The following is a 222,702-nucleotide window of genomic DNA, read 5'->3' as shown; positions in this document are numbered from 1 at the left end:
TGCGCTCCCGCTCCGCGTGAGCGCTGGCGGTTCGCTGCGCTCTCCGCCCAACCTGGCCGCTGCGCGGTCAGGTTGACGCTCCTTCCGCTGCGCTCCAGGAGCGGGCCGCTACGCGGCTCGTCCTGGCAAAGCCAGGACAAGTGCGGCCTGCGCTGCGCTCCGGCCGCAGCGCCTCGCACTAAGTGCGAGGCAACGGGCCACGCTCCGCGCGGCCCTGACGCAGCAGCAAGAGGACGGGGGTGGGGTGGTTCGGTTGAAGCAGCGCACCACCCCCGGCGGGGTGCAGTGAACGCCCCGATCCTCGGGGTGCTTCAAACTGAGTCCTCGGATAGAGACTGGAATGAGGCTCCGCCACCGCTACAATTCAAAAACGGGGAGGCCCCTTTCCGGGGCCTCCCCACAATAGCGGTCTTCGCTATTTCGTGAATGAGTGCAGACGGTCGATCTCTTCGAATCCTGACGACTCGTAGAGAGCTTTGGCGGCGGTCCGGTCCCGGCCGTCACCTGGCGGTGCGTCATCGTCCACGAACAGGATCACCTCGCTGGTGCCCATGCCGTGGAGCACGTCCAGCGCGGTACCGAGGAGGGCGCGGCCGAGTCCCCGCCCGCGCGCGGCGGGCTCAACGCCGATCCACCACAGAACCCCGGTGCCCTGTACGGGCGTTCCGATGGTGGCGTCGGCGAGGGTCTTGCCGTGTTCGGTGACGAGGAGTCGGCGGGTGTCGGGGGTGGCGGGTTCGGTGGCGTAGTGGGTGAGGCGGGGCAGTTCGGGGGCGGGGAGGGTGCGGTGCATGTAGCGCCACAGGCCGGTTCCGGCGTACCCGGCGGCGGTGAGGGCGGCGTGGGTGGCGGGGCGGTGGCGTACCGGGAGGGCTTCCAGACCCAGGGTCAGAGCGGTAGCGAACTGAAAGGCTTCCAGGGGGTGCGGGCCCATCACATGGGCGGCGTGGTCGAGCAGGGCGCGGGCCACGGTCTCGTTCTCGCGGCAGTGCAGCCACAGGATGACGCCGTGGGCGTCCTTGGGGCGCAGCGCGTAGGAGATGACGCCGAGGACGGCTCCGGTGGCGTCTGTGGCCACGGACGTGGCGGGGCGGTCGAGTTCGGCCCACCAGCCGGCATCCACGCCCGAGCGGCCCGCCAGCGCCTCGGTGAGCATGGCCGGGGTGGTGAGGGGCTGTCCGGACAGCCGGTCGGCGTTGATCAGGTCCAGGACTGCCGTCTGGTCGGTCGGGGCGTAGGGGCGCAGGCTCACGCCCAGTACAGGGCTCACGTACACGACCATGCACGGTGCTCCTTTCTGTGTCCAGGAAGCGGGTAGTGGCCTCAGGAAGGCGCCTGGGCGCCTTCCTGAGGCTGTGCGGAGTGAGGGTCAGGCCGTCAGAGTGGCGCCGTGCTCGACGGCCCCTCGCAGCCATTCCTCTCCTTCGCTGGGCGCGTGGAGCGTGCCCGGCACCGCCGAGGACTGATACACGGAGTGGGTGGGCTACACGGCACCAACCCGCAGACCCCGCACGTGGATCGGGCTACTATCGGCGGCCGTAGGCAACGGAGGCGGCCATGGGACCTGAGATCGCCGACCTCGCCAGGACGGCGGGGACAACGGTGGTGACACTGATGGCCGGGCAGGCTTGGGATGCGGCCCGCGAGGGTCTGGTGTCCCTCTGGCGGCGCTTCCAGCCGGAGCGCGCCGAGGCCGTCGCCGGCGCACTGGACGCCGCCCGTGACGACCTGTTGCTCGCGCAGCAGTCGGGCGACGCCGCCACGGAGGCGGAACTGGCCGCCGAGTGGCAGGCAAGGGTGCGTCGCCTGCTGGCCGCCCGTCCCGAGGTCGCCGAGGAACTGCGCCGAATTTTGGCGGAGCTGAACCCGCAGCTCCCGGACCAGCGAGCCTCGGTCGACATCCGGCTGAACGCCGATGTCTCCGGCAGCGGCCGGGTCTACCAGGCCGGACGTGACCAGCACATCACCGAGCGGTGAGCGAACTCGGAGCCCGGGCGTCGGGACAGGGGCGGATCTTTCAGACGACCGGGGACCAGTACGTCCAGGAACATCACCATCACTACAGCGTCGGCGCCGGTCCGCTCTTCGGAGACGGGGCCGGGCCGTCCACCGACGGATCCAGGCCGGCCGCCCCCGACTCCGTCCGGATTCCGCTCGTCGGCCGCCCGCCTAGGCCGCTGCGCGACCGGGCGGAACTCTGCCAGGTGCTGAGCACCGCCGTGGTCGGCCACGGCGGCGAGATTCACGTCGTGCACGGCATGGGCGGCTGCGGCAAGACCGCGCTGGCGTACTGGCTGTTCACCGAGGCCGTGCGCGAACACAGCCGTGTCGGGTTCTGGGTGAACGCCTCCGAGCGGATGTCCCTACGGGCCGGGATGCTGGCAGTGGCCGGGGACCGGGGCGCGTCGAGCGGGGAGCTGGCGGCCGCGGCTGCGGGACAGCGAGCGCCGGCCGACCTGACCTGGTACTACCTTGGCCATTCCGCCGAACCATGGCTGCTGGTCCTCGACAACGCCGACGACCCCACGATCCTTGAGGACGGCGCCTGGCTGCGCGCCAGCGGGCAGGGCACCGTCCTGGTCACCACCCGGCACGCCACGTCCCCGCTGTGGCACGCGCCCGGCACCCACCGCCACTCCCTGAGCGTGCTGCCGCTGGACGACGCCGCCCAGGTCCTGTGCGATCTGGCGCCGGAGGCGGGGGATCTGCGTTCGGCGCGGAAGGTGGCCGCCCGCCTGGACGGCTTGCCGCTCGCGCTCACCCTGGCCGGTTCCCACCTCTCCCGCCAACTCCTGGAGTCGTGGTCCATGGACGAGTACGCGCGCAAACTGGACGAGGAGTCAACGGCCATCGTCGACCGTGGCGCCAGTGGGTACGGCGGAATCCAGTCGCGCCATCTGGTCGGCCGCACTTGGCAGTTGTCCCTTGACGCCCTGGCGAGACAAGGGCTGCCGGAGGCGACGACCGTGTTGCGTCTGCTGTCGTTCCTGGCGGCTGATCCGGTGCCGTTGAGCCTGCTGACGCCGTTGGCCCGAGCGGAGATCGCGGTCGCCGGGCTCGAGCCGGAGCTGGCCCCGGAGCGTCTGGAGGCCGCGCTGCGCGGGCTTCTCGACCATTCGCTGGTCGAGCTGGTCGAGACGGACGGGGTGCGCTGCGTCAAGGCGCACGGGGTGCTGCTGGACAGCGTGGCCTCGGGGGTTTCACACGGGCAGCGCAGAGTCCTCGGTGAGGTGGCCGTACAGCTGCTGGAGGAGGCGCTGCCCGAGCGGGGCACGCAGACGCCCCTGGCGCGCCGCTCACTCGCCCTGCTGGCCCCTCACGGTTCGCGCCTGCTGGAAACAGCACCGGAGGAGCGGTCGGCGGCCCTTGGCGTGCGGCTAGTGCGGCAGGTGTACGAGACAGCGGACTACGGCGTGGCCATGGTGCTCTCACGCGCCGTCGCCGACCGGGCCGGTGCGCTGCTGGGCGAGGACCATCCGGTGGCGCTCGACGCGCGGGACGTGGTGGGCAGGGCCCTGTTCCGCATGGGCCACTACGAGGAGTCGGAGGCAGTGCACCGGCAGGTGCTCGCCCGCCGGGAGGCCTTGCTCGGACCCGACCACCCGGACACCCTGCGCAGCTGTGCCGGCCTGCACCGGCCGCTCGACCTGCTGGACAGGGACGAGGAGGCCGAACATTGGCTTCGCCGCGCGATCGAGGGCATGCGCCGAGTGCTCGGCGAGGATTCTTCCGAGACGCTGTACACCTGGACGTCCCTGCCCGAGGTCTTGTCGCAGCTCGGCAAGGAGCGGGAGTGCGACGCCGAGCTGGCGCTGCTAATCCCGGCGTGCGAACGGGCCTTGCCGGCGGACCACCCCACGCTGGTCATGGCCCGCCAGATGCAGGCCTACGCACTGTGGCAGTTCGGCCGGTTCACCGAGGCGGAGCCCGTGGCACGCCGGGTGCTGGAGGACCGCATGCGCATCCTGGGGCCGGACAACCGTTTCACGTTCGCCGCGCGGGGGCTGCTCGCCGAGATCGTGTACGCGCTGGGCCACCGAGGCGAGGCGATGGACCTGATGAGCCGGGTGGTCGAAGACCACGAACGGGTACTCGGTCCCGAGCACCCGTTCGTCAGCTACTACAGTGCAGCACTGGACCGTTACCGGACAGGACCCGCCGCCTCCTGATCAGTCATGCCGCCCGGCGAGTACAGCTGGATCTGGGCGCCCGCGTCGCGGAGCACGAGGACGAAGATCAGTGAGATCCCCGACCGAGACGGAACAGGCGCGCCGGGCGCTGGCCTCGGCCCTGTAAGGGCCGCATGCGCATACCCCGCGGGCCCGCCGAGAAGATCACTGCGGGCGGGAAGGAGCCGGCACCCACCACCTCGCCGACGTCACTGCCACCCAGTTCCGCGAGCGCTCTCGGCTTCACGCCGAACCGGAGAGATTCGCTCATGCCGCCAGAGCAGTGCCCCTACCGAAGACTTCCTCGAAGCGATGGGCTTGGCGTGTGGTGACCAGAACCCAGGCTCCGCTGGGATGGTGGCGGGTGTGCGTGGTGTAGTGCTGGACCTCGGAAGGGGTAAGAACCGCCAGGTCCCCAAAAACGTAGTACAGCGGCGTTGGGGCATGGGTGGCGGTGAACAGCAGGCCAGCCTTCAACGTGGCGGCGCTGATCGCATAGCGATCCGAGTGCGTGCTGGGCATGCGGTCCTTCGCGTCGACGGTAACCAACTCTCCCTCGCGGGCTGCTATGAGGTCGGGGAAGTAGCGCAGGGCCGAGCCAGTGCGCGCCAGGGCCTGCTGGATCGCAGGTGGGTAAGTGCCCTGCCCGCAACAATGGACCGTCCACCCACGTACCTCCAGTTCAAAGGCGACGCGTTGCTCATGGGCGTCACCAATCTTCTTGCGGTCCTGCCAGCGCGTCACCGTGTCTGCCCCTCCCACCACCTGCGTGATACGAACCATCCTCTTTTCGTGCTACATACGCATGGCTATGATGCCCAACATGGCGGCATACGTAGACCCACGGTTTCGTCCCACACTCTGGCCCGGAACGCCGGTGCCCGTACCGGAGTTGACTCCTCTTGAGACGGCGCAAGTGGATGCCGAGTGGATCGTCTGGCGCCCGCAGCCCCATTCGCGGACCGTCGCCGTGCCGGAAGACTTTTACCTGCGGGAGTTCATGGAAATCGACCCTGAGGACCTCAACACCATCGCGGCCATGATGCGCGCCTACGGCCACCTCGGCGGCCGCATCGAGACCGGCAGCTGGGACGTCGATGTCTACGAGCATCTCAAGGAGCTCGACGAGCGCGAACACCCAACCAGCGGGCCGTACTCCCTGCACGGCGAACTGGCCACGCTCTTCGTCACAGAGGCGCAGACGGCCATCGCCACCTGGCTGGCCCTACGGCGCGAGGGCGGACTCGACGCACTCATCCAGCCTGAGGTCTGTGAGGAACAGCTGGCACAGTGGCGCGCCAACAACACACACCTGGAGGAGGTCTGGCCACGCGACCTAGACCATCTGCGCGCACTTCTCGCGGAGTTCAGGATCCTCCACTTGGAGGGTGAGCTGAACGGTGCACTGAAGCGATTCAGCATCGGCACCGGCAGCCTGGAAGACCGCTACCCGACCATTCTCTCCGTGGCATTCCTCCAGCTGTACAACCACCTCGCCGAAGACGCCACGATCCGCGAGTGCGCCAACGAAACGTGCCGCCGACCCTTCGTTCGCCAGCGCGGCCGCGCCGAGTACGGACAGAACCGCACCAGCGGGATCAAATACTGCACCCGCGAATGCGCCCGCGCCCAGGCCCAGCGCGAACACCGCCGACGCCGCAAGCAAGCAGCCCCCAACCAGGCCACCCCCTAATCTCCCATCTGCCCGCCGCGCTCTCGGCTGCCCCAGGAACCAAAGGACCCAACCGTGACGAGGACTCTCCGCGCTCACCAGCGGGAGGCTGTTGACGCCGCGCTCCGCGCACTCGAGCTGCCCTCACACCACACCGTCCCCGAACGCGGGCTCCGGACTCAGGTGATCATGGCAACCGGGACAGGCAAGACCCTCGTCGCCGCGCGTAGCGCGGAGGAGCTGCACGCGGGCCGTGTCCTGGTGCTCGTGCCCTCGCTGGACCTGCTCACCCAGACCGAGGCCGCGTGGCGCGATGGCGGCCGCACAGGCCCGATGATCGGAGTCTCGTCCCTGCGCGGAGACGAGGCCGGCTTTCCCAACACCACGGACGTGGGCGAGCTGGTCGACTGGGTGCGGCCGTTCGACAAGGTCACGGTGTTCGCCACGTACGCCTCGCTCGGGCTCGGCACGCTCGAGCGCGCCCACACCGCCGGCCTGCCGGGCTGGGACCTGATCGTGATCGACGAAGCACACCGGACCTCCGGCCGGATCGGCAAACCCTGGGCCGTCGTCCACGACAACACCCGCATCCCCGCCCTGCGCCGCCTCTACATGACCGCCACCCCGAGGTTGTGGCAGTTGGACGACGACGCCGACCAGGGCGTGCCGGGCGAGCTGGTGGCGAGCATGGAAGACGACCCACAGGGGCCGTTCGGGGCTCGCTGCTACACGCTGACGCTGTCGGAGGCGATCGACCGGGGGATCTGCGCGCCGTACCAGGTCGTGTGCCTGGACATCACCGACACCCACCTCCGGGCCGCCCAGCTCCTGGGCGCTGAAGCGCGCTCGGACGAGGTCCGCGGGGCCCGGCTCGCCGCGCTCCAGACGGCGCTGCTCAAGGCGTCGGCGGAGGAGAACTTCCGGCGCACGCTCGTCTTCCACCACGTCGTCAAGGAAGCCGAGGCGTTCGCGGCCGGCCTCCCCCACGTCGCCGGCCGGCTGCACGCCGCCGACCCCGAGCTGTACCCGAAGACGATCTGGGCCAACTGGCTGTGCGGCGAGCACAAGCCGGGCCATCGACGGCGGGTCCTCGGGGAGTTCGCGGCCGGGATCGCCACGGACGGCACGGTCGTGGAGAAGGGCTTCCTGGGATCGGTGCGGGTGCTCGGCGAGGGCGTCGACATCCGCAACTGTGACAGCGTCTACTGGGCGGACGTGCGCGGTTCCATGCCGGATCTGGTCCAGGCGGTGGGCCGGGCGCTGCGGATGCAGCCCGGTGAGGGAAAGGTCGCCTCCCTCGTGGTGCCGGTCCTGCTCGGGCCCGGGGAGACTGTCGACAGCATGCTGACCTCGCGGGCCTTCGGCGGCCTGGCCAAGCTGCTGGAAGCGCTCAGGGCACACGACACCCGGGTCGTGGAAGCTCTGGCGCAGCCCCAGGCGCCAAGCCGTGCCAGAGGCGTACAGAGCCGCAGTGGGGCGGAGGAGGAGGGAGCGGGCAGCGACCGAAGCGACCGACTCTCGGTGCCCGCTCGGGAACTATTGAAGTTCTCCATCCCCCGCGACCCCACGCAGCTGGCCGCCTTCATCAACCTCCGCGTGCTCAACCCCGAACACGCCCACTGGCGACGCGGCATCGAAGCCGCAGTCATCTACCACCGGCTCCACGGCGACCTGCGCGTGCCCTTCACCTACCGCGTTCCCACCGCGGGCAGCGACGACCAGGAGCAAGAGGCGGAGAACGGCGAGGGGTGGCCGGCCACGCTCGCCGGTTTCCCGCTTGGGCAGTGGATCGCCGACGCCAGGAGGTTCTACGCCCGCGGCGACATGGACACCGACCGCATCGCGCAGCTTGAGAGGCTCGGTATGGTGTGGTCACAGTACGACGTCGCGTGGGAAGAAGGACTCGCCGCCGCCCGAGGCTGGGCCGAGGCGAACGGGCACCTGCTCGCCCCGCTGGGCGCCGCCCACCAGGGCTACAAGGTGGGCATCTGGCTGAAGAACGCCAGGGTCGCCGCCCGCAAGGCGCAGGAGATCGAGCAGTGGCGTGCCCAAGGTGTGCCGGTCGGCTCGGCGGCCGGCGCGCTGTCACAGGAGCGGCGCGAGCAGCTCGAGGACATCGATCCGTCGTGGTGCCCGAGCTGGGCGGTGGAGTGGCAACGCTGCTTCCACCTCGTCCGGCAGCATCTCCAGGCCGGCGGCCAGCTGCCCACGTCGCCGGGCATGGTCGTGCACCAAGGCGAAGACCTCGGACGGTGGGTACGGGCACAGCGGCTCGGCTGGGACAAGCTCACCACCGTGCAGCAGTGGATGCTGGAGCACATCCTCGGGATCAAGCCCGCCACCGAGGACGAGAAACCCAAGCCACGGCGCAGCCAGGCCGACAAATGGGCCCTCAACTACACGGCCGCCAAGCAGTTCTATGAGCGCGAGGGGCACCTGCGGGTGCCGAGGAAGCACGTAGAGACGATCGTCGTCGGCGACGGAAAGGACTGTAGCGGCCAGGACCAGGAGGAATGGCAGATCCGGCTTGGTGCATTTATCGGCAACCAACGCAGCAGAGCCGCCACGCTGTCGCCAGAGCGAGTAGAACAGCTCTCCGCCATCGGCATGCGCTGGACCTAACGGCGTCGGGGGGACGCATCGGTCTTCGGTGCAGGCCGCCCTCGTGCGCGGTCGGTATTGTTACAGCAGGTCGGAGAGGTGTCAGGTCGTCGCGTGAGCCCAGTGGGAGGTTCAGGCTGGATGCGCCGCTCGTCGGCCCGGTCAGGCCGTGCGAGCCCTGCGCGATGTGGCTGATCCTCACTCTGTACGGCCGACAGAGCGCGCTCGTGACGCATCCGCCGGGCCTTCCCTCCAGCGGGTTGGAGGGGGCATGTACAGCACCCGGTTGGTCAGACGGTGTGCGTCCTACCTGGTCCTGCGGTATCGGTTTCACCGCCCTGGCGCGGTAGGTGGCGTGCGCCTGTGAACGTGCTTCCGTGGCGGGCCCTATGGGCAATCTCAATTCGATTGCCTGTCGTTCGTAGTCTCTGGAGAGAAATGGCAGATCCGAACGCGACACAACCCGCGACCGCCGAGGCCGAGTCTTCGACTGCCGGCGGCGGCAGTGCCGAGGAACTGACGCCGCGGGAGGAACGGCTCCACAAGGCCGCCCAGGACTTCTCCCTGGAACGCTACAAGTACATCCTCCAGCAGATCCACGCCGTCAATGAGAACGTCTACAAGTTCCTCGCCATCTACCAGGCGCTCGCCACCACCGCGGTCGGTGCGGCAGTGGCCCTGTTCGTCAGCTACCGGCAGTGGGGCATGGCGCCGGAGGTGGCACGTACGGGAGTGATCGGCCTTCTGTTACTCGAAACGGTCGTAGCGGTCTTCACCGAAATCCTGATCTTCATCGGCATACTGAACTGGCTCGACTACCGCAGCGAGGAATGCGAGCTGACCGATCGCGCCGTCCATCCGGGATTCCGGAAGCAACCACGCCCGGGTAACTTCTTTCGCTGGTATGAGACCTACATCATGGCGTTCATCGTGGTGTCGACCCTCTTCATGTGGACGTACGCCGTGGTGTTTATGCTTCCGATGATCAGGTGACCCCAGTGGTCCGGCTGTTCATGCCGAGAGGAGTGCAACCGATGGATGAGACGGTCGCCGTCGCCGGGCGCGACTTCATCGGTGTCGGAGTCGGCGCCCTGGTCTTCGACGACGCAGGACGCGTCTTCATGGCACAGCGCGGTCGCCGAGCCAGGAACGAGGCCGGATCGTGGGAGTTCCCCGGCGGATCCGTCACGTTCGGCGAGCGGCTCCAGGACGCGGTGTGCCGCGAGTTCTTCGAGGAGTACGGGATCCGCATCGAAGTGACAGGCTTTCTTGGCATGTTCGATCACATCCTGCCGCGGGAGAGCCAGCACTGGGTATCGGGCACGTATCTCGGCCACCACCTGTCCGGTTCTCCCTTCATCCGCGAGCCCGACAAATGCGACGCCATCGGGTGGTTCGACCTGAACGGGCTCCCCGAACCGCTCTCTGAGATCACCCGCCTCAATCTGGAGGCGTACGAACGCATGGGGCATGACGGCCACCGATGACTTGCATCGGTGCCTTCCCAGGTGACGCAGCTGTGCGGATGCCGGGGCAAGGCGGGCCGTCGCCCACCTGTATGACCGGCGGCCGGGACGGCAAGGACCAGGAGGAGGGGGAGCTCCGGCTCGATGCATGGATCGGCAACCAGCGCAGCAGAGCCGCCACGCTGTCGCCAGAGCGAGTAGAGCAGCTCTCCAGCATCGGCATGCGCTGGACCTAACCAGACGCGTAGCCGCGGCGACCGTGAAAGCGTACACATCGCGTACGAGCCCATCGCTTGAGTGTGCGGGTCGGGCGGCGGACGGCTGCTGTCAAGCACCCCCGGCTCAGCTGCCGACGCCACTCGCTCTCCCAGCCATTCCACGCCGACGCCCCTCTCGGCGGCCTGGGCGCTGCCGACGCGGCCGCCACCGGTCCTCCCCGCCCCTCATCCGCCGGAGAGCACCCGCCGCCGTCCCCGGGCCACCCGCTTGGACGTCCTCGCCCTGTTCGACGACGGGACCCTCGGCCGACCCGAGATGACCATCGCGGTAGATGTCGCCACGCGCGCGATCCTGGCCGCCGTACTGTGTCCGGGCGGCACGCAGGCCGTGGACGCAGCCCTGCTCCTGGCCGAGATGGCCGTGCCCCACCCCGCCCGCCCCACCTGGCCCGACGTCCTGCGCTTCGCCCACACCCAACTGCCCGCCCACAAGCGGCTGCTGAGCCTGGACGAACGCCTCGAGCAAGCGGCCGCCCGCCCCGTCGTCCCTGAGACGATCATCGTCGACCGGGGCAAAGTCTTCCTGTCCCACACGTTCACCGCCGCGTGCGAAGCCCTCGTGTCAGCGTGCAGCCCGCCCCGCCCTACTCCCCCACCGCCAAAGGCATCGTCGAGCGCACCTTCGGCTCGATCAATTCGCTGTTCTGCCAGCACCTGCCCGGCTACACGGCTCCGACATCATCCGCCGCGGCCGCGACGCCGAACGCGAAGCGTGTTTCACCGTCGCGCAGCTGCAGGATCTCCTCGACGAATGGCTCGTCCACTACCGCCCCCACGAAGGGCTGCGCCATCCTGTCCTGTCTAAGGCTGCGCTGACGCCGAACCAGATGTGAGCCGCCCTCGTCTCGGTCGCCGGCTACGTGCCCGTGCCCTTGGCCCAAGACGACTACCTGGAACTGCTGCCGGTGCGCTGGCAGGCGATCACCGAACGCGGCATCCGCCTGAACCACCGCACCTACGACTGCGACCTGCTGGGCCCATACCGCGGCCAGCCCTCCCCCATCACCTCGCGCGGCGGCAAGTGGGAAGTCCACACCAACCCCCACGACATCCGCCAGATCTGGTGCGCCTGCCCGACGGAGACTGGCCGAGATCCCGTGGATCCACCGCGCCCACGTCCACCGGCCCTTCGACGAACAGACGTGGCAGCACGTCCGCACCACCCTCACCCACCACACCGACCCCGACAGCCGTGAGGCCGACCTCGCCGACGCCCTCGGCCAGCTCATGCGCCGCGCCCGCACCGGCCACGCCACCAAGGCCGAACACCGCCTGATCACCCGCACCACACTGCCAGGACACCCCTGCCCCCACCACGCGTCGCACCCGGCCGTACCGAGCAGGAACCACCAACGCCCTCGCCGGCACCCGCGGCGGACACCGACAGCCTCGACCATCTCGACGACACCCCCGACGAGCCACACATCCTGGACCAGGACGCTGAAGAAGGCGACGCCAGCCTGCCCGCCATCCCCTACACAGGCCTCGGGCTCTACGACGCGCAGGCGCAGGCCCTGCAGTGGTGAACAACCACCCGCCCACCAGGGACAGCCACGACCACCCCCTCACCGCCGACACAGCAGACCCAGCAGCGCAGTCCTGGCCAGTGACCACCTGGCAGGGCTGGCAGCACTCGCTACCACCGACCCGCCCGCCCCACCAACAGCCCGCAGGCCCGCCCCGCAGCCGCGAAGAACGCCTCGCCTACCACTCCGCGTTCGTCACCGTGCGCACCCCCGTCATCAACCAGCTCACCACCCAGGTCCGCACCCTGATGATCCTCGGCCGCCACCAGCAGACCACCGCCAGACCCTCACTGATCGTCACCGGACCCGCCGCAGCCGGCAAAACGACCGCACTCCTGAACGTCGGACGCACCTGCCACCTCGCCCACACCCGCAAAAACCCGCCCCCACCCGGAACGGCATACCCCGCCGTACCCGTCGCCTGCGTCCTCGTCCCGCCCGGCGCCACCGCCAAGACCCTCACCACCGCGTTCGCCCGCTACCTCGGCATCCCCACGACCACCCGCATGACCCAGGCCCAGATCACCGACGCCGTCTGCCACACCTACAACACCGCCGGCGTCCAACTCGTCCTCATAGACGAAATCCACCGCCTCAACCCCCGCACCACCGGCGCCCAGGCCGCCGACCTCCTCAAAGACCTCACCGAACGCATCCACGCGACCTTCGTCTACGCCGGCATCGACGTCACCACCACCCCCCTGTTCAGCGGAGTACGCGGCGCCCAACTCGCCGGACGCGCCACCCTCATCACCTGCGGCCCCCTCCCCGCCCGCCACGGCACCCGCGAACCCTTCCGCGAGGTCATCACCGACCTCGAAAACGCTCTCGGCCTCACCTCACACCGCCCCGGCACCCTCCCCCGACACGCCACCTACCTCCACCAACGCACCGCCGGCCGCATCGGAAGCCTCACCCGACTCATCCGCCAAACAGCCATCACCGCCATCCACGACGGAACCGAAAAAATCACCAAGCAAACACTCGACGCAGTACAACTCGACCACCTCGCCGAACAACACCGCCGCCCCCGCAGCAACACCGCCCGCCGCAACGCTGTTCAGGCCACATCCCTGCCGTCAAGCCAAGCCTGACAAGGGATACCGATGCTGACATCCGCCAGGCAGTACCCGACACCAACGCAAGAGGGAACAGCAGCCGGACCCGGTACCAAACTACAGGGCACGCAACACCCCCACTGACCAGGTAAAACACACCTGACCAGGCAAAACGCCAGCCAAGCCTTTAGACGCAGAAGCCACCCACAACACCCCGGGCGTTCCCACTGAAACCCACACAGACCCCAGGTCAAAGAAGACCACAACCACCAAACCCAGTTATCAACCCATCCCCAACACACCAGCTCACACCCCACCCCACACACCAACCACCCCCACCTCAGCGACATCTCCAGGTCGTCGCCGAAGCACTGGGCTGGAACACCCACTACTGACCGGTGCCGCGCTGCCTGCAGTTTCCGACGCGGGGACCGGCGCCGCCGGTGGAGGCCACCGCGGCCCGGGCCCCGTGCTCATCGAGAAGGCCACCGACGCCATGCTTAGAGCCTGTGACAAATCCCGTTTATCGGTGCCGGTATGCGCCTTGACTCGTTAGCAGGGCATGGTGACGTTCTCTCATGACCCACCGGAGCGGTCCTTGGGTGAGGTCCTGTGTGAGGCGCTGGACGATGCTGAAGAAGCCATTGGTGGGGACCCCACGCTGAGCGCCGCCGAGTCGTTGCACTCCAAACTGGTCCTCCTCGGCCTCCGGCACGAGATGACCGTCCATAGCGCCGGCCGCGGGATCGTTCTGTCGCTGCCCGCGGACACTGCCCTGGTATTGACGTGCACTCTTGGCACAGAGTGGGCGCAGCGGCACCAGCCGTAGTTGTCGATGGGGCTTGTTCACAGGCTCTTAGTGGGACTTTGGTCAGCCAGGCGCCGATCTTGACGGTGTTCCAGCCAACGTGAATGGTCTCGCGGTGCGGGTGCGAGCTGAGCCCTGAGGAGGGGTGGAAGCCACTGTTGGTGGCTTCCACCCCTCCTCCGTGTTCGCTGGGGGTCTCAGCTCTCCGGTTCCCTCGGCACGACACGGGAGAAGAACTCCTTCGCGGCCTGGGCGTCGAGTTCCCCGTTCGTGGTCGCGGACCGCCGCAGGGCTTCGCCCGTCATCTGGGCAGGGATGCCGAGCTGCTGTTGTGCCTCGCTCATGATTTCGCCGGTGTACCACTGGGCCGAGGTCGGAAAGTGCTGGATGAACCAGCTGAGCATCTTCGCCAGGGGCACGGACAGGATGAGGTCGAAGTCCTTGAGCTGGCCGCCCCGGCGTTCCCGGACGCGCAGCGAGTGGGCGAAGTCCTCCAGGACGGCGTGGCGGATGGTTGGTCCGAGGGCGTCGGTGGGGATGATCTGCCGGAGGCTGTCGGCGACTTCGAAGGCCAGTTGGTCGGCCACTTCCCGCACGCTCGGCTCGTTGCGGTGGCGCAGGGCCCAGCACTTGCGGATGTCGGGGCGCTTCCACAGGAAGCTGAAGAAGGTCTCGCTGAACCGGTCGCGGATCTGGGCCGCCCCCGGAGCGAGATGGTGCCGGTCGCCGGCCGACATGGCCTCCTTCAGCCCTTCGGAGGAACGGCGCCGGGCTTCGGCCCAGTCCTCGGCGACCGGGCGGGACCACTGGGCCCGGCCGCCGACGGTCGCCTGGGGCAGTGGCACGTCGTTCTCACCGCGGGAGATGTAGCCCCGCAGGGTGGACGCCGTGATGCCGCCCAGCGCGGCCATCTCGGGCACGCCGAGCAGCCGGTCCCCGGCCAGTTCGGGACTGGCCAGGTCGACGACACACTTCTCCAGCGGCAGGGGATCGTCCTGCTTCTGGTGGTGCTGTGCCCACCGGGTCAGGTCATCGGTCCAGTTCTCCGGCTTGGCGGTGGCCGGATCGAAGGTGGCGACCTTGTGCAGGTGCGCGCGGTCCGGGTGGGCGTGGCCGTCGAGCATGTCGGCGGCGTGGACGGTGGCGGTGGCGCGTGCCGTGTGGCGTGCGTAGTCCTCGGTGACCGGGTCCCAGATCTGGCCGGGCCGGTACCAGGTGTCGCCGTCCCACCAGTAGCCGCCGGCCCTGAACAGCAGCGGCGCGCCGGACCAGTAGGTGTGCATGCTCGCGGTGTCCTCGTCGCGGAGCAGGAGGACGGTGCGGCCGTGCTCGGGGTGGTGGCGGACGGCCCAGCCCAGGTGGTGGGCGATCGGGTCGGTGGTGAAGGCCAGCCATCCTCCTTCGTGGGAGGTGTCGCACCGGCCCCACATGCCTTCGCCCTTGTTGCGGCCGACCGCCTCGATGGCGTCCGGTCCGTCGTCGAGCGGCAGGTGCGAGTCGTCGACGAACGGCAGGCCGGGAACCGGGTGGTCCGTCCGCAGCCCGTTGGCGAGCGGACGAATGTTGTAGACCAACGTGCTCCCCCTCCTCAACTCAACTGCTGTACTTAGCTACAGCAGTACTGATGCCCAGTAGTACACGACTGGAAAGCCGATCGGTACAGCGATTTCGGGACAGGTTTTCGCAGCGGCGGGAGAGGTGGCCGCCACCCCGGGCCGGTACGCAACCGAGGCTGATTCAGGCTGTTTTGGCAGAAAATATTGGGTCTTGGGAGTAACCGCACCACCCCCGCCGCGCAGGACCCCGGCCGCTTCGGCCGGGCATCCGCCTGGATCCGCCGCCGACGCAGCGCCCTCATCTCCAGCGCCCTGCGCGGCGCCGCCCACGGCTCTGGCACCGGCGCCGTCGGCCTCATCTTCTTGTGGCTCCGCCAGTACATCTGAGCCGCCACCAAGGGATCCTCCGGGCTGGGCAGTCCACCCGGGGCAGGGCTTACGTCAGGACGGCCGGCACGGCGTCCTCGGCCGTCCAGTCCCCGTCGAACAGGGCAGCGACCAGGCTCACATGCTCACCGGGAAGTCCACCGGCGCGGTGTTTGGTTCGGGCCTTGGCCAGCCAGGCGCCGATCCGGACGCTCTCGCCGTCGACGCGGATGGTCTCGCGGGCGGCGGGGATGCGGCCTTCGCGGTGCAGGAAGAGCCCCAGGAGCTGGACGGTCTGCTCGAAGGTGCGGCGGGTACGGCGGGCAGGGGCGAGCGGGTTCGTCTCGGGGGTGAGGCCCAGGGCGGTCATCAGCTGCTGCTGGCCGCCGTCGAGGGCTTGCCAGGTGGTGAGCTGGCGGTGCAGCCAGGAACCGATCTTCACGCCGGCGAGGTGGGTGTCGCGGTTGAGGGCGGCGGGGTCGGCTCCGGTGGCGAGGTGGGCGCGCAGCAGGTGGTATTTGCGGTGCCAGTCCGCGCCATGCGGAAGACGCCAGTCGGGGGCGAGAGCGGTGAGGGCGTCGGCGCGGGCGGTGCCGAGTTCGTTCTTGGTGGCGAGGTGGCGTTGTTCGGCGAGCCAGGCGCCGACGGGGGTGGTGGCGGGGGCGGCGAGGTGGCCGTGGGTTCGGTGGTAGTCGGCTGCTGCGGCGAGGCGGGAGCGCCAGGCGGCGCCGTGCTTGTCCCAGATCATGCCCAGGGCGTCGAGTTCGGCGATCCAGTCGGCTTCGAGACGGCCGGCTTTCGCGGCGTCGCGCATGGTGGTGATGAAGGTGCCGAGGGTGTAGCCGGTGGGGCCGGTGTAGTCGGCGGGGACGTCGAGGTGGCCGTACTGGTCGCGGTAGGAGCGGGCGGCGGCCAGGCCGAGGCGGCGGGAGCGGGAGACGGCCGGGTCACGGGGGCCGAAGGAGACCAGGTCCATCGCCTGGGCGATGCGTTCGGGGTGGACGGTGAAGCCGAAGTGCCAGCGCCGCGCGATGACGTCGCTCGTCTCCTTGGGCAGGCGGTTGGCCTTGTCGGGGAGGCGTTCGAGGATGCGGTGGTCGTGGCTGGCCAGCGCGCAGGCGATCGCCCACACCGGCTCATACGCGGTGCCGAGGATGTTCTCGCCGTCCGTTCCGGGCGGGATGTACACGGGAACGACCAGGGAGGCGGTCTTGCCGGAGACGTCCAGGCGCAGGGCGCGACCGAGGGCCTGGACGCAGCGGATGACGCTGCGGGTGGGGTCGGCGAAGACGACGGCGTCGACGCTGGGGATGTCGACGCCTTCGGCGATCAGGCGGGAGTTGGCGAGGATCGCGAAGTCGGCGGCGAAGATGTCGGCGCGCTGGGCGGGGGTGTGCTCGCCGTGGGCGAAGAACAGCTCCGGGTCGGTGCCGGGGACGAGGCCGGGGTCGGTCCGGGCCAGCAGGCGCAGGGTATGCGGGAGTTCGCGGGCGAAGCGGCGGGCGTCGGAGACGAGATTGAAGTAGACCAGGACCTTCTTCAGGCCGTGTTCGGTCATGGCGCGCAGGACGGCCAGGTGCAGGGCGGTGGTGCGCAGCGCACCGTCGTCTGTCGCCTCCTGCGCGGCGGTGCCCGTGGGCGTGGCGCCGGGGGCGGGCAGGTTCAGGCGGCGGCGCAGGTCGGTGTCGGTGAGCGTGGGCACCACGATCCGGTAGTCCGCCGCCCGTCCGTCCGCCACGGCCCTCGCGAGGGGGTACTCGACGACCTTCTTCCCGTACACGGCCTCGTTGTCCATGGAGTTGGCGAACGCGTCCAGCTCCTCGCCCTGCGGGCGCCTTCGGCGCGAGCGGGTGAGGCCGGCGGACTCCGCCAGCTCGGGCGCAGCGAAGATCCGGGGCGTGGCGGTCATGTAGAGGCGGCGGTCCGCGTAGATGCGCTGGGCCTCGTTGACGAGCGCCCACTTCTTGTCGGCCCGGCCGGCGATCCGGTGCGCTTCGTCCATGACAGCCAGGTCGAACGGCAGGACCGCGCACCCCGTCTTCTGGGTTTCCTCGATCTTGTTCAGGGAGTCGTAGGTGCAGATCACCGTCAAAGCCGGGACCTGATCCTCTGCCTCCCCCACCACCGACATCAGCCCGCCCAGCGCATGCGCGTCGGTGGTCGACATGACGCGGGCGGCCACCAGATCGTCGCGGCCGGCCACGCCCATCGAGGACACGATCACCATGTACTCGCCGTGGCCGTCCGCCCGCCAGGCCAGCGCGGTCTGCGCTGCCAGGCCAAGGGTGGGCACCACGAACAGCACCAGCCGCGCCCCGAGTCCGCGACGCAGATGGACACCAGCGTCTTCCCGGTCCCGGCGGTGTGTACGCGCACGGCCCGCTGCTCGTCCTCGACGCCGACGCCGACCGGAATGTGACCGGCTACGGCGTCGGCGGTCTCGTCCTGGACGTACCCGCCAAGTCCCTGCCCGCCCTGATCGAATGGACGCTTACCGAGGCACAGCCCGGGGCGGAGAAGCTGCACGGTTCGGGCAAGGACGCCGACCCCCTGCTGGTGCTCACCGAGGCCGCGTGCGAGCGCTACGGCCTGCCCGCCGCGCTGACGCACAAGGAGCGGCTCGTCGGGCGGCTGACGGAGGGGCACAAGGTCATCAAGCAGCTTCAGCGTGCCGACTGGCAGCTCACCAAACGGGGGCTGGGGCCGTGGGCACGGATCTACCATCCCGCCCAGGGGGGCCGCCGGCAGTGCGTGCAACTATGCATCCCTTCGTGGCGCGCCCTCAATGCCCGGGCGTGGGGCCATGCCACGCAGCTGCAGCCGGCGGAGCTCGCCCGGGTGCTGGGCGTGTACGCGACGCGGGTAATGACCCCGGTCAGCTCTGCGACCGGCACCGGGCTGCAGCTGATGACCGCACTCAACCCGCCGACCCGCGCCAGCCAGCCGGACACCGACGGCCGGCGCCACTGCGAGCACCGCCCCCGCTCGCTGGGCACCGAACCAATGGACCCGGCCCCGTGCGAAGCACCCGACGGACACCCCGTCCTCGCGCACCTGCCCCGCTTCCCCGTACGCAGCCCCGACGAGAAGCTGCTCGAAGAGGCCTACGACTGAACACAGGACCTCACCGACACCGAGAGCATGAACCGCCACCTGGTCGGCCTGGATGTGAACCTCGCCTTCGCCGCAGGCGCCAACAACGCCGTCGCCGGCCTCGCGTCGCCGCCGGCCCACGTCACCAACCCGGTCTCCGATGCGGCGCTGCCCGGCTCGTGGCTGGTCGACCTCTCCCACGTCGATCCGTCCCAAGTGAAGGTGGGCAAGCAGTGGCGCGACCTCAACGGGGACCTGCTGCCCAGCCCGTTCACGCCGACCGGCCAGCGCCCGACGGGTCCGGCCTGGTATGCCACGCCCACCGTGGCGTATGCCGTCGAGCTCGGCTACGACGTCGCCCCGCTTCAGGCGTGGGTGCGCACCGAGAGCGGCCGGTTCCTGGACGGCTGGTACAAGCGGCTGCGCGACGCCTACGTCGCGACCATGGCGGATCTCGGGGTGGGCGAGAAGCTGGCCCCGCAGGAGTTCCCGGAGGCGATGGACGGCTACAAGAGCCGTGATCCGCAGCTGGGCATCGTCGTGGACGCGGTCAAGATGACCGTCAAGGGCGGCATCGGCAAGCTGCGGGAAAAGGCGCGCGGCGGCGGCTGGAAGCCGGGGCAGGCCTGGGCCGCCCTCGCCCGGCCCACCTGGCGGCCCGACATCCGCGCCGCCGTGATCTCCCGGGCCCGGATCAACATGCACCGCAAGATGGTCGCCTTTGCCGCTGCCACCGGGCAGTATCCGGTCGCGGTCCTGTCGGACTGCGCCGTGTACGCCGCCGACGGCCCCAGCCCGCTGGATGTCCTGCCCTACGACGCCGATGGCAAGACCGTGCCCGGCAGTTTCCGGCTCGGCGTCAGCCCGGGGATGGTCAAGCACGAGGGCACCCAGAGCGTGCTGTGGGGCGCCAACGTGCTCGAACAGCTCGCCGGTGACGGCCACGTCGCCAACCTCGCCCGGTACATCAAGACCGGCGAGGTCACCGCCAAGGACACCGGAGAGTAGAAGCAGGAGCAGGGGTCGATGGTCACGATCGGCGAAGAACTCGACAAGGCGGTGCAGGGCGCGTTCACCCGTCCCCTGCCCAAGTCCGCCGGGGCACAGATGCGTCACCTGGTCCGCCAGCACCAGCGCAGCACCCGGCGCGTGGCCGAACTGCTCGGCATCAGCCAGCGCACCGTCGAGCGGTATGTGAAGAACCAGATCAAAAAACCCCGTCCGGAGCTCGCCGACCGTCTCGAGCGTGAGGTGCGCGTGCGCTGGCAGCCCCAGATCCGGGCCAAGGCGAAGCATGCAGCGGCCACCACCGGTGGCATCATGATCGATGTCCACGCCCGGTTCGGCTACACCGCCGCCCCCGGCAGCACCGACGACGCCCGCGTGCGTCACCTCACCCTCGCGCTGCCGCCCCGCCACGCCGCCCGCCTCTTCGAAGCCCAGGCATCCGGCGTCGACGAGGACGACCTCCGCCAGATCGCCGCCGAAGCCCTGGGCGAGGTCTACTTCCGCGACAACGGCCAACGCGCCCACGGCCTCGAAGTCGAACTCACCGACCTGATCGACCTCGAGTTCGAGCTGTAGCCCGGGCCGGCACGCCACCGCACCCAAGGGTTGTGACTGAGCGCCTCACTTGGCGGATGAGCACCTGGGTTGGCGGGGTTCAACGCTTCATTTGGCGGGCGCCTTGCTCCGAGACCCAGGTCGCGGGGGGTGTCAGAGGTGCGTGCAACACTGCGGCGCATGTCTCTTGCCGACCTCAGCCTTGATCAGTGGCGGTCACTCGAGCTGCCCACCGCACGTCGTGTCGCTCAGGAGGCGGCGGACCTGGTAGATGGCCGTGTGACCGTCGTCGAGACCATTGAGCACCTCGGTGCCCCGCTGCACCGCGTTCGGATCGAGCGGAATTCACAGGAATTCGCACTGATCCCCGGTGGTGCACTGACACTCGGATTCGACCTCGACGCCTGGCAGCCGACGCCCGAGCAGGTTACCGACTACGCGGAGAGTCTGGCTCAGAGCTTCGGCCATGGACCCGATCTTCGGGCCCACCTCGCGCAGGTGCTCAGCCCACGCCGGAGCGTCATCCTGGCGACGGTGCTCATGGCCGTGGAGGACGAGAACCTGACCGAGCCGCCTACCGACGTGCCAGCTGCCCTCGCGGCTCGTGGCCTGCGGATGCCGAGTTCCGACGAATGGGAGCACGCCTGTGGAGCAGGCGCGGACACACTGTTCCGGTGGGGCAACGACTGCCCACTCGACCGTATCCCGTACGGGGACCACACCGGCCCTCAGCAGCAACTGAACGCCTTTGGCCTGCGCATCGCCTACGACACCTACCGCGCGGAGCTCACCAGCGACGTCACCGCGGTCCACGGCGGAGACGGCGGCGAGTCGGTGTGCGGGGGTTACGGCCGCATGCTGGCGTGGCTTCCCCTGGCCACCGCCAACCGCAACCCTTCTATGGCCGAGTTCGTCTACGGACCGGATGGTGAAGACCTTTGCGAGGACTTCTCCACACGGCCTGTGCTCACGCTCTGATCCTGCGGCACTGCTACCGAACACTGAGTGCTAAGCGGCGCCTCGCCGGAGGATCGGCGTGGTTGAGTCACGGATGTACTTGGGGTCCTCGTCCGTGTCGAAGATCATGATGCAGGCCGCGTGCGGTGCGAAGACGACGATCTTCTCTGGATTCTCCGCCTGCGCCTCGGCGGTGGCGCGTACCCAGTTGAGGGCTTCGTGGTAGCTGAAGTGTGTGCCCTGCTCGTGCGGTGCGCTGGAGTCCGCGGGCGCGCTGCTGCTCGGTAGTGCGTTTGGTCATGGACGAGTCCTCTCGGCACCGGGTCCTCGCCCCCACACGGCAACCCCGGCTCGACGGATCGTCAAGGTGCTCGTCAACCGGTCCGTTGCTCCCGGAAGACCTTCCACCAGTGTTCCGGCCAGTGTGGCTGTCCGGATGCGGTGTGGGCGTCGGCAAAGCCCAGGGCGTCAGCCCTGCGGGCAGGATACCGGCTCGGCCGTCGGCTCTCCCCTCAGCTGTTGAAAAGCGAGCGTGACGGGGGGCCGCAACCAGGGGTGTGAGGCGTGGAAGGCGCCAAGGTTCATCGATGGACGGGCGTGGCCGGAGTGGGGCCGCACACATGCCTTGCGCCGCAGGTCCGGCACCGGCGCTCAACTCGCGCTGGTAACAGGCATGCGATAACGGCCAGTTAGTGATGGCGCAGCGGGTGCCTGCTAGGGCATGGTGGGAGCGAGCGGCGCGATTCTGCGCCGTACGAACCCGTCAGGGGGATGCGCCCGCAGGAGGTGATGGACATGACCGCTATGTCCCACCTGTGGATCAACTGCTACGACTCCGGAATTTAACCGGGGCCAACCGCAGAGGCATTCCTGCGCGGAGTCGGCAGTACGGACCCTGCCGCGCCTGTCCGGTCCCCTCTTTGACCGGACGCACTCCACCGTTGGCACCTGGCTCTCCGGAAGTTGTCCCGACAGCTCGCGCCTGCCATCGGAGGACTCCCATGACGACGGTTCCTGCTCTCCTCGCGCAACTCGCCACCGGAACGCCCGGCCTCCTGCTCGCGGTGGTCGTGGTGCTTGCGGCGACGTTCCTGGTCGCTCTCGCCATAGCCGTACGCGGAACGCCACCCGAGGAACGCGCGGCAGTCCTACGCGCCTTCGCGCAGACGCTGCCCGTACGCCGCAGATAACCGCGCCCTGTGGGGGCGCACCGCGCGGTGCGCCCCCACAGGGCTCCACCGGCCGCGGCTACCGCCCGGCACGCACCGAGACCGTCAGCCCGGCCTCCCCGTCCTGCTCGGCGCCGAGGGACCGAAGAACGTGGCGCAGACACTCCGGATCGCCGACGGCTGGCTGCCGCTGTACTGGTCGCCGAGCCGGCCCGAGGTGTACGGGGACATGGTGCGCAAGGTGCCGGAAGGGTTCATGGTGGCTCCGCTGGCCCGGGTGAAGGTGTGCGACGACGTGGCCGAGGGGCTGCTGCCCGTGAAGGCCATGCTCGGGTTCTACATCGGCGGGATGGGCCACGCCTCCCGCAACTTCCACGCCGACCTCATGGCGCGCATGGGGTACGAGGAGGAGGCGCGGCGGATCCAGGAGCTGTTCCTCGCGGGGCGGCGAAAGGAGGCGGTGCTGGCCGTGCCGGACGCCTTCGCCGACGAGATCTCGCTGGTCGGCCCGCGACAACGCACCGCCGAGCGGCTGGAGTTGTGCGCAAGGGCCCGGTGACGGACCTCCTGGCGCTGTCACCGGACCCGCACACCCTCAGGGTGCTCGCGGAGCTGAACTCCCAGTCACCCGTCCGGTAAGGAGGACAGGCTAGGCCAGGCCGTAGGCGGAGCCGCACTGCTCCTTCTCACCCTTCACGGCGCAGACCCCGACGGTGATCGGCGTTCCCTCCTTGATGTTGCCGGTCTTCCAGCCCGATGAGTAGTACGCGCTGTGGCCTCGTGAGGTTGCCATGCGGTAGCCCTCCGCGCCGTCCTGCGTCGCCGCCCATGCTTCGATGCCCCAGCCGTCGCTCAGGATGTCGCGCACCTGGAGGGCGTCCCCGGGGGCACCGGGCTCGTCCCCGGGGTCGGCGTTCCAGTCCGCGAAGCCCGCCCGCACATGGTTGTTGAAGACCTCGATACTGAAGCTCTTGCCAACCCTGTCCACACTGAACGTGAAGGTGGGGTCGGCGGCCGATGCACTCCCGGCCCCGGTGACGACCGCCGCTCCGGTCAAGCTGGCCACGGCGATGGTCGTACCCAGAAACCGCTTGAAGTTCTGCACTTGTGAGAGATCTCCCCGCAATAACGGGCGCCTTGGTCGCAAGCGCCCGGAAAGGTTGGGGGGACACCCCGCGCGCACGTTGCTCGGACGCATCCCCCGATTCACCTCGATCATACAATCCGTAGATCTCTAGCCCTTGGCGAGCTCGGACGCCGAGGGCACCTGGTCCCTGACCTGGGCGCCGGCACCGGCGCCCGCGTGCTTGACGTCGCCGATGACGTCGTTGAAGGAGGAGACCGCCTCGGAATCACCGTTGCGCAGCCTGGACGGCAGGTTCTTCAGGGAGTCGATGCCGGCGCCGAGCGGCGCGAGCGCGGTCTCCTCGGCAGCGAAGCTCTCGAAGTACTGCACGGACAGGCCGAGCGTGCGGCGGGCTTCCTCGATCTGGCTGGTGGCACCTGCGGTGTGGCGCACAGCCCAGCGGGTCACGGCGTCACGGACGGCGAATCGCTCCGTGTCGGCGCGGACAGGCCGCCACGGGGTGACGACGCGCTGGAACTGCCCCTGGCCGGAGGGGTCGTTCATCATGGCGACGTACGGGACGATCGCGTCGTTGACGCCGTCGGCGTCCACGGTCACCGTCTCCGGCAGGCGGATCGAGATGAACACCCGGCGCCCGCCCCGGATCACCCCGGCCGACTCCCACACGACATCGAACCGGCCTACCAGCTCTTGCAGGAATTCGAAACCCTGCCCGTTCTGGATCGGCTGGTATCGGCGGCCGACGACACCGAGCGGCGCGCCGGTGTCCCCGCGAACAGTATGGAACTCATCGGCGTGCTCGCGCAGTTCGCCGTCCCACTGGTAGAGGGCGGGGACGGTGGTGACGGTGAAGTCGAGTCCGCCCTTGCTCAACACTTCATCAATGCCGGTGGTCCCGCCGGGGATGATCCGGCCGAGTCCGTGCCAGGCCAGGGACGACGCGCTCAGGGCAATCGTGCCATCAGCGCGGGCATCGAGGCCGTGGTTCGCGAGGACCGCATCGATCTCGCCCCGGGCGTTGCGGGAAACGGTGAAGGTCTCGCCCCGCTCCCAGCCGGTCAGGACCTCGTACCGATCACCGCCGAGCATGCGGACCTCGCCCCGGTCGATGCGGGCCTGGAAGGCGCGCTCACGGCTACGCGCCACGTCGATCCGGCGGACCTTCTCGTCAGCGAACGCGGCATTCACGTCGGTGCGTCAGTGACGGTCACGGTGCACTCCTGAACCTCGTTGCGGATGTGCCTTCGGTCGCCGAGGAGGACCTGCCACGAACCCCACCCCAACGAGACAAATACACCGCAGTCCGATCACCTTCGGGAGGACAGCCGCCCACATCCCGCGGGCCGCGACCGTATGCCCCACAGCCTCCGCCACGCCGGCCACCTGCCGTGTGGACACCAGCCGGGCCCCGGCACGTACAACCGCGCGCCGCCGCCCCGCACTCCCGCATCCGCGGCACCATCCTCCGGGACAGGCCCGTCGGCGGGCGGCCCGTCGACAACAAGCGGATCACCCTTCCCGCCCACGAGCCCCAAATCCGCCGGCGCCCGGTCATACCGGCTCGGCTCCAGTCCCACCCTGGCCCCAGCCGGACGAGCTACTTCAAGAACCCGGCCCACGCCCAGATCCCGCTTGATCACGCGATGCAGCGTCGGCAGCGAGGGCACACATTGCGCACCCCACCCCTCCAACACCCCTTCTTCCTGTGCTCGGAGCATCCTGCGCCGCAACTCGGCAGTCGATCCCCGCATTCCGGCACTTCGGCCACCTCGCTCGGCGCCACACGATGCCGCGGTACCACCTGAGCGAGACGAGCCGCCGCGGCCCGCCGGACAGCCTCGCCCGCAGCACGCTGCCCCTGCAACGTACGTACCCGCTTCCCCATAAACAGGCGTCCGGATCGCCATGCCTGGGCTGGTGCGGGGTGTGCGCGGAGTCCGGGTGGTCGCGGCTCCTACGGCCGGAAGGTGAAACACCCGGGAGGAGGCGTGAGGGTGTCCTTGGAGATCTTGAACGACGAGATGTCGTTATCCATAGTGATGTAGTAGCGGTATCCCTGGTTGACCGCGGGAATCAGGGTGAGACGGTTCAGCGTCCACCCTTTGGGGATGTAGAGGCACGTGCCTCCGTAGTTGACGTCCCTGAAAACGAGCAGGTCCACCGGGGACTGCCCGCCGCCGTCCGTCCTCAGTGACGATATGACGTCGTTCCAGTTCCCGTCACAGTGCCAGAGCCAGCATCCCCGGCCCTCCTTGGTCAGGTCGGGAATGTTCGCGTACCCCTGACTCCAGACGTCTTTGTCGAGTTTCTGGCCGCCCAGCCATTCGTCCATCCAGAACTGGGCACGGGGTGTGCCAGCGGCGCTAGCCGGACTCGCACTCACGACGGTCGTGAGGCAGAGCGCCACCACGACACCCATAACGTGACGAAGACGCATCGGCAGCCCTCCAGGCTTCGCGGAATGGTGATATGTGAGTGTGGAGCAGGACGGTCGGAATCGCGCCCCGAGTGCACGCCTTCGAATTTCGCACGCCGTGGACGACTGCAGGAGGGGGCGCTCGGCATCACTGGGAGCTTCCTCCCTGGCGGTACGCGCCCTTCGACGTCTTGCGTGCCTGGCTCCCATGACCGGGGACTCGCTACAGATCTCTCGTAAACAGCCGTGACCGAGTCAGCATCGGCCGCGTGCCCAGTCAAGTGGTGCTTGGAGCCTGCCCGGCCCCGGTCGACCGGCGACGGGCCCGTGTGGAGCCCCCTTTTAGGGCCCTGACGTGGGAAGTGTCGACAACGCAGCGGGACCAGTCAGCCTGGTGGCCGCGTTCAGCTCGGCCAGCAGCACTTCGAGCAGCCGCTGCCAGACAGCAGCCTCGTTCCAGTCCCGCAGCCGGCGCCAGCACGTCATCCCGGAGCCGAAGCCGAGCTCCTTGGGGAGGTGTTCCCACTGGATGTCGGTGTGCAGCACGTACAGGACCCCGCACAACACCTGGCGGTCCGGGACCGGCAGACGGCCTGGGTACCGGAAGCGCCGCTCCTTCTTGGGCAGCAGCGGATCGATCCGCTCCCACAAGTCATCCGGCACGATCCACGGCGAAGTCCCCACAGCCCGAACACCGCCCAACTCGGCAGTCGGGCACGGCCGCCAGCGGCGATACACCTCATTGTGTTAGCTGTTCTAAATCGACGAGTGAGAACCGACGAAGTCTGCTCGCTCTTCAGACGACCACTTGAATGGAATCTGGCTTAGGGAAAGGCATCATCTCCCAGCCTGAGGGCCAGCCTCTCTCACAGGGGTCTCCAGCTTCAGCCTCAAGTAGTCGAGGGATGCGCCACTTCCACCAATGTCCCTCGTCATCGCCTCGGCCGGGCCACTGGATCGTTGCCGCGCGGAACCTCTCGTCGAGCTCATGGAGCCTTGGTTGCCAAACGGACTGGACGCGTGGGGGCAAGAGGGGCCAGATACGCGCCAGCGCGCTGCGACACCAGATGTCGTTGGCCAGCTCTGGCGCGCACCACGAATACCCCTCTTCCACCCCTGCCACTTCGCCGGCCCAACGCGCGAGCAGTGAGTGGAACGTGCACGGCTGTCCGCCGGCCCAACGATCGGCGCCAGCAGAGACCAGAGCAGCGTGTACCGCCTTCTGCTCCTCTGTTGTCAGGAACATCCCGTCGACGGGTCCATGCGTTCGATCCATGCCTTGACTATCGCAGCGGCAGGCAGTCCCGGGGCGACGGGCCCAGTCCGCTGGAACCGTCGCCAACGCACGAAAAGCGAAAGTGATCTGCGGGTGATGTTGGATAGGTCAGGCTGACTGGCGAATCATGCGCGCCAGCGGTGTGCGAAACCTTCTCACAGTGGTCCTCCAAGCAGGTCGAGCACCTGCTCGGCCACAGCCGCCAACAGGGTGGGGCGGCGTGTTCGGCCACAGCCTGATGGCCGTCCAGCAGGGCCTTGCCTCGTGCTAGGGCCGCGCTCAACAGTCTGCGGGGCAGCCACTTGCCGATGCCCGTCCAGGCGTTGTGGTGGGCGGTGAGAAGGTGTGTTGCCTCACGCAGAGTGCAGTCGGCGAGGGAGAGCTGCTCGTAGCGATTGGTCGGCGGGTGTCGATCAAGTCGTCCATGAAGCAGGTGAGGCCGTAGTGCCCCTGGTCATAGATGAAGAGGACTGCGCCACGACAAGGGGCCTGTCCCACTCGAAGAATTCCGGCATGCCCGCAAGGGGTTCAGGAACACTCGACCAGGCGGCCCTCGTGACGTATCACCTCACGACGGCTGGTGTCCGAGTCCGGCAGGAGGACGGCCACGTCGAGATCACTTGTCGGAGCAGCACGACCCTGGGCGGCCGAGCCCCCCAGCATGGCACCCAGGGCGTGTGGGAAGAGGGTTGTGACCAAGTGCAGAGCTTGGGCGACAGGAATTTCTTGATCATTCATGGAGACTCATCGTGCCAGCCCAGGGATGCACTCTCCGGAGGTCGAGGCCCACACCCCGTTCTCCAGTTCAGAGAAGCAGGCGTGTTCGTGCCGGCAGGGAGTCTGGGTCGGCACCCACCACGGACGCCACGACGGCACCCAGGTTACGGTTACCGCCACCCGCGACGACACGCGTACCGAGCCCTACGCCTGGACGTGCACCTGCGGCGCCGCCCAGAGCTTCCCCAGCTGTACGACCTGGACCGCAGTGCCTGGCGGCACATGCACCCCACCAGATGGGACCAGCTGCGGCAGTGGGCCGCCCGGCGCCTCCGCATCCGCAGCAGCTGACCACCTGATCCGACGCCCGCGATGGCGACGCTTCCTGCCAGGTGTGTGAGGCCGCCGCGCTCATCACCGGCAATGCCACCCGGCGCCGGAGTGCGCGACTCGATCCTCGACCTGCAAGGAGATCACGTATGACCTCGTCGATGCCGCTGTATCCGGACCTGCCGGATACTGGTAACCCGGGCTATTGGGAGTTGCGGAATGGTCGACCTTCCTCGGTCTGGCGCGAGCTGCTTGTGTACGACTCCTGGGGTGGACGTCCACCCGCTCGGGTTAGTCGGCTTCCCCCAGGTAGCTCAGGGCTTGGCGGAAGTCGTCGAGGGCGGGCCTGAACTCGCAGGCGGCGGTGTGGAAGGTCGATCGGTCGATCAGGATCCTGGCCAGTGTTCGCGTTCCCTCTGCCGGGTTGTGCTGAGACAGCCGGCGGGCCAAGCCCACTCCGTCGTCGAACAGGGAGCGCACTCGCTCCGCGAACAGATGGGTGCGGTTCTCCCAGTAGACGGCGGAGCGGATGGTGAGAAGCCGGTGCAGGCGGACCAGTTCGGCCAGATGCTGGTCCGGGTCCTGGGTGGCTCGCGAAGCGAGGGCGTCCACTTCCTCCCGGAGGGCATGGCGGCTGTCGAAGAGCCGCTGCTTGGCATCGGGCGACCACTGCGTGGGCGCCGTCCCCGAAGGCGGACGCGGTCCATCGGCGGCAGGCCGATCGGTTTCGGCGCTGGAGAAGGTCAGCAGCACCGCCCAGAACGACGCTTGATAGCCACTCCAGGACTTCCGCTCACCGGTATCGGCCAACTCCGTCAGCAAGACGAGTGCCTCTTGGCGCACGAGCGCCGCCTGCTCGTCTCGGTCGTGAGTTTCGAGCATCTGTGCGTACCCGATGAGCGAGTAGAGATGGCAGGCCATCGGGCCGCGGTCGTTCGCGGCTTCGGCCGCTTCCATGCTGACGAGTGTCTCGAACGCGGCGAGTGCTTCGCTGGACCGGCCGGCGTCGTGGAGAGCGGCGATCCAGTCCAGCAGTGACCAGGCGAGACCCCCACTGCTGGGCCCGTCGGGCAGGATCGCTGCTACCAACTCGGTCATGGCATCGGCAGCCTCGGCATAACGGCCTTCCTCGGAAAGACCGGCAGCCCACTCGCGCAGCCCTTTGACCACGGGCTTTCCCGACAATTGGGCCTGCGCACGGCTGACGGCGAGCATCTCGGCGCGCATGGCGAGTCCTTCGGTGCGTCGGCCCACGGTGTACAGCTCTCTCTGACACGTGTCGAGGGCCCGGTACAGAACGTCCGCGCGGGCGGGTTCGGCCGGATCGATGGACCGCGCCACGGCCACCGCTTCCTCGCACAGCGCGAGAGAGAGGGCATGCCTTTTACCGGAATCGCTGTCGTAGCTCAGGCGTTGCAGCGCCCTGGCCAAGAGCGGCAGGTACGAGGCAGGGCTGACCTGAGCGAGCACCCGGTAGGCATCGACTTCCTCGCGCGGCGTGCGGCGTCCCGACGCGAGCAGCACATTCCGCGCCCGGACGATGTCGTCCTGATCGACCTTCTCCGAGTGATTCATAACCGAGATTCTGGGTGCCTCGGAGAGGGCCGAACAAGGCTGGTCGCTTGTGCCGTTCCTCCTACGAAAGTACCGCCTGACCTGTCATGATGGGTGTGACATCACTTCCCCGGGGCTACTGGCAACTGCGGCCGTTCAGACTTGCGGAAATCCCGACGTGCGAAGTCCGCTGCCAGCCGAGCCTTGTGTTGCCGGCGTCGTGGGACCAAGCCACCGCGCAGGTGACACAGATGCCCAGTACGTCGCTCAACACCGACGCCGGGATCTGAGCTGCAAGATCCAGCAGGGCTGTGTTCCGGCTGGCACGAGCACGGATGCCGAGCCGGTTGAGCCGCACTGTCAGGTGGCTTGCGGTCATGGCCTGTCCAGCGGGGCCACCCGGGAAGAGCCACGGACCTTGCTCGTTCTGTCCCAGGACAGCGAAAGCCTGATGAGCATCAGTTTCGAGATCGCCTGGACCGACGGCACCTACTGCAGCAACACGCTGACGCGCCCCCTGCTCCACTGCACGCGGGACAACACGAGCGAGGCCGACAAAAGGTGGTGGCCGGACCTCGCCCCCACCACCGTCTTCCAGCAGTGCACCATCGTCACCTGCCGGCTCCTGCCCGCTCGCCTTCCGCCAGCCCGGCCCGCTCCCCCGGTGTCAGATCACGGCGGAGCGCCCGGTGCAGCGTCGTCAGCGACGGTGCGCCGGCAGGCCGCCCCCACACGGCCCTGCCAGGGCGAGTTCAGACAGTGCCTGCCTCGTCTGCTGCTCCTCCCGCTCCCACCGCACCAACGCGCGGTCCGGCACGACTCTGCCGGCCTGAAGGTCCCGGCACACCACCCGGTGCAACGACGCAAGGGAGGGCACCTCACCCCCGGCCTCCTTCATATGCCAGCCCCGCACGCACAGGCGCCTTCGTCAACGCCCCAGCCGTATCGAGATCCAGCAGCCGCGCAACCAGCACCGGCCTGGACACCCACAACGCCTCCGTGACCTCATCCCACTCGTCCGGTTTCCCCACTTCACACCCTTCCGCTCGCGCAGACCGACACCGGCCACCGTGCCGCCGCGCCGCTACCACAGGATCAAGAAGTGCCGTTCTCAAGACAGTAGAGCGGAGTGGGGTATACCGCCCCATGACAGCCGTGCCCACTGCAGATACCGCTCTACGACAGTGACACTGTCCAACACCAAGGCCTTCCGCGCAGGTGACAGCGGAAAGCACTTGTGGGTGGATTTGGACGGCTCTGCGGTAGCCTCCCGCAGAGCCTCGCCCGTAAGGCATGATCGCGAACATGAGCGAATCAGAAGTGGACCTGCTCTCACGGATGTGGGAAGAGCACATGCGCGCGCCATTCCCACCACACATGCGTGGTCGAGAGATCGAAGGCGAAGACATGGTGTTGCTCGACACGGACATCGCCGGCTGTGTCGTCTCGTCGCTGTCAGGGCCTCTTGACGAGAAGCGTCGCAAGGTCCTGCTCGTCTGCCTTGCGGCCGTTGAGAAGGTCCTGCCGTCGATCGATGATGAGGACGGCGCGTCCGAGTACTACAAGCACCTGCGGGACATGGCTGCGCTGGCTGTTGAACTCGGGAGCGCCAACGCTCGGTAGCGTCGAGTGTTGCGGGCAGCGGATCAGCCGGCGGCCTGCTGTTCGGCGCGGGCCCTGGTAGTGGTGAGGCTGTAGACACCTCACGGTGCCAGGCGGTCAAGCCGGTGTCGTGAGAGGCCGGTGTAGCCTTCTGCCTGTTCTATTGCGGGCAGGGGGTGGGGATGCGTTGGACGTGGCGCGGGTCATGGAGTCGTTGGCAGAGCAGGGTGTGACGGTGTTGTTCAAGGTCGACGCCGAGCGCATGCGCGACGGGGCGAAGCCCTGGACCTTGGTCGCGAGCGGAGCTCCGTTTCGGGATGATCTCCTGGTTCGCACGGACGCCGTCTCTCTGGAGGCGTGCCTGGATGTCTGCCTTCCACGACTGCATGAGCTTGGCTTGGTGATTCCCGATTGACGGCGCGGCCCAGAGCGGGCAACGAGCCGTGATCGAGCTTCCCGAAGGGTCATGGTGGGACTGGGACATCGTCGCCTGGGACCCTGGTCGGTTGCGTCTGGGCGCCGGGCACGACATCTCGTATGCCCACGGCCTGGAGCTGGTGTTCAGCGACCCGGTCCTCGTCACGTGCCCGGCCGCCTTCCAGGACCCGATGTTTCGTGCGCCAACGGCTGACGAGGTCCGACTCGTTGCCCGGCAGGTCGGCGAGACGCCGCCCGTACTGATTGCCTTCGAGGCCGATGCGGGCGGGCCGAGTCTCGCCTCGGGCCTGGTCGCGGCCAGGCAGCTCGACATCGTCCACGGAACCGTCTTCCGGTACTGGCGCGAGCATCTGGCAGTCGGGGAACGGCTGGCTCCTTGGGTGGAACCTCCGGTTTGATCGGCCCTCGGCTTATGCGGCCGCCGCACCAAAGGCTTCACCTGAGGTGGGAAGGCGGCGACTTCGTCGAACAGCCGGCGGTTCTTGAGGCAGTGACAGAGTTGGCCGAGCAGCCGGTTGAAGTGATTGCGCTGAGCGGCGGCGTGCCGGTCGGAGTGCTCGTCGCGGCGGCGCCGGCGGTGGGCTTTGGCTCCGATGGAGGCCGGCAGGGAGGCGAAGACCCAGAGATGTCCGGCATGGTTGAGACGGTCGTTCTTCACCCCCGTCGGGTGATGCTCGACTTCTTCCCGGAGGCCCGGGTGATGGGTGAGGCGCCGGCGTAGGCCTTGAGGCCACGGGCGTCGGCGAACCTGGCGCGAGCGTTTCCGATCTCGGCAAGCCCAGGGCGCCGAGCTGGGTGCCGAGGCCAGGAAAGCTGAGGATGATCTCCGCGTCAGGAGGCTGCGGGAAGGTCTCCTCCACCGCCTGTGCGAGTCCGTCCGCGGCGGCGCAGGCGGCCGTGAGCTGGCCCGGGAAAGCGAGCATTTGCTTGACCAGCGCGTCCTCGACCAGAGGCGGCTGGTGGGCCAAGTCCTGGCCGAATGCCGCGCGGAGCCGCTCGGCTTCGGCCTCGACACCGCGCTTACGGCCCGGACGGCAGCTGGCAGCTGGCAGCTGGCAGCTGGCAGCTGGGTGATTCTGCTCCGGTTCCCTGCTGGTAGTTCCGGGACCCCGGCAGGGGCGGTGTCGGCGTCTGCTGTCGGCACCCCGGTCTTGAGGGCGGCGAGGCCGGTGACCAGGTGCTCGTGCGGCAGGTGCCGGACGAGGAGGAGGACCTCGATGAACGCGCGGGTGCCGTCCCCTCGCCGTGGCCTTGACGGCAGCGTTCCACCAGGCGTCGTGGACGGGAGTGAACCGGCCCGCGAAGCGCCGCAGGGAAATGTAACGCCTTGACACGGGATCGACACAGGGCGGGGGCCGCGCCGCCGAAGCTCGGCCGCGGGCACCATGAAGCGCCCCGGGGCCTCGAGCCGCACTGTCCAGTCTGACTGCGTCCGCCCGGGGCAGTCCTCACCCGGCTGCGTGATCGTCCCTACCGGCTCTGCGTTGCCACCCGGGCCGAGGTGGGCGGCGAGCTGGACGCGGCGGTGCTGTCGGGCGCGGCCGCCTCGCGGGTCCTGGTACAGCGCGCCCATGACGCACTCCTCACTGACCCGGCAGCGTTGGATGGCGAAGCGGATCATCGTCAGGACGTCCCACAGGCGGCCGGTCTGGTCCTGCGGGGTCTGCCGGTTGCCGTCCTCCTCGCTCCACCGCACGCAGTCCGCACAGGCAGCGGCGGTCAGGGCAATCGAAACCGTGAAAGCCCGCCTCACGGGCCAGTCCGGCCGGGCCTCCACCAGGGCTTGTTCGCCATGACCTGGGCGCGGGTGCAGGTGCGGATGACGTCGGCCTGGCCACCGAACAGGTCCGTAGCGCGTCGGCGTGGCGGTGCTGCTCTGCGAGGGTTCAGCGCATGGCGTCTTCGGGGGACAGGTTCGTGACCGAGGCTGCGCTGCTCGCAGCCCGGCGGGAGCGGGCGTGGCAGCAGGCTGTAGGCGTGTGTGACCGCGATGTCGATGTGGTGTTGACGTAGCGCGAGTTCGGCGTTGTCCGCTTCGTATTCGATGACATGCAGTGACGGAGTCCGAGGGTCCCGGGCCGTATGGGGCTCGGGCCACAGCCGCGGGATCAGGGTGCGAGCCGCCGAGGCGAAGGCCGGCGAGGCGTACCGTGCCACGCCATCATGCCGCGCCGCTCGAGGAGCGGCATGATGGCGCGCCTCCTGTGGACCACGCCGGGATGCGCAGGGATCACACGGCCAGTTCGACCTTCGGTGTCCCGTTCCCGAAGGGGTCGAGTCCGTCGGGTTCGACGGTCACCGCCTGGCGTGTGGTTCTTCACATGGCGTTCGACGATGCGCCGGCTGATGCCGAGCAGCTCAGCCACACGCCGGGTGCTGCGCTGGCGCTGGCGGACCAGGTGACGCATCTGTGCCCCGGTGGACTTGGGCAGGGGACGGGTGAACGCTCCCTGCACCGTCTTGTCGAGTCCTAGACCTAGCCGGTCTTGGTGTAGCGGGTGAGGTTGGCGACGTTGCCGTCGCCGACGAGCTGTTCGAGGACGTTGGTGCCCCACAGCACGCTCCGGGTGCCCTCGTGCCTGCCCATGCCCGGGGAGACGCCGAGCCGGAAGGAGCCGGGCACGGTCTCGCCGTCGGCGTCGTAGGGCAGGACATCCAGCGGGCTGGGCCCGCCGGCGGCGACTCCTGGCCGGCCCGTCCTGGCCGGCCCGTCCGTCGAGTCCTCGGCCAGCCTGGGCGACTGCGGCGTGCTGGCCTGCACCCGGGAGGCGGCCGGCCCGGTGGGTCTGCGGCTGTGTGAGACACACGCACGGCGGCCGGTCCGGCTGCACCGGGACGGCGTGGAAGTCGACAAGCAGGAGTGGCTGCGAACCTGCGATGCCGCCTCGTGGGCTACCGAGGTGAGCTTCCGCGGCGCCTGCCGGACCTGGTCGTCGCCCAGCTGACGTTCGGGGTCTACCAGCGCAGCCGGAAGCACGCGAAGACGGAGACGGGTTCGGTGCGCGCGCTGATCGTCCGGACCGTGCGGTCCTGCGGCGCGGCTCGGCCGCAGGGACGTGCCGCGCCCGCAGGCCAACGAGACGGCCGTGGTTCTGCTGAACCGGACGGGCGCCTTCGCGTCCAGGGTCTTGAAGACACCGGAGCCCGAGCACGCCAAGGACGTGTGGGACCTGGCGCCGTTCGGTCACCGCGGCTCGCTGGTCTTCACCGAGCCGTCCCAGCGGTGGCTGCGGGAGGCCGCGAAGCGGTGCGCCCGGACTGCCTCAACCGGGTCCGCTCCAAAAGCAGCGCGTCCCACGCCCAGCAGCACCTGCATGGCTCGGCCAGGCTCTCGCAGTGCCTGCGGGCCCGCCGGGCAAGGGCGTTGACCCGAGCGCGCCAGCCCGCGCGGACATTCGAGAACTTCCTGGACCGGATCGTTCCTGCAGGCCAACGAACACTTCACGCTGAGCCGCCCGCGCCGCAGATCGGGAGCTCATGGCCCAGCTGAGGAAAAGATCATCACTGTTTGCGGCGAAGTGAGTTTCGCCATGCCTTCTCTCGATGCAATATCGGAGCCCCCGACCTCTTAGGCGACAGGGACAGCTGTGACCGCAACTCTCGAATCGGTGTTACGACGTGCCCTGCGGGACCGGCCCGGGGAACTGCTCGCCGCCTCCCGTCCGGACCTCCCTCCCGAGCCGAGTGGTGAGGAGGTACCCCACGTCATGGCCGCACTCGCGGCGATCATCGCAGGCGAGCCGCGGCGCGCGTCATCCATCTTGGAAAGGGCCGATCCGGGCACGCGCGCGAGCCCGGAGGGGGCGGCCCTAGGCCACGCAGCGGTCATGCTCGACCTCAACTGGTGGCCCGGCGACACCGGCGCCCAACTGGCCACTGCGATGCCGGAGCTTCGGGAGCCGGCGGCCCCGGACACCGGAAACATCCGGGCGGACCTGCTGCTGACGATCATCAGCAAGGTACAACCGGAGCTGCTCAGTCTGCGCTCGATCATTCGGTCGATGATGCGCCTCCGGCCCGGGCAGAGCCCGGAGATCCTCCAAGACCTGTCCGGTTCCTTGCAGGGTGCGCTTCGGGTTGCGGCTGAGCAGGACGTGGTAGTGGCGGCGACTCTGGCCGCGGAGCTCGCCGATCTTCACCGCCTCGCGGGCTCCTGGAGCGAGGCCGAGCGCAGCTTGGCGTGGGCTCAAGAGGTCTTCGCCCAGTTGGATGATCTCGCCGGGAGGGCGCGGTGCCGGCTTCTTGAGGCGGAGTGGCTGACCGCACCCGTGACGTTCACCGACACGCTCGCATTCGACCTCGCCGACCTCGACACGGAGCGCACGGTTCCCACGGCCGAGTCGGCCACCGAAGCCCGCCGACTGTACGGGGAGGCACGGCAGTTGTTCCGTCGTGCACACGCCGATCGCGGTGTCGCCGCCACCTATCTCGGAGAGGGATGCCTGGCCCTCCTGTCCGGCAGCGCTGAGCGGGCCGAGCGCCTCGCACGGCTGGCGGGGCTGTTCTCCCGACGGGCGGGTGACACTGCTGCGATGCACCTGGCCAATGTCCACGCCACGATGGCAGCGATCGCCGCCGGCCGCCTGAGTGCCGCGACCGCGGATGTCGCCGAGTCCATCGAGCACTGGGCCTGCGGTCCGGGCAGCGCCAGCTTCGGCAGCGGCTTGGCCCGCCTCGTCCACGCCTGCGGTCACGCATGGTGGCGGGCGGACGACACGGAACGGGCCCGCTGTGCCCTGACGCTGGCCGTGGACATGTCGAGCAGGCTCTCGAATGCGTTGGCTCTCCGCATGGTGCTGAGCGACGCGGGTGAGCTGTACGGAGGCCTGAACAGCCACGGACCGGCGATCGCCAGTTATCAGACGGCGCTGGCCGAGCGCCTCCGTCAGGCCGCCGGAAGCTCCGCGGACGAGGTGATGGAGCCGCTGGCCTGGTTGGAGGTCTCGTCCCTGGCGGCCGCCCTGTTCAATGTGCAGCTCAGCGAGCGCGACCCGGACGGGCTGGAACGGGCGCTGGACGTCGTGCGGCTGCTGACCGACCACGCACCGGCTGGTCTCACCGTCTGCGCCACCGACGAGGACCTGCTGCAACGTCTGGGACCTCGGCAGCGAGCACTCACCACGCTCGGTGAACACCGGTTCGTCCCGGTACCGGGCGCCGCCCAGGACCCGGGTTTCGAGCCGGAGGCGCTGGCGCTGACGCTGGACGCGCTGACGGATTTCCTGACCATGGGTGACGTACTGGTACCGCTGTTCCGGGCTCGGCAGCACCAACACGCCGGCGAGGACGCCGAAGCGGACCGTCTGATGGGTGTCGCCCTGGAGCGTGCCCGGGCCCAGGGAGCCGCCGGCCGGTCGCTCCTCGTGGTGGTCCTGCAGGCCGCCGAACGGTACGACGAGGCGCGGGCCGTGGTCAGGGAGCTCTTGGCGGACACCCCGGACGCCGACCCCGCGCACCAGCTGAACCTGTGGACGCAGGCACGGAGCTACGAGGACGCCGCCCCCGTCGTCGCGTCACTGCGTAAGACGAGGCCGGCCGCGGGATGGCGGGACCTCACCGACTGGGGAAGGGTTCTCGCCGCCGTCGACGACATCGACGGTGCTGCGGAGGTCCTGGAGCGAGCGCGGGCCGCCTTCGAGGAGCGGGTGGCCCGCTTCACCCGTGACGCGTTCCGTGTCTCGATCACGGACGATGCGCAAGCCCGGGAGCTCTACACGCTGGGTGCCGATGTCGCCCGGCGGGCGGGGCGGACCGAGGACGCCTTCATGCTGACCGACCGGCTGCGGTCACTCGCCCTGGACGCTCTCCTGGAAGACCTCATTGCACGCACGCGGCACACGCCCGAGCAATCGGCGGCCTTGCGGCGCTGGAGCCGTGCCGGCGCTGCCTGGACCGGGGCATACGACCTGCTGGCCGCAGCGGGCCACGAAGGAGTGCCGGGCCGCGTGGAGCCGGCACGCCGGCGGCTCGATCGGGCCCAGTCCGCCCTGGAATCGGCCGAACGCGACCTCGAACAGCTGGTTCCCGGCCATCTGCTGCGGCATCGGCGCCCGAGAGCGCCGCTGCGGCTGGCCGACGTGCAACCGTTGCTGCCCGATGACACCGTGCTCGTCGAGTACCTGGTCGGCTGGGATCGGATCCTGATCTGGGCGGTGACGCGGCGTCATGCCCTCGTGCGCGAACTGCGTGTCGAGACCCCCGACATCAGCGGGGTGGTCCGGCGCTTCCACAGCGGGTGCGCCCGGCTTCGTCCGACCGCCGGCACACAGGACGCCGACCGGCTGAGCGAGCTGCTGCTCGACCCGGTGTCCGCCGTTCTGAAGGACCATGGGCGGATCATCGTCGTCCCGTCAGGGCCGCTGCACCTGGTGCCCTTCCACTGCCTTCCCTTCGGGCCTGACCTGCTCGGCAGCCGCCATGTCGTCTCGACGCTCCCCGCGGCGTCCGTGCTCCGGCATGTCACCGGTCACTCCCGGCCGGACCTCGCACGCGGAGCACTCGTGGTCGGCGACCCGTCCTACGACCCGGACCGCGGTTTGAGGCACCTTCCTGGGACACGGGTCGAGGCGACACGGGTGGCTGCTCGGTACGGGGCCTCGGCCCTGCTTGACAACGACCCGACGGAGGAGCGGGTGAGCCGCGCAGTTGCCGGTGCGGGAGTGATCCACCTGGCCACGCACGGCCAGGTTTCCGCCGAGGCACCGACCCTGTCGTCCGTGGCCCTCGCCGGTGCCGACGAGCTGACCGTGGCCCACCTCATGGGCCTTGAGATCGACGCAGATCTCGTCGTCCTGAGCGCGTGCGATACCGGTCGCGGCGACACAACCCTTGGGGGAGACCTTGTTGGGCTGGTCCGCGGCCTGCTGGCTGCCGGAGCACGGAACGCCGTGGTCTCGCTGTGGCCGGTGGACGACACGTCCACGTGCGTGTTCATGGACCGTTTCGCGGCGCGTATCGCCGCCCACGACACTGTGGCGGAGGCGCTGGCGCTTGCCCAACGCGATCTGCGCGCCATGGACGGCGCCGCACGCAGCGCCGCCTTCGCAGACCCGAGCGTGCCGACGGGCACCCCCGCAGCATGCGGCAGGCGGCGCACGACCCGCGACGTCCCGCCCAACCCTGCTTTGGAGAACATCGCTGATGACCACCCGTACTGGTGGGCTCCCTTTATTCATGTCGGCATTTGAGTCCCACCAGGAGCGCACTCCTGGGCGGCGAGGGGAGCATGCTGTGCCACCCGCCGACGGCCTCTCAACGTTCATCGTAGGCATTCGTCCGGGCAGGTCGGTCGGCCCGCGACTCACGGTCAGAGGGAAGACTTCGACAGCCGTACGAAGGGCAACGGGGATTCGACGGCACGTGGATCGCCGGGGGCGCGCGGGTGTGTACGTCGCGCGCTCATCGTGCGCCCCGAAGCTGCGGTTCCAGGGGGCGAGGGGGCTACGGACCGTGCCGTCACCCTCCGCTGGCGGCCTTGTCCGTGGTAGGACGTTCCTCCAGGTAGCAATCCGGTACTCGGGGGTCCCGTCATGAGGCGAGCACTGCTGATCGGAAGTGAGACGGGTGGGTTGAGCGGCGTCCACGCCGATGTCGAGGTGATGGGCGAGGCCCTGGCCGGGCTCGGCTTCACCGTGATGCCCGCCACCGGCAAGGACGCCACCGCACAGGGGATCGCCGCGGGTTACCGGGAGCTGGTGGAGGACAGCGGTCCGGACGACGCGGTGGTCGTCTACTACTCCGGGCACGGCGGCCGCCAGCGCAACCCCTTGGCGGCACAGGACCCGACGCTGCCGACTTGGCTGCAGTACATCGTGCCGACCGACTTCGACAACCGCTCCGACAACCGCAGCCGTTGCCTCCTCGCCGAGGAACTGACACGCCTTCAACTGGAGCTCACCGACCGAACCCGCAACGTCACCGTGATCCTGGACTGCTGTCACGCCGCGCGCATGTCCCGTTCCGGCTCGGCCGTTCCCAAGGCCCTGGAGCACCTCCACCTTCCCGAAGAGGACCTGGTCCAGCGCTGGCGCGAAGCGCGCGCCGGCCGGCCCCTGGGTGCCGACGCCAACCCGCACGCGGTGCGCCTGGTGGCCTGTGCCCCGCATCAGAGCGCCTACGAGCTCCACGACGCACGGCTCGGCCGCAGCCATGGAGTGCTCACCGCGGCGTTGGTGCGGCTGCTCACCGGATCCGACCCGGGTGCGCTCACCTGGCTGGACATTCTTGAGTCAGTGCGCGGCGCCGTTCCGGCCGCCGCTGCCCCGCAGCGGCCGGACGTGGAAGGGCCTGCGGACCGGCTGCTCTTCTCGTTGCGGACACGTGGCGGTCAGGGCGTCCTGCCGGTCCGTATCAAGGATGGAGTGGCAGTCCTGCCCGACGCCGCGGTCTTCGACGTCGCCGTGGGCGACCGATACGAACTTGTGGCTGCGGGTGACGAAACCCGGCTGGCGGGTGCAGTCGTCGCGCGGATCAGCAGGGGTGACGCCGTGCTGGCTCTGGAGGGAGTGTCCGACGCCGCAGGTCTGCCGCCAGGCGTGTCCGCCTGGCCGGTCGGTGCAGTGCTGGGCCAACGTCCAGTAGTCGTACTGCCCGCCGGCCACCCGGGCCGTGACCGGATCGCCCGGGAACTCGCGTCCTCCGCACGGGTCCGGATCGTCGAGGAGACCGACGACGCGCTGGCGACCGTAAGTCTGGAGGGTGAGGACGGTTACGACCAGGCGGTTCACGTGGCAGACGGCATGGGGCAGCCGCTGTCCGGGGAGGCCATGTCACTGGACAAGGCGGTGGAGGCTGTGCGGACGCTGGCGCTCGGGTCATACGTCCGCCGACTGCCGTCCGGCACGGGCAGGTCTGCGTTGCCACCCGACGTTGAGGTGAAATACCTGCGCCTGCTGTCCGGAGGCGGTGAGGAAGAGCTCACCCATGGTGCTCACCTGTTCGTCGGCGACCGGCTGTTGCTGCGGATCACCAACCGAAGCGGTGAGCGCCGCTTCGTCTCCGTGTTCGACGTCGGTCTGGCCGGTGCCCTGACCTGGCTGACCTCGTCGGAGCAGGGCGGCGTGACGCTCGAACCGGGCGAGCAGTACGAGTTGGACTACGGGTGGGACGGCGGGATTCCGCTGCAGTGGCCGGAGAAACTGCCTGCCGGACCGGCCCGGGAAGAGAGTTTCGTGGCCATCGTCACCGACCGGCCGGTGGACCGGCTCGGCCTGCTCGGGCGGGCCGGTAAAACGCGTGGTATTCCTTCAGCTTCCAACAGCCTGGAGTGGCTGGTCGACCGCCTCGACACCGGTCGCCGGGACGTTCCCGCGCCCCCTGGACGGGACGGGGGCGTGCGCTGGGAGGTCAGGCCCTTCGACTTCCTGCTCCACCCGGCGCGCAGGGCCGGCGCGGACGAGCCGACGTTCGAGATCGACGAGCGCCCGGACGAGTCCTTCCGGCTGGTCACTCCCCGCGGCCCGGACATGCCGGGCAGAGTGGCGGTGCGGCTGAAGGAACTCACCGTGCACAGCAACCGCGCCTTTCTGCGCTCGCGGGTACGTATCGATGCCCTGGTCGTTACTGCCGCGCCGGACGAGGCGGGCGGCCCCTACCGGGCCGCTACCCTGCGCTTCGACCGGATCAAGGACGGTGACCGACTGCCCTTCGACGACGTGCTGGTGTACGAGGGGCCGGTGAACCGATTCCTGGACATCGCGGTGTGGGTGGCCAGGGATGACTCACCCGATGTGGATCTCGCCGAGGGTATGGCGGCTGAGACGGGGAGCGAGGAGGTGTCCACTGCGCTGTCCACGCTGACCGCGTTGGCGGCCGCTGAGCCCACCGCCGCCGTCGTCGCCGGTTCCGCCGCGGCCGTGGCGATCCTCATCCGCATGGCGGCCCGCCTGATCGACCAGTCGCGCGGTACGAGCATCGGGGTGTACCGCACGACCCTTCTCCCCCATCAAAAGTTCGGGGTGGGTGACGGGGTGGGGCGGCATCCGGCTCAGGGTCTGCTCAGGGCACAGGACATGTCGTTGGTCTTCGAGGTGGTGGACCTGAGCCGCGCCTGATCAGTCGCCGTCTGCGTCGTTGGTCGCACGGAGATAACAGACGAAGGCGCCCCAGTTGAGTACGGGGTCACCTGCGGCATGCCGTTCGCGCTGCGCGGCGCGCAGGGCTTCGGCCGGTCCGTGGCCTTGGTTGAGCAGCCGGTAGAAGCTGATCATGAGATCGCGGGTCGGCCCGTCGGGGACCTTCCACAGGCTGGCGACGACGGCTCGTGCACCGGCCCGCAGGAACGCCGCTCGCAGGCTCACGTGGCCGTCGGGAGCGGTGATTTCGCCGACCCCCGTGTCGCAGGCGGACAGCACCACCAGCTCCGTCGCGGCCAGGTCAATACCGGTGACGTCGGCCACCGTGAGCAGTCCTGTCTCCGCCGCCGGTCCCGGGTCACCGTGCTCCAGCCAGGTGTTGGCGCCAGCCAGCGCGAGGCCGCTGCGCAGATCGGGCTCGCGGCGCAGGTTGTCGTACCGGCCCGCCAAGCTGCTGTCGCTTCCGCGTAGCCGTCGGTTCATGAACTTGGGGTCGCTCGGCGGAGCGCCTGCGAGCGTGTAGCCATGCGTGGCGAGGTGCAGCACGCGGGGCGAACGGAGTTCCCGCAGCCTGGCCTTGGTCGCGTCGCGGCCCGTGAGCACCAACGCTTCCGGCCGTAGCTCGGCGATGCCGCGGGCTTCCTCGGCCGTGCCCTCCAACGGCTGGAACAGGGAGTCTGGGTTGGCGGACCCCACGCGGCCCAGCTCGTAGTCGGGGGCAGCCAGCACGACGTCGGGCCCCGCCTCGGCGTCCGCCCGGTTCGGTCCGGCAAGCTCGTCGAGGGCCGTCACGTAGTCGACGTCGAACGACGAGAGCAAGGGCGCGGGGCCGGCGGGGAGCACGCCGAGCGGCACGTGCAGCAACGGCCCGTCCAGCGCCACCTTCAGTCGCCGGCACCCCGCCAGGTGCGGCAGTAGCGGCTCGATCAGCAGCCGCGCCAGTACGTGGGGGGCGTCCCCGTCGTCAGTGCCGATGGGGCGAGGCGCCACGTCCCGGAACGCCGCCGCCCGCCCCGGCCCCTCCAGCGCTGCCCGCGCGCGCCACACAGCCTCGTCGACGACGGCCGTCTGCCCCAGCGCCACGGCGGCTGTCTGCTCCTCGGCGGGTCCCACCACGAGCGCCACATACGCGTCGGCCACTCGGACGATGTTGATGAACCGGTCATCACTGCCGAGAAAACGGCGCGCGGTATCGAGAACCTCGCCGGCCAGCGGCTCCGCCTGTCGGCCGGAGCGAGCCTCGCGGCGCAGCCCCGCCTCCAGCTCCGTGCGACGGGCGCGCAGCCACCGCAGTTCTGTCCCATGGCGCAGCCATCCCTCCCCGGCCGCTCCGGGTCGGTTGTCGGTGTCTGCTGTCTGATACCGCGCCTGGTGGCGGGTCGCCATCCGGGCCACTACGGTGCTCAGTTCCCGCTCGGCAGGATGGGGAGTCGGGCTGAGTCGCCACGGGCGCGACAGCAGGTCAGGCAGCCGCATACGCCATGCGGACACCGCAGCCATCTCATCGCCTCCGCACTCCATGGTGAGCAGGCCGAGCAGATGCCGGTCGGCGTAGGCGGCGAAGGCACGGATGACCTCCTCGCGTCGGCGGTCGTCGAGTGCGGCGGCCGTGCCGGTCTGCAACCATGCGCCGGCCGAGCGCAGAGCCTCCCGGGACGCCTGCAGTGCACGGCTCCCGTCCGTGCTCAAGGAGATCGAGAACCATGTCGCCGCGACGTCCAGGGCGGCGTCCCCGGACAAGGCACGTTGCACCTCCAGCGCCTTCTCGTACCAGGATGCGGCACTGCCACGGTCCCCCCTCCGCGATGCGACCCGGGCAGCCCCCAGCAGCCGTACAGCGAGATCGGTGCTTGGCTCCTGAGTCAGGGCCTTCGTGATTTCCACGGCCCGGCGGTAGGCCAGATCGGCCGTCTCCAAGTCTCCCGTGGCCTCGGCCAGCTCGGCCCGTCCGGACCAGGCGGCAGCCGTCGACGGGTGCGGCGGCAGCGTCGCGAAGACGTCGAGACAGGCCTGGTACTGCCGTGCCGCCTCCTTGCTCAGCAACAAACTGGCTTGGGCCTGGACCTGGGCCAGCAGGCAGGCGGCTTCTCCGACATCCGCGTCCAACGGCTTGCGCAGGTTCCACAGGAGGGTGAGCCGCTCCTGCAGTGGTGCGATCGCAGCGAGCGGGTCGCGGGGCCGCAGGCAATCCGCGTACAACGCCAGCGTGATGGCGACGACTTCGCTACGCGGTCCGAACGCGGTGCGTTGGAGTGCCAATGCCTCCTCGAAGAGAAGCACGAAGCGGTACGCGACCCGGCCGCTGACCTCCGCCGTCTCTCCGGTACGAGATGCGGCGACTGCCTGCCGCACCAGCGCCTGAGCCAGTTCGGGATCATCGGGTGAGAGATGTTCCCGGCACCACCGAACGACGTCAGCCGCCGCCTGCGCCGCATCGCCGCTGCCCGTCGCCAAGGCGGCATCGGCCCGCTCCCTCAGCCGCGCGTACTCCTCGTCCGCACCCACCCTCGTTTGTTGGCCAGTCCGCAAGATCATGAAACGTCCCCAGTTGCTCCACCGCTCTATGGCGGCATCGACAACGCCACTGGACACCCGGTCCGCGGACGTCGGCTGCCCCTCCCGGGCCGCCGGCCAGCCGAAGGGCAGAGGGGCGCCCCCCGCCGGCCGGGGGTTCGCCCGCCGCTACGGCTTCGGCTTCGACCGACCCGTGCAGTGGGAAGGTGAGGCACTGGGTGCGTCAGGAACGCTGCAGGAGGCCTTCACGAGCTGTTCCGCGATCGACACTTCGGGTCGGCTGGGCCAGGCTCAAAAGGCTTGCGAGGTGGCGGCCCGATCCGCTGCTGCCTGGACGGCGGGGATCAGGTCTGCAGCCCGTTCGAGCTGGTCGCGCTGAGAGCGAAGGCCCAGGGCGCCGAGACGTACGACGATGTGCTGTACGCCGGCGGCGACGTACCGTCCAAGGCTCTGGAGCACCTGGTCGGCGGAACCGGTGACAACTGCCTGGATCCTCTCCAGCTCCTGCAGCGGCATGCCGTAGGTGGCCCGTGCGTAGGCGTCCAGTGCCAGACGGCCGCTCTCCGTGTCGTCGTCGATCCGTACCGAGACGAACAGTGCGGGGGTGATGTCCTCGGCGGCACGTCCGGCGTCGGCGGCAGCTTTGCGGACACTGCGGAGTCCGGATGCGTAGTCGGCGGGGTCAGGCGGGTAGGGCAGCCATCCGTCGTACATCCGGCCGGCGCGGGCCAGCGCCGCGGGGGTCGCGCCGCCGAGCCAGATGGGCGGGCCGCCGACTCGGAATGGCCTGGTGGTGGGCGGGATGTCATCGAATCGGAGGATCTCGCCGTGGAAGGCGTCAGCGCCGTCCCACAGGGCCCGCCACATTGCGACAGTCTCGTCCAGGCGCGCGAAGCGCCTTTCCCACGGCAGCTCGGACAACGCGTAGAGGGGCCGTCCGAAGCGGCCGGGGAAGCCTGCGCCGACGGTCACGGTGAGCCGGCCACCGGACAGCAGGTCGATCGAGGCAAGTGACTGCGCGGTCTGGATCGGCCGACGCAGAAACGGCATCAGTGCAGCTGTGCCCAGCGTGACGGTCTCGGTCGCCGGGGCCAGCGCGGCCAGCATGGTGAACGCCTCGATGCGCGGGCTGATCAGAGAATCGTTGACGAAGAGCGAGGAGAAACCCGAGCGTTCGGCGTGGCGGCCGAAGGCAACCAGCTCGCGAGAGTCGTCGGCCGCGTCCCACTGGGCGGTTCCGGTTGGAAGCAGTACACCTATGTCCATGTCGGCGATGTTCCCGACCGGGCCTGGCGGCGGCAATTCCCTACGGGGAATGGCCTGGGACACTCCGCCACCATTACAACAGGCTTGTGAACTTCCCCCGTGCGCTTCGCGAATGTCGTACCCGCCGTCATCTCAGCCAGCTCGATCTGGCACTGCGGGCAGGCACCACCCAGCGGTACCTCAGCTTCATCGAATCCGGCAGGTCGGTCCCCGGCCGGAACATGGTCGTGCGCCTGGCCGAGTCGCTGGAACTGCCGCTGCGGGAGCGCAACGAGCTGCTGCTGGCCGCCGGGTATGCGCCGGCCTACCCGGAGAGCTCACTCGACGATCCGGTGCTGGCCCCCGTGCGCACGGCAATCGACCACATCCTGCGCGGGCATCTTCCTTATCCGGCGCTGGTTGTGGACCGGGGCGGTGACCTGATCGCTGCGAACACCGCATTCGACCTGATCACCGAGGGTGCGGCCCCCGAGCTGGTGGGCCCGGGCACAAACATCTACCGCCTTGCGCTGCATCCCGACGGCCTGGCTCCCCGCATCCGCAACCTCGCAGAATGGGCGCGACACATCCTGGCACGCCTCGGCCATCTGGAGGAGTTGCGCGCTGAGCTCACCGGGTACGTTCCCGAGCTGGAGCCGTCCGCCGGGCTACTGGGCTTTGCAGTTCCGCTCTGCCTGCAGTCCTCATACGGTGAGCTGCGCCTGATGACGACCGTGACGACCTTCGCCACCGCCGTGGACGTGACGCTTGCCGAGCTCAAGCTGGAGGCGTTCCTGCCGACCGATCCGGCGACAGCCGAGGCACTCTCGGCCGCCGCCAGACCAATGGCTTGTGCTGCCGTGCGTCAGGCCCCCGGGAACATGTAGTCGGCCTTGATCCGGCCGTTGTCGTCGAGTACGAGAATTTCCAAGCCCCCACCCACAACGTCGCCGGTTTCGGTGGACACCGCCTCCCAGCCGAACTTGACCACGCCCTGGAGGTGTACCGCATCGGCGCGTGCCCGGAAGGTGAATCCCTTTTTCTCGACGAACCGCTCGTAGCTTCGCGCCACTCGGGTCTCGATGGCGTCGTAGCCCTGAGCCTCCAGAGTCGTGTGGCCGAAGCCAAGTTCCGCAGCGATCTCCCGAATCTCCGCGGGTGGCTGCAGGATATGGGTGGCGTCCTCGGTCCACAGCCGCTCGATGGCCGCGCGGCGTTGGGCGGCGTCCGGCACTGTCCACTGAGCCATGTAGCGGTCAGCCAGGTGCTGCGGGTCGATCTCGATCATGTGCATCTCCTTGCCAGGCAGGTCGCTTCGGACCAGATCCTGCGGCGCGTGGCCGAGACCGGCAATTCCCCATGGGGAATGGGCTTTCAAGTTCAAAAAACCACTGCGGTCGTGGCAGCCACCGTTTTTGATTGCAATCCTGGCTTTGTCGAGTAGTAGTGGGCTCTGGCACAGGTCTCGGGGGTCCCTTACGGCGAGTGATATTGCCGTTCGATTCGGAGGAGTGGCAGAGCGGCCGGCGGGAGTCAGGGGTGCCCCGGTGCGGGGTGCGACCGGCTCCCGCTGCCGCACGTGGCAGCCGGGCCTGGCGCTCGCCGCCGTGCCCGCGCCCCGGGCCGATCCGGTTCCGCCCAGCCCATCAGGGCGGTGACATAGGCATCCAGCCGCTCCTCGACGGCTCGCGTCGTCAGCTCTGTCCGCCCTGCCTCCCGCCATGACTGCGCCACCTGCTGCACTTCTTGTGAGCACGCCGGCCCGTCCCGCACTGCGATCCACTCCCCGTGGCGGTGGCGGTCGCTGTCCGGGGGCCGGATGGCGGCGTTCCTGCTTGGCGATGCTGCGCGACGACCAGCGCCTCCTCGACCTCGCCGGCGGCGACGGCGTGCCCGAGTCGCCCTGACCGACCAGAATGGCAAGCTGATCCGGATCTCCGCCGCCCGGCCCGGACGGCCCCACGACGCCACCGCCGCCCGCCATGACAAGATCGTCGAACACCTGAAGGCGGCCGGCTTCAGCGCGGTCGCCGACCTCGGCTTCCTCTGCGTCGACAAACCCGAGAACCCCGACGACCAGGTCACCGTCACCCGCTACGAGGCCACCCAGACCCGCACGTTCACTGCGGGCCAGAAGCAGGCCAACCACGTCCCGGCCGCCGGACGCACGCCCGCCGGACACGGCTTCGCCCATCCGAAGAGCCGGCGGTTCCTCACCAAGCTCCGCACCGGCCCCCGCCGCGCCACACAGCTTCCGCACGCCCTGCCCGTCCCGACCAACCTCGAATGCATCCGACAGCTGACGATCAAGACGAAGTACCCTCGTCACAGGCACAGTGGCGAGATTCATCGGGCCGATAGGGTGACTTGATCATTCCGAGTGAAAGGCCACGACGTCACAGTGACCGAGTCCCGCCCCCACGCCCTGTTCTCCTTCGGCACGCTGCTGGACCCGCGAGTTCAGACTGCTCTCTTCGGTCGCATTGTGCCCACGACCGCGGCATCACTGGCCGGTCATACGACCAGACCCCTGGCGATCACCGACGAGTCCGTGATTGCCACCAGCGGCCACGACGTGCACCTCACCCTGGAACGCAAGCTCGGCGGCACGGTCGAGGGTGCCATCCTGCGCCTGACCGACCAGGAGCTGGCCGCAGCCGACGACTACGAGGTGGACGACTACGCCCGGCGGCGCGTGCTCCTCACCTCGGGAGAGACGGCCTGGGCTTACCTGGACGCGAGGCCGCTGCGCTCTGCGGCGCGAATCGTGATCGTCGGCGACAGCATTCCCTACGGACGCTGCGACCCCCAGGGAGGCTGGGCCGCACACTTGGCGGCAACACACATCGCGGCGAACGAGACCGAGCACCGAGTCTTCAACCTTGCCATCCCCGGCAGCACCCTGGCGGATGTCGCCGAGCAGACACCGCCGCTCCTGCCTGCCCGCCACCCCGACACGCTCATCGTGGCCGCCGGGATCAACGACTCCGCCGTGCCGCTTGCCGCGTCGGACACCGCCCGTGACAGCCTGCCACACATCACCGACCACCTCGACTCGCTGGCCGCGACCGCCCACCGACACAACGCCCGCATGGTCATCGTCGGACCGGCCTGGCTCGACCAGACACGGCTCGGCGATTTCGAAGGCTTGCGCTTCACCACAGCACGGGCACTCAAGCTGCGTGCCACCCTGCTGACCTGGTGCGAGGACAACCACATCGACTACCTCGACATGTGGGAGCCGCTCCGCGACCAACCCCACCTGCTCGTTGACGGCCTGCACCCCAACCCGGAAGGGCACAAGGAACTCTTCCGGCATCTCAGCGCCCTCAACTGCTGACCACGGGGCCTGGTGGGCCGTAACGCGGGGGAACTGGTGAAGTCGCCCCCGTCAGCGGGATGGCGTCGTACCCCGTGGTGCCTATGGCGTGCTACGGGGACGTGAGCGCCTCGGGCGTGACCGTCCAGCGGTCGGTCTGGCGCTCGCAACGAAGGCGGCACGCTGCTGCATGGCTGCCTTGTATGCGGCGTTGAAGGGAATCCATGCCTTCGGCATCATCCACCGTGACCTCAAACCAAGCAACATTATCGTCTCCAGTGCAGGTCCTCGCGTCATCGACTTCGGCATCGCCCGAGCCCTCGACAGCACCGCGCTCACCCGCACCAACCACGTCGTCGGCACACAGGGGTTCCCCACAGTCAGCCCTGTCTCCTCCAGTTCATTCCTGAAAGGGCGGGGCGGCTGGGGGCTGGGTGGTCCCGTTCCCGGGTGGTGTGTGCTGTCGTCCCGCCCAGGCGGGTGTTGTGGGCGTGCTCTTCGCCAGATGTGATGCTGAGTGGCGGCACTCCGGCTGCCGTTCATCCCCTCTGTGCGGGACCGCTTCGAGTCAGAGCAGTTCCGCGCAGGTAGGCGGCGAGAATGGTCTCCAGCGGGGTGGCTTCGTTGATGACCGTTCAGTGGAACACCAGTGAGTCTGTGAGGGCGATCAGTTCCTCGACTCGATCATCTGAGTTGGGGAGGCCTGCTCTGGTCAGGGCCGACGCTGTCACCTGCCGGGTCATGGCGTGGACTTCGGATTGCGTCGTCAGCTTGTGTCGCAGGTGCGCGTCGTCGAGCTCTAGGATGAGTGCGTAGCGGGCTCTCATGTCGTCGCGCCGTGCCGCGAGGGTCTCGACGAGTCCGGCGATCGCCGTGGCAAGTTCTGCAACGTCGAGCCGGCGCCCGTTGTCGAACGTCGTGTTGAGAGAGGCCGCAAGTTCATTGGCGTCGGCCGTCGAACGAGCGGCGAGTGCGTCGACGATGAGTTCCAGGAGCGCGTGCCGTGTCTTTGCGTGGTAAGAGGTCGATCCTTGCGGTATTCCCGCCTCTTGGTCGACGGCTCGGTGCGTGAGCGCGCGAACACCGTCACGAGCGATGATACGGATGCCGCTGTTGGCGATCGCCTCTCGCCGCTCACTGCCACTCGCCACACTCGCAGACACGACTCGATGCTACAGATGTAGAGTTGCGATCGCAGAAGCTCTACATCTGTAGTGGGTAGTTGTTGCCCAGGCAGGTGACGGCGCGGCGCAGACCAGGCGGGGATCGCGATGATGATCGACTTCGTTCCGGACGAGAGTCTGTACCCTTTCGAGTCGCGCTGGTTCGATTCGTCGGTCGGTCGGCTTCACTACATCGACGAGGGGTCCGGGCCGGCACTGCTTTTCTGCCACGGCTCTCCGACCTGGAGCTTCCTCTATCGTCACATCGTGAAGGGCCTGCGCGACCGGTACCGGTGCATCGCTGTGGACTACCTGGGCTTCGGATTGTCTGAACGGCCCCGTGACTTCGGCTACACGATCGCCGAGCACACGATGGTCCTGGGCGAATTGATTGACCATCTACAGCTGGACGGGTTCATCCTCATGGGGCAGGACTGGGGTGGCCCGATCGGGCTGGGCGCGGCAAGCACGCGGGCCGCGCGCGTCAGAGGGCTCGTGCTGGGCAACACCGTCTTCTGGCCGATCGAACGGTTGGCGAACCGGGCATTCAGCGCGATCATGAGCAGCCGGCCCATGCAGCGGCGCATCCTCGAACGGAACCTCCTTGTAGAGCAGTTCCTGCTGGGAAAGCTCGGCCCCACTTACCGCGGCCGAGGCAGACCACTACCGCATGGTGCAACCCACGAGAGAAGCGCGACGTGGTCTCGCGGTCACGCCCAACGAGATCCGCGTCGCGCGCCCCCTGCTGGAACGACTCGCCCAGGACGTGCCTGCCCTCCTCGGTGACAAACCGACTCTGGTGGTGTGGGGAATGCGGGACCTGGTGTTCCGACCACAAGCGTGCATCCCGCGGATTCGCGCCTCGTTCACCGATCTCGACGTCGTCGAGCTACCCCATGCCCGACACTTCATCCAGGAGGACGCACCAGATCAGATCACGTCGGCGATCGCCAACCGGTTCTCGTGAGCCGTCGTGAGTCTCGGTGCCTCGGCGGACCTGACGTGAGCCGCAAGATCGCGTCTGTCAGCGATCACACAATTCGTCTCTGACGGAGATCGGGTGACGGGGCCGCTTGGAACTGGGCATCAACCGGGTCCGCACAGCCCACTGCCGAAGTCACCATCCGCACCCCTGCCCCCGTCACACCTGGCTACCTGGGGTGGGCAGCGCATGGCGGTGTCAGCCGCGCGCGGTCTTGTCGGCCCCCCACGTCTGCGACCTACCCAACTCACAGCAGAGGACTACACATTCGGCTGACTATGCTCTGCGACAACATGCCTTGTTGAGACACCGCGCTCTGCCTAACAACGGTGCGCTCCCGTACTGGAATCGCGACGCCCGGGCCCTGCCCGAAGCCACCCAGCACACCGTCGTCCTGGCCCGGACCGCCTACGCGGTGTACGACTCGCTCGGCCTCCAGCGCGCCGGGGTCCGCTGCATCGCACTGCGCGCCGACGCCCTTCGACCAGGCCGCCCGGCAGCTCACCCTCGACGCCGGCGACGACAAACCCCTCACGATCGAAGCCGCCGCCGATCGCGCCCGCGCCCGCTACGGGCGCCACGGCCGGCACGAGAGCAAATCGCCGGCTGATCCATGTCTTCCACGCAATCGCGGACGAGCACCGCACTCGCGAGGACTACCTCCAGGTCGCCGACAGCGTGCTCGAGGTCCTCACCCGGCGCAGGCTGCTCAGGCCAGGGGCAGCTGACCGAGCGCTCGACCGCGATCGGCCTGCACCCTTCAGAACAGCGGCTACGTCCGGCCCCCTTGTGAAGACAAGGCCGTCAGGCAGTGGGCGGCGGTGGAAGTGTCCGCGCCGGCGGCGAACTGCCACCAGAACTGTGCGGCCTCATGCCGGTCGGCGAGGTACAGCAGACAGGCAAATGCCAGAGCGCCGCCGGGTTCGATGGTGGCCCGGTCGTCGACCAGCAGGGCCATCGCGGCGATCGCTGCCGGATCGCGGACGACATGCGAGCACAGGGCCTGCAGTTCGTGTGCGGCGCGCTCATGCAGGGCTGCCGGCACCGCACAGCGAATGCCGTCCGAGGCGCGGCCGGCCGCGCCATTGGCCGTACGGATCCATCGGGCACGGTCTTCGAGGTCGGTGGCGCTGTCCCACACCACGCGACGGGCGATCCGGTCCAGCGCGGCGCGCTCGTCGAAGTCCGCGTACTCATCCGCCAACACCTCGGCGTCGGCCAGGACCACATCAATGCGCGAGCGCCTGGTACTCCCCCGGCTCATCCTTCCTCCTCTTCCATCTCTTCCGCTGCCCAGTCGATCCCCAGATCGAGGGACAGACGCCGCCGCGCTCCGCGCAGGAGACTTCGGACCGTCCCGTAGAGATGCCCATCAGCTCCGCCAACCGCCGCATCGGGTGACCAAGCATGAAACGCAGCAGAATTACCTCGCACTGACGCTCCGGCAGCCGGCCGATCGCCGCGTACAGTCCCAACTTGGACTCCGGGACGGTGAATCGGGACCGGGATGCATGGCGCACCTCGGCGAACGCGGCCGTCTCCACCAGCGCCAGGGTCCGCCGAACGAAAACGTCCTCGACGACCTGCTCGGCCCCCTCACTGACATGCGCGGGCGCCAGATACGCCTTGTGCTGCCTGTGTCGTCCGTTGTCGCTGGTCATCACGCCGGGCCAGCGGGCGCACTGCACCCAGGCCGGGCGCCGACGCCGGGGCTCACAGGGCGGACGGCCGCTGGCTTTGACTCCAGGCGGTACAAGAAGCGCAACACGGTCGAGCGGGCGATCAACAAGCTGAAACAGTCCCGGGCCGTCGCCATCCGCTAGGACAAGCACGGATACATCTACCTGGGCACCGTTACCACTGCCGCAGTCATGATCCGGCTCCGATCGTGATCAAGCCTCCCCAGTCCGGTTGCCGGCGCCCCAGAAGAACGGGCCAGCTGTCGGCGTGACTGTGATGTCCCAGCCGAGCTCGCGGAGCCGTCTTTCCAGCTCTGCCGGCTCATACGGAACTTTCACGATTCGGTAGGCCGTCCCATCGGGGATGCGCCGCTGGATGGTGGACGATGCCGGGCCCTCGACGAGCTCCTCTGGCGTTCGGTAGTGGTCATCGACGAAGAACACCCGGCCCTGCGGTGCGAGGGCAGTCGTCACCAGAGACCAGAAGGACTCGAACCGGCTGGCCGGCACGTGCGAGAGCCAGCACCCCATGAAGACGACGTCATAACGGCGGTCAGGTTCCCAGGCGAACAGGTCAGCCTCGACGAATCTCACCTTGGCACCGTCAGAGACGCGGTTCGCGGCGATCGCGAGCATTTCCTGGGACGCATCGACGGCAGTGACGTCGCTGGCGTGGCGGAGCAGCTGAGGGGTCCAGGTGCCGGGACCACAGGCCAGTTCCAGCACACTGCCCGCCGGCCGGAACGCGTCGAGCGCCTCGGCCAGCTCACCGCCGCCGGGAAGATCGAGGAGCTGGTCAAGGTAGTCCGGGGCAAGGGCACTGTAGTAGGCACGCTGTTGGGACAGGAGCCGTTCCTGAGCTGATCCGGTGTTCATAGCGCCACTGTGGGACATGCCCCAGGGGCACGGTCAACCTCAGAGGGAGTGGCTAGGTGTACGTGGCGATGACGTTGCCGACGCCGTCGAGGAGTCGAGCCGCTGGTGGGAGATTCCCCGCGGGTCGCGTGCGGTGGCTACATGCGTCAGGACCGAAGGTGCTTGAGGGTGAACGCGGGCTCAGCGTAGGGGCCGGCCTGGGGTGCGGTCGGGTCGGCTGGTAGGTCCTCGGAGACGTCCACAGCGTGGGCTTCGGCGTTGTCGACGGGGACGTAGGCAAGTTCCGTAACGTCGGGGAGCTTCCAGAAGCGGCGGGTGTTGGCGGAGACGGCGTACGCCGTGGCGAAGCGGGTGCAGGACGGTGCAGCCAGCGCGGCCCGGATGTAGCCGACGGCGTCGCGCGGGCTCAGCCAGGTCGCCAGGTGCCGGGGTTCGGTAGGTGTGGGCTCGAAGCTGCCAATGCGCAGGCAGATCACCGAGAGACCGAACTTGTCGGCGTACAACTGCCCGAGGGCCTCGACGGCCACCTTGCTCACCCCGTAGAGGCCGTCCGGGCGTGCCGGCTCCTGTGGTCCGGTGAGATGTCCGGCGGGGTAGAAGCCTGTCACACGGTTGCTGCTCGCCAGCACTACTCGCTCGATTCCCGTACGCCGCGCTGCCTCCAGAACGTGGTGCGTGCCCAGCACGTTGGCTTCGAGCAGGTCCGGGAGAGGGGCCTCGTCAGGCACGCCGCCCAAGTGGAGCACGCGGTCGGCTCCCGCGAGGGCCGACTCCACGGCGGCGGCGTCCCGCAGGTCCACGATGTGCACGTCTTCGTTCTCGGCCTGCGGGCGGAGCGGTACGCGGTCGAGCAGGATCAGTCGGGTCGCCTCGTGCCGCAGTGCCTCCCTCACCACAGAACCGATGGTGCCGGCCGCCCCTGTTACCGCCACTGCTCCCAGACTCACAGCACTCCCCCTGGTTTCGATGCCCCTCGCATTTTCGCGCACGTTGATCCACTCATCAAGGCGGTGGGGAACTGAGCGAGCGAGGCTGGGGATCTCCTGAGCGCGAAGTGGGGATTTTCCATTCCCAGGAACGTCAACAAGCTCATTCCGCTGCTCAGCGCGCGGTACCGCCGCTAGGCGCTTGCTCCCGGGCGTGTGGCGGAGGCGGCTGCAACGGCCGTAACCAGCGGGTCGCGGGCCGGGCGGCCAAGAAGATCCGTGAGGTCGGGAGCGGTGCCGTCCAGGAAGCCGTGCCGGATGCCCGTGGCGATCGAGGCAAGCATGGGCAGCTGGAACGCCAGGAGGCCCGGCGTTGCGTCGAGGAGCCTGCGCCGGTATTCGCCCAGACCGATGGCGCGGTGCGGGACCCCGAGCCGGTCGGCCACCTGACCCGCCGTGATCGGCGTGCCGACGAGGTCATAGATGTGCCCGCTGCGTCCTGCCGGACTCGCCGCAACGATCGCCGCGGCATCGGCGAGATCCTCCCGCGCGACCGCCGCCAGGGCGCCGTCCCCGAACGCGGACTCGATGCCATCGTCGGCCCACATCAGCAGGCCGCCGAAGAGTTCGGCGTACAGACCGTTGCGCAGGATCGTCCACGGCAAACCGCTCGCCCGCACCAGGTGCTCGGTGGCACGGTGCGCAAGCGCGAAACCGAGATGGTCGCCGGCCGTGGTCAGGCTCGTGTAGACGACATGGCGGACGCCATCGCGGACGGCAGCGTCCAGGACCGCCGCATGCCGCCCAACGACCTGGTCATCCTCGGCATAACCGGCGGAGATCAGCAGCAGGGTCGACACCCCGGCGAGATCGAGGCTCACGTGGTCGTCGAAGTCGAGATGCCGCATCCCCTCGCCCGGCGTGCGGCTGCCGCCCGTCGCGGCGACGCCGCGGGCGCGCAGCGCCGCCAGAGTCGCCGAGCCGAGATTCCCGTTTGCTCCGGTCACCAAGATCATGTCAATCGCAGTCTTCCGTCGTGGTTCTCGTCGATAACTACGCTTGATCCTTGATCGCACGCCCACCAGCCACAAGAAGGCAGTTTGATGTCACTCACGCACACCGGGGTAACCGCCCCCGCCGACCTCGACCCCTGCGGACGAGAGGACCACCCCGACTGCGGCATCCGCGACGTCCTGGACCGCATCGGCGACAAGTGGTCGGTGCTTGTGATCGTTGAACTTGCGAGCGGGCCGCGTCGGTTCCGTGAACTGCAGCGCGCCATCGCCGGCATCTCCCAGCGCATGCTCACCCTCACCGTCCGCAGGCTTGAACGGGACGGTCTCGTGCTGCGCACCGTGTACCCGACCGTCCCGGCCCAGGTCGACTACCGTCTGACCGAGACCGGGGCCGGCCTGACCCACCTCGTCAAGGCACTCGCCGACTGGTCGCTCGCCCACCGTGCCGTAATCGCCGAGGCGCGGCGCACATACGACCAGACTCACCCTGACCATGACATCCGCTGACGAGGACCGCTGTCACCACCGACGACGGCCTCGTCCTCTCGCGAGCACGATCCGCTCCAGATTCCAGCCACATGCCACGCCTGTTGCTTGTCGTGCTTGCCATGTCTGTCCCAGGCAGCCACGATGCCCCATGACCCGGGTATTTGGCTGGGGCCCGTATTGGGTGTCGCCGTCGGCGCCTGCTGCGGCAGTTGGAGCAAGACCGCCAGGCTCTGCGCGATCACCTGGTAGAGGTGATCCTGCAAGCGACCCTCGTCAGCTCACTGATCGGAATCTTGACCAATGTCGCTCGCCTTGGGGGGCCTTGGGTCGACGGTGCCTCACTGTCGGCCCAAGGCCTTCTACTGGTCCCGTTCGGTCTTCTCGTCCGGTTCGACTAGCTCGCGCTCGCGCATGCGACGCTCGGTGAACTCGCGCATGCTCTCGCCTGCGGATGGTTCACCCGCGCGCGGCTGCTGCCGCCCTGAGTCCCCCGCCTTCATCCTCTCGATCTGCTCACGCAGCCGGGCCGCGCGAGCTCTTCTCTCCTTTTCGTCTGCTTCGCCCATGGCAGACCTCCCGTTCCAGGGATGGCGTACTACCCATTTTCCTCCTCGCCCCCCTCCCACATAGCCTCGACGATCTTGCCTGCCTTCAGGGCCTCGATCTGGTCCCGCCAGCCCTGCGCCCGCGAGGCGGTGGTCTCCTTGATCTGCGCGGTCAGCGTCCGGGCGTCGGCGAACTTGAGGGACTGCGGTCCAGCCTGGGCGATGCGGCGAGCCGTCTCCGTTTTGGCATCGATGGCGGACCGGATACTCCCGCTTCGGTTCGTCATGCGCCCCAGCTTGCGGAATACGGGCTTGGACGTGCCGAACCAGACCTGCTGCCACCAGAGATTGGTCGTGCGGTCGAGCCAGCTGATATACCCGCCCTCGCGGATCGAACGAGGCTCCTTGATATTGCCCCCGAAGCTGTACCGGACACCGTCGGCCGTCACCGGATCGTAGAAGTGCGGCGTGATGAAGTCAGAGACGAGGAATCCGTTCACGGTGTACCCGAACTGCGGGTCCTCCGGGGGATCGGCCACCTCGACCAGAAATTCGACCACTCCTTGGTCCGGCTTGGGAGAGTGGCCCGCCATCAGTCTGTTGCCGGCCGGATCGGCCAGCATTTCGAGAATCTCGTGACTCGCCGTGAGCGACCAGCTGTCGCTGTACTGGACCAGGGCGAACGGTTGTCCGTGCTCATCGAGGTGGATCCCGTCGACACCGGCTGGCTCATGGATGTCGTCGGCAACAATGACCGGCCAGTACCCGACGGGGACGTCCTCCAGCCGCTCGAACGCGTCCACGGTCGCGGAGACGTTCCAGAGTGGGCCGAAGTCACGGGTGACCTGCTTCTGCAGCGCGGCCGTCACACGGCTGAGCTGCGCGGCGGTGATCTGGTTGGTTTCGGATACAAGAGCGACCTGGGCCAGCAACATCGAACTCGCCTCTTTCCTTTCCGTACCGATGCGATGGTCCGCTCGCATGGGAGAGCGGTCCGCAAGCGGGCGACCGGCACTTTCTGCTCGCCGAAGGCGCCGAGCAAGTAAGACCGTATGTTTGATGTGTGGCATATGCCCGCTGATTCGCCTTTGCGGGTGATATGTTCAGCACTCAACTTGAGTGATACTTCCGGTCGGGCGTTGGACTCAGCTGAGACGGCGGTTCAGAGAGCGGTCGAAGGACATGGGGGCGAGGCGGTACCGCCGGATGCTCGACGAACTTGGTTCCCGCGGTGAGCGGGGCTGGTCCCGCTGCGCCATCGACTGTGTGAAGGCGCGAGCCCGGGAGAGGGGAACTGGCGAGATCGGCTCTCGCAAGGTCAGCCGCCTGGATGCGTAAGGCGTCGCGCTCCTCATTGAACATGCGAGCCCACACGAGCTGTCCGGCCGGATGCTTCAGAAGAACTAGGATTGCCAGGGTGACAGCACGAACCAGTGACATCGGGAAGGCAGCCGGTGTGCTGCGCGCCGGGGGCCTGGTGGCCTTCCCGACCGAGACCGTCTACGGTCTGGGCGCCAACGCCGAGGACTCCGCCGCTGTCTCGCGCATCTTCCAGGTCAAGGGGCGTCCGCCTTCCCACCCGCTGATCGTCCACATCGGCGGCGCGGAGCACCTGGATGACTGGGTCGAGGACGTGTCGGCGACGGCGCGCCTGCTGGCCGAACGCTTCTGGCCGGGGCCGCTCACGCTGGTCCTGCGGCGCGGGCCCCGGGTTCCTCTCGAAGCGACGGGTGGACTGGAGACGGTGGCTGTGCGCGTGCCCGACCACCCCGTCGCCCTTGCGCTGCTCTCGGCCTTCGGGGGTGGTGTCACGGCCCCGTCCGCCAACCGCTTCGGCTCGGTCAGCCCGACGACGGCGGAGCACGTCTGCGCGGAGCTCAGTGATGCCGTCGACTTCGTGCTGGACGGCGGTCCCTGCGAGGTCGGGGTCGAGTCGACGATCGTCGACGCCACGGGCGAGATCCCGAGCATCCTGCGGCCCGGCGGTGTGACGCGCGAGGACCTCGAAGCGGTGCTGGGGCGCCCGCTCGCGGTCCCCTCGACGAGCCGCATTCGGGTGCCGGGCCAGCATCCGTCCCACTACGCGCCGCGGGCACGGGTCGTTCTGGTCGAGCTGGAGAAGGTCGTCGCCGAAGCGGAGCTCGCGCAGGAGCTGGGGCACCGGGTAGGCGTCTTTCTTCCCCCCTCCTTCGCCGAGGCTGCGGTGAAGGCGCACGCCGTGGTGGCAGTCCCGCCTTTGATGGCCGCCTACGCACGCGGGCTGTACGGGTTCCTGCGCGAATTCGACCAGCAGGGGTGCGATCTCATCATCGCGTCCTTGCCGGAGGAGGAAGGCCTGGGACTGGCGATCGCCAACCGGCTCCGCCGCGCCGCAGGACCCCGGATCTCCGCGTGACCGGCACCGACGCCGTTACGTGTCTCGCCCGGCCACTCACCGGATGCGGCGCCCCGGTGAGCGACCGCCTGCCTGATCCACAGGACCCCTGCCTTTGATCCCTACAGGGCCGAGGCGATGGGCATGTCCAGGCCACGTGCCGCGACGAGGCGCGCGGTCCCGTCGGCCAGGCTGTAGCACAGGCCCACCACAGCGGCCTGCCCGGCGGCGACCCGCTCGGCCAGGAGACGGGAGCGGTCCAGCAGCAGGTCGACGGTGTGCCCTATGTGCTCCGTGAGGATCTCGTCGGCACTCACGCGTCCGGCGGCCCTCGCCGCCAGCACGCTGGGGGTGACGCGCTCGACGACGTCCCGGATGTAGCCGGCCGGTGTCATCCCGTCCTCCAGCGCGGCACACGCCGCGCCGACCGCCCCGCACGAGTCGTGGCCGAGGACCACGACCAGGGGGCAGTCCAGCACGTCGACGCCGAACTCGATGCTGCCGATCACTTCCGGGCCCATGACGTGGCCGGCGGTGCGCACCACGAAGAGATCCCCCAGACCGCGATCGAAGATGATCTCGGCGGCCAGGCGGGAGTCGGAGCACCCGAACAGCACCGCGAACGGGCGCTGGGAGGGAGCGACCTCGGTGCGGCGGGTGGCGTCCTGGTTCGGGTGCTCCGGCGCACCAGTGACGAACCGCTGGTTACCTGCCAGCAGCAGCTCGAAGGCTTCACGGGGAGTTGCGGCCTGGATCTCTGTCATGGCCGCAGGTTACGGCTGGCCCACCAGACACGCGCGCCCGGGTCCACGATCGATGGCTTCTGTGCCTCCGTGGCCGACACACCGAGACGCCGGGCGATGTCCCCCTCGGTGCGCCTCCTCAGTGCGCTACGCAACTGTCCGTCACACAACAGCCCGCCCGCACCGACTGGCCATGCGTAAGCCTCTTCCCACGGCCCTGTCACACACCGCCAACGACACCGCTGCAGGGCAGGGGTGTACGCCACAGGAGTGGATCTCCCGAGCGACGGGTGCGTGCACACGGCGCCGAACCCAGGCAGGCAGGCCACCACACAACCAGGCGGGTCCGATCACGGCGTACGCCCGATGAGCGCACTCCGCGCGCGCCGCCCTTCCGAGCGTGCCTGGTGCTCGGCACGGACCTGGTGATCGCTGACGCCAACCCGGCCTTCTGCGAGGTGACCGGACGGAGCCGGGCCGAGCTGCTCGGGCAGTACCTCTTCGACACCTTCCCGGACAACCCCGCCGACCCGGAGGCCGACGGATTGGACACGCTCAAAGCCTCACTGCGCCGTGTCCTGTCCTCCGGCCAGACCGATCACATGGCGTTGCAGAAGTACGACATCCCGGTCCCCGGCGACCCCGAGGTCTTCAAGGAGCGGTGGTGGACCGCGATCAACGTGACCGACGTCGTCCGCTCCCGCCGTACGGCGCACCTGCCGTCGGTCAGTCCCGGGCGGGAAGCGGCCATGGAAGCCGAGCTGCAGTTCCTCGTTCAGATGCTGCAGTTGCCGCGCCCGCCGCCCGTCCTGCTGCACCCGGACGGCTCCTGCGATCTGCTCGGCCAGGCCACCGACCCACCGCGGGGGGCCCGCCCCGAACACGTCCCCCGCCCCCAGGCCAACGCGACCTACACGCCCGGCGACACTCTCATCCTCTACACCGACGGCCTGATCGAACGCCGCGATGAGGACATGGACGCCGGCCTCACCCGCCTGACCTCCACGCTCACCACCTGCACCGAGTTCGGCGCGGAGCACCTCGCCGACGCCCTCCTCGCCCGCTTCGGCGTCGCCAGCGGCGCAGGCGACGACATCGCCATCGTCGTCGTCCGCCTGGACCGAACGCCCCGACCGTACTGATCAGGCCCGGTTCGGCCATGGAGGAAGGCGGCTGGCTTGGTGCGGTCGCATGGCGGCTCTGCCAGTCCGCCCCGTCAACACAGCCGAGAGCGGCAGGACTTTGTCACGATGCCCGTTGTGCAGCAGTTGCCGATCCCTTGCCCCACTCACCTCATTCCGGACGCCACCGGCACCGACGCTTTCCACGCCGCGTACCGGCAGGCCATGGCGCAGCACGCCGTATTCGTCGTCATCGAATCCGAAAGACGTCAGGTGTGGACGGTCAAAGCGGACACGCTCGCCGTCGGCTCCGGCCACGCCCTCGACGACGCGGTGAACGAGGCGGTCCGGGCCGCGATCACCCGCCTGGTCCAGAACCGTGAGGCCGAATGGGACGCCTACACGGGCCCGGTGTACTTCATGATGCACGGCGTGCGCAGCGAAGAACGGGCCTGCGAACTCGCCGCCGCCTTGCACGCCGCCCTGTGCGGAGACCTTCAGCCGTTGACCCGCGCGGTGCCCGGTGCTGACCTGCACGAGTAGCTGATTCGATCCGCGCTCCTGCTCGCTGCGGACTGCTGCCAGTCCGGGAATGAACCCGATCTTTGGTGTCCGAGCTGGTCAGCGAAGCGGTGCGGCATGGCGGCGGCGTGACCGGGTTCGGGATGTGGGCCGGAGCGGGCACGGGGACCGTCACGGTGGAGGATGAGAACGACCGGGACTACGGCATCTGCCGCTCCTGGTGCTGGCGGGAGTGAGCGGCCCGCCCGTCGCCTCGGACGGGCCCCCGAAACCGGGTGGTGGAGTCGGGGGTCGTCACACACAAGTGCCGCGGGGGACGTGCGCATGCCCCCCGGTACAACGCGCCCGCCGTCGCGGGGTCACGCAGCTGCGCCCACCGGCAACCGCCGGGCCTGGAGGCATGCGACGGGCCTTGCCGGATAGGCTCGACGGCAACTCTTTGAGGTCCCTGGGCGAAACAGTTGGGCGGGCGCTGTGGAAGATCTTCCCTCGGTCGAGACGGCCGTGTCGGTCCACTGCCTGGTGGCGAAGGTGCGCGGGGTCATGGACCACGTCTCGCAGCTTGAACTGCGCGGGCAGCTGACGCAGGTTATAGATCGTGCGGAACGGGCCGTCGTGCTGGACCTGTCGGATGTGTCGTTCTGCGACTCGGCGGGGCTGAACGTGCTGCTGGGAGCTCGTCGTGAGGCGGAGAGAGCTGCGGTGATGCTGGTTCTGGCCTGTGTGCCGATCAAGCTGCGCCGGGTCCTGGAAATGACCGGAGCCGATCAGGTCCTACGGGTCTTTGCCACCATCGATGACGCTGAGGCCGCCCTGAGCAGCTAATGGCTCCGTCGCTCTGGCAGCGCATGATGCCGTCCTGGCTGCCCCACGCGCTCCCGACCGGCGCGCGTCAGTGCGTGATCATCGCCCTGTTCACCCCGGCGGTCCTGATCGCACTCGCCGCGGCGGTGCCGGCGCTGCTGGTCCTGCCGTTCCTGCCGGACGGGACAGGCCGCACCGTACAACTCCTCACGGCGCACACCGACTACATGCGCACACTGCTGGACGGTAGCCACCCCTGACGACGACCCGCGCCCCACCACGCAAGTAGCACACGGAGTTGGACTGCGTGTAGCGCAGGACCGCCAGGCCCAGCAGGAGATCCTCGGCTGCCGCGGTCGGCAGCGTGCCGCATACGACGTTGTCCAGCAGAGCGGTGGACAACGCCACCTCGTCGCGCCGCTGGGACAGCCGCAAGCCGAACACCTCCCGTGTCTCGCACTGTGGGGGTGTGAACGCCTGGTCCGCTTCCATGACCAGGAAGCGGCCGTTCTTCTTCTTGCTGAGCGTCGCGACGGTGCCGGGGGCGTAACCGGGGGCAATGACGCCGTCGCAGACCACGCGGGACAACAGCTCGGCGAGTTCGGTGTCGACCGGGTGCGACACGGCGGCGAAGTCGCCGTAGGAGGACTTCGGATCGGCGTCGCGGGCACGCAGGTATGCGCTGGTGAGCGCACCGACACTGTCGCGGTCGATGCCGTAGAGCTTGGCGGTGACGTCATCGACGGGGCCGGCCACGGCCGCTCCGGCGGGCGAGACGTGTTTGAAGGAGGCAGCGGCCGGCCGGTTCAGGACCCTGCTTGCCTCCAGCACCAGCTGCCAACTGTTGAGTGCGTCCAGCATGTTGATGTAGGACGGGTTGCCCTGCAACACCCGGACCGGCCATCGGCCGAGCTGCACCGGCGCGGTAGTCGCCGCCGCCTGCTGCGGGTTGATCTCATAGCGCAGATCCACGTCATAGCCTCCTGTGTCAGCGGGACATCACTGACGCAGGCGCCCAGGCGGTCGACGCTCACGCGGGAAAACGGCCGCTCTCCGGTGGTTCTCCACCTTCGCCAGTCGCGACCGGACACGATGCTATCTGCACGAGCGAGTACATAGTTTCGCCGGTCATGCCGTCAGTGCCAGCGGACGCCCGCCCCACCGGATGCCCTTCTCGCTACGGATGCGGACGCGCTCCTTACGTTGGGCGGCCAGGACGTCGGGATGGTGGGCGTTGGCGTTGCGCCAGCGCAGGTATCGGTGCAGTTCACGGGTCTGGACGGTGTGGTTGGGATGGTTCGAGTTGGCCAGGATGCGTTGGTCGGGGTGAAGCACAGCTCCACCTTGTTCTTCCGGGCCCCACTGGCGGATCTTGGCGCCCTTGTGGACACGCGGTCAAGGAAGCGGTCCAGGACGCGCTCGATCCGGTCCAGCTTGGCGTCGCGGTCGGGGTCAGTGGACTCCTTCCAGGTCTTGGTCCGCTGGAAGGTGACGCCGCATCGGGCGAGCAGGCAGCGCAGGGCCTCGCGACCGATGCGGATCACCCGACAGGAGATGCAGCTTCCCGATCACAAAGAAGTCGCCGTCGTCCAGCTCCAGGACGTCCGGGCAGTTGTTCGCTTCGACGGACCCGCGCTCGGCGGGCGTCGATCCATGCGGCGCATGAGGCTCTTTACAGTGACACAATCGGTGTTATGAACACCAATACGGACTGGGCCTACCGGGTGTTCGAGCCGCACGGGTCCGAGGGCTGGCGCCCCTACGGCAGCGACCCCGAACAGTGGCACGGCGTGATCACCGCCGCCGACACGGACGAGGGCGCCAAGCACGCCATCGGCCGCATCATCGCCGACCTCATGACCGAGTGGGAGAGGACCGGTCTCCACCACGCGATGCACGTGCGCGTCTTCCTCTGGCACGACGAGGCGAGCGAGATGGAGGATGCGGACTTCGTCGTGGAGGTCCGGCCCCGGTCGGACTTCGGCACAGCGTGACGGATCAGGACGCTCGGCGACCGAAATCCGCGTCGGCGGCAACCCGCCCATGGGCACCGAGACCCTGGATCAAGGGAGACGGGACCCGGGGGCCGGAAAATACGCACGCGTTCGGACGCGCAGCCATCTCATATGGAACCCATGACCGGGTACAGCGGTCCTCGCAGTCGGGGCCCTCCAGCGTGTCCCTGGTCAGGGTGTCCATCAGCGCGAGCGCGCCCTCGATCTCTTCGTCGGACGCCTCGACCGGCGGCGGAAGCAGCTCGGCAGGGGCACCGGGCATGTCCCGCCGTACTGGCCGACCCAGGCCCGGAACTTGCCGCGGGCCACTTCTTCGCGTCTCCACCAGCCGTGCTGCACCGGCCGCGCGGAGGTAGTGAGCAGCAGGTGGTAGCGGCCCGGGCTGGTCATGCGAGCCGGATCGCTCTCGCCAGGCCCGGCGGACGTCGGGCGGTGGCCGCTACGCCGTGGTGTGGCGGCGCCTGCGGACGACGTACATACCGAGCGCGGTGAGGATCAGCAGGCCACCGGACGCGCCGAGCCAGCCGGTGCCGGGGTCCGCGATGACGCTGCGCTTGGCGACCGGACGGCCACTGACGATCAGCTGGCCGGTCCTCTTCACCCGTCCGTGGTGCGCGACCACGGTGACCGGGCACGTGCCGGGCGTGAGACCGGTGCGAACGGTGACCATGGCGTAGTAGCGCGGGTCGTCGCCGTCCGCGGGCTTGGTGTCGTCGCGCCTGAGGTTGACCGGTTGGGTGAACGCCGGGGAGGTGGCGAGAGCCGGTTCTCCTCGCCGGGGTCCGGGTACGTGTCCTTCCACAGCACGCAGACACCGCCCGTACCGTGAGGGACCTCTCGGCGACCCGGCAGCCCTCCGGTCCGTACAGGTCGAAGGCGTACGTACCGTCCTTCACGTCCGGGCGGAGGTAACCGGGCTGACCGCGCGAGCCGAGGTGGCACCGATCTCCTCGGCAATCTCCGCCAGCACCGGCTGTGGAATGGAGTCGTCCACGGTCAGTGCGACCAGTGCGTCGCCGCCCTCGGTGATACGGGCCACCTGCATGCCGACGATGTTGATCCCCGCGTCACCAAAAATCCGGCCGATGATGCGGAGCAGGCGTCGCTACGGGCCACTGACGGCGCCAGATCCCGGGCTGAGGGCGGGGGTGGTGCCGTCCCGTCCAAACGGTGCCCTGTCGGCTGGAATGTTCACCGCTGTGCGGGCTCTTGGCTGTGCTGACACGCGGCGGACACGGTGTGGGTGGTCTGGTCCGGATCTGGGGCCTGTTCCCGGGCGGCGGAGCGGGCAGGGAGGGTGTCGGAGATGTCCGGCCTGTTCGCGGCCACTCATGGCCGGCGAGACATCGGACAATGGCTCCCGCAGCAGAAACAGCCGGCCATCTGGCCGCGGCTCCTTCCGAGCAGCAGGAGCGACTGTCCACGCTGGGCGTCAAGCCGCTGGAGGAGCCGTCTCCCGCGGCGGGGACGGGCGCCGCATCGCCCGGTCCGACCGCGTCCCCCGAGCAGCCTTGTGCTGATGCTGCCGATGGCGGTGCGCAGTTCGCCGAAGCGGGCGGGCCGGGTGGCCAGGGTGTGGAGGATGAGGCCGTTCCACCTCTGGCCGAGGATGTCGAACGCGGCGGCGAGCCCCGCGTTCGCCGCGAGCGGTGCGGGTGTGGTGATGCTGGCGAGTGCCTTCGCGTCCGCCCTTCGCGTCGTACCGGTTGAGCCCGTTGGGGTTTCGGCGTGGGGCCGCAGCCGGCTGCGGTGCGGCGCCGGCTGCGGCCCCGGGAGCCGCCTCACCCGTTCCCGCGACACGAGGCGGCGCTAGTGGGTCAGGGCAGCAGGACGGCCTTGCCCTGGTTGCGGTGGGCTTCCAGGTCGGCGTGGGCCTGAGCGGCCTGCGCGAGGGGGTAGGTGCGCCAGATCGGCACGGTGAGCTTGCCGGCGGCGGCAAGCTGCACCAGCTCCGGCAGCACCTGGCCGCTCTGGTCGGCGCTGCCCGCGCTGAAGCGCACGCCGTGCTGCTGGGCGGACATGTCGGCGATAGTGATCACCTTGCCCGCATCCCCGGTCAGGGCGACGGAGTCGGCGAGGACGCCGGCGCCGGAGGCATCGAAGACGAAGTCCACCCCGCCCGGAGCGGCGGCCTTCACCCGCTCCGCCCAGCCGTCGCCGTAGCGGACCCCGGTGGCGCCGAGCGGGGTGACACGCTCGATGTCCTTCTCGCCGACCGTGCCGATGACGGTGATGCCGCGGGCGACGGCCAGCTGCACCGCGAGGAAGCCCACGCTGCCGGCCGCGCCGTGGACGAGCAGGGTCTGGCCCGCCTCGACCCCCAGCTGGCCGAGGACCCGGTGCGCGGTCAGGCCGACCGTGACCAGCGAGGCGGCGACCTCCCACGACAACCCTTCGGGCTTGGCCACCGGCCGCTCCAGCAGGGCGTACTCGGCGTAGCTGCCGCCGACGGTGGCGCCGAGGACCTCATCGCCCACGGCCGCATCGGCTCCCTCGCCGACGGCGTCGACGACACCGGCCGCGTCCAGGCCCGGGGTCACCGGGAAGCGCACGGGGACGGCCTTGGCCATCAGGCCCGAGCGGATCTTCATATCGAGCGGGTTCACTGAGGCGGCCCGCACCTTGATCCGGACCTGGCCCGGGCCCGGCTCTGGCGGGGCGACCTCGGTCGGCCGCAGCACCTCGGGCGCGCCGTACTCGGAGAAGGTGATCGCAATGGACATCGGGAACTCCTAGGTGGATACGGGTGCGGAAGACATATCGGACGGGCTGACTCTGAACTCACTGTGCGGTCACGGCAGCGGTCACACCGGTGACCGCGCCGGTCAGGCGTCGAGAGTGGGGTAGTCGGTGTAGCCGCGGTGGTCGCCGCCGTAGAAGGTGGCCGGATCCGGGGTGTTGAACGGACCGCCGGCGGCCAGGCGGGCCAGCAGGTCGGGGTTGGCCAGGAACAGCGCCCCGTAGGCGACCATGTCCGCAGCTCCGTCCTCGACCAGGGCCAGTGCCTCGGGCCCGGTGACCTCCGGGTAGGTGAACGGGTTGAGGACGAACGTGCCCGGCCAGGCCTTGCGCAGCCGGGCGGTCAGGTCGCCGTCCGGGCCCTCCATCAGGTGCAGGTAGGCCAGGTCCAAGCCAGTGAGCCGCTGCAGCAGCGCCTCGTACGTCTCGTACGTCGTGGCCGGATCGGTCTCGGCGATGTCGTTGTACCGGTTGCCGGGCGAGATCCGCAGCCCCGTCCGGTGACCGCCGATCGCCTCGGCCACCGCGGTGACCACCTCGACGGCGAAGCGGATCCGGCCCTCGACATCGCCGCCCCAGGCGTCGGTGCGCAGGTTGGTGTTCGGCGCGAGGAACTGGTGGAGCAGGTAGCCGTTGGCGCCGTGGATCTCCACGCCGTCGAACCCGGCCTCGATCGCGTGATGGGCCGCGTTGACGAAGTCCGCGATGGTCTGGCGGATCTCCGCCTCGCTCAGCTCCTTCGGCGTCACGTAGTCCTTCGGCCCGTCGTGGGTGAAGACCTGGCCCTGGGCGGCCACCGCCGACGGCGCCACGGGCACCAGCCCGTCGGGCAGCAGGCTGGGGTGGCCGATGCGGCCGGTGTGCATCAGCTGCGCGAAGATCACGCCGCCCTCCCGGTGTACGGCGTCGGTCACGTTCCGCCAGGCCGCGACCTGCCCGGGCGTGTGCAGGCCCGGGGTGTCCGGGTAGCCCTGGCCGACCGGCGAGGGCTGGATGCCCTCGGTGACGATCAGCCCGGCGCCGGCACGCTGCGCGTAGTAGGTCGCCATCAGCTCGGTCGGCTCCGCGCCGGGCCCGTAGGCGCGGCTGCGGGTCATCGGCGCCATGGCGATGCGGTTGGCCAGGCGCTTGCCGCCCAGGTTGATCGGATCGAACGCAGTGGTCATGTGCTCAAGCCCTTCGAACGGTGGGTTGAGGCGCGAAGGTGCCCCTGGTCGGGCGGGAACCGCCGCAACCTCAACCGAATTACCTGTTCGAACAGTAAATGGGGGAGAGTATTTCAGCAAACAGCCGTGACGCCCGCCACATACCCCACCGGGACGGCCTCTACGGCCTGGAAGGCACTCGCTCAGGAGTGGTCAAGGGAGCGCGGATCGCGCAGGGCAAGGAGAGGTATCCTGTTCGAGCAACATTCACGGAGGGCAGGGAGAGTCAAACCATGGCGGAGTCCGCAGCCAGCGCCGAAGGCCGCAGCCCGGCCCCGGTGGACGGGGCCATCCCCCTGCCCTCGGCCGCCAGTGGAGGACCGATCAGCCACGCGATCTTCCGGGTGGCCCGCATCCACCGCATGATCGCCGGACAGCTATTGCGCCGCGTGGGCCTGCACCCCGGCCAGGAACTGGTGATGATGCAGCTGTGGGAACTCGGCCCGCAGCGACAGGTCGACCTCGTCCGCCTGCTCGACTCCGACGCCGCCACCATGACCCGCACCATCCGGCGCCTGGAGCACGCCGGCTTCGTGCGCCGCTCGCCCTGCCCCGACGACAAACGCGCCTCCCTCATCGAGGCCACCACCGCCAGCCACGCGCTGCGCAAAGAAGTCGAGCAACTGTGGCGCCGGCTCGAGGACGCCACCGTCGGCAACAGCACCGACGGCCAGAAGGCCACCGCCCTGCGCGCCCTGGAGGACATCGAGGAACGACTCACCCGCGCCGCTGCCCAGCTCGGCACCTGACGATGCTCAGCACCGCCGAGATGATCGGCCCGCATACCGCACGCTCCCAGTCGCCCATTGCGCGAACCGTGGACCGGCGAGGGGCTCACACCGTCCAGCAACTGCCGCGGACCGCATGGCGGCCGAGCCGGTGTGCTGGAGAACGGGTTCGTCCGACAGCTGACGCCCGTGGCGTTCAGGCGACCGGTGCGGCCAGGCGCTGCTCGGCCAGATGGTCTCGCCACGCCAGCCGTAGCGGCTGCCCCAGCAGGAGGTGAGCCGGGCGATGAGGTACAGGCCGCAGGTCGGCCCGCCGTGCTTACCGTGCCTTCGACAGCACCTTCGACGGCCGCCTCTCAGCGGCCCGCCAGTAACCCAACCACCCCCGTTACACCGCTCGTTTGACAGACCCGATCCGCTCGCCGTTCTGCTCGGGAAGGTCCCGGCGAGCAGACCGGCGCTGTCCTGCGGCTGGTCCAGAGGAGGGCGCCGCCGGGAGCGCTTGCCACGGCGGATGCCGCCTGTTTCACCCAAGCGTCTCCGGCGCGAACTCGGCGTCTGAGAGCGGGCGGTGGACTGCGGCGCCGCTCCTGCTACCGCTGTCCGGGAGACAGCCCAGTTCGGCACAAGCTCGCCGCAGCGGCCGAACCCTGCCCGGACCAACGGCGAGCCGGCAACGCGCCGCCGATCAGGCCGGTTTCAGGCCGCGGGCACCCCCACGGCACACCCCCCGCAACATCACCGGCAGAGTCACGGCATGGAGGGCTGGGCCGGCTCCGTCCCGGTCGTCCCGCCCCCGGTCGTTTCCGGGACTCCGGCCTCCGGCATGTCCAGGGCTTTGCGGACCACGTCGTTGTGGAAGCCGCGGACGTGCCGTTCCACCAGATCGCCGGCGCGCTCCACGTCGCCCGCCGCGATGGCCTCGTAGATCGCGTGATGGTCCGCCCGCAGCCGGGCTGCGATCGGCTCCCAGTCGCCGATCTTGTGGAACGCGGTGAGCAGCGTGCCCCGTACGGCGTTGCGCACGGCGACGGTCATGTCCGCCATCAGCCGGTTGCCTCCGGCCTCGGCGATGGCGACATGGAACGCGGTGTCGTAGTCGTTGAACTGCTCGCGGGCCAGGGTCTTGTCATCCATGCGGACGAGCGGTTCCCGGATCCGGGTCAGTTCCTCGTCACTCGCGTGGCCTGCGGCGAGGCGGGCGCTCGCGCGTTCCAGCGTGGCCCGTGCCTCGACCACGTCCTGGAGGGGGAAGTTCGCCAGCGCCAGGTGCAGCCGCAGCAACTGGGTGAGACCGTTGCTGGGCATGGCGGTGATCACGCTGCCCGATCCCGGACCGGTGCCCACGCGGGAGCGCAGTACCCCCTGAGCCTCCAGGACCCGCAGGGCCTCCCGGACGGCGGCCCGGCTCACCCCCAGCAGCTCGACCAGCTCGCGCTCCGGCGGCAGCCGGTCACCCACGCGCAGGTTGCCCGCCAGAATCTGCTCCTCGATCCGGGCCAGCACGAGCTCGAAGGTACGGGAACGCGGAACCGGCTCCCAGGCCGCGCTCGACTCCGCCATGGAAAGCCCTTTCATCCCGGAACGACGCCTCGTCTCCCCCCTGATCATATCTTGAGGCGCCCACTCCTTGGTCAGACCAAAGCAATTTTCTCGCTTCAGCCCTCTTGGAAGCGGCCGCACGGAGGTGTAAACGTGGAGAAGCCAAACCATGGTCTGACCAAGACCTGATGTGAGGGTTGCATGTACCAGCCAGATCTCTCCCCCCTGGCGGACAGCCTGGCGCTCTCCGCTCTCGTCGCCTCCCTGCCCCTGCTCACCTTGTTCGCGCTCCTCGGCGGGCTGCGGCTGAAGGCCCACTGGGCCGGGCTCGCCGCTCTCGCCGTGGCGATCGCCGTCGCCCTGGCGTGCTACGGCATGCCCGCCAAGCTCGCCCTGCTGTCGGCGAGTGAAGGGGCCTCCTTCGGCCTCTTCCCGATCATGTGGATCGTGGTCACCGCGATCTGGCTCTACCAGCTCACCGTCGTGACCGGCCGCTTCGAGGACCTCCGCCGCGCCTTCGGCCTGATCAGCGATGACCCACGGATCCAGGCCGTCATCATCGCGTTCTGCTTCGGCGCCCTGCTGGAGGCCCTGGCCGGTTTCGGCGCCCCCGTCGCGATCACCGGCGTCATGCTCATGGCTCTGGGCTTCGCGCCCGTACGCGCGGCGGTCACCGTGCTGGTCGCCAACACGGCACCTGTCGCCTTCGGTGCCATCGCCATTCCGATCATCACGGCGGGCAATCTCACCAAGATCCCCTACACGGACATCGGCGCCTACGTGGGCCGCCAGACGCCACTGATCGCCCTCTTCGTACCGCTGCTGCTCGTCGTGCTCGTCGACGGTCGCCGCGGAATTCGTCAGACCTGGCCGGTGGCACTGGTCTGCGGTGCGGTGTTCGCACTTGCCCAGTTCGTCAGCTCCAACTTCATCTCGGTGGAGCTCACGGACATCATCGCCTCACTTGCGGCCCTGGTGGCGGTCGTGCTCTTCCTCCGCGTCTGGCAGCCCAGCGGCGGGGAGCAGGCCAGGGCAGACCTGCAGCGAGAGCGCGAGGCGGAGGGCGGCAGTGGCCCCGGCGCCGGCTCGCCCGGCGGCCCGTCGTCGGGCGAGCCGGGGGAGCGCGGCGGCGCGGCCACCGGCACCCGCCGGACATCCGGCGGCACGGCGACCGCCGAGAGGCCGGACAACGGACCCCGGCTGGTCATGGCCTTCCTGCCCTACCTGATCGTGATCGCGGTCTTCTCCCTGGCGAAGCTGTGGACACCCGTCAAGGACTTCCTCGCCGGCACCGATCTCAAGATCGGCTGGCCGGGTCTGGACGGACACGTCCTCACGGCCGCCGGGAAGCCGTCCACTGCCGCTGTCTACACCTTCCCGTGGCTGTCCTCCCCGGGCACTTTGCTGCTGCTGTCCGGTGTACTGGTCGCGGCCGTCTACCGGATCAGCCCGCTCGCCGCGGTCCGGGAGTTCGGCGCCACCGTGGGCAGACTCCGCTGGGCTCTGCTCACCGTAGCGTCGGTGCTGGCGCTCGCCTATGTGATGAACCTGTCGGGCCAGACCATCACGATCGGCACCTGGATCGCCGGTGCGGGCGCGGCCTTCGCCTTCCTCTCGCCGATCCTGGGCTGGCTGGGCACCGCGGTCACCGGCTCGGACACCTCGGCCAACGCGCTGTTCGCCACCCTCCAGCAGGCCGCCGGGCACAAGGCCGGGCTCGATCCGACCCTGCTCGTCGCGGCCAACACCTCGGGCGGCGTCGTCGGAAAGATGATCAGCCCGCAGAACCTCACGATCGCGGCCACCGCGGTCGGCCTCGTCGGCCGGGAGTCGGTGCTGTTCCGGCATGCGATCAAGTGGAGCCTGCTGCTCCTGCTGGCTCTCTGCGTCCTGGTCCTGCTGCAGTCGACCCTGCTCGCCCGGATGCTCCCATGAGCGGCGACGCGCCCTCATCGACCGGAGGAATCATGCGGATCGCACTGTTCGTCACGTGCCTGACCGACACGCTCTACCCGGAGACCGGCCGGGCGGTCGTGAGGCTGCTGGAGCGCCTGGGCTGTGCCGTGGACTTCCCCGTCGCCCAGACCTGTTGCGGCCAGATGCACTTCAACACCGGCTACCAGCGGGAGTGCGTACCGCTCGTGCGCCGCTTCGCCGAGGCCTTCGCCGGCTACGACGCGGTCGTCACCCCATCGGGCTCCTGCGCCGCCATGGTGCGCGAGTACCACGGGCGAGTGGCCGACGTAGCGGGAGACGCACGGCTTTCGGAGGCGGTGCGGGCCACGCCGAACGTCTACGAGCTGTCGGAATTCGTCGTCGACGTGCTGGGCGTCACCGACGTCGGCGCCTACTTCCCGCACCGGGTCACCTACCACCCGACGTGCCACTCGCAGCGCATGCTCGGCGTGGGCGACAAGCCGCTCAGCCTGCTGCGGGCCGTACGCGGCATCGACCTGGTCGAACTGCCCGCCGCCGACCAGTGCTGCGGCTTCGGCGGCACCTTCGCGCTGAAGAACGCCGACACCTCGGTAGCGATGTGCGCGGACAAGACGCGGCATGTGCTGGACACCGGGGCGGAGGTGCTGTGCGCGGCCGACAACTCCTGTCTGATGCACATCGGCGGCGTCCTTTCCCGGCTGCGCACCGGAGTGCGCACCCTGCACCTGGCCGAGATCCTCGCCGCCACCGAGGAGGACCGGACACCGGCCGCCCCGTCGCTGCCGCGGCGTCTCCCGCCGCCCAGGAAGCAGCCTGACATCACGGAAAGGACGAGCATCCAATGAGCGGCCCCACCTTCCTGGGCGTTCCCACGTTCCCGGCTGCGGCACGCACCGCCCTCGCCGACACCCGGTTGCGGCACAACCTCGCCCACGCCACCACGACCATCCGTCACAAGCGTGCGGAGGCGGTGGCCGAGGTGGGCGACTGGGAGGCGCTGCGCGAGGCCGGACGGGCCGTCAAGGAGCGCACGCTGCGCCACCTGGACCACTACCTGCGGCAGTTCGAGGAGCGGGTCACCGCAGCGGGCGGCCAGGTGCACTGGGCGCGCGACGGGCAGGAGGCGGCACGGATCGTCGTCGACCTCGTCCGGGCCACGGGCGAGCGCGAGGTGGTCAAGGTCAAGTCGATGGCCACTCAGGAGATCGGCCTGAACGAGGCGCTGGCCGACGCGGGCATCGCCGCGTACGAGACCGACCTGGCCGAACTGGTCGTCCAGCTCGGCGAGGACCAGCCCTCGCACATCCTCGTACCGGCCATCCACCGCAACCGGGCGGAGATCAGGGAGATCTTCCTGCGCAGCATGGGCGACCACGGCAGTCCGGCGCCGGCCGATCTGAGCGACGATCCGCGGCACTTGGCCGAGGCGGCCCGCCGGCATCTGCGAGAGAAGTTCCTACGGGCCAAGGTCGGGATCTCCGGAGCGAACTTCCTGGTGGCGGAGACCGGCACCGCGGTCGTCGCGGAGTCGGAGGGCAACGGGCGGATGTGCCTCACCCTGCCCGAGACCCTCATCTCCGTCGTCGGCATCGAGAAAGTCGTCCCCACCTGGCAGGACCTGGAGATCTTCCTCCAACTGCTGCCCCGCTCCTCCACCGGCGAGCGGATGAACCCCTACACCTCGACCTGGACCGGCACCACCGCCGACGACGGGCCGCGCACCTTCCATCTGGTGCTGCTGGACGGGGGCCGTACCGACACGCTCGCCGACCCCGTCGGACGCCAGGCCCTCAACTGCATCCGCTGCTCAGCCTGTCTGAACGTCTGCCCGGTCTACGAGCGCGTCGGCGGACACGCCTACGGCTCGGTCTACCCCGGCCCGATCGGCGCCATCCTCACCCCGCAACTGCGCGGCACGGCAGCCAAGGCCGACCGCTCCCTGCCGTACGCCTCGACGCTGTGCGGAGCCTGCTACGAAGTCTGCCCGGTCAAGATCAACATTCCTGAGGTCCTGGTCCATCTGCGGGCGAGGGTGGTCGACGAGGCCCGCACCCGCCGGGTGCCGAGCCCCGAGCGGCTGGCCATGGCGGCGGCACGCTCGGTGCTCTCCAGTCCGTCCCGGCTGGCCGCGGCGCAGCGCGCGGCGGCCGCGGCCGGGCGGCTGGCCGCCCGCGACGGCCGCATCAGCCGGCTGCCCGGCCCGCCCTCGGCATGGACCGAGGCACGTGACGTACCGGCGCCCGCCCGGGAGAGCTTCCGGGCCTGGTGGAGGAGGACACATCAGTGAACGCGCGGACAGAGGTGCTCAGCCGCATCCGGCGGGCGCTCGCGGACGTCCCCGAAGACGAGCGCCCCGAGGACGTGCCGGTCACCCGGAACTACTCGCCGGACGGTATGCCGGCTGCCGGTTCCCCGGAGGCGGTGGAACTGCTCGCCAGGAGGCTTGCCGACTATGGTGCCTCGGTACGGCTGGTGGCCGACGGGACGGTGCCCACGGCCGTCACGCGGATCCTGGCCGCCCGCGATGCCGCCTGCGTCGTGGTGCCGCGGGGTTTCCCGCCTGCCTGGCAGGCGGAACTGGACCCGGTCCGGGTGCTCGACGACCATCCGCAGCTGCCCGTTCGCGACCTGGACCGGGTCGACAGCGTCCTCACCACCGTCGCGGTCGCGATCGCCGAGACCGGCACCCTCGTCCTGGACGGCGGTCCGGGACAGGGACGACGCGCTCTGACCCTGGTGCCCGACCACCATGTGTGCGTGCTACGGGCAGAACAGGTCGTGGCCTGTGTCCCCGACGCACTGGCACGCCTGGAGCCCGCCCGGCCTCTGACGTTCGTCTCCGGGCCCTCGGCGACCAGCGACATCGAACTCGACCGGGTGGAAGGCGTGCACGGCCCGCGCACGCTCCATGTCCTCATCGTCGTATGACCTTACGTCTCTCATGACAGGAGTCGCCATGCCTGCCCCAGACCGAGACATGTGCCGCCCCGGGGCAGCGGTGTCCGACGACCCGGAGCCGCGCCCCCAGAACCCCAGCGCCCTCGCGGTCTGCGCACTGCCGGCCGAAGAGCGGGCGGTGCCGCAGGCCAGAGCCTTCGCCCGGGCACAGCTGACGGCATGGCGGATCGGTGAGGAGGTGGCCGACGCGGTGCGCGTCGTGGTCTCCGAATTCGTCACCAACACGGTCCGGCACAGCGGCTCCGCCGACGTGAGCCTCCGGCTCACGCGTTCCCCGACGGACGTGTGGATCGAGGTCTTCGACAGCGGCATGCGGCACGGGCCCGTCGCCTCCACCCCGCACGGCGACCTCGCGGAGGGCGGCCGGGGGCTTCTGCTGGTGGAGGCGCTGAGCCGGCAGTGCGGTGTGCACCGTACGCCGTACGGCACATGCGCCTGGGCGACCTTGCAGGAGGGGTCGCCCGGCGCGCGTCCTGCGGAGACCGCCCGGGTGGATCGCAACGCCCCGACACCGCGCCAGCTGCGGTCCTCGGCGCCAAGAAGGTCGACGGCCTCCTCGGGGTCGTCCCGCCGAACGACGGCACGACCAGAGACTGCTCACCGAATACGGCCCTCCGAACAAGACCCCGCCCGCGAGCAGACAGCGGGACGGGCGGATGCGGGAGTTGGTGTTGACCGCCTATGAATACCGGTGCGTCTTCTGCGGTTACGCCGGCGTCGGCGCGGTGCCGGTTGGGCTGGAGGCCGCCCCGTACGCTGGTGGGCCATCGGCGGCCCCGACGACATCGAGAACGGACTGTGCTCGACCCCCAGTCCGGCGCGCGTCCTGTTGCGGCCGCTCACCGCGGCTGGCACACCCGTCAGGTCTTCCACGGCGGCCACGCCCTGCCACGGCGGCCTGACACCGTCCCGACCCTGTCGGCATCGCTGCGCAGGCGGATCCCCGGTGCTCGGCGTCGCGGTCACGCGTCAGTTCGTCGTGACAGTGGTGTGGTGCGGTCGGTTGTGCACCAGCAGGGCCGAGGCGAGGGCCGCGCACAGGAACACGGCGGCGATGACGGTCATGCCGGCGTGGACGCCGGAGGTGAAGGCGTCGCCGATCGCGGCGGTCACGTTCGGCGGGGCCGCTCGGTGGCTACCGCTCCCGGTGGAGACGGCGTGCTCGACAGCGGGCCAGGCCGCTCGGGGAACGTGGTGGACGTCCAGCCGGGTCGGCAGTCGGGACTGGAGCCGGCCGGCGAGGAGTGCACCGAGGAGGGAGGAGCCGGTGACGGATCCGATCTGGCGGAAGGCGTTGACGGCTCCGGAGGCCATGCCGGCGCGTTCGTGGGAGACGCTGACCAGGGCCGCCGCGGTGCTCGGCGCGGCCACCATCCCGCTTGCGGCCCCGAAGAGCGCGAACAGCCACCACACCCGGGCGTAAGGGGTGGTCGGATCCAGCGTGGTGAGTCCGGCCGTGGCGGCGGCTCCGATGAGGAAGCCCACGGTCAGCGGGAGCTTGAAGCCGGTACGGCGGATCACGCGTCCGGTCGCGTAGCTGACGATGACGTAGACGCCGAAGAAGGCCAGCAGCCGCCATCCCACGTCCAGGGCGGACAGATGCTGGACGCGCTCGTAGAAGAGCACCGACAGGATGGCCAGGCCGGTGAAGCCGAACAGGGAGACGGCCGCGACGAACATGACGGCGCTGAAGGATGCCGACCGGAACAGGGTGATGTCCAGCATGGGTGTGCGGCCGGCACGCTCGACGAGGACGAACCCGGTCAGGGCCGCGGCCGCGATGATCCAGGCGATGAGGATGCGGGGACTGGTGTAGCCGTCGTGTCCGCCTTCGATGAGGGCGTAGACGAGGGCGGCGACGCCCAGGACGGCCAGGACCTGCCCGGGGATGTCCAGCTTGCCCTTGGGGCCACGCGATTCGGCGACGAATACCGCGGCGGCCATGGTGACCACGGCGAGGACGGCGGTCGACAGGAAGACCGTATTCCAGTGGAAGTGGTCCAGCAGTGCGCCCGCGATCAGGGGGCCGACGGCGAGCCCGATGCCGGAGGAGGCCGCCCAGATGGTGACGACTTCTGTGCGCCGGTGCGGGTCGGGGAACGTGGCTCCCAGGACGGCCAGGCTGTTGGGGAGGATGAGAGCACCGCCGAGGCCGGAAACGAGCTGGCCGGCGATGACGCCGTCCACCGAACCCGCCGCGTAGACGATGAGGGAGCCGATGATCATGATCGCGGCGCCGGTGACGAAGGCGCGTTTACGGCCGTAGAGGTTGCCCATGGTGCCCGCGGACATCACCAGACTGGCCACGAGCAGGGTGTACGCGGAGGGGATCCAGACCAGGCCGGTCGGGGAGACGTGCAGGTCGTCCTGGATGGCCGACAGCGCCGACACCGATGCGGTGATCAGCAGAAAGGTCGTCATGGCGCCCAGGCACATCGCGATGAGCGTGACGGCGGCGGCGAGCCGGGAGGGCTGGTTCGGGGAGGGCAGGAGAGCGGTTTGCCGGTCGGTCGGCCTGAGCCGGCCCGGAGCGGGGGAAGGAAGGGAAGTCACGGGGTCCTCGTCTCAGCCGAGCTGCGGGTACAGGGCGCCGACGCCACCGGAGAGGTCGGCCTGGACCTGCCGGCTGCGGTCGTCGACGACGATCTCGGCAGCCCCGGAGGCAATGCCGTCGACGGCCGCGCGGGCGACGTCCGCCGGGTCGGTCTTGGGCCCGTTGACATGGCGGGCCATGTCGGTGTCCATGTAGCCGACGTGGAGTCCGGACACGGTGATTCCCCGGGGTGCGAGCTGCTGGCGCACCGCGTTGGTCATGCTCCACTCCGCGGACTTGGCGGCGGCGTAGGCGCCGACGGCGGGAAAGCTGATCCACGACAGCGCGGACAGGATGTTCAGGACGGCGCCTCCGCCCTGGGACTCGATCACGGGAGCGAAGGCCCGGATCATGCCGAGGGTGCCCAGGTAGTGGGTCTCCATCTCCAGGCGGACGGCGTCCCAGCTGCCGGTCAGCAGATCGGCGCCCGTGGAACTGCCCGCGTTGTTGATCAGCACCGTGATGTCACGGGCCTCCTCGGCAGCCGCGGCGACCGAGGCGGGATCGGTCACGTCGAGCCGTATCGCCTTCACGCCGGGCAGATCGATCTGGTCCGGTCGGCGGGCCGCCGCGTACACAGTGGCGCCACGCGCAACCAGTTCCTGGGCGAGGGCCCTGCCGAGCCCGCGGTTGGCCCCGGTGACCAGGACGGTTGCAGTGTTGATGTCCATGATTCCTCCCTCGGGGCGCACTCACCCGAGCTGACTTACGATTACAGAAGCCAGCTACGACGGTATAGGCTGGCTTTGCATGAGGCAAGCCAGGTGGAGGGTTGAGAGATGAAGGATCTGCTGGAGGAACGGGACGCCTGGTCCATGGCCAACTGCTCCATCGCCAGGACTCTGGAGATCGTCGGCAACAGGACGGCGCTGCTGATCATGCGCGAGGCGTTCTTCGGCACACGCCGGTTCGACGACTTCGCCAAACGTGTGGGCATCGGTGAACCCGCCGCTGCAGCGCGCCTGAAAGAACTGACCGCCGCCGGTCTCCTGGAGCGCGTCCCTTACCAGGAGCCCGGCCAGCGGACCCGGTACGCCTATCAACTGACGCAGAAGGGGCGGGACTTCCGGGCCGTCATCGTGGCGCTGCGGCAGTGGGGCGACACCTGGGCCGCCGACGAACAAGGGCCCCCCGTGGTCGTACGCCACGAGAACTGCGGCGCCCCGGTGCACGCGGTGCTCCGCTGCGACGACGGCCACGACGTGCCGATCGGGGACTCATTCGTCGACGCCGGCCCGGGTCTCATTCGCGTCCGCCCGAGCAGTCCCTGAACCCCGCCGCGGCTGACACACCCGGCAGGACGATTCCACTGCAGAAGTGACCCGCCCCGCCATCGCCGACCGGCACGCTCCCCCGGTCGCGATCGTGGCAGCCCCACCACCGGCCTGTCCGAGCAACTCGGCGGGGCCGGAACTGGGACTACCGCTACGCATGGATACGGGATTCCGCGTTCGCTGTCTATGCGCTGCTCAGGCTCGGCTTCGCCGAGGAAGCCGAGGCGTTCATCGACTCCCTCACCCACCACATCGACCAGCGCCCGGACCCTTCCGGCCGGCTGCAGATGATGTACGGCATCGACGGCCGAGCCGAGCTGCCCGAGCGTGAGCTCTCCCACCTGGAGGGCTACCGCGGCTCGGCCCCTGTGCGGATCGGCAACGACGCCGCCACTCAGCTGCAGCTCGACTTCTACGGCGCCCTGCTCTGCTCCGCTTACCTGTACGACATGTGGTGCCAGCCCCTGACCAGCGGCCAGTGGTGCGCGGCGTGCGAGCTGGTGGACTGGGTCTGAGCACTGGGACGAGCCGGACGAGGGCGTGTGGAAGACCCGCGGCGGACGCAAGAAGTTCCTCTTCTCCCGTCTCATGTGCTGGGTGGCCGTCGACCGCGCCATGCACATAGCAGGTCATGACAGTTCCCGTGCACCTATGTGTGGGGCCCCCAGGAGATGATGGCCGCGAACAGCGTGTCATCCGGAGTAATGCGCGCTGATTCACCTCGCGACCGGCGGTGCCGGGGGCCTCGGGGAGAGTGTCGCCGGCGCGATGAAACGCGTCGCCCACGACGTGCGGAGCGTAGTCCCGGCACCGGCCACTGGGTGGCCGAGGAAGCACCGCAGGAAAATGCTCACGGCGCCGGCCACCTTTCCGGCCCAGTACCGCGATCACGCCCGGAGCACACAACCGCGGGCCACCGCGATGCCCGGCAAATGACCGCCACCGACGCGTGGGTCAGCCGACGAGCTGCTGGCCCCCGTCGACGTCGTACGTCGCACCTGTGAGTGCGCTGTTGGTCATGATGTGCACGGCGAGCGCCGCCACGTCCTCGGGTACGACCACACGCCCGATCGGCAGCGTGGTGCGCAGCTCCTCGCGACGGGCGTCGAGCGTGTCGCCGAGCAGCCGGGCCGACAATGGGGTGTCCACGAAGCCCGGGGCGATCAGGTTCACCCGGACCGGCGCGAGCTCGAGTGCCAGACTGGCCGTGAACGCGGGCATCGCGGCGGTGACCGTGGGGGCGACACCGAGAGCGGCCCGGATCCGGCGGGCTCCCGTGCCGCCCAGAAGCAGCAGCGTGCCGCCGGGCCGTACGGTGCCGGCGCAGTGGCTCGCGACCTCGAGTGCGAGCACCATGTGGTCGCTGATCGCCCGGCGTGCCTGCTCGGCGTCCATGTCCAGAAGGCGGCCGTAGGACGGGCCGCCCGCGGTGACCAGCACGTGGTCGATCGGCCCCGGCAGTTGCTGGAAGAACCGCTCCAGCTGCACGGGGTCGTGCGCATCGAAAGCCGCGGTGCTGAGCGCGTCGGCTTCCTTGGCCGCGGTGCGCAGCCGTTCCGGGTCCCTGCCGGTGAGGACCACCGACGCACCCTGGTTGCGGGCGAGCCGTGCGGTCGCCAGCCCGATACCCGCGCTCCCGCCGAGGACGACGAGGGTCTGCCCGTGCAGGGCCTGGTCGCGGGAGCCGTATCCCGCAGGCGGCTCAACGTTCATGAATCCTCCTGCGCTGCGATCTTGCCGAGCTCGTGCCGAGGACTGATCCGGCACTGCGTCGAGCTGCCGCAGGAACCAGGCGGTGATCCGCTGCCGACAGCCCCTTCGTGCCGAGGACCGGGGCGCAGGCACGCGACACGGCCCAGGTGCCGAAGTAGTTGATCTCCACCGCCTGGCGCGCGCCGTCGAAGGATCCCGTCAGCAGCTTGGTGGTGAAGCCTCCGACGCCGACGTTGTTGATCACAATGGTGGCGTCGCCGGCTGCGGCGGCGACCTCCTCCGGCACGGTGACGTCCAGACGCAGCGGAGTCAGGTCCTCGCCGCTCACGCTCGCCGGATCGCGGACACCGGCGTAGACCGTGGCCGCTCCCCGCGCGATCAGTGCGCGGGCGAACACGTAGCCGATGCCACGGTTGGCTCCCGTGACCAGGGCAGTCGATTCTTTGATCTCCATCGCGCTTCCTTCCCGCTTCCGCACCTGATTTCGTACCGTGCCGGGACGGCCGGGTCGTCACGCACGCAGGTTGTCCACGCAAGAGGCCCTCTCCCCCACCAGCGTGCATCGAACGCCGCAGCGACGCATGTGAGACGGTGCCCGGCTGCAGGGCCCTGATGTCACCGCCTGGCCGTCTTAGAAGACGAACAGTGGCTTGGTGCCGTGTGCGGGTGCTTCGGCGAGCGCGACGGCTTCTGTGAAGCGTTCGAGGGGGAACGGCTGGCCTTGGGGGATGCTCAGCACCTCGTCGGTGACGAGGCTGCGCACCTGGGACAGCGCGTGCAGCGCGTCCTCGGGTGAGGCGGTGCCGAACCATCGGTTCAGCCAGAAGCCACGGACTGCTTTGGTCTCGTAGATGACCGAGCGTGCCTGCAGCGGGATCGTCAGCGCGGCGGGGTCGGTCTGCCGGTGGGTGGAGAGTGCGCCGTAGACCACCAGCTGTCCTCCCGGAGCGAGTGCCTGGGACACCTGGGCGCCCACGGGGCCTGCCACGCAGTCGACGGCCTTGCGCACGCCGGCCGGCCCCGCTGTCTCGGCGACACGCTGCAGTAGGTCCTCGTCCTCGGTGCAGATGACCTCATCCCCGCCGAGTGCCTTGATCTCCTCCACGGCGGTGCGTCGCCGCACGACGTTGATCGTGCGGATACCCAGGTGCCGGGAGAGCTGGATGACGAGCCGGCCGACGGTGGAGCCCGCGGCCGTCTGCAGAAGCCATTCACCCGGCTGTACGTCGAGTTCGCGCGTTACGAGGAGCAGCGCGGTCAACGGATTGACGGCGAGTTGGCAGGCGCTGGAGTCGCTCAGATGGTCGGGCACCGGCAGAAGCCTGTGTGTATCGGCCACGAGGTATTCCTGCCAGGTGCCGGCCACAGGGGGTCCGGGTACCGCGGGGACCGCAGCGGCCACCACGCGCTCACCGACCTGCAGCCCCTCGGTGTCCGGGCCCAGAGCCTCGATACGACCCACGCACTCCATGTTGCCCCCGACAGCGGGAAACGTCGGGGAGAAGCCGTAGCGGCCGCGCAGCACGTGCAGATCACTCGCGTGAACCGGGGTCGCCTTCACACGGATCAACGCCTGACCGGCTTTCGGCACGGGAATGGGCCGGGATTCCAGCCGCAGCACATCAGTGGGCTCGCCGGCCTCCACAGCTACGAGCGCGCGCATGGATCGAGGCATGAGTGGTCTTCCATCTCTCATCTGGGCCCGAACGGCCCGCCCAGGGCCTTTCGCCGCAGCACGAGTTCAGCTGGGTGTCCGTCACTTCACGCTACCCCTGGCCTCAGGAAGGTTCTCGGCGGCGGACCCGCTCCGTTCCGCGAGGGGGACATGGGACGTGGCGCATTCGTCGATGAGGGTGGCGACGCAGTCGAGCAGCGTCGCATTCAGCACTTGGTCGCAGGGAAGCCCGTCTGGTCCGGAAGGCAACAGCAGGAGGGTGCACAGGGGCTCTTCACGGCGGCCGGTTGATCCCGGCAGTGGAGCGGGGGCGAGAGGCTTCAGCGGAGCGGCGGCAAGGTGCCGGCGGGCCACGCTGCGCGAACTGGCTCTCGACTCATGGGAACTGTCGCACCGGCGTCCAAACTGATGGCACCTGTTCACGGGGCTGCTGTACGGCGCAGTGACCGGAGCACTGCAACGGTGGAGCGCCCTCTCTTCAGCGTCGGCAGACTCGGACGGACGCGGCGATCGTCGGCGTGGAAAGCCACGTCGCACGGTCGGAGCCGCCCGCCCGGTATCTCCCGATCGCTGATCACGGCCTCATCGGCGATCTGCGCACGGCTGCCTTGGTGGGCACCGACGGGACCCACGATCTACTGGCGGATCCTGGACCATGGCTGGTCGTCGATCCGGCATGCCTTCGTCCAGTACCAGGGCGGCGACGTGCTGGACGCTGTACTTCTGATGATGCCGCTGACCAGGTTCTCACCTACGCCAACCATGTCGGCCTGTACGCCGAGGAGATCAGCCACACCGGCGAGCAACTGGGCAACTTCCCTCAGGCGTTTACGCACCTTGTCCTGATCAGTGCTGCATTCAACCTCCACTGCGCCCTGGGCTGACGGCGGACGGGGGGGGGACCCCTCGGCAGTCACCGTGCGAGCCCCCTCATCTCCACCCATGCTGGAGATGAGGGGGGTGAGACAGCGGAGGAAGTGGTGACGATGCGGACCGTTGTCGATCTCACTCGCTGCCAGGGCTACGCCCAGTGCGTGTTCCTCGCGCCGGACGTGTTCGAGCTGCACGGCGAGGAAGGCCTGCTGTATGCCACGGCCGTGCCCGACGATCAGGTAGAACGCGTGCGCCAGGCCGCCGCGGCATGTCCCGTCCAGGCCATCCTCCTCGGTGAAGAGGTGAGTACCGGTGCCCGATGACCTCAAGGACGGCCGTATCGTCATCGTCGGCGCGTCGCTGGCCGGACTGCGGGCCGCGGAGGCTCTGCGTGAGGAAGGCTTCACCGGCTCACTGACCGTAGTCGGCGACGAGCCCCATGCGCCCTACGACCGGCCGCCACTGTCCAAGCAGGTGCTGCTCGGGCAGGCGACGGCGGACACCACCGAGCTGCCGCAGCGCCGCGACCCCGAGGCCGAGTGGCGGCTGGGCGTCCGCGCCACCGGTGTGGACCTGCTGGCCAAACGGGTGCTGCTGGAAGACGGCGAGTCGCTGCCGTACGACCGGCTCCTGATCGCTACCGGCACCCGGGCGCGGCCCTGGCCCAACCCTGGGGAAGCCGCCCTGGACGGGGTGTTCACCCTCCGCACGCGCGAGGACGGGAAGGGGCTGGCCGAGCGGCTGGCCGCCGGGCCGGAGCGGGTACTGGTGATCGGCGCCGGCTTCACCGGCTCGGAGATCGCTTCCGCCTGCCGTGAACTGGAGCTGCAGGTCACAGTCGCCGAACGCGGCCCCGCACCGCTGGTGGGCGCGCTCGGCGGCACGCTGTCGAAGCTCGCGGCCGTCATGCAGCGCAACCACGGCGTGGACCTGCGCACCGGGGTGACGGTCACCGCCCTGAACGGGAACGGCGCCTTCACCGGTGCGCAGCTGTCCGACGGCAGCCGTGTCGAGGCGGACGTGTGCGTCGTGGCGCTCGGGGCGGTCCGCAATGTGGAGTGGCTGGCGGACTCCGGACTGGCGGCGGGCCCGCGCGGGATCGCCTGCGACGCAGGCTGCCGCGCCTTCAACATGTACGGGATCGTCACCGACGACGTCTTCGTGGCCGGCGACGTCTCCCGCTTTCCCCATCCGCTGTTCGGCTACCAGATGCTGTCCCTGGAGCACTGGGGGAACGCGGTGGAGCAGGCCGAGGTGGCGGCGCACAACATGGTCAACCCTGCACCGCTGCAGCGCCCGCACCTGTCCATCCCCGTGTTCTGGTCGACGCAGTTCGGGCTCAACATCAAGTCGGTGGGCGTGCCCACCTACTCCGATCACGTCGTCATCGCGCAGGGTTCCCTGGAGGCGCGCCGGCTCGCCATGGTCTACGGCTACAGGGGCCGGGTCACCGCCGCCGTCACCGTCGACATGGCCAAGTCGCTCAACTACTACCGGCACCTGATCGAAACGGCCGCCCCGTTCCCGCCCCCGCCCGGCGCGGCCGACCGGGCGATCGCGGCCGACGTTCCGATTCCGTCCGACGTACCGGATCCGTCGGTGCTGTCCCACGGCCCGACCGTCGCGCTCACCGGTCACCTTCCCGACCGCCGGCTGACCGTGGTGTAGCCCACGTACCGCTCAACTACGAGGAGCCCTGATGGCCTCCGAGACCTTGCTGGAACGCATCACCGACTATGCCAGCCGCCCCAACCCCTACCCGCTGTACGCCGAACTCCGCGAGGCAGGTCCCGTGGTTCAGCAGGTTGACGGCACCTATCTGACCGGCACCTACCACGAGATCGCCGCCCTGCTCCACGACCCTCGGATGAGTGTCGATCCCCGTACCGGCGGCCGGGAAGCACAGCAACTGCCGTTCCTGCGGCTCGACGATCCTGAACACCACAGACTGCGCACCCTGGCCATGCGGCCCTTCGGCCCGCCACACAGCCCCCGGCGCGTCGACGGCATGCGTGGCGAGATCGACCGGATCACCAAGGAACTGCTGGCGTCCTTCCAGGCGGGCGAGCAGATCGATCTCGTCGACGACTTCGCCTACCCACTTCCCGTCACGGTCATCTGCCGCCTGCTCGGCGTGCCGCGCGAGGACGAGCCGCTGTTCCGGGCCTGGTCCGACGCCCTCGTCGCCGCCGCTGACGTCCGGCCCGGCGCGGACACCACCGAGACGGACAAGGCCGGCGACCAGGCCCGCATGGAGATGGGCGGGTACCTGCTGAACCTGGCCGAACAGCGCCGCGGCAAGCCGACCGACGACATGCTCTCGGCGTTCGTCAACGAGCCGGATCCTGCGCTGCGGCTCACCCAGCAGGAACTCGCCGAGACGGCCGTGCTCCTGCTCATCGCGGGTCATGAGACCACGGTCAACCTGATCACCAATGGGGTGCTCACCTTCCTGCGCCAGCCCGAACATCTGGACCACCTGCGCCGTGAACCCGAGCTGCTGCCACGAGCCGTGGAGGAGCTGCTGCGCTATGAACCCCCGGTCCACATGCGCGAACGCATCCCGCGCGCCGACATGGACATCGCCGGCACCCCCGTCCCCCGAGGGGCGTCCGTCATCCTGGCGCTGGCGTCAGGCAACCGCGACCCCAAGCGGTTCCACGATCCCGACCGGTTCGACCCCACCCGGGCCGACAACCAGCACCTCGGCTTCGGCAGCGGCATCCATATCTGCTACGGCGGACCCCTCGCCCGTCTGGAAGCGCAGGCCGCACTCGGCGCACTGCTCCCCCACCTCGGCACGGCACGCCTCGTGGAGGACCCGCCCCCGTATCGGCAGAACGCCATGCTCCGCGGCCCCCGCCACCTCCCGATCCACCTGTGAGGTCCGGCCGGCAACAAGGGCACCAGAGACTGCGGCACCTGGCACTGCGTTCGCGCGGCCATGTGCCGAGTGCCTTGGCCCTGCGGCCAGCTGAAATGTCGACATGGCACCTGCCCCGAGCGGTCGACGACTCTCTGCCCACGTAATCTCAAGGAAGGGCACCCTATGAAGATCGCAGTCATCGGCGGTACCGGGCTGATCGGATCGCAGGTCGTCACTGATCTGATCGCCGCCGGCCACGAGGCGGTACCCCACTCGAAGTCCACCGGGGTCGACGTCATCAGCGGCCAGGGACTGGATCAGGCGGTGGCGGGAGCCGACGTCGTCGTCAATCTGACGAACTCCCCGACCTTCGACGAAGCCTCCCCGGCCTTCTTCCGGACCTCGATGGACAACCTCCTGGCCGCGGCCCACAAGAGCGGCGTCGGTCACTTCGTCATCCTCTCGATCGTCGGGGCGGACCAGGTGCCGGAGCTGGACTACTACAAGGCGAAGGTGCTCCAGGAGCAGATCCTCGCGGCCGGGCCGGTCCCCTACTCGATCGTCCGGGCGACACAGTTCATGGAGTTCATGGACGCCGTCATGTCCTGGACCGCCGACGGCGAGACTGTCCGGTTGCCCGCCACGCCAATCCAGCCGATCGCCGCCAAGGACGTGGCCAACGCGGTGGCGCAGGTCGCCGCAGGCGCCCCGCTGAACGGCATTCGCAACATCGCCGGCCCCGAGATCTTCCCCCTGGACGAGCTGGGCCGCATCACCCTGTCCCACAAGGGCGACAACCGCGCGGTCGTCACCGACCCCACCGCCGGCATGTTCGCCGCCGTCAAGGGCGACGTCCTCACCGACGAGCACGCCCACCTCGCCCCCACCCGCTACACCGACTGGCTCTCCTGACCCGCTCGCCCCCTCCTGAGGTGCGCAGACCCCGAAGAGCCACCCTGTCGCCCACCTCGCCAACGGCCCGCCTCGCGCGCACAGCGTTGGACGCACCGGCGGTCACGAGCCGGCGAGCGGTTCGGGGATTCACCAGCCGGCAAGTACCGAGGGCAGTGCTGGAGCGCGTGCTCTCCGCCGCGGCCTGGGCGCCGTCCGGGTCAACCTCCAGCCGTGGCGTACTTATGTGCGGCCAGGAGCGCTACAGCGCACTCGGCATTGCCCGTGAGGACTGGGAGGCGCGCCAGCGGGCCGCTTCCGCGAACGGGGACTGTTTCGGCGCGCCCGCCGCCCTGTTCTGCTACATCGACCGCGACATGGGCCGACCCCAATGGTCCGACGTGGGAATGTATCTGCAGACCGTCATGCTGCTACTCCGCTCCGAAGGTCTGCACAGCTGCCCGCAGATGGCGTGGTCGGTGTATCGCGAGACCGTCGCGGAGATCCTGTCACCCCCGGACGAGCTCATTTTCTTCTGTGGCATGTCGATCGGGTTCGAGGACGTCACGGTCGAGTACAGGCATACGGGCCGGCACCGCTCGACGAGACCGTCACATTCGTCGAAGGTGAGGATCAGTACGCTCCGTCCCTCGTCCCGCTGCACTCCCCTTGGCGCCGACGGCAACAGCCGGGTCTGATCGGGCTGCGTTGCGGCAAGGACGAGTCAGGGGGCCGAGCCGTGTCAGGACCACACGGTGAGGCCGCGCGACCTCTTGGCCGAGGACGAGGTACAGCTGTTGCGACGATCTCTCCCCGAATGGGGCCCTGCACGGTACAGCGACCAACTCGCAGTCGTTGTGGGGTTCGCGGGCGCTCAGCATCTACTCGATCAGAGCCGTTTCCTTCGTCAGCGACCTCGCTGGTTCATCGGAGCCGTAGCGCGTGGCCCAGCAGGTGGCGTCCGCAGACGTTGCCTTGTGGGCGCCGGCAGGTGCCGCGGCAACGGCCGGCGACATGGGTGCCGCAACAACGCCGGCAAAGGCCGCCGCCGCGGCGAACGCACCGGCAAGTAGGCGCCGTAAACGCAGAGATCGGGTGATCGCAGGATCCTTCCGAGCATGTGGGAGACGTCGGTGAGCGAGGGCGCTGCTTCACCATGGAAGTGGTCGCAGAGCCGAGCCGGGGGTGGCGGCCGGAAACCCCTGTTCCTGGCAGGTCGTGGTTCCGGCCGTCCGCTGCCGGGCTAGCAGGTGAGATTGGCGCCGGGGTCGACGCCGAGGAGCTGGGAGCAGCGCCGGTAGAGGTTGACGCGGTTTGGCATCTGGGCGGGGTTTGGCCGTCGCACTCACGCCTGCCGTTGATGCTGCGGACGGTCTGGCCGAAGCCGGCCCTGCTGACCATGGCGTTGTGAGGGACGCTCGTGCCTGCTCCGGTCTGGGTGTTCCAACCGCCACGGCGATCGCCATACCGGGGCGCTTCACGACGGTGGAGCTGGAGTGGTTCAGAAGTGTCACCTTTCTGCGAGGGATCTGTACCCCGGCGAACCCTTGATCCGCCGATGCACCCACCATGGCCTGCCGATGCTGAGTCCTCGCTGAAGCGGCTGAACGCCCGCTGAAAGCCGCAGGAAGACAACCGGAGAGCCACCCGACTGCCGCCGGGCGTCAGGGCCATCGCATCGACGACGAGCCCCACGGCGGCGGCCGTGGCCTTGGCGGGAAGGTTCGCCGGGTTGGCGGTGGGAACGGTCACATCGCCGTGTCCTGGCATGCCCTGGAAAAAGTGGGGGCTGCTGTCGATCCGGAGACATCCCGTTCGACGTCATGGTGTGCGGCGCCCAGCCACACGATGCCGGGACCTGAGGAGGAAACACATGGATCAACTGCTGAGAGTCATGAACTTCAACGTCTCGAGTGACGGAATCGGTGCCGGTGAGCACCAGAGTCTCGAGCGACCGTTCGGCCACGACCATCCCGAGAGGTTGTTCGCCTGGGCCGGAGCCACGGCGAGCTGGCCCATGCGCACGGATCCTGGGGGGAACCGGGGCCTCGACGACTACTTCACGCGAGACTTCGCCCGCAACATCGGTGCCGAGATCATGGGCCGCAACAAGTTCGGGCCTCAGCGCGGGCCCTGGCAGGACCACGAGTGGCGCGGCTGGTGGGGGGAAGAGCCTCCGTTCCGCACGCCGGTGTTCGTCATGACCCACCACAAGCGCCCGTCGTTCACGCTCTCCGACACCACGTTCCACTTCGTCGACGGCGACCCGGCCACGGTCCTCGAACAGGCGCGGGAAGCGGCACAGGGCAAGGACGTCCGGCTCGGCGGCGGGGTCACCACCATCCGGCAGTTCCTTGCTGCTGACCTCGTCGACACCATGCATGTGGCGGTCTCGCCGGTGAAGCTCGGGTCCGGACTACCGCTGTGGGACTCCCCCGACGAGCTGCTCGACCGGTTCTGCCTGGAGGTCGTGCCCAGCCGGAGCGGCGTGATGCACCACCTGTTCTGGCGAAGGTGACGCGGGGGCCCACTCGGGTTCAGGCTGCGACTGCAAGGTGGCGTCCGCCCCGGCGGATGCCCTTCTCGATGATGTAGATCGGTGCGCCGTCGGGTTCGTGCGGCCGGGATTGAGTTCAGCGCGGCCAGGGTGTTGGCGGTGCCCTTGTGGCGGTGGTCGACGCCCACAGCCGGTCGTCACCGACGGAGAGTCCGCCGTGGACGTAAGTGACGCCGTGGGTGCGGCGGTAGGTCGCGGGCAGGCGGTCGGGCATGCCCTGCTTCGCCCAGCAGGATCTGGCGGTGGGCCGGATCCCCAGCGGCCCGTACTTGTCGAACACTTGCTCGCGGTACTGCCATGGCGCACGATCTGCTGCAACTTCTGCCCTCCTGATCGGTCAGTCTGGGCGCAGGGACAGGCTCAGCCGACAGAGCCGCCGCGGTCACCCCTGCGGCGAAGGTGGTGCGTATGCGGCGCTGTCGAGGCGGCGACTCAGGCCACAACGTCGTAGCTTCAGATGAGCGAATGGGGTCGCCCATTCAGGTTGTCCCGGTGGGTATGTGGTTCGGCAGACGGGTGCCCCCTGCGGTCAGCTGCTTCCGCAGGACCGCTCACTACCGCCCGCCGCAGGTCCCTCACCGCTCGCGCCCGCGAACGTTCTCCTCGTGCGCGCCCGTCCTGGCCGCCGGATACTCGATGCGGGCTCGATGCCCCCAACCGCAGTCCGGGCGCTGAAGAACAACGACCTTCCTTCCCGGCCCCGATCGATGAGGAGATTGCGTCATGCGCTCCCAGAGGAATCCGCCGACTCCCCTCACGGCGGTGGCGGCCGGCCTGCTGGCCGGGGTGGCGGGGACGGTGTGCCTGGATGCCGTCCATTACCTGAAGTACCGTCGCGCAGGGGGGACGGACAGCCCGCTCGCCTGGGAATTCGCGCCGGTCGAGAGCTGGGAGAAGGCCCCCGCTCCGGGGCAGGTGGCGAAGCGGGTGATCGAGGGCTTCACCCAGCGCCGGCTTCCTGATGGCTCTGCCTGGCTCACCAGCACCGCCGCGCACTGGGCCTACGGATCAGTGGCCGGCGCGGCCTACGGCCTCCTGGCCGGATCACTGCCCAGGCCCTCCCCCGTGTATGGCGTGGCTTTCGGTGCCGCAGTGTTCGCCGGTGACTACGTCACCTTGCCGATCGCAGGGCTCTACAAGCCGATCTGGCAGTACGACGCCGAGATCGTGGCCTGGGATCTGGGCGCGCACGTCGCCTACGGCACCGGTACCGCAATCACCTTCTGGCTGCTCAGCCGACTCGGCATCGGCACCGTCGGCCAGAGACCGTAAGCCGCCTGCCGCCGACGGCCGATGCCCCTGCGCGCCACGGCTCCCTGCTGATGGGTGTGTGGTTTGCTTCTGGACCGCCGCCCGAGCATCGTGAGCCCAGGATCACGCCTGTCGGTGCGGAGCCCCGAAGGTGTTCGGCCAGGCCAGCCCGCCGAGCGCCTGCGCCCGAATCCCCGCCCGGGCCATCCTGGCCCTCGCCTCCCTCCGACAACTGGCCCCGGCGTGGACCGGGCCACCGTCTGCCGGATTCCCGGGCGCGGCCCGCGTCCGGCCGTGCGAGTCTCGTCATAGCGGCATCTTGTTACGAGCGCAGGAAGTGTCGGTCATGGACATGAAACTCGAAGTCGTGGTGGTGCCGGTGTCCGACGTCGACCGGGCCAGGAGCTTTTACACGCGATTGGGCTGGAGGCTGGACGCGGACATCGCCCCTGACGAGAACTTCCGGGTGGTGCAGGTGACGCCGCCGGGCTCGTCGGCGTCGGTCATCTTCGGCACCTCGGTCACGTCCCAGACGCCGGGCTCGGCTCAGGGCATGCACCTGATCGTGGACGACATCAACGCCGCATACGATGAGTTGAAACGGGTCGGCGCCGAGCCGAGCGAGGTGTTCCACGACGCCGGCGGCGTCTTCCACCACGCCGGGACAGAGGCCCGGCTGCCGGGGCCGGATCCGCAGCGCACGAGCTACAGCTCGTTCCTGTCCTTCAGCGACCCGGACGGCAACGGCTGGCTTCTCCAGGAGGTCACGACCCGGCTCCCGGGACGCCTCGATCCCGCGACCACGACGTTCGCCTCGGCCGAGGACTTGGCGAGCGCGCTGCGCCGCGCCGCGGCCGCGCACGGGGAGCATGAGGCAAGCATCGGTGCGGAGGACCCGAACTGGCCGGACTGGTACGCCCAGTACATGGTGAGTGAGCAGGCCGGGACCGAACTGCCGTCGTGACCGCACCGTCCTTGGGCAGTGAATTACCGAGGTGCTCCTGCCGATGGGGGACTCGACCTGGGGCTGATGCGCGTCCTCACCTGCTTCGGTACAGGCTCCCAGCGATGCCCGGCGGCCACAAGCAGCACATTGGCCCTCGTCTGGTAAGGGCGGCCTCAGGGAGACTGCAGGGAGCGCGGACTCCGTACTTGAGGGAGTTGCGTGCAGGTGGCAATGGTCACCTTCGACGGGTTCAACGAACTCGACAGCTGCATAGCTTCCGCGCTGATCAATCGGTGCCGCGGGGACGGCTGGGAGGCTCTTGTCACGACGCCGACGCCGGTCGTCATGTCGATGAACGGCGTCGAGGTGACAGGGCAGCGCCGCGCCGGCTGATCGGCGCCCAGTGCTCCGGCACGCTGGTGCGCGCCCGCCCAGGCCGTCGCACTCTCCTGACGGCCACGTCATCAGCCTCGTCGCGGCGCCTTGAAGGGGGCCGGCGTGAGCCAGCCAGGTTCCGCATACTGGCGAGCTCCGCGATGACGCGAACCGCGAGGTCTTACACAGTGAGGGCGTCAGCCTGGAGCGTCCGGAGCGCTCGCCCTGCTCGTCCGTGCGAGGCGCGCTGACGGAGCCCGGTCGTAGCGTGATGCGAGTTCGTCGAAGTCCTGTCGGAGGTCACTGGCCGCGGTCGTATAGGCATGGGCGCGGCCCTGGGACGGGTACCACGGATCGTTCGTCGGTCTTGGGGTCGCCCCGGGCCCAGGTGACGGGCCGTCCGGCCGGGGTGCACACCAGGTGCAGTTTCAGGCCCCGGTAGAAGCGGGAGTGGGAGCGGCAGTAGCCGTAGTTCGCCCAGCCGGCCAGGTCGGAGCCAGCGGCTGCCGTGCTCCCCCTGTCAAGCATCGGCGGTCGCAGTCGTGAGTCCGCCGCTCGGGTGAGGAGGACACGACCGCAGACCGACGTGTGACGGCGCACTCGCGCGGCAGTGTGGATCACATGCTGAGAGTGAATTCGCTGCCGAACATACCGCGTTGGGCGCAACGTGCCGCTGTGGGCGCAGCATTGAGCAATGTGCCCTCGGGGTTGTGGCGCCTGGCCATCGCAGTGGGCCTTCCGGTCGGGCTGGCCCAGTCCGAGTACGACCGGTTGCATGCCCCTGGCTGGGGATCGTTCTACCTTGTCGTGCTCAGCCTGGTCTCCGAGCTCTTGGCCCTCCTGACCCTCGGGCTCGTGCAGAGCTGGGGCGAGACCTGGCCGCGCTGGATCCCGTATCTGCGCGGGCAACGAGTCCCGGTCGTGCCGGCCACCATCCTGGCGGGTTTCGGCGCGCTGGCGACGTCGGTCTATGGTGTGCTGTTCGTCTACACCTCGCTCAATGCGGACATGGACGCATCCACCTGGGGCACCTGGCTGCTCAACATCGTCTACGCCCCACTGCTGCTATGGGGTCCGCTGCTGGGTGCCGTCACGGTGCACTACTACCGTCGCCGGACCGCGTTCTCGCCCGTACCGGAGTGAGTGCCCGGTGCCATCGTGACGACCGATTTGGATTCGCGCGCACTGGTCCGATCCGCGGATGCGGCGGCCAAAGGAGATCAACAACGAGCACGGCGGACGAGGGGTGTACTTCAAAGACCCTGCTGGTCAGTTGATTGAGCTGATCATCCGCCCGTACCGGTAACCGAGGCAGCGCCTGGCCGGGCACCCCGAACGCGGCGCCCGACCAGGCAGCCGGCTGGCGAGATCTCCTGTTGTCCCAGGACGCCGCGGTCATAGTCCGTGCCGCTCCCATCTCCCGCGCCACCGAAGTGAGGTTGCACGTCGAATATCCGGGACTGGAGTAGGGAGCCAGTCAAGGAGCGTCTGGTGCCGATCTACGGCCGTGCCAGCCAGGTCGCGATCTCGTCCACCACTGCTGGCTTGACGTGTCCCGCTCGTGTGTATTCCGCCGGAGTAGTGGGTCCGCTGCCGGAGAAGAAGAGGTGGTTGGCGTCCTGGTGGCGCGGATCACCGTTTCGGAACGGTCTGCCAGTGCGGCCTGCCAGCGCGTCAGGTCGTCGGCGACGGTGACCTGGTAGTCCGGCCCGCCGTGCAGGAGCAGTATCGGGCAGGCAAGTCCGACTGCCGTGACCACCGGGTCGCAGGCGCGCAGATCGAGCCAGCAGGCGGCGGAGAGCCCGAGCGGCCGCACCGTTCCGCATCGACTGCCCTTGCCGTTTCGTCCGGCACGCCGAGGCCTCGCAGCCGAGGAGACGCAGCACCTCGAGGACGGGTTGGAACACCCAAATGACCCAACGCTCCGAACGCCGGACCATCCAGCGGCGACGGCAGGGAATCACCGGGATGGGCCGTGCAGGCCTAGCCGCCCCACGGGTGGCATTCGGTTCGCCGTGGAGGCCGTGGCCGCGACGGTGGACGCGATCGGCGCGGCAAGGACGGGCATCCGCCTCTCCCAGGGGGCGGCTTCTGGGGCGTCGAGGAGACCGACGCGCTCGCCCTCAACACCGCGCTGCGCGGAAGCCGACCGCCGGCTGGGCCTCGGTGCCGACCTGGTCAGTTTCGGCTGCTGCTTCCTGGCCAACCCCGACCTCGTCGAACGCCTCCGCACCGGGCTGCCGATCGTCCCCGTCGACGAGACCACGTACTACCAGGGCGGCGACACCGGCTACCTCACCTGTCCGGCCTACCAGCACACGGCATGACGCCCGCACGTGCGGGTCTATAGAGACGGCCCGGCCAGCCATGCGCCCCCCACTGCGGACGGCGGAACAAGTCAGCGCCGCGCCCACGCCCTAACCACCCCCGGGACCGCGGCCCTGGGCTCAACGGGGCCGGCGCAAGCCGGATGGAGTACGCAGCAGCGCCGAGTACCGGCCGCGTTCGGCGAGCCGAGCGGGCCCGGGTGAAGATCGTCTCTTCCTACGGGGCTTTCGGGACTGCGCGTCTGCCCGGGGCTCGGCGGCGCACCAGTTCGACGGTCTCCCACGACGCGGTGGCGACGGCCACCAGCGACAACAGCAGGTAGAAGACGAAGAGCTTGTGCAGGTCGTCGAGGAAGTACCAGATCGATGCGGTGGCACTGAACCAGGAGGCGACCAGTGTGCCGGCGCCGTGCTTCTTGCTGAGTGCCCCGCTGACGAGGCAGCAGACGGCGGCCAGTGCGAGCAGAACAGCAATGGCTACGTACGAGTGGGTCCACCCCACGTAGGCGCGCCGCAGTTCGGAGTTGACCGCCACGGCCTCGGCCACCGGCCCCCAGCTCACCGCGCACGACAGGCGTGTCGACCATGGCAGCGTCATCAGACCCAACACACCGGCTGCCATGGCGATCCAGCCGAAGTGAGCGGTGTCCACCAGCCGGCCACGTCCGCACAGCAGCGCAAGCAGGCATCCGAGCAGAGCCAGAGCGCTGTCGGCGGACGGACGCAGTGAGATGCGGAATTTGTCCCGGAGAGCGGTTCGGCCGCCGGGCCGCGTCGCCGGGGGCCCCGGCGTGTCGGCCTGGACCGTCGGCATGGAGGTCTGTGTCAGGGCGTCGGCGAGGGCTGCACGCATCTCCCCGGCATCGACGAACCGTTCTTTCGGGTCTTTGCCGAGGGCGCGCAGGATCACCGCCTCCACCGCCGGTGGTATCTGCGGTCTCAGCCGGGAGACCGGCTCGGGTGCGGCGAACAGGTGCTGATGCATGACGGCGAAGGGCGATTCGCCACGGAACGGGGGCTGCCCGGTCAGCAGTTCGTGCAGCAGACACCCCATCGCGTACAGATCGGCCCGATGGTCGATCTCCGACCCGTTGATCTGCTCAGGGGAAAGGTAGGCGGGAGTGCCGATCGCCGCACCGCTCCCGGTGATGCGGGTGGCGGTTTCGGTGAAAGCCTTGGCGATGCCGAAGTCGAGGACCTTCACGGTGTCGGGCCCGGTGAGCATGATGTTCGAGGGCTTGATGTCCCTGTGCACGATCCCGCACTCGTGGCTGTGCCGCAGCGCGTCCAGCACCGCGCATGCCGCGTTGACGGCGTCGGCGACAGGCAGTGGACCGTCTCGCAGGACCTCGGCGAGGGTGGCGCCTTGCACGTACTCCATGACCAGGTAGGGCCGTGGGCCATCCGGGTGCGGCTCCTCGCCGACGTCATGAATGGTGGCCACCGCTGGATGGTTCAGCGCGGCGACCGCGTGCGCCTCGCGCCGGAAACGGGCTCGCGACTGCGGATCATGGGCCAGCGCCGAGGAGAGCAGCTTCACCGCGACAGTGCGGCGCAGCCGCTGGTCCACCCCGCGATGGACCGTTCCCATGCCACCTTGACCGAGCTTCTCGACCAGCTCGTACCGGCCGCCGAGGATCATGTCCCGCCCCACCCACGCCTCCCGTGAATCAAAAACCCGACGCAGCTTACGGCGCGACCTCGACGGGCCCAACGCCACCGCTGTAGCCCCGCGGGTCGCAGAGCAGGAGCGCGAGCGCACTGGCGAACTCACGTGAGCAGTCGGCCAGGGCCGAGAACCAGCCCGTTGCGAGCCATGGTGAGGAGAACGAGCAGGGCTAGGGCTGCGGTATCCCCGCTGTCCGGCAGGATGGGATTCCTCGGTGCCGACGTAACGAGGGGCCCGGCCTCTTCGGGGGCTTCCTTCAGTGATCGACAGACACAGCCTGTCTTCGGCGAGAGCGTAGTCGTAGGTGTTACCGCCGATGTCGTCGGGCCGGGACCAGACTCTTCCCATCTCTGCCCGCACCCGCAGCCACGTGTGTGCCGTACGAACCCGCGACACCCGCTTCAGCAGCCAGGACGGCGAGTGCCGCTGTGACCTGTGGACTGCCCGACCGAGGCACAGCCGCCCGTGTGTGCATTCCGTCCGTGCTCTGCACCGACGCACCTGCTCGGAGCGGTTGGATGCAAGGGCCTTGAGGAGCGATGGGGGCCGAGGCGCAATGCGCCTCGGACTTGAGCCGGTTCAGTTCTGGGCCGTCGGCCGGACGACGACCTCGTTCACGTCGACGGTCGCCGGCTGCCCGATGGCAAACGCAATGGCTTGGGCGATCGCCTCAGGCGGGATCGCGATCCGCTCCCGCATCTTCGTGATCTCCGCTCGGACCTGTGGATTCGTTGACGCTTCGGCGAAGTCGGAGATGGTGCCGGCCCCGGCGTTGCTGACCAGCACGTCGAGCCGCCGAAGCGCTCGCCGGCCAGTGCGACCAGGGTGTGCAGGTCGTCCCGTCGGGTCACGTCCGTGCGGGTCTGCACGGCCGCACCGCCCGACTTCTCGATCCGCGCCACCAGCTCCGCGAGGCGCTCGGACCGTCGCGCACCCAACACGAGCCGCGCGCCTCGCTCGGCGAGCAGCAGTGCGGTCGCCTCGCCGATGCCGCTGCTGGCTGAGAGCGCTTCGTCTGCCGCAGGGCACATCAGCGCGAAACGGCAGGTAGGCGCCGTGAGCACGGCAAAAGACCAGGCCCCGGCACCCCGGGCACAAGGCCGTGAGCCACTGGCAGTCCCGGCCACGAGGCATTCGAAGGCGTCGATGCCGTCGCCCGCGCCGAATGTGCGTGGCGACGGGATGCGTGCAGGCCTTCGCGCGTGCATGGTGGATTCGTTTGCTGATGGGACCGTGCCTGTGGCCCGGCAGCGGCGCAAGGTTGCGTGCCTCGACGACATACTCCGCGAGGGTGCCGTCGCGCGTCCAGTCCGTGAGGCCGAACACCCGCTGTCGGGGCGTACCCAGGCTGAGCCCGTGACGGAGGCAAATCCGGTGGAGGGGGCCGCCTGGCAAAAGGTGGCCGGAAGACTCGCATCCGATGATCTGCCCGAGATCGCGACCGAGGCGCCTGACCGCCCGCAGCCAGCCCTCCACCTGCTTCGGCCCCGGCTCGGGCAGCAACAGCGCAGTGGCGGTACGGGCCGTGGTGTGCGACTGCACGGATGCGATCATGCCTCGGAGGGACGAGGCTTTTGCTTGTGGCAATGCTGCGCTGCCTGCCCAGTGGCGAGGCGCATTGACGCTCCGCGGTCAGGCCGTGCAGGAGTCCTCAGCATCTCTCAGCCCCAGACCTCACGGAGCTCGTCATGACCGCTCCCTCCGGCTCCATCGTTCTGGAGCCCGCAGCCCAGCAGTTCGCAGATGCCACGTCCCAGCCGCCGTTCTTGTACGAACTGGGGCCCGAGAAGGCCCGCAGGGTGCTGGACGACCTTCAAGCCGAACCGATCGAGAAACTCGATGTCGACTCGGAGTGGATCACCGTGCCTGCCGATGTCGGCGATGTACGTGCCCGCATCGTCCGGCCGCGCGGCGCCGCGCCACCCCTCCCCGTGGTTCTCTATATGCACGGCGGTGGCTGGATTCTGGGCAACGCCGACACCCATGATCGACTGGTGCGCGAGCTCGCGGACGGGGCGCAGGCCGCGGTCGTGTTCGTCGAGTACACCCGCTCTCCCGAGGCGCACTACCCGGTGGCGATCGAGCAGGGCTACGCCACCGCTCAGTGGATCGTCCGAGAAGGCGCTGCCCATGGCCTCGATCCAGACCGCATGGCGGTGGCAGGCGACTCGGTCGGCGGAAACATGACGGCTGCTCTCGCCCTGATGGCCAAGGAGCGCGGCGACGTCCGCTTCGTGCATCAGTCCATGTACTACCCGGTCACCGACGCCGAAATGAACACCCAGTCCTACGCCGATCTCGCCACCGGCTACTTCCTCACCGCCCAGGCCATGGAATGGTTTTGGAACGCCTACATTCCCGACCGCGCGCAGCGCAGCGAGATCACCGCCTCCCCCCTGAAGGCCACCCTCGATCAGCTCGCCGGTCTCCCACCAGCCTTCCTCCTCGTCGACGAGGCAGACGTCCTACGCGACGAGGGCGAGGCATACGCGGCCAAGCTCCGCGCCGCGGGCGTCGACATCACCACCGTCCGTTACGACGGCATCACCCACGACTTCATGATGCTCAACCCTCTCAGCGACACCCATGCCACCCGTGCGGCCGTTGCCCAGGCCGTCTCAGTGCTGCGCGACGCGCTGAGAAGTGGTGTCGCTCCGCCTTGATCTGTCACGTTCCGCGACTCGGTCGGTGCTACACAGGCCGACGGTCGTTCTCCAGGGGCCAACTGCCCACTTTGGGAGGCTCGGCATGGCATCCGATTCCACCTGGCGATCCGCAGCGCGACAGTTGCCGCTCAGGCTCCCCGTCGGCACGTTCTTCCTCAACTCCGCACTGTCGAAGCGCGGCGCGGACCAGGCCACCGCTGAGGGACTGCAGCAGTTCGCCACCACCGCTTACCCCTTCTTGGGCAAGCTCGATGCCCAGCAGTTCGTCAGATTGCTCTCTGCCGGGGAGGCCGCCGTTGCCGCCGCGCTGCTCCTGCCGTTGGTCCCTGCCGCTGTTGCCGGAGCCGCGCTGACCGCGTTCTCTGCCGGCACGCTCGGGCTGTACCTGCGCGCGCCGGGCATGCGCAAGGAGGGCAGCCTGCGACCCACTGAGCCCGGAACCGCGCTGGCCAAGGATGTCTGGCTGCTGGGCATCGGCATCTCCCTCATGGTCGAGGGCGTCAGCGATCACCGTTGGTGATAAGGCGGCTACGGTGTCGGCCAGGGCTCTGACCGCATAAGTCCGCCAGGTTGTTCACGATCGGGTTCGCCCACGAGGCGTAGGTCGGGGTGAAGCGCAGCCCGACCTTGTGCTTATTCGCCCAGCGGCGGAGGGCGGCGCCCTTGTGGGCGGGGACAGGTTGGCACGCGTGGAGGCGAAGGGAGTAAATCCCTGGTCAGGGGCTGACCAGCGGGCGTAACCGGCGCAGGGTGGTGTGCGTTGCGTCCTACTTGGACGAACTTCTTGATCCCACCTTCGGTATGCCGGAGTTGTACGAGCCGCGCCTGCCGCTGTTCACACTCACCGAGGCGCACCAGCTGCTGGACGTCCTGCAGCACTTCGGCACGGCCGATCACGACTGGGGCGCCCAGGCCCGCCACTTCGCCGCCGAATTCACAGCCCGTGTCCCCTTGGGCGACGTCTAGTTGATCGGCTCCCGGGGTTGCTGATCTCTGGTCGTGACATTTGAACTGAGTAGGCTCAGAATCGGCTCGTGAAGTGGATGGACAACGCGCGCAAGAGGCGGCAGGAGGCCGGAGAGCTTCGTGAAAGGGCACTGGCAACCGTTACAGCTAGCACACTCTGCCATGACTCGCGCCCGTTCACACAGGTCAAAGTCATTTGGGGCACCGCGCGCTCCTCGATGGACGCCGCCTACGAGGCCCTCCTGATCGAGGCGTACAACCTTGGCTATGACGCGGTACTGGGCGTTGGCTTCACCTCCCCCGCTCATCCACCGGGCGGTGGCGGTGGGTACAGCAGCGTGAACTTCATCGCCTACGGGACTGGTGTCACGTGGACGAGCGACGGTTCGGCTTGATTGAAGCGACGTCAGGGACCTCGTCACCGCCCAGCCGGCCAGACTCTGATCTACGGCAAGAACTACTACGGCTGCGACTTGGAAAGCCGAATCGGTCCCGCCTCGGCGCCCGAGCACCGCTTCGAGGTCCTCGCGCGTCACCCCGCCCGGCCGGAGAGAAGGTCGTCGCCGAGGCGGAGCTGGCGCAGGAGCTGGGCCACCGGGTGGGCGTCATTCTGCCTGCCTCCTTCGCCGGCACCGCGGTGAAGGCGCACGCCGTGGTGACGGTCCCGTCTTCGATGGGCGCCTACGCGCGCGGGCTGTACGGGTTCCTGCGCGAGCTGGACCAGCGGGGGTGCGACCTCATCGTGGCCTCATTGCCGGTGGAGGAGGGCCTGGGACTGGCGATCGCCAATCGGCTGCGCCGCGCCGCCGGGCCCCGGCCCACCGTGTGACCGGCACCGACGCCGTGCCTTTCCTGCTCCCGGAGACGGGAGCCGGGCGGATGCGTGACGGGTTCGGCCGGGCGCTCACCGCTCTGGCGGTCCGGGCCCAGCTCGTGCCGCCCCTCGTCGGTGACGACCGTTCCCCATCCCCGGCACACCTCGCTGCCCGCAGCCCGCGCCAGGTCGGCGCGGGGGACGGTGCTGGGCGCGTATTCGGCTCCGCGAGCCATCGGGGTGCCCTCCCGTGGATGATCAAGCGGTGAACCCGATGGATTCCTCATCCACGTATACAGGCGTGTCCCGCGGCCGCGGCAAATCACGCTGAGCAGCCACGGCCGGGGCGGTCAGGACGCTGCGGGGACTGTGGCGTCGAGGCCGCGGGCGGCGACGAGTTGTGCGCTGCCGTCGGCCAGGCGGTAGCGCAGGCCCACCACGGCGGCCTGCCCGGCGGCGACCTTGTCGGCCAGGACCCGGGAGCGGTCCAGGAGCAGGTCGGCGGTGTGCCTTATGTGCTCTGCGAGGATCTGATCGGGCTCGACCTGTCCGGCGGCCCGCGCGGCAAGCACGCTGGGGGTCACCCGTTCCACGACGTCCCGGACGTACCCGGCCGGTGTCATGCCGTTCTCCAGGGCGGCGCAGGCGGCACCGACCGCGCCGCACGAGTCGTGGCCGAGGACCACGACCAGCGGGCAGCCCAGCACGTCCACGCCGAACTCGATGCTGCCCAGCACCTCCGGGCCCATGACGTGGCCCGCGGTGCGCACCACGAACAGGTCGCCCAGGCCGCGGTCGAAGATGATCTCGGCGGCCAGCCGGGAGTCGGAGCACCCGAACAGCACGGCGAAGGGCTGCTGGGACGGGGCGGTCTCGGTGCGGCGGACGGCGTCCTGATTGGGGTGCTCAGGGGTACCGGCGACGAAGCGCCGGTTGCCGGCCAGCAGCAGCTCGAAGGCGTCGAAGGGCGTGGGAGTGTGGATGTCGGTCATGGCCGCAGCCTACGAGCCGGACGGTTCGTTGGCAGTGCGTGGATGCTCACAACGGCGATGCGCAGCGCTTTACGGCCTCGCTGAGGGTGTACTGGCTCCCGCCCTGGTCGGACAGTCACACCGACGCCGGCGTGCATGAACGCGCGACGAGGCGGCCGGCGTCGTGGCACGGACGGGCGGTGGTGGTCGCCATCGCGGTGACCACCGTGATCCTCGCGGTGGTGTCCGTCGTGGTGCGTGACCTGCCCAGGTGAGCGTCTATGAGGTGTTCGGGGAACCGATGGTGCGCAGTTGGCGTGCCGCGGCCGGCCGGCCACCGGATGAGCCACAGGATGACCACCCGGACGGGCGGTGCGGTGGGCCCGATTCCCCGGCGGCGCCTGCGCATCCCGCGGGCGGAGGCCGAGCGGCGGCTGCGGGCCGCGCACGACCCGGAGATCGACGCCGCGATGGAGGCGGCGATGGCCGCGGACCCCACCCTCGAGTGGGCTGTCGGACAGGGCATGTTCGTGCTCGGTGCGGACAGCCCGCGGGCGTTCGCCGCCGCCTACCTCGACCACCACCTGCGCGACGGCGTCGCTGAGCGGATCGCCTGCCCGGTGCTGGTCTGCGCCGGGGAGGCGGACGGCTTGTTCCGCGGTCAGCCGGAGAAGCTGCAACGACCACCTGCGGTGCGAGAAGGCACTCCTCACCTTCACCGACGAGGAGGGGGCCAGCGCGCCCTGCCAGTCCGGGGCACAGCGACTTGCCCTCGCACGGATCCACGACTGGCTGGAGGAGGTGCTGGTACGGCGGCCCGCGACGGTGCGGCGGATCGGCTCGGCCCTCGCCATGACCAGAGCGCTGGTGGAGGCGCTCGGCGACGGCACCTGGTCCGCCCGCACCCCCTGCCCCGAGTGGGACGTCGGCGCGACGCTCAATCACCTGGTCGGCGGTATGCGGATCTTCGCGGCGGAACTGACCGGCACCGACCCGGCGGCGAGCACCACGACGACTGGCTCGGCGCGGACCCGGCTGCGGCGTACCGGGCCGCCGCCGAGGCGGACCGTCCGCCCGGCACGCGGCGGCGCCCACGGGCGCCGCGCTCGCCGGGCGGACGGTCCGCCTCGGGTTCGGAGCGCTTCCCGGGCCGATGGCCGCGCTGGTGCACCTCACCGAGGTACTGGTGCACGGCGTGGACCTGGCGATCGCGGTCGGCCGGACCGATCTGGTCGACCAGCGGCTGTGCGAGGACGTGCTCGCGCAGATGCGGCGCCTGGGCATCGAGGCGTTCCGGCGACCGGACATGTTCGGGCCGGAACGGGCGGCCCCGGAGGGCACTGCGGCCCATCTGCGCCTGGCGGCCCTCCTCGGCCGAGCGGTCCAGGGTGTGGGGGCCGCCGCCTGACGTGCGGTCAGTCCTGTGGCGGCACGTCGGGCGACAGCAGGTGACGGGCCAGGACGTCGAGTGCCGCGGTGAGTTCTGCGAGGTGTGCGGGGTCGGGCTCACCACCGAGCGCGGCGACGAGCGCGTCGTGTACGTCGGTGGAGCGGACCTCCGCCACCCGGGCCGAGGGCCGGCCGGCCGGGCGGATCAGGGTGCGCCGCCGGTCGGCCGGGTCCAAGGCGGTGGTCACCGCGCCCGCCTCTTTCAGCCGTGCCACCGCCGTGGAGATCTGACTCTGCGGCAGGCCGGTGCGCGCGGCGATCTCGCCCACGGTGGTGCCTGGATGGAAGGCGATGTCGCCGGCGGCGATCAACACGTTCCGGGCGCTGCCGGGGTAGCGGCGGCTGCCGCCGGGCGGCTCGGGCAGGGCGTCCTCGCCGATCTTCATCAGGGTGCGGCCCAGCAGGAACAGTTCGACTCCATTCACGGACCCGATGTTACATCGAATTAGATGCATCCATATTGATGCATCTAATTCGATGGATTATGGTGGTGTGGATCAGCGGCGGACCGACCGCCGCGGAGGGGGAATTCCGATGTCGACCACCGGCACGCTCGCCGTTCCCGGCGCCGTCCTGCACCACCACATCGAGGGCACCGGCCCGCTGCTGCTGATCTCGCAGAGCGGAGAGGGCGACGCCGACCGCACCGTCGACCTCGTCCCGCTCCTCACCGACACCTACACGGTGCTCACCTACGACCGGCGCGGCCTGTCCCGCAGCCGCCTCGACCCCCCCGAGCGCGGGGCCACCCTCGCCGAGCACGCCGACGACGTCCGCCGGCTGCTGGAGGCCTTCGCCGACGGCCCGGCGCTGATGCTCGGTTGCAGCTTCGGTGCCGTGATCGGCCTGCACGTCGCCGCCCAGCACCCCGGACTGCTGCGCACCCTGATCGCCCACGAGCCGGTCGCGCCCGGACTGCTGGAGCCCGCCGAGGCCACCCGTCACCGGCGCGAACTAGTGGAGCTCCAGGAGCTGTACGAGCGGGACGGCCTCAGCGTGGCGCTGCCCGAGATCGCCCGGGTGCTGGGCATCGACCCGAGCGGCGCGGGCGCCGAACCCGACCTCACCCCGCAGCCGATCGACGCCCGCCGGGCCGCGAACTTCGACCGCTTCATCCGGCACGACTTCACCGCCGTGGTCGAGGACGCCCTCGACCACGACGCCGTCCGCGCCGCCACCACCCGGATCGTGCCCGCCGCCGGCCGCACCACCCCGCCCGACGTCTTCGACCGCCGCTGCGCGCAGGCCCTCGGCGACCTGCGCGGAACCCCCGTCGAGGAACTGCCCGGGGGCCACAACGGCAACACGAGTCACCCGCGGGCGTGGGCCGCTCGGCTGAAGGAGATTTTCGGCCCAGTGCAGTGACAGACAGTCAGACCTCCTCTGGACTGCATGGTGGCCTGATTGTGGCTGAGGGTGACCGAACCGATCCATCCGGCTGCACGGCCGATCTGAAGTTCCCACCGCTGATCTCGTTGGCTACGTCTCGTCGGTGACTGGCTGGTGACTCGGATGCTGGGCCAGCGTCAGCCGCCGTAGCGGGTGGGCGGATCGACCAGCAGGAGGTCGTCACGGCGGTCGGTCAGGTCTACCAGATCGGGGAAGAAGCCGTGCAGAAAGTACAGGGCCAGAGTGGTGCCGGTGGTACTCCCGACAGAAGCGGGGGCGGACGGACGGGACCCCGCCCGCGCGGGCCGGCGGCCCGGACCACCACGCCGGGCACACGCCGGGCTCCCCTGGGCTGACGCCACCGGACGTCAGGGGAGCGCGAGCACCGCGGCGATGGCGGCGCGCAGCTCCTGGTCGTCGAGGACGGCCCGGTAGTCCCGGTGGTTGGACAGCCGCGGGTCGCGGGCCTCGACGAGGCGCAGTGCTCGCCGTGCGGCCGGCGTGACCGTGCCGATGCGCAGGAACCCGCGGAGCGCCTCGGCCAGGTCGCCGTAGCGGTCGTCGTCCCCAGTGAAGCGCACGACGACCTGCTCCAGCACCGACAGGGTGGGCCCCGGGTCGCCGGTGATCCTCCACAGGGCGACCGCCGCCGTCGCCTTCCCGTACTCGGCGTTCTCCATGACCTCACGCACCCGTCCGGCGTGCGCCGCGGCGGCGGGACCGAAGTCGGACAGGAGGAGGACCGGTCCGTACGGCGACGCCTGCTCGTCGTGCACCGCCTCGCCCAGGAGCCGCAGCGCGGTACCGTCGTCACCCCCCGCGATGCGCCACGCGGCCCAGGCGATCCTGTCGTGATTGCCCGGATGGTCGAGGACGACCGCGTCACGCACGGCGGGCGCCGTCGAAGCCGCACCGGGCCCCATCGCCAGCAGCACGTCGACCACCCGGAACGAGTACCGAGTGTCCTTCAGGAGCGGCAGGATGACCGGGAGCACGGACAGCGCGTCCGGCCCCCACTCCTCGGCAACGTGCAGCAAGGTGCCCATGATCTCGCCGTGGTCGCCGTGCCGCTCGTGGTCCTGCCGCACCTCCTCCAGCAGCGCGGGCAGCAGGACGTCCGCGTGCTCGCGCAGCGGCGCCAGGACTTCGTGTATCTCCGGCCGGCGCGGATCGCCCGCCACCCAGCTGCGCCCGAACTGCTCCCGGTACGGCGCCCAGAGCGACTCGACCAGACCGGGGAGGCCACGGGGGTCGCCCAGCCGGACCAGGGCCCAGCGTGCGAAGTCGCCGACGGTCCCCTCGATCCAGGAGATTTCGTCGGTCCCGGGACCGTCGAGGAGTGCCGCCAGGCGGTCGGCGCAGGGACCGGAGTCGGGGGCGAGCATTGCGAGGAGGTGCGCGGCCTTGAGCCGCACGCAGTCGTCGGCACACTCCAGCAGGCGTGCCGCGAGGGGCAGCACCGTCGGTGCCGCGGAACGCCGCAGCACCAGGTGCCGCCACGCCTCGTCCAGGACGACCCGGCGCAGCCCGTCGTCCGCGGTGCGTTCCGCCGCCTCAGCCAGCCGGGACACGAACGACAGGGCGTCCTGGGGGACGTGGTCGAGGAGACCGGACACCCATGCGGCGACGTCGTCCCGGGTGAAGGGGATCTCGACGTCCGGTAGCCACCAGATCCGCTCGAACCGGGGCCGTACGGCCGGATCGGCGAGGACGTCCAGCAGCAGGTCGCCATGCCGGAGTGGGGCGTCGCGGTCGAGGGACGCCCGGGCGATCACGGCCGCCACCTTCATCACCGGCTCGTCGTCGCGCAGCACCCGGCTCAGCACCGCCTCCACCGCGCCGGCGAACCGGTGCCGGCCGCCGGGAGACCTGGTCTCGGGTGCGTCGGCGGTCGTCGCGGCGCGGGTGCCCAGCGCCAGCAGGAGGGGCAGGCGTACGGCCGGGTCCGTCTCGGCGTGCCACCGTTCCAGCAGCGCGTCGTCGTCCGCGATGAGGAGGGCGGCCCGCCGGACGCTCGGCGCGGGGTCCGCGATGAGCGCCGTGATCCTCTCGCCCTGACGCCGCCACTCCTCCCGCCACGCTCCGTGCGTGCCCTGTTCACCGGCCTCGCGCGCCGCACCGTTGAGGGCGCCGAGCAGTTCGACGAGAGTGACTCGTGCGCCGTTGGCGGGGTCGGATGCGAGCGCCGTGAGAAACGGCAGGGCCGCGGCCGCGGCCGACGGCAGCCCGCCTCCCGGGACGAACAGGCAGGCGTACAGCGGGTGGCAGTCCTCCTCCGTCGCCGCCGGGCCTCGCCTGACCAGGCGGCGCAGCGCCCGCGGGACCTCCTTGACCGGATGGTGCTCCGGCACGCCCGTCCGGAACCGGCCCCAGTCCACCGCGTCCACCGCATCGACCGAAGTCCCCGCCACTGCCACCCCGTAAGTCCGTCGTACGTCGACCGACTGACATCCTGGCATCGACCCGACGGAATGACGGCAGGCCCGACGGGCGCAATCGGCGTTCGGCGGCGGCCGACCGCGGTCGTCGGCCGGATTCGACCCCGAGCCAATCCACGGGCCCGGTTCCTTCCGGTCCGCGGGTCCGAGGTTCGGCGGCCCCGGTGTACAGCCCTGGCCTCTACTGCCTCGGGCCCACCTGCGCGTCCGGGCCGGCAGCGTATCCCGTAGCTCCAACCCCATTCAGCTTCTGCAGCGCCCCCGCAGCCGCCGCGCCGCCCTGCACCCGGACACCCGGCCTCGCGGCCCCCCGAACATCATCGACTCAGGGGTGCTGCGGTGGAGGAGTCCAGGAGGGGGATCGGCCGAGGTGGAGCAGGATGCGGGACAGAGGGTCCCGGACGACGGGCTGGCGGAGGGGCATGGCGAACGCGGCTCCCGGTCGTAGGCGGTGAGCGCCGTCCGGGACGGCGAGCGCGATGGGGAGGGCAGCGTCCAGGAGGTCGGGGGCCGGGGTGAAGGGGACACCGAGAGCACGGGCCGCATCCCAGGCGTGCACGACGTAGTCAAGGAAATGGAAGCCGATGGCCCGGACCGCAGGGAAGACGGATCCAGTGCCGAATTCCGGCAGGGTGAAGTCCTGGTCCCCGGAGCGCACTTCGGCAAAGGCCTCGATGACCGCCTCCGCAGCGGTCGTGTACCGCCTGATGGTCCCCGGCCCCGGATGCTCGGCCTTCCACTGCGCGAGGTCGGCGCCTTCCCCTCGTGCCGCTGCCGCGAAACCACGGTGCTGGACCGTCATGTGCTCGACCAGTTCGCCCAGGTTCCACGCCGCGCAAGGGGTGGGGCGCGTGAGGTCGTCCACGGTCGCGTGACGGACCACGGCGACACTGTCGCGTACCGCGCGGGCGTCCAAGGCTCTGACAGAGGTTAAATTAGTAAGCATTCGCTTACGATAAGCAGCTGTTTATGATGTGTCAACGAGTATGGTCTCCTCATGGCTGGGAACACCGGATCGGAAAGACGCCCCGACCTCGCGGCCATGGTCGTTCCGCTGGGTCGCGCGCTGGTGGCCGCGGAACTGCCGGTACTGCGCGAGCACGGGCTGGCGATGTGGGCTTACGGGGTGCTGCTGCGGCTCGACGACGAACCCGTACGCACCCAGGCCGCGTTGGCCCGGGACATCGGTGCCGACAAGACACGGATCATCGGCGTCCTCGACGACTTGGAGGAGCGCGGGCTCATCCATCGACAGCCCGATCCCAGCGACCGACGCGCTCGTCTGCTCTCGCTCACCGCGGACGGCCGCCGGATGCGCGACGCGGTGCAGTCGGCCATCCAGGAGCGGGAAGAGCGGCTGCTGGCGCGGCTTCCGGAGGAGGACCGACGCGGCTTTCTGCGCGCTCTGCAGGCACTGGCCGCCATGCCCCCCGCCGAGATCACCGGAAAGTCCACCTCGCCTTGAGGGCCGGGCATCGGCGTCCGGCGGGCTGACGCCGCGGCACCAGGCCGCCCGTACCTCCTGTCACCAGTGGCGCCGGAAGCCGCTGCTCCAGCGGCTCGTTCTGCACGGCCCAGGGGATCATGCAGAGCCAAGGCTCTGAGCCACCCCAGCAGCCTCGTACAACGCATGCGCCGTCCACAGCACCAGTCGCGATGGCGGGCGGCGATGAGCTGCATGCCTACGGACAACCCGGCCTCGTCCGTGCCCACCGGGACCGTCGCCGCGGGCTGTCGGGTCAGGTTGAACGGGTACGTGAACGGCGTCCAGCCCGTCCAGCGCCGGTGAGGAGAGCCGAACGGCACTCCCCAACCCACCTCGAACGCCGTCTGGGGCAGTGCCGGTGTCACCAGCAGGTCGTAGCGTTCGTGGAAGCCGCCCATGCGGCGGCCGAGGTCCATGCGGACGTCCACCGCGGCCAGATGGTCGAGGACGCTGTAGCGGGCGTCCTGGGCGCAGATCTCGCGCAGGCCGGGGTCCGGGAGCCGGCGGCGGCGCGGGGAGAAGCACGGGGCTGATGGTCGGGGTGTCCTCGCTGCACGGCGCTTCGGGGATGGGCTGCAGAGGGGCGCCGGGGGGAGTGCGGAGCTCCCGACCAGCAGGGACCGGGCAGCGGCGGTCTGGTGGCTGTCTGCCGCAACCGGCAGGGAGCGATGCACCAGGTGGGCGACGACGCTGCCGCGGCGCTTGCCGGCCCGGGTCGAGGTGTTGATGCCGGCCGATTCAGGTCGGCATAGACGTTCTTGGCAGCGGCGCTACTGCGGCTGAGGCCCATACCGCCATGAGGGCCAGGTACTCCAGCTTCATGCCGGCGGGGCGCTCGGACGGCATGTTCATGTACTTGACATTCCGGACCCGTGGACGAGGACCTGGTCGCCTCCCGTGACCGCCTTCCCTCTGGTTGTGGCTGGTCACGGCAATTCACCTGGACGGCGAAAGACCCCGGCCCGGCCATACGGCCGGGCCGGGGTTGCGAGCGGGACTGTCCCGCCCAAACGATCTTCAGCGCGCAGGGGGGTAGTTGACGAATCAGACGATGGTGAGCGGCCGAAGCACGTTGGCCGAGCCTGTTGTCTGTTCGCACTCCGGTTGCCCGCCAACTCGAGTGAGCCGGCCTCCGACACGCGCCTGTTCCTGCTGACGGCAGTGGGCGACCTGGTTGTTCGCGGCTGCGATCCGTTTCGGGGACTGGATCACCGTTCGTCTGTCGGCCCGTTGTCGGACCGTGGCACTCGTCGCGGTAGTCAACGAGTGCCCCATCGCATCGACGATCAACCTGAAGCCCGGCCTCAATGTGCCTTGGCGAGCCTTGTGCCGGTGTGACGCACGAGCGGTCGTCAGTCGGCGTAGACCATACCCTTCCAGAGGCTGCCCGACTTGACGCACTTGTAGTCGTAGACGTTGGACGCCGCCAGGTAGTAGTCCGCGTCGGCCTTGCAACGGGACCAGGTGGAGTAGTACTGCCCCGTGGGCTGCCAGGTAGCGGTAGCAGTCGCCTGAGCGCTGGTAGAAACGGTGACGGCTGTTGCGGCACCCAGCACGATCGACGCTGCGGCCAGGCCGAGCCTGCGCTTCATAGGTCATACCTCCAGTGGTTGATTCTGTTGCCAGTGGAGCCCCAGACCGCCCAGCACTCCACACCGAGCGGCTGCCAACGGCTCACATGACCGAGTTCAGCGGCGGTCGCATTGTTCGGCAGGGGGGATCTGGCAGCCAAACAATGGCCGGGCGGACCCACCGGCACTGCGACCGCCTCCTGACCGCCGACGTCCGCACGGCCGGGGCCCTGGTCCGCCCGGACACCACCCGCTGGCAGGCGGGAGTTGAGGCCCACATACGCGACCACCGCTTCGACGCCGCGCCCGGTCCGGGCGGACGCGGAGCGGTCACCCGGCACGCGGCGAGGCGGCACAGCGCGCGGAGCGTGCCGCACCGCCGACCGGCACGCGTCCGGGCGGTGCGCCCCACCCGCGAAGAGGAAAGGCAGGTGCTGCGCCCTGCCGCGCCCGTCCGGCCGGTCCAGGCGCGTCAAGGGCTCCGTGGCGGGACCCGGCCGGACAGCCGGTCACCCGCGTCAGGCAACGAGGGATTGGCGAGCGAAGCATCCACCAGGCTCGCTTCTCCCAGCTTGGCGTGCTCCAAATGGGCACGGCCGGGATCGGACTGGTCCAGCCAGTCCCAGCGCAGGTCGGCGCCCGTGAAGGTCGCCGTGTTGAGGACCGCGTCGGCCCGCCCCGGCGGCAGTACACCCCCGGCGTACTCGCGTAACCACGAGTCTTCCGGGGCTGACCCGGTGGGACGCGACCCGCGCCTCCGAGATCAGCGCAGGGTGGTGGGGCCAGGCGGATCACCACCTGGCGATCACCCGGAAGGCCGTCACCGCCCTCGCCGACCGGATCCCCGCCCAGGCCACCTCGCCCGACCTGCCCGAGCACCCGGACTACCCTGCATCGTCACCCTTTTCCACGAAGCCACCGGCCCACTGCGGGCCCGCGAGATCTGCGAAGCCCTCGACCACAAACCGCTGCCGAAGAACATCGAAGGCACCCGCGCCAAGCTGAAGGGCTTGGTCAAACTCGGCATCCTCACCAAGGCCGGTGCCGGCGGCTTCACCAGAAAGCAGTAACCGACCGAAGCCCCTCGGCCAGCAGCCTTACCCCAGCGTCGCCGGGAAAAGGCTGCTCCCACCGTCTGAATTGTCAGGCGGTCTTGAGAGTGCCGCCGTCGATGACATGGTCCGCGCCGTGGATGTTGGCGGCGCGCTCGGACAGCAGGAAGGCGACCAGATCTGCTACCTCTTCGGGGTGGGTGAGGCGTCCGGAGGCGATGCCGAACTGCCCGGGGATGTTCGCGAGAAGATCATCGTGGCTGACGCCGAAGACGTCGGCCACCTTGCCGCCGAAACCATTCGGGTCGGTCCACAACGGGCTCGCGACGACGCCCGGAGAGACGGTGTTGACGCGGACGCCGCGCGGTGCGAGCTCCTCACTGAGCCGCTTGCCGAGCTGGGTCAGCGCCGCCTTGGCCTCGGCATAGCCGACGGGGGATCCTGTGGACATACGGGCGGTGATCGACGAGATGTTGACGATCGCCCCCTTGCGCTCCAGGATGCTCGGCAGTGCTGCCCTGGTCGTCCAGACCGCGCTGAACAGGTTGAGGTCGAAGACGGCTTGCCATTGCGCGTCGTCGGTGCCGAGGAAGCTGCCCAGGGACAACTTGTCCGGGTCGCCTGCGCCGACGTTGTTGACCAGGAAGTCGATTCCGCCGACCGCGGCGATCGCCTGTTCGACCGCCGTCGTCGCCCCGTCACGGGTACTCAGATCGGCGGACACGGTTGCGGCGGCGACCTTCTCCAACTCGGGGGTGAGGGTGCGGGAAACGCCTACCACCCTGACGCCTTCTGCGGCCAGTGCCTGGGTGATGGCCAGGCCGATGCCGCGGCTCGCGCCGGTGACGAGGGCGGTCTTTCCGTTGATGCCGAGGTCCATGATTCCCTTTCTTGAACTATGGGTCAAAAATTTGGGCACAAAAAGGCCCCCGTCGAGGCGTCCTGGGTTACAGGCCCGCCAGCGCCGTGTCGATGATCTGGTACAGGGTCGGCCCGTCGAACGTCTTGGCCATGACACGCAGGCCCACGATGGTGTTCATGAGGAAGTGCGCCTGCACCTTGGCGTCGACCTCGGGGGCGACATCCCCGTCGCGCTGACCTTGTTCGATGCGGGCAGCGAACAACTGGATGGTGCGCTCTTCGATGCGGCGCACCGCTCGGGTGGCCTCCTCGTCCCGTCCGCCGAGCTCCAGTGCGGTGTTCGCGGCGAGACAGCCGCGCCTGACCGGTCCGTTCAGGTCCATGTCCACGAGGAGCACCAGGTAGGCGCGGATGCGTTCCTTGGCGGTGCCCGGCCGCGACAGGAACTCCTCGGTCATCTCTGAGCCGGCGCGGTCATAGAGCTCAAGCGCCTTGCCGAACAGCTCGCGCTTGGAGCCGAAGGCGTGGTACAGGCTGCCCTTGGCCACTCCGGTGGCCTCGGCGAGGTCGGCGGGGGAGGTGCCCGCGTAGCCGTTGGTCCAGAACGCCTCCATCGCCTGCGCGATCACTGCACCCGGTTCGAAGCTCTTCGGCCTGCCCACAGCGTCACCGTATCGATTACTTGACCTGCAAGTCAAGAATTGCCGTGTGCCGCCGGAGCCGGCTCGGGCGTGCCGTCTTATGGTTCCGGGATGAGTAACTCTGCTGCTGTCCTCACAACCACCGACCTGTCTGAGGCGATACGTGCGGTGCGTACCTTGCTGGGCATGGCAGACATCGATCAGGGAGAGGTCGACTTCGAAGCCGTGATCAGATCGCCGGATGTCCTGGCGCAAGTACGTTACGTACTGCCCGACCTCCAATGGTGGGCATTGGCCGGCGAGGAGCACGGTTCGTCGGAGGCCGGCGACAACCCTGCAGACTGCCTGCCGATCCGAGTGTTCGACTGGAGTCGTCCGCTGGATCGCGCCGAGCCCTTCATCGCCGCTCTGGGGACAGATCCCGCGGCTGTTCGGTGGGATCTGGACTCATGGCCTGCGGTTCCCGAAGCGGGACTGGAGGCGATCTCGCAGAAGTACGCGTACCTCACGCTGACAGTGAATTCCCGGGATCTCTACCAGGACGAGCCGTCGCAAGACCACACCGTCCACGTGCACGTGCGGAACCGGAACGGCGACCAGATCGACCGAATCCATTGGCTCGCCGATCAAGTAGGTGGCCGATTCACAGGCAGGGTGGAGCTGGCGCCTCTGTAACCCCTCGGACGCGAGCCCGTCGTTGCCGCCGCGGATCTGGCGTTCAACCGCTTGAAGACGCTCCGCGACGTCGTCGGCCCCGGGGTCAGCCCCGACTCCCCGGAACTGGCCGACGCCATCCATGCCTGCGGGACCGTCCTGCGCGAACTGCGTCACGCCGTACGACACGAACTCGGCGAATCCCGCCTGGAGACGGACATCTCCAACTGACACCCACTCCGTCCAAGTGGCCCCGACCGGTCTGGCGGCTCTCACCTTGGCGCAGCTGGTTACCAAGGGTATGTACAGACAGGTGAGTGACCGTCCGCGCCCGCCCAAGGAGTGGTCCGTCACGACGAAGTCGAGAACCGGCCGATACCTTGTCGTTTCCCTCGGGGCACACCGCGGCCGCGGTGGCCTTTACGGCTGCGGTTGCCCCCTCGCGGCCGCTTGCCGGGGCAGTCTGCCCGGTGCCAGCCGCCCTGGTGGCCGTGGAGCGGGTGCAGTCAGGCTCCCACTACGCCAGTGACGTCGCCGCGGGTGCCGCCATCGGGCTCGTCAGTGCCTGGCTGGTCAGGTGTTTTCCGCAGCTGACGCTGTGCGTTTGACAGTGACAGGCGTGGGGAGGCAGGCCGTGCGGGCGTGGCAGGGTGGCCGTGGCAGGGTGGCTGCTGCTGCGCGTGAGCCGGTCGTCGTTGCAGTCCATGCCGTACAGCAGTACGGCCACGACTGGCGGCAACAGCAGGCAACAGGCAACGATGCCCGCAGTGTCGGGCTCCGTCACGGCAGACAGCCATTGACGGGTGCCCGTGCCGCACCTGGCCGAACACCCCATGGTTACAGGGACTGGCGTCCGGCGATCGCCTCGCCCTGAGTCGTTCAGCAGGGAGATGCGGGCGGTGATGCGTTTGCCGACCGGCTCCCGCTGCGCTACCAAGCCGGACGGCCATGACCGTCTCGGCTCGGCGCCTGACCGCGCCGCCGGACGTGGGCTTCGGGTCGCCTCTCGGTCAGGTGACCATGGTGGCCAGTCCGGCGATGCCGAGGAGGTAGATGGCGACCGCTGCGATGAAAGTCCACGCGTGCTGCCGACACGAGGGGCTCGCCCACCCGGTGACGCTCTATCCGCATTGCCCTGCGCTCTGATCGGATCTCTGCGACAGCCCAGGAACGGGATCTGACAGGCCGGCGGCTGCCGTGCGCAGGGCAATAGTCAGGCCCGGTCGAGAGAGTCCCGATGGTGCAGGCGGACAATGCCGATGTGGAGCTCGACGGCTTCGGCCTGGTCAAGCTGGACGTCCTCGGGGTACGCCTGCAGTCGGCTGACGCCCACCCGGCACATCGAAGCTTCAGCACGCAAGGCGGCGAAGCCGCGCTCCGTGCCGAGGCACCGGGCCCATCGGATCGGCCACCGCGCGGACCTTTCCGCTCCTGAGGCTGAGCAGTCCGCTTGCGCTTGTATGCCGCCGCCTTGTGGAAGCCGGCCCGCAGCCGGCATGCGGCTGCCCGGGGGCTGACCGCGCGTACCGATCGCGCCCCACGCGCCTTTGCCAATCCTTTGCAACCTGTGCTGATCCTGTCTCGTCTCTCCGCTCGATCCATCACGCAGCCCGCTCGGCCCCCAGCCGGGTCGGCCGACGAAAGAGAGCGATTCATGCGCCGTACAGTCCTCAGCGCCACGGCAGCCGCGTGCGTCGCCGTGCTGGCAAGCGCGGTACCCGCGTTCGCCCACGGAGCGAGCTCGTCCCCTACCTCCCGTCCCTCCGCCACCTCAGAACCGTCGGCCCGGCCGAGCGCGCCGGCCAGCGCGGAGCCGAGCGCGGTCCCCACCCGGGAGCCGAGTCGGGCGGCCACCCCCGTGCCGACCGTCGCGCCGAGTGAGGGACGCGGCCAGGTCGGCGTCGTACCGAGTGGCGCTCCCAACACCGGCGTGACCACTGGCTCAAACGACTCCAGCTCGGACGGCATGCTTATCGGCGGTGGTGCCGCCGGCGCCCTCGCGGTGGGCGGCGCGGCGGTCTTCCTCGTACGCCGCCGACGGGCGACCGGGGCATGACTCACCTCTCCAGGCGCGTATTCGTCATCGCGGCGCTGGCCTCGCTGCTCGTGAGCTGCGCGGGCCGCGGCGGTGACGGGGCATCTGCCACGCGCTCCCGTGGCACGCACGTGACCGCCCGGTCCTCTGCGGACCCGGCGAAAGCGACGGACACGCCGGGCCGTTCGGTTCCGTCGCGGCTGCGGATTCCTGAGATCGGTGTCGACACCCCGGTCATGCGACTCGGGCTGGCGCAGGACGGCAGCGTGCAGGTGCCCCCTATCACGGCGCACGACCGGGCGGGCTGGTACCAGAACTCCCCGGCGCCGGGCCAGACGGGCCCTTCGGTGATCCTCGGCCATGTCACGGTCGGCGCCTACGGGGACGGCGTCTTCCGCCACCTCGACCGGCTGCGCCGGGGCGACGGGATCACTGTGCGCCTGGAGAACGGCAGATCGGCCGAGTTCACCGTCACCTCCGTACGGACCGTCGCAAAGGCCGACTTTCCGACGAAGGCGGTCTACGGCGACGTCGACCGGCCAGAGTTGCGGCTCATCACGTGCGGCGGACCCCGTACCGGCGACGGCTACCTCGACAACGTGATCGTCTTCGCCGCGTTGAGCACCGCGAGCCCCTGACCGGTTGCCGCCCGCCCCGATCCCGGGCCGATGGAACATACGCCGTCGGCCCGGGGTCTTTCCCGCGGGTGCCCCGCGCCCCCGGGCGCGAAAAGTGCCCCCATCCTCCCATGGAGAGCGTTGAAACGGTCCCGTGAGAAGGCGGCAGCAGAGCTGTTCGCCGCTCTCTACCCCCGCCTGGCCGGCTGGTGCCGCCGTCTGGTCGACGACGACGAGACCGCGCACGAGATCGCCTCGGAGGCGTTCACCCGACTCTGGGCTCGCTGGACGTCCGTGTCAGAGCCCCGGGGCTTCCTCTACGTCACGGCCGCCAACATCGTCCGGGACCACTGGCGCCGCCTGGAGCGCGAGCGCAACGCCATGCGTCGCGCCACTGTGGAGGCGTGTGTCCGCCCGCCCACCGAGCAGACCGACCCCTCGGTCCGCCTGCTCGTCCAGGCGCTCCCCGAACGACTGCGCATACCGACCCTCCTGCACTACTACGCTGACTTGCCGATCCGGGAGGTGGCCGAGCTGACCGGGCGCAAGGAAGGAACCGTCAAGGCCGATCTGCACGCGGCCCGCGAACTGCTTCGCGCCCACCTGAGGAGAAGCCTTGATCACATACGATGACGACGGTCCCGACTTCGAACCCGACGACCCCCTGGCCGTCATCATGCGGCCGTCCTCCGAGCACCTTGCCCCTCCCCCCGGCCGGTACGAAGAGATCCGCCGTGGCGCGGCCCGCCGCCGCATTCTGCGCGCTGCTGTCGCAGCCGGCGCGACCTGCACGGTCGCTGCCCTCCTCGCCATACCATTGCTGCGCACTGCCCACCAGGAGCCCACCCCCACGACGGTCCCCCTCGCTCCGCCCCCCGCGAGCAGCCCCACGGCGCCACCGACCCCGGCCGAGTCGGCTCCCCTGAGTGTCACCCCCCGCCCCAGCTCCCGCCCGTCGACACATACAACACCCATTCCGACCCGTCCCCCGGCCGCCACCGCCTCACCCTCCGCCGTCCCCCCGGCCACCACCGCCTCATCCTCCGCGGTCCCCTCAGCCACTCCGACACAACGCCGTCCCCCGGCCTCCACCCCGCACTCGCGCATGGCGGTGCCGACGACGGCCTCAGCGCGCACCGACGCTGCCGCAGACTCTGGAGCGAAGTGACAAGCCCCGCCAGCGCGGAACTGCGCACCCACAACAAGGCATCCCAACGCTGGTGTGCCGCACATCCCGTCGGACGCCAACGGCCGGCCCTCCTCGTCGGCGTCTCGGCCGCCAACGTCCATGACAGCGATGGGCTGAAGCCCATGGCCGAGGGGCAGCAAACCAGACACGACCCCCACAACAGCCGGTAGTTCGACACCAGCGCCTGCACGCGGACAAAGCCCACGACCGAGCAGTCCGACCCGGAGTGCGAACCAGATGACAGCACGCCAGCAGCAGGTGAACAAACAATCCGGCGCGCACCGGATGAACTCGAGCACGGTCCTGACCTGCTCGCCCCGTCGCTCCTGCGCCCGCGCCACAGTCCGCCTCTGTTCTCAGCCCGGTCAGCTGCCTGCTGCGTCGTGCGCCGGGTCGGATACGTCAACGCACCGCCTACAGCCACACCGCCCGTCGAAATCACTGGGGTCCACAGCTGTGCTGTGAGGGGGCAGATGCCGTCCGACACGGCCGGCCTTGGAGCCTGCCGCTGGAGGACCAGGTCCTACTGGTCGCAGCGTACTGGCGTACCAACCTCACGTTGCGCCGGCTCGGGCCGCTGTTCGGGATCTCGAAGTCCGCGGCCGACCGCATCATCGTCCGCCTTGGGCCCCTCCTCGCGATCCGGCCGCGCCGGCGGTTCCGCCCGGACACCGTCGCCCGACTCATCGTGGTGGTCGGCCGCCCCTTCCCGGCAACCGGAACGACTGCAAGGCATGGGAACTCTCGGACGCAAAAGCCACCGTCGGCCATACAGCTGTCCTTGCCGACGACGGTTACCGCGGCACCGGCCTGGTCATCCCACACCGCCGAGAACGCGGCCAGACCGAACGTCCTGCCTGGGAGGGGGAACACAACATCTCCCACCGCAAGGTTCGCTCGCCTCCACACCCTCACCCTTGCCGGATAGATCGAGGAGGCCACGCCAGAGCCGTCTGACTCAGCCATTCGATCATTACGGGACAAGCCTCAGGTAATTCCCGGCGCTCGCGGGTCGGCGGCCCGTACGCCGCGCCGCCCACGGCCGCGGCGGAGGCCCCCATCTGTTCGCCCGGTGCGCGGAGGGCATCGCCCTGCTCGCAGACTGCCCCTCCAACCCGGCGCAACGGGCCCGGGTAGTGCTGGCGTGTTCACGCATGGGCTGGGCATACCGGCGCCGCGAGTCGCGGAGCACCGGACTCGACCGGTCGCGGCTCCCACTCCCCCGCAGTTCTTCAACGCAGCCCGTGTCACGGCCAACAGCGGGACGTCCCGCACCAGCTGAGATGTGCCGATCGTCATCAAGGTGAGCCTCAACCGGCGAGTATCAGTGCCAAAACAACAGTCAGAGCGGCGAGGGCGGTCCAAAAAGCGTGCGAGGTGGGTGAAGTGGTGCGCATGAGGCCGTGTTCTCCTGGCGGCGCGCTGGCCGGACATGCCCCGGTAGCTGTAGCGCGCAGCGCATTTTAACCAGGTGCCGCCCCAAGCCTTGGTTGTGTCCACATGAGACCGGTCAATCGAAGACCACAACCAGCGGCGGCGGTCGGTCTGCTCCGACCTCCCCAGCGGTTTTGTGAGCGCCTCATGCGCCGGGACGCCCCCCGCCATCAGTTCCCGCCGCTCACATCGGTGCCGTAGGAGGGACCGAGGTTCGCGATCATGGGGGCGCCACCGCCCAGATGGTCCGGCAGACCGGACCTCCATGGAGCAGAACCACAGCCGACTGCCTAGTCGTGTCCCCCAGCGCCGTCCAGCGCACCTGCGCCTCGTCGGTCATCGTCACGAGATCCTGCGTCTCGATCAAAGTCACCGCGCAGAACCTACCGGCGTCACCGAGGCTCCGCCAAAGGTTGAAGCACGGCGCGCTGGGCGACGGCCGCGCCGGGCAGACGCCCAGCGGCGGACGGAACGGGCTCGCGTGTAGCCACCGTCACTTGATCACCCGCGTTCCCGTCGGGCACGCCTGCCGGCTCACCGGCGGTCCGCCATGGCCTCGGACCGGCCGTGCTCCGCGGCCATATCGTCGAGGACCACATCGATCGGGGTGGGGGCGATGTCAAGGACCGCCGCGGTGAACGACGCATCGAGGATGTTGGGACGGTCGTACAGGTACAGCATCTCCGGGAACTCCGCCATCACCGAATTGGTGCGCCCGATCTCCTCGAGTTCGGCCGTCGTCATCCGGCCCAGCCTTGGGGCAGGTGCAGCGGCCGCTGAAGCCAGGCGCGCGGCCAGTTCGCGGACCGGGGCCTGAGAGGTGGAGGGCACGTGCCAGGCCCGACCCCAGGACTCCTCGTGCCGCGCTGCGGCAACCAGCGTGCGCGCCGCGTCGGTGGTGTAGGTCCAACTGTGCGGGGCGTCGAGGTCGCCCGGGTAGGAGACGGGCGAGCCAGCCAGCACCTGTGCCCCCACCATGAGCGTGAACGGCGAGTACGCGCCCGCGCCAAGGTAGTCGTTGGCCCGGACCTCGGTCACCCGCACCCGGCCGGCCTCGTGGGCGGCGCGTGCGTCGTGCCACATCCGGGCGCGGACACGGCCCTTGACGCTGGTGGGTGCCAGAGGAAGGTCCTCGGTGACGCGCCCGTCGACGGGGCCGTAGCCGTAGGTGTTGCCGAGCATGACGTAGTCCGCGCCGGTGCGCTCCGCCGCGGACAGCAACGCGGCGGCCAGAGGCGGGAACTCGGACGGCCAGCGGTCGTATGTCGGCATGGCGCAGTTGAACAAAGTCACTGCCCCGGTGGTCAACTCTATGAGCCCGACTGCGTCGGTGGCGTCGGCGGCGATCCGCTCGATCCGCTCGTGCGCAGGCCCGCTGCCTCGGCGGGTGACTAGCCGAACCTGCTCACCGGCGTCGGCCAGCAGACGCGCGGTGGCCGATCCAGTGGCTCCGGCTCCAACGATGACGTGCAAGGACACGTGTGCACTCCCTGATCGAGAAAGAGGGACCAGCCGCCCCGACGGCCGGGGCGACGGCTCTACCCTCTGTCCCTGATGATCCGTAAGGTAGTGGCCCGAATGCCAAACATCCGGAGGTTCGGGCCATGCATCGGGTCGCCGTCATCGCCGTCCCCCCTGTCACCACATTCGACCTGTCCATCCCGGAGCTGGTGCTCGGAGAGACCACCATCGACGGACGACCCGGCTACCAGGTGCGCATCTGCACCGCCCGTCCCGGGCCAGTCGCCAGCAGCAGTCTGGAAATCACCGTCCCCCATGGGCTGGAGGCCATCGACGACGCCGACACCGTCATCGTCACCGGAACCGGCGCCCGCGAAGACATCGACCCGCGCGTCCTTTCAGCACTCCGCCGCGCATCAGCCGCAGGCAGACGTGTCGCCTCGATCTGCACAGGTGCCTTCGTCCTGGCCCAGGCCGGACTGCTCGACGGACGCAGCGCCACCACGTACTGGGCCAAGTCCGAGGAGTTCTCGCGCCGCTTCCCCTCCGTCAAGCTGCGCCCCGACGTGCTGTACGTCGAGGATGGCAACCTCCTGACCTCCGCCGGACTGTCCGCCGGAATCGACCTGTGCCTGCACCTGGTACGTACCGACTACGGCGCCGTGACGGCCAACGCCGTCGCCCGTCTGGTGGTAGCGGCACCCGTGCGACCCGGCGGGCAGGCCCAGTTCATCGAGACGCCACTGCCGCCCGAGACCGGAACCTCGCTCGCCGCAACCCGCGCCTGGGCGCTCGACCACCTGCACGAACCGCTCACCCGTGCCGACCTCGCTGCCCACGCGCGGACCAGCGTCCGCACCCTGACCCGCAGGTTCCAGGCAGAGACTGGCCTCAGCCCTCTCCAATGGCTCCTCCACCAGCGCGTGATCCGGGCGCAGGAACTTCTGGAGGCAACCGACCTGCCGATGGACCACGTTGCCCGGCTCAGCGGTCTCGCCACCACCGACTCCCTACGCCAGCACCTGTCGAGACGGACCGGGCTCACTCCCAGCGCCTACCGCGCCGCGTTCACCCAGCACCCGGGCCCAGTGAATGGAGACACCACAACGGGTCGACCGCCGCGGTTGACGTAACTTGGCGCCCTGAGCCGTTCTCGCCGGACGCAGCCGCGGTGGTGAGGGCAGCAGGCCTGGGCCGTCACCGCAGGGCTCGGCCCGCACAGCCCGGCCCGGCCCGCACGGCCTCCGCCTCCGCCGCACGCGTCCCATGGTGGGACGGATGGCGGTCAGGCGTTCTGCAGGGCTGCGAGGACTTCCTGCGCCGCCTCGCTCACGCTGCATCCTCCGGGTGAGGAAGCGCGTCGGGTCGAAATTCGCGGAGCGCTGTCATCCTGGTCGGCAGGGGTCAGAGCAAGTCGTACCCGCCCCAGCGGATGCCTTTCTCGACTCAGTTCGAATTTCACTCGTAACGCAGGCGCAGTGACTCCCGTTCGGCCTCCTCGATCTGGTCGACGGTCATGCCCGGCAGATTCAGCTGGGCCAGTGTCACCTCGGCGCTGGTCGGCTGGGCGTCAGCAGGCACCCACCGCTCCGGTTGCCAGGCGTTGGCGCGCATCAGCGACTTCGGGCAGTGGGGATAGACCTGCTCGACATGCACCACAATCGCCGTGACCGGCGGTTTTCCAACGGGAGTGAGTTGGGCGAGCAGCTCCGGGCGCGCGGAGACGCAGGCGCGGCCATTGACGCGCAGCGTGGTCGGGCGGCCGGGGATGAGGAAGAGCAGTCCGACGCGTCCGGTCTCCAGCACATTGTGCATGGTGTCGAGCCGCTTGTTGCCGGTCGCGTCGGGGATCACCAAGGTGCGCTCGTCCAGCACCGAGACGAACCCGGCCGGGCCGCCACGCGGCGTCACGTCCGCCCGACCCTCGACGTCCGCACTGCCGATGAACACCAGCGAGGAACAGCCGATCAGCGCCCGGGTCTCCTCGGTCAGGCGGTCGATCTCCTTGCGGAGCGAGTTCGGGTTCGGCTGCGGGTAGAGCTCGCGCAGCTGCTCCGGGCTGGTGAGGGCGTCCGCCCGGAGGGATTCGAAGAGCAAGCCGGCGACCCCAGTGTCGATCATCATGCGGACGACCCTAGAAGACGACCGAGGCAGTGCGCAGGTCAGCGCTGGATATCCTGCACCGTTGCGCGCACATAACCGGCCAGCGCCACCGGGTCTTCGTGGCGGCGGGATCCCACGTGTTGAGTGCCTGCTGGTACTGGCCGACGAGGTGGCTTCCACCGTCCAAGTCCGCAAGCTTCTGCGCCGAGCTCGGGCGCTGTGGCTGTCGTTCGAACTTGAGCAGCCGACAAGCGAGACGCTGATGGCGAACAGGACGGCGGCGGCGATGCGGCGGCGCATGTGTGTCCCCCTGATGTGGAATGCCGGCCGCATGATGCGCCCACCGCCCGCGAGCGGAAGTCCACTGTCACCGGACTGTGATCCGAGGAAATCCATGGTGCTGGCCCACTGCCGGCGGGGTCGCAGCGTCACGGATCCGTCACACACTTCACTTCTACTCCATGAGCGCCCTGGCATGCTCCGCCTGTATTGGCACCACCAGGGCGTGTGCATGGATGCACAGTGGGCGGTGCTGGAGCCGTTTTTGCCGAAGGGGAGGAAGGCAGGGCGGCCGCCCATCTGGTCTTTGGCGGCAGCTCATCAACGGCATACGGTCCGGAACCGCCGAGAAGCCGGAACCGGTCGACCAGCTCGCCCGCATCATCCGGCGCCTGGACAAGCTGCGTACCTCGGCGAAATGGAGCGCCGTCTACGAGGCCGGCAGCGCCCATGGCACGGACGACGAGGAAGCTTGGGATGAAGACCGCCGCAGACCACGGCGGGCACCGAGGCCGTGATCAGGGGCCGCCCACCACGCCGAGCTCACGCCCGGTACGCTGACCGTCATGGCGGGATGCGCCCGGCTGGACTGCACCAAGTCCGAACTCGGAGCCCTCCAACACTCCCTGGCGCCAACGCTGTTCGGCGTTGGCGTCTGATCCACCACGGCGAGCAGCCGACGCCTAATTCAGGCCCCATTTCGGCGGGAACCAGGCCCGCAGCGGTGCGCCGTCCTGCCGGTATGACTGCTTGATACGGCTGCGACCACTGATGCCGGCAATATCCGGGTGGGCCACCCTCGCGTACTTGTCGACCTCGCAGAACAGGTTCTGGCAGTCGATCAACTGCAGGGGCCGTCGTCCCTTCAACCCGGCGAAGGGCAGCTGCAGGCGGGTGAAATGCTCCTGCTGGGAGTCGGCCATGTAGCGGATGACGTCCGCCTCGATGCCGTCGGCTGCAGGACCGAAGCACTTACGGATGCCATCACGCGCACCGGGGCCTGGCACAACGAAGTCCATCTCGGAAAGCCCAAGATGAGGCGCATAGTTGAGATCGATGACGAACTGATAGGCGAGGAACGGGCCGAGCGCCGGGTAGCCGAGGAGCACCTCGTATGCCTCACGCATCGTGGCCGCCCCAACGACGCGCTCGGGCGCTCCGGAGGTCATCATCATCTCCAGCAGCCGCAGGTGGTTGCGGTGCTTGCGCCCCTCCCCCAGCTGTGGCGGTGGCACGATGTAGGCAGCCGAATACAAGCGCTCCCCCTTGGCGAACGCGGCTGACAGCACCCGGTCGTAGGCCCCGTAGTCGTACGTCTCCCAGCGCACCGCCCCCACCTCGCGGGACAGCAACTCCCAGGTGGACTCCTTGTTGAAGATCTTGAACAGCAGGGTGCGGAAGAACACCTCCTCCCACTCCTGCGGGCCCTGGTAGATCACGTCGCTGATCACAGCCTGACTGACCCGGTCGGCTGCGCGGTAGCAGTTCGTGAACCGGTGCCCGGTCAGAATCGGATCATCCGTCCACGGCTGGGGCCGCCCGGCCAGACGAGCCTCATACACAGACTGCCGGGCCGAGGCGAAACGCCAGTAGGTGTCGAACACCGGCGTCGGCTGCAGTTCCCGCCCTCCTATCCGCACCGTCGTCGGCACCGAGCCGTTTTTCGGAGGAACCCGACAGCCTTGCAGCAGCGTCACCATGAGCCGCAATATATTTGGTATGTCGACCGCAGGTTGAATACCCTGGTCCGCCCAGCTGCCGCCGCCGGCGAAAGCCCTCCCGCGCAGAGCTCCTGGCCGCCCTCGTCGCCGCCGTAGGTGTCGAACCCGAACAGGTAGCCGCTCTGCTCCACCACTACTCGCCTGCCGGCCGACGCCCTTACCGGCGACCAAGACAGAGACGATCTGCCCGCTGTACGTGCACCAGGCCCACGCCGCATCGCCTCGACGTAACGAACCGCGGCCCTTCCAGGTCACACGACGAGACCCACTTCTTCGGCGGAACCCGAACACCGGCGTGCCCCAGCCCCACGCCCGCCGGCCATCTCCCGGACCCAAAGGCGGGCGGCTCGTGCATGCACCGCCGCATACCAACGATCACCGGAAATGCACCGCGCACAGTGCAGATGGCACGACCTGATCGCCACGGCCCGCTACCCGACAAACCTGCAGCTCAGAAGTTAGCCCAGGAGCAGCGCCACACTGGCCACGGCTAGCGAGGCGCCGGCACCGCTTGACCACAGCCACACAGCAAACTGATCAACCCAGGCCAGAACACCCGCTCCTGATCACGAACACTGCTCCTGGACAACCAGGCGCTGGGATCCCGGGCCGGTCCCCCTCTGGCATGCGTGGCGTACCGAAGGGCGTCAACGGTCGATCGGGAGAACCTGGTCCAGGCCGCTCTCGCGCAGGATCTGCTGGATGGTGTCGTCCAAGGTGCTCGCCGCGTCGATAACGGTCTCCAGGCCGTCGGGCAGCAGGTCCTTCTCTCGGTACCAGTCGCGCAGGTGGTCTTCGGTGACGTGCTCGAGGTATTCGGCATCGGGTTTCGTCGCGTGCCGGAGCACCGTCTCCGTGTAGGGCACGTCGAGGTAGTAGCAGCGTGAGACACCTCGGTGGGCGCGCACCAGGTCCTGGAGCATCGTGCCGTAGCGGTCGGCGTACAGGATGCCCTCCACGACGACATGGAAGCCGTTGTCCAGGGCATAGCGGGTGGTCAGGTCGATCAGGCCGATGTTGGCGCCGCCGGGCCGGTCGCGTTCGCGCAGCACGATGCGGCGCAGGTTGTCCTGGCCGACGATCGCGAGGTTGCGGCCGAACTTCTCGCGCAGGCCCGCCGCGACGGACGACTTCCCCGAGGCACTGTTGCCCCGGACCACGATCAGGCGCGTGTCTTCCGTTCCCACCGTGCCCGGCACGCTCTGCGTCACGCGTCGTCACCCTTGATAGTCGGCTGTACTCGGTTCTCGTGGAAGTGATCCCCGTTCATGACCGGGCGGAAGCGCTGGTGCGCCTCCAGGCGTTCCGCGTCGGCCGGCTCCGGTCCACGCTGCACTTGGGCGTCCCCCGACTCCACCAGCTCGGCGAGGGCGATGCGGACGTCGTCGGCATCCTGGCGGGTGGCGGCCGCCAGTCGGTCCAGGGAAGTGAGGATCTCCTGCGGTTCGCCCGGATCGTCGACCAAGTGGTTGATGAGCCCGTCGACGAGCGGGCCGGTGCGAGCTCGGCGGCATCCTGGCCTGGTACTCCACCCACCACACGCCCCCGCGGTGGCTGCCGGCGGTGTTTGCCGAGGTCCACCGCACGCTCGCGCCCGGCGGCTATCTGCTCTGGGGAGACTATGTCGGCAATGAGCGGCTGCAGCCGACCCAGGGCTATGGCCGTCCGGTGTCCTACGAGTCGGATCTCCTGCCTCTGAACCGCATGATCGGCCTGCTGGAGCAGGCCGGACTCGTCGTCACCGCGAGGCTGGAGCAGGAGCCTGGCGGACTGGTGAGCAGACCGCACGCCTGCCTGCTGGCCCGCAAGCCCGAAACGCCCTGGGGGGCCTCGTTCCTGCGGCGAGGCCGCTGGTGTCAGATCGCCGACGGTCACGGCGCGGCGGTCAGGCCGCGGGATTGAGAGGGCGGCCGCCCCAGCGGATGCCTATCTCGCTGCGGATACGGGCGCGTTCGCGCCGCTGGGCGGCCAGGAAGTCGGGGTGGCGGGCGTGTGACCTGAGACACACCAGTGACATCGTCGCGCCAGTGTCACCGGTCCCGGGAGTGAAGCAGCGGTAGTACGACACCGTGCGCGTACAGCGGTGCCGACGGGCCGGCAGTACCGAGGTCCCGGTAGCGCCGTCCGGCCGTTGGCGGTGTCGGCGGCGATGATCTCGATCAGCGCCCAGTCGTAGTCGCGGACGCCCTTCTGGGCCCGTGCCGGTCCGCATCCGCGTTGAGGCTTGGTCGCAAAGCTCAGCTCGTCGGGCGAGGACTTCGCGTCCCCCGTCTCGTCCGCGATCAGGACCCCGTCCTCGTCGTCGAGCAGGTTCCACGGCCCAGGCCGCCGTCCGTCCCAGCACCGCTTCTTCATCCCACACCGCACGGGACAGCAGGTGGTGCAGGCGATGCGGGCCCCGCTCACCCATCGCGTCGGCCAGGTCCCACAGTTACGTCCTCAAGTTCCATCAGCATGCCCCGGCTCATCCGCGCGAACGTCTCCCGGGTCTCGGAACGGGCGAAGCGACCGGACAACGAGACCAACAGGCCTCCGAACGCGAAGTCGTGGCCTTCGGGTCTACCGTTGCCACAGCGGCCGTCTCTACCTGATGTCAAGTCACATAACGTCATGATCGAGGCGGCCGTCCCCGTGCCCCCACCCACCCCCTTCACGCCGCTGGCCAGCAGCGATGAGCATCAGCAGGCCTATCTACGGCTGCGGTGACATTCCCACGGGCTGTCTGCCATTCGGCGGGAAGCTGCAGCAGCTCGTCGTGACCGTGGCTGACACCGCCACCGCCAACGAGTAGCGCCCCGGCCGCTGCGCCTGCGTCCCGTACCGCATTCCTCGTGGTACGGGACGCCTTCATGTCCGAGGCAGGCGACCGCCCTTGATGCAGCTCTGCCCAAGAATCGCGCGCGAAACGAACGCGAATCGTCGACGAATCGGACCCGGATCGATCGCGATTCTCAGACGCCATTGCAGGTCAACGCGATCTGCCCCCAGAGGACGACCGGTGGGCATCCTCACGGAGGGCGAGGAGAACCCGTACGGGAATTCCGGATCTGGGAGACCGAGACTGATATCGACGGCGGGGTTGCCCGCTCCCCTGTCCCTGGTCCGGAAGCGGGTCCCTGGTTCCTACTGGACGTCGACGAAGTCGCTGGCCGACGTCGCGGCGCCGGTGGCCGTGGTGCCCGCGTAGGAGAAGCGGTAGTACCCGTCGCTCGTCGCGGTCGTAGTGGCCGTCACCGCTCCGCCCGAGCCGCTGGTGACGGTCTTGAGTGTCGTGTACGTGCTGGTGCCCGACTTGCGGTACTGGAGCTTCACCGACACGTTGCTCAGGCCCGCGTACGCGTGGGTCTCCCAGTTGGCGCGGGTGAGCGTGCCCTTGACCGTGATGGTCCGGCCATGCACCACCGGCTCGGGCGAGGCATTCGCGGTCAGCGTGGTGTTGCGCTTGATGTGCACGGAGCCGGCGTATCCGTCGCTGACGGAACCGCTCGGGAGGCCGTACGCGATGGCGTACGCGTGCCAGGTGCCCGCATAGGAGTTCGTGGTCATGTCAACCTTCGGGTCCACGGTGAAGTGGACCGTGCACGTCGACGTGCGGACATCGGCCGCCGCGCACGAGCCCGATCCCTCCTCGGCGGGGAACAGAGCACCGTCCCTGCCCTGGTCATCAAAGGAGGTGCCGTGCCACAGGGCGACCCAGCCGCCGGTGATGCCGTCCGGGTCGGTCGCGGTCACCGTGGCGGTGAACGTCTTCTTGGCGGAGGTGCCGAGGACGATGTCCTTGCCGCCGTTGACGACGACCTTCGTGATCGTCGTGTCGTCACTGGTCATGGGCCCCGCGTGCGCCTGCGCGGCGGCGGGAAACACCAGAGCCGAAGAGAGAACCAGGGCGCCGGACAGAGCGGCGACCGAAGCGCGTCTGCGCATATGCATCCCCACGGTGAGAAGAAGGGCCCTCGCGGGACGTGTCCCGACAAGAGCCCATGGGCGCACGCATCGTACAGATTCTTTCGAGCTACGACGAGATGCGGGGATCCCTCGATGCCTTCCCGGAGACTCGCGCGCGTTCCCCTCCCCACTGCGTGCGCCTCCGCCACCGCCGTTGGCAAGCCTACGCCGACACATCACACCATGATCAGCAAGCGCAGAAGCAGCCATCTGCAGCTGCCGTAGGAGAGCAACTGCGGGTCGGAGGGCTACGAATCCGGAACGGGAGCGAAACAGGCAGCGGCGACCTCAAGGGCCGTGCTCAGCGAGGACACCTCACGCCAGAACTCACCCGGACACATGGTGACTCGATAGCGGCCTTCCCCCAGAGGCCAGATCTTCACAAGGCCCGATTCCAAGTCGAATGGCGTCCGGCACAGCGTCAGACTCCTGTGGCTGATGTCGGGCCAGAACCTCCGCAGTTGAGGGTGTGCGTGGGCCGCCTTAAGGAACGGTCGGTCAGGCAAATGCCACTCGCTGGAAAGCAGCTCACGCCACTTCGCGGGAGCAGGGTCACCATCCTCGAACGCTTGCGCCAGCTCGCTCCAGCTCATGAAGGGAAAGCGGTCGCGCAGCTCCCGCAGACTGTCGCCCTGGCGCCACAGATTCGCGACCTCCACCGCAGCGACAAGGTCGTTCGTCCACCCCTCCGAGGACGTGAAGCCACGGTGGCGGAGGATCCGTATACAGAAGGAATCCTCCTCGCACGGGGAAACAACGACCATTCCTCGATCGGTGCTCACCTCGGCGCCGGCGGCCCATCCCGAGCGGGTCCGCACCTCGCCGAAGTCGAAACCTTGAGCCAGTGCGATCTGTTCGATGCGCCGCACCAGATCCGCAGGCGACGCTGGATCGGGATCGACCGCGCCCCGCATCTCCGCCTCCTGGCCGCCTGTTGTCATGTCCGCCCCCGTGGTTGCGATGCCTTGCCTGGACACGATATGCCGCTCGGCATCGGCATCGCCGGGTCCCCTGCCGGGCGTACTCATCACGGAAGGCAGGCCAGAACCGCTACGTGGCCCGTTGGGCCAACGCCGACGCTCAGCAGCACAGGGTGACGACCTACGGTGCCGACAGGGCTGTGTGCTCGGCCTTCTCCAGCCAGTCGGTGTACCAGCGGGCGAACCTCACCGGCATGCCGTCGTCGAGGAGCGGGGCGAGGTCGACGTCGTCTACCCGGCAGTCCGACCAGATCGTTCCGCGGTGGCTGCCGCTGATGATCAGCCACTCTCTTTGGGCGCAGCCCAGGTGGGAGATCACGATCGCGCCAGCGGTGCGCTCCGGGGCGAACATGACGGCTTCCCACCGCTCGTCCCACGCCTCGATGGCGTCGTCGAAGTCCTCGATGTCGTCGAAGTTCTCTTCCTCGGGACGCTGGGTAAGAACATCGTTGACCAGCTCCGGGTCCGGACCTTGGTCAGGAAACGGCTCGGCAAGCCTCGACAGGTCAGCCAGGTCCGCGCCGTCACCCTCCCAACGCCAACGGCCCTGCACGCGCCGAACCGGGAATAGGCCGTACGCGGGGCCGGCGCCGCCGGCGCCCACGTCGAGCAGGAAGGCCCGGTACTCCTCCGGCAGCCGCACGCCTATCTGGGCCTCGAGTTCGGCAACCTCGGCCTGGGTGAGCGGGTCCTCCAGGACCCACTTGTGTCCCAATGCCCCGAAAACCCTGCTGCTCGCAGGCCCTGCACCAGCCGCCTCAACCCGCTGACGTACGTCCACCCACCACTGATCAGTCATGCGCAGACCCTACGTGCCACCACCGACACCACTCGCTGGCGCCCCTCGGCGACATCCTGACCCCCGTCCCGGATGCCTGCACCTCACCGCCGCGAAGGCCCGGCTCGCCGCCGTGCCGGCCTTCGACCGCCAGTGTTGGCGATTCGCACCGCGATCAAGGAAATCGGGCAACGCAACCGAACGAAAAAACTGCGGAAATAGAAAAGCTACTTACAGCGCCTAACACAATGAAGATGAACGGGCGCAGCACCCGCCAAGCGAACTGGTCGGTGTCCTGACTGGTGGGTCGTGGCGGTTGGTTGCGAGGGGTCCCTGTCTCTGCGCTGTACCGTCTTCGGAGACGATCACCGGGAGGGGCGGGATGACCAATGATCTTCAGTTCAGTTGGGAACTGAGTGGCAGCGGCTGGGCGACGTGCCTCATCAAGGATGGTTCTTCGGAGCGGAAGGACGTCGTCAGCTACTGCACGGATGCTCTTGCCGACTTGCTTCACGGTGTGGCGGGTCTGTATGGCCCCATACCTGTCCAGCGTTTCTCCTTCGACCTTGAACCGGCTGAAGTGAGGTGGGTCCTGCGAGGCAGGGGTTCGGAGGTTGATGTGGCGATCTACCGCTTCCCTGACATGTCCACGAGCTTCGATGCGCCCGACCAGAAGGGCACACTTGTCTGGGCCTCTACGCAGCCGCGAGACCTACTGGGGCACGTCATCCTGGAAGCCGCTCAGTCAGTACTGCAGGTTCATGGCGAGGACGGCTATCGGGCGAAGTGGGTTCAGCACTCCTTTCCCGTCGCTGCACTGCAGGACCTCTACCGGCTGCACCTCCAGCACGACAGGTGTGAACTGCAGCATGATGTCGCCATTTCATAGGCCGCTGGATGCTTCCCCGAATAGATCTGCATCGCCGCAGCGCCCAGCCGCGTGATGACTTCTACTGACGGCAGCGCAAAACGCCGAGCTGCCGGTGAGTGATCAGGCAGCAGGCGAGTTTGAGGAGGGCTTCGTGGATGTCGGCCCTGCGTTCCCATCGGATGCGCAGACGTCGGAAGCCGTGCAGGCAGGCAAAACCTCTCTCCACGACCCAGCGGTAGGTGCCCAGCCCCGTGCCGTGCAGGGTGCCGCGGCGGGCGATCGCGGGCACGATGCCGCGGGCGCGGACCTGGTCTCGGTAGATGTCGTGGTCGTGGCCGCGGTCAGCGAAAAGACAGTCCGGTTTGCGGTGAGGGCGCCCGACCCGGCCGCGGACCGGCGGGATCGCGTCGAGCAGCGGCAGCAGTTGGGTGACGTCGTTGCGGTTGCCGCCGGTCAGCAGGACTGCGAGCGGGGTGCCATGTCCGTCGGTGATGAGGTGGTGTTTCGAGCCGGCCCGGCCCCGGTCGACTGGCGACGGGCTCGTCTGGCTCCCCTTTTGCGCCCTGACGTGGGAGGAGTCGACCACGCGGCGGGACCAGTCCAGGCGTGAGGCCGCGTTGAGTTCGGCGAGCAGGACCTCGTGGAGCCGCTGCCAGACGCCGGCGTCGTTGCAGTCGCGCAGTCGGCGCCAGCAGGTCGTACCCGAGCCGAACCGAGGTCCTGCGGCAGGTACTCCCACTGGATCCCGTTGTGCAGCACGTACAAGATCCCGCACAGCACATCGCGGTCCGGTAACGGCCTGCGGCCCGGATAGCGGAAGCGCCGCTCCCGCTGCGGCAGCAGCGGCCGCGGCCGGGTCATGACGGTGCTCGCGCGCGTATGTGTGGGGCCCCCGAGCCGTGTTGCTCGGGGGCCGTGTCGTGTTGCGTGGGTGGCCGGTCAGGGTCCGTCGGTCGGCTGCGCAGCGAGCCAGGCTTGTTCCAGCGGGAATTGCGGGGCGCACCCGTTGGGGCAGGTGCCGTCCTCGGGGTCGTCGTCGGTCACGCCGAAGACGTGCAGGCAGTCCCAGCACATGCTGACATGGACGTCGTTGCAGCCGTTGAAGCAGGCCGGCTCCTGGCAGGTCGCATGGCCGGGGCAGTCGTCGGGGATGCGGGGTGTGGCCGCCCAAGCCCGGTACTCGGGGGTCTCGTGGACGTTGTCCCGGTGGGGGCAGTCGTCCGGACAGTCCCAGGGGCTCAGATGGACCGCGCACAGCGGCGGCGTAGAGCAGGCACAGATGAAGTCGATGGCGCGAGCCGCTTTGCGGTAGGACTCACCCGTCCTGGCCATCCGCTGGCGGATGGCGGTCTTGCGGGCATGGTCGACAGGCATGGAGGGCTCCGAGGCATGAGAACGGACTCAAGCGCGCGGCGCGGAGCACCTGGTGAACCGGCGGAGCCGTTGTCACTGAGCCAGCGCGATAGCTCGGGCGAGAGCCTAGCAGCAGTGGTGGGGGCCACGAAGGTGGTTGGGTCGCTGCCCGGTCGAGTGGCAGCACCTCAGCTGGTGGGGTGGGGGCTGACTACGCGCCCTCCTTACGGCGGACGATGCGGCATCAGTGTCCGGGACCCCCAGCCGGTGGCGAACTGGACGCCCTCCAGGGCTGCCCCGGCGCGGCCGCGGTGAGCTGTGCAGCAAGGTGGCGCGGCCGCCTCGGGGTGCAGCGGGGCGCTGCGTGCGACATCCCGCAAGGCTCCGTCCTGGTCGTACCGCCCGTGCAGGAGGGTCTGCGGGCGACGCAGGGTGCCGGTGATCGCGCTGGGTCGGCATTTCATTCGAACGCTGATGGACGCTGAGCCCTCCGGTTGGCGAACAGTTGCCAACCGGATGGCTCAGTCACGCAAAAGTAAGTACGCCGATTTGAGCGCTTCGGTCGCGGCCTCCCGGAGCGTCATGCACCGAGGCCTTCAGCTCCCCGCAGATGGGGCCAGCTGACGTCACCCCCAAACTCCTGGGCGATAGCGCTGGGTCTGCGCACTCATCCTCCGGCGCGCCTTCGGATCCTGTGCCTCGCAACGCTGTCAGCTGCGAGTGCGATGATCCGGCGCATGAATCGTGATCCGCACTGCCTCGAACCGGTCGACGGATGGCTCGACTCCACCGACACCGCCCGGTACGCGCTGGTCCCGGAGGGCGCTCTGGCCGGGTGGGACGGGTGGGAGCAGGCTCTGCACCACACCTCGGAATACGCGGACGCCCTCCCGCTGCCGGGCCACGGGGACGTGCTGACGCTCGGCGGCGAACCGCAGGCCGTCACCTGGCTGCCCGACCACCTGGTCTTCGCGCGATGGTGCTGTGCGGACGACGACACGGCTCTCGCCGCCGCCGTCGCGCAGGCGGTCGTCGGTGACGAGAGCTGGGAGGACGAGGTCACTGTCGAGCTGACCGGCGGGCGGTACCTGCTGACCGACGCCTCGTACGAGGGCCAGGAGGTCGTCTCCAGCGGCGAGTACCTCCCCGTGGACCTGGCACCCGGACGCTACCGGGCCCAGTCCATGACCGTGCGGCCGGACGAGAATGCCGCCTTCCTGCTGGTGCGGCTGCTCCCCGCCTAGGAGCTTCCGGCCAAGAGGGTGAGCAGCTCGTCGAGCTCGGCGCGGGTGACGCCTCTGGCCTGCGCCTCGGCGTCCAGCGCGGCGTCGACGAGCTTGCGCGTGGGTCTGTCCACTACGCCGGCCAACCGGACCAGCCGGCGAAGCGCCTCGGCGTCGCCCGACTGCGCCAGCGCGTACACGGCCGCGTTGGACACCCTTGTCGGCGCGTCGGTGACCAGGCCGGCCAGCACGTCCGCGCGCCGCGAAGCGTCCCCCGGTGCGGGCGGTACCAGCGCCAGCAGCCAGCACAGGCCGCGCAACGCGTTCTCGTTGAACCGGTCGTACCCGTCGACCTGGGTGTCCTCGCACATCAGTTGGAGGGTGCGCCGCCTGCCGACCCGGGCAAGCCAGCCCACCACGGCCTCCGCCGCCTCCTGCTCGCCGATCGCGGTCAGCAGCGTGCGGGCCTTGCGCTCCCAGGCGCGGCTCGGCTTGGCGGAGCGCACGCGGGCGGCGTGGGCCAGCAGCTCCCACCAGGGCGCGCCACCCTTTTCGGCCTGGGCCAGAGCACGGTCGGCCCAGGCCTCGCCGGGGTTCACCGGAGGGTCGGTCAGCCGGGCGGCCAGCTCGGCGTACTCGGCCCCGGTGAACGTCTCCTCCGCCGTTCTCCGGACCGCCGCGACCAGGGTCGCGGGGACCGGCCGCCCGGCGGCCAGCTCGTACTCGATGACGAGCCGGACCTCGGGCATCTGCGAGAGTTCGACCTGGTGCTGGGCCACCGCGATCCACTGCTCGCGGTAGTACACCCGGTCGGCCGGGTCCAAGGACTCACCGCCGTCTGCGAGGTCGGCTATCGCCCGCAGGGCGGCGGTGAATCGCGCCTGGTCCCCGGAGAGCCAGGGGCCGAACGAGAGTATCCGTACCAGCTCGTCCAGCACTGGCCGACGCTGCTCCTCGTCCATCCCGGCAACCAACCGGAAGGCGTTGCGTTTGGTGACGTCCCACGTACGCCGATCGCGGTCGGCAGCCGCGATCAGCGCCTCGGCGAGCCCCCGGTGGTAGTTCTGCGCGGCCAGGGCGTCCAGTGCACGCGGGTCGTCGAACCAGTCGTAAACCGTCACCATCGGCGTCCGCCCCGCGGTCGCATGCTTGAAACCGTCCCGTCGACGATCATCGCTTTCACCATGCCCGAGAACCTATCCCCCGGCACTGACATCGAGGCAGCGGCCAGTTTCTCGCCGCCACGGTTCTGAGCAGTCTGCGGGAGCATACGACGGGTTCCAATACGCCCGAGTACCACCTAGGCGGACCGGCCTTGAGCTCGTCGACGTGCCCGGATCGGCGACGGGGATGTGTGACCCACACATGTCGCAGGGTGGTGCCGGGCGCCTGGCGGACCGCCCCTCGATGAGATCCAACACCCGTGTCATCAGCGCCCGACATTGACCAGTGTCGCGTACGAATGTCCTTACGGGCGCTGTGCGTCGTTCACCGTCGGCGTTGATGCGGGCCACCTCGCCCCTCCTGCATGCGCCCCCCGCCGAGGCAGTGCCGTTGACGTCGGCCACACCCACACGCATTCGGAAGAGCGCGTTGATGGCACCGTGTCGGAGGTGGTGGGCCCATTGCAGGCGGTATCGGGCCTCGGCTGCCTCGGTGAGGTTGTTCAGGCCGCGGCGCTGGTCCCGCGCACGGTCGTACCGGCGGCTCGGGTACGTGCGTGATCAAGGTCAACTCGCCTCTGGCGTCGCAGTTCCACCGTAAACGGCGCTGCCGTCGTCTCATGTTGCAAGAGCAAGCAGCACGCCGTTCAAAGTCATGGTGATCACGGACGAGGACGGCCGAGTTCTGTACCGTTCGGATAGCCCGACTCCGTCGTTGCCCGCGAGTCGCCGTGCCATCTCGCCTCGGGCGCCAAAAGCTCCCGTGGGGACCGGCGTTAGGGTGATCGGGTGGATGTCGGTGCGGTACTGATCGCGGTCGCCGGTGTCGGGGGGGACGCTCGGGGGCGCACTGCTCACCCAGCGCGGGTCCGAGGCATTGATGATCGCTTCTGACACGGTGATCCCTTCGGCTCACGACGTGAACGAGGCACTGACCGTGGTCTACGGACAGGTCAAGCGCCTGGAGCAGGGAAACCCGCGGCCGGGTGAGACCCTACGATCAGCGGCTGAAGCACAGCATTCGCTCTGGTCCCTGATCGACACCATGAGGGAGTCCATGCGCAGTGATCTCGGCGTAACCGACGGCCCGCACTCGGTCATCCCGAATCGCGAGCAGCTTGAGGCTATGCGTCGTGATTTTGGCGTGCCTGAGGAGCCACGAAGGCGATCTCGCTTCGCCCTGTTCAGGCTTGAGTGAGTGCGAGGTTGTGCATGTGGGCGACACCGCTCGTGGCCCGAAGACCCCGTCGTCCTTCAGCCGGGAGTTCGGCCTGACCGCGCTCACGGCGGTGAGGGATGACGAGGCCGGTGCCCCGGCATCCACCGTCCGCCATGACCGTGGCGTTGCCGACGGCGTCTTTCGCGCAGGACAGCTCCCATGCCTTGCAGTCGTTGCGGTTGCCGGGCACAGGCCGGCCGACGGCCACGACGCGCCGGACGTCGGCGTCGATGACGACCCGGTGGTTGGTGGCGCATCGGTAATTCTTCGACTGCTCGGCGACGGTGTGGTCGCGGGTGGGGCCCAAGGTACCGTCCACGATCAGCACGGTGTCCTTGCGGAAAAAGCAGGGCGGGTTGCCGCAGTGTCAGGTTCGTCCGCCAGTACGCGGCGACCAGCAGGAGCCCTCCTCCAGCGGCAGGCTCCACGGTCGTCCTCTGTGTGAACGGGGCTATCCAGACGCTTGAGCGCCGTGATCACACCTGCCACTTCAAGATCGCCTCAAAGATTGACGCTATGGAACGATGATCGTCATGACAGGTCAGGTCTGGGTGTCACTCATATCGTTGGGCGGCGTTGTCCTCGGCGGCGTGTTGTCCTACCTCGTCCAGCACAGGACTCAGCAATCAGCGGAACGTGCCGAACAGCAACGGCAGCGGATCGCGTTGACGGAGACCCGGCGTGCGGAACGGCTTGCGCTGCTGGAGCGGTTCATCGAGGTGTCGGCCGAGGCCGAACGCTGCGCCTACACCCGGCCGTCCGAGTGGGAGGACACCGATGCCTGGTACCTCACAACCCGGGACGTCATGTACAGGCTATGGGTCGCGGATCGGCTCCTCCGCATCCAGTTCCCCCTGCCTGTGCATGACGCCGCACACGCGCACTTCCTCGACCTCAACAAGACCGTGTGGCACGGCTTGCCCGACGGTGAGAGCGTGCGGGACTACCTTGAGGACAACCGGTCGGCGTTTCTCGACGCGGCCCGCGAAGTCATGGGGTAGCCCACCGCCGAGCTCCCGGTGATCTTTTGCGGGACAGCCTTTAGGTCGGGAGAACCTTCTGCCCGGGGTCACCCTTCGTAGCGGGCGGCCAGGGTTCGGGCCGTCTCGGCGATGCGGTTGCGTAGTTCGGCCGGTGCCATGACCTCGACATCGGCGCCCAGCCGCAGGAACTCTCGGTGGGCGTGGTCGATCGACTCGATGGGCACGCGGGCCTCCGTCCATCCGTCACCCGTGGCTGTCACGCCGAGGCGGCGGGCGCCCTCCGGGGTGAGCCGCACCAGGGCCTCCCCGGTGTGCAGTCGCGCTCGGAAGTCGGCCAGATAGCCGTTCCAGTACCCGGCCAGGTCGAACCCGTCCGGAATGACGAACCCTTCTTCCGTCGGTCGGACTTCGAGGACCTGGTCGACTCGGTAGGTACGGATCCCGGACGTCCCGCCGGCGACCAGGTACCAGCGGCCGGCCTTGAGGACGAGCCCGTACGGCTCCACCCGTCGCTCGATCTCCTCCGGCGCCCGCCAGCGCCGGTACCGCAGTACCACCGCCCGCCGCGCCCACACTGCGGCGGCGACCGCGGCCAGGTGAGGCACCCGGTCGACGTCGCCGTACCAGCCGGGGGCGTCGAGCAGGAAGCGTTCCTGGATCCGCTCGGCGTGCTTGCGCAGCTCCGTCGGAAGGGCGGCCCGCAGCTTGAGCTGGGCGGTGGCGAGCGCCTCGCCGAGGCCGAGTTCGGCGGCGACGCCGGGGAGTGCGGTGAGGAACGCGGCCTGCGCCTCGTCCGCGGTCAGTCCGGTGAGCCGGGTCCGGTAGCCGCCGACCAGCCGGTAGCCGCCGGCGTGGCCGGCGGCACCGTACAGCGGGATACCGGCGGCACCGAGCGCCTCGACGTCCCGGTAGACCGTCCGGACGGAGACCTCCAGTTCGTCGGCCAGCTGCCGGGCCGTCATCCGGCCCCGGTTCTGGAGCAGCAGAAGCAGGGTGACCAGCCGGCTCGCACGCATGCTGCTCAGTATCCACTGACAGTAGATGTCAGCAGACCGGCCCTAACCTGCGGCGCATGGACGACAACTGGACCATGGACCTCACGCGCACCGGGCAGGCCACCGCATGAGCATCGTCGAACTCCGGCAGTACACCCTGCACCCCGGCGCCCGGGAAACGCTGATCGAGCTGTTCGAGCGCGAGTTCGTGACCGGTCAGCAGGCGGTCGGAATCACCGTCGGCGGCCGGTTCCGCGACCTGGACGACCCGGACCGCTTCGTCTGGTTGCGCGCGTTCCCCGACATGGCGCACCGCCGGCACGCGCTGGAGGCGTTCTACACCGGCCCGGTCTGGCGGGAGCACCGCGACGCGGCCAACGCCACCATGGTCGACAGCGACGACGTCCTGCTGCTGCGCGGCCCGGGCTTCACACCGGAGCCTGGCACGAGTGGGGTGCTCGCGACCGTGTGCCACCCCACCGACGCGGCCGACTTCGACGCGTACGCCGCCCGGCACCTGGGTCCGGGCAACGCGCTGCACCGCACCGAGCACGCCGAAAACGACTTTCCCCGCTTGCCCGTCCGCACCGGAGAGGATGTCCGGGTCTGGTTCGGCCCGGCCAAGCCGGCACCCTGGCCGACCCGGCTGCTGCGGCTGGAGCCCGTGGAGCCATGGAACACCTGACGTCGGGCTTTCATGAGCGGCTTACCCGCCAGGTGATCAGATAAGCGAAAAGCAGACAGCCTGTCGGACAGGGCCGGCGGACGCGCTGTCGTCGGCGCTCGCGCCGTGGCGCAAGCCTCGGGCGGTGCACGATCCGGGCAGGATCCTGCTGGATGTCGCGCTCGCCCTGGCCCTGGGCGGGGGCTGCCTGGCCGATGTCGCGATGCTGCGGGCCAAGCCCGCCGTGTTCGGCCGGTGGCGTCCGATCCGACCGTCTCCCGCCTGGTTGATACCCTGGCAGCCGCCGGTCCCCGTGCCCTTGCGGCGATCCGCCAGGCGCGGGCCGAAGTCCGCGAGCGGGTCCGGAAATTGGCCGGTACGGCGGCCCCGGACGCCCACGGCGGGGGGGCGTCGATATCGACGGGGTGCTGGTCCTGTCGCACTCCGAGAAGGAGCACGCCGCCAGGACCTGGAAGAAGACCTTCGGCCACCACCCGCTGTTCGCGTTCGTCGACCACGGCCGCGAAGGGTCCGGAGAGCCGGTCGCCGGCCTGCTGCGGCCGGGCAACGCGGGCAGCAACACCGTAACTCCGGCGGGGGCACCCGCACGTTCCTCAACTGGCTCACCGCACGTGGCCGATGGCTGTCCTACTCGGTCGGGATGACCATCACCGACGCCATCCACCAAGCCGTGCTTCTGGTCCCGGCCTCGGTCTGGACCCCGGCCATTGAACCGGACGGCAAGGTCAGCGACGGCGCCTGGGTCGCCGAGCTCGCCGGCGACGTCCTCAAGAGCCGGCCGAAGGGAATGCGGCTGATCGTCCGCAACCTCCCCCTCCACGGCGCCTCCCAGAACCAGGTCTGGCTGGAGATCGTCCAGCTCGCACTCGACCTGCTCGCCTGGATGCCCATGCTCGCCCTGACCGGCCAAGGCCGCCGCTGGGAGCCCAACCGCCTGCCCGGCTGACCAGCAGCGATTCCCTCTCCCAACGAGCAGGCTTCAAGCCCGGAGCAGTGGAACCCGGCGCCCACCCGACGCGACAGCCGGGCCACCAGTCTGCCTACACCACCTGAACTAGCCGTGCACGAACGACAGCACGAGCCGCATTCCTCGCAACGCATTGGGTCGAGCATGACATCGCCCACTGCCCTCCCGTCACCTCGGCCGCCGCGAGCGCATGAGCGACATCGTCCAAGCCGTCGCTGGCCTGCTGTGTCATCAGGAGATCACCGGCCTGGCATCGGCACGGCACATACGAACACCGAGTCCCACCGAAGTCTCCGACGTCTCACCGCCTACTGTGCACGAACTCGTCAGCGCTCTGTTTGCACGATCCCTGACCTTGCCATATGGTGGCAATAAGTGATCTTTCACGCCTCACAAAGCCGCCTCGCACCACACGAGGAGCGACTAAGAGGATCCGTGATCTGCTGTCTGTATACGCGTCAATCAGGGGAAGCTCGCAGCGGGATTTCATTGCTTACCCGCAGGCACAGTTATCATATTTCGACAATATCTCCTCCCGGGTCGGGAATTACGGTCAATTCCCGGTTCTGGATCCGACACCGTGATGCGCCATGTGGGCATGGCTTCTGATCAACAAGTTGGAGGGGCGTCGGAAAATGAGAATGAGCCTGACCGAGCTGCGCGCCCTCGCCACACAGGCAGGGTTCGCCGGCGATGACATCAAAATCGCGGCGGCCGTCGCCATGGCGGAATCCAAAGGCGACCCAGGCATCATCGGAGACCAGGGTCTGGTCGACGACAAGTGGGGGCCATCCATTGGTCTCTTCCAGATACGCTCCCTCAAGCATCCAAAGCAGTCCTCCCCACCGGACACACTCAGGGTTGAGGGCAAGCTCAGGGACCCGCTCTACAACGCCAAGACGGCAAAGGCCATCAAGGACGCACACGACTGGAACCAATGGTCCACGTTCGTGAGCGGGGCCTACAAGCAGTACATGGTTGACGGGCCCGCCGGCCCCACCCAATTCGAGCCGTTCCCTGGTGCGTCGTTCTTCCATACCGGACGGAAATCTCCGGTCATCACCGCAATGCACCATCGGCTTGTCGCCGAAGGCTGCAACCAGTACCAGTCGAGCGCCAACGCCGATGTATGGGGCCCGGGCGATGTGAAGTCCTACGCCGCCTGGCAGCGGAAGCTCGGCTTGAAAGGTGACGATGCCAACGGTATCCCCGGCAAGACCAGTTGGGACGCACTGAAGGTGCCCAACGTCTGAAGGCCGAGGCCCTAGCGTCGCAGCAGCGAGTGGAGGAGCTGTACACCTCCGCGCTCAACGCTAGGCGGGCAGAACTGAAAGGACGGCGTCATGCCCGAGAAGAACTTCGACGACGAGGACGTGAAGGCGGCCCTAGAAAGGAACGACACCGGCGACGGACCCGGCACCGACAACCTCGATGACCTTCCGGAGAGCGACTTCGTCGCCTTCGCCGAGGACGGCGTCGAGAACGACGCGGAGGACTCCAAGTGACCGCCACCATCGCTTACGACCGTACCGTCTCGAACCTCATCGACGACCTCAGCGCGACGGGCCACGTCACCCACAAGCCCTACAGGAAGACGTCGGTCACGCTGCACCACAACGGCGGCCGGCTTTCGCACCAGGGTGTGCTCAACGTCTGGAGGACGCGTCCGGCTTCGGCCCACTTCGACGTGGACGCCGCCGGTGCCGTCGCTCAGTACGTCAAGGTGAACGAGTACGCCTGGGCCGTCGGCGACATGGCCGGCAACCAGAGCTCGATCAGCATCGAAATGGCGAACGAAACGCTCGCGCCAGGCTGGACGGTCGCCGAGGCCACCTGGAAGAGCGCCGCACGTCTCGCCGGCTGGCACTTCGCCAAGGTGATCGGCGAACGCCCCAGCAGGAGCAACCTCTTCTACCACCACCACTGGTCCTCGACCGCCTGCGCCGGCCCGTACATGGACACGATCTACGACAAGGTCCTCGCGGCGGCTCAGGAGGCGTACGACCACTTCAAGGATTCACACCCCGCCCCGAGGCCTGCTACCGAGCCGTTCCCTGGTGCATCGTTCTTCCACACCGGACGTAAATCGCCGATCATCACCGCAATGCACCATCGGCTCGTCGCCGAAGGCTGCAACCAGTACCAGTCGAGCGCCAACGCCGATGTATGGGGCCCGGGCGATGTGAAGTCCTACGCCGCCTGGCAGCGGAAGCTCGGCTTCGCAGGTGACGATGCCAACGGCACCCCCGGCAAGGCCAGTTGGGACGCACTGAAGGTCCCCAACGTCTGACCGTCCCCGCTGATGGCTTCAGCGAGTAGGGGTTGGGAGGCACCGGGTCTCTTGCCGGATGGTCGAGCGTTCGGCCAGGAGCCGGTCGACGAACACCAGCCGGTGCTTCGCACCGGCGCCCACGCTCCCGCCCCAACAGCTTCGTCAGCCGGCCAGGATCACTGAGGCGACCGTTCGCCATCCCGCGTCCGTCCGGGCGGCGAGGTAGCGTACGCGGACCTGCTGGAACTCCCGCCCCTGGCGGTCCTGGCGCGCCCAGGTCACCTCGATCTCCGTGGCCCGCTCGTTGAGCGCGCACCTCCGGGTCGAGAGCCTTGCTGCCTCCGTAGTCGGCGTCGCGCAGTGCCCGCAGTTCGTGTGCGGGTCCCTGGGAGAGTGCCTCGGTGGAGGTGAGCACGGTGTGGGCCGTCCCGGTGGTCATGCTGATCGGCACGTGTCGTTTCCCGCCGTGTCACCGGCTCGCGAACGCATTGGTGCCGGTCAGCTGTGCGGACAGGGTCCACAGGCGTGCGGCTTGTTCGGGGTCGACCGCGTAGGGCCGTACTCCGGGTGCGTCGTCCAGGGAGAGCGGGGCGATGTCGCAGTCGCTCAGGTAGACGCCGCCCTGGTGGGCCAGCTGCGGGGAGGTGGCCGCCCAGACCTGGGTGGCGGCGCCCTGTTCGGGGGTCTTGAAGCCGGGGGCGATGTTGCCCTGGTCGTCGATCCAGCCGAAGGCCATCATCTCCTCCCTGGTCATGTGCCGCTGGAGCGGGGTCATGATGGCGCCGGGGGCGACGGCGAAGGCCCGCACCTGGTGCTCGCGGCCCAGGGCGTCGAGGTGGACGGCGAACAACGCGTTCGCGGTCTTGGACTGTCCGTAGGCGACGGCCTTGTCATATCCGTTTGCGAACATGACGTCGTCCCAGCGGATCGGCGAGTAACGGTGTCCGGAGGAGCTGAGCGTGACCACGCGCGCGCCGCCGTCGGATGCGAGTGCGGGCCACAGCCGGTTCGTGAGCGTGTGGTGGCCCAGGTGGTTGGTGGCGAACTGCGCCTCCCAGCCGGGTCCGAGGCGGGTCTCGGGCAGGGCCATCACGCCGGCGTTGTTGATGAGGATGTCGATGCCGCGGCCGCTCGCCAGGAACTCGTCCGCGAAGGTGTGCACGCCGGCCTGGTCGCCCAGGTCGAGACGGTGCACCTCGACCCCGTCCACGGCGGCGAAGGCTTCCGCGGCCACCTCCGGGCGGCGGACGGCTACGACGACAGTCGCGCCGGCGCCCCGCAGGGCGCGAGTGGTCTCCAGCCCCAGCCCGGAGCTGCCGCCGGTCACGACGGCGAGCCTTCCGGTGAGGTCGAGGCCGGCCAGGACCTCGGCCGTCGTGCTGCGCGCCCCGAAGCCGGAGCCGATGGGCTGCTGTGCTGTCATGATTGCCATTCTTGCGTCCGGAGTGGTGCGGCGGCGTCGGCGGAGCGAGCCACTGGGGCACCGCACGGTGGGGGGCGTCCGGGCGGCCTTTCCCGGCATGCCCTGCGCTCAGCCGTTGAGGTTCTGCATCAGCTCGGGGGCGTACCGGTCGCCGGAGACGATGCCGCGCGGGGCGACGGCTTCGATGGCGGCCACGTCCTCCTCGGTGATCGTCACGGTGGTGGCGGCGACGTTCTCCTCCAGGTAGCGGCGGCGCTTGGTGCCGGGGATGGCGACCGCGCCCTGGTGCAGCACCCAGGCGAGAGCCAGCTGGGAGGGCGAGACCTGCTTGGCGGCGGCGATGCGGCGGACCTCGTCGACCACGGCCAGGTTGCGGGCGAAGTTCTCGCCCTGGAAGCGCGGGTCGGTGCGGCGGAAGTCGTCGGCGGCGAAGTCGTCCGGGCTGGTGATCGCACCGGACAGGAAGCCGCGTCCGAGCGGTGAGTAGGCGACCAGGCCGATCCCGAGCTCGTTCAGGGTGGCCGTGACCCCGTCGTCCTCTATGCCCCGCTCGAAGAGCGAGTACTCGGTCTGGACCGCCGTGACCGGGTGGACGGCGTGGGCGCGGCGGATGGTCTGCGGGGCGACCTCGGACAGGCCGATGTAGCGGACCTTGCCGGCGGCCACCAGCTCGCCCATGGCGCCGACGGTCTCCTCGATCGGCACCTGCGGGTCGACCCGGTGCAGGTAGTACAGGTCGACGTGGTCGGTGCCCAGGTGGCGCAGGGAGCGGTCCAGGGAGCGACGGATGTATTCGGGGCGCCCGTTGTGGCCGACGAGCGTGCCGTCGTCGGTGAACTCGATGCCGGTCTTGGTGGCGACGACGGCCTGCTCGCGGCGGCCGGCGAGGGCCTTGCCCAAGAGCTGCTCGTTGATGAAGGGGCCGTAGCTCTCGGCGGTGTCCAGCAGGGTCACGCCCAGTTCCAGGGCGCGGTCGATGGTGGCGAGGGACTCGGCCTCGTCGGTGCTGCCGTAGAAGGCGCTCATGCCCATGCAGCCGAGTCCTTCGGCGGAGACGGTCAGGCCCTGGCTGCCGAGGGTGCGGAGTTCCATGGTGATCTTCCTTGCTGTTGCGGGTCGTCCCGCGCTGTGTGGCTGGTTGGTTGTGGGTCCGGTGTGCTGCTGCCCTCGCCCCGGACCGGGTGCGGCGGGGGCGGTCAGCGCACCCAGGTACCGGTGAGAGTCTGGACGGCGGAGCCGTCGAGGTCGGCGAGGGTGGTGGCGACGAAGTCGCGGGCCCACTGCGAGGTCTGGATACGGAAGGGCGGGCGGGCGACGGTCAGGGCGTCGACGATCGGGGCGGCTGCCTCGGCGGGGGTCTGGGCGTTCCCGAACGCCTGCCGGGTCCGGGTGATGTAGGCCTCGAGCGCGGGGCCGTAGGGCCCGGCGGAGGCGAGCAGCGTCGGGACGTCCAGGCCGAGATTGGCGACGAACTCGCTTGCCACCGCGCCCGGCTCGACCACGGTGACATCGACGCCGACGGTGGCGGCGACCGGCGCGAGAGACTGCATGAAGCCCTCGACGGCGAACTTGGCCGCGCAGTACGCCTCGTTGAAGGGCTGGCCGACGACGCCGCCGACGCTGGTGACGGTGATCACCCGGCCCTTCGACGCCCGCAGGTGCGGCAGGGCGGCCCGGGTCACCGCCACCACGCCGAAGAAGTTGACCTCCATGGCCGCGCGGACGTCGTCGACGCTGCTCTGCTCGATGGTGCCGACCTGGGCGGCGCCGGCGTTGTTGACCAGCGCGTCCAGGCGGCCGTGCTCGGCGACGACCTCGTCCAGGCAGGCGGTGATGCCGGCGGAGTCGGTCACGTCCAGGCGCTTGACCTGGATCCGGTCCGCGACGCCCGCCTCCGCGGCGGCCTGGAGCAGGGCCCCGGCCTTGCCGGTGTCGCGCATGGTGGCGAGGGTCGTCCAGCCCGCCCGGGCGGTGCCGATGGCGGCGGCCAGGCCGATGCCGGAGGACGTACCGGTGATCAGAACGGTCTTCGGGGAGGTCATGAGGGTCTTCCTTGCCTGGGGGCACAACGGGCCGATACCCGTAACCGGGGAGTTCCCCGGTTATCTGCAACGGTAAGCGGGGAACTCCCCGGTTGTCCAGTTAGACTGGTCCTCCGATGAAGGGAGCAGCCTTGACCACCAAGCCGAGCGTGTTGCGCGCCGATGCCCGCCGTAACCGGGAGCGCATCCTCGAAGCGGCCGTGCGCGCCTTTTCCGAGAAGGGCCCGGACGTCGCGATCGACACGATCGCCAAGGCCGCGGGCGTCGGCTCGGCCACGCTCTACCGCCACTTCCCCACGCGCGAGGCGCTCGTCGAGGCCGCCTACCGCAACGAGCTGGCCCGTGTCTGCGACAGCGCCGCGAAGCTGCTCGCCGACAACCTGCCCGACCGGGCGATCCGCCTGTGGATGGACGACTTCATCGACTACCTGGCTGCCAAGCAGGGCATGGCGGACGCACTGCGGGCCGCGGTCGCATCCGGTGCGGACCCCTTCGCCGAGACCCTCGACAAGCTCGGCACCGCGCTCGGGACCCTGCTGCACGCCGGCGCCGACGCCGGTCTCCTGCGCCCGGACATCGACCCCTTCGATGTCGGCTTCAGCCTGGCCGGCGTCGCGCTGATCACCAGCGCTCCCGACCAACGCGAACGGGCCGGACGCCTCCTCGACCTGCTCCTCGACGGCCTCCGCTACGGAGCGGACGGGCCGGCGTCCAGCTCGTGACCCGGCTCCGGCCGCGTTGCGCAGCATCTGATGGAGGCTTCTCCGAAGCAGAATCCCTGCCGTCCGCGGACCTGGCCGACGCGGTGCGGGGCCCCAGTGCCGCCCTCGCCTGAAAGAGCCAGTAGGGGCTTACGGTGCGGACCAGCTCCTAGAAGGGTTCAGCGGCCTGCAGGAGACTCTGCGGAAGGTAGGGGGATTCGACGCGGATGGCCCAGCCGCGGCGGCGAGCGTGGCAAGCGAGGGCAAGGATGTCGAGGTTGACGGATGCATCCGGATCGTTGACACGGTCGGCGACCTGGTAGTAGTCGCGGTGGGCTTCGAGCGCGTCGGCCAGGGCCAGGTTGAAGCTCTCCTCGTCGCCCTCCACGAGCTGCGACAGCAGCACGGCCGGCGGCATGGCGAAGCCCCAGTCCTTGGCCTTCTCGGCCTGCTGCAACGCCCGCTGCGCGGCCGGCTCGGGGTCGGTGCCCTTGAGGTAGGCGTGGAGGGCTTCGCGGTACGCGCTGAAGGCGGAGCCGTCCGGGCGGGCGAAGGCGGGGCCGGTGAGGACCAGCGGGGCGAGGTCCTCGCGTGCGCCGGTGATGAGGGCGAGGGCAGTGGCCGTCTGCCAGTTCCCGGCGCCGGCTTCCTCGCCCCGCTCAGCCGGGTAGCGCAGCGTGCGGCCGTCGATGGTCACCTCGGCCTCGGTGCCCGGTTCAGCTAGGGCGATACGGAACAGGGCCGCCCCCGCCTGGGAGGCCAGCCGAAGGTTCGCGAGCTGCGCATCCGTGACGCCGCCGGCGCCCCCCGCACGCCACTTGAACAGGCGCTCCTGATCGCCCATGACACTGCCCAGCAGCCAGACGTCCAGGGGTTCTTCACCGACGGGCGTGAACGCCTCCCGGATGTGTTCGTCGTACATGGCCTCGATCCGCGGGTTCACCGTCCGCTCGCAGGCCGGCCGCTCGACCACCAGCGGGCCCGCGGCGAGCGCGGCCACTGCGTCCGGCCGCCGGTCCCGGCCGAACCCCGCGACCCGCGGGCCTCGGGTCTCGAAGCCGGTGACCAGCGCGTGCGGGAGGTAGTCGGTACGGACTGCAGGCGCCCAGCCCAGGGTCCGGTACGCGAGCGCGGCGAGGGCGATGGGGACAAGCGGGAGAAGGCTGCTCGGGGAGGCCGCCGGGCCGTGCAGGGTGGTGTGCCTGGTCAGGAGGTCGGCCAGCGCGGCATCGAAGGCCTCCCTGTCCTCGGCGGCCAGGGCTCGCAGCGTGTACAGCGCCGCGCTGCCCGGCCTGTCAAGGAGGGGCTCGCCGGTCTCCTGGGCGCGGGTGCGGACGCGGTCCAGGGCCGCGTCGACGGCGGCGAGCTTGGCCTGTGCGCTCGGCGGGTACTCCTCGTCGTCGCCGGTGTCGTCCAGGACCACGGCCATCAGTCCGGTGGCGAGCTCACCGACGGGCGTTCCCTGCGCCTGCTCGGCGAACTTCTGCCGTGCGAAATGGAAGGCCTCCCCATGCCACTTGGCCTTGTCCCTGAGGATCGTCAGGCAGAGCGCGTCAATCCACTCCCCGGGCGTGACGCTCTCCTCCGGGGCATCCTCACCGGGGTCGTAGCTCATGCCGAAATTCACGTACTCCAGGAAGACCTGGAAGCTGCAGTGCGGGTGGTAGGCGGCGTAGGCGACGGCGCCGACCGCGGCTTCGGAGGCGTCCTTGAGGGCGGCCTTGGCCTCCGGGGTGTCGAGGCCGGGTGTCTCGACGGAGAGGGCGCCCAGGTAGTCGAGGAACTCGTCTGCGATCGACTGCCATTCGTAGGTGGCCATCCGGCCACCCCGCGACATGGACCGCACCTGGCCCCCGATGCGGTTTGTGAAGTCCTCGCGTGCTGCCGACACGACGGCCTCGCCCACCTGGTGACGCTCTATTCGCACTGCCCCGCTCCTTGATCGAACTCTGCGACAGCATAGGCACGGGATCTGACAGGCCGGCAGCTGCCGTGCACGGGGCACGAGCCAGGCCCGGTCGAGAGAGTGGTGGCGGGTGCGGAAGCGGCGGTGCAGTAGTGCGGCCTGCCCGAGTGCCATGGAGGGCGGTGGGTCTGCCTTGCCGAGCCGGGCTGGGGCCGGCGAGCCCAGGGCGACAGCGACCCGAGCGCCCACCCCGGCCGGGGCGGGGAGCCTCGAACACCTCCTTGCGGGAGTGCGGCGCTGCTGGTCCTCTTGCGCGGCGCCGCGGGCAGGCCCACCGATATGGTGCCCTTCGCCGTGGAGGATGCGACGAGCGTCGACTGCCTCGCGGTGCCCATCCAGGTCTGCGCCGGCCGATGGGGTGGTGACCCGACACAGTGAGCCTTCGTGAAGGCGTCCTGCTGAAGTGGTGCACCGTCGACATGCTCGACCGGCTCCGCCTGAGCCCCGGACTCGGGGACTGACCCGCCGCCGCGCGGCCGAGCACCCCGCAGCGACGGGATCGCCGTACGGTGGCCGTTCGCTGCCCAGCGAGGCCCCGGCGGGGACTGGGCTGCACATCGTCGGGGTCCCTCTCCACATCCAGGACGAGCACGGCCGCATCCTCCTCGGCCCGCGTCACCCCGACTGCGCCTTCGCGCAAAACCCCTGGCACTTCCTGGCCGGCCACTGCGAGCGGGAAGCCGCGATCGCCTGCCTGGTGCGGGAAGCGCCGGGCTGCGATGACGGGGCGGGGGCGGTCCCAGGGCTCAGGGCATCGACCGGGACCGCCCCCGCCGGCTCACTTCGTCAGCGGGCCGAACTCCTTGCGGGTGTCCACCGGCTTGCCGAACAGCTGCCACCGCTCGCCCTTGAACCGCATCAGCTGCATCGTCTCGATCGGGAAGGCATCGCCGGGGCCCGTGGACAGGGTGACACCGGGCAGCAGCAGGCCCACCTTCACGTCCTTCAGGTGGCGCACCGCGTCCCGCAGCCCTTCTCTGGTCGGGCACTTCATCGCGTCCAGGGCCTTGTGCAGGCTGGAGGCGACGGCCCAGCCGTAGGCGTTGAACTGGTTGGCCGGGTCGGTGTCGGGGGCGTACTTGTGCAGGGCATTCATGTACGTCTTCATGTCGGGGTCGTTCGCCCACTGCGGGTCGGCGGGATCCTTGAAGTAGGTCGCCGAGACCACGCCCTGCACGTTCTTGAACCCGACGGGCCGGAGCACGGCTGCGGACGCGGACACGTTGTTCACGATGTGCAGCGGGTTCCACTTGGTGTTCTTGGCGTCGGCGGCGAGGGCCTGGCTGCCGAACTTGGGGGTGGTGACATCCAGCAGCACATCGGCCTTGGAGCGGGCGAGGCTCGCCATCTGGGCCGACACGGACGGGTCGGTGACCTCGTAGCTCTCCTCGGCGACCACCTTGATGCCGCTGCCGGCGACCGCCTTCTTGAACCCGCCGAGCAGGTCCTTGCCGAAGTCGTCGTTCTGGTAGAGGACCGCCACCTCGGCGTTCGGCTTCGTGTCCTTGAGGTACTTGGCGTACACCCGGGCCTCGGCGACATAGTTGGGCTGCCACCCGATGGTCCAGGGGTGCTTGTCGTCCGTGCCCCAGACGGAGGCACCCGTGGCGACGAAGGGCTGCGGCACCTTCTGCTTGTCGAGGTAGTCCCACACGGCCGCCGTGGAGGGAGTGCCCAGGGTCTGGAACACGGCGAAGACCTTCTCCTGCTCGACGAGTCTGCGGGCCTCCTCGACCGCCTTGGGCGGCTGGTAGCCGTCGTCGCGGACGATGAACTCGACCTTGCGGCCGTCTATGCCGCCGTTGTCGTTGACGTACTTGAAGTAGGCGGCCACGCCCTTGCTGATCGTGCCGTACGCGGAGGCGGGTCCCGACAGCGGATAGATCCCGCCCAGCTTGATGGTGCTGTCGGTGATGCCGGTGGTCTGCTGGCCCTTGCACGCACCGCTCGCGGCGGTGTCCTGGGCGGTGTCCTGCCCTCGCCGGCTGTTGCAGGCGGTTGCGGTGAGCAGGACGGCGGCAGCTGCTGCGGCCGCCCGCAGAGCGGTGGTCTTGCGCATGTGCTTCATTCCTTTTCCGTACGGGGCGGTGCGCCCACGGGTTCGGCGTCGACAACTGCGGGGTCCGCAGGGGTGGGGGGCGGGGCGGTTCCGGATCCGGCCCGGGACTCGGGTTCCCCATCGGACGCGGCCCCGGGCGGCCGGTCGGGGGTGGCGGTGGTGCGGGGCGGGCGAGCGGCGACAGCGGCCAGGACACGGCCGGGCAGACCGGCCAGTCCCGTGGGGGCCACGAACATCACCGTGATGATCAGCAAGCCGAACACCACGCCCGGTGCCGCCTCACTCAGGTCCTGGGACACACTCGGCACGTACATCACGAACGCCGCGCCCAGCAGGGGTCCGTACAGCGACCCGAGCCCCCCGACGACCAGGCCGGCCAGCAGGGTGATGGACAGGACGAAGCTGAAGGAGTCGGGCGAGACGAAGCCGATCACCCAGGTGTACAGGCACCCGGCGACGCCCGCGAACATCGCGCTCCACGCGAAGGCGAGCGTCTTGTGCAGCGCCAGCCGCACGCCCATCACCTCGGCGGCGCTCTCGTTGTCGCGCACGGCGCGCAGGGCACGGCCGACCCTGGACCGCAGCAGATTGCGGGCGAGCAGCAGCGCCACCGCGGTGACGGCGAGGACGACGAAGTACATCCACTGGTCCTCGGCCAGCCCGCTCCACGCGGGCGGCTGCAGCTTGTCCACGGTCAGGCCCATGGAGCCGCCCGTCACCGGTTCCAGCCGCTTGAGCAAGGGCGGCAGGAAGACCGCGAACGAGAGGGTGACCAGGGCCAGGTACAGCCCGCGCAGCCGCAGCGCGGGCACCCCGAACCCGAGGCCCAGCAGGAAGCATCCGGCGGCCGCGACCGGCAGCGTGGCCAGGTGGCCGGTGTCGTACCGATCGAGCATGACCGCCGCCGTGTAGGCCCCCGCCGCGAAGAACGCCCCGTGCCCCAGCGAGATCTGCCCGCCGAAGCCGACCAGCAGGTTCAGACCGGCCAGCGCCACGGCGTACAGGAGCACCATGGTCAGCTGGAAGACCTGGAAGGGGGCGAAGTAGAACGGTGCGTAGACGACGACCGCCGCCATGACCGGTACGGTGAGCGCGGCGCGCAGCCGCCGGGCCCGGGAGGTGCCGAGTGCCGCTGTGAGGGTGTTCATGCGCGCTCCACCGCCGCCCGTCCGAACAGGCCCTGGGGCCGCACCAGCAGCACCGCCAGGATGATCACCAGCGGTACGCCCACCTTCAGGTCCTCACCGATCACGTCCACGTACGCGCCGGTCAGCGTCTCGGCGACGCCCACGAACAGGCCGCCGAGGACCGCGCCGACCGGGCTGTCGAAGCCGCCGAGGGTGGCCGCGGCGAACGCGTAGATCAGCACCCCGCCCATCATGTTGGGCTCCAGGAACAGCACCGGGGCGACGAGCACGCCCGACACCGCGCCGACCGTCGCCGCCAGCCCCCAGCCGAGCATCAGCACCCGCCCCACCCGGATGCCCGACAGCCGCGCGGAGGCCGGATTGCAGGCGACCGCCCGCATCACCAGGCCGATGGAGGTGTGCTGGAACAGCAGGTAGAGCAGGCCCATCACGACGGCCACCACGCCGAGGATCCCGAGCGTCGACCAGTCCACGCGCACTCCGGCCAGGTCGAGCCCGCCGTCGGGGAACGGTTGCGGGAAGTCCTTCACGGTGAACGACCAGATCAGGCCGGCCAGCGCGTTGACGAAGATGAACAGGCCGACCGTGACGATGACCACCGTCAGCTCGGGGGCGCCCTGCACGGGGCGGATGACGATCCGCTCGACCAGCATGCCGCCGGCGAAGGACACCCCGAGGGTGACCGGCAGCGCCAGCCAGAACGGCATCCCGGACGCCACCAGCTGCCAGGCGACGTACGTGGAGAGCATGGCCAGCTCGCCCTGCGCGAAGTTGACGATTCCCGTGAACCGGTGGATGAGCACCAGGGCCAGCGCCAGGCTGGCGTACACCGCGCCGGAGCCCAGTCCTTCCACCACTTGCTGGAGAAGATCGGTCACGGCGCTCACCCGGCCTTGCCCGAGCGGACGGAGACACCGAGGTACACCTCGGCGACCTGCCCGTCCTCACGGATCTGCGCGGCCGGTCCGGACAGCACCAGGCGGCCGGCCTCCAGTACGTGCGCCCGGTGCGCGATGTCCAGCGCGAGCTGGGCGTTCTGCTCGACGACGACCACGGTGGTGCGTTCCTCCTCGTTGACGGCACGGACGATCTCGAACAGCTCACGGGTGACCAGCGGGGCGAGCCCCAGGGACGGCTCGTCCAGCAGTAGCAGGGAGGGCCGCAGCATCAGCGCCCTGCCGATGGCGAGCATCTGCTGCTCCCCGCCGCTGAGGCTGCCGGCGGCCTGCCGTGACCGCTCACGCAGTTTGGGGAAGTATTCGTAGATCCGTTCCAGGTCGGCTGCCACGGCCGCGCGCCCGGCGCTGCCTCGGCGCCGGGTGTGGGCGCCGATGCGCAGGTTCTCCTCGACGGTCAGGTCGTTGAAGGTGCCCCGGCCCTCGGGGACGTGCGCCACGCCGAGCCGGGCGGCCTGCTCGGGCGAACGCCCCAGCAGCCCGGTGCCGTTCAGGGTGACCGAGCCGCGGCCGCGAACCATGCCGCACAGCGCCCGCAGCGTCGTGGTCTTGCCCGCGCCGTTCGGTCCGAGGATCGCGCACACCTCGCCACGGGCGACGGAGAAGTCGAGACCCTGCAGCACGCGGGCCTGGCCGTATCCGGCGTGCAGGCCGGAGACCTTCAGGAAGTCCGGCTCCGCACTCGCCTCGGCCTGGGTGCGGTCGGTGGTGGGCGCGCTCATGCGGCCGCTCCCAGGTACGCCTCGACGACCGCCGGGTCGTGCTGGATCTCCTCCGGCGCGCCTTCGGCGATCTTACGGCCGAAGTCCAGGCAGACCACCTTGTCGCACAGGCCCATCACGAACCCCATGTGGTGTTCGACCACCACGAGCGTGAGGTCGAACTCCTCGCGCACCGACCGGACCAGATCCGCGAATTCGCCGACCTCTCCGTGGCTGAGCCCGTTGACGGGTTCGTCGAGCAACAGCAGCCGGGGCCGGACCGCGAGCGCCCGCGCGAGTTCGACGCGTTTGAGCGTGCCGAACGGCAGCCCTGAGGCGGGGTGGTCGGCGACGCCCGCCAGGCCGAGCCGTCGTAGCAAGTCGTCCGCCTGGTCACGCAGCTCTCTCTCCTCCCGCCGGACGCGGGGCAGCCGGAGCGCCGCGGCGAGGTGTCCGGTGCGCCCCCGGCTGTGGGCGCCGACCATGACGTTCTCCCGGACCGTGAGGCGCGGGAACAGGCCGAGGTTCTGGAAGGTGCGGGCGATACCGCGCCCGGCCACGGCGTGCGGAGGGAGGGCCAGCAGGTCCTCGTCCTCGAACCGCACGCCTCCCCCGTCCGGGGTGCAGCGCCTGGTGAGGCAGTTGAACAAGGTGGTCTTGCCGGCTCCGTTCGGCCCGATGAGCCCCACGGCGGTGCCCGGCTCGACGGTGAACGCGACACCGTCGAGTGCCGTGATCCCGCCGAAGCGCACGGTGATACCGTCGACCGCGAGCATGAATGACGCCCCTTCCGACGTGCTGGGGGGGTGGGCGAGCAGCACAGTAGGTGGGGGCGTTCCCGGCGCACATTGGGTGTGAGCACCCAACTTGCCGGTCACGGAACTGTGCGCGGCGCACAGGTGGCGGCAGATGTCTCACGCCGAGGCTGTTGACGGAGCACGAGACGGACGGCGACGATCGGCGCCATGCCTCGCGGTCCCGCCTTGGGCACTCCCGATCTCTCCGAACCGCTCCGCCGGGAGCGGCGGCGGATCCTGCATGCCGTCCACGACCGGGTCGAGGAGGTGGCGGAGACCGCCGTCGAGGTGATGCGTGCGGAGATCCCGTCGTACGCGCTGCAGGACGACCGGTTCTTCGACGAGGTGCGGGAGCAGGTGCTCGAGCACTACCGGATGCAGCTGGCGGCGCTCGCCGGCGACCGCGACATCGCTGCCGAGGACCTGGTCTTCAGCCGGGCGGCAGCCATGCGCCGAGCCCGCGCCGGGTTCGCCCTGGAGGACTGGATCAGTGCCTTCCGGGTCGGCCGGCAGGTGATGTGGGACGCGATGCTGGACTGCGCGGGCACGTCCGCCGAGGCCCAGCAGGCTGCACTGTCCCTCGTGACCCCGCTGATGCGGTACGTCGACTACGCCAGCACCCATGCCGCGCAGGCCTACGTCGAGTACCAGCAGCACGTGGTGGCGGACGCGGACCGGGAGCGCCGGGATCTCCTGGACCAGCTCCTGGCCGGCATGGCACCGACACGCGGTCCGCTGTTCGCCGCGGCACAGGCGTACGGCATCGGACCCCGCTCGCCGATGATGGCGGTCGTGGCCGTCTGCGTCGGTGACACGCACTCGGGCGACCACACCTCGGCCGAGAACGGGTATGCCACCAGCGCGTCGATCAGCGTCGCCGGGCCTTGGGCCGGCAGGACCCTGGTCGTCGTGCGCCACGGCGAGGTGGTGGCCGTGCCCGTGCTCAGGGCCGGTATGGACGCGGACGACATATGCGCCCACTTCGAGGCCGTGCAGGAGCGGCTCGCGCGGAAGGGCACCCGGCTCTGCATGGGCATCAGCACGGTCGCCCGGGGGGCTTCCGAACTGCCGCGCGCCTACGAGGAGGCACGGGCCGCCCTCGACCTGGTGCCGAGCGGGGGCGGGGTGGCGGCGCTGCCGCGGCTGTCCCCGTTCGACTACCTGGCGCTGCGCGCCGACGACCTCGCCCGCCAGCTGGTCGATCCCCGGGTGCGGGTGCTGCTGGAGGAGGACCGCAGACGTGGCGACACGCTGGCCGCCACCATCCGGGCCTTCGCGGAGGCGGACCTCAATCTGCGGCTGGCCGCCGACCGGCTGCGGGTGCACCACAACACGGCGCACTACCGGTTGCGCCGGATCGAGGAACGCACCGGCCGCAATCCGCGCCGGATCGCCGACCTCCTGGAACTACTGGTCGCCCTCGCCATCCGCGACGGCGCCAGGGAAGGTGAGGACTGCCAGTGAGCGGCATCGTGGAGTCCGCCGGAACCGAGGCGGCATGCCGGCTGCCGGGCGGCAAGGGGGAGTCGGGCCTGCCGGAGGAGCTCGCCGGGCAGCGCGGAACGGTCCGGCGTGCGCTGCTGGACGCCGCGTTGGAGGTGTTCACCGAGCGCGGGTACACCGACGCCGGCCTCACCGAGATCGCGGCGCGCTCCGGCATCCCGGTGGGCAGCCTCTTCCAGCACTACGGCGGAAAGCGAGGGCTGTACCTCGCTCTGTGGGAGGAGTTCCGGGAGGAGCAGGAGCGCCGGACCGCGGCCACGCTGGCCTCCGAACGCGGCCGTGGTGTGCACGACCCCATCGCCCTCTTCGTGGCGGGAGCCAGGGCATATCTGGAGGGTGCCTGGGACAACCGGAGGTTCGGCAGGCTCCTCGTGGAGGACGACGGTCCTTCCGGGTTCGACGCGCTGCGCCGCCAGTGGGACCGCGCATGGGTACGGCGCAACGCCCGGCTGCTGGAGGTGGACGAGCGGCGGCGTGCCGGCCGGGTCCGGGTGAGCGTGCTGACGACCGTCATCGGAGGGGCGGCGCGCGAGCTGGGCGACTGCGGGGACGAGACGGAGGCCCGGGAGATCGTGGACGAGGTGTGCGGCATCCTGATCCACCTGTCGGCACCGCCCGGCTGAGGCGTCCCGGCCACGACGGCGCAGAAATCCCAGAATGCGGTCGCAGCTGTCCTCCGGTTCGTGGCCACGGGACGCGGTGAGAGCGTCGAGGGGGGTGTCCGGGCGAGCGCCGATGGGTTCGCTCCGGGTTTCGGCCGGGCCGTCGGTGTGGAGGGCCGGCGTGGTTCGTTCACCAGTGGCCTGAGGTGACCATGGGGACAGCGGCGGAGCCTGCGGGGTACGTGCGGGCCGGAGCTTCCCCGGCCGGTTGAGGTGCCGGTCCTTCGGCCCGTCCGGAGGTGAGAGCCGTGGGATCGGTGGGCAGTGTGCCGTGCTGCCCCGGAGAAGGTCGCGGCCATCCGGGATCTGGTGACGCGCCTGCGCGGCCAGGAGCTTTCCGCCGCGCAACTTGAGCTCCTGGAACGGCGGACGGAGAAGATCCTCGCCTGCCCCGTCCGGCGCGCCCGCTTCAGTCGGGAGAGGACGTCAAGAGCCTCCCCAGCCACGGACAGTCACCGATCAAGGGTTCTGGCACAGGTACTCACCGAGAGCCCGAGTATTGACTCGGAAGGCGGCACTGGCGATCCTCATGGCGCACGGTTTGCATAGGCATGACAAACCGGTATGCGCGAGGTCGTCGGGCCCTGACCTCCTTGTCGGTCGACCGCGCATCCCGCCGACCGAGGGACGTGTGCCGTGGCCATGACCAGACGCCCGTACCGCCGACGCAAAGACGTCACCGTGGTGTCGCTGCTCCTCCTCGTACTGGCCGCCGTGCTCGGGCCCGCCCCGAGTTCGGCGGCCGGCAACGAGTGGTGGGTGCCGAGCGCACGGCCGACGCCGGACTCCCAGATCAACGTCACCGGGGAGCCGTTCACGGGTACCGACGCCAAGGGCGAGGTGCGCGGCTTCGTCGACGCCCACGACCATCTGTTCGCGAACGAGGCCTTCGGCGGCCGGCTCATCTGCGGGAAGGTCTTCTCCGAGGCCGGGATCGCCGACGCGCTCAGGGACTGTCCCGAGCACTACCCCGACGGCTCGCTGGCCGTCTTCGACTTCATCACCAAGGGCGGTGACGGCAGACACGACCCGGTCGGCTGGCCCACGTTCAAGGACTGGCCCGCCCACGACTCGCTGACCCACCAGCAGAACTACTACGCGTGGGTGGAACGGGCCTGGCGCGGCGGCCAGCGAGTGCTCGTGAACGACCTCGTCACCAACGGTGTGATCTGCTCGGTGTACTTCTTCAAGGACCGCAGCTGCGACGAGATGACGTCCATCCGGCTGCAGGCGAAGCTGACGTACGACCTTCAGGCCTATGTCGACAAGATGTACGGCGGCCCGGGCAAGGGCTGGTTCCGGATCGTCACCGACAGCGCACAGGCCCGCGACGTCATCAAGCAGGGCAAACTCGCGGTCGTCCTCGGAGTGGAGACCTCCGAGCCGTTCGGCTGCAAGCAGATCCTGGACATCCCGCAGTGCGACAGGAAGGACATCGACGCCGGCCTGGACGAGCTGTACGCGCTGGGCGTGCGCAGCATGTTCCTGTGCCACAAGTTCGACAACGCGCTGTGCGGCGTCCGCTTCGACTCGGGCTCACTGGGAACAGCCATCAACGTCGGACAGTTCCTGTCCACCGGCACCTTCTGGAAGACGGAGAAGTGCGCGGGTCCACAGCACGACAACCCCATCGGCTCGGCCGCGGCGGCCGGGGCCGAGGCGAAACTCCCGACGGGTGTGCAGGTCCCCTCGTACGACTCGGACGCGCAGTGCAACGCCCGGGGGCTGACCGACCTCGGCGAGTATGCCGTGCGCGGCATGATGAAACGCAAGATGATGCTGGAGATCGACCACATGAGCGTCAAGGCCGTCGGCCGCGCGCTGGACATCCTCGAGGCAGACTCCTACCCCGGGGTGATCTCCTCGCACAGCTGGATGGACCTGAACTGGACCGAACGGGTCTACGGCCTCGGCGGTTTCATCGCCCAGTACATGCACGGCTCCGAGGGTTTCGTGGCCGAGGCGAACCGCACCAAGGCGCTGCGGGACAAGTACGGCGTCGGCTACGGGTACGGCACGGACATGAACGGTGTCGGCGGCTGGCCGGGACCCCGCGGCGCTGATGCCCCGCACAAGGTCACGTACCCCTTCCGCAGTGTCGACGGCGGCTCGGTCATCGACCGGCAGACCACCGGTGAGCGCACCTGGGACGTGAACACCGACGGCGCCGCGCACTACGGCCTCGTTCCCGACTGGATCGAGGACATCCGCCTCGTCGGCGGCCAGGACGTGGTGCAGGACCTCTTCCGGGGTGCCGAGTCCTACCTCGACACGTGGGGAGCGACAGAGCAGCACCAGGCGGGAGTCGACCTCGCCAAGGGGGCCTCGGCCACGGCCGGTTCGACCGAGTGGAACCCGTTCGTGAGCTACGCTCCGAGCCGCGCCGTCGACGGCACCCGGGACACCCGCTGGGCCAGCGGCTGGAGCGACGACCAGTGGCTGCAGATCGACCTGGGGTCCACCCACCGGGTCGGGCGGGTCACGCTCGACTGGGAGCGCGCGTACGGGAAGTCCTACGGCATCCAGCTCTCGACGGACGGCGCGAACTGGCAGACGGTCTGGTCCACCACCACGGGAGACGGCGGCCTCGACACCGCCCGTTTCACCGGCACACCGGCGCGCTACGTCCGCATCACGGGCACGGAGCGTGGCACCAGGTGGGGATATTCGCTGTACGAGGTCGGCGTCCACAGCAGCTAACGACGGAGCCCGGCGGTCCCCCCGTACATCCGGGGGACCGCCGGGCCACAGGGTCCTCGTGAACCTACTCGGTCACCTTCAGCAGCTTGTTGGGCGTTCCGCTGCTCGGGTTGGTGATCTTGTCACCGGTTGCCGCGCCGGTGAGCGCGGTGGCGACCTGAGCGGGAGTGGCGTCCGGGTGTGCGGCCAGGTAGACGGCGGCGGCTCCGGTGACGTGGGGGGTGGCCATGGAGGTGCCGGAGATCGTCTTGGTTCCCTGGTCGCTGTCGTTCCAGTCGGAGGTGATGTCCGAGCCCGGCGCGTACAGGTCCACGACCTTGCCGAAGTTGGAGAAGTCCGACTGGGCGTCGTCCTTCGTGCTGGACGCGACCGTGATGGCCTCGGGGACCCGGGCCGGCGAACCCTGCCCCGCGTCCGCCGACTCGTTGCCGGCGGCGACCGCGAAGGTGACTCCCGAGGCGATGGCCTTCTTGACCGCCTCGTCGAGAGCGGGATCGGCGCCTCCGCCGAGGCTCATGTTGGCCACCGAGGGCCCCTTGTGGTTCTTGGTCACCCAGTCGATGCCGGCGACAACCTGCTCCGTGGTGCCGGAACCGTTGTTGTCGAGGACTCTGACCGCGACGATCTTGGCCTTCTTGGCCACACCGTGGGCGGTACCGGCGATGGTTCCCGCCACGTGGGTTCCGTGACCGTTGCCGTCGTCGGCCTTGTCGTCGTTGTCGACCGCGTCGAACCCGTAGCCGGCGCGGCCCTCGAAGTCCTTGTGGCTGATGCGTACGCCGGTGTCGATGACGTACGCGGTCACCCCCTCCCCCGCCTTGTCGGGGTAGGTGTACTTGCCGTCGCCGGCCGTGTCCTTCTGGTCGATACGGTCCAGGCCCCAGGACGGCGGGTTGTCCTGGGTGGCGTCGATGTGGAACTTCTTGTTCTGGACGACCGTGGCCACCGCGGGGTCGGCCGCGAGACGCTTGGCCTCCGTCTCGGTGAGGCTGTCGGCGGAGAAGCCGTTGACCGCCGAGCCGAAGGTCCGGCTGACCTTGCCGCCGTACTCGGTGGCCAGGTCCTGCTTCTCGGCCGCGGATGCCTTCTGGTCCATGAGGACGATGTAGCTGCCGGCCACGGCTCCTTCGGCGTGCAGACCGTAGACCGTGCCCTCCGCGGGCTGTCCCGCCTGCGCGACGGGGGACACGTAGAAGGCGGTACCGACGACGGTTGCGGCGGCCGCGACCGCGGTGACGGTCTTGGCCTTGCCCATGCGTTTGTGATGCGCCGTCAAGAGGGATCTCCTCGTGAAGTGGGGGGATTGCGTTCGAACGGCAGCGCTGCGCGTGCTCAGGAGAGTGCCTACTTGTCACGAGCAGGTCAATCTCTTGATGCGCCCCCGACGCCGGGGGAATGATCGATCTCCACAAGATTCACGCACATCTGAGGCAACCAACATGCAAACGTGCAGCCCTGCACGCTGGTTGAATCACCAAGGAGTGATCCGGGATTACCCGTGCCGATTTCTTCACCGTCTGCTCACACGGGTCAGGATCGAGCGGCACCTCCATCGGGCCGAGGAAGCCGCTCGGGGCACCTTGTGGCACAACCGTGCACGAGCGGCAGCCGCAGGCTTCCCGTGGGCAGGGGGAGGAGGACATGGACCGCAACGTCGAGGTCCTGGCGTCCCTGGCGTCCTACCGGGAGGCAGCCCTGCTGCTCACGACCGCCGTGCTCCGCGACGGCAGAGCGGAGGCGAGCGAGCGGCCGGCCCAGGCGTACGGCCACCAGGCGGCGTTGGTCCGCAATCACAAGGACCCTCTGCGCGCCCTGGCACCGGCACGGCGGGCGATCGCGATCCGGGACCGTCTGGTGCTGCTGGAGGTCCTCGCCGGATGGGGCACGTTGCCGGTCGAGGGCCTGCGCAAGCTGGCGGAGACGTTCCGGGAGACCGACCGGCTGGTCGAAGCCCAGGAGACCCTCGGCTGCTCGGTAACGCGGAACGGGCGGGATCGGCGGAGTCGGCGCGCGTCGCGGTGGACGCGTACGGCCGGCTCGCCGCGGCCGACCGGGCGGATGTCACGGGCCTCACCGTCAGGATGTGGCGCGTGCTGGGCCTGACCCTGCTCGGCGCCGGCGACGGCGCGGGCGCGCTCGCGGCATTCCAGGAGGTGCTCGGCGCGGCCGAGGCGGGAAACGATCTGGACGCCGAGTCGGCGCGGATCGCCGACGTCGCCGCGGAGCTGCGGGCGACGCTGGGCGCCCGGCCGGAGGAGATCCCGCAACGACTGGCCGCGGCCAAGAGGGCACTGAAAGACGCTGTGGAGGTGCTCCAGCCCGGCGATTCCTTCGAGGCGTTGGAAATGCTCGAGTGCACCGCAGCGACACTCGGCCTGCTGGCGGACGCCCATCCGCACCGGGAGGTCGCCGAGGTCAGTGCCTCGGCCAGTGCGCTGCTGGCCTTCGCGGCGAGGGCGTTCCGCCGCCTCGTCCTGGTGGAGCGGGCCCTACGGCAGTCCGGGGCGGCTCACGGCCCGCTCGTCAACGGTCACTCCAGCCACGAGGCGTTCGAGGGCTGGCTCCGCAGCAGCCTGCTGCGGGCCTCGATCCTTCGCGTGTGGGGAGCAGGCCGCGCGCGACCTGCTCGACCAGATGGTGGAGAACGCAGGGCGGGTGGGCGGTGAGCGGGCCGCCCGGCAGTGGCGCGCGGAAGCCGACCGGTTGCTGCGAGAGAGGCCGGATACACAGGGGGTTCCCAGGAACACCGGCGATGGGCCGAGATGATCGATGATGCGATCCGCAGCGGACTTCGAGACGCCGGCCTTCGGTGCGATCTGCCGCAGCGTCGTGCTGCGCGACCTGTACCGCGCCCGAACGAGCTGCCTGGTCAGCGGTGGCCGGGGAACCTCAGGGCGTTCGCCCAGAGCCGGGTGACCGTGGACACGAGGTCGTCGAAATCCACTCGTGGGCCGTCCTCCTGCCGTTCGCCGAGCACGAAGGCGTGGTAGGCCATGACGCTGACCATGCCCGACAGCGCGCGGGAGGCCGTCATCGGGTCGACTTCACGGTCGGCGACCCCCCGCGCCTGCAGGTCGGCGATGCCGCGGGCGTTGCGGCGGATGAAGGCGTCGGCGCGCCGGCTGCGGAACTCCCGGAACTCGGGCTCCACTTGTGCGACCTGCTCAAGCAGCGCCATCAGTTTCGCATTCCGTTTGTACGCCTCGAGATACGCGCGATTGCTCGCCTCAAGCACCGCATAGGGGTCGTCGGTGCCCTGTACCCGGCCCATGCCGGGGTGCAGCATGTCCTCCTGCGCCTCCAGGAGGACGGCGGCAAGGACCTCTTCCTTGTTGGCGAAGTAGGTGTAAAAGGATCCCGCCGCGCACTGAGCCTCTTTGGTGATGTCGGTCAGGCGGGTGTCGAGGTAGCCATCCCGTTCGAACACCTGGCGAGCGGCCTTCACCAGAGCGGCCCGGGTACGCGCTCCGCGCTGCGTCGTGGGCGGCTCGCGAAGGTGCGAGAGGGGCGCCATCGGCGGCGCCTTCTCGTCGTCGATCTCCTCGGGAGACGTGCTGTCCATCCTGGGAACTGTACTTCTATCCGACGCCATGGTCAGACATCCGCAAGGCAGGTCCGGGAGTGATCCCGAAGCGTTCGGCAAGTTGTCGGCGGGTGTCGGCGGCACTGGTGTGCAATACGCCCCCGATGCCGATCCGGGCCGCTCCGTCGAGGTTCTGCTGCAAATCGTCGATCATGACCGCCTCCCCGGGATCGACACCGAGGCGTTCGCAGGCGAGCGCGTAGATCCGCCGGGACGGCTTGCGGATCCCGACCTCGGCGGAGATGACGACCACATCGGCGACAGCGGCGAGGTCCACGCCGTCGTAGGTTCCGGTGCCGAACGAATTGGACACCAGCGCAACCGGATGGCCGGCGGCCCGGAGCTCACCGAGCAGGGCGAGCATGTCCTGGTCGATCGACAGTCCCGCCTGCATCCGGGCCGTGAGACCCTCGGCCGGTACGTCGGCGCCGTGGACGCGGAGACGTTCGGCGAATCCTCGCTCGAAGGCTTCCGTGTCGATACGGCCGCACTCGTGGTCGGCCAGTAGCGTGCGTGAGGGCTGGTCCCGGCCGAGGAGGTCCAACGGCAGGCGCGGGTCGCCCCCGAGGGAGGCGCCGAAGTCGGTGAAGGCCCGCAACACGCTGGAGGTGATGACCCCGCCGAAGTCCACCAGGACCGCGGTTCGGGTCTTTTCCACCAGGTTCGACACGATGTCCACGCCTCTCTCGTAGTTGGCTTGCGTCCGGCAGGGCTGCACGCGTTCAGACGACCTCGAACAGTCCGGCGGCGCCCATTCCGCCGCCGATGCACATCGAGATCACCACGTACCGGACACCTCTGCGCTTGCCCTCGATCAGGGCATGCCCCACCAGCCGGGCTCCGGTCATTCCGTACGGATGACCGACCGAGATCGCGCCGCCGTCGACGTTGAACCGCTCCGGGTCGATGTGCAGTTCGTCGCGGCAGTACAGCGCCTGGGAGGCGAACGCCTCGTTGAGTTCCCACAGGCCGATGTCGTCGATGGTCAGGTTGTGCTGCTTGAGCAGTTTCGGGATGGCGAACACCGGACCGATGCCCATCTCGTCCGGGCCGCAACCGGCAACAGCCATACCCCGGTAGACGCCCAGTGGTTCCACTCCGCGGCGTTCGGCCTCCCTCGACTCCATCAGCACCGACGCCGAAGCCCCGTCCGAGAGCTGCGAGGAGTTGCCCGCCGTCACGCTGGACTGCGCGCTCACCTGACCGTCGGGCAGCACCGGCGCCAAGGCGGCCAGGCCTTCGAGCGTCGTCGACGCGCGGCTGCCCTCGTCCCGGGTCAGGGTGACCTCCTCGTCCCGCACCTCCCCGGAGTGCTTGTCGAGGACCTTCTTGACGCTGCTGAGTGCGACGATCTCCCGGTCGAACCGGCCGGCCTCCTGCGCTGCGGCGGTGCGCTGCTGCGACAGCAGCGCGAACTCGTCCTGGCGTTCCCGGCTCACGCCGTAGCGCTCGGCGACGATCTCCGCCGTCTGCAGCATCGGCATGTAGATGGCCGGCTTGTGCTCGACCAGCCAGGGGTCCGCCATGCGGTGGGTGTTCATGTGGTCGTTCTGCACCAGGGAGATCGACTCGACACCGCCGCCGACGGCGATCTGCATGCCGTCCGTGACGATCTGCTTGGCGGCCGTCGCCAGGGCCATCAGGCCCGACGAGCACTGCCGGTCGATCGTCATTCCCGGCACGGTGTCCGGAAGTCCGGCACGGAGAGCGGCCTGACGGGCGACATTGAAGCCCGCAGAGCCCTGCTGCGCGGCGCAGCCGAAGATCACATCCTCGACCTCGCCTCCTTCGAGCCCGGCGCGCTGCACCGCGTGAGAAAGGGCATGGGCGGCGAGTGCCTGTGCCTGGGTGTCGTTGAACGCACCGCGGTAGGCCTTTCCGATCGGCGTCCGTGCGGTCGAAACGATGACTGCTTCCCTCATGTCGCCTCGCTGTTTCCTGTCGGTCCGGTTCGCCCGGGAGTGTCGGGCGGGGATTCGCGTGCTCCGCGCGCCGGGAATCGATGCCGGCGGGCGGTGTCGAGCGCCAACTGCGGCGCGACGAGGGCTCGTCGACCGTCTCCTGCGGTGGCCTTTGACATGAGCCGTGACCGCGGGATGACGGGAGTCGACCTCCGGACCGGTTATAGTTGAATCCGACGTCAAGTTCAATTAGATCCATGCCACGCGCTCGTGCCCTTGACAGGCCGTCCCACCCCCTGAAGGCTACCGACCAGTCGGTATGAGGAGGCGAGGGTGGACGCGCTGAGCATCTCCACCATCACGGGCGTGTTCGACGCGATCGTGGCGGGTCCGCCCGAGGGCCGCCCCGTGCTGCTGCTGCACGGCTTCCCTCAGACGGGGCTGGTGTGGCAACGGCAGATCGCGGCGCTGGCCGCGCACGGCTACCGGGTGGTGGCGCCCGACCAGCGTGGATACTCCCCGGGAGCCCGCCCTCAGCGGCCCGAGGACTATCGCATCGACCTCCTCGTGGACGACGTCGTCGCGATCTCCGAGGAACTGGGCTGGACGGCGTTCGACTTGGTCGGCCATGACTGGGGAGGCGCGGTGGCCTGGTGGACCGCTCACACCCACCCCGGCCGGGTGCGCACCCTGACCGCGGTCTCGACCCCTCACCCCGGCGCTCTGGCCACCGCCCTGCGCACCGACCGGGATCAGCGCGAACGCTCCCACTACATGATCGACTGGCGCGCGACACCCGCGACCGAAGAGCGCATGCTCGCCCACGACGCCCGGGAGCTTCGCGCGTTCTACGCCGGGAAGGTCCCCCAAGACAGTGCCGAGGCCTACGTACGACACCTGTCCCGGCCCGGTGCTCTCATCGCGGCGCTGAACTGGTACCGGGCCGGCCGCCCCGACGCTGCGATCGGCGTCGTCGACGTGCCCACGCTGTACGTCTGGAGCACCGAGGACAGCGCGTTCGGCCCGGCGGCCGCGCAGCAGACCGGGCAGTGGGTCAGCGGTCCCTACCGGTTCGAGACCCTTCAGGGCGTCAGCCACTGGGTCCCCGAGGAGGCGCCCGAGACGCTGAGCCGCCTGCTCCTCGAACACCTGCGCACGCAGGGCGAGTACGGGACCGCGACGCACACCCCGCTCGTCGACTCTCCGAAGAGGTGACCCATGAACACGGCACATGCGGCCTGGCGCCGGCTCGAGCCGGTACACGGCATGATCTACTTCGTCCCCGAGGCAAGACGCCGGTACGCGGACCTGGGACTGGGCGGACGCGCCGGGTACTTCACCTCCCGGAGCGCCGCGTTCGGCCGGGCATCCGCCGAGCTGGTCATCTCGACCTTCTACAACTTCCATCCCGATCTGGTGCGCCAGGCGGTCGACGGGGCCTGGGACACCACGACGCCGCAGCAGGTGCTGGACGCACGGTACGCCGCGGCGGGGGAAGCCCTGCGACGGGCGGGAATCCACGAGCTGCCGCACGTGGAGGAGGTCCGGACGCTGACCCGCCGGGCGGCCGAGGCGGCCTGCGAACACGCGCAAGGCCGCCCGCTGTTCGCCGCACATGCCGCGCTGCCTTGGCCGACGGAGCCGGTCCTGCAGCTGTGGCACGCCCAGACGTTGCTCCGGGAGTTCCGAGGCGACGGCCATGTCGCGTGCCTGCTGAGCGAGGGCATCGGGGGTTTGGAGGCCCTGGTTCTGCACGCCGCCACCGGTGAGATTCCCGTCGACTTCCTCAAGGCGAGCCGCGGTTGGCCCGAGGACGAGTGGGCCGCCACAACGGAGCGCCTGCGCGAGCGAGGTCTTCTCGACGGCGACTCGCTCAGCCCGGAAGGCGTACTCCTGCGCCGGCACATCGAGGACCGCACCGACCGCCTGGCCCTTCCGGCCTACGCCGCCCTGGGCGACGCCGACTGTGAGCGTCTCGCCGAGCTCGCGAGCCCCTTCGGCCGCGCCGTGATCGAAGCCGGCCTCCTCAAACTCGGCTGACCCTGGGCAGCTTGGATCATCTCAATCGGGGTTCATCGATGCAGGTGAGCCAGGATCCCTTCATCCACGGCAGGGCCGCTCCTCGGGCAGGAGCGGCCCTGCGGTGTCCAGGTCTCCGCCCTCCGTTCGGGATCCCATTGCACCCGCCTGGTGCGAAGCCGCTGACCCTGTACAGCGGTTGAGGGTGGCGGGCCATGCCGACGAAGGCGAGGAAGTGCGCGGCTTTGCGCGAGGGGCCAAGCGGGCCTCACCGGTGGCGCTCTGTGAACTGCCTCACCCATCGCTGCCCGCTCGGTGCGTGAAGTGCCTGACCAGCGCGGTTCCTCCCCGTCCTGCGCCACATGCTGGCCGGATGCGTCAGTAATCTGTCATTGCAGCCAGTGCGACATCCGATACAGGCTGTGACCGTGTTGGAGCGACGTGTTGTTGTGGTGGTGTACGCGGGCGCGATGGCCCTGGACATCACCGGACCGATTGAAGTGTTCGATACGGCGAACCGGCTCCTGGGTCCCTCGGGCACCCCCTACCGGACCGAGTTCGTCTCCGCCGACGCACCACTGGTGCGCATGAGTTCGGGGGTGGTGGTGGAGGCCTCGCCACTGGAGGCGGGGCAGGGCCCGATCGACACGCTCCTCGTGCCGGGCGGATGGAGTCTCAACAGCGCGCTCGGCAACCAGGCGCTCGTGTCCTGGATCGGCAGCGCAGCGACCCGGTCGCGCAGAGTCGCCTCGGTCTGCGGCGGATCCTTTCTGCTGGCCGAGGCGGGCCTCCTCGACGGCAGACGCGCCACCACGCACTGGGCGTACAGCGAGGCGATGGCATGCCGCTACCCGGATGTGACGGTGGACGCCGAGCCGATCTTCGTCTGGGACGGCCCCTTCGTGACCTCCGCGGGCGTGTCGACGGGCATCGACATGGCGCTGGCTCTGGTGGAGGCCGATCATGGATCGGCGCTCGCGCTGGAGACGGCACGGTTCCTGGTGCTGTTCCTCAAGCGGCACGGAGGGCAGTCCCAGTACAGCGCCGTCCTCGACGCCCAGTTGGCCGACCATCCGCCGATCCGGGCCGCGCAGGAGTGGATCCTGGAGAACCTGGAGAACCCGCTGCCCGTGGCCGAGATCGCGCGGCAGGCCAACATGAGTCAGCGCAACTTCGCCCGGGTCTTCCGGCGCGAGGTGGGCACGACACCGGGCCAGTACGTCGAACGGACGCGTATCGCCCGCGCACGCGAACTGCTGGAGACCACCGACCTGACGATCAGCCAGATAGCGGGCCGCTGCGGCTTTGCCGCCACCGAGACGTTCTTCCGCTCCTTCGGACGAACCCTGGGACTCACACCCAAGGAATACCGGCACCGCTTTCAGGTCATCTCGCCATCCGGCCTCATCGACCGGCACCACGAGAGGGAGGGGAGCCTCGCATGACCACCAGGGTCGCGGAATTACGCCAGGCGGAAACGGCACGCCTGGTCGACCATCTGACCGGGGAACTCGCCCGGGCCGGCGTCACCCACATGTTCGGCGTGGGCGGCGCGAACATCGAGGACCTCTACGACGCGGTGCACCGCGGCGGTGCCATCCGCGGCGTCGTCGCCAAACACGAGTTCTCCGCCGTCACCATGGCCGACGGATACGCCCGCACCACCGGGCGCCTCGGCGTCGTCGCCGCCACCTCGGGCGGTGGGGCGATGAATCTCGTACCGGGTCTGGCGGAGGCGTACGCCTCCCGGGTGCCCGTGCTGGCCCTGGTGGGCCAGCCGCCGACCGGCCAGGAAGGACACGGGGCGTTCCAGGACTCCAGCGGCAAGGCGGGCTCCTTCGACGCACGGGAGGTCTTCGCACCCGTCTCCCGGTTCTGCGCCCGGGTCGATGACCCGGACTCGCTCACCGAGTTGCTGCCCCGGGCGGTCGCGGCCGCACAGGCCGATCCCCGCGGGCCGGCCGTACTGTTGCTGCCCAAGGACGTGCAGCAGGCGCGGATCCGGGTGCCCGCCCGCGACGCGGCTCCGACACACGACCCGGCCCCGCCCCCGACACCGGGTGGCCGTGCGACGGCATCCTCGCCGCGGCTCGACACAGCTGCCGTCGGCGCCGTGTCGGACGCTCTTCGCGGAGCCGGTCGGGTCCTGGTCATCGCCGGTGAGGATGTCGCCGCCGCCGACGCGCGTGCGGAGCTGGCCGAACTGGCCCGGCGCCTCGGGGCATGGGTGGCGGTCACGCCGGACGCCAAGGACGTCTTCGACAACCGTGATCCCCGATTCGCAGGCGTGGCCGGGGTGATGGGCCACGCCAACGTCGAAGACTGCCTGCGGCGGGCCGACCTGTGCGTGCTGGTCGGCACCCGGCTGCCGCTCCTTGCACGCGGCGGCCTCGACCGGGCCCTGGCCGCCACCGACGTCGTCTGCCTCGGCCTCGAACCGCCGTTCGTGGCAGCCACCGCACTGGGCGGGAACCTGCGGGACGCGCTGCGCGCGGTGACCGCCCCACTGCCGTCGCACCCCCGTCCCTGCCCGCCGCACTCCGGTCCCCTGCCCACACCCATGCCGGCTCCGCGCGTCCAAAGCCCGGCGCGGACCGTCCCCCATGGCCAGGCGGTCGCCGCGGTGGAGGCGGCACTCCCCCAGGACGCCCACGTCTTCGTGGACGCCGGCAACACGGGGGCCAGCGCGGTCCATCTCCTCCCGGCACCGCGCCACGGCCGCTTCGTGGTGGCGGTCGGCATGGGCGGCATGGGGTACACCTTCGGCGCCGGCATCGGCGCCGCGCTCGCCACCGGCCGACGTACCTACGTCCTCGCCGGCGACGGGGCCTTCTTCATGCACGGGATGGAAGTGCACACCGCCGTGGAATACGCGGCACCCGTGACGTTCGTGATCTTCAACAACAACGCCCACGCCATGTGCGCACTGCGGGAGGAGTTCCTCCAGGGCGGCGTCCGCAGCGACGACCTGTTCGCCCGGACCGACATCGCCGCCGGAGTGGCCGCCGCCTTCCCCTCCCTGGCGGCAACGGGAGCCACCGACGCGGCGCATCTGCGCACGGCACTGCTGCGCAGCAACGCGGGCGGCGGCCCGGCGTTCGTCGCGGTGGACTGCGACCCGTGGGAAATCCCGCCGTTCCTCCCCTTCCAGTCCTTCACCGAAATCACCGATGGCACCGAACACAAGGAGAGTTCAGATGAGCGAGCCGTCGTCCACGTTGGCTGACATCCCCGGTCTGATGCGGATCGAGAACGCCGGCAAGGAGGAACTGACCGCCCACTGCATGGAGCTCACCCACGCGGTCTACCCCCACCACCAGGTCTACGGGCAGTACTGCACCATCCACGAGTACGTCGACTGCCCCCCGGAGCAGGCCTACGACTATCTGCGCCAGGGGCACCACCTGGAGGAGTGGACCTGCAGCCTGCGGGACTTCGCACCCACCGGCACACCGGGGCTCTGGGTCGGCCACGACCGGCTGGAGGACGACACCAGGATCTACTGCAGGGTGCTCGCGAACCCCGAGGCCATGACCGTGGACTACCACTGCTCCTGGGACCAGGGCGAGAAGCTGTGGATGATCTATCTGATGCGGGTCGTCCCGGCCCGACTGGTACTCGACAAGCCGGGTTCGGTGATCACCTGGACCAACTGCCGGCACCCGTACTACGACGACAATCCGCACCCCGACCTGGCGCCCCGCCCGGACCGGCCCTGGGTGGGCGACTACTGGGACCTCTTCTACGCGGGACACACCGTGGAGATGCAGAACCTCAAGGCCATCCTGGAACACCGCCACCGGGGCGGCCTGCCGGTCAGTTCCGCTCCGGCGAGGGCGGTGGCCCGGTGACCACGGTCAGCCTCACCGACGTCGCGAGCTACCTGCCCGGCGATCCGGTCCCCGCCGAGTTCTACACGGACTTCCCCGGCGCCGAGGACAAACTCCGCAACCACCCCATGTTCAAGGTCCCGCCGTTACGGCACCACGTGGCCAGGGACGAGACCAACGCGGACATGGTCGAGCGCGCGGTACAGCCCCTGATGGAACGGCACGGCGCGGCGGAGATCCGAGGTGTCGACGTGTTGTTGGTGCACAGCCAGTTGCCGGACCTGCCGTTCGTGGGCGCCGGAACCGAGGTGGCGCGTCGGCTGGGTCTGAATCCGGAGTGGCTCGTCGACGTGGCCAACGCGGGCTGCGCGTCCTTCGTGTACATGCTCAAGATGGCCCGGCAGATCCTCACCTCCACCGACGCGAGGACCGCGCTGATATGCAACGCGCAGAGCGCCGCGGGGCAGTGGTTCACCCAGTCAGAGGTGCGCAAACTCGCCCAGGCGGCGATTCCGGGCGACGGGTGCGGTGTGGGGTACGTGACGACGTCGGCACAGTCGCCGGTGCTCGACCTGGAGACCCGGCACATCGGCGAGTACGCCGGTGACATGACCGTGGCGGTCGACGACGGGCGCAAGTACTGGGAGCCGGGCGAGTCCCAGTTGCGGATCGGGTTCACCGACGCAAGCGTCGCCAAGGTCCTGGCACGCGGGAACCGCCTCGTCCCCGAGGTGGTCACGGACCTGTGCCGACGGCTCGGCATGACGACCTCCGAGATCGACGTCCTCATCACCAACCAGCCCAACCGCACCTTCCTGCGGAACTGGCGGGAGGCGCTGCAACTGCCCGCGGAACGGCACCTGAACACCTTCGACGACTACGGGAATCTCTTCGGAGCGGCGATTCCGATCACCTTGGACCGCGCGATCAGCTCGGGGCAGGTGGCGGACGGCGATCTGATGGTGCTCGGGGGATTCGCCCACGCCGGCGACTTCGCCGGTGCCGTCGCCGTTCGCTGGCAGGGCGGACGGGACTGAGCATGGACATCCCTGTGCTGCACCGGCTTGCCCTGAACGAGAGCCCCTATCCCCCGCTGCCCTCGGTGCGCGAGGCGATGCAACGGGCCGTCGCGCAGGCCCACCGCTACCCGCAGTTCCACCCCGACGACCTCACCGAGCGGATCGCCGAGTGGTGCCAGGTGACCTCCGACCGCGTCGCGGTGGGCAGCGGATCGGTCGGCGTGGCCCTGCAATTGTTCCGGGCAGTGGTCCGCCCCGGGGACACGGTGGCCTACGCCTGGCGCACGTTCGACGCCTACCCCCTCCTGGCCGCCATGGTGGGCGCTCGGCCCGTCCCCGTACCCCTGTCGCCGGACGGCCACCAGGATCTGGGCGCCCTGCTCGCGGCGCTCGACCACCGCACCCGCGTGGTGGTGCTGTGCAATCCACACAACCCCACCGGCAGCCTCGTCACCGCCGACGCCCTGTCGCCGTTCCTGCGTCACGTCCCCCCGCACGTCACCGTGCTCCTCGACGAGGCGTACGTGGAGTTCGCCCGCGACACCGGCCTGCCGGACACGCCCGCACTCCTGGACGCACACCCCAACCTGCTGGTCCTGCGCACCTTCTCCAAGGCCTACGGCCTCGCCGCCCTGCGGGTCGGCTACGGACTCGGCGCCCCCGACCTGGTGGAACGGATCCGTCGGCAACAGTTGCCCTTCGGGATCAACGCGGTGGCAACAGCGGCGGTGAAGGCCTCACTGCGGGCCGAAGGCGAGCTGCGCCGGCGCGTGGACACCGTCGTCGCCGAACGCGAACGCCTCCGGCGTGAACTCGTGTCCCTCGGCTGGCGTGTGCGCCCCGGTCACACCAATTCCGTCTGGCTCGCCGCACCCGATCCCATCGACGCGGGCGCCGCAGCACTCACCGACGCCGGTGTCGAGGCGCGTCACTACCCCGGCGAAGGACTCCGGCTCACCGTCGGTGACCGGAAGGCCAACGACACGGTGCTGACCGCGCTCGCGCGCCTGCGCCCGCGGACGTGAGTTCCCCGCCCTACGCCACTTCGCTCTCGACGGCAAGGACGATACGGGCCAGGCCACACCGGCGCCGGCACACTGCCAGATGGGCCATGCCAGCCACGCCGGCCGCAAGAGCACAGCAGCTTGGTCCGCCGCATTTCAACCGGCGGACCAAGCGCCCTGGGGACGACCGCTTGCGAAAGTTCGTCACCCGGGCCGACGTCGCCTGCTGCGCCTAGGTGGCAGAGGTGCGGCGGCCGCCTCGGCGGTCGGAACCGCGGCCGCCCGCTCCGACGGCACCGCTCTTGGGGCCGCCGGAACCCGCTCGGCGGGCAGAACCGCGTCCACCGGTTGCCGGGGTGGCACCAGATGCTGTCCCCTCGGCCGCGGCACGGCGGTCGGAGCGTCGGCCCCCGCCCTGGTCACGGCACTTGTCGCCGCTTTGGCCGCGTCGCCGTTTCGGCGTCGGCGGACGGATCGCCTGCCGGGCTCGGTGCTCGGGAGCTGTCCCGGGAGAGTGGGCACGGTCCGTCGTGCCAACCCGTGGGACCCGGTGGCCGGCATGGTCCAACCAGGGGCGACGGTGCACGTGTACTGGGCGTCGGTGCGGACCTCCGTGCCGCGACCAAGGCCACGGAACTCGACGCCACCACCGCCCGGCTACCTATCACGCACCCTCCAGAACGGTCCAAGCCTGTCTGCACCCTTCAGCAACTCCCCCGGTCTCCCGGCACGCAGGCACTCGCAGCACGCCCACCGCGCACAGCGCGCCTCGAGCGCCGGTCCTGCTCCACGTGCATCCACGTCACCGTGAGGCGAATGACTTCTCGGCCTTGAGTAAACGGTGTACGGGGTAAGGCAGCGGACAGCAGATGGGCCCACGCCCAGCACATCCGATGGAAGGGTTCTTAGAGGTCGACGAAACCGCTACCCGACTATTTTCCCCATGCTCGGCGCGGACGGGGACGGAGCGATCTCCAAGGGCGTTCACGGTGTCGCCGAGGTCCTGTTCCAGGGTGGTGCAGGCCAATGAGAATGGGGCGGTGTAGCGCGGTCGACGCCGGAGATCACAATGGCGTCATGGACCCGACCCGTCAGATCATCGTCGCACTGGACTACGACAACCTTCCAGCCGCTCAAGCCGTCGTCGATCAACTCGGTGACGAGTGCCGCTTCTACAAGGTCGGCCTGGAGCTTCTCACCGCGGTCGGGCCCCAGTTCGTGGAACACCTCGTTTCCCAGGGCAATGAGGTGTTCCTGGACCTCAAACTCTTCGAGATCCCGAACTCCGTCGCCGGTGCAGTCCGCGCGGCAGCCGTACTCGGCGTCTCCTTGGTGACTGTGCACAGTATGGGCGGTACCGGGATCCTGGCCGCCGCAGTCGATGCGGCCCGCGACTATCCCGACCTTCGCGTTCTTGCCCTCACCGTCGTCACCAGCATGACCGACGCCGACCTCGCCGACATCGGCGTTGCCGACCCCGCCGAGGGCCAAGTGCTGCGGTTGGCCGGCCTGGCCAAGCGGGCTGGATGCCACGGCGTGATCGCCTCACCGCGGGAAGTCTCAGCCCTGCGCAGGGCGTTGGGGAGCAATGCCCTGATCGTCACCCCTGGAGTTGCCATGCCCGGCGAGTCTGCTGCCGAGCATGCTCGTCCCGGCACACCGCGGGCCGCCGTCGCGGACGGAGCCTCACATGTGGTCGTCGGCCGCACGGTCACGCGCGCGCCGGATCCGCTGGTCGCATTTCGCCGTGTCTGCGCCAACCTGTCGGCTTCGTAGCAGAGCTCACAGGTCAGTAGTCAGGCCGCCGCGGCGAGTGGGCGTCCGCCCCAGCAGAGGACCTTCTCGCTGCGGATCCGTGCCCGTTCACGGCGTTGGGCGGCCAGCACGTCGGGGGTGGCGGCTGTTCTCGCTGACGCCGGCGCAGGTAGGAGTTCGGGGCCCGGGTCTGTGCGGGGCGATCGCCGTGGTTGGAGGTGGCGACGGTGAACTGCCGCAGCGTCCGAAGTCGCCGCGATCGGGTTGGCCCCAGACACGTAGGTGGAGGGATGGTGTCGCCCTTGTGGGCGGAGAGGTTGTCCAGGATGACGTAGATCGGAGCGCCGTCCGGACGGGCCGCGCGAATCGGCTTCGGTGCGGTCAGGGTGTTCGGGGCGCCCTTCTTGCGGCGGTTGACGCCCCCGGCTTGTCGTCGCCGATCGGGAGTAGCAGCCGTGGAAGTAGCGCACTCCGTGGGTGGGTGCGGTGGTACGTCGCGAGATGGCGCTCGGGGTGACCGGCGGGAGCCCAGCCGTGACGCCGCGACGCATGAGCAGGCACCGTAACGCCTCGCGCCCGATCCGGATCACCCGGCCGTGAACTTTCCGCAGGCAGGCGCGAGTTTGCGGATGGACCAGCGGGTGAAGGGCTGGCCGAGTTGGGTCGGGCGGGTGGTGGCCGTCTGGGCGGCGAAATCCTCGTCGTCAGGACTGAGCAGACGGGGACGGCCTCCCGCCCACCGAGGGTCCAGACAGACGAGACCGATCTCGTTGAACCGGTGGATCACGTCCCGGGCGGTGTCCTCATCGGCCTGTACCAGCTTCGCGATCACCGGCACCCGGTTCCCACCGGCCGAGGCCGGCAGCATCATCGCGCGCCGGGGCGCCAAAGGGGTCGGCGGCGTCAGTCCCGCTCTGCCGCGAGAACCGACGCCGCGATCCGGCGCGCCCGCAGCGCCGGCTCCACCGTGCCCTCGCGCACCGCTGTCACGATCGCGCCGTCGATCAGCAGTACCAGCTGGTCGGCCAGCGCGGCGTGCTCGGCGTACCCGGCGTCGGCCAGGAGTTGGTCCAAGTAGTCGACCACCTTGCGCTTGTGCGCCGCGGCCACTTGGTGCGCGGCGCTGTCGCGGTCGGCGGCCTCGACCATCGTGTTGATGAAGGCACAGCCCCGGAAGTCCTGGCGGGCGAACCGCTCCGCCAACGCGTCGAAGACCGCAAGCGGCCGCTGCTCGGGCGGCAGCTCACGGGCCTCCACCGATTCCCGCAGCCACTGGCGCCAGCGCATGTCCCGGCCCTGGATCACGGCCACCACCAGCTCGTCCTTGCTCGCGAAGTGCCGGTAGAAGGAGGCGCGGCCGACGCCGGAGACACTCAGGATGCGGTCGACGCCGACGGCGCGGATGCCCTCGGCGTAGAAGAGGTCCTCGGCGGCATCGAGGAGGCGGGCTCGAGCTTGGGTTGCCATAGATCGATGGTACCGATCGTTTCCGAATCCGCGGAATCCCCTTGACGCCAGATGGTACCGATCATTACCGTCTCGGCAGCGAGAACGAGAACGACCGGTACCGTTTTAACGGTGCGAACGACACAACGGAGACAGACGCCATGCCGCGCATCCCGCAACTCACCCCGGACACCGCCGAAGCCGACCAGCGTGACCTGCTGGAAGCGACCCACAGACAGCTCGGCAGAGTGCCCAACCTCTACGCCTCGCTCGCCCACGGCCCAGCCGCCCTGCGCGGCTATCTCGCGCTGCGCGACTCGCTGACCCACGGCGTACTCACTGACCGGCTACGCGAGCAGCTCGCCCTGCTGGTGGCCCAGGAGAACGGCTGCCTCTACTGCGTCTCCGCGCACACTGTGCGCGGCGGCCGACTCCTGAAGATGACCGACCAGGAGTTGCGAGCCACCCGCCGGGCCGAGGACGCGGATCCGCATGCCCAGGCGGTGCTGCAGGTCGCCGCCGCGGTGGTGCGCAGCCATGGCCGGGTGGACGACGAGCTGCTGGCTCAGGCCCGAAAGGAGGGCGTCACGAACGCGGAGTTCGCCGAGATCGTGGCGCACGTCGCGCTCAACACGCTTTCGAACTACTTCAACCACTTGGCCGAGCCCGAACTGGACTTCCCGCCGGTCGCCTCGATGGACGTCCCGTCCACGGATGTGGAGGCGGCGCGATGAACGGGCGGCTCACCTGGCACGAGGATGCGACCGTCGAACTCACCCCGGGTTACACCCTCCTCGATGCCGACGGCGCCCCGGCTGCGCGCCTGACAGCCGTTCGGATCGCGCTGGAAGGCGGCTTCGTCCATGTGGCCGTGCCCGGCGTGAACGATGTACAGGTGATCTCCGCGCCGGGCATCCACCGCCTCAGCTACCCCCACCCCGGCCATGAGCTGAGCTGACAAGCATCACGCCGAGCGGCCCCGCTCCCGGCCCGCTGCCCCGCTGCGACCTCTGCGCCACGATGCGACCTGCCTGATTGAGCTCCCTGACCGGGGGTGCGCACGGCGGTACTCGTCGCGACACTGGCGACGGACACCGCGAGGGGGCTCCGGGCCGGCTGCCAACTCCTCCGAAAGCGGGTCCTGCTGTCGTGACTCAGGCGGTGCAATCGGACAAGGCTCCAGGAATGTGCGCGAGATCGGGCGAGCCCCCGCGTCTGTCCGTGTGCTGTCCGAGCCGCGCCCTCCGCCACTCCACTTCATCGGCAGCCATAGGGGCCTGGATGCCGTACACATCGCCGACCCGCAGATTGTCCGGTGTGCTGTACTCGCCGTAGGTGCCTATGACGGAGACGGCCACCTGAGAAGCGGGCTGCCAGAAGGTACGGTAATACGGGGCGTTCGCCGGGATTTCCGGGATCTCCAACAGCGCGACGCCACGCCGCACCAGCAGACGCTGCAGCTTCTCGAACCGAAGCCTGGGAGTGAACCGCCCGTAACGGGCACGAAGCGCGTCGTTGACGAGGGTACGGTCCCGCAACGCGAGCCGGTGCACGTGCAGCGTGAAGTGGTGGCCCGACCAGGGATGGTCGGCGCAGGCGCGGTCCCAGTGGAACTCGGCGAGCCCGTAGTCACGGCACATGCTGCGCTCGCCGAAGGTGTTCTCAGCGAAGTCCGACCCAAGGACCCTGGTGACCTGGTCGGGAGAATCCGCGGGGCCAACGCCGAGCACGGTGCCGGTGGTGACGACGTCCACGTAGAACGCCAGGGAATGCGGAGTCAAAGGCTGGCCCTCGATGCGGTGTGTTCCAAGGTGATGTGAGAGACGTCCCCACGCAGAGTGCACACCTTCCGTGTCCACCTGCAGGGACACTCGGGCCCGGCCGACCCGGCGAAGACCTTACTCCACCCCATCAGTCCCGTCCGCCGCCCAAACCGATGGACAAAGCGGAAGGGGCCCGTCACATCGGGAGGGAGAACAGACGTACCGGCCCTGAAGGCCAGCGCACGTCGTCGCGCAGGGGCGTCACCATGGTCCGCAGTGGCATGGTCACCAGGCGGTTTTCGGGTTGTTCGACAAGCACCTCCTTGTCGAGGGGGTGCCATCCGAGGCGCTGGTACAGCGGCACGAGGGCAGGTCGGCAGAACAGGAGCGCGTGCTGGGGCCCCATCGTGCGAGCGTGGTCAAGTGCCGCAGTGACCACGCGCCGGGCCAAGCCCTGGCCCCGCATGTCGGGGGCGACGGCCACTCCACCGACGCCAACCACCTCTGTCTCGACATCACCGATCGCAACAGGCAGCCGTAGGAGGCCGGCGTGTGCCACAAGCCGGTCGCCGTGTCTGATACCGAAGTGCTCCTTTTTGGGCAGCCAGGTCAAACCTGCCGCGGCAACACCGAAGGGATCAACGCCGTGACCGAGGATCTCGTCCTGGTCTGCCTTCGTGTACCGAGGAAGCCGCACTACAGCCGGTCCTACAGAGGATTGGTTGTCGGACATCCCCACATGATGATCTCTCTTTCGAGGACTGGCCAAATGATCGATCAGCCGATCACCGGGAGAGACTGGTGTGAGGTCAGCTGCCTCAAAGATCCGCTTGACGGTGTGCCGTTGCTCGCGCGGCTCCGGCCAGACGGACTCCATGATTGTAGGCGTCGCGGAGCTGTCGGCCGGGAGCCGGCCCGTACTCGGGGGCGCCCCGGAGCGGGTGTGCGGGTGTCGCGGGTGTTCGTATGTGCGTTCGGCTCCGTTGCCGGACGTGGCCGCCGGGACCAAAGCGCGCCGCCGGGCCCGCGCCCCAGGCCGCTCTGGTTCAGCCCAGCGTGTCCATCAGGGCGGTGACATAGGCATCCAGCCGCTCCTCGACGGCTCGCGTCGTCAGCTCTGTCCTCCCTGCCTCCCGCCATGCCCGCACCACCGACTGCACTTCTTCCGAGCACGCCAGTCCGTCGCGCACCTGCCAGTACAGCCGCTCGCTCGGGGCCGCGTCCAGCACCCCGCCGGCCTCCTCGTACGCCTCAGGGAACCGCAGACCCCAAGCTGGGCCGTGCAGCAGCGCGAGATTGGTCGAGCAGTGCGCCACATCGAGATCGGCCGGGCCCCAGGAGGTCGCTGCCCAGTCGACGACGCCGGTGATCCGGGCACCTGCCAGCCCTGAGGGCGGCACGCCGAACAGCACGTTGCCGGGTTGGAAGTCCCGGTGCAGGAATCGCCCTTCATAGGGCGGCGCGGGCTTGCGGATCACATTGATCGCGGCAGCCCACGCTGCCGCGTCGGCGCCCTTGGGGACCACGACCGTGTCGGCGGTCGTCAACGCCGCATACTCCCGCAGCCGTACAGCGGGTCGCAGCGCGTGGATCTCCACAAGTTGCCGAGCCAGCAGAGGAAGGCGCGTCTCCAATCCCGCATCGTCGAGGACCGGCCGGCCCGCCATATGTGTCATCAGCAGCGACGGATACTCGCAATGCGCGGCGGTCGGATCAACCGCGACCAGTCCAGGAGCCGGCACGCCGCTCCCCGCCAGCAGGGTCAGGGCGCCGGCCTCCCTGCTCAGCCAGTCCTCGGCGCGCTCCCCGTAGAACGGGTCGACGAAAGACCGCAGCACCAGGTCACGGGTACCTCCGTCCCGCGTGCCGATGGTCAGCCTCCGCATTTCGGCGGTGATTCCGCCGTACAGCACCTCAGTTCTGACGATACGTTCACCGACCTCCAGGTGCCGGCTCACCCAAGCCAGCGTCAATGGGGGGACAGCCACCGCCTCGTCCTGGTTGGTCACCGTGGCACCTCATCATCCGGGCGGCGGCACGCGCAAAAACTTTCCTTGGAGGCGATGGCGCACTTCGCATCCGGAGCGTCCGCAGAGCTGCCGTCTGATCCTCTTGATGCAGTTCACGGCGCCTTCCGTAGCGCCGGAGCTCCAGCGCAGGACGAGGCCGGCGGTCACCGCATCGACGTCTCGCAGCAGGCGGGGGCGAAGTTGGTGAGGCTGGGCAGTGGGCCGGCGTCGACGGCGTCGATCCATGCGGGGAGCGTGGGGCCGAGTCGGTGGGTGAAGATCTCACCGAAATCGCGGACGTGTCCGGCAGCGGCCTCCAGTGCGGGACAGCGGGCCAGGACGTCCTTCGGCACGGCGCGCTCGTCCTCGGTCAGCGTCGCAGGGTGGCGGGTGAGCCAGCCGGTTGCCCGCCGTACGGTCGGCGAAGGAGGCGCCTGCGGCGGCACAGCACGCAGAGTGGCGATGCAGGCGCGGACCATCTGATATGTGACGGAGGCTGCCGGCGAGGAGGTCGCAGTGCAGGAGGGTGACGCAGGCACTCGCGGTGGGCGGCGACGCAGATCTCCAGAGCCCAGCCGATGCCCCGCCACAGGTCGAACCGGTCGGCGACCGGGACCGCGGCGGGCGCGCCGAGCCACTCGGCGAACGTACAGCACGGCAGTGCTCACCTTCGGCTGAGGCTCAACGGCCGCAAACACTGTGACCAAGAAACCATCTGCCGATGCGGACCGATGTCCAGTCCTCCGTTCATCCATCAGACCGACCAGGCCGCAGTCCGGTGCTGACTCCCGAACATGGCCCGCCACTCCAGGGTGGCGGTGCCGATGCCCTGCTCGATGACGCACCTCGACGCCGCGCTCGCGCAGGGCTGGCAACGTCGATGTGAATGTTGTCGCAGCAGTCGACGCCGTCGCCGAGGAGCTCGACGATCTGATCGTTCGCCAACACTCAAGGCAGACTGCCGATCAGATCAAGTCAGGCTGCCAGATGACATGATCGGGATAGACGTGCGCGGTAGGGGCCAGCTTGTACGAGCCTGCGTTGGCGTCCTCGGCAATCACCCAGCCCACTCCTTGGTAGGCGATGTAGGTCCCCTCCCGGGGAACCGTGCACTGCGCCGATTCCGTGATGACGGTCTGCCCTGCCGCGACGTCGAGGAGATGAGTACTCGGCGCCTTCGGACATCGGTGGAACTTACTGGCCTGTGCGTACTCCAGGCGGATCTTGACCGCCGTTGCCGTGCTCCCACGGTTGGTGATCTTGAGGGCGAAGGAAACACGTTCTGCTTCGACGCGTGCGCATACTCTCCACGTCACCGCGCCCGGCCCCGCGAACGGGACGCTGCACCGGCTGTCCTCCCCCAGGGTTCCCTTCTCCAGACCCGGTGACTCGGAGGGGACTCTCCCCGGTCCCCCCTGTGCGGAAGAATCCGCGCCGGCCGAAGCCGACGCCTGGGCGCCGGCCCCCTCAGACCTGCCGCCGGTCTTCTTGTCGTCATCGGCTCCCACCACTGCCGTAGCGACGACGACCACCGCGACAGCCGCAGCCACTGCTGTCACGCCCACCAGAGCCTTGATCCAGCCAGGTCGGTCACGCCATGGCCGTTGCCTCCGGCCACGACGAGGGGTACCGGGCGATTCGCCACCTGTGACCAGCGGCGGCCGGGCTGAGGCCTTCTCGCCCACCGCAGCAACAGGCGCGGTGGCCGTCGTGTGGGCAAGCGGCGCCTCGGAAACGCCAGGGGTGTCCTGGCGTTGGCTGACCGCCGACTCGGAAGACCGGGGCGCCTCGCCCGCAGAGGGGTTGGCTTCAGTTTCGGCCGAAGGGCTCGGACTGAGCGCTGCCACAGGCGAATTACGGAAGTGCGCTTGTGCGGCAACTCTCCAACCACTTGGGTACCTGCGCTCCAGCTGGGCCTGCAGGAGATCGATCCTTTCGCCGAGTTGCATCACTCGCCGGGCCTGTGCCCCCTGTAACCCCAGGGCTCGAACGATGTCCTGGGACAGGCCCTTGCCTGGCAGAGCCGCACCACCACTGGTGACGATCTTCCGGCCGCTCAGCCACTTGGAGACTCGGCTCGGGTCGACACTCCCCCTCTTGCTCAGCTCGGTGAGCCTGCTTGCGAGCTGTTGCTGCTGCACAGCCGACGCACGGCAGACGTGCTTGACCTCCTTGGCCCACTCATCCAACGCATCACCGAACTCGTCGATCAGTTCTTCGTTCGTGCTGCCCAACCCGGTAGATCCTTCCCTCTTGCACGTCGACACCAGATTCCGCAGGTCACAGCGGTGAAAGTTGCACTGCAACATGTACCTCCCTGACGCCCGTGGCCTCGCTCGATTCCCCTGGGCACCCTCGATTCTGACGGTGCGTCCACCGCGCCGCCGAACTCCGCAACCATCCGTAGAACGAGAGAGGAACAAACCTTGATTCGAACGAAAGTCCGCGTGCGCGGCGCGTCGATGGCCGCTCTGGCCACCGTCGTACTGGGAGTCGCGACAGCGACCATCCCGCCTGCCGAGGCCGAGGCCGCCCCGCTCGGCCGGGCCTGCCTCTTCCTGGACAAGGAGGGCGCACCTTTCGGCGGCAGGACCTACGGGCACGTGGCCTGGGCGATCCGCGACCCGAAAAACACCAGCCACTGGATCTGGGGCGCCACCGAGAACGCCGAAGGAGACAGCTACACCGCGCCGGGTAAGAACAACGGCAGTTGGATCCAGGGCGGAACCTGGGGGGAAATGCGCGGCGAGACCAAGGGGAAGCGCACGATCGAGCTCGCCCGCTACGACGCCTACCGGTGCATCAACACCGCCGGCGGCGACCTCACGGCCGCGCAGCGCACCTTCACGCAGATGAAGTGGAACGGCTATGCCGTGTTCACCAACAACTGTCTCACCAAGGCGATCGCGATCTTCCGCAAGTACAGCCGGGGCCTGGACAGCGACCACTTGCCCGACGGCTACTCCACGGAGCCCAAGTACTACTTCTACGCGTCGCTGAACGGCGCGCGTGGGTGGGAGAGGGCCCGCGCGTACTGAGCACCACATCTACTACCTCAACCGAACAGAAGGGACTGATCGACATGTGCCAGCGATGCAAGGGCAACGGCAAGTGCACCACCTGCGGCGGCTCCGGATCCCGGGGGCTGTTCACATGCTCCAGTTGCAAGGGCAGCGGCGACTGCAAGGCGTGTGACGGCCGAGGCTGAGAACCGCCGGACTGGGGAGGGCAGGAGCACCCGGCCCCTGCCCTCCCCTCCTGCTCGGCCGCCCACCCCGCGGCGCACGGGCGGTGGCGTGATCACCGACAAGTGATCGACGCGATTGCGTTCAAGTACCGAACCGGGACACCGTGGATGGACCTGCCCGAACGCTTCGGCTCGTGGAAGGGCGTCCACAACCAGCTGCGGAAGTGGGCGGCCGACGATCGGACAGTGCCTAACGCAGGCCAGCACCGGCGGCATGGCGATCCCAAGGAGAACAGACCGGTTGATGCGGCCCTAATCCCCGAAATCTCGACCACTGACAGGTGTGACTCCGACACCGTGGTGTTCGGCTAGAGAGCCTCCGCAAAACCCGTTGGCGGAACCACGGCAGCCACTGCTACGTTTCCCGAAGCCGTGCAAGACAGCGAGGAGGTGGTACCCGTGAACGTATCGACATGGGTGCTCCCCTCCGGGGTCACGGTCGGGCGATAGGTCGTCCGGGAGCGCCGTTCCATGGCACTCCTGAAAGGCACGACCATGCAATTCACTTCTGAACAGCGCCTCGACGACGCTGTCCTCGAGCGCGAATTCACCCTCGGCGAGATCCCCGGCATCCTGTGGACGCCCCGATCCGTATCCGCATCCGCACCGGCGCCGCTGATCCTCCTCAGCCCCCCTCCTATCGGGCTGCGCAAGACGTACCCCCGACTGGTGGCCCGGGCCCGGCACTCCGCGGCGGACGGCTTCGCCACGGCCGTCATCGAGCTCCCCGGAAGCGGTGACCGGCCCCGTTGGCCCGCCGCCGAGCAGGCCCTCGCCGACCTGCGCCGGGCTATGGAGGCCGGCGAGCCGGTCAGCGACGAGATCATCGACGCCCTCATCCTCCCCCTGGTCGACAAGGCGGTCCCGGAATGGCAGACCGCCCTGGACGCCCTCCTGTCGCTGCCCGAGATCGGCGGCCCGGTCGGGTACTCGGGGGGAGTGATCTCCATCGGCGTCCGGCTGGCGGTGGTCGAGCCGCGCATCTCGGCCGCTGTTCTGTTCGCCGGGAGTTTCGTCCCTCGCACCATGTTCGAGGAGGCCCGCCAGGTCACCATTCCTCTGCACGTACTGCTGCAATGGGACGACGAAGGGAACGACCGGCAGGCGGCGCTGGACCTGTTCGACGCCTTCGGCTCCAAGGAGAAGACGCTGCACGCCAATATGGGCGGGCACACCGGCGTCCCGCAGTTCGCGGGGGACGCCGCGGCCCAGTTCTTCACCCGACACCTGAAGTGACGCCGGGCCGTCAGGCCGGCAGCAGACGCTAGCCGTGTCGGCCAGCATGCTGCTCATCCAGGGACAGGTCCCGGCCCTCCTCGGCTCTCTACACCACGGGCCCCTGCCAGACTCTTGGCAGGGGCCCGTGCTGCGCGAAGCGATGAATTGCTCGACGTCTGCAGAGCTTCGAGTGCTGCCCAAACTCACGCGCTGGGCGGCACGGGCTGGGTCCCGGGAGGGCACGACCCAGTGAACCGGTCCGGTCAGCAGCCGATAGTGACCCACTTGTGGACGGGGTAGGTGCGGCTCGTGTCCTCCCTGACGCTCGACAGGATGTCGAGTTCGGCGCCGCTGGGCGGGGCGACCAGCCGGAACGTCACCCAGGCGTCACCGACGGAGTCGGTGACGCCCGACGCTCCTGAGGTGTAGCCCTTCTTGCCGGGAATCCAGTAGTCCACCCACACCGGTTGCCGCGCGAACCAGGATGAGTGGGAGAGGTCGTGCGAGATGTGCACGGTCACGTCCACCGCACGGATGGAGTACGGCCAAGTGCCGACGGTGGTGCACTGCTGGAAGGCGGTGGTGTAGGCGTCGTCGAACCACCACTCCTTGTCGACCCCGGTCGTGTTGTCCCGCGTGCAGTGGAGAAGAGTGCGGGTCAGCGTGGTGCTGTAGTAGGTGCCGTCGGCCCAGGCGACCTCGTAGCTGAGGCTCAGCGTCGCGGCGGCGGGCGGGTTGTCCACCGTGTAGGTGAAGGTGACGTTGCCCCTCGTCGGGTCGAACTGGCCGAAGAGCGTGCCGTATCTGCTGGTGCCGGGGATGGTGTAAACGGCGGTGATCTTGGAGTCGGCGGGGTCGTGTGAGACGGCTTCCAGGTTCAGGGTGACCCGGTCCACGGGTACGGCCGTGGTCGTCTTGCCGCTCCCGGTGGTGTCCATTGCGCAGTGCTGGTCCACATAGGCCGCCACCGGCCCGTCCAGACCGGCGTAGGCGGGCGATGCTCCGGCGGCGGTCAGGCCGATGAGCAGGGCCAGACTCGCGAACAGTGCGCTCAGCACTCTTCGTGTTCTCAGGGCGCTCAATGGCCTTGGCGGTCTTGGTGCTCTCCTGGTCATGTGGTGTCTCCCCCAGGGTCGATGATGTTGTTCGATGTCGGAGCCGGGTCAGCAGGCGATGGTGACCCAGCCGTGCGCGGGTACTGTGGCCAGGTCGAACCTGCCGCTCGCCAGGACGTCGAGTTCGGCACCGGCGAGCGGGGCGAGGAGCCGGAAAGTCAGCGCGGCGCGCACCCTCAGCAGGCGATGGTGGCCCAGGAGTGGCCGGGGAAGGTGCGCGAGCCCGCTTGGCCGCTGGCCAGCACGTCGAGTTCGGCGCCCGTGGTCGGAGCGATGATCACGAACGACAGCGTGGCCTTCCCGTCGGAGTCGAAGACGCCGGAGGCTCCCGACGTGTAGGTCTTCTGGCCGACGATCCAGTAGTCGGCCCAGACCGACCGGCCCGCGTACCACGAGGGCCAGTAGGACGAACCGTGCGCGACGTTCACCGTCACGATGTCCTCGCGGACATAGGCGTGCCTGCCGCCGACGCCGATGTCGACGGTCTCGCACCGCTGGGAGACGCCGGTCACGGTCACGTAGTCGTTCCACGTCGAGGCGTCGGCGTAGGTGGTGTTGTCCAGGGTGCACGGAGCCAGCGGAGCGCTCACGAAGTTGCTGTAGTAGACGCCGAAGTCGTGCCACCACACCTGGTAGGTGACGGTCAGTGTCGCGCCCGGTGGCGGGTTGGACACCGAGAAGTTGAACGTGGCGTTCTTCCTTGCGGTGTCGAACGCACCGGTGGCGGTGCCGGTCTTGGTGCTGCCGCTGATGGTGTAGAAGGCGGTAACGGTGGAGTTGACGGGCGCGTAACCGACGGACTCGACGTTGAGCGTGATCCGGTCGACGGGTATCGCGATCGTCATGGGACCGCTGCCGCTGTTCTGCACGGCGCAGTGCTGGTCCAGGTTGGGCGCGACCGGTCCGCCCGGGTCGGCGGAGGCGGGTGACGCCCCAATGGCGGTCAGGCCGATCAGGATGACGAGAGCGGTGGTCACCGCTCTCCAGGATCTCCAGGTCTTCCAGGTTCTTCGGGTCTGCCCGGTTCTTCGGGCCTGCCCGGTTCTTCGGGTCTTCCCGGTTCTTCGGGTCTTTCGGGCCATCGCGGATGCCCCCCAGGTCGTTGGTGCCGGACGGTGCTCTCCACTTGCGGCGGCAGAGACGCCTGTACGGCAGCTGCGGTTCCTGGCCCTGTGCAAGGCCGCTCAGTTCCAGCGGAAGGACCAAGTGCGCGCGTGCAGACGAGCCGCTTGGCGTAGGAGACCATCGAGACGGCACACGCCGACTTCGCCGCCCCTCAGCAGCGCGACCGCAACGCCAGGCAATTACTCAGCGCTACACGCCGTCTGGCGGCTCTTCAGCCTGAGCTCACGGGGCCCACCGGTCTGCTTCAGGTCGCTGCATCCGTGGGGTCGGTAGGAACACGAGGATGCTGTGCAAGCCGAAGAGCTTCGGCGGTGACATCGGCGTCGACCTGTGCTGGTGTTCTCTCGCCGTATTCGAGGACGTCGTACTCGTCGTCCAGTTCTGCGAGCCGCTCGGCCAGTGGCATCTCGTGCCCGAAGCGCTGGTGGATCCGGAAGGCCAGCTCGCGTGGCGTCAGCTCGCCGGCCAGCATCCGGGCGGCAAGTGCTCGTGCGGCGGCTTCTTGTCCGGCGACACTGCCCACTGAGTAATAGGTGAGGCCCAGTTCGGCGAGTGCCGGGGGAAGGAGGTCGGGGACGTCGTAATCCGCCTCAGCGCGTGTGCACGCCGCCAAGATCCGCAGGGCAGGACTGTCCAGGCCGGCGACGAGTGCATCACAGGCAGCAGCGACGACGTCGGTTGCGTGGATCTCGCCCATGGTCCAGAGAACGGCACGGTCCTGAAGCTCGTTCGACGGCGGTTGTGGGTGATCAGCTGGTGCTGGTTCGCGCGGTGCTGCCGGATCTCGGCGGTGCGTCCGACGGTGGTGGGAACGCCGGGATCGCTGAGGAGTGCTGCAAGAACGTCGAGGTGGAGCGGTCGCCCGGCTCGGTGGCCCGGGCACAGCCCACCCGCAGGCGTGGTCCGTCGCGGTGTTCATGTTGTCCTGGCTGTCGATCCAGCGGAGCAGGAGTTCCGCGGGCGGTTCGGGAACGGGGGACGGCGGCTCGCCGAGCGGAGAAGGGCCTGTCACACACGCTCATGAGCTGGATCACACGGGCTCAACTACAGGCAACCATGCGGCACTTGCACGCCATCACCACGGGTGATCTGTTCTCGAAGAAGGGTGTGTTCGTGTTCCGCTCCTCCCTTGATCCCCGGTTCGCCGTCCGTACGGGCGCACTCGCCCTCACCCTCGCCGCCGCCAGTGCTACGCAGGCAGGGACCGCCACGGCGGCTTCGGCGGGGTGCCCGCAGTACGCCTCCACCTTCAAGTCGGCCGCGTCGGCCAACGGAGTCTCCTGGCAACTCCTCTCCGCCATGGCGCGGGTGGAATCCGGCTGCAACCCGTCGGCCCGAGCTGCGGACGGCCGCGTTGGACTGTTCCAGCAGCGCCCAACCGCCGGTGTCGACCTGCGCAGCGCGGCGGGGCAGGCGAAGGCAGCCGCCAAGTTCCTGGCCGGGGCCAAGCGACAGGTGGGCTCCCGGCCAGATCTCCTGGCGGCGTCGTGGAACGCAGGTGTCGCGGCGGTGAAGAGGTACGGCGGAATCCCCCCGTACCGGGAGACCCGCAATTACGTGGCCCGCGTGATGACCGACTACCGAGCCCTCACCCACTAGCCTCGTGCTTTCACCCAGCAGACGTCTGGTGAGTGATCAGCAACGCGAAGAGGGGCGCCGGGCGCCGCCCCTCCTGACGGATGCGACGGAGAGGCGGCACCACCCGCCGGGTGACCGGGTCAGACCGGGGGTGGGCTGCACAGCGGCGGTCGCCGGCCCATCCCTCCACCGTCGCGCAGTTGCCCCCATCGACCTCCGGGTGTTGGGCGGTGATCGCGTCGACCGACGCCGTAGTGGACAGGGGGACGTCGATGGCCCCGGCCCGGGAGGTGTCGAAGCGGATCTCGATCGGCTGCGGGGAGCGGATCCATGTCACCCCTGGCCCCCGTTGCAGCGATCGTCATTGGCTCCGCGGCATCCTCCAAGAGCCATCAGAAACGGCCTAGCTGGTGGCCTTCTTCCAGACTGTGAGCAGGCCCGTGTACCCCGGTGGGTCGAAGGATGTCTCACCTGAGTCGACGATGCTGGTGAGCCGGAGCATGGCGAGATTCCCCTCGGAGGTGACCGTGCACAGCACATCGCCCTTCTTGAGGGCTTTGCCCTGGTCCAGGGCACTGTTGGGAAGCTCCGAAGGCAGCGGCGCACTGTCGACGGCCTGCCGGCAGGCCTCCGGAGTGGTTCCGGGGCTCTTGGCGGTGGCGGTGCGGAAGGTCAGGTACTGGTAGATGTACTGGATCTCCGCAGCGTCGTCGCCGATCTCACCGGACGGATCCACCTTGGGTTTGTCCAGGTCGACGGTGATCGCCTCACCGGTTCCCGGCGGGCCGATCGTCAACGCACGGTCCTTGAAGAGCGGTTCGTACACCTTCGCCGCCGGGGTCTTCGTGGTGGTCGCGGAGGAAGCCTGGCTCTTGGGCCTGCCCTGCTTGCTCGGGCTGGTGATCGGCGCTCCGTGGCCCCCGGCCTTCGCCTTACCCTGGTCGGTGTCCCCGTAGAACGACCACGCCGCGCCGACCGCGGCAGCGACCACTGCGGCGCCGACCGTGAGATACACACGGCGCCGCTTGCCGACGCCGGCCCCGGACGCGGCGGATGCGTGCTCCGAGAGCGCGGCCGCGGGCGGCGGGGTGCTGGGGCGGGGCGGGGCGGACTGGGTTGGGGCCTGGTGCAGCGGATTGTCGGACCGCGTGGGTACGTACGTGGCGGCCGAGCGGTGCTGCTCGGCAGCCTCCTGGTCCAGGAGGCGGTGTATGGCCCGGCTCCGTTCGTCGACTGCCGCAGCCAGTGGGGCCGGGAGCCAGTCTTCGAAGTCGCGGGAGGACCGGCCGGAGGCCCGCTCGCACAGCTCCGCGAGTTCAGCGGGCGTCGGACGGGCCGCAGGGGCCGCTGCCAGGCAGCGCTCCAGGAGCGGGCGGAGCACCTGTGGGTAGCTTGAGAGGTCCGGCGGGCGCTGGGCGGTGTTGGCTATCTGCGTGGCGACGGTGAGCGCTCCGCCGGAACCGTAGGGATGCCGGCCAGTGGCGGCGACGGCGGCGATGAGACCCAGCGAGAACACATCGCTCGCCGGGGTGACTTCGCCGCCCGTGCCCTGCTCGGGGGACATGAACTGCGGGGTGCCGATGAAGCCGCCACTGCGCGTCAGACGGGTGGATTCGGCGGCCCGGGCGATGCCGAAGTCGATGACCCACGGCCCGTCCGCGCCGAGGAGGATATTGCCCGGTTTGAGGTCACGGTGCACCACTCCCGCCGCGTGCACCGCGTCCAAGGCACGGGCGACGCAGGCGACGAGTTGGAGTGTGGCGGCCATGGGCAGCGGACCATGGAGGTCGACGGCCTCGTCGAGGGAGACTCCGGGCACGTACGCGGAGGCGAGCCAGGGCTGTTCGCCATCCGTGTCATGGTCCACCACCGGCACCAGGTGGTACCCGCGGACCTGCTGAGCCGCCCGGACCTCCTGCTGGAACCGGCGCCGGAACTCGCTGTCGCTCGCGTACTCCCGCCGGATCATCTTGAGGGCGACGGGCTGGTTGCCCCGGGTGCGGGAAAGGTACACGGACCCCATGCCGCCCTCCCCGATCCGGGCCAGCAGCGGGTAACCGGCCAGTTCCCGCGGTTCCTGTGACGTCAGCGGGCGAAAGACACCTTCGGTTCCCGTCATGGAACGGAATCCACCCCCGTAATGCAGCGGTCGTCGTGCCGCACCTCTCGTGGATGCGGCCCTGTTCAAGATCAGCATCGTAGCTGCGGGCCGCAGCCGCCCGGCGACCACGCCCGCTGATACAGCAGGCTCCGCAGTCACGGCCGGGCCTGTGACAACCCAGTGGGCTCTTGTCCGCTGCCCTGGCGCCCAGCCAAGTCGTAAATCATGAACCGGATAAGCGTCGCGCCCCCGTTGGGCGAGTAGTCGACCATGCCCTGACCGAGGCCGGCACCACCCTGCTCATCCCGATCCGCCCCGGGGCGTCTGGGCAGCGGCTTACGGAGACGGTGTGCTGGCGGCACAGGAGTGCTTCCACCGGCGCCAACGCCTGTCGGACGGTCCAGCCGGATGACGACCCGTCGGACAGGCCCTAGTCGCGGGGTTCCGCGAGAAGGTCGTCCACCACATGACATCGAATGGTGGGGAGGTGTTCAGCGATCGCCTCGCTCATCATGGCTTCGCCTTCGGGGTCGACGTCCGGGCACCCCGCGCGAGTGGCGGCGTCCGGCCACCGCGCGTACGCCACCCAGGTGCCGTCATCGGCCTGATGCAGACGCGATCCGTAGCTGCCGCAGTGCTGGTGCATCGCCTGTGTCACACGATGCCAGCCGGCTGCGAACTGCTCTTCCTTGCCTTCACGCAAACGCCACCGGTAGATCACTGCAAACATGACACGACCTCCCCCGACACCCCACGCTTCCGGAATCCGGTGGGCGTGCCCTGCACACCCCTCACATTCCAGAGGAGAACTGTACATACGAGCATGGCCGGTGGGGGCTCTCTCGGTGCTATCGGGGAGCGGCGCGGTTCAGGAAGTCGCGGGCCGTCGTCATGCATGGGCGTGGCGACACGGATGGTCGGCATCAGGACGAGCGCGTCGGACAGCATCACCGTGAAGAAGCCCGTGTCGGTTAGCCCGGGGTGGCTCTGTCGATAAGCGATAGGCGGTAGGCGGTAGGCGGTAACCATGTGGTTGCCGAGACCGATCCCCTCGGCAACCAGCCTGAGGTCCACTCCATCGGCAGGGACTGAGCCCTGGTCCCGGTACTCCTCGTGAGTGGAACCCGCAGACGAGATCGACATCGCGCCTGCGGTCCGCGCGATCGTGGCGGTGACCGTCTCGGCCTCGGTTCGGGCGCGGGCCCCGCTGGGACGCTCTGGGCGATCGCCCACCGGAACAGGTCCTGAGCTGCCGGTGCGGCCATGAGAAGGACATCGGAGGCAGCCCCGGCAGACTGGCCGAAGACGGTCACGTTGCCACTGTCGCCGCCGAACGCGGGGATGTTGTCCCAGACCCATCGAAGGGCGGCGACCTGGTCGTGCAGCCCACGGTTGTCTACCGCAGGCAGCCCACGACCAGCACAAGCACCCGGAACAGCGTCACTGAGCCGGGATCGGCTGGGTGAGGTTCACCGGGTTGCCGTCGGGGTCCTGGATGTGGGCGACGCGCTGTCCCCACGGCATGTCGTTGGGGCCGCTGCGGACCGAGCCGCCCAGCGCCTCCACCCGGCCGAGCGTCTCATCGACGTCGTCGACACCGATGCTCAGCAGGATCCGCGACGCCTCCCGGTCCCCCGGGTTCGCCTTGGCCACCAGCCCGAGGTCGGTGTCGCCGATGCGCAAGCCGAGGTAGAAGACCGGGCCTTCCTCCGGCACCCGGAAGATCTCCTCCGCGCCGAACAATTTCCTATAGAAGCCGAGCAGGACGTCGTGGTGGGCAGTCAAGATCACTGGCTGGATGGTGGACATAGCACTCCTGTCGAGAACGGTCGTGTCGCTGGGTAGACCGTTCGAGGACGGTGAACTCATCGGCAAAGCCGCCTTGCCAGACAGTGCTCCAGTGACCTCGTCGGCGGCCGTGAGGGTGGCAGGTGGGCCGCCTCCAACAGGGCGTGTTCCCTAAGTGTCTGCAGTGTCTGCGGTGTTGCCGGTTCGGGGTGCGCCGTCGCATCAGCCAGAAAATAGTAGCCATGGATATAGTAGCCATGTACTCTATCGGCATGAGCAAGGGTTCACCGGGCCCCACGCCCGGCTTCCTGGTATGGCGACTCGCCAACAAGTGGCGCGTCGCGGTAGATCGTGCGGTGGCTCCGCTGGGCCTCACCCACGCGCAGTACTCACTGGTCGCGTCGCTGCATGGCATGCAGCGCCTCGGTGAACGGCCCAATCAGCGCCAACTCGCCGACCACATCGGCCTGGAGGCGCTGTACGTCTCGAAGCTGGCGCGCGCCCTGGAGTCGGCCGGCCTGATCGAGCGCACCCGTGATCCCCGCGACCCGCGCGCCATGCAACTCGCCCTCACCGAGCAGGGCCAGGCCGTCACGCGGCAGGCCATCGCGGTGGTCCAGGAACTGCATCAGCAGTTGCTGGAGCCGCTCGGCGGAGTCGACGCCCCGCGCACGAGCGCGTTCACCGACGAGCTGACGACCCTGCTCGACGCACCTCTCGCTCCATCCATACCGAACGACCAGACAACTCAGGGGGCAACACCATGACCAGCACTGCATCCGCCACCGCACCCGTCGCCAACGCCCGCACCCTCGGCTTGGCCCACTACGCCGCCCGCGGGGTTCTGGAGCACGTCCTGGCCCGGCACGGCGTAACGTTCCAGCAGCAGATCGCCCTGCGCGCCGCCGTCACCGCCGACACCCCGCAAACGCCGGACGATCTCGTCACCCAGGTGTGGGACTCCCTCAAGGCCGATCCGGCCGACATCCACGCCACTCTCGACGAGCTGCTGGCCCAGCAGCTTCTCGTTGCGGACGGCGCGCACCTTCACGCCACGGACGCAGGGCGCGAGCTGCTCGCGGCCGTCGGCGCGGAGACCGCCCCCATCTCCGACCGCATCTGGGGCGGGATACCCACCGAGGACCTGGCCGCCGCCGGCCGCGTCCTCGCCTTGGTCAGCCGGCGCGCCAACGCGGAGCTTGCGGCGCTGACCGCCTGACCACGCCCGACCGAGCCGATCAGGACCTGTTACGACCGTGCTGGTCATAGCCACTCGTTGATGGCTGCGACCAGCACGGTCGCGTGATACCGGACGGCGAGTTCCTCAGACCTCGCGGCAACCGCGCGGTGGCGTTCCAGCCGACTGATCCCGTACTCGACCGCGTGCGTGCCGCTGCGTGTAGTCGTCCTTGTCGAACGTGGGAGGGCGGCCCCCCCGGAATCCGGGCCTCCTGCTCTGTCGGCGCGGACCTCCTGGGCCGCCCACTCGTTCAGTGTCCGGGCCGGCCCGCCAAGGGCCCGAAGACCTGGCCCAGACGCCAGCCGCGAGCAAGGTAACCGGTGGCCTCGAAAGCTTCGCTTGCGGCTGGCGACACGGTTCTTACCGCCATGCTGACTGCTCCTACCGCCATGCTGACCGCGCGGCTTGTGCGGTCCGCCGCCGAGAGACGGTCTCCGGGCCCGCTCACAGACCTTGGCCCGCTCAGAAGTCGTAGCAGACGTAGACGCCCTCGGGCCCGCGGGCGATTCGGTCCGAGCCCCAGCAGTGGAGCATCGGCCCGACGCGGTACAGGGCGGCGCCACCGGCCAGCAGGGCAAGGATGGCGAGCACGGCGGTCACGATCCGCATGGCCGTCATCCGCCGTACGAGCCACCAAGACCCGGCGACCGCAAGCGCCCCCAGTCCCAGCATGACGGCCGCTACCGGGGCGGTGTTGTTCTGGATCCCGGGAAAGCGGTCCGGGTGCGCGGCCTGGTGTACGGCGGCGAAGGCGAAGAGGAACAGCAGCAGCCCCAGCAGCAACAGCCCGACGGAGCCGACCCCGCGGCCGACGGCCCGGCCCCGGCTCCGTGGGCCTCCGGGCGCTTCGGCGTCGTCCGCGCGCAGGAGCCGCCGGTCGAGGACCGCCCGGAGCCGGTCCACCTCGCCCGGGCCGTCCGCGGCCCGCTTGGGCAGGACGACGAAGCCGACGGCGGACTTGTCGGCGCTGAGAAGCACGAACAACTCCGGTGTCTCGACATAGCGCGAGTAAAGGTGCCAGTCGTGGCTGGCCGAGCTGTGAGCGCTGGTGAGCCGGATCCCGCTGTCGTCGACCGTCCCGCGCATGTCCCCCTGCCGTTCGGCGAGCCGGTGGAGGCGGCGCGCCTGCAACCACGGCACCGCAGTCATGAAGGCGACGAAGACCACCACCCCCACATACAGCGGCCAGGGGGTGTTCCGGTGGCCGGAGTTGGCCGTCGACAGCAGAGCGCCGACGGTGGTGACCGCCACTGTCCAGATCAGCGCCCCGCGCTGAAAGCGTCCCGCGCCGGTGCTCCTTGCGCGTGCCCGCAGCGCGGACGCCAATTCGCCGACGGTCGGCCGGTAGACCAGCTCCACCGGTCTCTCGGCGACCGCGTCCGTTTCCCGGCCCTCCGCCATGTGCCCTCCCCTGTTCGATGACCAACCGGATCATGGAGGCTTTCTCAGCCACTCCGGCGACCTGGCGGTGGTCGGCACCATACGTCATCGAGGTCACGTGATATTCGGAGTGCCGCGGTCGACGGTGTACGGGCCCACCTCGCCAAGACCGACACGGTCCCCCGCGCGCCCCTAAGAAGACCGCGGTCGCGAAGTCCTGACCACTCCGCTGGTGTTTGAGACAGGGCCCCGGGGCTGTCAAGGGCGCGTACGGCGGCGCTCTCGCGATGTGCTGCGCGCGCCCAACGTCGGAGCTCCAGGCGGGGTGAGTCCTGCGGTGACGGCGTCGCTCCTCACCGTCCTCCTTCGTTGCCCGACACGCGGGGCGATGCAGGGAATGTGTGCCGTCTCACGCGAGCCCGAGCCTTGCCATCGAAGATCCTGTTCCCACTGCGATCGCTACCCAAGATCAGCATCCGAACCGCCGAACAACTGGGCAGAGCCACCTCAGCCCCAGGTCTCGCCGTTGACGAGGTCCGAACCGAAATGTCGGGTGGCGATGGACGCGAGGGGCGGAAGCGGGCCGTCCTCACTCGCGTGTTTGAACGTGTGCACCAGGCACGTACGCACAGGATGTACCGGTCCGCCAGGGCTCCAGCAGTCGTTCGTGGAGAGGGGGCGGTTCTGAGGCTGGGCCAGGGAGAAGGCTACGAGCATCGTGCGCTTGTCCTCGAACCGGAAGTAGTCGGCGATCGCCCGGTTGGCGAAGTCGAGGTGGTGGAAGACGACCGCGATGTCCTCCTTCCCGTACGGCGTCTGCTCCAGGGCCGGCAGCACGTCGAGAATGGCTTCGCCGCGGGCCAGTAGGCGGGCGCGTTCGTGCGAGTCGCCCCACGGCGGCGGATCGTTGTCCCGGAAGCCTTCGGGGCGCTCGTCGGTGCACAACACGGTGCCGAGTTCAGGCGCGTCCCAGCGTGCCTGTCCACTGACACTCCCCCAGTTCAAACTCGCGTTGACACACAGCTCCCCCGCCAGCAGCGCCCAGGGCGTGCACACCACACGCTCGCGCGCCAGGTCAACCACGAGCTGACCGAACTCCTTCCGTGACAGCAGAGCCGGCTCGGCGGGTGCGATGAAGGCATCGGTCCATATCCCCATGCCACGTGGTCTACAGGCAAACCACCAGCAAAGGCCAACGAGGCGTCCGCCCGGCGGTGGGAAGATCCACGGCACTGGCACGGGCTTGCCGGCGCGTCCGGGCGGAGCCAGCTGCTGACATCGACCGCGAGGACCCGGCGTCCGTCGGCAGCCTGTGGCACGGGCAGGCCGGCCAGCACCTGGCGCAGCCTCGGGGCGTCGACATTCCCGCGGTTCAGCGCGTCGTGCAGAGCGCCGTGCACACGTCGGTGCTCGGCCACCAGAGTCAGATCCACTGGTGTCCTCACCGGCCCGTCCGCACGCAGCAACGCGTCGGTGAGCTCGACCAGTTCGTCTCCACGCGCGGTCAGGCAGTCGCACAAGTCGTCCCGGAAGCGTGACGCCACCGCGCACGGTTCCCCTGTGGTCACGTGTGTCCTTGGTCGGAGCACATGATCAGACGGAGGCCGCCTCAGCGTCTGACGCATGCCCGGGTGAGTGACCTGGTTCGAAGCGCGTTTCGGGAACGCCCCACACACGGCCGACCTGGACGGTAGCGTGATCAACATGGCGGCTGAGGGCGAGAGGGCAGAGGGCGAAGCCCTGGTCGGCGGCATGATGAACGCGGGAGCGGTCTTCCGTCACGGTGCCGTGGTGGAACGCCCAGCGCCGCGCACCGCACGCGCTCTTCATGCCCATCTCCTCGCGCTCGCAGAGCACGGGTTCGACGCCGCTCCGAGGCCGGTCGGTCTCACCGCAGACGGACGAGAACAGCTGACCTTCCTCCCCGGCGAAGTCGCTCTACCACCGTTTCCGCGCTGGGTAATGACCGAGACCGCGTTGCAATCGGTGGGAAACCTGCTGCGGCGCCTGCACGACGCGAGCGCGGCCGTCGCGGTTGACTCGGGCGTCGAGTGGCCCCGGTCCCTGGCCGACCCGGCGGGAGGAACGATGCTGTGCCACAACGATGTGTGCCCGGACAACGTCGTCTTCCGCGACGGCCGTGCCGTGGGCCTGATCGATTTCGACTTGGCGGCCCCCGGCCGAGCGGTGTGGGACGTCGCCATGACCGCTCGCTACTGGGTTCCCCTACTCGATCCCGGGTCCGCGGCGGCTCAATATCCCACGGGCCTGGATGCCCCGACGCGACTGCGGATCCTCGCCGACAGCTACGGCCTCTCCTCGCAGGAGCGCGCTGAACTGCCCGACGTCATCGAACAGGCCACCGCGACCTGCCGGGCCTTCGTCGCCGGCCGAGTGGCCGCCGGTGACCCCGTCTACATCCAGGCGCTGTCCGAGCTCGGTGGTTGGCAGCGTTGGGACCGCATCCAAAGGTGGCTGGCGGCTCACCACGAGGTGTTCACGGCTGCCCTGTCGAACTGACGGCTCAGAAGTTGAAGAACAAGCTCAACACCTGTTGCTGATGTAGGACCGGTGACGAGCTGGTGGGCGACTCGTTGAGCCGACATGATCGATGATGTGACGGATCCAGCTGATCGATTCCAAGGGGTTTGGTGGTCGTAGGCGGTCAGTGCGCGCATGACTGGCCGACCGCGAATGAACCTGGCTCCCCTCATCAGACCCCTTGGAATCAATCACCTAGGCTGGCACGGTGACTGATGAGCAGGAGCGGGTGCAGCCGTCGGGAGTGTGGGCCACGGCGGTGGGGGTGGCCAGGGTGCGGGCGCTGGAGACCGAGCGGGAGAACGCACTGTTCCGCGACCCACTGGCCCAGGCCTTCGCCACCGCCGGCGGCCTGTGGCCCTCCTCGCCGCCGTTGCCCGATGACGAGGCCGCGCGACGCCGCCGACTGGCCGTGTCGTTCTCCATCGTCATCAGGACGAAGTTCCTCGACGACCTGTTGCAGCAGGCCTCCGCGTCCGGGATCCGGCAGGTCGTGCTGCTCGGCGCCGGCATGGACAGCCGGGCCTTCCGGATGGACTGGCCCGAGGGCACGCGGCTGTTCGAGGTCGACACCGCCGCGCCACTGGATTTCAAGGCTTCGGTGCTGCGTCAGGAGCGGGCCGTAGCACGATGCGAGCGGATCACCGTCGCGGTGGATCTACGTGAGGACTGGCCAGGCGCGCTGGCCGCCGCAGGGCACGACCCGGCGGTGCCGACCGTGTGGATCGCCGAAGGACTGCTGATCTATCTGCCCGAGGACGCGGTGGAGCTGCTGCTGGCCCGGATCAGCGCGCAGTCGGCGGCAGGCAGTCGGATGGGGCTGACGTTGGGCTCGCGCGGCGTGATCGAGCGCTTCGGCGCGGACGCCGTGCCGGGATCGGCGGCGTCCATGTGGGTCTCGGAGATGCCCGACGACCCGGTGGGCTGGCTGGCCGGGCACGGCTGGGAGGCCGAGAGCCACACCCTGCGCGAGCGCGCTGCCGCCTACGGCCGCCCGGTCAGCACCCCGCCGCAGCGCGAGGAACGGCCCGGCGGACTGATCTCGGCGGTCCGCCGGTAGCGCGCCCCTCCGGTCCCCTGGTGATCTCCCCGCAACCACCTCGCCCTTCTCGGACTCGCCGCAGCCATCTGCTGCTACGAGAGGCTTGTCCGCCTCACCACGTAGGACGCGGCCCAAACCCCTTGGAATCGATCATCTAGAGGCTGACGACGAATCACCGGTTCGAAACTCTGCACTATGAATGTCCGCCAGCAGGCGATTGTTCAACGCCTGCCGAGTCCTGCTAGGCGTCGGGAGCCGACGTCGTGGCGGCGTCATAGGTGGCGCGGGCGGTGGTGATGTCGGCGCGGTGGCGTTCTGCCCAGCCGACGAGTCCGGCGAGGGTCGTGTGGAGTTCGCGGGCCATGGGCGTGAGGCTGTATTCCACCTTGGGCGGCACCGTGGGGTAGACGGTCCGCATGAGCAGGCCGTCGCGTTCCAGCTTGCGCAGATTCAAGGTGAGCATACGTCGGCTGATGCCCGTGATAGTCCGTTCCAGCTCGGTGAACCGGACTGGTCCGTGTGCGGCGGCGACGAGGATTCCGATGCTCCACTTGCCCGCGACATGATCGAGGACCTCCGTGATCGGGCACGCCTCGTTGCTGACCTGGTCGGACACATCAGTGTGACTGCGTGACATCAAAGTGCCTCCTTCCGATACGCGTCATGGTTACAGAAGATGACTGCTGTAACAAATCATGCACTGTTGGAAGGAGTTCTCGTGCAGAGAGCCAACTCATCAGCAAGGACGTCGCGTTGGGCGGCATTGGCGGTGCTCTGTGCCGGGCAGTTGATGGTCATTCTCGACGGGACCATCGTGAGCGTGGCGCTGCCGTCCATCCAGCACAGCCTCGGCTTCTCCTCGTCCAGCCTGGCCTGGGTGGTCAACGCCTACCTGGTCCCCTTCGGCGGCCTGCTGCTGCTTGCTGGACGGCTCGGCGACCTCATCGGGCGCAAGCGCGTCTTCATCGCCGGCCTGGCCGTCTTCACGGCTGCCTCGTTGTTGTGCGGTGTGTCCCAGGACCCGGCGATGCTGCTCGCCTCCCGGTTCGTCCAGGGTATCGGCGGCGCGGTGACCTCCGCCGTCACCCTCGGCATGGTCGTGACCCTGTTCCCGCGGTCGAAGGAGCGGGCCAAGGCCATCGGCGTCTACAGCTTCGTCCAGTCCGCCGGCGGTTCGACGGGCCTCCTCGTCGGCGGCGCCCTGACTCAGACCATCAGCTGGCACTGGATCTTCTTCGTCAACGTCCCGATCGGTATCGTGGCCGCGCTGTTGGCTGAGCGCGTACTCGCGCCCGAGCACGGTGCCGGCCTCGACAAGGGGACCGATTTCGTGGGCGGGCTCCTGGTCACATCCGCACTGATGCTCAGCGTCTACACGATCGTCGAGACCACCAACTACGGCTGGTCTTCCGCACACACGCTGAGCTTCGGCACCGCGGCCCTCACGCTGCTCATCGCATTCGTCGCCCGCCAGGCGAAGGCGCCCCACCCGCTGCTTCCGCTGCGCGTGTTCCGCTCGCTCAACGTCGCAGCAGCGCTGGGGATCCAGGCCCTCATGGTGGCCGGGATGTTCAGCTTCCAATTCCTGTGTGTCCTCTACCTGCAGAAGGTGCTCGGCTTCGACGAGATACACACCGGCCTCGGCATCTTCCCGGTCTCGGTCGCGATCGGAGCCCTGTCCCTCGGCCTCTCGCCCAAGCTGATTGCGCGCTTCGGTCCCCGGGCCGTACTCCTTCCGGGACTCTCGCTGATCGCTGCAGGTCTCGCCGCGCTCGGCCGCGTACCGGCGGGCGGGAGCTACGTTGTGGACGTCCTGCCGGCGCTGCTGCCGCTCGGCATCGGCTTCGGCCTCGCGATGCCGTCGCTGGCCACGCTCGCGATGTCAGCGGCCACGCCCCAGGACTCGGGCATCGCCTCCGGCATGTTCAACACCATGCAGCAGATCGGCAGCGCCTTCGGCCTCGCGGTCCTCAGCACGCTCGCCAACGCGCATACCGATGCCCTGCTGGACGACGGGGCAAGCACCGCCTCGGCACTCACGGGTGGTTACCAGCTTGCCTTCCGCATCGGCTCGGGCCTCGTCGCCGTCGCTCTCCTTCTCGGCGCCACCCTGCTGCGCTCCCCCACCAGGGCGCAACGTCCAGCGGCCGAGAAGAAGCCGGTCGCCGAGAACGCCACTCGCTGACCAGGCAGCGACACCACCCCAGACCGGGGAGAACACAGTGCTCACAGGAGGAGATGTGCCTGTCGTGCCATCCTTGATCATCGCCCTTGACGCGGCCGTGGAGGTGATGACTCACGCGCTGGGTGCCGTTGCCCCCACTTCGACCCGTAGAGCACGACCACGGCGCCGGCTCCCGCCTTACCGGCGACGTTCGCCTCCGGCGCGGGCAACACGGCGTCGCGGTAGCCGTCGCCGTTGAAATCGCCCGGCACCGCTCCGTGTACGGCTGCCGCGGGCGTGGCCGACGGCAGCGGAGCGACCATGACGGCGGCGATCAGGAGCGCCCCCGATCTCCAACCGGCGGGCCAGTCATGTCGGTTCACCATGAACTGGATCCCCTCCCATACGACGCAGCCGGCGTACGCCGAAGTCAGGGAATCGCATGGGGAACCCGCGAAGCGTCCGCAGCGGCCCCGGCCGGCGTCGCTGTGTGCCCGCCTGCGACCGGATGGGGCCTGCGCTGACGTACGTGTACGCCAGTTCTACCTTCCGCGAACGGGTACGGCGTGGTGAACTGGTCGTCGCTGAGTGTCTCGACGTTTTGGAGGACGTTCATGGATGCTCTCGCACTCGCCGTCGCCCAGGCCCTGACGACCGGCCTCGCCGCCGGAGTCAGTGAATCGACGAGCTCCGTGTTCTCCGAGCTGGTTGCCCGGGTCAGGGCGCGGTTCTCCGGACGATCCGAGGCGCTGGCATCCGAAGCATCCACGGCCGAGGCCCTGGACGGGGAGTTCGCCCGCGACCCCGGCTTCCGCGAGGAGATCCGCGTGCTGTGGGGTCGTGCCTCGGGCGACTCGGTCGTGAACAGCTTCTCCGGACAAGCCAAGACTGTCGTACAGGCCCGGGACATCCACGGTGGTTTCACCGTCAACTGAACAGTTGATGACCGCAATGCCCGATCGGACACTGGTGGTGCCATGAGCGACGACGTCCCCGGTTCAAGGGACGACGTGCACAACGAGACGTTCGGTACGGTCCGCACGGTGGTCCAGGCGGGCTCGATCTTCGGGGGAGTTCATGTTCACGAGGGTGAACGCACGCTCCCTGTGCCGCGGCAGTTACCCAACGACATCCCGGACTTCTCCGGTCGCGCGGACGCGCTGGAGGTGCTCGACGGTCTGCGTTCCGGCAGCATGCCGAACCCGGCCACTGTCATCATCTCCGCGATCGCCGGTACGGCGGGGATCGGTAAAACCGCCCTGGCAGTGCACTGGGCCCACCAGGTCAAGGAGGAGTTTCCCGCGGGGCAGCTCTACGTGAACCTGAGGGGCTACGATCCGGCCAGGCCACCGGTCAGCCCTGGTGAGGCGCTCACGGAGTTTCTGCTCGCCCTTGAGGTTCCGGTGAGTCGGATCCCCGCGGACGTCGACGCCCAGGCCGTGCTCTACCGGTCCCTTCTGGCAGGACGGCGGTTCCTTGTCGTACTCGACAACGCCTCCTCGGCACGTCAGGTCGAACCGCTGCTGCCGGGTACCGGGCCCAGCATCGTCGTCATCACCAGCAGACAGCGGCTGACCGCGCTGGACGGAGTCGTCAACCTGCGCCTGGACGTCCTCGACCGTGTCGCAGCCGCCCAGCTGCTCGGCGCGCTGGTCGGTCACGAGAGGGTGGCGGCCGAGCCCGGAGCGGCCGGCCGCATCGTGCAGCTGTGCGGCATGCTGCCCCTGGCGATCAGGATCGCCGGAGCACGCATCGCCGCCTCTCCACACTGGACGCTCTCCCGGTTCGCACGGCGACTCGAGGCCAAACGCCTCGATGAACTCAGGACGGAGGACCGGGAAGTGCGCGGTGCGTTCGCTCTGACCTACGACCGGCTGCCCGAACACCTGAAGGAGGCGTTCGTAGTCCTGGGGCTGCACGACACGGCCGAGTTCCCGGCGTGGAGCCTGGCTGCGATGCTGCACACCGATGTGGACACCGCCGAGGAGATGATCGACGCCCTGGTGTCCGCCCAGCTCGTCGACTTCAGTCGCACCGACAGCACCGGGACGCCCGCGTTCCGGATGCACGACCTGATCCGCGACTATGCCCGGGAGCTGCTCGCCCGGTGGTCCCGCGAGCGCATGGCCGAGACCAGGCGAAGATTGGCGGCGGGAAGCCTGTCGCTCACCCGGCACGCGTTGAGCGTCGCTCCTGGCGGCGTCAACTTCCTCCTGCTGGGAGCCAGAACGTTCGCCGCCGCTATGCCGGCCGGTGCGGAACTCGAACCCTTCGCGCCCACGGTCGAGGTGATCGAGTCCGATCCGGCGCGCTGGTTCGGGGACAACACACCGGTGCTCACGTCAGCCGTCCGCCGGTCCGCCGAGGCCGGCGACCAGGATCTGACCGCGCAGCTCGCCTTCTATCTCGCCTGGTACTTCCGCGTCGGCGGACGCTTGAGGGAATGGCAGGAGTCGCACCAGCTGGCTCTTGATGCCGTCAGAAGCAGCGGCCATCGGGGCGGCGAAGCGGCGATCACCCGCAGCCTCGGCAATCTCAGCCGCGACGCCCGGCGCTTCACCGAGGCGATCGACCACTTCGAGCGCGCGTCGGCGCTGTACCAGGAGGCCGGCGACGAGCTGGGAACGGGACAGACGCTGAATCACCTGGGCGATGTCGCGATGGAGATGAGCAGATTCGACGCGGCGCTGCGGTACTTCGCGGACTCGCTCGCGATCCTGCGCAGACACGAGGGTGCCGAGCTCATCGAGGCGTACACGCTGAACAGCGTGGGGTGTGTGCACCGTGACCGTGCCGCCTTCACCGAAGCAGCGGAGAACTTCGACCAAGCCCTGTCCATCTTCCGCCGTCGCGGCGACCGGGTCGGTGAGGCGTGGTGTCTGCGCTGCCGGGGGGAAAACCGGCTCAACCAGGGGCTGTTGACGCAGGCAAGAGCCGATTTCGAGCGTGCGGTCCCGCTGTTCGAGGACCTCGGCGACCGCGGTGGTGGCGGATGGAACCATCGCGCGCTCGCGGAACTGCACCGGTGGTGCGGTGACCATGCCGCCGCCGCGGAGCATCTGACCTCGGCGTTCGAGCTCTTTCGCGAGGTAGGCGAACTGCTCGGCGAGGCATGGACCGCTCTGGAGCAAGCCGAGTTGCTGATGGCGATCGGCGACGCCGCGGGCGCGGTGCGGTTCTGGCAGCGTGCCGCGGAGCTCTTCGCCGATCTCGACATTCCCCGTGGTGAGGCCTTCGTGCAGCTCAGCGCGGGCAGGTTGCGATCGGCGGGTGTTCAACCGCCGGGAACCGCGCCGGACGACGCCTTCGCCACGGCACGGGACATGTTCCGGCAGATGGGTGATCACAACAATGAGGGCTGGGCCCTCCTCGGCACCGGTACCGCGCTGGTCCGGGAAGGAAGGCTGGACGAGGCTGTGGACACCATCACGGTCGCGGCGGAAATCTTCTCCCGGCTCGACGCTCGCACCGGCCGGGGTGCCGCGTGGCTCGCCCTTGCGGAGGTGGCGCTGGCCCGGCATGACATCGCGGGCTGCCGGGCCGCCCTGGCGAACGCCGCCTCGGTGCTGCATCCGGAGTGCGTGTTGCAGGAGAGGCTGCGGGAAATCGAGGGTCGGACAAGAGTGTGAGGGCGGCGGCTGTCCCAGCCGGAATGCGACACCAGAACGGAGTCTGATGACGCAGTCAAGCCGCCGTGGCGGTCAGCGGGGCAGGAGTGAAGACCCGGTTCAACCAGCAGTCAGGCAGCCCGCCGGAGGGCCGGATGGCCGCTGCCTTCGAACCACCCAAGGCAAGCACACATCAGCCACATGCGGCCCCCGGGCCGTCCAACACTTCATGGAGCTCTCATGCGGCACCTGATCGGGTTCGGCGGCTCCGTTCACGACTTCGCCACCTGTGTGCTCGGCGAGGACGGCCGGATGGTGGCCATCGAGGACGAAAGACTCAGCCGGGTCCGGTATGCGTTCGGCGACCCCGAGCCGTGCCGTACGTCACTGGAGTACTGCCTGCGTGCCGTCGGCCACGCGCCGGGCGACGGACTGGAGTTCGGCGCGAACGACATGCTCCGCGGGGTGATCGGAGTGCCGGAGCGTGACATCGTCTGGATGAACCACCACCTCGCCCACGCGATGAGCGTGCTCTTCACCAGCCCGTTCCAGGAGGCGGCGATCGTGGTCGCCGACGGTGCAGGCAGCGTGGTGTCCAGCACGGCGGCCCACGATGCCCACACGCACTGCCGGGAGACCACGACATGGGCCTGGGGACGGGGCAATGACATACGTACGCTCGGCCAGGTCATCGGCAGGAAACGCGGCGGCCCGGACAGCAACGACGTGTCCGCGCTCATGTCGAACTCCCTCGGCGACCTGTACCGGGCGGTGACCGAGGCGGTCGGGTTCGGTTTCCTGCAGGCCGGCAAGACCATGGGCCTGGCCTCGTACGGCGACGACCGCTTCGTCGACCGGCTGATGTCAGCGGTGGAGCTCCTGCCCGGCGGCCAGTTCACGATCGACGTGGCAGGGTCCGGCGGCGTGCTGCAGATCCTCAAGGGCATACGGCGCGGCTCGCTGGAGGAAGACTTCGACACCAACGCCGCCATAGCGGCTGCCGGGCAGATCGTGCTGGAGACGGTGCTCTTCCACGTCCTGCAGGAGGTGTGGGAGCAGACGCACTGTCCGAACCTGTGCCTGGCCGGTGGGGTCGCGCTCAACTGCGTGTTCAACGGCAAGATCGCGGAGCGGACACCCTTCCGGGACGTCCATGTGGTCTTCGCGCCCGGCGACAGCGGGACGGCGATCGGCTCCGCAGTCCACCGGTATCTCAGCGACGGCTCCTGCACCACTCCGTTCCGTCTCCAGACCGGGCCGTATCTCGGTCGCGACTACGGTCGGGATGCCGAGATGACCGGCCACCAAGACCGCTTACCGGACGAGGTGCTGTACCGCAAAGTGGCCTCGCTGCTGCATCAGGGGAAGGTGGTGGCCTGGTTCCAGGGCGGCGCCGAGTTCGGTCCCCGCGCCCTCGGTCACCGCAGTCTGCTGGCCGATCCCACGCGGGCGGCCATGCGGCCGCACCTGAACCGTGTCAAGTCGCGCGAGTGGTTCCGGCCCTTCGCCCCGGTGGTGATCGAAAAGCACAGGACCGACTATTTCGAGGGGGCGCACGCGTCTCCGTACATGCAGTTCTCCTATCCGGTCAAAGCCGGGATGCGCGACCGGATACCAGCCGTGTGCCACGTCGACGGCACGGCGCGCCTGCAGTCGGTCGACGACTGGAGCAGTCCCGAACTCGCCGAATTGACAAGGGAGTTCGCACGACAGGGCGGGCCTCCGGTGCTGCTCAACACATCACTGAATCTGCGCGGCGAACCGATAGTGGAAACTCCCCGTCAGGCACTGGACGCTTTCGCAGGCGCAGACATCGACGCGCTGGTGCTCTGCGGCCGGCTGCTCGTCAAGTGAGCGGTGGCCCCCCAACTCGGTGGCGGCAGTTCACAGGACGAAGTCCTCGGGGAGCACGAGACGCGGAAACCCTGTGATCGGGGCGGACCGGCGGTCGGCGGACGTGACCCGCCCGAACCGGTCGAGCCGGTCCCAGATCTCGGCAGGTGAGCGATGCAGGGTCCGCCCCAACTCTGCAAGCGGCACGTCGTCGTCGTAGGCCGTCATGAGAGCGGCATCAAGGTCAGCAGTCCATCGGTCGGTAGCGCCTGATGTCAAAGGAGCCTCCTCCCCATGGGGTCGATCACTATCGTATGGGCCGCTTCGGTCCTGCTCAATGTGCTCGGCAAGCTCAACCTCCGCAGCCTTGCGCTCAGTCCGGACGGACGGCGCTACCTCATCAAGGGATCCGGCCGGCCCGTGGCGATGCCCTTCGCCGTCCGCTGGGCGCTTCCGGCCCTTTGCCGTGACTCGCCGCTGCGGTGGCGGGTGTGCACGGACGTGCATCTCGTGGCCGTGCCCGTGCTCATGTACCTGTGGCTGGGTCCGTACGCTTCCGACGAGCGGTTACGGGTGGTGGGTGCGCTGCTTGTCTGCGGGTTGCCGGGCCTGTGGCGCATCCACATCAGGTGGCCGGTGTCCGTGGACGCGACGGCTCTGGCATGGGCTCTCGGCTCGGCTCTGCTGGTGCGGAACGGTCAGTTGGTGCCCGGAGTCCTCGCCGCGGTCTTCGCCGGTCTGGTGAAGGAGACGAGCCCGGTCTTCGCCGCCTGTTTCGCCTGGAGTCCCCTTCCCCTGGCCGGACTTCTGGCGCCCGCGGTGGTCAAGTGCTTCGCGCGCGTGGGTCCGGACCCCATGGGCCAGCCGGACGTCCTGGCCAACCCGTTTCTCGCCAGCCGGCTCTACCATGTCGGGCGCTGGTTCGACCCCAGGCTGATGGCCGCTCCGTGGGGGATCTGCCTGTTGGCCTTCGGTGTGACCGACAGAGACCTGCTCGTCATGCTGGCAGTCACAGCGGCCGTGGCCTACGGCCAGATCGTGATCGCCACCGATACGGTACGGCTCTACCAGTGGGCGGCGCCACCCGTCATCGCAGCCACCATCACGGTAGTGCCGTCCCGTTGGGCGTACGCCGCGCTTGCCGCCCACCTGCTCAATCCCTGGGCAGGCAAGGCCGAGACCTGACTCACACCGGAATCCGGCGGAGGACCGACCGCGGCAGCAGCCGCACCACGGTCATGACGGTGCGCAGCAGCGGCGGAGCCCACACGATGCCGGTGCGGCTGCGCAGAGCGGCAGCGATGGCTCGTGCGACCGCTTCCGGTGTGGTGGCGAAGGGCCGCCGGTGAAGGCCTGCGGTCATCTTTGTGGTGACGAAGCCGGGACGGACCACCATGACATGGACTCCCGAGCCGTGCAGCGCGTCACCAAGACCCTGTGCGAAGGCGTCCAGGCCTGCCTTGGCAGAGCCGTAGATGAAGTTGCTGCGACGTGCCCGCACCGCAGCGATGGACGACAGCACGATCAGAGCCCCGTGCCCCTGAGCCCGGAGCGCCTCGGCGCAGACCAGGCCGGCGGAGACCGCGCCGACATAGTTGACCTGACCGATACGTGCCGCGGCCACCGGATTGGACTCGTCGTCTCGCTGCCTGCCGAGCAGGCCGAAGGCCATCAACACGGCGTCGAACTCCTCGGCGGCGAAGAGGTCACCGAGGACCTTCTGGTGGGTCATGATGTCGAGTGCGTCGAAGTGCACGCACCGTACGTCGGCACCGAGCGCCCGCAGCGGGCCTGCGGCCTGCTCCTGCCTGGTTACGTCGCGGCCCGCGAGCACCACGCGCGTGACCCGCTTGGTGATCAGTAAGCGGGCGGTGGCGAGTGCGATGTCCGAGGTGCCTCCCAGGACAAGGAGGGACTGGGGACTGCCGAATGCGTTTCTCATAGACCAAGTCTCCGCGCCAGGTCGGACCGGAATACGCCGTGCGGATCGAGTCGGGCCCTGACATCGCGGAACTCCGAGATGCGCGGGTACATGAGTGCGGCCGCGGTGGGGGCCATGCGGCTGTCCTTGGCGAGGTAGACGCGGCCACCTGCTTCGAGCACGTGGGCGTCGAGGCGATCGAGCAGCACTTCCAGACCCGGCGCCGATGCCGGGAAGTCCAGGGCGAGGGTCCAGCCCTGCTGGGGAAAAGAGAGGTGGCTGGGCGAGCCTGGTCCCAAACGTTTGAGCACGCACAGCGTCAGCGGCGCCCTGTGACGGCGGACGGCCTGGAGGATCTTGGCCAGGGTGTCTTCCTGGCCGTCGGGGACGACGCACTGATGCTGCACCAGGCAGGCTCGGCCGTACAGCCGGTTCCAGTCGGTGACGGCGTCGAGCGGGTGGAAGAAGGCGGAAAGCGGGGTGAGCCGGCCGCGTCGGCACCTCGGTGCCCGGCGGAAGCGGATCTCAGCGAGCGCGGCGAGCGGGGCGCGACCGAACAGGTCCATGGTGACTCCCCGGGGCACCGGCACCTGCGGTCGGGTACGCAACCGCAGCGGACAGGCGGTCCGGGCCGGGGGAAGGAGGTCGCGGGTGGCGTGCGTCCCGCGTTCCAGCACGGACCGGCCGAGCCGTCCTTCCGGGGCCAGCCAGGCCACCATGTACGGGTGGGGTGAGGGCTGCGTCATGAGGGACAGGAGTGCGTCGAGATCGCTGCAGCGATCGGTGTCGGCACGCATCCAGGCCGTCTCGATGGGCAGCAGCCGGATCGTGGCCCTCAGCACGATGCCGGTCAGCCCCATGCCGCCGGTCGTCGCCCAGAAGGCGGACGGATCGTCGTGCGGTGTCACGGTGCGCACCGTTCCGTCGGCCTGGAGGAGGTCCAGTGCTTGGACGTGCTGTGCGAATCCACCGCCGGCCGGGTGGTTTTTGCCATGGACGTCGCAGGCGATGGCGCCTCCGACCGTCACCTGGCGGGTTCCTGGGGTCACCGGAAGGAACCAGCCGAGCGGCACCAGCACGTGCATGAGTTGGTGCAGGCTGACTCCCGCTTCGCACATCACTGTGCCCGCCCGGGCATCGATGCGGAGGATGCGCGCGAGCCCGGTCATGTCGACCACGACACCGCCCGCGTTCTGCGCGGCGTCCCCGTAGCTGCGCCCCAGCCCGCGGGCGACCACGCCTCGTCCGGGCCGGCTCGACAGCACCTTCCTGAGACCGTCCAGGTCACCGGGCCGGACAACGGTGGCCGCGCTCGGTGCCGTACGCCCCCAGCCTGTGAGCAGGACCCGGTCAGACATGGAGTGCTCCGAGTGCGATGAGTGCGGCCCAGCTCAACGCGAGCATCACCATGGTCGATGACCCGAGGACCACGTCCTCCGGCTGCTCGGCCTGGCCGCGGTCCACGTGGTAGGCGTATCCGAGGACCGCCGCTGTGAAGGGTATGACGCTGAGCAGCGACCACGGTACGCCGGTCTGGGCGGACGCCGACACCTCGAAGGCCCACAGGTTGTACGACAGGAGCGCGGTCGCCGCCCCGATGATCCAGACGAAACGCAGATACGAAGGGGTGTACGCGGCGCACACCCGGCGGGACCGAGGCGCGTCCCCACCGAGTGCGACCAGCTCGGAGTATCGCTTGCCGGCCACCATGAACAGCGCTCCGAATCCGGACACCAGGAGGAACCACTGGGACAGATGGAGTCCGGTTGCCAGGCCACCCGTCATGGCCCGCAGGAGGAAGCTGGCTGAAACCAGGCACAGATCAACGATCGCGACGTGCTTGAGCCTCACGCAGTAGGCGACGTTGAGTGCAAGGTAGGCCGCTACGGCCGTCAGAGCGGCGCCTGTGGTGAACGCGGCGGCGGTCAGTGCCAGCCCGGCGGCTAGCGCGCACACCGTCCACGCGACGGGCAGCGAGAGGGCGCCTGCCGGGATCGGGCGGCTCCGCTTGGCCGGGTGGGTTCGGTCCGACGGGGCGTCAAGGATGTCGTTGAGGAAGTAAATGGACGAGGCGGCGCAGCAGAACGCGATGAACGACACCGCGGCCATGCGCAGCGACCACGGATCGAACCGGCCTGCGGCGAGCGGCGCCGCGAACACCAGCACGTTCTTCGTCCATTGCCGGACTCTCGCGGTTCGGACCAGCCCCGACGAGGTCGGGCACGACTGCGGTAACGCAGACGTCCGCAGGGGTCTGGGCGGGTGCGTACACTCCCCCGCAGCGACCGCCACGGCTGTGTACGAGGTCGAGCGCGCCATCCGGGTGGGTACCGGGGTGCCGACAACTGCCTGGAGGGACAAGGCCGTATCCACACGTGGCTCACGGCGCCGGCCCTGGCCGCGGACCACCCAGCAGATGCTGGGCGCTCTGATCAGCAGTGACAGAGCCAACCCTGCAGTGATCCAGACATTCGCGGCCCACACCAGCTCCACCCGCCGCACCACTGCCCACCTGATGAAGTGCCGCATGCCGCCATCCCCGTCCAGCGAGCCGGACAGTGCCATCCCTACGATGACATCCAACGGACGTCGTGGGTACTGCTTCTGTCAGCCTGCATACTCGGTCGGCAACGGGGCATGGGTGTCAGCCGCAGCTGCCGACGCGGCTAGGGCCTGGCCGGCGGATCACGTGACCTCTCACGCTCCGGCATGTTGGCGTGTTCATGGGCGGGGAGATCTCACGAACGAGGAATGGGCCCGGCTGAAGCCGCATCTGCCCAAGTCCAGTCGGGGTGCCGTGGCGGGATCTGCCTGCGCGGTTCGGCAAGTGGGAGACGGTGTACGAGAGGCACAGATCTAAGCGGCCGTCCTGGCCGATGCGGATGCCCAGGGCCGCATCGACTGGTCCATGGTGAGCGTGAACTCCACCACCTGCCGGGCCCACCAGCACGCCGCCGGAGCACGCAAGAACCCACCACAGGCGCCGGGGAAAGACGCACGCCCCGCAGCTCATCCCCATCGTGGAACGCATCCGCGTCGGCCGGCTCGATGGCGGACGCCCGCGCACCCGTCCGGACCACCTCGGCGGCGACAAGGCCTATTCCTCCCGGCGTAACCGCCGCTACCTGCGCAGACGGCAGATAAAACACACCGCCCCCGAGCTGAAGAACCAGCGGGCCAACCGTCAACGCCGCGGCAGCAAGGAGTGACCGTCGCAGCGATCCGGCTCTGGCTCCGGAGGTAGATCCATTATCCCGGTGCGGCGAGGTGCCTGTCACCGTTCTCCGGAATGATCTTTACATCCGTTTTGCACCACTAGGCTTGCGGGCGGACACAAAGCACGGTTCTGACCTGGGAGTTGAGAGTGGCGCACGACGTTGCCGCGCTGGCGGTGGAACTCACGGACATGGCTGCGGCCGATCACCAGTTGGCAGTCCGCGCCAACAGCGACGACCCCGCCGAGCAGCTGGCGTGGCGGCGGCTGACCGCCCGGCACGGTGACCGGCTCAACGAGATCATGGAGGAATACGGCTGGCCAACGGCGGAACTGGTCGGCGAGGAGGCCGCACGCGCGGCATGGCTGATCGCTCAGCACGCTGACCGGCAGCTCGACGTTCAGCGTCGCGCCCTCCAGCTGATGCAGCACGCAGTGTCGGCAGGCTCGGCCAGCCCGCGCGAGCTGGCCTTCCTGCGCGACCGCACGCTGGTCAATGAGGGCCGCAAGCAGGTCTACGGAACTCAGATCGCCGGCGTGAAGGACGGGTCACCGGTTCCGTGGCCCTGCGAAGAGCCCGAGCGCATGGACGAACTCCGTGCGGAAGTCGGCATCGAGCCCTTCGATGAGTACGTCGCCAAGTTCTCCAAGGCATGACGCCCCCTTCCCAGTCGCGTCCGGTGGATCACTGCCCGGGCTCACCTGCCGCGGGCAATGATCCGCCGGACAGGCCCGGGGCCTGCCCGGCGAGGGGATGCCTTCGCGTCTCGGCGCGGCGGAACTTACGGTTTGTGGGTTACCCAGAGCAGTTCCGCCGGCCAGCGGTGTGCCCAGTCAGGTGGGTCGGTCTCGTTGTAGCCGTTGGGTGTTCCGAGTTCGGGCCGCGGCTCGATGAGGTCGTCGATGATGAGACCCGCGCCGCGCAGGACCTTGACCCAGTCGCCGTAGGTGAGCTGATAGCTGGTCGCGCCGTCGTCTTCGGCGATGGTGTTCAGCCCGAAGTAGTCCTTCTGCAGCGTCGTGGTCACGCGGCTGGCGGCTTCGTCGTAGCAGGCTTCGAACCATGGGCTGGCGACGTTGAACACCAGGCGCCCGCCTCGGCACAAGACGCGTGCGGCCTGCGGGACGGCCAGGTGCGGGGGCGCCCAGCTGAGCCCACCGAAGTCGCAGAACACCAGGTCGAAGCTGTCGGCGGCGAAGGGGAGTTGTTCGGCGGCGCCTTGCACTAGCGGGTAGCGGGCCGCTCCCATCGCGCGGGCCGCTGCGGCAAGTTGGGCTTCGGACAGGTCGAGCCCGACCACGGTGGCGCCCTCGGCGGCGAGCGCCCTGGACCACTGACCGGCGCCGCAGCCGAGTTCGAGGACGCGCTTGCCAGTGACGTCGCCCAGGGCGTGCAGGTGCGCGTCGGGGATGGAGTACATGCCCCACAGCCGGGGCGCGGCGCCAATTTGCGGGTCGTGCTCGTGCTGGTAGGCGCTGCTGATCTGGTTCCAGAGCCGCCGGTTGGCGGGGATGCTGTCCACCTGCCGACTCCAGCACTGCCTGCCGGGGGCGGTCAACACCATTAGGGCACTGGCCGGCCCTCGCCTCGGTCCGGCCCTGGCTCGGCCCGTGATCCGCCGGACGAGCCCTAGATGTCGGCACCGAGGGATGGATTCCGACACCTGCTCATCGGCTACGTGCGGGCTTCCACCGCCGACCGGAATCCCAGCCGTCAGATCGACGCCCTGGAGGCCGGACCATTCACGGACGTTGATTTTCGACGCGAGCCATCCAGCACTGTCCGACTGCGGGGTTCTGATCACGACGGCACGTGTCGACAGACGTTCGGTGTCCGCGCTCAGGGGTCTCTAGGCAGGTCGTCGTTGCACGGCGTCGGCGATGACCGCTGTCACGAGTTTGTTGACGACTGCCGTGGTCGGCGGGCCGGGGTCACGGTCTGCGAAAAGGAGATGCCCGCCACCGACCAGGGAGAGGGTGAGTGAGTCGATGTCGGCGTCGGCCGCGATGCGGCCCCGTTCACGCTCGTCGGTCAGATAGGCGGAAATCGCCGTCGTGGCCTCGGCGAGGATCGCGATGCCGCCTCCGGGCCTGGCTTGCCGCAGCCGTGCGCGCAGCTCGTCCCGGAAGGTGATGAGCGGGATGATGGCCACCTGAACCGGTCCGAACAGAGTGGTCAGCGCGCCGGTGAGGTTGTCGACCACTGTGCCGGTGCCGGCGGACTCGCGCAGCGCACTCGCCTGTGTTTCGAGCTGCGCGGCCCGGTCGAGGACCAGGTCGGCGAGGAAGGCGTCGAAGTCGGAGAAGTGCCGGTGCAGGACGCCTTTGGCGCATCCCGCCTCGTCGGTGACGGCCCGGCTGGTCAGCCCGTTCGGCCCGTCCCGCAGAAGCACGCGTTCGGCGGCGTCGAACAGTTGCTGCCGCGCGTCGCGAAGGTGCACCCCAGTCGGCACTCACAGCTCCTCTCGCGTATCAACTCGCTGCACCACTTGCTGAGTGGGCATGCGCCCACTAAGGTGGGCGCATGCCCATATTACACGGAGAGCAACCGGAACAGCCCTCGGCGCAGCCGCATGGATCCCGGCGGATGGCCGAGTCATTCGGCGCGGACGCGCAACGCTACGACCGGGCCCGGCCCGGCTACCCCGATGCATTGGTGACGCGGATTGTCACCGGGAGCCCCGGGCCCGATGTGCTCGACATCGGCTGCGGCACCGGCATCGCAGCCCGCCAGTTCCAGGCGGCCGGCTGCGCCGTGCTCGGCATCGAGCCCGATGCGCGGATGGCCGACTTCGCGCGAGCCCGTGGCCTGCGGGTCGAGGTGGCGACCTTCGAAGACTGGCAGCCGGCGGGCCGGACGTTCGACGCGGTCGTCGCCGCCCAGTCGTGGCATTGGGTGGATCCGGTCGCCGGTGCCGTGAAGGCGGCACGCGTGCTGCGTCCAGGGGGACGGCTGGCGATCTTCGGACACGTGTACGAGCCGCCGACCGAGGTGGCCGAACCGTTCGCCGCCGCCTTCCGGCGGGCGGCGCCCGACTCCCCGCTCAATGGCCAACCGGCCCGACGTCCACTGCACCTCTACCAGGCGGCATACGCGAGGTTCGCCGACAAGATCCGGGAGACCGGACAGTTCAAGGATCCCGAACAGTGGCGATTCGACTGGGAGCAGTCCTACACGCGCGACCAATGGCTGGATCTGCTGCCCACCACCGGCGGTCTCACCCAACTGCGTCCCGATCAGCTGGCCGAGGTACTGCAAGCGGTCGGGGGCGCCATCGATTCCCTGGGCGGAAGCTTCACGATGAGCTACACCACCCTGGTCGCAACCGCCGTACGCGCCGACGCCTCCTGAGCTTGCCGCCAAGTAGCTGCTCGCAGCACCGCCGCGCACCGCCCTGCGGCGGCGCCTGCACGCCATGTCCGCGCTGCCACCTGAATTGTCTCCGCTTCCGGCGATTCTGGCGCACCTCGACCGGCAGGTCGCAGATCACGGAGAACGACACGATCGGCATCCACCTGCGGCCCCAGCGAGATGCCGTCGAGAAGGCTCTCGCCCGCGTCAACCGTCCGGTTCAGCCACCTGAAGGACGTCAAGTGAACAAGCGGCGGCCCACTGCCCGCCCTCGTGTGCGACTGATCCACATGCCGTCACCACCGTGCGGGCTTAGCGTTCTGAACATGAGCATGAGGTGCTGCGTCGAATGATCTGGTGTGCCTCGACCTCGCGGGGCACATCACCTACGTGAACACCGCCGCCGGGCTGCTCGGCAAAGCCCCGGAGCAGCTACTGGGCACTCAGCCGTCGCAGCCACTGTCCCGGCTCGACAACACCACGTACATGGACGCGTACCGCACTGCTTTGAGCAGCCGTGAGGAGGTTGCCCGTGAGCAGCGTAGTTGATCCCCTCGGATCGGCCCTGGCGTCGGCTGTGCGCCGCACGGGTGCCAGGTTCGGGGCTGTCTACCTGGTGGACCCGGATGAATCGACGATGTGTGCGGTCGCGCTGTGTGGTGTGCCGGTCGACGCCTTCGCTCCGTGGTGGCGGGCCGCGTTTGCCGCGCCCGGTCCGATGCAGGATTCGATACGCAACGAGCGGCTCGTCTGGGTGAGTTCCCTGGAAGAGCTGGCGAGTCTCTACCCGCGCGCCGCGGCGAACCTCCCTTATCAACTCGCCTTCGCGGTCGCCGCGTTCAGGCAGGTCCGGCACTGCCAGGGTGCACTGCTGCTCGCGTGGCCTCCCGGTCGTACGCCTGCTCTCAGCCGCAGTGAGCGCGGACGCATCGCCTTCAGCGCCCGGCGCATCGCGGGTGTACTGAACGCGGCTGCCGGCGCTCCGGCTATCCCGGAGCGGCCCCGCTTCGTCCCTCCACGCCTCGAGGAGCCAACGCCGCAGTCCGCCTCGGCGACGGCCGGCCTGATCGAACGCCTTCCCCTCGGCACCGTCGCCCTCGACCTCGCGGGGCACATCACCTGCGTGAACACCGCCGCCGCCCGGCTGCTCGGCAAACCCGCGGAGCAGCTACTGGGCACTCAGCCGTCGCAGTCACTGCCCTGGCTCGACAACATCTCGTACATGGACGCGTACCGCACTGCTTTGAGCAGCCGTGAGGAGGCTGCACTGACTGTCCTGCGCCCCCCGGACCGGTGGCTGGACCTCCGCCTCTACGCGGACGACAGCGGCACGAGCATCCTCCTCACGCCCCACCGCTCGCCGAGACCTCTCGGCACGCAGCCCTCCGCCGGGGCCGCAACCTCACCGGAGAGCCGGATTCATCTTCTGATGGTTCTGGCGGCCGCATTGACCGAAACCGTCGGCGTTCAGGACGTCGTCGACCTGGTCGCCGACCAGGTCCTGCCTGCCTTCGGCGCCCATGGCATGATCATGGCCGCGGCCGATCCGGACCGTGTCCGGATCATTGGTTACCGCGGGTACGAACCCGATGTCATCGAGCAGTTGGACGGCCTGCCCACGGACGCCGATCTGACCCCCGCCGGCCGCGCGATGGCCACCGGTGTGTCCTTGTTCTTCGCCAACCGGGAAGAGCTCGCCCACCTGTACCCCCAGGCGCCGCAACTCTCCGACAAACAAGCATGGGCCTTTCTGCCACTGCTCAGCTCCGGACGCCCGGTCGGCGGTCTCCTGCTCGCCTACAACGACCCCCACCCCTTCACTGCCGCCGAGCGTTCCCTCCTGACGCCGCTCGCCGGTCTCATCGCCCAGGCCTTGGACCGCGCCCGCCTCTACGACGCCAAGCACGGCCTCGCTCACGCCCTTCAGCAGACCCTCCTGCCTCATGCCCTGCCCACGGTCACCGGACTGGAGGTGGCCGCCCGTTACCACCCCGCCAGCCACGGTGTGAATCTCGGCGGCGACTTCTATGACCTCATCCGCCTCACCGACACCACCGTGGCAGCCGTCATCGGAGACGTGCAGGGCCATGACATGTCGGCAGCGGCCCTCATGGGCCTGGTGCGCATGGCCGTCCACTCCCACGCCACGGCTGGAGCCACGCCCGACCAGGTTCTCACCCGCACCGACCGCGACCTCGCCGACCTGAATGCCAGCCGCTTCGTCTCATGTCTCTACGCCCACCTCGACCTCGCCCGCCACCAGGTGACCCTCGCCAGTGCAGGACACCCGCCCCCGCTCCTTCAACACCCCGACAACCCGGCACATGCCGTCGCCATCCATCCCGGCCCGCCTCTCGGCGTCGGTCTCGGCACCCACTCCTATCCGCTCACCTCGATGTCACTGGGCCCAGGGGCACTTCTGGCCCTCTACACCGACGGCCTCGTGGAAATCCCCGGCATCGACATCTCCGAGGCCATCACCGACCTCGCAGACGGCCTCGGCGAGTGGGGCGGTCTCCCCCTGCACCAACTCGTGGACAGCCTCGTCCACCGCGCTCGCCAAGCCAATCAACACACTGACGACATCGCCCTCCTCCTGCTCCGGCCCAACCACGTTGCCGAGCTGTGATCAAATCAATGACAACGCTGGTTCGGTGTGCACGGGCATTCCGCCGCACCGCTCCTGCCTGCGCAACGTCGTGTGAGGCACACAGGGGCGTCACGCCGTCCGGTCGAACTGCTGCGGCGCGGACAGCTTCGCCTCGGCCCACGCACCACGGGCCCGGTGCAAGGCGGCGGCGTCGGTGGCACGGCCGGCGGGGGCTGGGACCGTCGCCCTTGAACGGCAGTCACGCAGAATCTTCCGAAGGGCGTTTCGAGGGCTTTCCCGTCGCCTACCGGCTTCAGCGCGGTTCTTCTCGGCCGGAGTGATGTCACAAAGTCTGTACGAGTCCGGTGGTGCGATGAGCCTGCCGGAGATCGCGAAGGAGACGGGCTGAGCCGCCGCACCGCCATCGACCGCGCCCGCGACGCGGCCTGACGTCGAAGGCTGCTCACCAGCAGACCGAACGCCCTACTCGTCGAGGAACTGATACGCCCCGCTCACGGCTCGGATCACCACGATCCCGTCGCGGACCTGCCACTCGCTCATGCCATCGACCTCGTGGCTGACGATGAACAGACCAGTGATCAGGTCATTGTCGTCATCGGAGGCTGGAATCCGCGCCACGCTCCGTAGTCGCTCCAGGAACCAGTCGACGGACTGAGCACGCATTTCCGCCCCGAAGAAGGCCCAGTTGACGAAGTTGTACTGCCGTGGGGGAAAGGCCCAGCCACCGCTGTACGTCCGATCAGGATCGTCCGATTCAACGATCTCCCTGACCTGGGCGAGCTGCCGATCATCGCACTCCAGCCAACCCCTGACACTGACGAGGGCACCCATGACGATCGCTCTCCCCCACGCTCCAGGCGCCATGCGATGGACGCCCGCTCCGATCGGCGGCACGATAGTCATGACCGGATTGATCGAGCAATGCGTTTCGGTCCTCCGCCGAGCGACGAGGACGAGCGGTCAGTGACGATCGAGGACGCACCGTTAAACCCGCGCACCGGCGCGAGGCGGGTCGTCGGTCAGCGGAAGCGATGTCACCGCTGTGCGATCTCGTCGACTTGGGCCCTGGCCGGTGGGTTGATCGGCACCTGCCCCGATCAAGACCGCGAGGCTCGTGCGCCGTGAGCCGGAGGCCCGGGACCGTGCGGCGGTCATCGTTGTTGCTCACGGCAGTTGATGCGGCCCTTCGCTCACCAGGTCTTCGCAGCAGCGAGCAGATGCTCACGGACGAGCGTGACGTGAGGATTGGTGGAACTGCCTGGGCGTTGGACGAGGTAGGCGGTGTTGATCGGGGGGTCCTCCGGCTGGTGCAGTAGCCGGAGGGCGCCGGAGGCGAGTTCGGTGCGGCATAGATAGCTGGGCAGAACACTCCAGCCGGCGCCGACCGTGAGGGCAGTCAGGACGCTGCGCAGATCGGGGATGGTGATCGCAGCCTGAACGTGCAGGCGGCGGTCGAAGACGTGGCGCCAGTAGCGGCGGGCGATGGGCAGGTCCTCCGCGTAGGCGATCAGTGGTTGGCTTTCCAGGGCAGTAGGCAGTTCCTGTCCTTTGAGCCGTTCGGCCCAGACGGGGGCGGCGACCAGGACGAACTCCTCGTCGGTGAGGAGTTCGGCGTGCAGCGTCCGGCCCCGGGGCCGGCGGGTGGCGACGACGAGGTCGTGGCGTCCGGCCCGCAGTTCCTCGAGCAGCGGTTCGGTCAGTCCGATGGCCACCCGCAGCCGGACGCCCTGCGCGACCAGAGGAGCCAACGTCTGAAGGCCGAGGGTGCTCAAGAACTCTGCGGGCCCGGCCAGGTGCACCGGCGGCGTGTTGCTGCTCGGCTCCTCGCCGGTGATGTCGGCCAACTGATCCAGAGGAGCCGACAGTCGCGTGGCAAGTTCGTCCGCGTGGGGCAGCGGGGTGACACCGTGCGCCCGGCGTTCGAACAGTTCACGGCCCAGACGGTTCTCCAGCGCCCGGATCTGCGTGGTCACGGTGGACTGCGACAGGCCCAGCCGTCGTGCAGCGGCAGTGAAGGACCCCAGGCGGTGCACGGCAAGGAAGGTGCGCAACAGGTTCAGGTCCAGCGGACCGGACCCATGAGTGTGTTGATCGCTCACGGCGTCGAGCCTACGAGGTACGCACGGCAGCCACCTGCCATCCGTCCCCGTACAGGGCATCGGTTCGTCGATACCTGGTATCGATGCCTTCATTGGCGCGATTACTTCAGCAGCTTTAGCTTCGAAAGCCGGAGCGCTGACGTTCTGAAGTCGGAACGCCGGCGCGTGAACCTCCCGACTTCCGGAGACCACACCATGTCGAAGATCCTTTTCGTGATGACCGGCGCCGACCACTGGACGCTGGCAGACGGCAGCAAGCGCCCGACCGGCTTCTGGGCCGAGGAGGTCGTGGTCCCGTACCAGGCGTTTACGGCCGCTGGACTCGAGATCGTCGTCGCCACACCGGGCGGCGTCGTACCGCCTCTGGACGAGGGCAGCCTGGCGCCGCAGTTCAACGGCGGCGAGGAGGGGGCGAAGAAGATGTCGGACGCCCTCGCCTCGATCGGCGAGATTCAGCACCCCATCAGGCTGGAGGACGTCGACCTCGACGACTACGCCGTCGTCTTCTACCCCGGTGGCCACGGCCCGATGGAAGACCTGGCCGTCGATGCCACCTCCGGCAATCTCCTCATCGATGCCCTCGCCTCGGGCAAGCCGCTCGGCGTGGTCTGCCACGCCCCGGCCGCGCTACTGGCCGCCACCAAGGCCGACGGCAGCAATGCCTTCGCCGGCTATCGGCTCACCGGATTCAGCAACGCCGAGGAGACCCAGGCCGGCCTCGCAGCCAAGGCCAAGTGGCTGCTCCAGGACCGCCTGGTCGAGATCGGCGCGGACTACCAGGAGGGCGAGCCGTGGGCCCCGAACGTGGTCGTCGATCGCAACCTGGTCACGGGCCAGAACCCCGCCTCCGCCGGACCCGTCGCAGCCGAAATCCTCAAGAAGCTGACCTGAGGCTCGCGGCCAACTCAAAAAGGTTTGTGAGCCGGGCGGCACCAGGACCCGCCAGACTGGAGTCGAGGTCGGCAAGTAGATCTACGAGAACGGCGGCGTGGTCTCCTCGGTCTGCCATGATGCCTGCGGACTGCTGCCGGAAGTCCTGCGGTGGATCGATGGGGAGGATCCCGTCCCGCAACGGGTGAAGTGGTCGTCGACGTCGGCCGCCTTGACCAGACGCCCCGGCCAGGGGTCCGTATCGGACACCTGGCCGGTCGTGTGCGCTCAGCGGGTGCTACAGCTGTGGCTGTGGCATCCGCTGCCAGCTGAACGGGCCGTAGGTTGTGTCGGTGGCGGGGTAGTTGGCATTCGGGTCGGCAGTCAGTTTCAGCCATTCCAGCGGAGTGGTGCTGCCGTGCACGACGATCCGATGGAAGTTCGAGACGTTGTAGTACGGGTGCTCGTTCCACGCGTTGTCGCTCGGGTCGTGGGCGCACACGCCGGCCCCCGTGGCCGGGTCCGTCTCGCCGGTGCATGTCGCCGTCGGAGACAGCGGGTTGTCCGAGCGGTACAGGTGCGAGTCACCGTTGAGCATCAGCACGGGACGGCCGAACTCGGTCGTCCTCGCGGCGACTTCGCTGATGATCGGCTCGTAGTTCGTCAGGTGGTCCTTGGTCTTGCCGTCGAGGTCCCACATGTCGGCCTGTGCCGTGATCACCACGCCCTTGGCGTGCTGGGCCGCCGCGACGGCGAAGGCAGCATCGAGCCAGCGGACGTCGGCGGCGGTACGGTTGGTCCGCTCGTCGGTCTGCGTCTGAGTCGCGGTCGGCACCTTGTACCAGGGGTCGGTGTCGTTGTTCGAGCCGCCAGGCACGTTGATGGTCACGAAGACGATGTCGTTCTGTGCCCACATCACGTTCTCGACGTACTGCGCGTCGCCCGGGTGACTCGGGTCGTGGGCGGTGGCCTGGGAGATCACGTTCAGTGTCCCGCTGCCGAGGGTGTGGCCGGGCTGGGCGAAGAAGTCGTGCCGGACTTCGGCGAGGTTGTCGAGCGGGTTACCGCAGTGGTAGCTGACGCAGTCCGCCGTGTTGGTCGACAAGCCGCTCGTGCCGATGTAGTTGATCGCACCGGAGGCTGAGTCGTAGAAGCCGCCGCCTTGACCGGGTGAGGTGAGACTTGACGCCTTGTGGCAGTCGGCCCACTCGTTGTCGCCCGGCGTGTAGACGAGCGGCTTGGTGAGGGTCTGCCACACGGACGCGATCGAGGCGTCGTAGTCCTCGGTGCAGAACTCCTTGCCCGAGTGTATGTCGCCCACGTGGATGACGTCGCTGATCGTCGGGTCACTGTTGATGGTGCCGATGAACCCAGGGGTCTTCTGGAACTGCGATGTGTCGGCGGCCTGGCCCGCTGGCGCGTACGCCGACCTGCCGTACGGCGAGTCGCCGAACACGGCGAGCGTCAGTGGGCCGTCGGCTGCAGATGCCGTGGCGGCCGACCCCGCGGAAGAGGCAAGGCCGACGGCGACGAGCGTGATGAGCCCGCGTCTCAGCATGCGTCTGAACATGCGTCCCTCTTTCAGGTCCGGTGCGGGGGGGCGCTCCAGTGAACTGGATGATCAGGGAGCGTGACATGGCGTCAATGGCGGCGCGGAGATGACGAACTGGCGAAATCTCGGCCGCGCCCACATCACGGCACCCCGTGAACCACCCATACGGAAGCTGCGCTGCGCCGTCCCGGACTCACCGGCAGCGAGTGGCGCCTCGCGCATCGCCTTGGTCTACTGCCAGGACCTCCGCGGCGGGGTGACCGGCAGCGTGCGTCGGGACGGTCAGGACAGGCCCCATGGGCGGAGCTTGTCCGGGTTGCGCACCGCCCAGATGTGCGTGATCCGGTCGTCGGCGACCTTGAACGCGAACACCGTCTCGATCCGGCCCCCGGACTCGACGACCAGGCCCGGCAGCCCGTTGACCGTGCGCTCGAGGATTGTCCGGGGCGGCGCGAGGCGGGCGATCGTCAGGTAGAGGTGGGCGATCCGCTCGGCGCCCTCGATCGGCAGCAGGTGGGCGATGACGCGGCCGCCGCCGTCGGAGATCGCCGTGGCGCCCGGGTCGAGCAGGCCGATCAGGGCCTCGATGTCCTGCGCCTCCCAGGCCGCCTTGAATCGTCGGACGACGCTCGCCTGCCGGGCCGCGTTCGGGCTCGCCTCGGCTCGCGCGAGGGCGATGCGGCGGCGGGCCGAGGACGCCAGCTGTCGGCATGCCGCGGGGCTGCGGCCGACGATCTCGGCCACCTCGGCGAACGGATAGCGGAAGACGTCGTGCAGCACGAAGGCAACGCGCTCGGCCGGGGTCATCGACTCGAACACGACCAGGAAGGCCATGGTCACCGACTCGTCGAGGGTGATCCGGTCGGCCGGGTCCACGCCGGCTCCGCCCGCCGCCCCGGCGATCCACTCGGCCGGGTCGGGCAGCGGCTCCGGGATCCATTCGCCGACGTAGGACTCCCGCCGGGCGCGCGCGGAGCCGAGCAGGTTCAGGCAGATGCGGCCGGCCACCTTCGTCAGCCAGGCGCCCGGGGACTCGATGGCCTCCTGCTCGGCCCGGGACATCGCGTACCAGCGGGTGTAGGTCTCCTGGACGACGTCCTCCGCGTCGGCCAGGGAGCCGAGCAGCCGGTAGGCGAGATTGAGCAGCTGTCGCCGCTCGCTCATGATCGTTTTCAGGCCCGGGTCCTGCTGCTCGTCTGTCTGCCGCTGTGCCTGTTCCGACGGGGTGGTCATACGCTCTCCGGCTCCCTCGTTCACGTGCCTTCTCCAGTACGACAAATCAGAGCGGCGGAATGTGAGGTCAGCGGCTCGCCTCACATTCGGCCGGGCTGCGTTGTCGGACTGGTGAAGACGAGTACACCATCCAGAGGACAGGAAGCTCAGCATGAACGACTTTCAGGAGATCGCCGACCGTGTCGAGATCGAGGCGCTGCGCGGCGAGTTCACCGACGCGGCGATGATGCGCGACCGTGCCCGCCTCGCCGCGCTGTTCACCTCCGACGGCGTTCTGCGCATGCCCAACGTCCCGGTCGAGTTCATCGGCCGGGAGGAGATCCGGACCGGAGGCGAACGCCTGCAGAGCCAGTGGGACTTCTTCGTGCAGAACAGCCACCCAGGCATGATCCGGATCGACGGCGACACCGCCACCGGTCGCACCTACATACAGGAGATCGCGCGTCTGCTCGACGGCCGCTCGGGCCTGAACTTCGCCATCTACCACGACACCTACCGGCGTACGCCGGAGGGATGGAAGTTCGCCGAGCGGGTCTACGAGGTCAGGTACATCGACACCACCCCGCTGGGGGGTTCGGCGCCCAGCCCCGACGCTCAGGCGCACGAGTCCGGCAGGGCTGGGGACGCTGGTCGGGCACCGGGTACCGGTGAGACGGACGCGTCGGTCACGGGGGTGGCCGACGACTTCGCCGCACCGGCGTCCGCCGAACGGCTGGACCGGGCGATCTCGGCGCTGCGGGCGAACGGTTTCACCGCCGAACTGCTCGACGACGCCGCGGCGGCCCGCGCCCGCATCAAGGATCTGATCCCGCAGGGCGCGGGCGTGTTCACCGGGGCCAGCGAGACGCTTCGGCTCTCCGGCATCGTGGAGGACATCGAGGCGGGCGACCGCTACCAGGCCATCCGGCCGCGCGTGGTGAAGATGGACCGCGCCACCGAGTTCGACCAGATCCGCCGGCTGGTGGCCGCCCCTGACGTCCTCGTCGCCAGCGTTACGGCCGTCACGGAGACCGGCTCGCTCGTCATCGCCTCGGGCAGCGGCAGCCAGCTGCCCGCCTCCGCGGGCGGCGCCGCGAGGGCGATCTGGGTCGTCGGTGCGCAGAAGGTGGTGCCCGACCTGAGCACCGCGTTGCGCCGGGTCGAGGAGCACGCCCTCCCGTTGGAGACCGCGCGGGCCCAGGCGGTCTACGGGCAGCCGAGCGCGGTCAACCGTCTGCTCGTCCTCAACGCGGAGCCGCAGCCCGGGCGCGGCACCGTCCTCCTGCTGCGCGAGGCCATCGGATTCTGACATCCCGCGCAGTGAGGACGTGAGAACGCCGCCGGGGGGGGGGGGGGGGCGCGGGGGGGGGCGGGGGGGCCCCCCCCCCCCCGCCCCCCCCGGGGGCGGGGGGGGCGCCCCCGCGCGGGGGGGGGGGGGAGGGCGG

At 69.1% G+C, this 222,702-nt stretch carries 203 protein-coding genes, 30 pseudogenes and 1 riboswitch; of the genes and pseudogenes, 123 read left to right on the top strand and 110 right to left on the bottom strand.

Annotation, left to right across the window (positions count from 1 at the left end; translation table 11 throughout):
- Nucleotides 1–415: 415 nt before the first annotated feature.
- Nucleotides 416–1,282, bottom strand: coding sequence for a GNAT family N-acetyltransferase (locus ACIGXP_RS15160; protein ID WP_399768388.1), 867 nt, complete (start codon nucleotides 1,280–1,282; stop codon nucleotides 416–418).
- Nucleotides 1,283–1,557: 275 nt separating this feature from the next.
- On the opposite strand from ACIGXP_RS15160, the gene ACIGXP_RS15155 reads away from it, so the two are divergent.
- Nucleotides 1,558–1,977, top strand: coding sequence for a hypothetical protein (locus ACIGXP_RS15155; RefSeq protein WP_399768386.1), 420 nt, complete (start codon nucleotides 1,558–1,560; stop codon nucleotides 1,975–1,977).
- The gene (locus tag ACIGXP_RS15150) at nucleotides 1,974–4,169 is read left to right on the top strand and encodes a tetratricopeptide repeat protein (RefSeq protein ID WP_399768384.1); all 2,196 of its coding nucleotides are present in this window, start codon (nucleotides 1,974–1,976) and stop codon (nucleotides 4,167–4,169) included. The genes ACIGXP_RS15155 and ACIGXP_RS15150 overlap by 4 nt, the downstream gene beginning before the upstream one ends.
- Nucleotides 4,170–4,436: 267 nt before the next feature.
- Here ACIGXP_RS15150 and ACIGXP_RS15145 read toward each other — a convergent pair whose 3' ends face one another.
- Nucleotides 4,437–4,952 (bottom strand): hypothetical protein, encoded by a 516-nt coding sequence (locus ACIGXP_RS15145; protein WP_399768383.1) that lies wholly within the window; start codon nucleotides 4,950–4,952, stop codon nucleotides 4,437–4,439.
- A gap of 40 nt (nucleotides 4,953–4,992) precedes the next feature.
- Here ACIGXP_RS15145 and ACIGXP_RS15140 point away from each other — a divergent pair, with 40 nt between their 5' ends.
- The 5 genes from ACIGXP_RS15140 to ACIGXP_RS15120 all read left to right on the top strand — a co-directional run bounded on the left by ACIGXP_RS15140 (nucleotide 4,993) and on the right by ACIGXP_RS15120 (nucleotide 10,144).
- A complete protein-coding gene (locus ACIGXP_RS15140) occupies nucleotides 4,993–5,862 on the top strand; it encodes a hypothetical protein (RefSeq protein ID WP_399768381.1) in 870 nt (289 codons plus the stop codon).
- Nucleotides 5,863–5,916: 54 nt separating this feature from the next.
- Nucleotides 5,917–8,463: a Helicase associated domain protein gene (locus tag ACIGXP_RS15135; RefSeq protein ID WP_399768379.1), complete on the top strand. Its 2,547-nt coding sequence runs from the start codon at nucleotides 5,917–5,919 to the stop codon at nucleotides 8,461–8,463.
- A gap of 417 nt (nucleotides 8,464–8,880) precedes the next feature.
- On the top strand, nucleotides 8,881–9,435 hold the full coding sequence (locus ACIGXP_RS15130; RefSeq protein WP_399768377.1) for a hypothetical protein: 555 nt from the start codon (nucleotides 8,881–8,883) through the stop codon (nucleotides 9,433–9,435).
- Nucleotides 9,393–9,929: an NUDIX domain-containing protein gene (locus ACIGXP_RS15125; protein ID WP_399768375.1), complete on the top strand. Its 537-nt coding sequence runs from the start codon at nucleotides 9,393–9,395 to the stop codon at nucleotides 9,927–9,929. The genes ACIGXP_RS15130 and ACIGXP_RS15125 overlap by 43 nt, the downstream gene beginning before the upstream one ends.
- Nucleotides 9,926–10,144, top strand: a complete 219-nt coding sequence (locus ACIGXP_RS15120; RefSeq protein ID WP_399768373.1) for a helicase associated domain-containing protein — start codon at nucleotides 9,926–9,928, stop codon at nucleotides 10,142–10,144. Before ACIGXP_RS15125 ends, ACIGXP_RS15120 begins: the two co-directional genes overlap by 4 nt.
- 704 nt (nucleotides 10,145–10,848) lie before the next feature.
- Here ACIGXP_RS15120 and ACIGXP_RS15115 read toward each other — a convergent pair.
- Complete coding sequence (locus tag ACIGXP_RS15115; RefSeq protein WP_399768371.1) at nucleotides 10,849–10,977, bottom strand: hypothetical protein; 129 nt, start codon at nucleotides 10,975–10,977, stop codon at nucleotides 10,849–10,851.
- Nucleotides 10,978–11,046: 69 nt separating this feature from the next.
- On the opposite strand from ACIGXP_RS15115, the gene ACIGXP_RS15110 reads away from it, so the two are divergent.
- Together ACIGXP_RS15110 and ACIGXP_RS15105 are read left to right on the top strand one after the other, a co-directional pair.
- The gene (locus ACIGXP_RS15110; protein ID WP_399768369.1) at nucleotides 11,047–11,382 is read left to right on the top strand and encodes a Mu transposase C-terminal domain-containing protein; all 336 of its coding nucleotides are present in this window, start codon (nucleotides 11,047–11,049) and stop codon (nucleotides 11,380–11,382) included.
- Between the two features lie 410 nt (nucleotides 11,383–11,792).
- A complete protein-coding gene (locus ACIGXP_RS15105) occupies nucleotides 11,793–12,806 on the top strand; it encodes a TniB family NTP-binding protein (protein ID WP_399768367.1) in 1,014 nt (337 codons plus the stop codon).
- 969 nt (nucleotides 12,807–13,775) lie between these two features.
- Here ACIGXP_RS15105 and ACIGXP_RS15100 read toward each other — a convergent pair.
- Complete coding sequence (locus ACIGXP_RS15100; RefSeq protein ID WP_399768365.1) at nucleotides 13,776–15,152, bottom strand: helix-turn-helix transcriptional regulator; 1,377 nt, start codon at nucleotides 15,150–15,152, stop codon at nucleotides 13,776–13,778.
- A 186-nt stretch (nucleotides 15,153–15,338) separates the two neighbouring features.
- Here ACIGXP_RS15100 and ACIGXP_RS15095 point away from each other — a divergent pair, with 186 nt between their 5' ends.
- A complete protein-coding gene (locus tag ACIGXP_RS15095; protein WP_399768363.1) occupies nucleotides 15,339–15,521 on the top strand; it encodes a hypothetical protein in 183 nt (60 codons plus the stop codon).
- Nucleotides 15,522–15,570: 49 nt separating this feature from the next.
- Here the strand turns inward: ACIGXP_RS15095 and ACIGXP_RS15090 are convergent, their stop codons facing one another.
- Nucleotides 15,571–17,793, bottom strand: a complete 2,223-nt coding sequence (locus ACIGXP_RS15090) for a Helicase associated domain protein (RefSeq protein ID WP_399768443.1) — start codon at nucleotides 17,791–17,793, stop codon at nucleotides 15,571–15,573.
- Here ACIGXP_RS15090 and tap point away from each other — a divergent pair.
- From tap to ACIGXP_RS15065, 5 genes and pseudogenes are all read left to right on the top strand, one after another.
- Nucleotides 17,700–19,601, top strand: a pseudogene (gene tap / locus ACIGXP_RS15085) (telomere-associated protein Tap); the annotation flags it as partial. The gene ACIGXP_RS15090 and the pseudogene tap sit on opposite strands and share 94 nt — an antisense overlap.
- 18 nt (nucleotides 19,602–19,619) lie before the next feature.
- Nucleotides 19,620–20,177, top strand: a complete 558-nt coding sequence (tpg, locus tag ACIGXP_RS15080; RefSeq protein WP_399768361.1) for a telomere-protecting terminal protein Tpg — start codon at nucleotides 19,620–19,622, stop codon at nucleotides 20,175–20,177.
- Between the two features lie 159 nt (nucleotides 20,178–20,336).
- Nucleotides 20,337–21,134 (top strand): hypothetical protein, encoded by a 798-nt coding sequence (locus tag ACIGXP_RS15075; protein WP_399768359.1) that lies wholly within the window; start codon nucleotides 20,337–20,339, stop codon nucleotides 21,132–21,134.
- Between the two features lie 980 nt (nucleotides 21,135–22,114).
- Nucleotides 22,115–22,303 (top strand): hypothetical protein, encoded by a 189-nt coding sequence (locus tag ACIGXP_RS15070; RefSeq protein WP_191878581.1) that lies wholly within the window; start codon nucleotides 22,115–22,117, stop codon nucleotides 22,301–22,303.
- Nucleotides 22,304–22,361: 58 nt separating this feature from the next.
- Nucleotides 22,362–22,921 (top strand): annotated as a pseudogene (locus ACIGXP_RS15065) (LLM class flavin-dependent oxidoreductase); the annotation flags it as partial.
- 10 nt (nucleotides 22,922–22,931) lie between these two features.
- Here ACIGXP_RS15065 and ACIGXP_RS15060 read toward each other — a convergent pair.
- The 6 genes and pseudogenes from ACIGXP_RS15060 to ACIGXP_RS15035 all read right to left on the bottom strand — a co-directional run bounded on the left by ACIGXP_RS15060 (nucleotide 22,932) and on the right by ACIGXP_RS15035 (nucleotide 29,683).
- Nucleotides 22,932–23,387 (bottom strand): hypothetical protein, encoded by a 456-nt coding sequence (locus tag ACIGXP_RS15060; RefSeq protein WP_399768357.1) that lies wholly within the window; start codon nucleotides 23,385–23,387, stop codon nucleotides 22,932–22,934.
- 129 nt (nucleotides 23,388–23,516) lie between these two features.
- Nucleotides 23,517–24,557 (bottom strand): DUF932 domain-containing protein, encoded by a 1,041-nt coding sequence (locus ACIGXP_RS15055; RefSeq protein WP_399768355.1) that lies wholly within the window; start codon nucleotides 24,555–24,557, stop codon nucleotides 23,517–23,519.
- Nucleotides 24,558–25,323: 766 nt separating this feature from the next.
- A complete protein-coding gene (locus ACIGXP_RS15050; protein WP_399768353.1) occupies nucleotides 25,324–25,701 on the bottom strand; it encodes a hypothetical protein in 378 nt (125 codons plus the stop codon).
- 350 nt (nucleotides 25,702–26,051) lie between these two features.
- Nucleotides 26,052–26,469 (bottom strand): annotated as a pseudogene (locus ACIGXP_RS15045) (transposase); the annotation flags it as partial.
- A 1,120-nt stretch (nucleotides 26,470–27,589) separates the two neighbouring features.
- Nucleotides 27,590–27,724: a nucleotidyltransferase domain-containing protein gene (locus ACIGXP_RS15040; protein WP_399768440.1), complete on the bottom strand. Its 135-nt coding sequence runs from the start codon at nucleotides 27,722–27,724 to the stop codon at nucleotides 27,590–27,592.
- A 675-nt stretch (nucleotides 27,725–28,399) separates the two neighbouring features.
- Complete coding sequence (locus ACIGXP_RS15035) at nucleotides 28,400–29,683, bottom strand: hypothetical protein (RefSeq protein WP_399768351.1); 1,284 nt, start codon at nucleotides 29,681–29,683, stop codon at nucleotides 28,400–28,402.
- Nucleotides 29,684–30,967: 1,284 nt separating this feature from the next.
- Between ACIGXP_RS15035 and ACIGXP_RS15030 the strand changes: the two genes are divergently transcribed.
- From ACIGXP_RS15030 to ACIGXP_RS15020, 3 genes are all read left to right on the top strand, one after another.
- Nucleotides 30,968–31,285, top strand: a complete 318-nt coding sequence (locus tag ACIGXP_RS15030; protein WP_399768349.1) for a hypothetical protein — start codon at nucleotides 30,968–30,970, stop codon at nucleotides 31,283–31,285.
- Between the two features lie 172 nt (nucleotides 31,286–31,457).
- Nucleotides 31,458–31,679, top strand: coding sequence for a hypothetical protein (locus ACIGXP_RS15025; protein WP_363220806.1), 222 nt, complete (start codon nucleotides 31,458–31,460; stop codon nucleotides 31,677–31,679).
- A 28-nt stretch (nucleotides 31,680–31,707) separates the two neighbouring features.
- Complete coding sequence (locus ACIGXP_RS15020) at nucleotides 31,708–32,100, top strand: hypothetical protein (protein ID WP_363220805.1); 393 nt, start codon at nucleotides 31,708–31,710, stop codon at nucleotides 32,098–32,100.
- Between the two features lie 256 nt (nucleotides 32,101–32,356).
- Here the strand turns inward: ACIGXP_RS15020 and ACIGXP_RS15015 are convergent, their stop codons facing one another.
- Together ACIGXP_RS15015 and ACIGXP_RS15010 are read right to left on the bottom strand one after the other, a co-directional pair.
- Nucleotides 32,357–32,470 carry a transposase gene (locus ACIGXP_RS15015; protein ID WP_399768438.1) on the bottom strand — a complete coding sequence of 38 codons (114 nt, stop codon included), beginning with the start codon at nucleotides 32,468–32,470 and terminating at the stop codon, nucleotides 32,357–32,359.
- Between the two features lie 1,708 nt (nucleotides 32,471–34,178).
- Nucleotides 34,179–34,382: pseudogene (locus ACIGXP_RS15010) on the bottom strand (hypothetical protein); the annotation flags it as partial.
- A 1,147-nt stretch (nucleotides 34,383–35,529) separates the two neighbouring features.
- Between ACIGXP_RS15010 and ACIGXP_RS15005 the strand changes: the two are divergent.
- Both ACIGXP_RS15005 and ACIGXP_RS15000 read left to right on the top strand, forming a co-directional pair.
- Nucleotides 35,530–38,889, top strand: a complete 3,360-nt coding sequence (locus tag ACIGXP_RS15005; protein ID WP_399768346.1) for a CHAT domain-containing protein — start codon at nucleotides 35,530–35,532, stop codon at nucleotides 38,887–38,889.
- A 342-nt stretch (nucleotides 38,890–39,231) separates the two neighbouring features.
- Complete coding sequence (locus ACIGXP_RS15000; protein ID WP_399768344.1) at nucleotides 39,232–41,754, top strand: caspase domain-containing protein; 2,523 nt, start codon at nucleotides 39,232–39,234, stop codon at nucleotides 41,752–41,754.
- Here the strand turns inward: ACIGXP_RS15000 and ACIGXP_RS14995 are convergent, their stop codons facing one another.
- Both ACIGXP_RS14995 and ACIGXP_RS14990 read right to left on the bottom strand, forming a co-directional pair.
- Nucleotides 41,755–44,280: a CHAT domain-containing protein gene (locus ACIGXP_RS14995; protein WP_399768342.1), complete on the bottom strand. Its 2,526-nt coding sequence runs from the start codon at nucleotides 44,278–44,280 to the stop codon at nucleotides 41,755–41,757. It lies immediately after the preceding gene.
- A 300-nt stretch (nucleotides 44,281–44,580) separates the two neighbouring features.
- Nucleotides 44,581–45,555, bottom strand: coding sequence for an LLM class flavin-dependent oxidoreductase (locus ACIGXP_RS14990; protein WP_399768340.1), 975 nt, complete (start codon nucleotides 45,553–45,555; stop codon nucleotides 44,581–44,583).
- Between the two features lie 86 nt (nucleotides 45,556–45,641).
- On the opposite strand from ACIGXP_RS14990, the gene ACIGXP_RS14985 reads away from it, so the two are divergent.
- Entirely contained in the window at nucleotides 45,642–46,421 is a 780-nt protein-coding gene (locus ACIGXP_RS14985; protein ID WP_399768339.1) for a helix-turn-helix domain-containing protein, read from the top strand.
- Here ACIGXP_RS14985 and ACIGXP_RS14980 read toward each other — a convergent pair.
- On the bottom strand, nucleotides 46,400–46,822 hold the full coding sequence (locus ACIGXP_RS14980) for a hypothetical protein (protein ID WP_399768337.1): 423 nt from the start codon (nucleotides 46,820–46,822) through the stop codon (nucleotides 46,400–46,402). The two genes, ACIGXP_RS14985 and ACIGXP_RS14980, sit on opposite strands and share 22 nt — an antisense overlap.
- A gap of 531 nt (nucleotides 46,823–47,353) precedes the next feature.
- On the opposite strand from ACIGXP_RS14980, the gene ACIGXP_RS14975 reads away from it, so the two are divergent.
- From ACIGXP_RS14975 to ACIGXP_RS14965, 3 genes are all read left to right on the top strand, one after another.
- Complete coding sequence (locus tag ACIGXP_RS14975; protein ID WP_399768335.1) at nucleotides 47,354–47,905, top strand: transposase family protein; 552 nt, start codon at nucleotides 47,354–47,356, stop codon at nucleotides 47,903–47,905.
- Between the two features lie 30 nt (nucleotides 47,906–47,935).
- A complete protein-coding gene (locus ACIGXP_RS14970; protein WP_399768333.1) occupies nucleotides 47,936–48,874 on the top strand; it encodes a GDSL-type esterase/lipase family protein in 939 nt (312 codons plus the stop codon).
- Between the two features lie 88 nt (nucleotides 48,875–48,962).
- Nucleotides 48,963–49,364 carry a phosphotransferase gene (locus tag ACIGXP_RS14965; protein ID WP_399768330.1) on the top strand — a complete coding sequence of 134 codons (402 nt, stop codon included), beginning with the start codon at nucleotides 48,963–48,965 and terminating at the stop codon, nucleotides 49,362–49,364.
- A gap of 124 nt (nucleotides 49,365–49,488) precedes the next feature.
- Here the strand turns inward: ACIGXP_RS14965 and ACIGXP_RS14960 are convergent, their stop codons facing one another.
- Nucleotides 49,489–50,016: a TetR/AcrR family transcriptional regulator gene (locus tag ACIGXP_RS14960; RefSeq protein WP_399768327.1), complete on the bottom strand. Its 528-nt coding sequence runs from the start codon at nucleotides 50,014–50,016 to the stop codon at nucleotides 49,489–49,491.
- A gap of 108 nt (nucleotides 50,017–50,124) precedes the next feature.
- On the opposite strand from ACIGXP_RS14960, the gene ACIGXP_RS14955 reads away from it, so the two are divergent.
- The 3 genes and pseudogenes from ACIGXP_RS14955 to ACIGXP_RS14945 form a co-directional block, all read left to right on the top strand.
- The gene (locus ACIGXP_RS14955; RefSeq protein WP_399768325.1) at nucleotides 50,125–50,802 is read left to right on the top strand and encodes an alpha/beta fold hydrolase; all 678 of its coding nucleotides are present in this window, start codon (nucleotides 50,125–50,127) and stop codon (nucleotides 50,800–50,802) included.
- 25 nt (nucleotides 50,803–50,827) lie between these two features.
- Nucleotides 50,828–50,983 (top strand): hypothetical protein, encoded by a 156-nt coding sequence (locus ACIGXP_RS14950; RefSeq protein WP_399768322.1) that lies wholly within the window; start codon nucleotides 50,828–50,830, stop codon nucleotides 50,981–50,983.
- 370 nt (nucleotides 50,984–51,353) lie between these two features.
- Nucleotides 51,354–51,726: pseudogene (locus ACIGXP_RS14945) on the top strand (hypothetical protein); the annotation flags it as partial.
- A gap of 44 nt (nucleotides 51,727–51,770) precedes the next feature.
- Here the strand turns inward: ACIGXP_RS14945 and ACIGXP_RS14940 are convergent.
- The 5 genes from ACIGXP_RS14940 to ACIGXP_RS14920 form a co-directional block, all read right to left on the bottom strand.
- The gene (locus ACIGXP_RS14940; protein WP_399768319.1) at nucleotides 51,771–52,262 is read right to left on the bottom strand and encodes a hypothetical protein; all 492 of its coding nucleotides are present in this window, start codon (nucleotides 52,260–52,262) and stop codon (nucleotides 51,771–51,773) included.
- A complete protein-coding gene (locus tag ACIGXP_RS14935; RefSeq protein ID WP_399768316.1) occupies nucleotides 52,228–52,659 on the bottom strand; it encodes a sigma factor-like helix-turn-helix DNA-binding protein in 432 nt (143 codons plus the stop codon). Before ACIGXP_RS14935 ends, ACIGXP_RS14940 begins: the two co-directional genes overlap by 35 nt.
- Nucleotides 52,660–52,890: 231 nt before the next feature.
- A complete protein-coding gene (locus ACIGXP_RS14930; RefSeq protein ID WP_399768313.1) occupies nucleotides 52,891–53,553 on the bottom strand; it encodes a class I SAM-dependent methyltransferase in 663 nt (220 codons plus the stop codon).
- Between the two features lie 146 nt (nucleotides 53,554–53,699).
- Nucleotides 53,700–54,449 carry an NAD-dependent epimerase/dehydratase family protein gene (locus ACIGXP_RS14925; protein WP_399768309.1) on the bottom strand — a complete coding sequence of 250 codons (750 nt, stop codon included), beginning with the start codon at nucleotides 54,447–54,449 and terminating at the stop codon, nucleotides 53,700–53,702.
- 224 nt (nucleotides 54,450–54,673) lie between these two features.
- The gene (locus ACIGXP_RS14920; RefSeq protein WP_399768306.1) at nucleotides 54,674–55,495 is read right to left on the bottom strand and encodes an NAD(P)H-binding protein; all 822 of its coding nucleotides are present in this window, start codon (nucleotides 55,493–55,495) and stop codon (nucleotides 54,674–54,676) included.
- Between the two features lie 87 nt (nucleotides 55,496–55,582).
- Between ACIGXP_RS14920 and ACIGXP_RS14915 the strand changes: the two genes are divergently transcribed.
- Nucleotides 55,583–56,002, top strand: a complete 420-nt coding sequence (locus tag ACIGXP_RS14915) for a winged helix-turn-helix transcriptional regulator (protein ID WP_399768304.1) — start codon at nucleotides 55,583–55,585, stop codon at nucleotides 56,000–56,002.
- Nucleotides 56,003–56,343: 341 nt separating this feature from the next.
- Here the strand turns inward: ACIGXP_RS14915 and ACIGXP_RS14910 are convergent, their stop codons facing one another.
- Both ACIGXP_RS14910 and ACIGXP_RS14905 read right to left on the bottom strand, forming a co-directional pair.
- Nucleotides 56,344–56,550: a hypothetical protein gene (locus ACIGXP_RS14910; RefSeq protein ID WP_399768301.1), complete on the bottom strand. Its 207-nt coding sequence runs from the start codon at nucleotides 56,548–56,550 to the stop codon at nucleotides 56,344–56,346.
- A 29-nt stretch (nucleotides 56,551–56,579) separates the two neighbouring features.
- Nucleotides 56,580–57,464: a hypothetical protein gene (locus ACIGXP_RS14905; RefSeq protein WP_399768299.1), complete on the bottom strand. Its 885-nt coding sequence runs from the start codon at nucleotides 57,462–57,464 to the stop codon at nucleotides 56,580–56,582.
- Between the two features lie 482 nt (nucleotides 57,465–57,946).
- Between ACIGXP_RS14905 and ACIGXP_RS14900 the strand changes: the two genes are divergently transcribed.
- Nucleotides 57,947–58,924, top strand: a complete 978-nt coding sequence (locus ACIGXP_RS14900) for an L-threonylcarbamoyladenylate synthase (protein WP_399768294.1) — start codon at nucleotides 57,947–57,949, stop codon at nucleotides 58,922–58,924.
- A gap of 101 nt (nucleotides 58,925–59,025) precedes the next feature.
- On the opposite strand, the gene ACIGXP_RS14895 is transcribed toward ACIGXP_RS14900, so the two are convergent.
- On the bottom strand, nucleotides 59,026–59,667 hold the full coding sequence (locus ACIGXP_RS14895; protein WP_399768291.1) for a carbonic anhydrase: 642 nt from the start codon (nucleotides 59,665–59,667) through the stop codon (nucleotides 59,026–59,028).
- A gap of 383 nt (nucleotides 59,668–60,050) precedes the next feature.
- On the opposite strand from ACIGXP_RS14895, the gene ACIGXP_RS14890 reads away from it, so the two are divergent.
- The 5 genes from ACIGXP_RS14890 to ACIGXP_RS14870 all read left to right on the top strand — a co-directional run bounded on the left by ACIGXP_RS14890 (nucleotide 60,051) and on the right by ACIGXP_RS14870 (nucleotide 62,353).
- A complete protein-coding gene (locus ACIGXP_RS14890) occupies nucleotides 60,051–60,788 on the top strand; it encodes a SpoIIE family protein phosphatase (protein ID WP_399768436.1) in 738 nt (245 codons plus the stop codon).
- A gap of 108 nt (nucleotides 60,789–60,896) precedes the next feature.
- The gene (locus ACIGXP_RS14885; protein WP_399768288.1) at nucleotides 60,897–61,310 is read left to right on the top strand and encodes a hypothetical protein; all 414 of its coding nucleotides are present in this window, start codon (nucleotides 60,897–60,899) and stop codon (nucleotides 61,308–61,310) included.
- Between the two features lie 65 nt (nucleotides 61,311–61,375).
- Nucleotides 61,376–61,525 carry a hypothetical protein gene (locus ACIGXP_RS14880; RefSeq protein ID WP_399768285.1) on the top strand — a complete coding sequence of 50 codons (150 nt, stop codon included), beginning with the start codon at nucleotides 61,376–61,378 and terminating at the stop codon, nucleotides 61,523–61,525.
- Nucleotides 61,526–61,763: 238 nt separating this feature from the next.
- Complete coding sequence (locus ACIGXP_RS14875) at nucleotides 61,764–62,114, top strand: STAS domain-containing protein (protein WP_399768282.1); 351 nt, start codon at nucleotides 61,764–61,766, stop codon at nucleotides 62,112–62,114.
- On the top strand, nucleotides 62,114–62,353 hold the full coding sequence (locus ACIGXP_RS14870; RefSeq protein ID WP_399768279.1) for a dTMP kinase: 240 nt from the start codon (nucleotides 62,114–62,116) through the stop codon (nucleotides 62,351–62,353). Before ACIGXP_RS14875 ends, ACIGXP_RS14870 begins: the two co-directional genes overlap by 1 nt.
- Here ACIGXP_RS14870 and ACIGXP_RS14865 read toward each other — a convergent pair.
- Nucleotides 62,301–63,065, bottom strand: a complete 765-nt coding sequence (locus tag ACIGXP_RS14865; protein ID WP_399768276.1) for a hypothetical protein — start codon at nucleotides 63,063–63,065, stop codon at nucleotides 62,301–62,303. The genes ACIGXP_RS14870 and ACIGXP_RS14865 overlap by 53 nt on opposite strands.
- 34 nt (nucleotides 63,066–63,099) lie before the next feature.
- A riboswitch (ZMP/ZTP riboswitch) is annotated at nucleotides 63,100–63,184 on the bottom strand.
- Nucleotides 63,185–63,221: 37 nt separating this feature from the next.
- Nucleotides 63,222–63,640 (bottom strand): annotated as a pseudogene (locus tag ACIGXP_RS14860) (hypothetical protein); the annotation flags it as partial.
- A 147-nt stretch (nucleotides 63,641–63,787) separates the two neighbouring features.
- Here ACIGXP_RS14860 and ACIGXP_RS14855 point away from each other — a divergent pair.
- Nucleotides 63,788–64,087 (top strand): hypothetical protein, encoded by a 300-nt coding sequence (locus ACIGXP_RS14855; protein WP_399768273.1) that lies wholly within the window; start codon nucleotides 63,788–63,790, stop codon nucleotides 64,085–64,087.
- Nucleotides 64,088–64,547: 460 nt separating this feature from the next.
- Here ACIGXP_RS14855 and ACIGXP_RS14850 read toward each other — a convergent pair whose 3' ends face one another.
- From ACIGXP_RS14850 to ACIGXP_RS14830, 5 genes and pseudogenes are all read right to left on the bottom strand, one after another.
- Nucleotides 64,548–64,910 carry a hypothetical protein gene (locus ACIGXP_RS14850; RefSeq protein ID WP_399768270.1) on the bottom strand — a complete coding sequence of 121 codons (363 nt, stop codon included), beginning with the start codon at nucleotides 64,908–64,910 and terminating at the stop codon, nucleotides 64,548–64,550.
- Between the two features lie 90 nt (nucleotides 64,911–65,000).
- Nucleotides 65,001–65,195: pseudogene (locus ACIGXP_RS14845) on the bottom strand (ACT domain-containing protein); the annotation flags it as partial.
- Nucleotides 65,196–65,437: 242 nt separating this feature from the next.
- Nucleotides 65,438–65,893: a winged helix-turn-helix transcriptional regulator gene (locus ACIGXP_RS14840; protein ID WP_399768434.1), complete on the bottom strand. Its 456-nt coding sequence runs from the start codon at nucleotides 65,891–65,893 to the stop codon at nucleotides 65,438–65,440.
- A gap of 32 nt (nucleotides 65,894–65,925) precedes the next feature.
- Nucleotides 65,926–66,831, bottom strand: a complete 906-nt coding sequence (locus ACIGXP_RS14835; protein WP_399768267.1) for an NADP-dependent oxidoreductase — start codon at nucleotides 66,829–66,831, stop codon at nucleotides 65,926–65,928.
- Between the two features lie 102 nt (nucleotides 66,832–66,933).
- Nucleotides 66,934–68,013 (bottom strand): alkene reductase, encoded by a 1,080-nt coding sequence (locus ACIGXP_RS14830; protein ID WP_399768264.1) that lies wholly within the window; start codon nucleotides 68,011–68,013, stop codon nucleotides 66,934–66,936.
- Nucleotides 68,014–68,285: 272 nt separating this feature from the next.
- Between ACIGXP_RS14830 and ACIGXP_RS14825 the strand changes: the two genes are divergently transcribed.
- Nucleotides 68,286–68,801, top strand: a complete 516-nt coding sequence (locus ACIGXP_RS14825; RefSeq protein WP_399768261.1) for a MarR family winged helix-turn-helix transcriptional regulator — start codon at nucleotides 68,286–68,288, stop codon at nucleotides 68,799–68,801.
- Nucleotides 68,802–69,530: 729 nt separating this feature from the next.
- Here the strand turns inward: ACIGXP_RS14825 and ACIGXP_RS14820 are convergent.
- Nucleotides 69,531–70,343, bottom strand: a complete 813-nt coding sequence (locus ACIGXP_RS14820) for a FadR/GntR family transcriptional regulator (protein WP_399768258.1) — start codon at nucleotides 70,341–70,343, stop codon at nucleotides 69,531–69,533.
- A 180-nt stretch (nucleotides 70,344–70,523) separates the two neighbouring features.
- On the opposite strand from ACIGXP_RS14820, the gene ACIGXP_RS14815 reads away from it, so the two are divergent.
- The 6 genes and pseudogenes from ACIGXP_RS14815 to ACIGXP_RS14790 all read left to right on the top strand — a co-directional run.
- Nucleotides 70,524–72,257, top strand: coding sequence for an L-lactate permease (locus ACIGXP_RS14815; RefSeq protein ID WP_399768255.1), 1,734 nt, complete (start codon nucleotides 70,524–70,526; stop codon nucleotides 72,255–72,257).
- Between the two features lie 32 nt (nucleotides 72,258–72,289).
- Nucleotides 72,290–73,105, top strand: coding sequence for a (Fe-S)-binding protein (locus ACIGXP_RS14810; protein ID WP_399768252.1), 816 nt, complete (start codon nucleotides 72,290–72,292; stop codon nucleotides 73,103–73,105).
- Complete coding sequence (locus ACIGXP_RS14805) at nucleotides 73,102–74,547, top strand: LutB/LldF family L-lactate oxidation iron-sulfur protein (protein WP_399768249.1); 1,446 nt, start codon at nucleotides 73,102–73,104, stop codon at nucleotides 74,545–74,547. Before ACIGXP_RS14810 ends, ACIGXP_RS14805 begins: the two co-directional genes overlap by 4 nt.
- Nucleotides 74,544–75,188: a lactate utilization protein C gene (locus ACIGXP_RS14800; RefSeq protein ID WP_399768246.1), complete on the top strand. Its 645-nt coding sequence runs from the start codon at nucleotides 74,544–74,546 to the stop codon at nucleotides 75,186–75,188. The genes ACIGXP_RS14805 and ACIGXP_RS14800 overlap by 4 nt, the downstream gene beginning before the upstream one ends.
- Entirely contained in the window at nucleotides 75,169–75,903 is a 735-nt protein-coding gene (locus tag ACIGXP_RS14795; protein ID WP_399768244.1) for an ATP-binding protein, read from the top strand. Before ACIGXP_RS14800 ends, ACIGXP_RS14795 begins: the two co-directional genes overlap by 20 nt.
- Nucleotides 75,851–76,120, top strand: a pseudogene (locus ACIGXP_RS14790) (restriction endonuclease); the annotation flags it as partial. The gene ACIGXP_RS14795 and the pseudogene ACIGXP_RS14790, both read left to right, overlap by 53 nt.
- Before the next feature lie 67 nt (nucleotides 76,121–76,187).
- Here ACIGXP_RS14790 and ACIGXP_RS14785 read toward each other — a convergent pair.
- Both ACIGXP_RS14785 and ACIGXP_RS14780 read right to left on the bottom strand, forming a co-directional pair.
- Nucleotides 76,188–77,771 (bottom strand): MFS transporter, encoded by a 1,584-nt coding sequence (locus tag ACIGXP_RS14785; RefSeq protein WP_399768241.1) that lies wholly within the window; start codon nucleotides 77,769–77,771, stop codon nucleotides 76,188–76,190.
- Between the two features lie 12 nt (nucleotides 77,772–77,783).
- The gene (locus ACIGXP_RS14780; protein WP_363221191.1) at nucleotides 77,784–78,482 is read right to left on the bottom strand and encodes an SDR family oxidoreductase; all 699 of its coding nucleotides are present in this window, start codon (nucleotides 78,480–78,482) and stop codon (nucleotides 77,784–77,786) included.
- A gap of 108 nt (nucleotides 78,483–78,590) precedes the next feature.
- On the opposite strand from ACIGXP_RS14780, the gene ACIGXP_RS14775 reads away from it, so the two are divergent.
- From ACIGXP_RS14775 to ACIGXP_RS14765, 3 genes and pseudogenes are all read left to right on the top strand, one after another.
- Nucleotides 78,591–79,082, top strand: a complete 492-nt coding sequence (locus ACIGXP_RS14775) for a winged helix-turn-helix transcriptional regulator (protein ID WP_399768238.1) — start codon at nucleotides 78,591–78,593, stop codon at nucleotides 79,080–79,082.
- A 122-nt stretch (nucleotides 79,083–79,204) separates the two neighbouring features.
- A pseudogene (locus ACIGXP_RS14770) lies at nucleotides 79,205–79,600 on the top strand (glycoside hydrolase family 15 protein); the annotation flags it as partial.
- 25 nt (nucleotides 79,601–79,625) lie between these two features.
- Entirely contained in the window at nucleotides 79,626–79,760 is a 135-nt protein-coding gene (locus ACIGXP_RS14765; protein ID WP_399768234.1) for a hypothetical protein, read from the top strand.
- Nucleotides 79,761–80,039: 279 nt separating this feature from the next.
- Here ACIGXP_RS14765 and ACIGXP_RS14760 read toward each other — a convergent pair whose 3' ends face one another.
- The 3 genes from ACIGXP_RS14760 to ACIGXP_RS14750 all read right to left on the bottom strand — a co-directional run bounded on the left by ACIGXP_RS14760 (nucleotide 80,040) and on the right by ACIGXP_RS14750 (nucleotide 82,461).
- On the bottom strand, nucleotides 80,040–80,798 hold the full coding sequence (locus tag ACIGXP_RS14760; RefSeq protein ID WP_399768232.1) for an SDR family oxidoreductase: 759 nt from the start codon (nucleotides 80,796–80,798) through the stop codon (nucleotides 80,040–80,042).
- Nucleotides 80,788–81,252 (bottom strand): SDR family NAD(P)-dependent oxidoreductase, encoded by a 465-nt coding sequence (locus ACIGXP_RS14755; RefSeq protein ID WP_399768229.1) that lies wholly within the window; start codon nucleotides 81,250–81,252, stop codon nucleotides 80,788–80,790. Before ACIGXP_RS14755 ends, ACIGXP_RS14760 begins: the two co-directional genes overlap by 11 nt.
- Nucleotides 81,253–81,429: 177 nt before the next feature.
- On the bottom strand, nucleotides 81,430–82,461 hold the full coding sequence (locus tag ACIGXP_RS14750; RefSeq protein WP_399768227.1) for a zinc-dependent alcohol dehydrogenase family protein: 1,032 nt from the start codon (nucleotides 82,459–82,461) through the stop codon (nucleotides 81,430–81,432).
- A gap of 609 nt (nucleotides 82,462–83,070) precedes the next feature.
- Between ACIGXP_RS14750 and ACIGXP_RS14745 the strand changes: the two are divergent.
- The 6 genes and pseudogenes from ACIGXP_RS14745 to ACIGXP_RS14720 form a co-directional block, all read left to right on the top strand.
- Nucleotides 83,071–83,357, top strand: a pseudogene (locus ACIGXP_RS14745) (glycoside hydrolase family 15 protein); the annotation flags it as partial.
- A gap of 102 nt (nucleotides 83,358–83,459) precedes the next feature.
- The gene (locus tag ACIGXP_RS14740; protein WP_399768432.1) at nucleotides 83,460–83,669 is read left to right on the top strand and encodes a ferredoxin; all 210 of its coding nucleotides are present in this window, start codon (nucleotides 83,460–83,462) and stop codon (nucleotides 83,667–83,669) included.
- Nucleotides 83,659–85,014, top strand: coding sequence for an NAD(P)/FAD-dependent oxidoreductase (locus tag ACIGXP_RS14735; protein WP_399768224.1), 1,356 nt, complete (start codon nucleotides 83,659–83,661; stop codon nucleotides 85,012–85,014). Before ACIGXP_RS14740 ends, ACIGXP_RS14735 begins: the two co-directional genes overlap by 11 nt.
- A gap of 31 nt (nucleotides 85,015–85,045) precedes the next feature.
- A complete protein-coding gene (locus ACIGXP_RS14730) occupies nucleotides 85,046–86,230 on the top strand; it encodes a cytochrome P450 (protein WP_363220692.1) in 1,185 nt (394 codons plus the stop codon).
- Between the two features lie 165 nt (nucleotides 86,231–86,395).
- Nucleotides 86,396–87,124, top strand: coding sequence for an SDR family oxidoreductase (locus ACIGXP_RS14725; protein ID WP_399768220.1), 729 nt, complete (start codon nucleotides 86,396–86,398; stop codon nucleotides 87,122–87,124).
- 155 nt (nucleotides 87,125–87,279) lie between these two features.
- Complete coding sequence (locus ACIGXP_RS14720) at nucleotides 87,280–87,801, top strand: nitroreductase family protein (RefSeq protein WP_399768217.1); 522 nt, start codon at nucleotides 87,280–87,282, stop codon at nucleotides 87,799–87,801.
- Nucleotides 87,802–88,346: 545 nt separating this feature from the next.
- Here ACIGXP_RS14720 and ACIGXP_RS14715 read toward each other — a convergent pair.
- Nucleotides 88,347–88,549, bottom strand: a pseudogene (locus ACIGXP_RS14715) (glycoside hydrolase family 19 protein); the annotation flags it as partial.
- 427 nt (nucleotides 88,550–88,976) lie between these two features.
- Between ACIGXP_RS14715 and ACIGXP_RS14710 the strand changes: the two are divergent.
- Nucleotides 88,977–89,621: a dihydrofolate reductase family protein gene (locus ACIGXP_RS14710; protein WP_399768213.1), complete on the top strand. Its 645-nt coding sequence runs from the start codon at nucleotides 88,977–88,979 to the stop codon at nucleotides 89,619–89,621.
- Nucleotides 89,622–89,688: 67 nt separating this feature from the next.
- On the opposite strand, the pseudogene ACIGXP_RS14705 reads toward ACIGXP_RS14710, so the two are convergent.
- A pseudogene (locus ACIGXP_RS14705) lies at nucleotides 89,689–89,988 on the bottom strand (IS630 family transposase); the annotation flags it as partial.
- A gap of 395 nt (nucleotides 89,989–90,383) precedes the next feature.
- Here ACIGXP_RS14705 and ACIGXP_RS14700 point away from each other — a divergent pair.
- The 3 genes and pseudogenes from ACIGXP_RS14700 to ACIGXP_RS14690 all read left to right on the top strand — a co-directional run.
- Nucleotides 90,384–90,932, top strand: coding sequence for a hypothetical protein (locus tag ACIGXP_RS14700; protein WP_399768211.1), 549 nt, complete (start codon nucleotides 90,384–90,386; stop codon nucleotides 90,930–90,932).
- Between the two features lie 325 nt (nucleotides 90,933–91,257).
- The gene (locus ACIGXP_RS14695) at nucleotides 91,258–91,875 is read left to right on the top strand and encodes a VOC family protein (RefSeq protein ID WP_399768208.1); all 618 of its coding nucleotides are present in this window, start codon (nucleotides 91,258–91,260) and stop codon (nucleotides 91,873–91,875) included.
- 201 nt (nucleotides 91,876–92,076) lie between these two features.
- Nucleotides 92,077–92,238: pseudogene (locus tag ACIGXP_RS14690) on the top strand (AraC family transcriptional regulator); the annotation flags it as partial.
- 339 nt (nucleotides 92,239–92,577) lie between these two features.
- Here ACIGXP_RS14690 and ACIGXP_RS14685 read toward each other — a convergent pair.
- A pseudogene (locus ACIGXP_RS14685) lies at nucleotides 92,578–92,730 on the bottom strand (IS982 family transposase); the annotation flags it as partial.
- Between the two features lie 198 nt (nucleotides 92,731–92,928).
- Here ACIGXP_RS14685 and ACIGXP_RS14680 point away from each other — a divergent pair.
- The 3 genes and pseudogenes from ACIGXP_RS14680 to ACIGXP_RS14670 all read left to right on the top strand — a co-directional run.
- Nucleotides 92,929–93,375 carry a hypothetical protein gene (locus tag ACIGXP_RS14680; RefSeq protein ID WP_399768205.1) on the top strand — a complete coding sequence of 149 codons (447 nt, stop codon included), beginning with the start codon at nucleotides 92,929–92,931 and terminating at the stop codon, nucleotides 93,373–93,375.
- Between the two features lie 40 nt (nucleotides 93,376–93,415).
- Nucleotides 93,416–93,538, top strand: a pseudogene (locus tag ACIGXP_RS14675) (VOC family protein); the annotation flags it as partial.
- A gap of 691 nt (nucleotides 93,539–94,229) precedes the next feature.
- Nucleotides 94,230–94,559: pseudogene (locus ACIGXP_RS14670) on the top strand (alkene reductase); the annotation flags it as partial.
- Between the two features lie 217 nt (nucleotides 94,560–94,776).
- Here ACIGXP_RS14670 and ACIGXP_RS14665 read toward each other — a convergent pair.
- Nucleotides 94,777–96,213 (bottom strand): protein kinase, encoded by a 1,437-nt coding sequence (locus tag ACIGXP_RS14665; protein WP_399768202.1) that lies wholly within the window; start codon nucleotides 96,211–96,213, stop codon nucleotides 94,777–94,779.
- A gap of 594 nt (nucleotides 96,214–96,807) precedes the next feature.
- Nucleotides 96,808–97,259 (bottom strand): annotated as a pseudogene (locus tag ACIGXP_RS14660) (SDR family oxidoreductase).
- A 657-nt stretch (nucleotides 97,260–97,916) separates the two neighbouring features.
- On the opposite strand from ACIGXP_RS14660, the gene ACIGXP_RS14655 reads away from it, so the two are divergent.
- From ACIGXP_RS14655 to ACIGXP_RS14635, 5 genes and pseudogenes are all read left to right on the top strand, one after another.
- Complete coding sequence (locus tag ACIGXP_RS14655) at nucleotides 97,917–98,891, top strand: alpha/beta hydrolase (protein ID WP_399768199.1); 975 nt, start codon at nucleotides 97,917–97,919, stop codon at nucleotides 98,889–98,891.
- Between the two features lie 85 nt (nucleotides 98,892–98,976).
- A complete protein-coding gene (locus tag ACIGXP_RS14650; protein WP_399768197.1) occupies nucleotides 98,977–99,414 on the top strand; it encodes a hypothetical protein in 438 nt (145 codons plus the stop codon).
- A gap of 251 nt (nucleotides 99,415–99,665) precedes the next feature.
- Nucleotides 99,666–99,860: a hypothetical protein gene (locus ACIGXP_RS14645; protein WP_399768194.1), complete on the top strand. Its 195-nt coding sequence runs from the start codon at nucleotides 99,666–99,668 to the stop codon at nucleotides 99,858–99,860.
- 68 nt (nucleotides 99,861–99,928) lie between these two features.
- Nucleotides 99,929–100,255, top strand: a complete 327-nt coding sequence (locus ACIGXP_RS14640) for a hypothetical protein (RefSeq protein ID WP_399768191.1) — start codon at nucleotides 99,929–99,931, stop codon at nucleotides 100,253–100,255.
- A gap of 155 nt (nucleotides 100,256–100,410) precedes the next feature.
- Nucleotides 100,411–100,689 (top strand): annotated as a pseudogene (locus ACIGXP_RS14635) (Sua5 family C-terminal domain-containing protein); the annotation flags it as partial.
- A 335-nt stretch (nucleotides 100,690–101,024) separates the two neighbouring features.
- On the opposite strand, the gene ACIGXP_RS14630 reads toward ACIGXP_RS14635, so the two are convergent.
- Nucleotides 101,025–101,666 (bottom strand): carbonic anhydrase, encoded by a 642-nt coding sequence (locus ACIGXP_RS14630; protein WP_399768188.1) that lies wholly within the window; start codon nucleotides 101,664–101,666, stop codon nucleotides 101,025–101,027.
- 38 nt (nucleotides 101,667–101,704) lie between these two features.
- Here ACIGXP_RS14630 and ACIGXP_RS14625 point away from each other — a divergent pair, with 38 nt between their 5' ends.
- The 3 genes and pseudogenes from ACIGXP_RS14625 (at nucleotide 101,705) to ACIGXP_RS14615 (ending at nucleotide 103,053) form a co-directional block, all read left to right on the top strand.
- Nucleotides 101,705–101,920, top strand: coding sequence for a hypothetical protein (locus ACIGXP_RS14625; RefSeq protein ID WP_399768186.1), 216 nt, complete (start codon nucleotides 101,705–101,707; stop codon nucleotides 101,918–101,920).
- Between the two features lie 577 nt (nucleotides 101,921–102,497).
- Nucleotides 102,498–102,794 (top strand): annotated as a pseudogene (locus tag ACIGXP_RS14620) (maleylpyruvate isomerase N-terminal domain-containing protein); the annotation flags it as partial.
- 4 nt (nucleotides 102,795–102,798) lie between these two features.
- On the top strand, nucleotides 102,799–103,053 hold the full coding sequence (locus ACIGXP_RS14615) for a hypothetical protein (protein ID WP_399768450.1): 255 nt from the start codon (nucleotides 102,799–102,801) through the stop codon (nucleotides 103,051–103,053).
- Nucleotides 103,054–103,060: 7 nt separating this feature from the next.
- Here the strand turns inward: ACIGXP_RS14615 and ACIGXP_RS14610 are convergent, their stop codons facing one another.
- Nucleotides 103,061–103,519, bottom strand: a complete 459-nt coding sequence (locus ACIGXP_RS14610; protein WP_399768184.1) for a MarR family winged helix-turn-helix transcriptional regulator — start codon at nucleotides 103,517–103,519, stop codon at nucleotides 103,061–103,063.
- 109 nt (nucleotides 103,520–103,628) lie between these two features.
- Here ACIGXP_RS14610 and ACIGXP_RS14605 point away from each other — a divergent pair, with 109 nt between their 5' ends.
- Nucleotides 103,629–104,459, top strand: coding sequence for an alpha/beta fold hydrolase (locus ACIGXP_RS14605; RefSeq protein WP_399768180.1), 831 nt, complete (start codon nucleotides 103,629–103,631; stop codon nucleotides 104,457–104,459).
- A 392-nt stretch (nucleotides 104,460–104,851) separates the two neighbouring features.
- Here ACIGXP_RS14605 and ACIGXP_RS14600 read toward each other — a convergent pair whose 3' ends face one another.
- The gene (locus ACIGXP_RS14600) at nucleotides 104,852–106,894 is read right to left on the bottom strand and encodes a hypothetical protein (protein WP_399768179.1); all 2,043 of its coding nucleotides are present in this window, start codon (nucleotides 106,892–106,894) and stop codon (nucleotides 104,852–104,854) included.
- 352 nt (nucleotides 106,895–107,246) lie between these two features.
- Nucleotides 107,247–107,867 (bottom strand): TIGR03086 family metal-binding protein, encoded by a 621-nt coding sequence (locus ACIGXP_RS14595; protein WP_399768177.1) that lies wholly within the window; start codon nucleotides 107,865–107,867, stop codon nucleotides 107,247–107,249.
- Nucleotides 107,868–107,918: 51 nt separating this feature from the next.
- On the opposite strand from ACIGXP_RS14595, the gene ACIGXP_RS14590 reads away from it, so the two are divergent.
- Nucleotides 107,919–108,386 (top strand): MarR family winged helix-turn-helix transcriptional regulator, encoded by a 468-nt coding sequence (locus ACIGXP_RS14590; protein WP_399768174.1) that lies wholly within the window; start codon nucleotides 107,919–107,921, stop codon nucleotides 108,384–108,386.
- Nucleotides 108,387–108,503: 117 nt separating this feature from the next.
- On the opposite strand, the pseudogene ACIGXP_RS14585 reads toward ACIGXP_RS14590, so the two are convergent.
- The 4 genes and pseudogenes from ACIGXP_RS14585 to ACIGXP_RS14570 all read right to left on the bottom strand — a co-directional run.
- Nucleotides 108,504–108,961, bottom strand: a pseudogene (locus ACIGXP_RS14585) (amidase family protein); the annotation flags it as partial.
- A gap of 798 nt (nucleotides 108,962–109,759) precedes the next feature.
- Nucleotides 109,760–109,999 (bottom strand): hypothetical protein, encoded by a 240-nt coding sequence (locus ACIGXP_RS14580; RefSeq protein ID WP_363221244.1) that lies wholly within the window; start codon nucleotides 109,997–109,999, stop codon nucleotides 109,760–109,762.
- A 1,122-nt stretch (nucleotides 110,000–111,121) separates the two neighbouring features.
- Entirely contained in the window at nucleotides 111,122–111,910 is a 789-nt protein-coding gene (locus tag ACIGXP_RS14575; RefSeq protein WP_399768169.1) for an SDR family NAD(P)-dependent oxidoreductase, read from the bottom strand.
- A 67-nt stretch (nucleotides 111,911–111,977) separates the two neighbouring features.
- Nucleotides 111,978–112,553 (bottom strand): TetR/AcrR family transcriptional regulator, encoded by a 576-nt coding sequence (locus ACIGXP_RS14570; RefSeq protein WP_399768166.1) that lies wholly within the window; start codon nucleotides 112,551–112,553, stop codon nucleotides 111,978–111,980.
- Nucleotides 112,554–112,718: 165 nt separating this feature from the next.
- Here ACIGXP_RS14570 and ACIGXP_RS14565 point away from each other — a divergent pair, with 165 nt between their 5' ends.
- From ACIGXP_RS14565 to ACIGXP_RS14530, 8 genes and pseudogenes are all read left to right on the top strand, one after another.
- Nucleotides 112,719–113,207, top strand: a complete 489-nt coding sequence (locus ACIGXP_RS14565; protein ID WP_399768163.1) for a hypothetical protein — start codon at nucleotides 112,719–112,721, stop codon at nucleotides 113,205–113,207.
- 51 nt (nucleotides 113,208–113,258) lie between these two features.
- The gene (locus ACIGXP_RS14560; protein WP_399768161.1) at nucleotides 113,259–113,417 is read left to right on the top strand and encodes a hypothetical protein; all 159 of its coding nucleotides are present in this window, start codon (nucleotides 113,259–113,261) and stop codon (nucleotides 113,415–113,417) included.
- 86 nt (nucleotides 113,418–113,503) lie between these two features.
- Entirely contained in the window at nucleotides 113,504–113,794 is a 291-nt protein-coding gene (locus ACIGXP_RS14555) for a phosphatase PAP2 family protein (protein WP_399768158.1), read from the top strand.
- 629 nt (nucleotides 113,795–114,423) lie between these two features.
- Entirely contained in the window at nucleotides 114,424–114,621 is a 198-nt protein-coding gene (locus tag ACIGXP_RS14550) for a hypothetical protein (protein ID WP_399768156.1), read from the top strand.
- 219 nt (nucleotides 114,622–114,840) lie between these two features.
- Nucleotides 114,841–115,242 carry a sortase-dependent protein gene (locus ACIGXP_RS14545; RefSeq protein WP_399768153.1) on the top strand — a complete coding sequence of 134 codons (402 nt, stop codon included), beginning with the start codon at nucleotides 114,841–114,843 and terminating at the stop codon, nucleotides 115,240–115,242.
- Entirely contained in the window at nucleotides 115,239–115,859 is a 621-nt protein-coding gene (locus tag ACIGXP_RS14540; protein ID WP_399768150.1) for a class F sortase, read from the top strand. The genes ACIGXP_RS14545 and ACIGXP_RS14540 overlap by 4 nt, the downstream gene beginning before the upstream one ends.
- 120 nt (nucleotides 115,860–115,979) lie before the next feature.
- On the top strand, nucleotides 115,980–116,471 hold the full coding sequence (locus ACIGXP_RS14535) for an RNA polymerase sigma factor (protein ID WP_363220978.1): 492 nt from the start codon (nucleotides 115,980–115,982) through the stop codon (nucleotides 116,469–116,471).
- Nucleotides 116,472–117,490: 1,019 nt separating this feature from the next.
- Nucleotides 117,491–117,927 (top strand): annotated as a pseudogene (locus ACIGXP_RS14530) (transposase family protein); the annotation flags it as partial.
- 1,068 nt (nucleotides 117,928–118,995) lie between these two features.
- Here the strand turns inward: ACIGXP_RS14530 and ACIGXP_RS14525 are convergent.
- Entirely contained in the window at nucleotides 118,996–119,940 is a 945-nt protein-coding gene (locus tag ACIGXP_RS14525; RefSeq protein ID WP_399768147.1) for an NAD-dependent epimerase/dehydratase family protein, read from the bottom strand.
- A gap of 125 nt (nucleotides 119,941–120,065) precedes the next feature.
- On the opposite strand from ACIGXP_RS14525, the gene ACIGXP_RS14520 reads away from it, so the two are divergent.
- Nucleotides 120,066–121,055 (top strand): helix-turn-helix domain-containing protein, encoded by a 990-nt coding sequence (locus tag ACIGXP_RS14520; protein ID WP_363220555.1) that lies wholly within the window; start codon nucleotides 120,066–120,068, stop codon nucleotides 121,053–121,055.
- A 325-nt stretch (nucleotides 121,056–121,380) separates the two neighbouring features.
- Here the strand turns inward: ACIGXP_RS14520 and ACIGXP_RS14515 are convergent, their stop codons facing one another.
- The 4 genes from ACIGXP_RS14515 to ACIGXP_RS14500 all read right to left on the bottom strand — a co-directional run bounded on the left by ACIGXP_RS14515 (nucleotide 121,381) and on the right by ACIGXP_RS14500 (nucleotide 125,490).
- Entirely contained in the window at nucleotides 121,381–122,046 is a 666-nt protein-coding gene (locus ACIGXP_RS14515) for an MSMEG_1061 family FMN-dependent PPOX-type flavoprotein (RefSeq protein ID WP_399768143.1), read from the bottom strand.
- 941 nt (nucleotides 122,047–122,987) lie between these two features.
- Complete coding sequence (locus tag ACIGXP_RS14510) at nucleotides 122,988–124,004, bottom strand: nucleotide kinase domain-containing protein (RefSeq protein WP_399768140.1); 1,017 nt, start codon at nucleotides 124,002–124,004, stop codon at nucleotides 122,988–122,990.
- A gap of 668 nt (nucleotides 124,005–124,672) precedes the next feature.
- Complete coding sequence (locus ACIGXP_RS14505; protein WP_399768137.1) at nucleotides 124,673–125,236, bottom strand: kinase; 564 nt, start codon at nucleotides 125,234–125,236, stop codon at nucleotides 124,673–124,675.
- Nucleotides 125,233–125,490, bottom strand: a complete 258-nt coding sequence (locus ACIGXP_RS14500; RefSeq protein ID WP_399768135.1) for a DUF6042 family protein — start codon at nucleotides 125,488–125,490, stop codon at nucleotides 125,233–125,235. Before ACIGXP_RS14500 ends, ACIGXP_RS14505 begins: the two co-directional genes overlap by 4 nt.
- 98 nt (nucleotides 125,491–125,588) lie before the next feature.
- On the opposite strand from ACIGXP_RS14500, the gene ACIGXP_RS14495 reads away from it, so the two are divergent.
- Nucleotides 125,589–125,927, top strand: coding sequence for a hypothetical protein (locus tag ACIGXP_RS14495; protein ID WP_399768132.1), 339 nt, complete (start codon nucleotides 125,589–125,591; stop codon nucleotides 125,925–125,927).
- Here the strand turns inward: ACIGXP_RS14495 and ACIGXP_RS14490 are convergent.
- The 4 genes and pseudogenes from ACIGXP_RS14490 to ACIGXP_RS14475 form a co-directional block, all read right to left on the bottom strand.
- Nucleotides 125,911–126,018, bottom strand: a pseudogene (locus ACIGXP_RS14490) (IS630 family transposase); the annotation flags it as partial. The gene ACIGXP_RS14495 and the pseudogene ACIGXP_RS14490 sit on opposite strands and share 17 nt — an antisense overlap.
- Nucleotides 126,019–127,148: 1,130 nt before the next feature.
- The gene (locus ACIGXP_RS14485; protein WP_399768130.1) at nucleotides 127,149–127,853 is read right to left on the bottom strand and encodes a calcium-binding protein; all 705 of its coding nucleotides are present in this window, start codon (nucleotides 127,851–127,853) and stop codon (nucleotides 127,149–127,151) included.
- 365 nt (nucleotides 127,854–128,218) lie between these two features.
- On the bottom strand, nucleotides 128,219–128,998 hold the full coding sequence (locus ACIGXP_RS14480) for a DUF6193 family natural product biosynthesis protein (protein ID WP_399768127.1): 780 nt from the start codon (nucleotides 128,996–128,998) through the stop codon (nucleotides 128,219–128,221).
- A gap of 73 nt (nucleotides 128,999–129,071) precedes the next feature.
- Nucleotides 129,072–129,749 carry an SMI1/KNR4 family protein gene (locus ACIGXP_RS14475; RefSeq protein ID WP_399768124.1) on the bottom strand — a complete coding sequence of 226 codons (678 nt, stop codon included), beginning with the start codon at nucleotides 129,747–129,749 and terminating at the stop codon, nucleotides 129,072–129,074.
- 361 nt (nucleotides 129,750–130,110) lie between these two features.
- On the opposite strand from ACIGXP_RS14475, the gene ACIGXP_RS14470 reads away from it, so the two are divergent.
- On the top strand, nucleotides 130,111–130,617 hold the full coding sequence (locus ACIGXP_RS14470; RefSeq protein ID WP_399768122.1) for a hypothetical protein: 507 nt from the start codon (nucleotides 130,111–130,113) through the stop codon (nucleotides 130,615–130,617).
- A gap of 61 nt (nucleotides 130,618–130,678) precedes the next feature.
- Here ACIGXP_RS14470 and ACIGXP_RS14465 read toward each other — a convergent pair.
- Nucleotides 130,679–131,460 (bottom strand): IS5 family transposase gene (locus tag ACIGXP_RS14465; RefSeq protein WP_399768119.1). Its coding sequence is split into 2 segments (ribosomal slippage): nucleotides 130,679–131,313 and nucleotides 131,313–131,460, totalling 783 coding nucleotides; the frame shifts between segments, so codons are not numbered across the junction.
- Nucleotides 131,461–131,538: 78 nt separating this feature from the next.
- On the bottom strand, nucleotides 131,539–131,973 hold the full coding sequence (locus tag ACIGXP_RS14460; protein WP_399768116.1) for a hypothetical protein: 435 nt from the start codon (nucleotides 131,971–131,973) through the stop codon (nucleotides 131,539–131,541).
- A 716-nt stretch (nucleotides 131,974–132,689) separates the two neighbouring features.
- Between ACIGXP_RS14460 and ACIGXP_RS14455 the strand changes: the two genes are divergently transcribed.
- The gene (locus tag ACIGXP_RS14455) at nucleotides 132,690–133,196 is read left to right on the top strand and encodes an Imm21 family immunity protein (RefSeq protein ID WP_399768113.1); all 507 of its coding nucleotides are present in this window, start codon (nucleotides 132,690–132,692) and stop codon (nucleotides 133,194–133,196) included.
- Here the strand turns inward: ACIGXP_RS14455 and ACIGXP_RS14450 are convergent.
- Nucleotides 133,193–134,299 carry a hypothetical protein gene (locus ACIGXP_RS14450; protein WP_399768111.1) on the bottom strand — a complete coding sequence of 369 codons (1,107 nt, stop codon included), beginning with the start codon at nucleotides 134,297–134,299 and terminating at the stop codon, nucleotides 133,193–133,195. The two genes, ACIGXP_RS14455 and ACIGXP_RS14450, sit on opposite strands and share 4 nt — an antisense overlap.
- Nucleotides 134,300–135,257: 958 nt before the next feature.
- On the opposite strand from ACIGXP_RS14450, the gene ACIGXP_RS14445 reads away from it, so the two are divergent.
- The gene (locus ACIGXP_RS14445) at nucleotides 135,258–135,536 is read left to right on the top strand and encodes a hypothetical protein (protein ID WP_399768108.1); all 279 of its coding nucleotides are present in this window, start codon (nucleotides 135,258–135,260) and stop codon (nucleotides 135,534–135,536) included.
- On the opposite strand, the pseudogene ACIGXP_RS14440 reads toward ACIGXP_RS14445, so the two are convergent.
- Nucleotides 135,523–135,996: pseudogene (locus ACIGXP_RS14440) on the bottom strand (IS5/IS1182 family transposase); the annotation flags it as partial. The gene ACIGXP_RS14445 and the pseudogene ACIGXP_RS14440 sit on opposite strands and share 14 nt — an antisense overlap.
- Nucleotides 135,997–136,081: 85 nt before the next feature.
- On the opposite strand from ACIGXP_RS14440, the gene ACIGXP_RS14435 reads away from it, so the two are divergent.
- The gene (locus tag ACIGXP_RS14435; protein WP_388263530.1) at nucleotides 136,082–136,558 is read left to right on the top strand and encodes a hypothetical protein; all 477 of its coding nucleotides are present in this window, start codon (nucleotides 136,082–136,084) and stop codon (nucleotides 136,556–136,558) included.
- Between the two features lie 68 nt (nucleotides 136,559–136,626).
- Here the strand turns inward: ACIGXP_RS14435 and ACIGXP_RS14430 are convergent, their stop codons facing one another.
- Nucleotides 136,627–137,556, bottom strand: coding sequence for a helix-turn-helix transcriptional regulator (locus tag ACIGXP_RS14430; protein ID WP_399768104.1), 930 nt, complete (start codon nucleotides 137,554–137,556; stop codon nucleotides 136,627–136,629).
- A 106-nt stretch (nucleotides 137,557–137,662) separates the two neighbouring features.
- Here ACIGXP_RS14430 and ACIGXP_RS14425 point away from each other — a divergent pair, with 106 nt between their 5' ends.
- From ACIGXP_RS14425 to ACIGXP_RS14405, 5 genes and pseudogenes are all read left to right on the top strand, one after another.
- Nucleotides 137,663–138,220: an NIPSNAP family protein gene (locus tag ACIGXP_RS14425; protein ID WP_399768101.1), complete on the top strand. Its 558-nt coding sequence runs from the start codon at nucleotides 137,663–137,665 to the stop codon at nucleotides 138,218–138,220.
- Between the two features lie 40 nt (nucleotides 138,221–138,260).
- Nucleotides 138,261–139,157 (top strand): annotated as a pseudogene (locus ACIGXP_RS14420) (transposase); the annotation flags it as partial.
- A 671-nt stretch (nucleotides 139,158–139,828) separates the two neighbouring features.
- Nucleotides 139,829–140,440, top strand: coding sequence for a peptidoglycan-binding protein (locus ACIGXP_RS14415; protein ID WP_399768098.1), 612 nt, complete (start codon nucleotides 139,829–139,831; stop codon nucleotides 140,438–140,440).
- A gap of 90 nt (nucleotides 140,441–140,530) precedes the next feature.
- Complete coding sequence (locus ACIGXP_RS14410; protein ID WP_399768095.1) at nucleotides 140,531–140,692, top strand: hypothetical protein; 162 nt, start codon at nucleotides 140,531–140,533, stop codon at nucleotides 140,690–140,692.
- Nucleotides 140,689–141,477: a peptidoglycan-binding protein gene (locus ACIGXP_RS14405; RefSeq protein ID WP_399768092.1), complete on the top strand. Its 789-nt coding sequence runs from the start codon at nucleotides 140,689–140,691 to the stop codon at nucleotides 141,475–141,477. The genes ACIGXP_RS14410 and ACIGXP_RS14405 overlap by 4 nt, the downstream gene beginning before the upstream one ends.
- Before the next feature lie 144 nt (nucleotides 141,478–141,621).
- On the opposite strand, the pseudogene ACIGXP_RS14400 reads toward ACIGXP_RS14405, so the two are convergent.
- From ACIGXP_RS14400 to ACIGXP_RS14385, 4 genes and pseudogenes are all read right to left on the bottom strand, one after another.
- A pseudogene (locus ACIGXP_RS14400) lies at nucleotides 141,622–141,768 on the bottom strand (hypothetical protein); the annotation flags it as partial.
- Nucleotides 141,769–141,928: 160 nt separating this feature from the next.
- Entirely contained in the window at nucleotides 141,929–142,882 is a 954-nt protein-coding gene (locus tag ACIGXP_RS14395) for an SDR family NAD(P)-dependent oxidoreductase (RefSeq protein WP_399768089.1), read from the bottom strand.
- Nucleotides 142,883–142,990: 108 nt separating this feature from the next.
- Nucleotides 142,991–143,974 carry an aldo/keto reductase gene (locus tag ACIGXP_RS14390; RefSeq protein ID WP_399768086.1) on the bottom strand — a complete coding sequence of 328 codons (984 nt, stop codon included), beginning with the start codon at nucleotides 143,972–143,974 and terminating at the stop codon, nucleotides 142,991–142,993.
- 104 nt (nucleotides 143,975–144,078) lie between these two features.
- On the bottom strand, nucleotides 144,079–144,924 hold the full coding sequence (locus ACIGXP_RS14385; RefSeq protein WP_399768084.1) for an SDR family oxidoreductase: 846 nt from the start codon (nucleotides 144,922–144,924) through the stop codon (nucleotides 144,079–144,081).
- Nucleotides 144,925–145,055: 131 nt separating this feature from the next.
- Between ACIGXP_RS14385 and ACIGXP_RS14380 the strand changes: the two genes are divergently transcribed.
- A complete protein-coding gene (locus ACIGXP_RS14380) occupies nucleotides 145,056–145,646 on the top strand; it encodes a TetR/AcrR family transcriptional regulator (RefSeq protein ID WP_399768081.1) in 591 nt (196 codons plus the stop codon).
- Nucleotides 145,647–145,794: 148 nt separating this feature from the next.
- On the opposite strand, the gene ACIGXP_RS14375 is transcribed toward ACIGXP_RS14380, so the two are convergent.
- From ACIGXP_RS14375 to ACIGXP_RS14350, 6 genes are all read right to left on the bottom strand, one after another.
- Nucleotides 145,795–147,531, bottom strand: a complete 1,737-nt coding sequence (locus ACIGXP_RS14375) for an immunity 49 family protein (protein ID WP_399768430.1) — start codon at nucleotides 147,529–147,531, stop codon at nucleotides 145,795–145,797.
- Between the two features lie 838 nt (nucleotides 147,532–148,369).
- On the bottom strand, nucleotides 148,370–149,650 hold the full coding sequence (locus ACIGXP_RS14370) for an ABC transporter substrate-binding protein (protein ID WP_399768078.1): 1,281 nt from the start codon (nucleotides 149,648–149,650) through the stop codon (nucleotides 148,370–148,372).
- A 5-nt stretch (nucleotides 149,651–149,655) separates the two neighbouring features.
- Nucleotides 149,656–150,798 carry a branched-chain amino acid ABC transporter permease gene (locus tag ACIGXP_RS14365; protein WP_399768075.1) on the bottom strand — a complete coding sequence of 381 codons (1,143 nt, stop codon included), beginning with the start codon at nucleotides 150,796–150,798 and terminating at the stop codon, nucleotides 149,656–149,658.
- The gene (locus ACIGXP_RS14360) at nucleotides 150,795–151,676 is read right to left on the bottom strand and encodes a branched-chain amino acid ABC transporter permease (protein WP_399768071.1); all 882 of its coding nucleotides are present in this window, start codon (nucleotides 151,674–151,676) and stop codon (nucleotides 150,795–150,797) included. The genes ACIGXP_RS14365 and ACIGXP_RS14360 overlap by 4 nt, the downstream gene beginning before the upstream one ends.
- Nucleotides 151,677–151,681: 5 nt before the next feature.
- Nucleotides 151,682–152,476, bottom strand: a complete 795-nt coding sequence (locus ACIGXP_RS14355; protein ID WP_399768069.1) for an ABC transporter ATP-binding protein — start codon at nucleotides 152,474–152,476, stop codon at nucleotides 151,682–151,684.
- Nucleotides 152,473–153,231, bottom strand: a complete 759-nt coding sequence (locus ACIGXP_RS14350; protein WP_399768066.1) for an ABC transporter ATP-binding protein — start codon at nucleotides 153,229–153,231, stop codon at nucleotides 152,473–152,475. The genes ACIGXP_RS14355 and ACIGXP_RS14350 overlap by 4 nt, the downstream gene beginning before the upstream one ends.
- 189 nt (nucleotides 153,232–153,420) lie before the next feature.
- On the opposite strand from ACIGXP_RS14350, the gene ACIGXP_RS14345 reads away from it, so the two are divergent.
- From ACIGXP_RS14345 to ACIGXP_RS14335, 3 genes are all read left to right on the top strand, one after another.
- Nucleotides 153,421–154,716 (top strand): helix-turn-helix domain-containing protein, encoded by a 1,296-nt coding sequence (locus ACIGXP_RS14345; RefSeq protein ID WP_363220945.1) that lies wholly within the window; start codon nucleotides 153,421–153,423, stop codon nucleotides 154,714–154,716.
- Nucleotides 154,713–155,378, top strand: a complete 666-nt coding sequence (locus ACIGXP_RS14340; RefSeq protein WP_363220946.1) for a TetR/AcrR family transcriptional regulator — start codon at nucleotides 154,713–154,715, stop codon at nucleotides 155,376–155,378. The genes ACIGXP_RS14345 and ACIGXP_RS14340 overlap by 4 nt, the downstream gene beginning before the upstream one ends.
- Nucleotides 155,379–156,059: 681 nt before the next feature.
- Nucleotides 156,060–158,117 (top strand): discoidin domain-containing protein, encoded by a 2,058-nt coding sequence (locus ACIGXP_RS14335; protein WP_399768062.1) that lies wholly within the window; start codon nucleotides 156,060–156,062, stop codon nucleotides 158,115–158,117.
- A 64-nt stretch (nucleotides 158,118–158,181) separates the two neighbouring features.
- On the opposite strand, the gene ACIGXP_RS14330 is transcribed toward ACIGXP_RS14335, so the two are convergent.
- Entirely contained in the window at nucleotides 158,182–159,372 is a 1,191-nt protein-coding gene (locus tag ACIGXP_RS14330; protein ID WP_399768428.1) for a S8 family peptidase, read from the bottom strand.
- Nucleotides 159,373–159,758: 386 nt separating this feature from the next.
- Between ACIGXP_RS14330 and ACIGXP_RS14325 the strand changes: the two genes are divergently transcribed.
- Both ACIGXP_RS14325 and ACIGXP_RS14320 read left to right on the top strand, forming a co-directional pair.
- Nucleotides 159,759–160,220 carry a hypothetical protein gene (locus tag ACIGXP_RS14325; RefSeq protein WP_399768059.1) on the top strand — a complete coding sequence of 154 codons (462 nt, stop codon included), beginning with the start codon at nucleotides 159,759–159,761 and terminating at the stop codon, nucleotides 160,218–160,220.
- Nucleotides 160,208–160,783, top strand: coding sequence for a hypothetical protein (locus ACIGXP_RS14320; protein WP_399768056.1), 576 nt, complete (start codon nucleotides 160,208–160,210; stop codon nucleotides 160,781–160,783). The genes ACIGXP_RS14325 and ACIGXP_RS14320 overlap by 13 nt, the downstream gene beginning before the upstream one ends.
- Before the next feature lie 87 nt (nucleotides 160,784–160,870).
- On the opposite strand, the pseudogene ACIGXP_RS14315 reads toward ACIGXP_RS14320, so the two are convergent.
- From ACIGXP_RS14315 to ACIGXP_RS14300, 4 genes and pseudogenes are all read right to left on the bottom strand, one after another.
- A pseudogene (locus tag ACIGXP_RS14315) lies at nucleotides 160,871–160,984 on the bottom strand (IS5/IS1182 family transposase); the annotation flags it as partial.
- A gap of 2 nt (nucleotides 160,985–160,986) precedes the next feature.
- Nucleotides 160,987–161,679 carry a TetR/AcrR family transcriptional regulator gene (locus ACIGXP_RS14310; protein WP_399768053.1) on the bottom strand — a complete coding sequence of 231 codons (693 nt, stop codon included), beginning with the start codon at nucleotides 161,677–161,679 and terminating at the stop codon, nucleotides 160,987–160,989.
- Between the two features lie 16 nt (nucleotides 161,680–161,695).
- Complete coding sequence (locus ACIGXP_RS14305; RefSeq protein ID WP_399768051.1) at nucleotides 161,696–162,379, bottom strand: HAD family hydrolase; 684 nt, start codon at nucleotides 162,377–162,379, stop codon at nucleotides 161,696–161,698.
- Nucleotides 162,380–162,422: 43 nt separating this feature from the next.
- Nucleotides 162,423–163,622, bottom strand: coding sequence for an acetyl-CoA C-acyltransferase (locus ACIGXP_RS14300; protein ID WP_399768048.1), 1,200 nt, complete (start codon nucleotides 163,620–163,622; stop codon nucleotides 162,423–162,425).
- Between the two features lie 312 nt (nucleotides 163,623–163,934).
- On the opposite strand from ACIGXP_RS14300, the gene ACIGXP_RS14295 reads away from it, so the two are divergent.
- The 8 genes from ACIGXP_RS14295 to pyrF all read left to right on the top strand — a co-directional run bounded on the left by ACIGXP_RS14295 (nucleotide 163,935) and on the right by pyrF (nucleotide 173,249).
- Entirely contained in the window at nucleotides 163,935–164,816 is an 882-nt protein-coding gene (locus tag ACIGXP_RS14295; RefSeq protein ID WP_399768045.1) for an alpha/beta fold hydrolase, read from the top strand.
- Between the two features lie 3 nt (nucleotides 164,817–164,819).
- Nucleotides 164,820–165,641 (top strand): hypothetical protein, encoded by an 822-nt coding sequence (locus ACIGXP_RS14290; protein ID WP_399768042.1) that lies wholly within the window; start codon nucleotides 164,820–164,822, stop codon nucleotides 165,639–165,641.
- Between the two features lie 407 nt (nucleotides 165,642–166,048).
- Nucleotides 166,049–167,065 carry a GlxA family transcriptional regulator gene (locus ACIGXP_RS14285; protein ID WP_399768039.1) on the top strand — a complete coding sequence of 339 codons (1,017 nt, stop codon included), beginning with the start codon at nucleotides 166,049–166,051 and terminating at the stop codon, nucleotides 167,063–167,065.
- Nucleotides 167,062–168,846 carry a thiamine pyrophosphate-binding protein gene (locus tag ACIGXP_RS14280; protein WP_399768036.1) on the top strand — a complete coding sequence of 595 codons (1,785 nt, stop codon included), beginning with the start codon at nucleotides 167,062–167,064 and terminating at the stop codon, nucleotides 168,844–168,846. Before ACIGXP_RS14285 ends, ACIGXP_RS14280 begins: the two co-directional genes overlap by 4 nt.
- Entirely contained in the window at nucleotides 168,818–169,471 is a 654-nt protein-coding gene (locus tag ACIGXP_RS14275; protein ID WP_399768033.1) for an SRPBCC family protein, read from the top strand. The genes ACIGXP_RS14280 and ACIGXP_RS14275 overlap by 29 nt, the downstream gene beginning before the upstream one ends.
- On the top strand, nucleotides 169,468–170,487 hold the full coding sequence (locus ACIGXP_RS14270) for a 3-oxoacyl-ACP synthase III family protein (protein WP_399768030.1): 1,020 nt from the start codon (nucleotides 169,468–169,470) through the stop codon (nucleotides 170,485–170,487). The genes ACIGXP_RS14275 and ACIGXP_RS14270 overlap by 4 nt, the downstream gene beginning before the upstream one ends.
- 2 nt (nucleotides 170,488–170,489) lie before the next feature.
- Nucleotides 170,490–171,494 carry a histidinol-phosphate transaminase gene (locus ACIGXP_RS14265; protein WP_399768027.1) on the top strand — a complete coding sequence of 335 codons (1,005 nt, stop codon included), beginning with the start codon at nucleotides 170,490–170,492 and terminating at the stop codon, nucleotides 171,492–171,494.
- Between the two features lie 1,056 nt (nucleotides 171,495–172,550).
- On the top strand, nucleotides 172,551–173,249 hold the full coding sequence (gene pyrF / locus ACIGXP_RS14260; RefSeq protein WP_399768024.1) for an orotidine-5'-phosphate decarboxylase: 699 nt from the start codon (nucleotides 172,551–172,553) through the stop codon (nucleotides 173,247–173,249).
- A gap of 20 nt (nucleotides 173,250–173,269) precedes the next feature.
- Here pyrF and ACIGXP_RS14255 read toward each other — a convergent pair.
- Together ACIGXP_RS14255 and ACIGXP_RS14250 are read right to left on the bottom strand one after the other, a co-directional pair.
- A pseudogene (locus tag ACIGXP_RS14255) lies at nucleotides 173,270–174,108 on the bottom strand (helix-turn-helix domain-containing protein); the annotation flags it as partial.
- A gap of 23 nt (nucleotides 174,109–174,131) precedes the next feature.
- On the bottom strand, nucleotides 174,132–174,695 hold the full coding sequence (locus ACIGXP_RS14250; RefSeq protein WP_363219743.1) for a TetR family transcriptional regulator: 564 nt from the start codon (nucleotides 174,693–174,695) through the stop codon (nucleotides 174,132–174,134).
- A 140-nt stretch (nucleotides 174,696–174,835) separates the two neighbouring features.
- Between ACIGXP_RS14250 and ACIGXP_RS14245 the strand changes: the two genes are divergently transcribed.
- Together ACIGXP_RS14245 and ACIGXP_RS14240 are read left to right on the top strand one after the other, a co-directional pair.
- The gene (locus ACIGXP_RS14245; protein WP_399768020.1) at nucleotides 174,836–175,408 is read left to right on the top strand and encodes a carboxymuconolactone decarboxylase family protein; all 573 of its coding nucleotides are present in this window, start codon (nucleotides 174,836–174,838) and stop codon (nucleotides 175,406–175,408) included.
- A complete protein-coding gene (locus ACIGXP_RS14240; RefSeq protein ID WP_399768017.1) occupies nucleotides 175,405–175,632 on the top strand; it encodes a hypothetical protein in 228 nt (75 codons plus the stop codon). The genes ACIGXP_RS14245 and ACIGXP_RS14240 overlap by 4 nt, the downstream gene beginning before the upstream one ends.
- Nucleotides 175,633–175,828: 196 nt before the next feature.
- On the opposite strand, the gene ACIGXP_RS14235 is transcribed toward ACIGXP_RS14240, so the two are convergent.
- The 5 genes from ACIGXP_RS14235 to ACIGXP_RS14215 form a co-directional block, all read right to left on the bottom strand.
- On the bottom strand, nucleotides 175,829–176,455 hold the full coding sequence (locus tag ACIGXP_RS14235) for a hypothetical protein (protein ID WP_399768426.1): 627 nt from the start codon (nucleotides 176,453–176,455) through the stop codon (nucleotides 175,829–175,831).
- 178 nt (nucleotides 176,456–176,633) lie between these two features.
- Nucleotides 176,634–177,170 (bottom strand): GNAT family N-acetyltransferase, encoded by a 537-nt coding sequence (locus ACIGXP_RS14230; protein WP_399768424.1) that lies wholly within the window; start codon nucleotides 177,168–177,170, stop codon nucleotides 176,634–176,636.
- A gap of 313 nt (nucleotides 177,171–177,483) precedes the next feature.
- Complete coding sequence (locus ACIGXP_RS14225; RefSeq protein ID WP_399768014.1) at nucleotides 177,484–178,446, bottom strand: phosphotransferase family protein; 963 nt, start codon at nucleotides 178,444–178,446, stop codon at nucleotides 177,484–177,486.
- A gap of 164 nt (nucleotides 178,447–178,610) precedes the next feature.
- On the bottom strand, nucleotides 178,611–178,892 hold the full coding sequence (locus tag ACIGXP_RS14220) for a hypothetical protein (RefSeq protein ID WP_399768011.1): 282 nt from the start codon (nucleotides 178,890–178,892) through the stop codon (nucleotides 178,611–178,613).
- 519 nt (nucleotides 178,893–179,411) lie between these two features.
- The gene (locus ACIGXP_RS14215; RefSeq protein ID WP_399768008.1) at nucleotides 179,412–180,680 is read right to left on the bottom strand and encodes a hypothetical protein; all 1,269 of its coding nucleotides are present in this window, start codon (nucleotides 180,678–180,680) and stop codon (nucleotides 179,412–179,414) included.
- A 192-nt stretch (nucleotides 180,681–180,872) separates the two neighbouring features.
- Here ACIGXP_RS14215 and ACIGXP_RS14210 point away from each other — a divergent pair, with 192 nt between their 5' ends.
- The 3 genes and pseudogenes from ACIGXP_RS14210 to ACIGXP_RS14200 all read left to right on the top strand — a co-directional run bounded on the left by ACIGXP_RS14210 (nucleotide 180,873) and on the right by ACIGXP_RS14200 (nucleotide 182,929).
- Entirely contained in the window at nucleotides 180,873–181,484 is a 612-nt protein-coding gene (locus tag ACIGXP_RS14210; RefSeq protein WP_399768005.1) for a Tat pathway signal protein, read from the top strand.
- A gap of 218 nt (nucleotides 181,485–181,702) precedes the next feature.
- Nucleotides 181,703–182,005 (top strand): annotated as a pseudogene (locus ACIGXP_RS14205) (transposase); the annotation flags it as partial.
- A 183-nt stretch (nucleotides 182,006–182,188) separates the two neighbouring features.
- Nucleotides 182,189–182,929, top strand: a complete 741-nt coding sequence (locus ACIGXP_RS14200; RefSeq protein WP_399768002.1) for a dienelactone hydrolase family protein — start codon at nucleotides 182,189–182,191, stop codon at nucleotides 182,927–182,929.
- A 245-nt stretch (nucleotides 182,930–183,174) separates the two neighbouring features.
- Here ACIGXP_RS14200 and ACIGXP_RS14195 read toward each other — a convergent pair whose 3' ends face one another.
- From ACIGXP_RS14195 to ACIGXP_RS14180, 4 genes are all read right to left on the bottom strand, one after another.
- Complete coding sequence (locus ACIGXP_RS14195) at nucleotides 183,175–183,969, bottom strand: hypothetical protein (RefSeq protein ID WP_399767999.1); 795 nt, start codon at nucleotides 183,967–183,969, stop codon at nucleotides 183,175–183,177.
- Between the two features lie 105 nt (nucleotides 183,970–184,074).
- Nucleotides 184,075–184,200 (bottom strand): hypothetical protein, encoded by a 126-nt coding sequence (locus ACIGXP_RS14190; RefSeq protein WP_399767996.1) that lies wholly within the window; start codon nucleotides 184,198–184,200, stop codon nucleotides 184,075–184,077.
- Between the two features lie 2 nt (nucleotides 184,201–184,202).
- The gene (locus ACIGXP_RS14185; RefSeq protein WP_399767993.1) at nucleotides 184,203–185,003 is read right to left on the bottom strand and encodes a hypothetical protein; all 801 of its coding nucleotides are present in this window, start codon (nucleotides 185,001–185,003) and stop codon (nucleotides 184,203–184,205) included.
- 392 nt (nucleotides 185,004–185,395) lie between these two features.
- Nucleotides 185,396–185,848, bottom strand: a complete 453-nt coding sequence (locus ACIGXP_RS14180; RefSeq protein ID WP_399767990.1) for a hypothetical protein — start codon at nucleotides 185,846–185,848, stop codon at nucleotides 185,396–185,398.
- Between the two features lie 368 nt (nucleotides 185,849–186,216).
- On the opposite strand from ACIGXP_RS14180, the gene ACIGXP_RS14175 reads away from it, so the two are divergent.
- Nucleotides 186,217–186,750 carry a transglycosylase SLT domain-containing protein gene (locus ACIGXP_RS14175; protein WP_399767987.1) on the top strand — a complete coding sequence of 178 codons (534 nt, stop codon included), beginning with the start codon at nucleotides 186,217–186,219 and terminating at the stop codon, nucleotides 186,748–186,750.
- 382 nt (nucleotides 186,751–187,132) lie between these two features.
- Here ACIGXP_RS14175 and ACIGXP_RS14170 read toward each other — a convergent pair whose 3' ends face one another.
- The 4 genes from ACIGXP_RS14170 to ACIGXP_RS14155 all read right to left on the bottom strand — a co-directional run bounded on the left by ACIGXP_RS14170 (nucleotide 187,133) and on the right by ACIGXP_RS14155 (nucleotide 190,639).
- Nucleotides 187,133–188,848 (bottom strand): serine/threonine-protein kinase, encoded by a 1,716-nt coding sequence (locus tag ACIGXP_RS14170; protein WP_399767984.1) that lies wholly within the window; start codon nucleotides 188,846–188,848, stop codon nucleotides 187,133–187,135.
- Nucleotides 188,849–189,260: 412 nt separating this feature from the next.
- On the bottom strand, nucleotides 189,261–189,560 hold the full coding sequence (locus ACIGXP_RS14165; protein ID WP_399767981.1) for an antibiotic biosynthesis monooxygenase family protein: 300 nt from the start codon (nucleotides 189,558–189,560) through the stop codon (nucleotides 189,261–189,263).
- Nucleotides 189,561–189,801: 241 nt separating this feature from the next.
- On the bottom strand, nucleotides 189,802–190,173 hold the full coding sequence (locus ACIGXP_RS14160) for a carboxylesterase family protein (protein ID WP_399768423.1): 372 nt from the start codon (nucleotides 190,171–190,173) through the stop codon (nucleotides 189,802–189,804).
- A 97-nt stretch (nucleotides 190,174–190,270) separates the two neighbouring features.
- Nucleotides 190,271–190,639: a VOC family protein gene (locus tag ACIGXP_RS14155; protein WP_399767978.1), complete on the bottom strand. Its 369-nt coding sequence runs from the start codon at nucleotides 190,637–190,639 to the stop codon at nucleotides 190,271–190,273.
- Between the two features lie 251 nt (nucleotides 190,640–190,890).
- Between ACIGXP_RS14155 and ACIGXP_RS14150 the strand changes: the two genes are divergently transcribed.
- The gene (locus tag ACIGXP_RS14150; protein WP_399767976.1) at nucleotides 190,891–191,385 is read left to right on the top strand and encodes a MarR family winged helix-turn-helix transcriptional regulator; all 495 of its coding nucleotides are present in this window, start codon (nucleotides 190,891–190,893) and stop codon (nucleotides 191,383–191,385) included.
- Nucleotides 191,382–191,837, top strand: a complete 456-nt coding sequence (locus ACIGXP_RS14145) for a MarR family transcriptional regulator (RefSeq protein ID WP_399767973.1) — start codon at nucleotides 191,382–191,384, stop codon at nucleotides 191,835–191,837. The genes ACIGXP_RS14150 and ACIGXP_RS14145 overlap by 4 nt, the downstream gene beginning before the upstream one ends.
- Nucleotides 191,838–192,320: 483 nt before the next feature.
- Here ACIGXP_RS14145 and ACIGXP_RS14140 read toward each other — a convergent pair whose 3' ends face one another.
- The 3 genes and pseudogenes from ACIGXP_RS14140 to ACIGXP_RS14130 form a co-directional block, all read right to left on the bottom strand.
- Entirely contained in the window at nucleotides 192,321–193,259 is a 939-nt protein-coding gene (locus ACIGXP_RS14140) for a YcxB family protein (RefSeq protein WP_399767970.1), read from the bottom strand.
- Nucleotides 193,260–193,745: 486 nt separating this feature from the next.
- Nucleotides 193,746–194,396 carry a hypothetical protein gene (locus ACIGXP_RS14135; protein WP_399768448.1) on the bottom strand — a complete coding sequence of 217 codons (651 nt, stop codon included), beginning with the start codon at nucleotides 194,394–194,396 and terminating at the stop codon, nucleotides 193,746–193,748.
- A pseudogene (locus tag ACIGXP_RS14130) lies at nucleotides 194,396–194,782 on the bottom strand (transposase); the annotation flags it as partial. The gene ACIGXP_RS14135 and the pseudogene ACIGXP_RS14130, both read right to left, overlap by 1 nt.
- Before the next feature lie 160 nt (nucleotides 194,783–194,942).
- On the opposite strand from ACIGXP_RS14130, the gene ACIGXP_RS14125 reads away from it, so the two are divergent.
- Together ACIGXP_RS14125 and ACIGXP_RS14120 are read left to right on the top strand one after the other, a co-directional pair.
- Nucleotides 194,943–195,758: a phosphotransferase gene (locus ACIGXP_RS14125; RefSeq protein WP_399768421.1), complete on the top strand. Its 816-nt coding sequence runs from the start codon at nucleotides 194,943–194,945 to the stop codon at nucleotides 195,756–195,758.
- Between the two features lie 265 nt (nucleotides 195,759–196,023).
- Nucleotides 196,024–196,839: a class I SAM-dependent methyltransferase gene (locus ACIGXP_RS14120; RefSeq protein ID WP_399768419.1), complete on the top strand. Its 816-nt coding sequence runs from the start codon at nucleotides 196,024–196,026 to the stop codon at nucleotides 196,837–196,839.
- Between the two features lie 223 nt (nucleotides 196,840–197,062).
- On the opposite strand, the gene ACIGXP_RS14115 is transcribed toward ACIGXP_RS14120, so the two are convergent.
- Nucleotides 197,063–197,458 (bottom strand): winged helix-turn-helix transcriptional regulator, encoded by a 396-nt coding sequence (locus tag ACIGXP_RS14115; RefSeq protein ID WP_399767968.1) that lies wholly within the window; start codon nucleotides 197,456–197,458, stop codon nucleotides 197,063–197,065.
- A gap of 39 nt (nucleotides 197,459–197,497) precedes the next feature.
- Here ACIGXP_RS14115 and ACIGXP_RS14110 point away from each other — a divergent pair, with 39 nt between their 5' ends.
- The gene (locus ACIGXP_RS14110; RefSeq protein WP_399767965.1) at nucleotides 197,498–199,006 is read left to right on the top strand and encodes an MFS transporter; all 1,509 of its coding nucleotides are present in this window, start codon (nucleotides 197,498–197,500) and stop codon (nucleotides 199,004–199,006) included.
- 77 nt (nucleotides 199,007–199,083) lie between these two features.
- Here the strand turns inward: ACIGXP_RS14110 and ACIGXP_RS14105 are convergent, their stop codons facing one another.
- Nucleotides 199,084–199,308 carry an integrin alpha gene (locus tag ACIGXP_RS14105; protein ID WP_399768417.1) on the bottom strand — a complete coding sequence of 75 codons (225 nt, stop codon included), beginning with the start codon at nucleotides 199,306–199,308 and terminating at the stop codon, nucleotides 199,084–199,086.
- 291 nt (nucleotides 199,309–199,599) lie between these two features.
- Here ACIGXP_RS14105 and ACIGXP_RS14100 point away from each other — a divergent pair, with 291 nt between their 5' ends.
- From ACIGXP_RS14100 to ACIGXP_RS14090, 3 genes are all read left to right on the top strand, one after another.
- Complete coding sequence (locus ACIGXP_RS14100) at nucleotides 199,600–199,920, top strand: hypothetical protein (protein WP_399767962.1); 321 nt, start codon at nucleotides 199,600–199,602, stop codon at nucleotides 199,918–199,920.
- A 42-nt stretch (nucleotides 199,921–199,962) separates the two neighbouring features.
- Nucleotides 199,963–202,614 (top strand): ATP-binding protein, encoded by a 2,652-nt coding sequence (locus ACIGXP_RS14095; RefSeq protein WP_399767960.1) that lies wholly within the window; start codon nucleotides 199,963–199,965, stop codon nucleotides 202,612–202,614.
- Between the two features lie 219 nt (nucleotides 202,615–202,833).
- On the top strand, nucleotides 202,834–204,447 hold the full coding sequence (locus ACIGXP_RS14090; protein WP_399767957.1) for a carbamoyltransferase: 1,614 nt from the start codon (nucleotides 202,834–202,836) through the stop codon (nucleotides 204,445–204,447).
- A gap of 30 nt (nucleotides 204,448–204,477) precedes the next feature.
- Here the strand turns inward: ACIGXP_RS14090 and ACIGXP_RS14085 are convergent, their stop codons facing one another.
- A complete protein-coding gene (locus ACIGXP_RS14085; protein WP_399767955.1) occupies nucleotides 204,478–204,654 on the bottom strand; it encodes a hypothetical protein in 177 nt (58 codons plus the stop codon).
- Between the two features lie 66 nt (nucleotides 204,655–204,720).
- On the opposite strand from ACIGXP_RS14085, the gene ACIGXP_RS14080 reads away from it, so the two are divergent.
- A complete protein-coding gene (locus ACIGXP_RS14080) occupies nucleotides 204,721–205,611 on the top strand; it encodes a hypothetical protein (protein WP_399767951.1) in 891 nt (296 codons plus the stop codon).
- A 1-nt stretch (nucleotide 205,612) separates the two neighbouring features.
- Here ACIGXP_RS14080 and ACIGXP_RS14075 read toward each other — a convergent pair whose 3' ends face one another.
- From ACIGXP_RS14075 to ACIGXP_RS14065, 3 genes are read right to left on the bottom strand one after another with little or no spacing between them, the layout of a single operon-like run.
- Nucleotides 205,613–206,368 carry a decaprenylphospho-beta-D-erythro-pentofuranosid-2-ulose 2-reductase gene (locus tag ACIGXP_RS14075; RefSeq protein ID WP_399767948.1) on the bottom strand — a complete coding sequence of 252 codons (756 nt, stop codon included), beginning with the start codon at nucleotides 206,366–206,368 and terminating at the stop codon, nucleotides 205,613–205,615.
- A complete protein-coding gene (locus tag ACIGXP_RS14070) occupies nucleotides 206,365–207,705 on the bottom strand; it encodes an FAD-binding protein (protein WP_399767946.1) in 1,341 nt (446 codons plus the stop codon). The genes ACIGXP_RS14075 and ACIGXP_RS14070 overlap by 4 nt, the downstream gene beginning before the upstream one ends.
- Nucleotides 207,698–208,666, bottom strand: a complete 969-nt coding sequence (locus ACIGXP_RS14065) for a decaprenyl-phosphate phosphoribosyltransferase (RefSeq protein ID WP_399768414.1) — start codon at nucleotides 208,664–208,666, stop codon at nucleotides 207,698–207,700. The genes ACIGXP_RS14070 and ACIGXP_RS14065 overlap by 8 nt, the downstream gene beginning before the upstream one ends.
- 370 nt (nucleotides 208,667–209,036) lie before the next feature.
- Here ACIGXP_RS14065 and ACIGXP_RS14060 point away from each other — a divergent pair.
- Nucleotides 209,037–209,547: pseudogene (locus ACIGXP_RS14060) on the top strand (IS5/IS1182 family transposase); the annotation flags it as partial.
- Between the two features lie 164 nt (nucleotides 209,548–209,711).
- Entirely contained in the window at nucleotides 209,712–210,218 is a 507-nt protein-coding gene (locus ACIGXP_RS14055) for a DUF6624 domain-containing protein (protein ID WP_399767943.1), read from the top strand.
- Between the two features lie 125 nt (nucleotides 210,219–210,343).
- Here the strand turns inward: ACIGXP_RS14055 and ACIGXP_RS14050 are convergent, their stop codons facing one another.
- Together ACIGXP_RS14050 and ACIGXP_RS14045 are read right to left on the bottom strand one after the other, a co-directional pair.
- Nucleotides 210,344–211,084, bottom strand: coding sequence for a class I SAM-dependent methyltransferase (locus ACIGXP_RS14050; RefSeq protein WP_399767940.1), 741 nt, complete (start codon nucleotides 211,082–211,084; stop codon nucleotides 210,344–210,346).
- A 327-nt stretch (nucleotides 211,085–211,411) separates the two neighbouring features.
- Entirely contained in the window at nucleotides 211,412–212,014 is a 603-nt protein-coding gene (locus ACIGXP_RS14045) for a TetR/AcrR family transcriptional regulator (protein ID WP_363219634.1), read from the bottom strand.
- Between the two features lie 71 nt (nucleotides 212,015–212,085).
- Here ACIGXP_RS14045 and ACIGXP_RS14040 point away from each other — a divergent pair, with 71 nt between their 5' ends.
- The 3 genes from ACIGXP_RS14040 (at nucleotide 212,086) to ACIGXP_RS14030 (ending at nucleotide 215,542) form a co-directional block, all read left to right on the top strand.
- Nucleotides 212,086–212,913: a class I SAM-dependent methyltransferase gene (locus ACIGXP_RS14040; protein WP_399767938.1), complete on the top strand. Its 828-nt coding sequence runs from the start codon at nucleotides 212,086–212,088 to the stop codon at nucleotides 212,911–212,913.
- Between the two features lie 357 nt (nucleotides 212,914–213,270).
- A complete protein-coding gene (locus ACIGXP_RS14035; RefSeq protein WP_399767936.1) occupies nucleotides 213,271–213,462 on the top strand; it encodes a PAS domain-containing protein in 192 nt (63 codons plus the stop codon).
- Nucleotides 213,446–215,542 (top strand): SpoIIE family protein phosphatase, encoded by a 2,097-nt coding sequence (locus ACIGXP_RS14030; RefSeq protein ID WP_399767933.1) that lies wholly within the window; start codon nucleotides 213,446–213,448, stop codon nucleotides 215,540–215,542. The genes ACIGXP_RS14035 and ACIGXP_RS14030 overlap by 17 nt, the downstream gene beginning before the upstream one ends.
- Nucleotides 215,543–215,986: 444 nt before the next feature.
- Here the strand turns inward: ACIGXP_RS14030 and ACIGXP_RS14025 are convergent, their stop codons facing one another.
- Nucleotides 215,987–216,427 carry a hypothetical protein gene (locus tag ACIGXP_RS14025; protein WP_399767930.1) on the bottom strand — a complete coding sequence of 147 codons (441 nt, stop codon included), beginning with the start codon at nucleotides 216,425–216,427 and terminating at the stop codon, nucleotides 215,987–215,989.
- 287 nt (nucleotides 216,428–216,714) lie between these two features.
- A complete protein-coding gene (locus tag ACIGXP_RS14020) occupies nucleotides 216,715–217,623 on the bottom strand; it encodes a LysR family transcriptional regulator (protein ID WP_399767927.1) in 909 nt (302 codons plus the stop codon).
- A gap of 195 nt (nucleotides 217,624–217,818) precedes the next feature.
- Between ACIGXP_RS14020 and ACIGXP_RS14015 the strand changes: the two genes are divergently transcribed.
- Nucleotides 217,819–218,514 (top strand): type 1 glutamine amidotransferase domain-containing protein, encoded by a 696-nt coding sequence (locus ACIGXP_RS14015; RefSeq protein WP_399767924.1) that lies wholly within the window; start codon nucleotides 217,819–217,821, stop codon nucleotides 218,512–218,514.
- Between the two features lie 277 nt (nucleotides 218,515–218,791).
- Here ACIGXP_RS14015 and ACIGXP_RS14010 read toward each other — a convergent pair whose 3' ends face one another.
- Nucleotides 218,792–220,063, bottom strand: coding sequence for a hypothetical protein (locus tag ACIGXP_RS14010; RefSeq protein WP_399767921.1), 1,272 nt, complete (start codon nucleotides 220,061–220,063; stop codon nucleotides 218,792–218,794).
- A 264-nt stretch (nucleotides 220,064–220,327) separates the two neighbouring features.
- Nucleotides 220,328–221,278, bottom strand: coding sequence for an RNA polymerase sigma factor SigJ (gene sigJ, locus ACIGXP_RS14005; protein WP_399767919.1), 951 nt, complete (start codon nucleotides 221,276–221,278; stop codon nucleotides 220,328–220,330).
- A 151-nt stretch (nucleotides 221,279–221,429) separates the two neighbouring features.
- Between sigJ and ACIGXP_RS14000 the strand changes: the two genes are divergently transcribed.
- On the top strand, nucleotides 221,430–222,566 hold the full coding sequence (locus ACIGXP_RS14000; RefSeq protein WP_399767917.1) for an LUD domain-containing protein: 1,137 nt from the start codon (nucleotides 221,430–221,432) through the stop codon (nucleotides 222,564–222,566).
- Nucleotides 222,567–222,702 lie beyond the last annotated feature (136 nt).

It is taken from the genome of Streptomyces sp. NPDC053069, from assembly GCF_044546895.1.
Lineage (GTDB): Bacteria > Actinomycetota > Actinomycetes > Streptomycetales > Streptomycetaceae > Streptomyces.
The sequence above is the reverse complement of the archived record's forward strand: the minus strand, read 5'-3'. Positions and strand labels throughout refer to the sequence as shown.

Bases quoted from the DNA above. Each gene is read 5' to 3' on its own strand.
- ACIGXP_RS14910 (WP_399768301.1), bottom strand. From the start codon at position 56,550: ATGGGCGAAGCAGACGAAAAGGAGAGAAGAGCTCGCGCGGCCCGGCTG.
- ACIGXP_RS14310 (WP_399768053.1), bottom strand. From the start codon at position 161,679: ATGGACAGCACGTCTCCCGAGGAGATCGACGACGAGAAGGCGCCGCCG.
- ACIGXP_RS14000 (WP_399767917.1), top strand. From the start codon at position 221,430: ATGAACGACTTTCAGGAGATCGCCGACCGTGTCGAGATCGAGGCGCTG.
- ACIGXP_RS14975 (WP_399768335.1), top strand. From the start codon at position 47,354: ATGGCGGCGTTCCTGCTTGGCGATGCTGCGCGACGACCAGCGCCTCCT.
- ACIGXP_RS14075 (WP_399767948.1), bottom strand. From the start codon at position 206,368: ATGAGAAACGCATTCGGCAGTCCCCAGTCCCTCCTTGTCCTGGGAGGC.
- ACIGXP_RS14485 (WP_399768130.1), bottom strand. From the start codon at position 127,853: ATGACCAGTGACGACACGACGATCACGAAGGTCGTCGTCAACGGCGGC.
- ACIGXP_RS14740 (WP_399768432.1), top strand. From the start codon at position 83,460: ATGCGGACCGTTGTCGATCTCACTCGCTGCCAGGGCTACGCCCAGTGC.
- ACIGXP_RS14835 (WP_399768267.1), bottom strand. From the start codon at position 66,831: ATGTCCATTGCGATCACCTTCTCCGAGTACGGCGCGCCCGAGGTGCTG.
- ACIGXP_RS14410 (WP_399768095.1), top strand. From the start codon at position 140,531: ATGCCCGAGAAGAACTTCGACGACGAGGACGTGAAGGCGGCCCTAGAA.
- ACIGXP_RS14750 (WP_399768227.1), bottom strand. From the start codon at position 82,461: ATGCGCGCGCTCGTAGCTGTGGAGGCCGGCGAGCCCACTGATGTGCTG.
- ACIGXP_RS14385 (WP_399768084.1), bottom strand. From the start codon at position 144,924: ATGACCTCCCCGAAGACCGTTCTGATCACCGGTACGTCCTCCGGCATC.
- ACIGXP_RS14105 (WP_399768417.1), bottom strand. From the start codon at position 199,308: ATGGTCGCTCCGCTGCCGTCGGCCACGCCCGCGGCAGCCGTACACGGA.
- ACIGXP_RS14365 (WP_399768075.1), bottom strand. From the start codon at position 150,798: ATGAACACCCTCACAGCGGCACTCGGCACCTCCCGGGCCCGGCGGCTG.
- ACIGXP_RS14145 (WP_399767973.1), top strand. From the start codon at position 191,382: ATGACCAGCACTGCATCCGCCACCGCACCCGTCGCCAACGCCCGCACC.
- ACIGXP_RS14730 (WP_363220692.1), top strand. From the start codon at position 85,046: ATGGCCTCCGAGACCTTGCTGGAACGCATCACCGACTATGCCAGCCGC.
- ACIGXP_RS14905 (WP_399768299.1), bottom strand. From the start codon at position 57,464: ATGTTGCTGGCCCAGGTCGCTCTTGTATCCGAAACCAACCAGATCACC.
- ACIGXP_RS15120 (WP_399768373.1), top strand. From the start codon at position 9,926: ATGACTTGCATCGGTGCCTTCCCAGGTGACGCAGCTGTGCGGATGCCG.
- ACIGXP_RS15005 (WP_399768346.1), top strand. From the start codon at position 35,530: ATGCTCGACCTCAACTGGTGGCCCGGCGACACCGGCGCCCAACTGGCC.
- ACIGXP_RS15000 (WP_399768344.1), top strand. From the start codon at position 39,232: ATGAGGCGAGCACTGCTGATCGGAAGTGAGACGGGTGGGTTGAGCGGC.
- ACIGXP_RS14885 (WP_399768288.1), top strand. From the start codon at position 60,897: ATGCCCGTTGTGCAGCAGTTGCCGATCCCTTGCCCCACTCACCTCATT.
- ACIGXP_RS15115 (WP_399768371.1), bottom strand. From the start codon at position 10,977: ATGGCGCAGCCCTTCGTGGGGGCGGTAGTGGACGAGCCATTCGTCGAG.
- ACIGXP_RS14140 (WP_399767970.1), bottom strand. From the start codon at position 193,259: ATGGCGGAGGGCCGGGAAACGGACGCGGTCGCCGAGAGACCGGTGGAG.
- ACIGXP_RS14350 (WP_399768066.1), bottom strand. From the start codon at position 153,231: ATGCTCGCGGTCGACGGTATCACCGTGCGCTTCGGCGGGATCACGGCA.
- ACIGXP_RS14595 (WP_399768177.1), bottom strand. From the start codon at position 107,867: ATGCTTACTAATTTAACCTCTGTCAGAGCCTTGGACGCCCGCGCGGTA.
- ACIGXP_RS14700 (WP_399768211.1), top strand. From the start codon at position 90,384: ATGCGCTCCCAGAGGAATCCGCCGACTCCCCTCACGGCGGTGGCGGCC.
- ACIGXP_RS14805 (WP_399768249.1), top strand. From the start codon at position 73,102: ATGAGCGGCCCCACCTTCCTGGGCGTTCCCACGTTCCCGGCTGCGGCA.
- ACIGXP_RS14025 (WP_399767930.1), bottom strand. From the start codon at position 216,427: ATGACTATCGTGCCGCCGATCGGAGCGGGCGTCCATCGCATGGCGCCT.
- ACIGXP_RS14915 (WP_399768304.1), top strand. From the start codon at position 55,583: ATGTCACTCACGCACACCGGGGTAACCGCCCCCGCCGACCTCGACCCC.
- ACIGXP_RS14480 (WP_399768127.1), bottom strand. From the start codon at position 128,998: ATGAGTACGCCCGGCAGGGGACCCGGCGATGCCGATGCCGAGCGGCAT.
- ACIGXP_RS14325 (WP_399768059.1), top strand. From the start codon at position 159,759: ATGGACCGCAACGTCGAGGTCCTGGCGTCCCTGGCGTCCTACCGGGAG.
- ACIGXP_RS14450 (WP_399768111.1), bottom strand. From the start codon at position 134,299: ATGGTGACGGTTTACGACTGGTTCGACGACCCGCGTGCACTGGACGCC.
- ACIGXP_RS14425 (WP_399768101.1), top strand. From the start codon at position 137,663: ATGAGCATCGTCGAACTCCGGCAGTACACCCTGCACCCCGGCGCCCGG.
- ACIGXP_RS14695 (WP_399768208.1), top strand. From the start codon at position 91,258: ATGGACATGAAACTCGAAGTCGTGGTGGTGCCGGTGTCCGACGTCGAC.
- ACIGXP_RS14520 (WP_363220555.1), top strand. From the start codon at position 120,066: ATGCATCGGGTCGCCGTCATCGCCGTCCCCCCTGTCACCACATTCGAC.
- ACIGXP_RS14250 (WP_363219743.1), bottom strand. From the start codon at position 174,695: ATGGCAACCCAAGCTCGAGCCCGCCTCCTCGATGCCGCCGAGGACCTC.
- ACIGXP_RS14280 (WP_399768036.1), top strand. From the start codon at position 167,062: ATGACCACCAGGGTCGCGGAATTACGCCAGGCGGAAACGGCACGCCTG.
- ACIGXP_RS14830 (WP_399768264.1), bottom strand. From the start codon at position 68,013: ATGACCACTGCGTTCGATCCGATCAACCTGGGCGGCAAGCGCCTGGCC.
- ACIGXP_RS14390 (WP_399768086.1), bottom strand. From the start codon at position 143,974: ATGGAACTCCGCACCCTCGGCAGCCAGGGCCTGACCGTCTCCGCCGAA.
- ACIGXP_RS14245 (WP_399768020.1), top strand. From the start codon at position 174,836: ATGCCGCGCATCCCGCAACTCACCCCGGACACCGCCGAAGCCGACCAG.
- ACIGXP_RS14300 (WP_399768048.1), bottom strand. From the start codon at position 163,622: ATGAGGGAAGCAGTCATCGTTTCGACCGCACGGACGCCGATCGGAAAG.
- ACIGXP_RS14930 (WP_399768313.1), bottom strand. From the start codon at position 53,553: ATGAACACCGGATCAGCTCAGGAACGGCTCCTGTCCCAACAGCGTGCC.
- ACIGXP_RS14815 (WP_399768255.1), top strand. From the start codon at position 70,524: ATGTACCAGCCAGATCTCTCCCCCCTGGCGGACAGCCTGGCGCTCTCC.
- ACIGXP_RS14430 (WP_399768104.1), bottom strand. From the start codon at position 137,556: ATGCGTGCGAGCCGGCTGGTCACCCTGCTTCTGCTGCTCCAGAACCGG.
- ACIGXP_RS14550 (WP_399768156.1), top strand. From the start codon at position 114,424: ATGGTGCAGGCGGACAATGCCGATGTGGAGCTCGACGGCTTCGGCCTG.
- ACIGXP_RS14010 (WP_399767921.1), bottom strand. From the start codon at position 220,063: ATGTTCAGACGCATGCTGAGACGCGGGCTCATCACGCTCGTCGCCGTC.
- ACIGXP_RS14540 (WP_399768150.1), top strand. From the start codon at position 115,239: ATGACTCACCTCTCCAGGCGCGTATTCGTCATCGCGGCGCTGGCCTCG.
- ACIGXP_RS15070 (WP_191878581.1), top strand. From the start codon at position 22,115: ATGACGACGGTTCCTGCTCTCCTCGCGCAACTCGCCACCGGAACGCCC.
- ACIGXP_RS15075 (WP_399768359.1), top strand. From the start codon at position 20,337: ATGTCTCTTGCCGACCTCAGCCTTGATCAGTGGCGGTCACTCGAGCTG.
- pyrF (WP_399768024.1), top strand. From the start codon at position 172,551: ATGGACCCGACCCGTCAGATCATCGTCGCACTGGACTACGACAACCTT.
- ACIGXP_RS14230 (WP_399768424.1), bottom strand. From the start codon at position 177,170: ATGTCCGACAACCAATCCTCTGTAGGACCGGCTGTAGTGCGGCTTCCT.
- ACIGXP_RS14330 (WP_399768428.1), bottom strand. From the start codon at position 159,372: ATGGGCAAGGCCAAGACCGTCACCGCGGTCGCGGCCGCCGCAACCGTC.
- ACIGXP_RS14275 (WP_399768033.1), top strand. From the start codon at position 168,818: ATGAGCGAGCCGTCGTCCACGTTGGCTGACATCCCCGGTCTGATGCGG.
- ACIGXP_RS14545 (WP_399768153.1), top strand. From the start codon at position 114,841: ATGCGCCGTACAGTCCTCAGCGCCACGGCAGCCGCGTGCGTCGCCGTG.
- sigJ (WP_399767919.1), bottom strand. From the start codon at position 221,278: ATGACCACCCCGTCGGAACAGGCACAGCGGCAGACAGACGAGCAGCAG.
- ACIGXP_RS14240 (WP_399768017.1), top strand. From the start codon at position 175,405: ATGAACGGGCGGCTCACCTGGCACGAGGATGCGACCGTCGAACTCACC.
- ACIGXP_RS14710 (WP_399768213.1), top strand. From the start codon at position 88,977: ATGGATCAACTGCTGAGAGTCATGAACTTCAACGTCTCGAGTGACGGA.
- ACIGXP_RS14165 (WP_399767981.1), bottom strand. From the start codon at position 189,560: ATGTTTGCAGTGATCTACCGGTGGCGTTTGCGTGAAGGCAAGGAAGAG.
- ACIGXP_RS14345 (WP_363220945.1), top strand. From the start codon at position 153,421: ATGCCTCGCGGTCCCGCCTTGGGCACTCCCGATCTCTCCGAACCGCTC.
- ACIGXP_RS15035 (WP_399768351.1), bottom strand. From the start codon at position 29,683: ATGAATCACTCGGAGAAGGTCGATCAGGACGACATCGTCCGGGCGCGG.
- ACIGXP_RS14070 (WP_399767946.1), bottom strand. From the start codon at position 207,705: ATGTCTGACCGGGTCCTGCTCACAGGCTGGGGGCGTACGGCACCGAGC.
- ACIGXP_RS14095 (WP_399767960.1), top strand. From the start codon at position 199,963: ATGAGCGACGACGTCCCCGGTTCAAGGGACGACGTGCACAACGAGACG.
- ACIGXP_RS14795 (WP_399768244.1), top strand. From the start codon at position 75,169: ATGTCCTCATCGTCGTATGACCTTACGTCTCTCATGACAGGAGTCGCC.
- ACIGXP_RS14040 (WP_399767938.1), top strand. From the start codon at position 212,086: ATGCCCATATTACACGGAGAGCAACCGGAACAGCCCTCGGCGCAGCCG.
- ACIGXP_RS15155 (WP_399768386.1), top strand. From the start codon at position 1,558: ATGGGACCTGAGATCGCCGACCTCGCCAGGACGGCGGGGACAACGGTG.
- ACIGXP_RS14335 (WP_399768062.1), top strand. From the start codon at position 156,060: ATGACCAGACGCCCGTACCGCCGACGCAAAGACGTCACCGTGGTGTCG.
- ACIGXP_RS14155 (WP_399767978.1), bottom strand. From the start codon at position 190,639: ATGTCCACCATCCAGCCAGTGATCTTGACTGCCCACCACGACGTCCTG.
- ACIGXP_RS14780 (WP_363221191.1), bottom strand. From the start codon at position 78,482: ATGGACATCAACACTGCAACCGTCCTGGTCACCGGGGCCAACCGCGGG.
- ACIGXP_RS14455 (WP_399768113.1), top strand. From the start codon at position 132,690: ATGAATCGTGATCCGCACTGCCTCGAACCGGTCGACGGATGGCTCGAC.
- ACIGXP_RS14955 (WP_399768325.1), top strand. From the start codon at position 50,125: ATGATGATCGACTTCGTTCCGGACGAGAGTCTGTACCCTTTCGAGTCG.
- ACIGXP_RS14650 (WP_399768197.1), top strand. From the start codon at position 98,977: ATGGCATCCGATTCCACCTGGCGATCCGCAGCGCGACAGTTGCCGCTC.
- ACIGXP_RS14940 (WP_399768319.1), bottom strand. From the start codon at position 52,262: ATGAGCCGGGGGAGTACCAGGCGCTCGCGCATTGATGTGGTCCTGGCC.
- ACIGXP_RS14820 (WP_399768258.1), bottom strand. From the start codon at position 70,343: ATGGCGGAGTCGAGCGCGGCCTGGGAGCCGGTTCCGCGTTCCCGTACC.
- ACIGXP_RS14580 (WP_363221244.1), bottom strand. From the start codon at position 109,999: ATGAAGCGCAGGCTCGGCCTGGCCGCAGCGTCGATCGTGCTGGGTGCC.
- ACIGXP_RS15145 (WP_399768383.1), bottom strand. From the start codon at position 4,952: ATGGTTCGTATCACGCAGGTGGTGGGAGGGGCAGACACGGTGACGCGC.
- ACIGXP_RS14065 (WP_399768414.1), bottom strand. From the start codon at position 208,666: ATGGCGCGCTCGACCTCGTACACAGCCGTGGCGGTCGCTGCGGGGGAG.
- ACIGXP_RS14630 (WP_399768188.1), bottom strand. From the start codon at position 101,666: ATGACCGACATCCACACTCCCACGCCCTTCGACGCCTTCGAGCTGCTG.
- ACIGXP_RS14150 (WP_399767976.1), top strand. From the start codon at position 190,891: ATGAGCAAGGGTTCACCGGGCCCCACGCCCGGCTTCCTGGTATGGCGA.
- ACIGXP_RS14870 (WP_399768279.1), top strand. From the start codon at position 62,114: ATGGCTCCGTCGCTCTGGCAGCGCATGATGCCGTCCTGGCTGCCCCAC.
- ACIGXP_RS14825 (WP_399768261.1), top strand. From the start codon at position 68,286: ATGGCGGAGTCCGCAGCCAGCGCCGAAGGCCGCAGCCCGGCCCCGGTG.
- ACIGXP_RS14920 (WP_399768306.1), bottom strand. From the start codon at position 55,495: ATGATCTTGGTGACCGGAGCAAACGGGAATCTCGGCTCGGCGACTCTG.
- ACIGXP_RS14125 (WP_399768421.1), top strand. From the start codon at position 194,943: ATGGCGGCTGAGGGCGAGAGGGCAGAGGGCGAAGCCCTGGTCGGCGGC.
- ACIGXP_RS14775 (WP_399768238.1), top strand. From the start codon at position 78,591: ATGAAGGATCTGCTGGAGGAACGGGACGCCTGGTCCATGGCCAACTGC.
- ACIGXP_RS14950 (WP_399768322.1), top strand. From the start codon at position 50,828: ATGCGGGACCTGGTGTTCCGACCACAAGCGTGCATCCCGCGGATTCGC.
- ACIGXP_RS14170 (WP_399767984.1), bottom strand. From the start codon at position 188,848: ATGACGGGAACCGAAGGTGTCTTTCGCCCGCTGACGTCACAGGAACCG.
- ACIGXP_RS14200 (WP_399768002.1), top strand. From the start codon at position 182,189: ATGCAATTCACTTCTGAACAGCGCCTCGACGACGCTGTCCTCGAGCGC.
- ACIGXP_RS14760 (WP_399768232.1), bottom strand. From the start codon at position 80,798: ATGAACGTTGAGCCGCCTGCGGGATACGGCTCCCGCGACCAGGCCCTG.
- ACIGXP_RS14475 (WP_399768124.1), bottom strand. From the start codon at position 129,749: ATGACTGATCAGTGGTGGGTGGACGTACGTCAGCGGGTTGAGGCGGCT.
- ACIGXP_RS14415 (WP_399768098.1), top strand. From the start codon at position 139,829: ATGAGCCTGACCGAGCTGCGCGCCCTCGCCACACAGGCAGGGTTCGCC.
- ACIGXP_RS14395 (WP_399768089.1), bottom strand. From the start codon at position 142,882: ATGACAGCACAGCAGCCCATCGGCTCCGGCTTCGGGGCGCGCAGCACG.
- tpg (WP_399768361.1), top strand. From the start codon at position 19,620: ATGGTCACGATCGGCGAAGAACTCGACAAGGCGGTGCAGGGCGCGTTC.
- ACIGXP_RS14355 (WP_399768069.1), bottom strand. From the start codon at position 152,476: ATGAGCGCGCCCACCACCGACCGCACCCAGGCCGAGGCGAGTGCGGAG.
- ACIGXP_RS14575 (WP_399768169.1), bottom strand. From the start codon at position 111,910: ATGGACCTCGGCATCAACGGAAAGACCGCCCTCGTCACCGGCGCGAGC.
- ACIGXP_RS14895 (WP_399768291.1), bottom strand. From the start codon at position 59,667: ATGACAGAGATCCAGGCCGCAACTCCCCGTGAAGCCTTCGAGCTGCTG.
- ACIGXP_RS14725 (WP_399768220.1), top strand. From the start codon at position 86,396: ATGAAGATCGCAGTCATCGGCGGTACCGGGCTGATCGGATCGCAGGTC.
- ACIGXP_RS14100 (WP_399767962.1), top strand. From the start codon at position 199,600: ATGGATGCTCTCGCACTCGCCGTCGCCCAGGCCCTGACGACCGGCCTC.
- ACIGXP_RS15040 (WP_399768440.1), bottom strand. From the start codon at position 27,724: ATGCTGGGGGGCTCGGCCGCCCAGGGTCGTGCTGCTCCGACAAGTGAT.
- ACIGXP_RS14510 (WP_399768140.1), bottom strand. From the start codon at position 124,004: ATGGTGACGCTGCTGCAAGGCTGTCGGGTTCCTCCGAAAAACGGCTCG.
- ACIGXP_RS14115 (WP_399767968.1), bottom strand. From the start codon at position 197,458: ATGTCACGCAGTCACACTGATGTGTCCGACCAGGTCAGCAACGAGGCG.
- ACIGXP_RS14855 (WP_399768273.1), top strand. From the start codon at position 63,788: ATGAACACCAATACGGACTGGGCCTACCGGGTGTTCGAGCCGCACGGG.
- ACIGXP_RS14655 (WP_399768199.1), top strand. From the start codon at position 97,917: ATGACCGCTCCCTCCGGCTCCATCGTTCTGGAGCCCGCAGCCCAGCAG.
- ACIGXP_RS14935 (WP_399768316.1), bottom strand. From the start codon at position 52,659: ATGACCAGCGACAACGGACGACACAGGCAGCACAAGGCGTATCTGGCG.
- ACIGXP_RS14615 (WP_399768450.1), top strand. From the start codon at position 102,799: ATGGCCGCGCTGGTGCACCTCACCGAGGTACTGGTGCACGGCGTGGAC.
- ACIGXP_RS14370 (WP_399768078.1), bottom strand. From the start codon at position 149,650: ATGCGCAAGACCACCGCTCTGCGGGCGGCCGCAGCAGCTGCCGCCGTC.
- ACIGXP_RS14470 (WP_399768122.1), top strand. From the start codon at position 130,111: ATGACCAATGATCTTCAGTTCAGTTGGGAACTGAGTGGCAGCGGCTGG.
- ACIGXP_RS14290 (WP_399768042.1), top strand. From the start codon at position 164,820: ATGAACACGGCACATGCGGCCTGGCGCCGGCTCGAGCCGGTACACGGC.
- ACIGXP_RS14565 (WP_399768163.1), top strand. From the start codon at position 112,719: ATGGCAGACATCGATCAGGGAGAGGTCGACTTCGAAGCCGTGATCAGA.
- ACIGXP_RS15130 (WP_399768377.1), top strand. From the start codon at position 8,881: ATGGCAGATCCGAACGCGACACAACCCGCGACCGCCGAGGCCGAGTCT.
- ACIGXP_RS14265 (WP_399768027.1), top strand. From the start codon at position 170,490: ATGGACATCCCTGTGCTGCACCGGCTTGCCCTGAACGAGAGCCCCTAT.
- ACIGXP_RS15050 (WP_399768353.1), bottom strand. From the start codon at position 25,701: ATGGACGAATGGCTGGGCGGCCAGAAACTCGACAAAGACGTCTGGAGT.
- ACIGXP_RS14605 (WP_399768180.1), top strand. From the start codon at position 103,629: ATGTCGACCACCGGCACGCTCGCCGTTCCCGGCGCCGTCCTGCACCAC.
- ACIGXP_RS14080 (WP_399767951.1), top strand. From the start codon at position 204,721: ATGGGGTCGATCACTATCGTATGGGCCGCTTCGGTCCTGCTCAATGTG.
- ACIGXP_RS14460 (WP_399768116.1), bottom strand. From the start codon at position 131,973: ATGCCTGTCGACCATGCCCGCAAGACCGCCATCCGCCAGCGGATGGCC.
- ACIGXP_RS14590 (WP_399768174.1), top strand. From the start codon at position 107,919: ATGGCTGGGAACACCGGATCGGAAAGACGCCCCGACCTCGCGGCCATG.
- ACIGXP_RS14110 (WP_399767965.1), top strand. From the start codon at position 197,498: ATGACTGCTGTAACAAATCATGCACTGTTGGAAGGAGTTCTCGTGCAG.
- ACIGXP_RS14980 (WP_399768337.1), bottom strand. From the start codon at position 46,822: ATGATCGAGATCGACCCGCAGCACCTGGCTGACCGCTACATGGCTCAG.
- ACIGXP_RS15140 (WP_399768381.1), top strand. From the start codon at position 4,993: ATGGCGGCATACGTAGACCCACGGTTTCGTCCCACACTCTGGCCCGGA.
- ACIGXP_RS14135 (WP_399768448.1), bottom strand. From the start codon at position 194,396: ATGGGGATATGGACCGATGCCTTCATCGCACCCGCCGAGCCGGCTCTG.
- ACIGXP_RS14515 (WP_399768143.1), bottom strand. From the start codon at position 122,046: ATGATGATCGACACTGGGGTCGCCGGCTTGCTCTTCGAATCCCTCCGG.
- ACIGXP_RS15160 (WP_399768388.1), bottom strand. From the start codon at position 1,282: ATGGTCGTGTACGTGAGCCCTGTACTGGGCGTGAGCCTGCGCCCCTAC.
- ACIGXP_RS14435 (WP_388263530.1), top strand. From the start codon at position 136,082: ATGATCGTCATGACAGGTCAGGTCTGGGTGTCACTCATATCGTTGGGC.
- ACIGXP_RS15030 (WP_399768349.1), top strand. From the start codon at position 30,968: ATGAGCGAATCAGAAGTGGACCTGCTCTCACGGATGTGGGAAGAGCAC.
- ACIGXP_RS14755 (WP_399768229.1), bottom strand. From the start codon at position 81,252: ATGGAGATCAAAGAATCGACTGCCCTGGTCACGGGAGCCAACCGTGGC.
- ACIGXP_RS14990 (WP_399768340.1), bottom strand. From the start codon at position 45,555: ATGGACATAGGTGTACTGCTTCCAACCGGAACCGCCCAGTGGGACGCG.
- ACIGXP_RS14090 (WP_399767957.1), top strand. From the start codon at position 202,834: ATGCGGCACCTGATCGGGTTCGGCGGCTCCGTTCACGACTTCGCCACC.
- ACIGXP_RS14015 (WP_399767924.1), top strand. From the start codon at position 217,819: ATGTCGAAGATCCTTTTCGTGATGACCGGCGCCGACCACTGGACGCTG.
- ACIGXP_RS14810 (WP_399768252.1), top strand. From the start codon at position 72,290: ATGCGGATCGCACTGTTCGTCACGTGCCTGACCGACACGCTCTACCCG.
- ACIGXP_RS14180 (WP_399767990.1), bottom strand. From the start codon at position 185,848: ATGGGCGAGATCCACGCAACCGACGTCGTCGCTGCTGCCTGTGATGCA.
- ACIGXP_RS14085 (WP_399767955.1), bottom strand. From the start codon at position 204,654: ATGACGGCCTACGACGACGACGTGCCGCTTGCAGAGTTGGGGCGGACC.